Here is a 230,686-nt window from a genome sequence, read left to right as displayed (position 1 = left end):
TCAGGATAGCGATCGCGCAGGCGAATAGATGCCTTTAAAATTAAATTCTCTAATACGGAACGTCCGCCTTTTCCATAAATTGTTTCTGCATATTCTATCAATTTTCCATCTTCAACTGTTGCAGGATTTTGATCGAAGAAAAATTTACTCATTTGTACCACTTCTCCTTTGATAGCGTTTACATTTATATAAACTCAACATGTTATTTATTTCACAATTAATGTATGCATGTATAGATGATTAGTTCCATTATAAAACAACATTGCCATAGTATCAAAGTGTATTTTAGACAATTTTGTGAACAAATCGAAAAATTGAAAGCGTTTTAATTGGTATATAAAGAAGTTTAACATTCAGAATCTTTGTTGTACAATACAAACAGAGGAGGAATTCAATGAAACAAAACAATAAAGTTGTCTACGATATTATTTTTTATCTCATCTTTCCATTTGTTATTTGGAAATTCGGTAAACAATATATGGATACATATTATGCCATGCTCATTTCTTCTGTTCCAGGCATTCTTTATACACTGTATTGTTTCAAAAAAGAACGGCAATTTCATGTAACCGGCTTTTTTATCCTCATCACGATGATTGTAAATACGAGCGTAGACTTACTTTCTGGCTCAGCCGAAAAAATGTTGTGGAACGACGTGTACTATCACATTGCACTTGGTATTGTTGTCATATGTACTATTTTTATAAAACAACCACTCATGTTATATTTCGCAGCCGACTACGCTGCATTGCAAGGAGATGATCGAAAGGAATCACAATTGTTATATCGTGACCCTCGCCTCTTTCCATCGTTCCAATACTTTACTTTCTTTTTTGGCTTACAATTTATTGTGCTTAGTAGCATCAAGATATATATGATTTCTAAATTTGGAGTAGATGGATACGGAGAAATGAAAGCGATTATGACAGGAATTGGTTGGTGCATTTCAATAGGAATTGGAGCTGGGTTCCTTTGGATTGGTAATAAAATTAAACAGGTGACTGAAGCTGAAGTTTAACGCATAGAAAAGAAGTTCCACTGCTTGTAAGCAATGGAACTTCTTTTCTAGTTGTAAATTATCCCCAAAAATACTTAACTTAATTTCTTTTTCTTCATTTGGCGATAAAAGATTGCGGCGCTTACCGGCAACATACCAAACCAACGATTCAAAAATGGTTCTCTCTCTTCACGGCGCTGCTGCCGTTTTTGTTTTCGATCCTCTTTTGGAGCATCCATATATGATACGAATTGTTGTGTGACATATTTTATATAATCATTTGTAGACATATCTATCACCTCTACTAGATTAGTATGTCCACTTTTTTATTTAGTAATCCACCCCTGAATTTCTTGAACAATTGCTTCAATACTTTTATTTGTCGTGTCGATCTTCACTGTTGCTTCTTCATAATAAACTTGACGCTTTTCAAATTTCTCGATAAACGACCTTATATTTTCTTTTTGAAATAACGGTCTTGTTGTATCCCCAGCAATTCGCTCTGCAATCACATATGGATCACAGTACAAATAAATTACAGTACCACGTTCTTTCATCCACTCTCGGTTCTCGGCTTTTTCGACGATTCCGCCTCCAGTTGTAATAATATAATTATTTGTCGGCAGTAATTGCAGCACTTCACTTTCATACTTTCGAAACACATCTTCCCCTTCTTCTGAAAAGATATCCCGAATGATTTTCTTTGTCTTCTCTTCAATACATTGATCTGTATCAATAACCGGCATATGAAGTGCACTGCTTAACGCTTTACCAACTGTTGTTTTCCCCGATCCCATAAAACCTGTTATATATAATGCTTTCATGTTATCCTCTCTCCTCTTGCCAATGCGTAATCGCTTCGTTATTTGTATTATAACGAAAGCTAACTTTACATGTGTGCTTTCGTTTTGTTATACATTGTAAAATAATAAAGGCATTCCCATCTACTATTGTGTAATCTCCCTTTGCTTCTCCTTTTTCATACGCATAAAAAAATTCTCTTTTTTCCATTTTAGCTTGTAATTCTTGTTTCACATCGGCAACAGCTTGGTTCGTTATTTCTTCTAAAATAAACAATTCTTCTGCTTCTGTATAAAATTTTTGATCTGATAGGAATATATTTGTCTCATATACTAAAAAAGACATGAGTAAAAATATGAGGATGATTGTTCCTGGCATTGTAAATCCACTTTCCGATCTCATCCTTTCACCTCAATAACAGAATAACGGGTAACAATACCATCATATACTTTACCGCCTATATCCTGTACACGTATCATTAATGTATGAGCTGCTAATTGATAAGAAATATTCTCTACTTTTTGTAAAAGAACTTCATGTCCCGTCCCATTTACTTTTCGAACAACATTATTTCCAGACATGTCATATGTGATTCGTTCTCCAGCCTTTGTTTTGAAAAATAATTTTCCGTCTCCGTTATTTCCTTCTTCCACTTCGCGAAACTCAATTTGCACTTGCTCTAAAAAAACGTTCCATTCCCAATTCATTATCTGTTTAGGGTACGGAGGTTCTATAAAGAGGACTTGAAGACGCGGGAGAAGAAGAAAAAATACAGATAAAAATAGAAAACATATCATAACTTCTAACAACGTGAACCCAGCTTGTTTATTTTTTAACATAACGACACCGTTCATTCTCACGCTGTTTACTATCTTTCCACATTACACACACCTTTTCGATCTCCCATTGAATTGTATATACCGTATTTTCATATCGCTTTTCTATTACTGGCGAAACTATATGATCATACATATATGCAGCTGCCGCTTCTTTCAAAAGTAGCTGCGCTTTATACCGAAACTGAATATTTTTTCTTTCTTGCATAATGAGAAGCGTTTGCGGAAGTAATAGCGAAACCGTCATCATTAACAAACTAAGAGACACAAGAATTTCTAGCATAACCGAACCTTTGTCACACTTCATAATACGTAAATCTTCCCCTCCCAAGTTGAAATACAACATGGTACGTTTTGGATTTATAAGAAATAATAATTGTTCCGCCTCTATTAATATTACCGTCCGTCCCATAACTCATTGGATTAGGGAATGTGTTTACATTCACCTGTATATCAGATGGATAATAACGAACAAGAACCGGATTTGTTTCTCCTGACGATGTAATGCTGTACGAAGCCTGATTAGGAAACCACCGTAATGTGTGACGATTATGGCGGCTCATCGCTACTTGTTGCATAAAAAGGATATCTTGAGAAAATTGCTGCATAAACTGATTCATCTTTTGTTTTTCATAAATCGACGATAAATTAAAATACGTTACAACACTTAAAATAGAAATAGCACTTAATACGAGGAGCATTTCTAATAATGTAAAACCATTTTTCTTCACGATTTCCCTACAACTTTAACCTCTCCATTTGCAGTATCGATTGTAATACTCTCCCCTTTTGGACAAGTTTTAGATGTAATATACTTACCCGTATACAAATCATCCACCGTTGGAATTTTATTATGTTCTAATTGATAAGCTTGTACTTGTGATTCAACAGATTTTACAAAGGCATCGCATCCCTTTCCTTGTACAGAAGAACGCTGGTTTACGACATTTGGAATAATAAGCAGTAGCAACACAGAAATTACAACCATAACAAGCAACATTTCTAACAACGTAAAGCCTTTTTCATTTTTCACAGAACACGCCTCCTAAATAGAATTCATCATTTGAAACATCGGCATAATCATCGCTAAATACATAAGCACAACCACCATTCCGATACATGCAAACAAAAGGGGTTGTATAACAAACAACATACGATTAATTTTCTCTTCGATTTTTTCTATTGTCATTTCACTATAATCGGCAAGCTCAGTTGCTAAATTGCCATTCGCTTGTCCATGTTTAATAATATAAGCGAGCTCCTGTTCATAGTACGAACGATTCATCATAATAGAATCAAGATGTTCACCTATCGTTAATAATTCCTGTATTTTAAGAGCCTCGCATTGAAAAAACAAATGATGCTTTTGCTCCTTCATTAACGTGAGCGCTTCTAATATAGATAGCCCGCCTTGTAAAAGACCGCTTAATTGAATTGCAAAATAGTGTGAGTTTGTTAATTTAAAAAACATTTTTATAAGAGGCACTCTCATACAAATATCCATTCTCGTAACCGGATGCAACCTTTTCACATACAGCATATATATAAGCGCTAGGGTGCCAATTGCAAAAACGACGCCTCCCATAACATACGGAAGTGCTTGAATAACTGTTAAAATATTGTCTGTAAATGAAGTGGATGATCCATGGAGTGAACGGTATAAAGTAGAGAACTGTGGAAGAAGAACTAGATTAAATACGAGGAGTATGCCTAATAAAAACAAAGAAAGAACGAATGGATAGCGCAGCACCTTCATCATATTTTTTTGATGTTTATCTTTTCTACCGAGGAGTGAGCTCCCTTTCTGCAACGCAAAGGCAATGTCACCATGCTGCTCGGCATAAAATAAATAGCTTAAAATATCGGGATGAAATGCAAGTTTATAAAACACATCATGTAAGCTGCTTCCCTTTTTAAATTCTTCAGCAGCATCTTGAAGCTGTATTTGTTTACTCGGGGTTAAGTGAAAATGCAGAAACTCTAATGCATGTAATAAAGAATATCCTTTCTCTAAAAGTTCGCCAAGCCTTCGGAGCAATAATGCTTGTTCATGTAACCGCCACTTTTCTTGCTTAAACATAAACATCTTCTTCAATAAACCCTAGTGCATATCCTTTTCTTAATTCATCTTGAAGCGTTGTATATTGGTACGTCGCTTGTTTTCCATTTGCTTCATAAATGACTTCTTTCAACTCATCACCATACAATAATTCATAAATGCTCGCTCGGCGTACGTGACGCATTTTTTTGCATAGAGGTGAGCATTTCCCTTTGCAAAATGGACATTTTAATTCCACTAGCCGCTGCGCCGCTACTGCTAATAGCGATTGTTCAATTTCTAGCAGGGTAATACCATAATCCATTAAACGTAACACCGCACTTTTCGCATCATTCGTATGCAATGTCGTCATAACTAAATGACCTGTCAAACTTGCTCGAACCGCCACCTTTGCTGTTTCCTCATCACGAATTTCTCCTACTAAAATAATGTCTGGATCATGACGTAAAATCGCTTTCAATCCCGTTGCATACGTAATACCAGCTTTTTCATTAATTTGAATTTGTAATAGCCCATCCTTTTTCTTTTCAACTGGATCCTCCAGTGTAACAATGCGGCGAGTCTGCGCCTTCTTTGCTACTTCTAAAAGAGCATACATCGTCGTCGTTTTCCCTGACCCTGTCGGTCCTGTAAAAATAATTAATCCGTGCGAATGGTGTAAAAAAGAGAGAAGTGTTTTTGCGGAATTTGGGAATAATGAAAGATGAGAGAGGTTCGGAACCGCAGTTTGTAAGTGCAACCGAATAACGAGACTTTCATGATGCACAGTTGGCAAAGTAGAAAGGCGTAAATATACCTCCTCATCATCAACCTTCATCTGCAATGAACCATTTTGCGGCTTTCTCCTTTCACCAATATCCATAGCTGCTAAAAACTTAAAGTGTGATACAAGTCGTTCACAAAATTCTTTTGAAATATGATGCTTTGTCACCAAATCTTTTCCAATACGTAATTGTACAACAGCATCTTCGTGCCGCGGCACAATATGAAGATCTGATGCGCGCAACCTGCATGCTTCTTTCATAATTGTGTCAGCAAACTGTTCGACAGCATTCACTGTTATCGCCTCCTCACTCTTTATATATCATGGCCATCCTGAAAAGAAAAATAGTGAATTTGCTATTTTTATTGCATTATTTTTGAATTTCACAAATTAAAAAACCAAAACAGTTTGTGAAATTATGAACAATTAATGAATCATTGCCCAAAAACATGATTATACAACATTATCTATATTATAATATTGTTATCCCAGATAAACTGACAAAGGTGGCGATCCTCATGGAACAAGCTTTAAAAATTACAAACGTACTTTCTGACCCAACACGCTATTATATTTATAAATATATTTCCCAAAAACACACTGAGGTTACCGTACAAGAAATTGCTGACGAATTTGATATTCATCCAAATGTTGCGCGTTTACATCTTTCAAAGCTAGAAGATGTAAATATGCTAAAATCGGAAACAAAAAAAACGGGTAAAGGCGGCCGACCAAGTCGATTATATGTCTTATCAGATGATGTAATTCAACTGCAATTTCCGTTTCGTGATTATCAATTGTTAGCACAAATTGCTTGCAATACATTACTTAGCTTAGGCGAAATCGGTGAGAAAGCACTATATGAAACGGGTAAAAAGTTTGGTAAAGAATTAATGGAACAACAGCTAAATCGATTAAGCATTAACGAAAATGAATTGACGGTTGAACAAAAAATACAAATTGCCAAAGAAGCTTTAACAACAGCGGGCTTATCTCCAGAATTTGAATTAAGCACCGATGGATCAAAAATTTTCTATGATGTATACAATTGTCCATTTAAAGAAGTTGCCGTACGTCACCCAAAAGAAATTTGTAACATGCACGTAGATATGATGAAAGGTATCTTTGAAGTTCTATTTCCAAACATGGAATTAACACATAATGATACTATGTTCGAAACAGGTTGTAAGTCTTGTAATTATCATCTTCATCTGTAAAATAAGAAGCCAGATTATACTGGCTTCTTATTATTTTGTAAATGTTTACAATAGTTAGAAAAGTGCATTATAATTAAAAAGAGTATTGAGTTCATATAAAGGGAGGGGAATGGGATGGAGCGCATGTTTCGCGTTCTCGGCTTTTGGACTGGTATTTTTTCCGTAATGTTTTATTTAGGGGATATGTATGGGGCAGCACTATTGTTTTTAGGACAAACAGGTTTTTTTGTACTTTTAAGTTATTTAAAATTAACAGAGCGCATGTACATTTATGTTTTTGGGGCATATTTAACAGTCTTCTTCATTGGGTTTACATACTATACGACATTTCTTCTTACACCAGGAATTGGACATTAAGATGGCATATATGCCATCTTTTTTTATCTTCTTTTAATTACCTAGTTGACTTATTGGTTTTCTTTGAATATATTTATATGTAACAAATTTTAAGGAGGAAAACAGTATGGATACATTGTTAGTTAGCATAAACATCATCATTATGCTTCTATTAGTCGGTGCGCTATATTATATGCAACGTAAACATCTTTCTTTTAATAAACGTGTATTTACTGCGCTCGGACTCGGAATTATATTTGGACTTATTTTACAATTTTTTTATAAACCAACTTCTGAAGTCATTATCCAGTCTAATAATTGGTTTAACTTAATCGGAAGTGGCTATGTTAAATTATTACAAATGATCGTTATGCCACTTATTTTAGTTTCAATTATTTCAGCGTTTACAAAATTAAAGCTAACCAATAATCTTGGCAAAATTAGCGGCCTTATTATCGGCATTTTACTTCTTACAACTGGAATTGCGGCTGCAGTCGGAATTGCAGCAAGTGCTGGTTTTGACTTGCAAGCAACTGGCTTGCAGCAAGGAAGCGCAGAAGCAGCTCGCTTAAAATTAGTACAAGAAAAATTCACTTCCATTGAGCAAACACCCATTCCACAAAAATTGTTGGAACTACTTCCTGCAAATCCATTTCTAGATTTAACAGGTGCTCGTCCAACATCAACAATTTCTGTTGTCATTTTTGCCGCATTAATTGGGATTGCCTTCTTAGGAGTGAAAAAGAAATATCCCGAACAAGCGGAACAATTTAAGAATATGCTAGATGCCGTATATGCGGTCGTCATGCGGATGGTTACATTAATTTTACGTCTTACCCCATACGGCGTACTTGCTCTAATGGCAAAAACAGTTTCAGGAAGTGATGTGCAAGCTATTTTAAAACTTGGTAATTTTGTTTTGGCATCTTACGTAGCACTTATTGTTATGTTTATTATTCACTTATTACTGATTGCTCTTTCTGGTTTAAACCCAATGCAATATTTGAAAAAGGTGTTCCCTGTTTTAACATTTGCGTTTACTTCACGCTCAAGTGCAGGTACAATGCCGTTAAATATTGAAGCGCAAAAAGAAAAACTTGGCGTTTCAGAAGGAATTGCAAACTTTGCTGCTTCCTTTGGTGTATCAATTGGTCAAAACGGATGTGCTGGTATTTATCCTGCAATGCTTGCCATGATGGTCGCGCCAACAGTTGGCATCGACCCATTACAGCCGCAATTTATCTTAACGTTAATCGCTGTTGTTGCAATTAGTTCATTCGGCGTTGCTGGTGTCGGAGGCGGAGCAACATTTGCAGCACTCATCGTACTTTCTACTATGAACTTGCCAATTGAAATTGTTGCTCTATTAATCTCTGTTGAACCATTAATTGATATGGGACGCACAGCTTTAAACGTGAGCGGCTCTATGACAGCTGGTCTTATTTCTAGCAAATGGCTTGGAGAGTTAGATGTACATGCGTACAATGAAGCAGTCAATAAAGCTGAAGAAGTTGCATTATAAGAAAGAAAACACCCTGGATTACCAGGGTGTTTTTCTTTCTTATAATGTTAGTTAAAATGAAAATGATCTGTTTAAGCCTCACTGCATCAACTTATAGAAAAGACTTTTTATCCCGCTATTCGTGGGCAGTAATACTCCCACCTCAAAATTCGGTAAAGCATTGTCCAGCTCCAGTGGCTAGAATGTTCGGTGGGAGATAAACTGCTGGCATGCGCCCGATTGGGAGGGCTAATAATCAGTGGGGGATGAAGAAAACCCCCACTGATTAAAGTTTCACTTTATGACCTTCAATATCATACACAGCTATTGTTTTATAAATAACCTTGCTCTTCACACCAATCATGAAATTGCCGAACATCTACATCAATTAAAACAATATCTTTTAATTCAATATCAATATCCATACCGTCAATTACAATCACATATTTTGCACTGTTCTCCGCACTATCTCGTTTTATGATTCCTATTTGATTTCGATGCGGTCCATCTTTTACATATGCTTTTTGTCCTGTAATATCAAAGTTCAACATCTTCACCTCTTTCATTTGCTCCACTTATCTATGTATATGATGAAACAGTGAAAGAGTACTCTACTTTTTTGCTTTATTACAATTATTTTTCATTTATTTTAATTTTATAAAATATACATAAAAATTCGTGTTAGAAATAAATTGATAGCGCTTTCTTAAATGGACTCATGTTATACTAATACAGTGAAATCGTCATCAAAAGGTGGCTTCACTAATGGTCATTTTCATACATCGTTTTTTACGGGCAGTTATTCTTCACAATCTTTTTGGCTTTCTCACAGTCTTAAGGTGAAGGGCTTACTGTCCGCAAATAGCGGGATAAAGTGAAACTTCCATCAGTGGGGTTTTTCATCCCCCACTGATGGTTAGTTGAACGAATCGGGCTTTTATGGGCAGTTATCCCCCACCTATCTTCCTTGTTTCTCTCAGCATCTTGAGGTGGGGGTCTTACTGCCCGTTAAAGCGGGATAAAGTCGAAATTCTTAAAGAGGAAAAACAATGAATACAGTAATAATTACAAAAATCATCGAAACGTTAAAATCATATGGATTTCAAGATGTAACATATTGTGAAAAAACAAAACAATATCTATTTCAAAATATAACAGATATTATGAGTGGCTATGCGGAAATTACCTATAGTGCTCAATTTGAAAAGTTCAGCGTGCACATTCATCCTATCGAAACGCATCACCTTACAGAATTGCATGAAGTCGAAAAGCATATACAATCTTGCATCCGAAAGGTTGAGTATTTAAATACGATTATTGAAAATAATATATATATAAGTTAAAAACTAACATAAAACCCCTTTCTTTTTATGGGAGAACAAGAGCATCTGGCCGTGCATAGAAGCGGTCAGGGTCTTTTCCTGCCACATACGAGGTTAAAACAAAAGGGAGCAAGTGAGTTCAGGTCATGTTGTATTCTGCATAGCAGCGACTTATATGTGAAAAAATTAAAAAGGATTTATATAAAAACGTAGAACATACAATTATTCTGTAAAAAAGAACGTGCTAAGCACGTTCTTTTTTATACATTCATATTTTCTTTAATCTTAAGACCTGTCACATTCTCTAATAATTCAATCGCTTCTTCTAATGTCATATCAAAAATCGTTTGCTTATCTTCTACATAAGGGAATTGGGGGAAACGCTTCTCTAACTTTTTCACTGCATCAGCTGAAAACATCGCACTATCCACATGAAATTCTGCTTCTAATAACACGATATAGTCTAATGATTGAAACCCTAAGCCATTCAAAAAGGTAATGAATTTCTCTTTTGGCTGCGACGACATAAAAACATTACGCTCAAGTTCATAAAATAATTCTTCACCTAAAATCTCTTCTAGTTCCTCATCATGTTCACGATTGATAATCTCTTCGTACCCATAATCATCGACGAGTTCTTCTACTTCTTCGCCGTCTTCAAATAGTAATTGTGCTAAAGTTGCACCTTTCTTATATTCACTTTGCTGTATAACTGTTAAAAAGTTTGTTTTCCATCCTTGTTCTACATTCATATTTTATAACTCCTTTTATACACTCTTTATTTTTACATATACGTTTTGTTTCAATTGCTTTTTCGCTTTCTCATTACACTGTTTAACAAATGGAGATGCGACAGACGCTCTTTGCATCATATCATTTATATAAATGAGCGGATCAATTAATCGTTCTTTTCCCCCCTTATAACAAATGTCATACTCTGTGTCACTCTCTTCCAATACTACTTTCGAATGTAGCGAACTCAGCATCTTATCAATTTCACAATCTCCGCAATTTCGTAATAGATGTAACACCGTTTCATCATCAGTTGAAAAGTCAGATAGGTGTAAAATATTTCTTTGCAACGCTTCTTTTAATACCTCTGTTAATATATAGTAACCATACGAATTCAACGGATGCAAAAAGAACTCAATCGTTTCTTTGTAATAAGCTTCTGTAAACCATTCTGCTGCCTGTACAGATTGTAAACAGATTTGTCCGTTATGAACGGTTACATCTTCTAAAAAAGAACACACTTCTTGCTTTGAAATCATTCCATATGTATATAAATCCCGTAACGTATAGTCTATACGATCTGCACATAAATTCGGAAGAGGTTGCTCTAACAACGTCCATTGTTCCCATTTCTCAATCATTCTATAATCATAGCCATATCTCTGCAAAATAGATGGGATATCTGAAGCTTCAATAACATTCATAAAAATTTGTTCATGATAATCCTCATCTTGCTCTTCTAATACGTGATCTACAATGTGGGAAAATGCTGTATGAGATACATCATGAAGCAATGCCGCAATTTGTTCTTCTACACTACCACCTAACATTTTCACAAGAATCATAACACCGACAGAGTGCTCATAACGTGTTACGTTCCACTTTGGATTCACAAGAAAGCTTGCACCGCCTTGATGAATCTTCTGTAAACGTTGTACTGCCTTTGATTGTAATAGTTCTGCGAGCACACCATCTATATAATGTTCACCATATATAGGATCATTAATTGTAATCATACCCCTGCTCCCTCTAACACTTGTTCAATAAATCCATCTAGGTTATCTTCAACGATACGCACTTCCGGTAAATGATAAAATGTTGTATCCAAATGACTGTTTCCTCTATACACAAATATTTCCTTTCCCCAAGCAAGTGCCATTCCGAATTCTGTATGACTTCCTTTTCCTCCATTTAATAAAAGCAGAAAAACGTCTGCGTCTCGTACAGCTTGTTTTTCTGCTTGTCCAATACTTTCTAATTCTAATCTATTTGTCGCTTTTTCATTTTTTGTCCAATCATATGTATGAATCCACCCTGCTTGTTTCAGTTTATCCGCTACAAGGTGGACAATGTGTTTATTTGTAAAGGCTGAAGCAATGTAAAATTTCATGCTACCTCTCTCCTTCATATACAAAAATAGGTAGAAAAATCTTAGGGGAAAGGGACATTTACAATTCTCTATTTACTTTTTTATCAATTTTATCATTTAACATATCTAATTCAGCTGTAATTTCTGATTTTTCTAATTTTCGTTCTTGTGAAAAATTCCGTCCCATATAAACTATAATACTACCAATATACAGTACTAAACAAACAACTAGAGCAATATTTTCATAGAGACTTAGCCCCAACGTAGTCACTCCTAATCTCATCCGTATTTACACGCGTCAACAATTAGAATTTCCCTATCAAATCTATGTTATTGTAACATAAAGTGAAACTTCCGTCAGTGGGGGTTTTCTTCATCCCCCACTGACGGTTAGCCCGCCCAATCGGGCTTTTACGGGCAAGTTATTCCTCACCTATCTTCTTTGCTTCTCTCTGAATCTTGAGGCGGGGGTCTTACTGCCCACAAATAGCGGGATAAAGTATGCGGTTATCTCTATCTTAAAAAGCAATCCTAAATGGATTGCTTTTTTTACTACTCACCTTTTTCTTTCGAGAAAAACATTCTAGAAATAACAATCCCTAGCCCACCAATAAGTAAGAATAATACTGCACGAATCATCATTGATACTTCTGGTAAATCTAAGAAGAATAACTTAATCACAGTCACAACTAACACGACTAATCCGGCGTATAATATTTCATTCATCCCTCTATTACGACCAAACCAAACTGAAACTAAAGCATATATCATCCATAAAAAAGAGACAAATACACTAATAATACTTCCGTCTGTTGAAAGAACCTCTCCTATTCTAGTAATCGTAATAAATACGAGCAACATAAAGCCATATAACGTAATCGAATACACATACTTCCCAAAATGTTGCAACATTGGTTTCACTTTCACCATTCCATAATAAAATGTTCCAACTAAAATGAGATGGGCTATAAAAGCTGCTGACATGAATGTCTCAAATGGACTAACAAGCGTTTGCAACATACCGATTATATAAATAACCGCACTAATATAAAATTTGATTCCTTGTTTTAATTTCGCAGAAGTAACGACGCCTAAAAAACCTTGTAGCATCAATACAATTGCTCCATTCACTAAACTAAATTCATATAAAACCGCTAAACTAAACGACCCCATCGCAAAACCAAATAAAAGATCCGTAAATAACGATTTTTTATTTTTCATATAGTCAGCTACAAACATTACAGTGTGTACAATTGTACTAATTACCAATCCCCATGTTGTAAAATCTGGAATCTTCACAATTGCCATAATAAAGAAGATTGCATTAGCACTAAACAAAGCCATTCTAGGTTGATAAATAAAACTTCGATCAATAAACATATGCCAGAAAAGCAGAATATGAATGAATCCATAAACAATCGTTAATTGCACTTGTAAGTGCCCTAATAACACTGTCATAATTACAAAAAAGACAAACGTTACAAGTACAGAAACGGAGTAAGATATCATATATAAATATTGATAGCGATTTTTATACGCATACCATAATAAACTAATCGTTAACACTGTTTCATATCCAAAGAAAATGTAAGGGTTAGGTGTTGTACTATTTAATAAGAACGGTACAAAAAAGGCTCCTACAGATACAAATATAGCGAGATACTCTGATTGATATCGCTTAGCTAAATAGATACCGAGTATAATCCAAATAATGTTAAATATAAATGCAATGCTTGCTGGAAAGAAATGATACAAATAATGCGCAGCGAACGTCGTTAACACAATGCCTGTAATACTTCCTCCAGCTAACACTAAACCTAAGGCTTGACGTTCTTTTTTTATTTGTATATCACCTACATAATACAAAACAACTGATAATGCTACGCCAAATACAATACGAATTGCTGGAGTAAGTAATCCTGCATCTACTCCCGCTTTAAATAGCCAAATTACGCCAAGCAGCATAATGGCAACGAAAATACGCGGCAGCCACGTTTGACAAAATTTTATAATATCAAATGGTTCAGGCTTAAATGCCGATATATCTACCTGCTTTATCTCCGGTTCCTTCACACTTTCTTGGTTAATGACTCTTTCTTCTTGTCGTACATTTTGCACAGGGATACTAACTTCTTGTTTCTTCTCAATAGGTTCCTTTACTTGTTGAACCCTTTCTTCGTCCATTGCCCTTTGCTGTGCTTTTAACTCATAGAGCGTCTCCCGCATTGTATCAATTGCTATTTCTAGAGATTCTATTTTTTTGTTCAAATCTTGTTTCATTTTCTCCCCCCTCTTATCATGTTGTTAAATAGTAACTACTCCGTCATACATTTCATTTAGAAGTTTAATAAGAAGTATGATTCCAACGAAAATACGCTCCTTATTGCCTATAGGAAGTTATTTTCATTTTTGGCATATAGACCACTGTCATGCAAACAGAGCAGAGGCCTGGTCTATTTTTGTTTTCAAACTTTGCACGTGGCAGGAAGAGACCTTGACCACTCCTATGCATCGCCAGTCCCTCCTGGCCATTGTAAAAAAGACTTTTCTCCCTTTTTACATAGTAACTGAGTAGTTACGTTAAATAGAAATACACCTATAATTGGTTTTATTACCAATTAACTACATCATACTATTAGTTTATTCATTTTTTAAGAGAATATCAGAAAAAATTCATAACTACTCCGTTACTTTATGAAAAAAAAGGCGGAAAAGCATGATTTCATAGAAATCATGCTTTCGTTACATAATCAATAATCGTTTGCAAGGCCTCTTGACCGCTATATTGCTGCATCGATCTTTTATACTGCAAACGATTTTTATACAGTTCTTCTACATATTCAATTAGCAAAGTTTCTGTTATGTCTTCTTCAAATAACACACGTCCATATCCCTGTTTTTCAAAAGACTGTCCGTTTAAAATTTGATCCCCTCGGCTCGCAGATTTTGGAAGAGGAATTAATAACATTGGCTTTTGTAATGTTAAAAACTCGAAAATCGCATTGGATCCTGCACGAGAAATGACAATATCAGTTGCCGCTAATATATCAGGAAGTTCATCGTGAACATATTCAAACTGCTTGTATCCCGGTGTATTCTCAAGTTTTTCATCCATATTGCCTTTCCCGCACAAATGAACAATTTGATAGTTTTGCAGGAGGTTCGGTAATGCACCGCGTACTGCTTCATTAATGCGCCGTGCTCCTAAGCTGCCTCCCATAACCGTAATAACTGGTTTTGATGCAGTGAATCGTAAAAATTGCAGTCCTTTGTTTCGACTTCCCTGCAATACCTCTTCTCGCACAGGTGAACCAGTAAATACTGTTTTTTCTTTCGGTAAATGTTTTTTCGCTTCTTCAAACGTAACAAATATTTTCGAAGCAAAGCGAAGAGCAATTTTATTTGCAAGTCCAGGCGTCATATCAGACTCGTGTAAAAAAACAGGAACACGGTTTAGCCACGCTCCAATTACAACTGGTACAGACACAAAGCCGCCTTTTGAAAAAATAACATCCGGTTTTAACTTTCGAATAAGGAAATACGCATCCATAACCCCTTTCATAACAAGAAAGGGGTCTTTTATATTTTTTAAATCAAAATAACGGCGAAGCTTTCCGCTCGCTATTCCATAATAAGGAACCCCTTCTTTTTCAATAATCGTCTTTTCGATTCCATTATGTGAACCAATATAACACACCTTCCAACCGCTCTTTTGAAAATGTGGTATAAGCGCTAAGTTCGGCGTAACGTGACCCGCAGAACCACCGCCTGTAAATATAATCGTCTTCACAGTATGTCTATGTCTCCTTTTAGTAAAAGTTTTACTTTTAATTATAACACACTGAAATAACGCGCTTCTGGATGAGCAAACACCATAGCCGATACAGAAGCCTCTGGTTCCATCATAAACCCTTCCGTTAAGGAAATTCCAATTTCTTCAGGGCGAAGCAACCGGAATAACTTTTCTTGATCAGCAAGTTCTGGACACGCAGGATAACCAAAAGAAACGCGAATTCCTTGATACTTTGTCCGGAACCGCTCTTCCATCGTCATATTTGGTGAATCTGGAAATCCCCAACGATCACGGATGAGCATATGCGTTTTTTCAGCTAGCCCTTCTGCAAGTTCCAGCGCAAGTGATTGAATCGCATGGCTACGCAAATAATCGCCTTGTTCTTTCCACTTTTCTGCTACAGCACGAACACCTTTCCCAACTGTTACAGCTAAAAAAGCAACATAATCCATCTCATCTCCAACCGAGCGCAAGTAATCACCAAGCGTGCAATGCGGTGCTTTTCCTTGTCTTGGAAATGTAAAACGCTCTAACACACGATTTTGATCTTCTGGATCATAAATTAAAATGTCTTGATTTTCACTTTGTGCAGGAAAAAATTGATATACAGCGCTCGGACGTAACCATGATTCTTCCCCGCGAAGCAATTCATCGATTAAGTCGTTCAGTTCATGGGCCCTTCTATCCCCTTCTTGTAGCAACTTTTTCACATTCCCTTTTAAACCTAAGTGATGTCCAATTAACATTTGCCGATTTAAAAACGGAGCAAGATGTGCTACTGAAATATCCCGAAGAACGACACGTTTTGTGGAATGCGGTACAATTACTGGTGCTGGCGGCAATTTTTCAATTGGAATCGGTACCTCTACTACCTTCTTCTCTTCTTGTACAACATGTAAGTGACGCTTCGCTTTTTCCTCAAGCATTTTTTCTCGTTCCTCTTCTTGCTGCAAACGATTGATAAGATCTAATCCTGTCATCGCATCGCTTGCATATAGGACAAGTCCTTGATAAGAAGGAGAAATCCGCGTTTCTGTGAATTTCCGAGTCAGCGCGGCACCTCCTACAACAATAGGAACATCAATATTTGCCGCTTTTAAGTCTTCTGCTGTCGTTACCATTTGCTGCGCAGATTTAACAAGTAAGCCTGATAAGCCAATAATATCTGGTTTTTGTTCTTTTACCTCTTGAATAATACGATCAGATCGCACATTAATACCGAGGTTTACAATGTCATATCCATTATTTGATAAAATAATTTCTACTAAATTTTTACCGATGTCATGCACATCACCTTTTACTGTCGCAAGTAATACTTTCCCTTTCTTCGCACTATCACTTGCCTCCATATACGGCTCTAAATACGAAACGGCCGCTTTCATACTTTCCGCACTTTGCAGCACTTCTGCAACAATAAGCTCATTATTATTAAATAAACGTCCCACTTCATCCATGCCTGCCATAAGTGGTCCGTTAATAATGTCAAGCGGCTTTCTTCCTTCATCTAGTGCCTCTTGTAAATCAACATGTAATCCCTGCTTTGTCCCTTCTACAATATAATGAGATAACCGCTCATCAAGTGTTAACGTTTCAGCTGCTACAACTTCTTTTTGCCTCACATTTCGATAAAAATTTGTAAATTCCTCTAACGTTTCTTTTGTCGTCTCAAACAAAAGTGCATTCGCCAATGCCTTTTCTTCTTCAGAAATAGAAGCATAACGCTCTAGCTTTTCAGTATTCACAATTGCATAATCTAAACCAGCCTTTGTCGCATGATATAAAAAGACGGAATTTAATACTTCGCGCCCTGCTGGCGGTAAACCAAATGAAATATTACTTACACCTAATATCGTTAAACATTCAGGCATCTCTTCTTTTATGAGCCGAATGCCTTCAATTGTCGCGGCAGCTGAACCGATGTATTCTTCATCACCTGTTCCAACAGGAAAGACAAGTGCGTCAAAAATAATATCTGACGGACGCACTCCATATTTTATTGTTAATAGCTCATAACTTCTTTTAGCAATTTCAAGCTTCCGCTCAGCTGTTACCGCCATACCAACTTCATCAATTGTTCCCACAACAATAGCAGCTCCGTATTGTTTAATAAGTGGAATCACTTTTTCAAAACGCTCTTCTCCATTTTCTAAGTTAATAGAGTTAATCACCCCTTTTCCTTGCAAATAAGTAAGAGCTCGATTCATCACTTTCTCATCAGTCGAATCAATCATAATTGGCACCTTTAATACTTTCGTCGCAGCTTGCAGGAAATTCTCCATATCTTCTATTTCATCACGGTCTGGGTCTGCCATACAAATATCAATAATATGGGCATTTTTCTTTACTTGTGCCCTTGCTACTTCTGCTGCCTCTTCAAAATTCCCTTCTGCAACAAGACGTTTAAATTTGCGTGAGCCAATTACATTCGTGCGCTCCCCAACGAATAACGGGCGCATAGAATCTTCATATTGCAGCGCTTCAAGTCCGCTAATTCCATGTCCTTTTCTTTCTCGTTTCACACGCGGTTCAAATGATAATAATGCCTCTTTCATCGCACGAATATGTGCCGGCGTTGTCCCGCAGCAACCGCCAACAATATTCACCCAGCCTTCTTCTGCAAACTGTTTTACTTTATGGGCAAGGGATTGCGGAGATTCATGATAATGACCGTCTTCATCTGGAAGTCCAGCATTTGGATAACAAGAGATATAACACTCAGATAACTCTGCAAGTGAACGAATATGTTCTCTCATAAACTCTGGTCCTGTTGCACAGTTTAACCCAACCGATAATGGATTCATATGCTCTACCGATAAGTAGAATGCTTCAATTGTTTGCCCAGCTAACGTCGTTCCCATCGGTTCAATTGTTCCGGAAATCATAAGCGAAACTTTTTTCTCTGTCTCAATAAATGCTTTTTCAATTCCTAAACAGGCTGCTTTTACATTTCGCATGTCCTGACTTGTTTCTACAAGTAACAGATCTACACCGCCGCGCAGTAAACCGCGCGCCTGTCTCGTGTATGCCTCAATAAGCTCATGAAAAGTAACGCCACCCGTGACACTAATCGCTTTTGTCGTCGGACCCATTGCACCGGCTACATATACTTCTTTGCCGCTCTCCTTGACAGCCTGTTTCGCTAACCTGGCAGCCCGTTCATTCAACTCCTCATCTAAGTGAGAAAGGTTATAATCACTGAGTACAATGTTCGTTGCACCAAATGTGTTCGTTTCAATAATATCTGCTCCTGCTTCAATATACTCTTTATGAATATATAAAATAACGTCTGGCCGAGTTTTTACTAAATATTCATTACAGCCCTCATATTCTTCTCCTCCAAAATCTGCAGCCGAAAGGTTTTCTTGTTGAATCATCGTTCCCATTGCACCATCTAATATTAAAATTTCTTGCTGTAATCTTTCCTCGATTGGTCTCATATATTCATTCCTTCTTTCTGCTCTTTCCTTGCTTGAATATACTGAACGAGCATTTCTGTCACTTCATATTTTAAAAATGGTGTAATTAAATAAATACCATTGAATAACTCCATCGCAGCATCAATTAATTCTTTAGATATACGAATTCCTTCTGCCACTGCTGCTTCTGATGTTTTATGTCCGTCCATACGCCTTCTCACTTCTTCTGGAAGAGTAATGCCTGGCACCTCAAAATGTAAAAAGTCTGCATTTCGTTTACTTACAAGCGGCATAATCCCAATAAAAATTGGCTGTTCGATATGCTTCGTCGCTTCATACACGTTTCGAATGACTGCTGCATCATAAATGGGCTGTGTTAAAAAATACTCAGCACCAGCTGCAATTTTTTTCTCCATACGTTTTACAGCTGCCTCGATATGTCTTACATGTGGATTAAAAGCCCCACCAACCGAAAAACGGGTAGCTGCTCCTATTGTTTTTCCTAAGATAGACCGGCCATTGTTCATTTCTTTAATCATTTTAATGAGTTCTATAGAAGAAAGGTCATATACAGATGTTGCACCAGGAAAATCACCAACCCTCGCAGGATCTCCAGTTAATGCTAATATTTCCTCCATGCCGAGCGCTGCTAATCCTAGTAAATGAGACTGCAGCCCAATCACATTATGATCACGGCACGTTAAATGAATTAATATAGGGATATCGTGCTTTGTTAATAACGCTCCCATTGCCATATTTGATACGCGAGGCGACGCTAAAGAATTATCAGCTAACGTAATGGCATCTGCTCCTGCACGCTTCAACGCCTTAGCTCCTTCAAAAAATCTCTGCGTATCCAACGTTTTGGGTGGATCTAGCTCAACAATCACTGTCGTTTCCTTTTTCGCTTTTTCTGCTAATGTAATTCGATCTACTGTATTTACACGCTGCTTTGCTATTACTTCAGCTCGCTTTACAACTTCTTTAGCTGTTACAGGATGCTCATTTTCAAGTGCTCGCTTCATCGCTTCGATATGAGAAGGAGTTGTACCGCAACACCCCCCAAGCAGCCTAACGCCTTGCTTAATAAATTCCGGCGCCATTTCTTCAAAATAAGCCGGGCTTCCTTCGTATACGTAACGGCCCTCTACATATTTAGGAAGACCAGCATTTGGATACGCAGATAAATAACTATATTTAGGAATTTCTATCGTCTCAAAAGATTCAATCATATGAAGCGGCCCTAACTGACAATTTAATCCGACCACATTTGCACCATACTCTATAAGCTGCTTCAATACATCATCTACACTATTTCCATTTTGTGTTGTACCAGCTTCATGAAGGGCAAGCTGCGCAATAAGAGGGACATTGGTTTGCTTCCGTAATACTTTTACTGCATGAAGTAATTCAAATTCATCGTAAAATGTTTCTAGTAATAACCCATCAACACTTTCTTCTAGCAGGGCATTTGCTTGCTCTAAGAGCATAAATTCACGCTCCATATCCGTGGTTGTAACTGCTCCAATATGTTTCATTCCACCGATTGTTCCTACGATTGCATTCTTTTCTGTCACCGCTTCTTTTGCATGTCTTACAGCAGCGCGGTTAATTTTCCTTACGCGATCCTCAAGACCGTACATACGAAGTTTCCCTTCATTTGCTCCGTATGTATTGGTTTGAATGACATCTGCCCCTGCGGCAACATATTGTTTATGAATCGAAATAATCCGTTCCGGCTCAGATAAATTCAATTCTTCAAAGCAGCTTTGTAAACCATGAGAATACAACAATGTTCCCATCGCTCCGTCCCCAATCACAATTCCTCTTTGCAATAAATCTAGTAGTTTCACATGTCTCCCTCTCTTCTTTTCAATATATATAAAGTGAAACTTTAATCAGTGGGGGTTTTTATGTCGTTTTTTAATTTGTATTTATATAAAAAACCCCCCTCTTCATTGAGAAGAGGGGGACAGCATTTTATCCTCCTCTTATCATTCAGAACAATTTGTTCTGCAGGTCTTAGCACCGTTTCAAACATATTGCTTGAAGGTTGCTGGGTTTCACAGGGCCTTTCCCTCCACCACTCTTAATAAGAGTTTCATTCGATTATAATTACAAAAAGTAAACATTATCCGTTCACTTATTAACAATCTTTGTTAATTTTTTCACTAATTTAGCATGTTAAAATACGAAAGTCAATGAAAATAAAGAAAAATAAAATTATTCAAAATATAGTTGCGTTTCTTTCTAAATTTGTTGTAAAGTAAAAAACATAATCAAAAACTTCATATTTCGAATTCTTATCGAGAGAGGTCGAGGGACTGGCCCAATGACGCCTCAGCAACCATTAACAAGCTTTTTATTTGTTAATAAGGTGCTAATTCCAGCAAATTGAGAAATGATTTGACAGATAAGAAGAAGACTATATTTCCCGTATATAAGCCTTCTTCTTAGAAGGCTTTTTTATTTTGTACTAGGGAGGAATTCTATTATGTCTACAATGGAAACAAAGCTTGCCCAAATTGGAAATCGCAGTGAAACAATAACTGGAGCGGTCAACCCACCCGTTTACTTTTCCACTGCTTATCGCCACGAAGGAATTGGAAAGTCAACAGGGTTTGATTATTCCCGAACTGGAAACCCAACACGCCTTCTATTAGAACGCGCGATCGCTGACTTAGAACATGGCGAGCAAGGCTATGCCTGTAGCTCAGGAATGGCTGCTGTTCTTCTTGTCCTTTCACTATTTCGCTCTGGTGACGAACTAATTGTATCTGAAGATTTATACGGCGGAACATATCGGTTATTTACAGAACACGAGCAAAAATGGGATGTTCGATGTAGATATATAGATACACAACATATAGAAGAAATTGAAAAAGCAATTTCACCGAAAACAAAAGCCATTTTCATAGAAACACCAACAAATCCACTTATGCAAATAATGGACATTGCCGCAGTTGCTGCCATTGCAAAACGTCACGACTTGCTCCTTATTGTCGATAACACATTTTACACACCCTATTTGCAACAACCATTAACAACAGGTGCCGACATTGTCCTGCATAGCGCTACAAAGTATTTAGGCGGTCATAATGATGTATTAAGCGGACTCGTTGTTGCAAAAGGGGCAAAATTATGCGAAGAACTCGCTTACTATCACAATGCATCTGGAGCGGTGTTAAATCCATTTGATTCTTGGCTTTTAATACGCGGCATGAAAACATTAGCGCTGCGCATGAGGCAGCATGAAGAGAACGCAAAAGCAATTGTTTCCTATTTACAAGAAGAAGAAGCCATAACCGATGTGTATTATCCAGGAAAAGGCGGTATGATCTCTTTTAAACTACGAGAAGAAGCGTGGATTGATCCATTCTTACAATCGCTTTCTCTTATTACGTTTGCAGAAAGTCTTGGCGGTGTAGAAAGCTTTATTACATACCCCGCAACACAAACACATGCCGATATACCAGAAGATATTCGCATAGCACGAGGCGTTTGTAATCGTCTGCTGCGCTTCTCCGTAGGAATTGAAAACCAAGATGATTTAATTCAAGACTTACAGCAAACTTTAAAACAAGTAAAAGAAGGAGTGAGAATATGAGTTATTCCCTAGATACGCTTTTACTTCATAATCGTTTTAAGCATGACAAACAAACAGGTGCTGTAAATGTTCCTGTTTACAATACATCTACATTTCATCAATTTGATGTAGATTCATTTGGAAAATATGATTATAGTCGTTCTGGAAATCCAACACGCGAAGCTCTCGAGGAACTAATCGCTTTACTAGAAGGCGGAAGCAAAGGATTTGCCTTTTCATCTGGCATGGCTGCTATTTCAACTGCTTTTCTTCTTTTATCTCAAGGAGACCATGTCCTTATTTCTGAAGACGTGTACGGAGGTACATACCGAATTATAACGGAAGTTCTCTCTCGTTACGGCGTTTCACACACATTCGTTGACATGACAAATTTAGAAGAGGTAGAACAAAATATTCGTCCCAATACAAAAGTTTTTTACGTTGAAACACCGTCAAATCCATTATTAAAAGTAACAAATATTAGAGCCGTTTGTGAACTTGCAAAATCTGCCCATGCACTCACTTTTGTTGATAATACATTTTTAACACCCCTTTACCAAAAACCAATAGAACTTGGGGCTGATATCGTTCTCCATAGCGCAACAAAATTTCTTGCAGGTCATAGTGATGTTACTGCCGGATTAGCAATCGTAAAAGATGAAGAACTCGCACAAAAAGTTGGATTTTTACAAAATTCTTTTGGAGCTATATTAGGACCACAAGATTGCTCCCTTGTCCTTCGCGGTTTAAAAACATTGCACGTTCGCTTAGAGCACTCTTCACGAAACGCTGAAAAAATCGCCTGTTATTTACAGCAGCATCCCAAAATTAAAGATATCTATTATCCTGGGTTACCATCACACCCCGGATATGAAACGCAGCACAATCAAGCAAAATCAGCAGGAGCGGTCCTTTCCTTTACACTAGAATCTGAAAATGCATTACGACAATTTCTAGCACACATTCAACTTCCCGTATTCGCAGTTAGTTTAGGAGCTGTTGAATCGATTCTTTCGTATCCAGCAAAAATGTCACACGCTGCGATGTCACAAGCAGAACGTGAAAAACGAGGAATTTCAAATGCACTGCTGCGCTTATCTGTTGGATTAGAAAACGCAGATGATTTAATTGCGGACTTTGAGCATGCGCTTACGTATGTAGAAGAAGTCGTTATCTCTAAAAAAGGAGTCAACTAGAGAATTATATAAATACAAATTAAAAAACCGACATAAAAACCTTTTTCTTTTTAGGCGGGCGAGGGCATCTAGCCCCGCATAGTAGCGGTCATGTTTTTTTCTGCATAACAGGAATTTACTTGCTAAAAAATGAAAACAGTAAGTATTGGTCTTTTGAAAAAGAATTATCGACTCAAAAGTTCCTTCAGAAGACTGAAGGAACTTTTCTCACATAATTCTCGTTAGTGGAAATAGAAGATGAAAGTTCATCTAGCCTTAAGCAAATTCTCCTTTTTACTTCTTACAAACAAAAATCATCTCTGCCCCATCTTCAATAGAGCTACCATCATAATTCCCATATTGCTCAGCGATTGTAAAGCCAGCAGCCTGAATCATATCCGTTATTTGTTCATAGTAGTAATATTTTAGAGACAACTGTTCTCTTAATTCTTCTTTTGTTCCGTTCTCATGTGTAATCCGAAATATATATTCAGGGTAAATAATTTGATGTTCCACATCAATTGCTTTGGCAATATGAGATTTTTGAATTGTACTTCCTGTTTGCGGATCTATCTTCTCCCATTGAATCTTTTCAGGTTGAATCCAAGTTTCATCTAATTGCTTAAAAGGGCGAAATACATTGAAAATAAATTCTCCATCAGCTTTAAGATGGTGATACACTGTTTTTAAACATTCTATTTGGTCTTCTTTTTTGAGAAGTGCTTGATATGAAATACCCGGAATTAAAATTAAATTATAGCTCTTATTCATAACAAAATTCGTCATACTTGCTTGTTGAAGATGAACATTCTTCTGAATTTCATTAGACAGTGTGTGTAGCTTTTCTTTAAGTAAATGTAGCATATATTCGGATAAATCAATTCCCCATACCGAAAAACCCGCTTGAGCTAAGGGCAAAGTAATTCTTCCTGTCCCACAAGCAATTTCTAAAATATCACCTGATAATTTAGAAGCTCTTTCAAGATAAAATGATAATTCCCCACAATCTTTCCTTTCTTCTAAATCATAAAATCTAGCTGTGTTTCCATATAGATTCCCTTTTGTTACAGCCATGTATTTTTCCCCGCTATACATCGATTTTCATCGTATCGTAAGCAAACGTTATATTCATACCTTTTGCTCGTAATTCAGCTTCAATTTCTTTCAATTCGTCATATCCGAGATTGTCTACTTCTTCAATGTGCGTAATAATTGTATGTTTTGCTCGTAATCGTTTCGCCACTTCTAGCGTATCTTCAAACGTCGCCTCGCGTATGCGTTCAATAAAGGCACGGTCTCTTATTTGCTCTTTCGTCTTCCAATCAAACTCAGCAATTCCCATCGGTAAAATAGCTACATCTAAGTTACCAATTAAATGAGTAGGTGGCTCCCATTTATATAATTCATCCATGGCAATAAGTACTCGCTTTTCTTTTTCTTCTAATAAGAATGCATAGACATATTGTTCATATAAACGAAATGGCGTAACTTTTACTTTATTTTTCACGAAGGATTGCCCATCTCGTAATACAATTAAATCAATCCATCTTTGCTGCTGCATAAATTGCAGATGGTCCCACGATCCTAAAAATTGTTTCATATCTTCCGCTACTTGCTCTGGTACATATACTGCAGTGCCCCAACCTTTGTTCGTTTCAAACGCCATCGTTTCCCAAATTCTCCGGCCCATTGTATGGTCTGGGTGCCAATGAGAGTATATCCCGGCTTCTACTTTCAAAATTTGAGATCGCTCCAATTGCAAGCGTATTTCCTCTGGAGTATCAATTAATAAGCTGAGATCGTGAATAAAAACACTTGGTCCCATTCTACTATATGGTAAACCTTCCTCTCTCGCTTCTTTACTTACTTTGCTATAACTCCCTGGCCTTGGAGTTGGTGTAGCACCGCCTGTTCCTAAAAATTCTATTCTCATGATTATCCCTTCTTTCTATCTCTATTAATTTCCAGATTAAGATATACAACTCCTCTTAAATTATCGAAAAATTTTTTCATTTTCATTATTGAAAGAAAAATAAAATATGGTAAAATTGTAATATAAATGTAAACGTTTTTTTATCGAGAACAAAAATATTCATTATTGCAATCTATAAGCACTGGTTTATCTTAATGGAAATATGTCTAGATTTACCCAATTTATTTACATCACGGTCTCTTTTCTTACAATTTCTTTACTTTAGAGCATTTTTTTTGCAACAACTATTCTCTTTGGTTTAGAATTTTGTTATGTATAGTATGGGTATAATAAGCACACATGGAGGTGGAGAAAAGATGTTAGAAACCTTTCAACAGGAATTAGAATTATATGAAAACAATGCGGAATTATTAAAAGTACTTGCTCATCCAGTTCGTTTATGTATTGTAAAAGGATTGATTGAGCGAGGGCCAAGTAACGTTTCTACAATGTATACAGGCTTAAACATGCCCCAATCTACAATTTCTCAGCATTTAGCGAAGTTAAAAAGCGCTAAAATTGTTTCAAGTGAAAGAAAAGGATTGGAAATTTACTACAAAGTAGAAAATGAAACAATTATCCAATTAGTTCGTGTATTACTAGGTTAGGTGCATTCAAATAAACAAAAGGTGTATTATGTATGTATTTTTCATCTCATATCTTTAATATAAATATATATCATGAGGTGAAATATAAACATACTCCTAAACAAAATGTCGTATTTACCTATAAAATGAGGCGCAGTATTTTATACTGCGCCTTGTTTTATGAAAAGATATGCAAATAATGATCTAAATTAAATTGAGGCAACCCTTTTTGCTGAATGACAACATCAAAAGCATCGCTTATTCCACCTTGTAAAATCATAGAATGAATCGCACGGTTTTTCTTTTGATTATCAGAAAATGGGTTACGATCTTCATGATTAACAAGTTGTTCTAAAATTCCTGCGGCAAGCAAAAATTCTCTTTGTTTCGTATGCCATACTGTTTGTAAGCCTTGTTCTTCGCAGGCAATCTTCAATGAATCCCAATGAATATGAGTTGTTATATCCATCTCTCCTGGAAATTGAAGAGGGTTACGAATCATTTGATGCTCATAATAACTTCGTAAACTTCCTTCACGACGAGCTGGGTGCATCCATTCTTCATTTGTATATCCATAATCGATTGTTATAAGTAAGCCTTCTTGTAACCATCTTGTGAGCTGTTTTACATAAACATTCATTTGTAATGGTACTTCAAATCGCTGTCCTTCATACAATTGAATTTGGTGTCTTTGTAAATAGCTTATAATCTGTTCATCATCTAACGGGCGCAATACTTCAATAAGTCCGCCTTCACTGTTATACTTTATGCGTACTTCATATAACACGCCTTCCCGCTTCTCAATTACTTCAACAGGAAACGCATCAAACAACTCGTTTGAAAAAACAATTCCTGTAAAAGCGGCATCCAATTCATCATAGGATGCATATTGCGAAACGTTTGCAAAAGAAATAAGCTGCTGTTTTTGCAACCTTCTATGAAATGGACTCACTTCTATAATAGAATATTGCATGTTTACAAACGTTTCAGGGGATATCGTTTGCCACTCTTGCAACACATCGTATGCAAACCTCCCTGTTCCACCACCAATTTCACATATATGGGGTGAAATAACTTCTCCTTTTACAAGCCGAATAAAAAAATGAGCAAATGTTTTTGCGTAAACAGAGGACACATTACTACTTGTAAAGAAGTCTCCTTGCCTGCCAATTTTTTCACGTTCTTTCATATAATAGCCGTTATTTACGTCATATAAAGCAAGGCTCATATATGTACTATAAGAAATAGACTGGTCTTTTTCTTTTTCCATCGCTTGTTTTAGAACGTGCTTCATCGCCGTTCCCCTTATTGTAAAAATGGATTATTTTCTTTTTCAAAGCCTATGGTTGTTTCTGAACCATGCCCACATAACACGCTTGTATCATCGGGTAATACAAATAACTTCTCCTCAATACTCATGATTAATTCTTGGAAGCTACCTCCTGGTAAATCAGTGCGCCCAATGCTCATTTGAAATAAAACATCCCCTGAAACTACAGCGTTTGCCTCTTTGCAATAGTACGACATACTTCCTGGTGAATGCCCCGGCGTTTCAAACATATCAAACGTAAACGAACCAATTGTTAATGTTCCTTCTCCCTCAATGATGTGATCCGCAGGTTTTGCCGTAATACTACGATTCATCATAAAAATTTGTGAACCATTAACAGTAGCATCTCCTAACCAATCCGCTTCTTCTTGATGAACATATACTGGAACTTGAAAAGCAGTACGTACTTCATCCACTGCACCAATATGATCGAAATGTGCATGTGTTAATAAAATAGCTAATGGTTTTAATTGTTCTTGTTTTACATAATTTATAAGTTTTTCTCCTTCATTACCTGGGTCAAAAATAATACATTCTTTTTGATCGTTACTTAAAATATATGCATTTGTTTGTAGTGGTCCTAATGGCATTTGAATCCAATTCATCCTTAATCTCCTCCAGTCATGACACTCACTTTCATCATACAACATTTTCTTCTTATAAGAAACGAAACGATACCTCGACAACTATATAGAAAACATGTACAATAAAAAATGAAAAAATATTACAAAAACTCAGACAAAAAACGAGAGAGTAGAGGAGGATATGTATGGGTCTTGTTATTATTTTTGCGTTAGTCACTCTGTTAGCTGTATACTCTTCTCTTAAAACGTTGCGAGACAAGAACCTTCTTGCTGGAGGCTTTTCCCTTGCAACTGTACTTGTTTTCGGGTGGTTTACAGTCATGACAGTGCTAAACAATGGCTATCCACCAACACATTAAGCAATTGTTTACAATCTCTACATACATCATGATTTCTAGCATATGAAAAAGGAAGGGTTTTCCCTTCCTTTTTCTTTTCTTGCTCATCTTCTACAAATATAAAGTGAAACTTCCATCAGTGGAGAGTTTTTTTCATCTCCCACTGATGGAAAGCCCTCACCAATCGGGCTTTTACGGGCAGTTATCCCCCACCTATCTTCTTTAGAAAGGCGGAAGCGGCTCGCTCAGAATCGTAGGACGCCCACGCCCCTGACAAAGAGGTGCTTTTTGCCTCGTCTGAGGGGGCGAAACGACCGGAGATTCTAGCCGCTAGAGCTGGACAATGCTTTCTCTGAATCTTGAGGTGGGGGTCTTACTGCCCGTTAATGCGGGATAAAGCTTTATTTTATTACTTTGCTTCATAAATATACTTTTTCACAAGCCATGCTCCGCCAATTACCCCAGCATCATTACCAAGTGTCGCAATTGCTAGTTTTGTACTTTTAACAGCACGTGAAAATGCATATTGTTCAAAATAACGTTGAATTGGTTGTAACAATGCATCACCTGCTTTTGATACACCACCGCCAATAACAATTTTCTCTGGATTTAATGTACTAGATAAATTTGCTACTGCTAGCCCTAAATACGAAGCAACCTTTTCGACTACCGTTTTTGCTAATGCATCACCTTGTGCAAGTGCGTCAAACACATCTTTAGATGTAATCTGTCCTTCTTGTTCTAACACCCTACGTAATACACTATCCTCATCTGTTTCCTGCATGTTTTGCATTGCAACCCGTACAATACCAGTTGCAGAAGAAACTGTTTCTAAGCATCCTGATTTTCCACAGTTACAAGCAAAACCATTTTCCGTTACAACTGTAATATGACCAATTTCGCCAGCCGCTCCGCTTACACCATGGACAATTTCACCGTTTACGATAACGCCGCCACCAACACCCGTTCCAAGCGTCATACAAATAATATCTTTTGAACCTTCCCCAGCACCCTTCCACATTTCTCCAAGCGCTGCAATATTCGCATCATTATCAACGACAACTGGTAAACCCGTTTCTACTTCTAATAAATCTTTAAGAGGATAGTTTTTCCACCCTAAGTTTACTGCTTCATAAATCATTCCAGAAGCACCGTGAACCGGCCCCGGGGCACCCATCCCAATTCCAGCCAGTTTGCTTTTTAACTCACCTAATTCTTGTAACTTTTTATCAATTGCTTTTGCAATATCAAGTGTAATATGTTTTCCTTGTTCACTTGTATTCGTTGGGATTTCCCATTTATGTATAAACTCACCATAAATATTAATGAATGCTAATTTAATTGTTGTTCCACCAAGATCAACACCAACCAACCATTTCTCTTCCATGTCATTCTCCTTCTTTCCTCTGTTTCTCCAGCCATTCGCTAATCAAACATTTTAATTTCTCAACATATAAACCACTGCTATACAGAACAAAAAGTAATCTACACTCATTTTCTCTCTTTGTTTTCGTATGGCACATGGCAGGAAAGGGATTTGACCGCTTCTATGCATGGCCAGATGCTCTCGCCCGCCTTAAGAAAGTTGTTTTTTCAATTTGTATCTACATGTATTTCTTTTTGAATTTCTTGCTTTAATAAAAACAAGGCAGTTTGATAATCTTTCGGTTCAATAAGCTGTGATTTATATAATTCACGAAGCTCATCGCCCATTAATTGTAAATCTGCAACACGATTTCCTGTATAAATAATCGTTCCAAATTGCTTTAATAATTGTTGAATATCATAAATAGATTTCATTTTTTCACCCTCTAAATGTCTACTTACTATAAAAACATAATAAGAAAACGTTCACATAGTTTATTATAATAAACATAAAAAAGAATCGTCAATTTATAATTTGCCTATATAAGTTATAAAATAGAAAACGTTTCTTTTTCTGTAATAATTTTCTGTACAGTCTTATCAAACGGTTCAACTGGAATATGAGAAACAATTTGAAAATCAAAAACTAATGATAGCGTTTTCCTTTTATAGTTCACAAGATAACGATCATAATATCCTCCGCCATACCCTACACGCTCTCCTTTTCGTGTAAAGGCAACACCTGGTACAAGAAGTAAATCTATCTCCTCTGCTAATACCTCTTCTGTCATAGACGGATCTGGCTCTCGTAAATTCATATAAACGGTTTCTAATTGTTCAAAACTTGTAATTTGATGGAATGTCATTGTTCTCGTTTCACGATTACATTTTGGAACAACAATTGCTTTTCCTTCTTCCCATGCTTTTTCAATAATTGCATATGTATTTACTTCGCGCTCCATAGAAAGTGTAATCCCAATTGTTTTAGCCTCAATCCATTCTCGTTGTTTATATAGAGAATCTGCAATTTTTTCTGATAAAGTCGTATACTGTTCTTCTGATAAAGCATTCATACGCTGTAATATTTCTGTTCGTAATCTTTTTTTCTCTTCTTTCATTTTGAATTCCCCCTATATACAAAAGAAACAGTAGGAAAATATTCCTACTGCTTACTTTGTTTCGCGGTGTAACGTAGACTTCTTGTCACGCTTGCAATATTTTTTAAGCTCAAGACGCTCAGCGTTGTTACGTTTGTTTTTCTTAGAGATATAGTTACGATCTCCGCATTCTGTACATGCTAGAGTAATATTCACACGCATTCTTATTTCCCTCCAGTCACTAATAACTTAAATCAGACTATACCATAATAACACTTTTAAAACAAAAATTCTACACCTTTTGATATTGTCTAATTTTTTCTATAAGATTATCCATATTCTCCTTTGCTATAACTGGATTTCTTGCATGGGAATACACGAGAAATTTCGGTTGATTTACATCCGAAACAATATAAGACCACTCTTCTTCTGCATGTGTAAACTTAATTCCTTCTAATACTTCAAACTCTCGCTGCGCCATATCTCGTAGCAACATTCCTAACACTTTTCCTTTCTCATTCCATGAACAAACTACTTCATCACACAATAAATAAAGTGGTGGGTATTGCTCTAACATCGCTGGCAATGTTTTCCCTTGAAGAACAATTAACTCCAATAATTTACCAACTCGAAATAAAATATCTTGCTGCCACCTCATTTGCAATAACTTCTTATTCTCATTATGCATATAAAAAAGAAGATAACATTCTCCTAATTTCAATGATAATGGATAGAAACATTCGTCTTTTTCAAACAATAAATTAGGAATATCAATCTCTTCACAATTTGTATTTTTGTAAATATTCCCATAAGCATCGTATAATTCAAATTCGTTCCCTTGCTCACGAAAGATAATAGCCATATCCGCTTGGCTCGATTTCATTAATGACTTGATGTGTTCTTTTTGCTCAGTGGCATATATCCACGTTACTGTACAGCCGATTTTCTGTAAAAATGAGAATAGCAAAGGCTGAAACATTTCATCCCACTTATTTATAAGAAGATGAAATTGTTGTTTTTTTATAGCAGGTACATCTATTAATTCCAAAGCAGATTCAATATACATTTCTGAACAAACATGTATGACTTCGTCATTCCCAATTTTTTTACAATCGACATATCGAAATGACTCTGCCATATACAAATTTTCGATTTCTTTTTGCTTTTTATACGTTAATCCCATTCCTTCTCCATTATAAAATTGAATAACAAGTTTCTCATCTTGCCCCTTATAAAAAAACACTCCGCCAACGACATTTGTTTGCTCGGTTGCATATCGGAAGCAAGATTCATTCATTTCTTGGCATTCCATTGTATGCACTCCCACTGTATGAACAGCATGTAAAAAAATATGTTTAAACATTTGTGCTTCTGCATGTGTACTGCTACCAATCAGCAAACTTTCTCCTTCTGCTAATAAAGAACCATATGCCATCGCCAATTTCACGACAACTTGTGGCGTAATATCTAAATTACTTCTACCGCAAATACGACTTTTCTGCAAAAAACACGAAATATTTTCATGTTCTGTAATTCCAGATGAAGCAATAATTGTACTGCTCTCAACTATCTTCTCTGGCCATACTTTCCCTTTCGTCTTAATCACTGCATTCTGACCAATTCGGCACTGATCAGCCACAACACTCTTTTCAAATAAAGTAACTCCATCTTCAATAATTGTACTGGCTCCAATTGTAGTTCCAATCAATTCGCATCGCTTTCCTACATACGTATGAGCAAGTAAAATACTTTTTTTAAGGCGAGTATATGCAGAAATTAAGCTATGCTTACCAATAATAGAATACGGTTCAATAATAACTCCTGTTTTCACTGTTGTTCCCTCACCAATAAAAGCAGGTCCGTGTATCTTTGTTCCCTTTTCAATTGTTACATCTTCTCCAATCCATACCATTGGTAACACTTCTGTATATGAAATAGGTACATGAACTTTCTTCGTAAGCAAGTCAAATTGAGCTTGGCGATATTGAGTAAACGTTCCAATATCAAGCCAATATCCATTCGCTACATATCCATACATTGCTTCTTTGTTTTCTAATAAAGGAAATACATGGTGACTAAAATCAAAAAACGTATGAGGTGTAATATAAGAAAAAATGTCGGGGTCCATGATATAAATACCGGTGTTTACTGTATTAGAAATTACTTCATTCCAACTTGGTTTTTCGATATATTTAATAATTTCATAATGCTGATTTGTAACAACTAATCCATAAGATGATGGATTAACTACTTCTTTCACAAACATCGTAACGATTCCACTATGACTATTATGAAAATCAATTCCTTTAGATAAATGAAAATCTGTTAGTGCATCTCCGCTAATTACAACAAATGGCTCATCTAAAAACTTCTCTGCTTGTTTTACACTTCCCGCCGTACCGAGAGGAGGAGTATCTTCAAAGTAATATAGTTTCACTCCCCACTTACTACCATCACCAAAATAATTTTGAATAACAGAACTCATATATTGAACAGTAATAGCAATTTCGCGAATACCATGCTGTTTCAGTAGTTCAATACTGTATTCCATCACTGGCTTTTGTAGTAGAGGTAACATGGGCTTTGGAAGGTTACATGTTAACGGACGTAAACGCGTCCCTTTCCCTCCAGCTAAAATAACCCCCTTCATCGGCATTCAACCTCCACATTTATGATGTTGAACTGCTTTTTCATACGTATGTGCGGTCGCTCTTGCAATTTCACTCCAATTATAGTGAACAAGAACATCTTCATATCCTTTATTTGCTGCGCACTGAGCAATTTCTGGTTGCTCTATAATACATATTAATTTCTCATTCAAACTTTGCGCACAGCCTGCTTTCATTAGAAATCCATTCACACCCTCTATAATAATCTCTTGCAGGCCGCCCACACGCGAAACTAAAACTGGTTTCTTTGCGAGCATTCCTTCTAACACAACAATTCCAAAAGGCTCATACAAGCTTGGAATCAACAATACATCACATCTTTGGAAAAACGCTCGTTGCTCTTCTTCCGTAATATGACCAAGAAAAAGAATAGAATGTTGCAGTCCTTTTCTCTGAACAACCGCACGGTACTGTTCTAACATAGTTCCTTGACCTGCAATAATAAATAAAACTTGCGGGTACCGCTGGGTAATATGTGGTGCTGCCTCAATAATGGTATAGAAACCCTTCTCATTCACAATACGACCAATTGAAAATACAACCAATCGATCCGATAAATGATAGCGCTTTGTGATTTCTAGTGAAGGCGTAACCGCATGAAAAAAATTACAATCAATTCCATTCGGATGTACTATAACGCCTTCACTATTTATTTCGAAATTCCGCATAACTTCACTCTTCATAAACTGACTACAAACAATTACAACATTAGATTCTTTTACTAGCTCTTTTTCATGCATATGTATTTTCCATTGCAATGATGTATAAATCCCGCTATTCCGTCCATGTTCCGTTGCATGCACTGTCGTAACAAGAGTTAACTGTTGCTTTTTTTGTAAATCCATAGCACAAATAGCAACAAGCCAATCATGAGCATGAATTACATCAAACACATAACCTTTACATAGCTCTTGTGTATAAGCAAGCATAGATTTGTTTAACGCAGCAATCCACTCATAAAAATGATACTTTTCACGATAATCAACTGAAACACGATGTACATGTACACCATGTACCTTTTCATATGTTGTACATTGCTCTTCGTGTACAGTTACTACATGCACGTCATGTCCATAATATGCAAGAGCTCGTGATAATTCATACACATGCCTTCCAAGACCACCTACCATCATCGGGGGATATTCCCATGCCAACATTAAAATACGCAAAGGCTCCATACATCCCTCTTTTCTCTTCATATAGAAGAATAAAGTGAAACTTCCTTTCATGAACGCCCTTCTCATGAAAGGTTAGTTGAACCAATCGGGCTCTTACGGATGGTTTGATTTTCTTCTTGCCTGTACTTCTTACCAGCCGTTTGAGCGGGGTAAAGTGAAACTTCCACGCATCATAAAAGTAAGCGTTTTCTTAAAATTGCATTATAATCCATCTTATCACCGCAACAAGAAAGTAACAATAATACTTTTTTGTAATATTTTGACTAAAAAAAGGGGAACGCTTTCGCATTCCTCTCGTAATAAGTTTTATCTCGCACCAACGGGCAGTAAGCCCCCCACTGACGGAATTTTCACTTTATTCATTTAACAAATAATGCTTTCCTTTTACAAGATAAAAAACATTTTCTGCAATATTTGTACCATGATCTGCTACTCGTTCAATATAACGTGCAATAAACGATAGCTGTGTGATTTGTCCAATCGCCTCTGGCTTATTTGGAATAGAAGAAATAAACTCACGAATTGCTTTCCCATACAGTTCATCGACTTCATCATCCATCTCAGCAATCTTTTTGGCATATGTTAAGTTTTCTTCTCTATAAGCTTGAATTACATTTTGTAACATATCTATTGAAATTTTAAACATACTTTCAAGGTTTTGTAATGAGACTGGTATCTCTTTTTCTCCAAGACGAATTGTTGCCTTAGCGATATTTACCGCGTGATCTGCAATACGTTCCAAATCTGTTGCCGTTTTAATCGAAACAAAAATTCTTCGTAAATCACTAGCAACCGGCTGTTGTTTCGTAATCAACATTAATGCAAAATCATTAACTTCTTCTTCCAAATTATCCATACGGTAATCACCATCGATTACCTCAATCGCCTTCTCTACATCTCTTGTGCGCAACCCTTCCATTGCAATTTCAAGAGCTTGTTTTGCTAATTCACCTAGTTCAATAACCTTTTGCTGTAATGTTTGTAAGTCATATTGAAATTGTTCGCGTACCATGTTGCTTCCTCCTTCAGCTGTTACACATGCACTCTCATATAAAATAAAGCATTAAATAAAGTGAAACTTCCGTCAGTTGGGGGTCTTCATCCCCCACTGACGGAAAGCCCTCACCAATCGGGCTTTTACGGGCAGTTATCCCCTCTCTGCTTCTCTCTGAATCTTGAGGTGGGGGTCTTACTGGCCGTTAATACGGGATAAAAAGACAAATTGGCCCCCCCAAGCAGATACTATTAACCGAAGCGTCCTGTAATGTAATCTTCTGTTCGTTTATCTGTTGGAGTTGTAAATAATTTATTTGTATCCGTATATTCCACAACTTCTCCACTTAAGAAGAAAGCAGTTTTATCAGAAATACGAGCTGCTTGTTGCATATTATGCGTAACTATAACAATACTAAAATCTTTCTTTAACTCCTGAATTAACTCTTCCACTTTTAACGTAGAAATTGGATCTAATGCTGATGTTGGTTCATCCATTAAAATGACATCTGGTTCAATTGCTAAGCAACGCGCAATACATAAACGTTGCTGCTGCCCACCGGATAATCCGTATGCATTATCATGTAATCTATCTTTCAATTCATCCCAAATCGCCGCACCGCGTAAACTTTTCTCAACAATTTCATCCAACGTTTTCTTATCGCGAATACCATGAATTTTCGGACCATATACAACATTTTCATAGATTGATTTTGGGAATGGATTTGGCTTCTGAAATACCATTCCAACATGCGTACGCAGTTCTTCAACAGGATAAGATTTATCAAAAATATTGCGATCGCGATACTCAATTACCCCTGTTGTCCGCACGATTGGTACTAGCTCAACCATACGATTTAATGTTTTTAAATACGTAGATTTTCCGCATCCACTTGGTCCAATAATCGCCGTCACTTCATTTTCATGAATGCTTAAATTAATATCTTTTAATGCATGGTCTTCCCCATACCATAAGTTTAAATTTTTCGTATCAAATACAACTTTTTTTGTTTGAGGTTCTGCCTTTTCTTCATTTTTCACCTGAACTTTTAATACTGTAGATACCATTTTGAAGATCCCCTTTCATCCATTCCTTCTTACTTACGATTTCTCAGCCATATTGCAAAAATATTGATAAGAAATAACAGCACTAATAACACAATAATTCCAGCTGCTGCTACATGTTGAAATTCCTCTTGCGGCCTATTCATCCAATTAAAGATTTGAATTGGTAAAACTGTAAATCTATCCATTACATCAAGCGGTACATAGTTTGCAAAAGCAAGTGCCCCAATGACAAGTAACGGGGCCGCTTCTCCAATCGCTCGTGATAACGCTAAAATACAACCTGTTAAAATCCCTGGCATTGCCGCTCTAATCACAACATGATACATCGTTTGCCACTTCGTTGCTCCTACTCCATAAGAAGCTTCTAGCAACGACTTTGGTACAGAGCGAAGCGCTTCTTGCGCTGCAACAACAACCGTTGGCAAGACGAGAAGACTCATCGTTAATGCGGCTGCCAATATGCTTTCTCCTAACTGTAAGCCATATACAAACATTGTTAATCCTAATAATCCAAAAACAACTGATGGTACTCCTGCCAACGTTTGAATGTTGACCTCAATTATTTTTGTAAACAATGATTGTTTTGCATAGTATTCTAAATATAGGGCTGTTCCTACTCCAAATAAAAAAGAAGTAGGAGCGACAACACTCATAAATAAAATCGTTCCCGATAAAGCTGCTGCAATTCCAGCTTGCTCTGGATTTCGTGATGCAAAACGGATTAAAAAATCAAATGAAATATATGTTATTCCTTGCTGAAAAATTTGATACAGCAAAAAAATTAATATACAAAGTGAAAATAACATCGCTATGCGAAATACAGTTCTATATACACGATCTTTCCAAAACCGAGCAGGCATATGTTCTTCTATGTTTCGCTCGTTTAGCATTCGCATATTATGTCGCCCCCTTAAAACGACGCATAATACGCTGTGCAATCATATTCATAATCAACGTAAAAATAAATAGCGTCGCTCCGACAGCATACATGCTGTAATAGGGCATTGTTCCATAAGGGGCATCTCCTAAGCTAACTTGCACAATATATGCTGTTAGCGTCTGTATAGACTGTGTCGGATTTAACGATAAACTCGGCGTCGATCCCCCCGCAATGACGACAATCATCGTTTCTCCAATCGCTCTTGAAGCAGCTAGCACAATTGCTGCTAAAACTCCAGTAAAAGCAGCTGGTAACACTATATGCTTTGTCGTTTCAAAACGAGTGGCGCCAATCGCAAAAGAAGCCTCTCTCACTTTATGAGGAACAGCACGCATCGCATCTTCACTAAGAGATGCAATCGTTGGAATCATCATAATGCCAATTACAATCCCCGGACTAAGCGCGTTAAAAAACTGTAAATTTGGAACGATGCGTTGCAAAATAGGTGTAACAACTGTTAAAGCAAAAAAACCGTATACAATTGTCGGAATCCCTGCCAATAACTCTAATGCTGGTTTTAACACCTTTCTTGCCGTATTAGACGCATATTCACTTAAAAACACTGCACAGCCTAATCCGATCGGAACGGCAACAATCATAGAGATAACAGTTACAAGCAATGTTCCATATATAAGTGGTAAAATACCAAACTTAGGATTTTCAAAAAAAGGAAGCCATTCTTTTTCTGTAAAAAAGGAAACTATTGATACCCTTTCAAAAAACATAAATGTTTCATTTGCCAAAGTTATAATAATCCCCATCGTTGTAACAATAGAGATACTGGCGATTAGTCGTAACACAAAAGGAACCATTTGATTGATTCGCTGTGCTTTCTTTCGTTTGCCTGTATTTCTTTCAATCAAATGTTGAACAGAAATCGTAACATGACTCTTTTTATTACGAGCCAAAGATGAAAACCCCTTTCCATCTTGACATTATTTTTGCATTTCTGTTAACATTTGTAGCTGTTCATTATATTTATATTGCGGCAACTTCACATATCCAATCTCTTCTACAAGCTCTCCAGCATGCTTCATCATAAAAGAGACATAATTTGCAACACTGTTTTTCTCTCGAATAGAAGAGTTATTTACATATACATAAAGCGGCCGAGACAACGGCTTATATGCTCCGGATTGTATTGTTTCTTTCGCCGGAGAAATACCGTTAATTTTTACGGCCTTTACTTTATCATGATTCGCAGCATAATATGCATATCCAACAAATGCAATTGCGTGCTTATTACTCATAACACCTCGTATTAAAACATTGTCATCTTCAGATAATGTAACTGTTCTTGTGATCTGCTTTTGTTGCAACACTACATTTTGAAAATAATCATACGTACCAGAATCTACCCCTGGTGCGTAAAATTGTATCGTTTCATGCGGCCATTTAGGATGAATTTGCGACCATTTTTTCGTTGTTTCACTATCACTCCATACCGTTTGTAACTCTTCTATTGTAAGATTATCTGCCCACGTATTCTCACGATTCACAATAAGTGTAAGACCGTCATAAGCAATTTGAAGCGGCGTATACGTAATATGATGCTTCTTAGCAAGCCGTTCTTCCTCTCTTTTCATTGACCGAGAAGCATTTGTTATATCTACTTCTCCTTTTCCAAAACGATGAAATCCGCCTCCCGTTCCAGATATACCAATAGAAAGTTTTACATGAGGTTCTCGCTTCGTATACTCTTCTGCTACTGCTTCCATAATCGGAAAAATTGTAGAAGATCCATCAATTTGTACTTCTCCTACAATACTAGCGGCGGAAACAGGTAACGTATGAACAGATAAACAAAACATTGCTATTATAAAAACCATGGTGTATGTTCTATTACGTTTCACGTAATACTTCCTCCTAGGAGCCTCCTGCTAACAGGAGTACATATATAAGAATAATGTTGAACTATTAATACGGTTTTAATAGTTTGTAAAAGTTTTGTAAATATCTATATACAAATGAAAAAACCGAGATAAAAACCCTTGTTTTTTAGATGGGCGAGAGCATCTGGCCATGCATAGAAGCGGTTAGGTCCTGCTCCTGCCATGCGAAACGTTAAAACAAAATGGGTATATATGCTCGCATTTATGAGATATTCTCCATCCCTCCTTTTGAAAGTAAGCAGTGTACATAAATTTTTCTTAGGCTTGTACACTTCTGTCATCACTATATGCAACATGTATAAAAAAAAGCACACTATCTTCACAGATAGTGTGCCAATCTTACACATTTTTATTCTTCTTCATTTGTTTTCTTCGTATCTTCTATTGGTCCAGTATTTCCGTTTACTTCTTGCTTTTTCAAATCAAAATATGCGTCCATAATTCGGCGTCCAATTTTTTTACTTACTGGGTTTTGATCACCAGACAACCACGGAACAACAACAGAAAAGGAAACTTCTGGATCAGACGCCGGTGCGTAACCAACAAGTGTTAAATTATATATGGATCTATCACCTATCTGCGCTCTTACCTCTTTTGCATTTGGACCAGCATAAGCGGCCTGTGCGGTTCCTGTTTTTCCTGCCGGATCATATGTTGCACCAGCAAAACCATTCGTATATCCAGTTCCGTTCGGTGTTTGCATTACCATTTTAAAACCCTCTTGAACGCGGTTAATGTACTCATCTTTCATATCTATTCGATTTAAGACAACCGGCTCCATCGAATCTACTACTTTTCCTAACTCTTCAGGTTTTGAAGTCGGTTTGCGAATTTCTTTTACAATCTGTGGTTTCATCCGATAACCACCATTGGCAATCGTTGATACATATTGCGCCAATTGCAGCGGTGTATACGTATCAAACTGCCCGATTGCTAAATCGAGTAGCTTACCAGGTTGTCCTACTGCGTTTCCTTTTACTCCTGCCATTTCATTTGGTAAATCTATTCCCGTTGGTACTCCAAGCCCAAATTGACTATAGTAATAACGCATTGTATCAAAGTCCTTTTGTTTAACACTTAATGTACCGTTTGGAACATAATCTACACCTGCGATTTTCATCGCTGTTTTAAACATATATACGTTGGAAGATTGTTGCAGGGCTGTTAAATCATTAATCGCCCCCATTGTTTTCCATGATTTTTTCCAATCTGTACTTTTAAACTTCATCGGTTCATCAACAATTACTTCCCCTGGTGCAATGGCTTCTTTTTGATATCCAGTCAACACAGTTGCCCCTTTTACAGTTGAACCCATTTCATATGCACTCGTCATCGTACCAAGTGCATAGTCGTTGATAACTCTTTGTCCATTTTCTTCTCCAAACTGTTTACCAGCCATTGATAAAATTTCTCCGTTTTTTGGATTCATCATCACAACAAACGCACGGTCCATATACTCCGCTCCGCCTGAAGCTTTTGCTGCTTTCATTTCTTCTTCAATAATTTGCTCAACTTTCTTTTGCAGTTCCATATCAATGGTTAACGTTAAATTCTTTCCACTTTCTCCTTTAGAAAGATATACAGTTTCAAGAATATTTCCCTTTTGATCCGTAATATTTTTCACTTGTGCTTTCGTGCCATGCAATACATCTTCGTATTGCTGCTCAATGTAACTTTTTCCGACGCGGTCATTGCGGTTATAATCACGAACTAAGTAATAGTCTTGATTCTCTTTCGGTAATCCTTGATCAGAAGTTGTTACGCCGCCAAGTACAGTGCGGAACATATCCCCATAAGCATAGTGACGGTCCCAATCAACTGTAGTGTCTACCCCTGGAAGCTTCGCTAAATTCTCACTAACTATAGCATATTCTTCAGGCGTCACATCTTTTTTAATAATTTGCGGCGTCATCGCATAGCCGCCTTCCATCTTACTCTTAATTGCCAACACTTCTAAGTCGTCAGCAGTTAATTCATTCAACTCTTCTTCTGTAATGCGATCAAGCTGACGTTGTGCCAGTTGTTTATCATCAATTTTTTTTGCTTTCAAATCAGCATCATCTTGTTTCGTAATTTTTGCTTTTGCCCGGTCTTTATTTAACAGAATCCAAAAATCTTTTTTATCTCGCTCTGTTAATTTATCAGTCGGTACATCAAGCAGCTTTGCGAGTTGCTTTGCTGTTTCTAAACGTTCTTCAGGTTTTGACCCCTTTACTCTTGTATACGTAATCGTTCGAAGTGGTGTATTATCCACCACCGCACGGTGATACCTATCAAAAATCTTCCCGCGCGGAACAGGGTTGCTTACCGTTAAGTTTTCCTTTCTGTTTACTTCATTTTTATAATCTTCACCATGGACAATCTGTACCATACCCAATCGAACAATTATTGATGAAAACAGTAAAAATACACAGAAAAACAACACGTTTAACCGAAGTGGAACGTGGGTTTTCTTTTTTTTCTTTTTCTTACTCATACGAACCCCCTCTACCAACAGCTATGTAAGCGGAAAGGGACACCTTCTTCAGGTGTCCTCGCTACTGTTATATACGTTCTATTATTTTAACATAAAATACAACAGAAGTTAACCTTCTCCTTCTGTTGTATTTTGCGTCGTTTGTACAGCTGCAAGCCCCGCATGGCATGCTTTTTCATCATCATATTTGACATTTCGAATCGCAAAATAGATAAGTAAATGTCCAGCACCTAATATTAATAATAAAATAGGCAAGCTCTTTTCTGCCGGAAATAATGAAACAGCTAGTAAAAAACTTAAAACCGAACAGATTCTTCCTCCGTTTAGCCATAGTTCACGAACAACAATATACTCTACTCGCCGCTCCTTTGCTTGTTTGGCTCTTCCTATTATATCATATGTCATTGAACCATATGGAACAAGAAGAATCGGATATGCTACGGCAATACAAGCTGCATAAATAAGTAATTTCGTATATGTGACATGAAAGACAACTAAAAATACAACTGCATATAAAATAATTCCACCGAGTAAAATGGCTTTTTTTCGCCATTCCTTTTTCAATACACGTGCTACTACATAATAGCAAATAAAAGAAACAGCGGAATTTACAAGCCCATATTTCCCCAGCGCTAATTCGCTGCCAGAAGCCATATACACATATACAGAAATAACAAATATAAACGTACCTTCTCTAAGTCCTTGAAAGAAATGAGCGAGTGTAATTCTTCCCCAGTTTTTATTATTTTCCCTTTCTTTCATTACTTCAACAAGTTCGTAACGCCCTTCACATTCACGTTTTGTCAGAAAAAAACTGACAACTACCGCAATGGTAAATAAGGTTAAAGATAGGAAAAAAACAACTGTATATCCACTCCACTTTTCCATACGTGAAATGATAAATCCGGATGCAATTGGACCAATCATGCCTGAAAATGAGGTAAGGAGTCCGAGAAATCCGTTAAAAAAATCACGTGTTTCTGGCTCTGTAATTTCAAATGTTAACAAATTAAATGCGAGCCAGTAGAACCCATATCCTATCCCAAGTAAACCACCGATAAGTAAAATATACTGGGAAGCATTCGTTCCTGTCAGTAAGACAACAATAAAAAAAACAGCTAATGTTGTTACACCGATGCGGAGCAAAATCGTACGATCTACTCGTTTCGCAAGTTTTCCGGCAACAAGAAAAGTGAGCGGCTGTAAAACAACGCTTGCTAAATTATAGAAGCCAATATTCATAAAATCCTTCGTTTGTTTCCATAAATAAATATTAACAAACGTATTGGACAACGAAATGGCCAACGTATATAATCCGCCAATTATGAGTAATAAAACTAAATCACGATTCACCTCAACATCGCCAACTAAATGTTTCCACTTCATATAAACTCTCCTTTACTTCATGTTCTAGTCTTCCAAAGAAGGTTACAATTATGTAAAGAAGAAAAATGAAAAGTGAAACTTTCATTAGTTAGCACTTTTCTCACTGATAGCCAGGTGAACTGATCGGTTCTCTATAGAAGAGAAAACAAAAAAACTAGGAGAAGCATCTCCTAGTTTTTACAATTATCATTATTTTGCGTCTTGGTAACGTTTTTCAATTGCGTTCCAATCTACAACGCTCCAGAAAGCATTGATGTAGTCAGGACGACGGTTTTGGTAGTGTAAGTAGTATGCATGCTCCCAAACGTCTAATCCTAAAACTGGCGTTTTGCCTTCCATTAATGGAGTATCTTGGTTTGGTGTACTTGTTACTTCTAATTCACCATTGTTTACAACAAGCCATGCCCAGCCAGAACCGAAGCGAGTTGCGCCTGCTTTTGCAAACTCTTCTTTAAATGCGTCGAAGCTACCGAATTTCGCTTCAATTGCGCCTGCAAGTTCACCTACTGGTTGTCCGCCGCCATTTGGAGAAAGGATTGTCCAGAATAAAGAGTGGTTTGCATGTCCACCACCGTTATTACGTACTGCTGTGCGAATTGCTTCTGGCACTTCGTTTAAGTTTGCAACTAACTCTTCAATGCTTTTTTCTGCTAATTCCGCATGTCCTTCTAATGCAGCATTTAAGTTTGTTACGTATGTGTTGTGATGTTTTGTATGATGGATGTTCATTGTTTCTTTGTCAAAATGAGGTTCTAACGCATCATACGCATAAGGTAAATTTGGTAATTCATGTTTCGCCATTGTTATATTCCTCCCATTGTATGTATTGCCGATAATAACTTGGCATACAAATTCATTTTACCCTAATTACATAAGGGTGAAAACAAATTTAGCGTATTGCCTCGCTAACATTAAAGTAGCAAATTTCCCATTTCTTTTCAAACGAAATGCTCATACATTTCGTAAAAAAAGCTCCCTTCTATAAGGAAGCTTATCCGCTATGTATCAATATGCGAAATGGATATGGACCCTGTAGGACTCGAACCTACGACCGGACGGTTATGAGCCGTCTGCTCTAACCAGCTGAGCTAAGGGTCCGCAATACATGAATAACTGCTACGACATCGCAGTTATAAACCATATACTCTAGCCAGTTAAACTACGATGGAACGTATGATTATATGTAAAAATGTAAGATAAATTTACCATATTAAAAAGAAATGTGTCAATTATATTTTCACATGCGACATGATATATCTTGTGATTCCTAAAAAAAATACGTTACAATGAGACTGTAAATCAATATATTTAAAGAAGGAAGTGAATGCATGTCCATATTTACACAACTATTTAAAAGCTTATATACAACAAAAGAGATGGCACTCTTTCGTTTTCAAAAAATCGGAAAAACGATTCTTTACATAATGTTACTATGTCTACTTGCTACTGTTCCAAAAACGATTTTATTTGGAGATTTTATTCAGGAAGGCATTAGTCTAATTGATCGCTCTATCGAAAAAGATGTGCCTGATTTTAAAATTGAAAATAGCGAGCTTCACGCAGACATTAGCAAACCAATTATAAAAGATGAATTAGACTTTATTTTTGTATTTGATCCAAATGCAACAGACATAAAAAATTATCCAAATCGCGATGGTATATTCATTTTAAAAGATAAAATGATTTCAATAGCAGGACAACAACCGCAATCCTTTCCATATAGCGATTTAGGTAATACAACTTTTGAAAAGAAAGATATCCAAAAAATCGTTTCATACATTGATAGCATCTATGCAGTTGTTATATTCTTTATCGGGATATTTATTTACTTATTCCAGCTATTTATTACATTTCTTGGTGTTACGCTATTAGCATTTATCGGCTCTGCAATGAGCGGAGAACGTAAATTATCTTACAAACAAGTTTGGACATTAACCGCTTATAGTTATACAATCCCAACTATATTCTTTATGATTATGGACTTGTTAAAAGTGCATGTCATATTCTCGTTATTTACATTTATCGGTATCGTTCTTGTCGTTCTTTATTTAACAATAAAAGAAGTACCAAAACCAAAAGAAAAAAATTCACTATAAAAAATGCCTTCAAGGCATTTTTTTTTTGGACAAGCATATATTTTTCTACAAAGGAGTGGAAAAATATGAAAAGGCTTGGCGGTATCTTGTTACTACTTGTTCTCGGTTATGTCTTGTACTATGATATGACAATTGGCACATTACCGTTGCTTCATACATATTCCAAAACAAAAGAAACTTCGGCTAAAGTTACAAATAATAAACAAAAAGGAAATACATCACTGGCAAAATATAAGGTCATTGAAGTAAAGACAGGCGAGACCGTTCTCTCTATTACAGAAGAAATTAATAAGAAAAAAGTCCCTTCTATTGAAAAAGTTGTTACGGACTTCAAAGACTTAAATCAAAACGACTCTCCAGCAAAATTACAAGTCGGGAAAAAATACAAATTCCCCCTCTATCAGGAATAACATCACATAATTCTTGTCAACTGCAGTAAGGCGCTGATACAATAGAAAAAGTGAAACTATATAAATACAAATAAAAAAACAACATAAAAGCTCCTTTTTTAGTTGGTTGAGAGCATCTGGCCATGCATAGAAGCGGTCAGGGCCTTTCCCTGCCACTTTCAATGGTTAAAACAAAGGGAGAAAGCAAGTAGCGATCATGTTTTTTCTGCATAGCAGTGACTTGTATGTTGAAAAATCAAAGTGGATTTATATAGACATTTGGCTTCACTAGACAAATACTGCATACAATATAAATGTGTTTGTCTACAAAATAAGAAACTTCTTTTATAAGGAGAGCGATCTATTCGTGAATGAAATAACTCATCGTACAAAAACACGTCCTGTTAAAGTTGGAAATTTAACAATTGGCGGTAATAATGAATTAATTATACAAAGTATGACAACAACTAAAACACATGATGTGGAAGCAACAGTTGCCGAAATTAAACGTTTAGAAGAGGCAGGTTGTCAAATTGTTCGTGTAGCCGTTCCCGATGAGCGTGCTGCAAATGCAATTGCTGATATTAAAAAACAAATTAATATCCCTCTTGTTGCTGATATCCACTTTGACTATCGCCTAGCATTAAAAGCAATTGAAGGCGGCATTGACAAAGTTCGTATTAATCCAGGAAACATCGGTCGTCGTCATAAAGTTGAAGCAGTTGTAAATGCTGCAAAAGAACGCGGCATTCCAATCCGTATCGGTGTAAACGCAGGTTCATTAGAACGTCATATTCTAGAAAAATATGGATACCCAACCGCTGATGGTATGGTAGAAAGTGCATTGCATCACATTAAAATTTTAGAAGATCTAGATTTTCATGATATCATCGTATCGATGAAAGCCTCTGATGTGAATTTGGCAATTGAAGCGTATGAAAAAGCATCTCGTGCTTTCAATTATCCATTACATCTTGGTATTACAGAGTCCGGAACTTTATTTGCCGGAACTGTAAAAAGTGCAGCTGGTCTTGGTGCAATCTTAAGTAAAGGTATCGGTAACACATTGCGTATCTCATTAAGTGCAGACCCAGTTGAAGAAGTAAAAGTAGCGCGCGAACTATTAAAGTCATTCGGACTTGCTTCTAATGCTGCTACATTGATTTCTTGTCCAACTTGCGGACGTATTGAAATTGACTTAATTAGCATCGCAAATGAAGTAGAAGAATATATTTCAAAAATTAAGGCACCGATTAAAGTTGCCGTACTCGGCTGCGCAGTAAACGGCCCTGGCGAAGCGCGTGAAGCAGATATCGGGATTGCTGGAGCACGTGGAGAAGGTCTTCTCTTCCGCAAAGGTGAAATTGTACGTAAAGTACCAGAAGAAACAATGGTGGAAGAATTAAAGAAAGAAATTGATAAAATTGCAGAAGAATATGCGGCAAAACAAGAAAAATAAGTTGAAAACTTCTAGATAAAAAAAGCTTGTCAGTTTCGAAACTGACAAGCTTTTTTATTGTACACATTTCGGACAGCGTCCATATATTTCAAATTTATGCCCCGTTACTTCATATCCTTTAAAGTCTTTATTCATGCGTTCCATTGGACAAGATGTGATTTCCTTCGTCCCTCCGCAATCTAAACAAATGAAATGGTGATGATGCTCTGTAGTAGAACATTTGAAGCGAAAATGTTTTTCACCATTTAACTCTGTCTGTTCTAAAATACCGATTTCTGCAAACAGAGTTAAGTTACGATAAATAGTATCAAAACTGAGCCCTGGATAATCACCCTTCATATTGGCTAAAACATCTCTTGCTGTTAAATATTTATTATGATTAGCAAATAAACGCAGCATCTCTTCTCTTTTTCCAGTATGTTTATAGCCCTTCTCCTTCATAAGGTGTAAAGCTTCTGTAAGATTCATAGTCATCCCTACTTTACGCAGTTTTTTTCTTCTTCCATAAGATTGCACCGATTAAAATAAGAACTGATAACACAACAATTGTCCCACCAGGAGCAAGGTCGAGCTGATAAGAAGCTAACATGCCTCCAACTACTGCAATTTCACCAAATATAACGGAGAAAAAGATCGTTTGCTTAAAACCTTTCGCAATTCGAATACTTGCTGCAACCGGTAATGTCATTAATGATGAAACGAGAAGAATACCAACAACACGCATTGAAACCGCAATCACAAGTGCAACTAAAATAATAAAAATAAAGTGAATCCACTTCGCACCCAAACCTGTTGCTACAGCATATTCTTCATCAAAAGATAATAAAAACAGTTCTTTATATAATAAAATGATGACAGCAACCACAATCACAGCAACGAATCCAATAATAACTAAATCACTACTTGTCACTGCACTCACGCTACCAAACAAATAACTAAATAAATCTGTATTAAATCCATTGGCAAGAGAAATGAAAATTACACCAATCCCAATACCAGCTGATAAAATAATAGGAATTGCTAGTTCTTGATAATGTTTATATACCGTTCTCAATTTTTCAATAAGCAGAGCGCCGCCAATAGAAAATATCATCCCCATATATAATGGATTTAAAAAACCACCCGTAAATACGGTTTTTTCTAGTAATAAACTCGCTGCAATACCTGATAACGTGACGTGACTTAATGCATCAGCAATCAACGATAAACGACGAATGACAACAAAGACACCAAGCATCGGGGCGACAAGTCCAATTAAAACTCCAGCATATAAAGAATTTCGTAAAAAATCATATTGCAAAAAATCCTGTATCATCGTATCCCCCCATGATGCTCGTGATCATGCTCTAAACGATGAACATGATAACCGTATAATAATGACATTTCGGCATCTTCTAACTTTTGGAACGCATCAACATTTCCATGGAAATGTAAACGTTGATTTAAGCAAGCAACATGTGTAACCTTCTCTGTCACAGCTCCCATATCATGAGTGACCAGAATAAGTGTAATCCCTAAATGCTTATTTAAATGCTCTAGCATTTCATAAAAGCTTTCAACATTTTTCACATCAATACCGACAGTAGGCTCGTCCAAAATTAATAATTCCGGATCACTTACAAGTGCGCGCGCAATAAAAACACGTTGTTGCTGTCCACCAGAAAGTTCACCAATATTCCGATTCATAAACTCACTCATTCCAACATCAGCAATCGCTTTTGCTACTTTCGATTTATCCGTCTTTGTTAAGAACCGAAACAAACCTTTTTTAGAAACAAGTCCCATCGAAACAACTTCAAATACAGTTGCAGGAAATCCAGAGTTGAAACTATTCGCCTTTTGGGAGACATATCCAACTTTATTCCAATCTTTAAATTTTTTACTGTCCACACCAAACAACCGAATCGTTCCTTGTTTCGGTTTTAAAATCCCTAATATACATTTCAATAATGTAGATTTTCCTGATCCATTCGGTCCTACTAACCCTAAAAAAGCTCCTTTAGGAACTTGCAATTGAATATCCTCTAACACATTTCGCTCTTCATAACGGAAGGTTAAATTTTCGATTTCTAATATATACTTCATCATATCTCACCTATTTTAATTCAGAATGATTCCGATTTATCTCTATTTAAATTATATTATAGTTCATTACAAGTTGTAAACCAATCTGCCCTAAAATATATATACCATTTTAGACAACCTATCCATTATAACAAAAAGCAGAGAAAATCTCTCCGCTTTTAGTGAATTGCTGATTTAAATTTTGCACCTTTTGTTTCTTGTGTATTCATAATAGTAATAAAAGCATTTTCATCTACTTCATGAACAATCGATTTTAGCTTCGTTACCTCTAAACGAGTAATAACTGCATAGATGACTTCTTTTTCTTTATCCGTATAGCCACCTTTCCCAACTAACTTCGTTGTTCCGCGGCCAAGTCGATGTAAAATTGCGTTTGATACCTCTTCATAATGGTCCGAAACAATAATCACTGCTTTCGTTTCATCTAATCCCTGGATAACAGTATCAATCGTTTTAAATGCAATATAGTATGTCATGACAGAATACATTGCTTGTTCTACGCCAAATACAACTGCCGCCCAGGCAAAGACGAAAATATTCATAAACATAACAAATTCACCGACAGAAAATGGTAATTTCTTCGTTAGCAAAATACCTAAAATTTCCGCTCCATCTAATGAACCACCATGCCTAATTACAAGCCCAACACCAACACCTAAAATTAAACCTCCAAAGACAGTCGCTAAAATCGGCTCTGTCGTAAAAGGCTGAATAGAATGTAATGTGGACTCAATCAAAGCTAAACATATTACTGCAAAAACAGAAGATAGCATAAATGTTTTTCCGATTTGCTTATAACCTGAGTACATAAATGGTAAGTTGAGGATTACAACTAAAGTGGAAAAGCTTAGCCACCAAATATTTGGTGTAAGGTAATCTAATATGAGGGAAACACCGATAATACCACCATCAATAATCTTGTTTGGAATTAAAAATAGTTCGAGTGCAACTGCTGCACAGCCCGCACCTATGACAATCATAACAAGACGATACACAAGATGAATTATACTTTCTTTTTTATGCTGTTTTTTTTCCATACTACCTCCTCAAGTATCTTTATATAATTTCCTCCTTTTATTGTAACATATTCTACTTTTTCTGATAAGAAAACGACCTGTTCTGGAATATACACAAGCATATTCCACATATATTCGGATATGAGGACAAAACAAAGGGGGTAGCAACATGAACCTCATTCAACAATTTGTAAATAAAAAAATAAACAATATGACTTCTAAGGAATTATTAAAATACAGTAAAGAATATGGGGTGTCTATAACAAGCGAACAAGCAGATAAAATTGTCACTTTAATTCAAGGAAAACATATTAATATTTATGATGTCCAAGAAAGATTACAACTTTTAAAACAAATTGCACAGGTTACTTCTCCTGCTACCGCACAACAAATCAACACTCTATTCCAAAAATTAATAAAGTGAAACTTCCATCAATGGGGTTTTACTGCCCGCGAATAGCGGGGTAAAATAAAAAAGGGGCTTTCCCCTTTTTTATTGACCTTTAATTTTCTGAAGAATCTCTTCATCAAACACACCGTTTTTCAGCATTTCAATTTCAAATTTATACGGTGGTTTTTTATCCTGTTTATCTTCACCTACATATGGTGTTTCAAGAATTTTTGGTACATGCTGTAATTGTGGATGATGTACAATGTGGCGCAATGTTTCATAGCCGATATGACCGAAACCGATATTTTCATGACGGTCTTTTCTAGCACCGCGCTCATTCTTGCTATCATTAATGTGTAATACTTGTAAACGATCAATACCTATAATTTTATCAAATTCGTTTAAAACACCGTCAAAATCATTAACGATATCATAACCAGCATCATGCGTATGACATGTATCAAAACAAACAGATAATTTCTCATTATGTGTTACACCATCAATAATTCTCGCAAGCTCTTCAAAGCTGCGTCCACACTCTGTTCCTTTTCCAGCCATTGTTTCTAGCGCAATGTTCACTGTTTGGTCAACTGTTAATACTTCATTTAAACCTTCAATAATTTTTTGAATGCCTGCATCCGCACCTGCTCCAACATGCGCTCCTGGATGGAGCACAATTTGCTTGGCAACGCCTAATGCTGATGTTCTTTCAATTTCCAGGCGAAGAAAATCAACACCTAGTTGGAATGTTTCAGGTTTCGTTGTGTTACCAATATTAATAATATACGGTGCATGAACAACGATTTCTTCAATCCCGTTCAGTTCCATATGTTTACGACCAGCTTCTATATTTAACTCTTCAATCGGTTTTCTTCTCGTATTTTGCGGTGCCCCTGTATAGACCATAAACGTTGTTGCACCATATGATACAGCTTCTTCACTTGCTGCTAATAACATTTTCTTTCCACTCATCGAAACGTGAGATCCAATTTTCAACATGTAATCACCTCTTATAAATGCAATAGCTATAATGATAGCATAATTTGCAGAAATCTGACACTGTTAACTTCCCCGCAAAAAAAAGATAAGGAAAATCCTTATCTTTTCTTTTTGTTATATTTTTTCTTAATTTTTTCGCGTTCCCATTCAAGCTTTTTCTTGTAGTTCGGCTTTACTTTTTTCGGTTTTTTCACAACTTTTTGCGCCATAGCATCTAATCCGTCATTTGGCTTCTTACGGCTTTGACGGCGACGACGAGGTCCTAATTCAATCAACTCACCTGCACGTAAGTCCACGTGTTTGAATTCAATATGACGTTGCTTTTCTAACGTATCTAATGCTTCTTCATCCGATTGGTCATAAATTGTTGCCGCAATACCAGAATATCCTGCACGAGCTGTTCGGCCCACACGATGAATAAAGAAATCTAAATCAGATGGAATTTCGTAGTTAATAACATGACTAATTCCCTCGATATCAATGCCACGTGCAGCTAAATCTGTCGCTACAATGTATTGAAATTCTAAATCACGAACTTGTTTCATCATTTTCTTACGATCACGTGGTGATAAATCACCGTGAATACGACCAACTTTTAAACCACGTTCTGTTAAACCATTCGCTACTTCATCCGCCATTTTCTTTGTATTCGTAAAGACGATCGCTAAATACGGCTGATATTGTAGTAACAGATTTTTCACAAGTTCAATTTTATTACGATGTCTTGATGGAATAAGGTGATGCTCCAGATTAACCGCTGCTATTTGCTTCGGATTAATATGAATATGCTCTGGATTCTCCATATATTTCTTCATAAATGGTTTTAACTTTTGTGGAATTGTCGCTGAGAAAACGAGCATTTGTAAATTTTTAGGCATACGTGCTGCAATTTTATCTACATCATGAATAAAGCCCATATCAAGCATTAAATCTGCTTCATCGACAATAATTGCAGAAGCCGTATGTACAAATAGCGCTTGCTCTTCCACCAAATCCTTAATACGCCCTGGTGTTCCCACAACAACATGCGGTTGTTTCTTCAATTTTTCAATTGAACGTTGTTTATCTGTTCCACCGATAAAACAACGCGCTGTTATCATGTTGTCTTCCTCACAAAACTTTGTTATCTTTACAATTTCTTCATAAATTTGCTGCGCCAACTCACGAGTTGGAGCTGTAATTACAAGTTGTACTTCTTCTTTGTTTGCATCAATCCGATTTAATGTTGGAAGTAAATACGCATGCGTTTTTCCAGATCCTGTTTGTGATTGTCCAATAATACTAACTCCCTTTTTCACAACCGGAAAAATCTTTTGTTGAATTTCTGTTGGTTCTGAAAAACGTAATTCACGAATTGCATCTATTAAAAATGGTTGAAAATCATACTGTGTAAATGTTTGCACTGTCATACATTCCACCTTCTTTCTTATTTCTACTGCGTTCATTAATCAGTCAAGTTAACATTATATCGAAATCTATCAGTAAAATCTATCTTTATATATATCCATTTTCATTTTTCGGCATCTTTGTCTAGCTCTGCCTCCTAAGCCCTCATGTCTAAGAACCTTCCACACGAGAAGGTAAAAAACACCTTCTGTGTGAAAGAACCTTAGCCAACGGGCCTAAACAGCCGCTTCCGCTTTTCTTTATGATCCAGCTCCAGCGGCTAGAACAGTCGGTGGCTTCGCGTCTTCCGCCGAGGCAAAAAGCGCCTCTATGTTAGAAGCTCCATCCCCCTCTTGTTCTAAGCGAGCCGCTTCCGCTTTTCTTTATAAGTCGTTGCCGTGCAGAATACAATATGACCTGCGCTCGCTTTCTTCTTTTGTTTTAAACTTTGCATGTGGCAGAAAAAAGGCCCTGACCGCTTCTATGCATGGCCAGATGCTCTCGCCCACCTAAAAAGAAAGAAGGTTTTTATGCCGATTTTTAATTTGTATTTATATAGTTTAGCATTTCAACGGAAAAACTAACCTTCTTTCTCTCTATTGCATATTGTAGTGTATATTACCTAATTGAAGAAAGGAGGATTTCCTAATGTATATGAAATCCCCTCCCTATCAACAAATGTACACGCAGTCTCCATATTCTCATACAATGTACCCAACACCAGGCATGCAGCCGATGATGCCTAAGAAAAAAGGATTTCTTGCAAAATTGTTTCAAAAACGCAATCCTGCTGCAGATATGTATATGATGCCCCCTTATAGACAATTAGAAACATACTCAAATACACCGTACCAGCAAAACCATCCATATATGTACCCTCCAAAACAGCAACGAATGGCGCAACCTCAAATGATGGCAGAAGGTGAAACACGAGGAACAGTAGGAACAGCAGGAACAGCAGGAGGCGCATCTAGTGGAATTGGCAGTTTTTTCACGAACTTTATTTCAAATCCCACCGGAATGCTAAACAACGTTGAAAAAGTTGTTCAAATGGCACAATCCTTTGGACCTGTCGTGCAGCAATACGGTCCGATTGTTCGCAATATTCCTAGCATCATGAAAATACTTTCATCCGGAAAAAGCACTGAGGAAAAACAAACAGAGGTAGCCGAAAAACAAACAGAAGTAGTCGAAGTCTCCCCTTCCACTCCATCTAAAGAAATACCTATTACAAGAAAACCACTCGCTCCTAAAATCATAATTGAAGATGAGATAGCAGTAGAAAACGTACAGTCTACCACTCCTAAACCAAAGCTATACGTGTAACATTTCTTTGTCATCTGCTTTCATCTCCTTTATAATGAAAAGGATTAGCTTTATAAAACAAATCCTTTTTTAAAGGAGCGGATTAATTACATGAAAATCGTTAAAATTTCCCCTCGCGGCTATTGCTACGGTGTTGTAGACGCGATGGTCATTGCGCGCAATGCAGCGCTTGATAAAACATTACCAAGACCAATTTATATCTTAGGCATGATTGTCCACAATAAACACGTAACAGATGCGTTTGAAGAAGACGGCATTATTACGCTTGATGGCCCAAGCCGTTTAGATATTTTAGAGAAAATTGAGTCTGGGACTGTTATTTTTACAGCTCACGGTGTATCTCCCGAAGTGAAACAACGCGCGAAAGAGAAAGGCTTAACAACAATTGATGCAACATGTCCTGATGTTACAAAAACACATGATTTAATTGAGACAAAAAAAGAAGAAGGCTACCATATTATTTATATCGGCAAAAAAGGACACCCTGAGCCTGAAGGTGCAGTCGGGATTGCCCCGGATATTGTCCATCTTATCGAGAAAGAAGCAGATCTTGAAACACTTACCATTCCAACGGAAAAAATTCTAGTTACAAACCAAACGACGATGAGCCAATGGGATGTTCAACATATTATGGAGAAAATTCAAGAAAAGTTTCCAACAGCAGAATTTCATAAAGAGATTTGTCTTGCTACGCAAGTACGTCAAGAAGCTGTTGCAAAACAAGCAACTGCTGCTGATTTAACAATTGTTGTTGGCGATCCAAAAAGTAATAACTCTAACCGCCTTGCACAAGTATCTGAAGAAATTGCTAGCACCAAAGCATACCGTGTTGCCGATGTCAGTGAAATCCAATTAGAATGGTTACAAGGAGTAGAAACAGTCGCTATTACAGCAGGCGCTTCTACTCCAACACCTATTACAAAAGAAGTAATTGCATTTTTTGAACAGTACGATCCAACAAATCCTGCAACATGGGACCGTAAGCGAAACGTACCGCTACAAAAAATCTTACCAAAAGTAAAAGCAAAATAAAGAGAAACTTCCATCAGTGGGGGTCTTACTGCCCGCAAATGGCAAGATAGTACAAAAAAATCCGTTATCTCAGGAGATAACGGATTTTTTCATTCTATACAAATGTAAATGGATCTGTATGTAATTCTGAAGCATGAATACGTGCAGTAAATTTTCTCTCATCCACTTTTGCTTGGAGTTGTTTTTGTACACCTTTTTTCATTACTTTTTCCACGTTATGCCCTGGGTCTACGATATTTAATCCGAGCATCATCGCATCATGTGCAACGTGATAATACATATCTCCCGTTACGTATACGTCTGCCCCTTTAAACTTCGCTTGTTTTATATACTTATTCCCGTCTCCTCCAAGTACTGCTACTTTTTTCACCGTATCCTGTAAGTTGCCAACAACGCGAGCTCCCTTCACCTCAAGAGATTGCTTCACATGCTCTGCAAATTGTTGTAAAGTCATTTCTTGCGGCAAATATCCAATTTTCCCAAGACCCAACGTTTCACCTTTGTTTTCTAACGGATAAATATCGTATGCCACTTCTTCATACGGGTGTGCGCCAAGCATTGCCTTCATAACTTTACGTTGCAACGACGCCGGGATAATTGTTTCAATGCGAACTTCTTCTACCTGTTCTAAACGCCCTGTCTCTCCGATATACGGATTCGTTCCTTCTTGTGGTAAAAATGTACCCGCACCCTCGCTATTAAACGTACAGTGGCTATAATTCCCGATATAACCTGCTCCTGCATCACCAATCGCTCGACGTACCACTTCTGCATGCGAAGAAGGAACAAATACAACTAGCTTTTTCATTTCTTCTGTATAAGTGGGAACAAGCACCTCTGTTTCCTGCAATCCTAAAGCAGCTGCCAATAAATCGTTCACGCCGCCTTTTGCAATGTCCACATTTGTATGAGCAGCATAAACTGCAATATCGTTTTTTATACACATTTCAATAATACGCCCATACGCTTGCTCTGTATGAATCGCTTTGAGCGGATTAAAGATAAGCGGATGATGGGCAATAATTAAATTTACCCCTTTTTCAATTGCTTCTTGTACAACTTCTTCTGTTACATCAAGCACAATTAACACATTCTCTACCGGTTTATTTAATGCCCCAATTTGCAATCCAACTTTGTCGCCCTCGACTGCTAAATGTTTCGGGTACATACTTTCAAATAAAGAAATGATTTCATATCCATTAGGCGTTTTACTCACGATAAAACCTCCTCAATCATACGGATCTTCTCTAACACTTCTGCACGCTTCGTTTTTGTCTCTTCTGTTTCTGTTGCACGTTCTAATTGCTTAAAAATATTTTTAAAGTTTTTTCGTTCACTTTCCCATTTCTCTACAAACACTTTATTTTTCTCTTTTATTAAAAATGGTCCCATGAATAAAGCTTCTTCTTTTTTCTCATTATAGGGCGCTAGAGCATTGCCCTGTTCTCCTACTAAAATTTCGTAAATCTTTCCGTCTTCTTTTACGATTTTTTCTTTTATCAATTCCCAACCATTCTCAATAAACCATTCACGAATATGATGTGCAGCAATGTTAGGTTGTAAAATTAAACGAGTTACACCCTTCAGCTTCTCTTTTCCATTTTCTAAAATATCACAAATTAACGCACCACCCATACCTGCGATTGTAATTACATCTACTTCGCCTGGCGCGATTACTTCTAAACCATTCCCTTTACGTACACTCACTTTATCTTGCAATCCGCACTCTGCTACTGTAGCTTGTGCAGAACGAAACGGACCTTCTACAACCTCTCCCGCTACCGCCTGCACGGCAATATGATGTAAGATTGTATAGCAAGGTAAATAGGCATGATCCGAACCAATATCTGCAACAGTGGAACCCACGGGAATTTCAAGTGCAACTTCTTCTAATCGTTTTGAAAGCTTTACTTCATTCATTTATTTCAATTACTCCTTCTCTTTCAGTCTGTCTCCATGATAAAGAATTTATAGTTATTATTGCAAGTAGATAAATCATTTTACTTCGCTTACAAACCATTTATTTTTAAATTTGGCGTTTTAACTAATAAAAAAAAGCCCTTTACTTAGATGTAAAGAGCCATTATGTAATCAACTATTATTTTTTCTTTGATAACCAATCTGCTACTTTAGACGCTTGATCTGCCGGAATAAGACCTGGTGGCATATTTCCTTTTCCTTTTACAATTACTTCTTGAATTTGATCCTTCGAAAGCTTACCGCCAACTTTTTGCAAATTAGGACCAACTGCCCCTTGCAATTGATCACCATGACAACTTGCACAACTTTGTTTTACAATCTCTTCTGGTTTTGCTGCTGTTTGTGTCGTTTTTCCCCCGTTTTTCTTCGCGTCAGCTAGTTCCTTTGATTTATGCATGCCTTGAAATGAAAATACAAACATAATAATAATTCCCAATACAGCAATAAGAGCAAATGGAATTAACGGATTACGCTTCATTTTTTCTTTTTCCCCCTCTATATCCCCCAATAGTTTGATGATTTAGTCATTTCTATTGTACTTGAAAACAATCTACCAGAAAAGACCAAACTGTAATAAGTTAAAAATATTCCATATATTCAATTAATTATTCCGCTACAAAATCACGTAATTTTTTGCTAAATATCCACTTTTCTCATCACAAACATTTATATTCTCCATATATTTTTGTTAAGAATACACGAAATTAATCGAAAAATCGAAAAATGACTATTTGCAAATCAAAAGACAATTCTGTAAAATAAATTACAAGAATTGTAATTGCTACTGACATGTAGATTTTAACAAAAATTAACAAAAAAAGTTTACTTCATATTAATGAAGTAAACTTTACACAAAGCTCTATTCTAAGAAATCTTTCAAGCGTTTGCTACGGCTTGGGTGTCTTAATTTACGAAGCGCTTTTGCTTCAATTTGACGAATACGCTCTCTCGTAACGCCGAATACTTTTCCAACTTCTTCAAGCGTACGAGTTCGTCCATCGTCTAAACCAAAGCGAAGACGAAGAACATTTTCTTCACGATCTGTCAATGTATCTAATACATCTTCTAATTGTTCTTTTAATAATTCATACGCTGCATGATCTGCAGGAGATGTTGCTTCTTGGTCTTCGATAAAATCACCTAAATGAGAGTCATCCTCTTCACCAATCGGTGTTTCAAGAGATACTGGCTCTTGGGCAATCTTTAAGATTTCGCGTACTTTTTCAGGAGCAAGATCCATTTCTTCACCAATCTCTTCTGGAGATGGCTCACGACCTAAATCTTGTAATAATTGACGTTGAACACGAATCAACTTATTAATTGTTTCAACCATATGAACTGGTATACGAATTGTTCTTGCTTGGTCCGCAATTGCACGTGTAATTGCTTGACGAATCCACCACGTTGCATACGTACTAAATTTATACCCTTTGCGGTAATCAAACTTTTCAACAGCTTTAATTAGACCCATATTCCCTTCTTGAATTAAGTCTAAGAAAAGCATACCGCGGCCAACATAACGTTTTGCAATACTTACAACTAGACGTAAGTTTGCTTCTGCAAGGCGGCGTTTCGCTTCTTCATCGCCTTCTTCAATACGTTTTGCAAGAGCAATTTCTTCTTCAGCAGATAATAAGTCAACACGACCGATTTCTTTTAAGTACATACGGACAGGATCATTAATTTTTACACCTGGCGGTACACTTAAATCGTTTAAGTCAAACTCTTCTTCAGCTTTGGCTAATTGACGAGTATTTGGATCTTCATCACTGTCGCCAACTAAATCGATTCCTTGTTCACCTAAATATTCATAATATTCATCCATTTGATCGGATTCAATATCAAATCCGCTCATGCGTTCTGCAATCTCTTCATATGTAAGAACGCCACGTTTTTTTCCGAGCTCTGTGAGTTGCTCTTTCACTTGCTCAAGTGTCATATCAGTTTCAATTTGTTTAGAACGAGCTGGTTTATCAGCCATTTGTTCCCCTCCTTACGCGAGATACAAACAATGATTATAGTAAGTTTTTATACAAAAAGCTATTTTCTTGCTTTTCGTTTTTGCAAATATTCTTGGAAAAATCGTGCTGCTGCTAAATGATCTTCTTTTTCCATTTGCTTCAGCGTAAAAATATTTTCCATTTTCTTTAACTTTTGCTTATGCCGACGCAGCGCGTCTACATTGCCATGAAGCAATTCTTCTGAGAACTCAGGATTAATCATTTCATCTGTTGAAATATTAGTTACAATATTTTTCAGCTTTTCATCAGAAAGCCAACTTAGAAAGTTTGCGACTGACGGTTCATTTCCCTTTTCATAATATGCGTATAGCTCATATAAAATCCCTTTATGTTCTTCTGTATGAAAATCTTCTATATGAGGTTCGATACGAAAAGCGATATCTTCACTCTGCAACATGTGATAAATAAGCTCTCTTTCAGCTCTTTCAAAACCAGAAAATTTCGGTTTCACATGAACAATTTGAGAAGGCTGTGCAATTGGCTTTGCCTGTTTTTGCTGTACCTTTTGTTCTTTGCGATATTGGTGCAATTGCCCCAGCAGTGTTTCCATTGAGTAAGCAAATTCCTGTGACAATGCCTTCAAATACGATTCCGCTTGCATTGCATCTTGCAATGACGCTAACTCTTTTAAAACACTTTTCACATAAGTTTCTTTTCCAGACTCATCTTGCAAATTTTTCCCTAAACGAAGATAATTTATTTTAAATCCAACAAAACTTATACTCGCTTGTACAAGTTTTTGAAACGCTGTTGTTCCATAACGCTGTACATACTCGTCAGGGTCTAATTTATCTGGCATAGAGACAACTTTCACTTCACAACCGGTTTGCAATAACAATTGTCCTGCTTTCATTGTTGCTTCTTGTCCTGCTTTATCACCATCATAGCAAAGAACAACAGTTTCAACATTACGCCGCAAAAGCTTTGCCTGTTCCTCAGTTAAAGCAGTTCCCATCGTAGCAACCGATTCTTCGATCCCACTTTTCACAGCAGCTAAAACATCCGCATATCCTTCAAAGAGAAGAACTTGTCCTCGTTTTCGAATAAATGACCTTGCTTGATGAAAGTTATATACCAGCTTGCTTTTATGAAAAATAGGTGTCTCTGGACTATTTAAATACTTAGGCGTATCATCCCCTAATGCCCGTCCACTAAAAGCAGCTACTTTCCCTTGCAGTGTATGAATTGGAAACATCACTCGTCCGCGAAAACGATCATGATAACTGCCATCCTTCTCACTGCGAACAAGTAATCCAGCTTGCTCCATAACAGCAGGTGAAAAACCTCGTTTTTGTAAGATTTTTGCCGCTGCATCCCAAGCAGGAGTGGCGTATCCAATTTCAAACTTTACAATCATTTCTTTTGTAATACCTCGCTCTAGTAAATACGCAAGCGGCTGTTTTCCTTCTTCTGTATTTACTAAGAGATGATGATAATACTTTTTCAAAAGCTCGTGGGCTTGCAACATAATCGTGCTATCATCAGATATATTTTGTGTTTGCTCTAGTTCTGATGTAAAGTTAGCAACAGGAATACCATTTCGCTCACCTAATTTTTGCGCAGCTTCCACAAAAGACAGTCCATCTATTTTCATTAAGAAAGAAAAAACATTTCCCCCTTCTCCACATCCAAAGCAATGAAAAATTTGCTTATCAGCAGAAACAGAAAACGACGGTGAGTTTTCGCCATGGAAAGGACAAAGCCCAAAATAATTTCGACCTTGTTTTTTAAGCTGTACATATTCACCAATCACTTCAACAATATCAGATGATGTACGAATTTGTTCTACAACTTCTTCGGGAATTCTGTTCCCCATAACTCCATCTCCGTGTCGTATTTTGTATTCGATACAAATTAAAGGATTCCTTTATAATTCGACAATATTTTTTCTAAATTTGCCAAAAAATATTGCCGATCACGTTTAGAAAACGCTTTTGGCCCTTTTGTAAAGGTTCCTTGTCTGCGTAACTTCGCAGATACGTATCGATTATATAAAATTGTATCCATATGCTCATCGGTCACAATTGTGCCGCGCGGAGATAATACATATACTCCTTTTTTGACAAGAAGACCAGCAAGTCCCATATCCTGTGTGATAACGAGATTTCCTACTTCTGCACGCTGATAGATATAAAAATCCACCTCGTCTTGCGCAGAATCTACATATACCCAATTTCCCTTCTGACTTCTTGACTGATGGGCGTAGGATGCGATAAACCAAATATCGACATGAAATTTTGCACCGACGCGCATAATTTCTTCCTTCACTGGACATGCATCTGCATCAACATAAATTCGAGTGATGTTTTGCATATTTCTCTATTCTACATCCCTTCTGTGAATCCTTCCATAATGTGCGTTTTCTTGTTCAGATTTTTGTCGATTTTACGTAAAAGCATGTCCTTTACAAAACCTATCACTAGTTTATTCTGAAAAATTGAAGTCTAAACGTAAAATGAATGTTTTTATCACAATTTTTTATTATAATACATTTTTCTAAACTTAGCTACATGTCCTTTTAATTTTTATAGTTAGTGAAAAAAGCACATTCACCTTTGGTAAATGTGCTAAAACATTTTTTGGTTTTGCACTGCATTCACAATAATATTTGCCGTTTCTTCAATCGCCTTATTCGATACATCGATAACCTGGCAACCTATTCTACTTACAATCTGTTCAAAGTGTTTAATCTCTTCTTTAATACGTTCAATGTTTGCATAATTTGCTCCATCACTTAATCCAAGAGATTTTAAACGTTCTTTGCGAATATGATTTAATTTATCAGGCGTTATTTTTAACCCAAAACATTTTTCTTTCGGCACATGGTATAATTCTTCTGGCGGATCCACTTCTGGTACGAGCGGAACGTTAGCAACCTTTAATCGCTTATTATGTGCTAAATATTGCGAAAGCGGTGTTTTCGATGTACGAGAAATTCCAATTAATACAATATCTGCTTTTAAAAGACCTCTTGAATCTCTACCATCATCATATTTCACAGCAAATTCAATTGCCTCAATTTTTTTGAAATACTCTTCATCCAGCTTTCGCACAACCCCCGGTTCATATCTTGGAGTTTGTTTTGTTATATCTTCAATTTGATCGATAAGAGGACCGATAATATCATACACTTCTACGCCTTCTTTTGCCGCTTCTTCTCGTAAATATTTTCTCATATCAGGCTTTACTAATGTAAAACAAATAAGAGCATTATTACTTTTGGCAATAGAAATAACTTCTTTTAGCGTCCCTGTATCTTCTACATACGGCACACGTCTAATATCCGGCGCAAATGGAAATTGTCCCATAGCTGCTCGAACAACTAAATCAGCTGTTTCTCCAACTGAATCAGACACGACATATACAATTTTACTATTCATTGCATTACCTCACTTTAAACGAATTGCCTTTACTCATGATTCACTAAATCAACGAAAGCACGCGTAATATTGGTTTTTGTAATTCGACCAACAACTTCTAATCCCTGTTTCGTCTCTTTTACAACCGGAACAGAGTCAATCTGCTTTTCTATTAAATCCATTGCAACATCATACAAGTTATCTTCCTTGCGACACATCGTAACATTCGGCATTCTTGTCATAATAATATTTACCGGTAATGACGCTAATTCCTGCTTTCCTAAGCTCGCTCTTAACAAATCTTTTCGAGAAACAACACCGACTAACAATGTATTTTGATCAACGATAAATAAAGTACCGACATCTTCTAAAAACATTGTACAAATCGCATCATATACCGAAACATTTTTATCAACCACAACTGGTCTAGATTGATAATCTTGTACGACAATCTTTTTAACTGCTTCTGAAAGCAGTTGCCCACCTGTTTTTCCAGTGTAAAAATACCCAACACGAGGACGCGCTTCTAAATAGCCGGCCATCGTTAAAATAGCCAAATCTGGTCTAAGCGTTGCTCTCGTTAAATTTAATTGCTCAGCAATCGCTTCCCCTGTAATTGGACCGTTGTCTTTTACAATCTGAATGATATGTTCTTGGCGCTTATTCAGTTCTATGATAATCACCACCTTCATTACAAAACGAAAAAAGTTATACTATCTCTTAAATATTATATACTAAATATATCATTCGAAAAAGAAAGTATGTAAAAAGGACCCGAATCCGGTCCCTTATATTTGAAATTTATCAAGTTGATCTAAAAAACGTCTTGATTTCAAATATATCCCACAGTATTCATCATAATACATATTCAATACTGTGCGCATTTGTTTTTTTGTTTCTGCTTTCACAGAGACATTTCCAAGACGGGCTAAGTCGAAATGATAAAATAACCTAAGCAGCTTGTGAATAGCTTCGCTAATTGAAATACGGTACGGATCCTGCTCAGCGTGATGTTTACACAGAAAGCCGCCTTCCCTAACAGAGAAGGCGACAAAATCTGTTGACTGGTGACAAATTGCACATGTATCAAAGTATGGATTAAGCCCTAGAACTGGCAGCATCTTCGTTTGATAGATTAGCGCTAAAATTTCCGGGTCAACCCCTTCGCCCATATAATGCAACGTTTGATATAACATTTCGAATAAATACGGATTATGTTTTTTATCTTCTGTCGCTTTATCAGTCAACTCAACAATAAATGACGCATAAGCAGTTAAAAATAAATCTTCACGAATTTCTCTCATAGAAGAAATAATCTCACCTTGCTGCAATGTTCCTAAACCAGAACCCATTTGAATAAGAAAATGGCCATGAGTTAGTAATTGAGAAACGGATGACAATCTGCTTTTAGGCTTTTTAGCACCTCTCGCCATCGCACTAACTTTCCCTAATTCACGAGAAAATATAGTTACAATTTTGTTTGTTTCTCCATAATCAATCGTTCGAATGACTATTCCCTCAATTTTTTGAAACATGTTCGTCACCATCCAAGGTTCGAACAAAATGGGTTAGGAAATTGGAGAATCTAGCTCTACTTGTATTTCTTCATGCTGTTGCATTTCATCTTCTACATTTTTTTCCATTTCCTTCAAAAGAAGATATGTTTCAATGCTTCCTGTTTTCGAGAAAACTTTCCAGGTAAAATCTAACATAAGAATCCACCTTTCTCAGTGAGCGTTCATGTAATCCAATTTCTTTCTTTGCTATTAAAATGACCCATTTTGTTCATTTTCATGTGAGAAAAATTTTGCTAAATTATACAGCTTTTATCCCGCAATTTGCGAGCAGTAAAAACGTTTCACTTTATAGATATTCATCTTCACGGAAGCCAAGATCACGTAACTGGGACATTTTGTTGCGCCAATCTTTCTGCACTTTTACCCACAGTTCTAAAAATACTCTTGAACCAAGAAGCGACTCCACATCAAGGCGCGCTCTTTTCCCAATTTCTTTTAACATCTTACCTTGTTTTCCGATTACAATTCCTTTTTGCGATGGACGTTCTACAATAATTGTGGCATTAACGTAAATCGCTCCACCTTCACGCTTTTGAATTGCATCAATAACTACGGCAACAGAATGCGGCACTTCCTCACGTGTTAAATGCAATACTTTTTCACGAATAAGTTCCGCAATAATAAAGCGTTCCGGATGATCCGTTACTTGATTTTCCGGATAATACTGAGGGCCTTCTGGTAAATACTTTTTAATTGCGCCGATTAACGCATCAATATTATTTCCTTGTAATGCTGAGATTGGCACAATTTCAGCAAAATTATATAACGTACGATATCGATCAATCAGTCCGAGGAGCTCTTCTGGATGGACTTGATCAATTTTATTAATAACTAAAAATACCGGTTGCTTCGTTTCTTGTAATTTTTCGATGATAAACTCTTCACCACGTCCAAAGCCTTCCTCTGCGTTGACCATAAATAAAACAATATCTACTTCTTTTATTGTTGTTTGAGCCATTTTAACCATAAAATCGCCAAGCTTATGCTTTGGTTTATGTATACCTGGTGTATCAATAAATACGACTTGCGCATCATTTTCTGTGTACACACCCTGAATTTTATTACGTGTTGTTTGTGGTTTATCACTCATAATCGCAATTTTTTGACCGATAATTCGATTTAAAAATGTTGATTTCCCAACGTTTGGTCTCCCAATAATAGAGACAAAACCTGATTTAAAACCTTCTCTATTCATGTAAATCCTCCGCTACAAATGCTCCTGGCAACAATTCTCCTACTGTTGTTTCTTGTATGTCACCTTGTAAATTTGTCAAGTATACTTTTGTATTTGACTTACACAATTCTACCATAACTTGACGACACGCTCCACATGGAGGTACCGGACGTCTTGTATCTGCTACAACTGCAATTGCAGTAAATTCTGTGCTTCCTTCAGAAATCGCTTTAAATAGCGCTGTTCTTTCCGCACAGTTACATAACCCATACGATGCATTCTCAACATTACAACCACGGTATACTTTCCCGTCTGTCGTTAATAAGGCAGCACCTACTTGAAATTTAGAATATGGTACATATGCTTGTTTACGCGCTTCAATCGCTTCTTGAATTAATTCATTGTTGTTCATCGTTTCTCTTCCTTTCCATTCACAATATGAAAAGATAAAAATCTTTGGAATGCAACTATATCATATACGGTCCAAAGATAATAGCACCAATTACAACAGCAATAATCGAGAAAACTAATACGGCGCCTGCTGCTGTATCTTTTGCTATTTTAGCAAGAGGCTTCACATCCATGGTTACTAAATCAACGGTTTTCTCCACCGCTGTATTCACGATTTCTAGCGCAAATACAACACCAATAGTCAAAATTAAAATGAGCCATTCTGTTTTTGTAACATGAAAATAAAGACCAAGCAAACTAACAATACACGCTGCTAAACAATGAATTTGCACATTTCGTTCATAGCGAAAACAAAAGAAAATACCAGCAAACGCATAGCGAAAACTGTTTATAAGTTTTCCTTTTTTCATCTAGCTAATCCAAATGCATCAAGAATTTCTTTTTGCTTCCCAAACATAACCTTCTCCTCTTCTTCTGTCATGTGATCATAACCAAGCAAATGTAAAAAACCATGCACCGCTAAAAAACCAAGTTCACGATCAAAAGAATGACCATATTCTTCAGCCTGCTCTTTCGCTCTCGGAATAGAAATAATAATATCACCTAACATACGAGGCATTTCCACCCCGACAATTTCCATTTCTCCTTCCCCCATATCTTCCATCGCAAAAGAAATTACGTCTGTTGGCTGATCTTTATCACGATATTCACGGTTAATTTCTTGAATACGTTCATTATTAACAAATGTGATTGAAAGCTCTGCTCCACCTTCTACAGATTCTATCTCTGCAGCTTTTTCAACTAATTGTTGAATCATCTCAACATACTCTTCTTTTACTTCTTCTGTTTCATCAATAAAGTCAATTATTAATCCCATTTAGTTCACCTTTTCTTCTGTTAATTTTGGATACTTAATTCGAGAATGGAAAATTCCATTTAATGTTTCACATAATGTTTTCCCGACAATTTGCAGTTCTTTAAATGTTAAATTACATTCACTGAATTGGCCATCTTGTAAACGATCTTTAATAATACTGCGAACAAGATGATCAATTTGCTCCGGTGTTGGTGCATTCATCGAACGAACTGCCGCTTCTACACTATCAGCAATCCCAACAATTGCCGATTCTTTAGATGTTGCTTTTGGCCCTGGATAACGAAACATTTCTTCTGTATATTTCTCTTTATCTTCTTGCATTGCTTTGTAGTAGAAATATTTTAACAGAGTCGTTCCATGATGCTCGGCCGCAATATCAATAATCTCTTGTGGAATATGATGTTCTTCTAACATTTTCACTCCATTTGTAACATGAGAGATAATAATATCTCTACTTGTTTCAGGGTCTAACCGATCATGGGGATTTGATATACCCATTTGATTTTCAATAAAGAAATGCGGCTGCACTGTTTTTCCGATGTCATGATAATATGCTCCTACACGTGCTAATACTCCATTCGCCCCAATAGCTTCACATGCAGCTTCTGATAAATTGGCAACCATAACGCTATGATGATACGTTCCGGGTGCTTCTAACAGAATTTTGCGAATCAACGGATGGTTCGGACTTGCTAATTCTATTAATTTCATGCTAGAGACAAGACCAAGACCGCTCTCTAAATACGGCAATATCCCCATCGCTAAAATAGATGAAATAATCCCAGACGCCGCTGCCATTACTAAATGTGTTCCAATCTCAATTGCCGAAAAGTTTCCGTTACGCAATAGCAATAAAGCTGCTAATACGACAACATTTAAAATCGATACAAGTATCCCAACTTGCAATAGCATTGTACGACGATGCTTTTCCCGTAAGAAAATACTAACAGAAAGCGAGCTAAGCAATACATAAATTCCGACTGCATAATTAAGTGTACTCGTCACACCTTCATTAAATAAAATGCTGCCGCACACCGAAAAAATTACGCTTGTTATAAAAACAAATCGATCACCAATCATTAATTTTACTAATATAGTCCCCATTGCAACTGGAGCAATATAAGCAATACCGACATATTCTAACTTTTGAAACAAACTAATAATTTTCATTAAAACAACTGTAATAGCGACAATTGTTGTATAAGCTAAAATATATGGCTTGTCCTCTCTTCTCGGCTTCAAAAATGCTACAAATTGCTTATGCATGAAAAATAAAAGAACACCAATAAAAATAGCTAGACCCAAATACGGCTGAAACGAATTACTTTGATCCAATAACCCCACTAACTTTAACTGTTCATACGCTTCTCTTGTAATTGTGTCTCCTTCTTTCACAAGAATTTGACCTTGCAAAATATAAACAGGAGCTACTTGATCTATTGCCATTTGCTTTCTTTCTTTCGTTGCATTCGAATCATAAAAATAGTTCGGTACAATCGCATACTGTCCAAGCGCAGTAATTGCTTGCTTCAATTCATTGCTGACAGATACATTTTTTAACTCGTTAGTAATACGGTCTTTAAACTGATCTACTTCATTCATTTTAATATGAGAACTCATTAAACTATTCACAGCTGTGACAGTTGATTCCCTCGCTATAAGAAGCTGATCATCTGTCGCACCTAGAAATTGTAATAACACTTGATCAGACAAACTTTTTGTTAACTCCCTTGGGAGTTTCTCCTTTAACTTATCCAATCTTTCTGCCGCCGACAATTTATTTTGTCCTGCCGGCGCCGAAGCGGCTGCATTTGACTCTGCATTCACTTCCTTAATTGCATCAAAAACTGAGTTCACAACATCAATCCGATTTTGCTTATATTCACTTCGATATGTATACTGATCTTCAATCTTTTGAGCTGCTTCTCTCTTTTTCTTTTCTGTCGTTACTTTATCTTCAATTTTGATGGGAGAATGGATTGTCTTTTTAGAAATAGACAACATTTTGACATCGAGTTGTTCTGGTTTTACATTATTCATCAGTGCAAAAAATAACACTGCTCCTATTAAAATATAAGAAATCCAGCTCAGTTTTTTCGAATGCTGTAAATTACGAAACCACTTAGCAACTTCTTGCAACCTTAACATAATTACAATACCTTCTCCTCTCCAAATATTAAGTGAAACAGAACAAATACCATTTCCTTTATTTATGATAATAAAAAATAAAGCATTAGCCAACCTGTTCACAAAATCTATATACATGCAAGTTAAAAAAACGACATAAAACCACTTTCTTTTAGAGGAGGACGAGAGCATCTGGCCGTGCACAGAAACGGTCAGGGCCTTTTCCTGCCACATGCGAGGTTTACAAACAAAAGGAGCAAACAAGTAGCGGTCATGTTGTATTCTGCATAGCAGTGACTTGTATGTCGAAAAATCAAAATGGATTTATATATAAAAAATATACAGTGAAACTTCCTTTTAGAGTGTTCTTCTCTAGAAGGTTAGAACCAATTGAGATAAAAAGAAATGATCCTTATAAGTAGGATCATTCCATTTTATCATATGCTTCAATAATACGCTGTACGAGCGGATGACGAACAACATCCGACTGCTCAAGTTTAATAAACGAAAGACCAGGCACACGGTCTAATACATTCGCTGCAATTGAAAGACCAGATTTCACACCTTTCGGTAGATCAATCTGAGATGGATCTCCTGTTACAACCATTTTTGAGCCAAATCCAAGACGTGTTAAAAACATTTTAATTTGCGCTCCCGTTGTATTTTGCGCCTCATCTAAAATCACAAATGCATCATCGAGTGTTCGTCCTCTCATGTACGCTAATGGAGCAACTTCAATGATACCGCGTTCCATCATTCTTTGCGTATGTTCTTGCCCAAGTACATCATGAAGAGCATCATAAAGAGGTCGTAAATATGGATCCACTTTTTCTTTCAAATCTCCAGGTAAAAAACCAAGACTCTCTCCCGCTTCCACGGCAGGTCTTGTTAAAATAATTTTTTTCACATAACCATTTTTTAATGCTCGAACAGCCATTACTACAGCTAAATATGTTTTACCAGTACCTGCTGGCCCCATTCCAAACACAATGTCATTTTTCTTAATGGCATAAATATATTGCCTTTGTCCCATCGTTTTTACACGGATAGACTTACCTTTTGCTGTTTTAAAAATTTCTTCTTCGTATAACTCTTCAAAATGAGCCAGTTTCCCTTGACGACCAAGTTGAATAGCATAGGTTACATCACGCTCAGAAATCGATACATCCTTGCGAATAACAACTAAAAGCTGTTGTAATATACCTTCAACAAGCGCTACCGCTTCGTCTGTTCCAGATACACGAACAGATTCCCCTCTTGTAACAATCGATACTTCAAGTTCGTTCTCAATTATTTTTAAATGTGCATCATTTACTCCAAACAAAGCAATTGCTTCATTATGGTTTTCCAATTGTTGATTCATCTCTACTAATTGTTCAGCCATTAATTACTCAATCTCCTTGAATATCGGATTCAGATAGCGGTTGAGCCTCTGCAATATTCTCAATTACTGTATAATGCAGCAATAATTTTAAATTCCCATTCTCAACCTGTTTATGCAAAACTTTCTTCCCTATAATCATAGCACGTTCATCCAATTTTTTCTTTAATTCTTTTTGTCCCATTTCCTCGGCCACCGCCAGTGCCTGTTTTTCTGTATATTCACGGTTTGCTTCTTCTTCTTCACGTACAATCGCTTTTTCATAAGCAATCGGCAGTGTAAAACCGAGCAATTTCACATCATGTCTTACTGTCTCCGTTTTAGACTGCTTATACTTATCATGCTGAAATCCCCATATTTTTATTTTCATGTTTCCAAAAGTAAGATAATGTTCTTTATACGAATCCCCTGTATAAACTTGAAATGTCGTCTTTAGAGGCACCTCCACTTCAGACTTGTACCAAGTTTCACCAAATACAACACCTTTAGCTGATACAATCGTGGGGCTCTCCTCTTTCCCATACATCCCTGACACAAGAAGTTGTCCTTTTTGTACATAATCATTTTTCATAACTATTGGTTTTCCTATTTCTACAAACATTTTTGTAACAATCGCTTCTTTTTTTGCGACTAAATGTTGTGGCAGCTGTTCTTTTTCTTTTTCTGGTTCATTTTTTTCAACTATTTTAAAATGATACGTTGTTCCTTTCACTTCCAAACCAACCCATGTAATGGCGTTAATATTATCAGTCAAATAACGCTGTACCTTCTCTACACTCGGCATTTGAAATTGAAGCTTTCCTTTTTTAATACCCATTTTGTCCAATTCTTTCATCATGATATATTCCGTCTCCGGCTTTGCTCCTGTTATCTCTATTTTCCATACCATATTTGATAAAACAATGACACCTAGGAAAAATAAAAGAAAACCAACAAAAAAACCACTATTCCGAAGTAAGCGCTTATTCCAAAATGGAACCCCGTAACGTCCAATGAAGTATAGATTGCATTCATTTTTACGGTAAATCGGGCGTAATCGTTTCACATCACGAAGTAGCATACAAAATACAAGTGTATCGTCTGCAACTTTCTTGACGTCCCAAACTAGGATATCTCGTCGTACACATTCGTTAATAAATCGTTCTGCTCCTCTTCCTTGAATTCGCACTTTTACATACCCAATCCAATTTGTAAACCACTTATTTTTCATAGCTCGCCTCCATCAGCTTTCTAAAAAAGGCGCAGTCCCTTAAGAGATCTGCACCACATCTATGACTGTACCCTACTCAAACGGTTAGCAGCGAAAGAACTAAGAAGTAAATACTGTCTGCTTATGCCCGATTCGTTCGATAAAACCTCTCACAAATGGAAGTTTCACTTTATTTACCTTTTTTTTCGTCTTCTAAAAACAAGACTTGTTCAATGGTTCCCTCAAGTAAAAGCTCTTCTGGAAGAATCGTCTTAATTACAAAAGAGTCTCCTTTTATTAATAATTGTCCTTGTTTTAATAAAAGCCGCACCTCTTTATCACTAAATACCAATAATCCACGATGATTTTCTATATAAATATGTACCTGCCCAACAAGTGTAATTCTCGGCAGATCCATGAACACATCTGCAGGTAGGTCTATCTGCTTAGTAATCCAGTTTTTCATTTGCTGCAACTTTCTCATCGAAGACCCCCCTCTCATCCCATATGTATGAAAAAAAAGCTTGTAATATCACGTCCAAATTGAAAAAAAACATAAAAAAGCGTCTCATTATAAATGAGACGCTTTTTTATGCTAATAGTTGTGAAACAAGCCTATTCACTTGTGAGCCATCCGCTTTACCTTTTACTTTCGGCAAAACAGCACTCATCACTTTGCCCATATCAGCTTTAGAAGCTGCACCAACTTCAGAGATAGATTGCTGAATAACAGCAAGCAATTCTTCTTCTGTCAATTGCTCTGGCAAATATGTTTCTAAAATCTGAATTTCGCTTTTCAGTTTATCGACAAGGTCTTCACGACCCGCTTTTTCAAACTCAAGGAGGGAGTCTTTATACTGTTTTACTTCACGAGTTAAAACTGTTAGTTCCTCTTCTTCTGTAAGAGGGTTCTGCAGTTTAATTTCTTCATTTTGTAAAGCAGCCTTAACCATACGAATAACGGTTAATTTATTTTTTTCTTTATTCTTCATCGCTTGTTTCATATCATCGTTTAAACGACCGAGAAGACTCATAAATTACACCCTCTCTTAGAATTTACGCTTTCTTGCCGCTTCAGATTTCTTCTTACGTTTTACACTTGGCTTTTCATAGAACTCGCGTTTTCTTGCTTCAGCAAGCGTACCAGCTTTAGAAGTTGATCTTTTAAAACGGCGAAGTGCATCCTCCAAAGACTCGTTTTTACGAACGACTGTTTTTGACATTCTCTTTCCCTCCCTCCGAAACATCCACTTACATCCTAATTTCAGCATGCAAAAAGTAAACACTTTCTCAGCATGTCTTTTACGATTATAATACATTTTATACTTTTTGGTCAACTATCTGATAAAAGAAAAGAAGAGTACTTGCTCTTCTTTTTTCATGAAACGCACATTTTCGATATATATTTCTATATCAATTCAACATGATTCTATCCAAATGTTCACTTCTGCTTTGTCACCCTTTAAGTACTGCACCGTAACCTGCCAAACGAGATCAAAAGCGCCTCTACGTCAAGGGCTCCAACGCCTTCATGTTCTAAACGAGTCGGCTTCCGCTTTTATTTTATCCAGCTACAACCGCTAGAACAATCGATCGTTTCACTCTTTCCTACGAGGCAAATAACGCCTCTACGTCAAGGGCTCCAGCGCCCTCATGTTCTAAACGAGCGGCTTCCGCTTTTATTTTTATCCAGCTACACCTCCTAGTCCCTCACGTCTAAGAACCTTCCACGCGAGAAGGTAAAGAACACCTTCTGCGTGAAAGAACCTTAGCCGACGAGACTGAACAGTCGGCTCCGCTTTTAAATTAATAATCAGTTGTTGCTGTTTTTCCGCTTATTAATGCTACGCCAGAGCTTGTTCCGATACGTGTTGCACCTGCTTCTACCATTGCATCCATGCCTTTTTCGTCACGAACACCGCCTGATGCTTTTACACCGATATTTGGTCCTACTGTTTTTCTCATCAACGCAACATCTTCTACTGTTGCACCACCTGTTGAAAATCCTGTTGATGTTTTTACAAAATGGGCGCCTGCTTTTACAGACAATTCACAAGCACGAACTTTTTCTTCTTCTGTAAGTAAGCATGTTTCAATAATTACTTTTACAAGCGCTTTTTCTTTTGCAGCCTCTACAACAGCGCGAATATCACGCTCTACTAACGCATCGTTTTTATCTTGTAAAGCTCCGATGTTAATTACCATATCAACCTCTGTTGCACCTTTTGCAATCGCATCTGTTGTTTCAAATGCTTTTGTTTCTGGTGTATTTGCTCCAAGAGGGAAACCAATTACTGTACAAACTTTTACATCTGTTCCTTTTAACAGTTCCGCTGCCGTTTCAACCCATGTTGGATTTACACATACAGAAGCAAAATCATGTTGTTTTGCCTCTTCACATAAAGTCACGATTGCCTCTTTTTTTGTATCTGGTTTTAATGCTGTATGATCAATTAATTTTGCATAGTTCATATTAAATTTACCCCTTCCTCAACTTATACTTAGTGAATTCGTTGCTCACAAGTTGTCTGACAACCTTAATCTTCAGCATTATATCATAAAGTATAGCGGTTTCATATTTTAACTTCTCCAGCAAATAAAAAAGCATACAAACAAAACCGTTTGCATGCTTTTCTGTTACGCACTTGCTGATTCTTTTGGAGATGCATCTTCTAGCACACGAACAAATTGTGCTTCATTGTAAGGATAACCAGCTTTCGTAATTTTTACTTTAATTAATTTACCGATTAATTCTTCAGAGCCTTCAAAGACAACTTTTAAGTAATTATCCGTGTAGCCTACATATAATCCTTCACGACCAGCTTCTTTAAATGGTTCTTCCGGAATAATTTCAAGCACTTCACCCTCAAACTGAGATGCATATTCTTTCGCTAATTGATCAGATAATGCAATCAAGCGGTGTACACGCTCGTTCTTGATTTCTTCTAGCACTTGATCCTCCATACGTGCTGCTGGTGTCCCCGTACGTTTTGAATACGGGAATACATGAAGTTCAGAGAAACGATTATTTTTGATGAAATTGAACGTTTCCATAAATTCTTCTTCTGTTTCACCTGGGAAACCAACGATAACATCAGATGTAATTGCAAGTCCTGGCAGCGCTTCTTTTAAGCGGTCTAAACGCTCTTGGAAAAACTCCATTGTATATTTACGACGCATACGTTTCAATACTGTATTAGATCCAGATTGAAGCGGTATGTGTAAATGACGGACAACAACTTTAGAATCACGCAGTACTTCAATCACTTCATCTGTAATTTGACTTGCCTCAATAGAAGAAATACGAAGACGTTTTAAACCTGTTACTTGCGCTTCCATATCACGAAGTAATCCCGCTAAGTTATAATCTTTCATATCTTCACCGTATCCACCTGTATGAATACCTGTTAAAACAATTTCTTTATAACCAGCATCTACTAATTGCTGCGCTTGGCGAATGACTTCTTTCCCATCACGAGAACGCATTAAACCACGAGCCCACGGAATAATACAGAACGTACAGAAGTTGTTACATCCTTCTTGAATTTTTAAAGATGCACGCGTACGATCTGTAAAATATGGTACGTCTAACTCTTCGTATACACGTGTTTTCATAATGTTACGTACAGCATTAATCGGCTGACGTTCATTACGGTATTCTTCAATATAGCCAAGCATTTTCTCACGATCTTGCGTTCCGACTACAATATCTACACCTGGAATTGCCATAATTTCCGCTGGAGATGTTTGTGCATAACATCCCGTTACACAAATTACCGCATCAGGATTTTGACGAACGGCACGACGAATAACTTGACGACTTTTTTTATCCCCTGTATTTGTTACTGTACATGTATTAATTACATACACATCAGCTGTTTTTTCAAATTCAGTTCGTTCATAACCACCCTGTTTAAACAGTTGCCAAATTGCTTCTGTCTCGTAGTGGTTTACTTTACAACCTAACGTATGAAACGCAACAGTTGCCATATAACTCACCCCATTAATTCAAAATGATAAGAAGCGGCACTTAGCGCGTATAAAGGCGCCGTTTCTGTCCGCAATATTCTTGGTCCTAAACTACAAGGTACAAAGGCATACTCAGAAAGAGAAGATACTTCTTCTTCCGTTAAACCACCTTCTGGCCCAAATACAATGAGCACCTTTTGTCCTGGCCTTAATTTTGTTAAAGCCTTAGCGAAATTTGATTTTTCACCTTGTTTCGCTTCCTCTTCATACGCAACGAGACAGTTATCATAATCTTTGCTCATCGCGAGAAGCTCTTTAAAAGAAACAGGCGCATACACAGTCGGAATCTCACTGCGATGAGACTGCTCAGCTGCCTCTTTGACAATTTTATTAAAACGCTCTACTTTTTTCCCAGCTTTTTTCGCATCCCATTTCACAATAGATCGAGATGCTTGGAACGGTAAAAAGCCTGCTGCTCCAAGCTCAGTTCCTTTTTGTAAAATCAACTCAAGCTTATCACCTTTAGGCAATCCGCTTGCAATTGTCACAAAAACAGGTAGCTCAGTTGACATCTCTACCCATTCTACAATAGTCGCATTTACAAATTCATTGGTAATTTCAGCAATTGTACAAATTGCCGTCTTCCCATTTGTACAACAATAAATTTGATCACCAGGCGTCATACGCATTACTCTTCCGATGTGATGCACATCATCTCCTACAATACGAATCGCCATTTCATTTACATTTTGTTCTTCTACAAAATAACGTTGCATTCTATCACCTTAGTAAAGTTTGGCTCTTTTCGTAAACGAGTGCTTACGAAAAGAGCCAAACGGTATGATTTGTATGAAACAAACGGTAAGTCCCTCGCTACTTTCAACGAGAGACTTTCCGCTTACCTTTCCCTGAAAACACTTGATTAAGGAAACTTTATCTTACCCTCTACGCGCAATAATTGCTACCCAATCTTCCATTGTTAACACTTCTTCTACTGTAAAACCAGCATCTACTAACGCTTCTGTTACCACTTTTTCTTTTGCAGCAATAATACCAGATGTAATGAACAATCCACCTTGTTTTACAACTTTCGCTGCGTCTTCTGGGAATAGTAAAATAATTTCCGCTAGTAAATTTGCGACAATTAAATCAACAGGCCCTTCAATGCCCTCTAGTAAGCTGTTTTGTCCAACAGTTACAACATGTTCTGTATGATTTAATCGTACATTCATTTCCGCACTTTCTACTGCAACCGGATCTAAATCGTATGCTTGAATAGAAGCAGCACCTAATTTAGCCGCTGCAATACTTAATACACCAGAACCCGTTCCAACGTCAATGACAGTATCTCCTGGCTGGACAGTTTTCTCTAAAGCACGGATGCACATCGTTGTTGTCGGATGCGTTCCCGTACCAAATGCCATTCCTGGATCTAATTCAATAATTTTTTCTTCAGGTGAGGAAGGAGTATACTCTTCCCATGTTGGCACAATTGTAAATGTATCAGAAATTTTCACCGGATGGTAATATTTTTTCCAAGCAGTTGCCCAATCCTCTTCATCTACTTCATTAACAGATACAGTCGCTGCTCCAATCTCGATTCCATAAGAAGGTAATAGATCAATGGACGACTTTACATTTGTAATTGTTTCTTGTAAAGCATCATTCTTTGGGAAATACGCTTTTACAAGCACACCTTCTGCTGGATATTCAGCTGGATTTAATGCATAAATCTCGCCAAATTGTTGTTCACGCTCTTTCGTTAATTCAGCAGGATCTTCAATCGCAACGCCACTTGCACCTGCTTCGTGTAAAATATGCGAGATTGCTTCTACTGCTTCCTCTGTTGTATGAATACTAATTTCTGACCATTTCACAATTTACCAACTCCATCTTTTATTTCCATTATTCCCCTTTAAAAGCTCTCTTAAGCTTTCCAAATAGGCTATCATCATGATCTTCTTGACCTGCAAATTCTCTTAATAAATCTTTTTGGTGCGATGTTAATTTCGTTGGCGTAACAACACGTACTACTACGTATTGATCACCTTGCCCATATCCACGTACGTTTGGCGCACCCTTTCCTTTTAAACGGAATTCTGTTCCTGTTTGTGTTCCTGCTGGAATTTTTAATTTTACTTTCCCCTGCACTGTCGGAACTTCCACTTCATCCCCAAGCGCTACTTGTGCGAATGTTAATGGCATTTCGCAAATAATATCATCACCTTCGCGATGGAAGAATTCATGATCTTTCACACGAACTACTACATATAAGTCTCCTGCCGGGCCGCCGTTAATACCAGCTTCTCCCTTACCAGTAACGCGAATTTGTTGACCGTTATCAATACCCGCTGGAATTTTAACATTAATTTTTTTGCGCTTACGTACTTTTCCAGATCCATGACATGTTGTACATTTCTCTTTAATAATTTGGCCTGTTCCAGAGCATTGTCTACAAGCTTGACGATTCACAATGCGACCAAATGGTGTGTTTTGCTCCACGCTAACTTGACCTGTTCCAGAACAATGTGAACATGTTTCCTTTGAAGTTCCAGGTTTTGCTCCGCTACCGCTACATGTATTACAAGGATCTTCAGCTGGAATTTCAATATCCATCTCTTTACCAGAAATTGCCTCTTCAAAATTTAAAGAAACTTGATATTGAAGGTCTGCCCCTTGACGCGGTGCATTTGGATCACGACGTCTACCGCCTCCACCACCAAAGAATGAACTGAAAATGTCTTCAAAGCCAAAGCCTCCACCGAAGTCGCCTCCGCCAAAACCTTGATTTGGATCAGCATGACCAAATTGATCGTACTGCGCACGTTTTGAATCATCACTTAATACTTCGTATGCTTCTTGCACTTCTTTAAATTTTTCAATTGCATTTTCTTCAGTACTTACATCTGGATGATACTTTTTCGCCAAACGACGATATGCTTTTTTAATCTCATCTTTTGAAGCACCCTTGCTAACGCCAAGCACCTCATAGTAATCTCGTTTATTCATAAGTTTGTACCCCCCGAATCCTTTCACATAAACGTAATTTTAACATCGAAAGAAAGTGCTTTGCAACACTGTTTCCTCACTTACAGTATGCAAAAAGAAAAAGATTGGACTCTCACACAAAAGACTCCATGTATACCCAGTCTTTTCTTCACTCGTGAAAAAAGCCAAAGCCAAGGCACGCTTGACTTTGACTTTTTGTCATCTTACTTATTTGATTATTTATCTTCTTTTACTTCTTCAAACTCAGCATCTACTACATTATCGTTTTTTGCGCCTGCATTTCCTTGTGCGCCTTCTGCTTGCTGTGCTCCTGCAGCAGCTTGAGCTTGTTCATATAATTTTACAGTTAATTGTTGTACGATTTCTTGAAGTGCATCTTTTTTCGCACGGATTTCATCAAGATCATTTTTCTCGATTGCCGCTTGTAATGCATCTTTTGCTTCTGTTGCTTTCGCTACTTCAGCTGCATCTACTTTGCCTTCTAAGTCTTTTACAACTTTATCTGTTTGGAATACAAGTTGATCCGCTTCGTTACGAAGTTCAACTTCTTCTTTACGTTTTTGGTCAGCATCAGCATTTGCTTCCGCTTCTTTTACCATACGATCTACTTCCTCATCAGAAAGACCTGAAGAAGATTGGATTGTAATTGTTTGTTCTTTACTTGTTCCTAAATCTTTCGCACGTACGTTTACGATACCGTTCGCATCAATATCGAATGTTACTTCGATTTGCGGAATGCCGCGTGGTGCTGGCGGAATGTCTGTTAATTGGAAACGACCTAACGTTTTGTTATCCGCTGCCATTGGACGCTCACCTTGTAGTACATGAATGTCTACTGCCGGTTGGTTATCAGCAGCTGTTGAGAACACTTGTGATTTACTTGTTGGGATTGTTGTGTTACGCTCAATTAATTTTGTAAACACGCCGCCCATTGTTTCAATACCTAAAGAAAGCGGAGTTACGTCTAATAATAGAACGCCTTTTACGTCACCAGTAAGTACACCACCCTGTACTGCAGCACCTAATGCTACAACTTCATCAGGGTTAACACCTTTATATGGTTCTTTACCCGTTTCACGTTTAATTGCTTCTTGTACAGCTGGGATACGAGTAGAACCACCAACAAGAATAACTTTATCCAATTCACTTGGAGAAAGACCAGCATCTTTTAACGCACGACGAGTTGGTTCTAATGTTCTTTCAACAAGGTTAGCTGAAAGCTCTTCGAATTTCGCTCTTGTTAAAGTTAATTCTAAGTGTAATGGACCAGCAGCTCCAGCACTAATGAATGGTAATGAAATTTGTGTTTGCGTTACACCAGAAAGATCTTTTTTCGCTTTTTCAGCTGCATCTTTCAAACGTTGAAGTGCCATTTTATCTTGGCTTAAATCAATGTTATTTTCTTTTTTGAATTCAGCTACTAAATGATCAATGATCACTTGGTCAAAGTCGTCACCACCAAGACGGTTGTCACCAGCAGTTGAAATAACTTCAAATGTTCCATCTGCTAATTCAAGGATAGATACGTCAAACGTACCGCCGCCTAAGTCATATACTAAGATTTTTTGTTCTTCGTCTTGTTTTTCTAAACCGTAAGCAAGCGCTGCTGCTGTTGGTTCGTTAATAATACGTTCTACTTCTAAACCAGCAATGCGGCCTGCATCTTTTGTTGCTTGGCGTTCTGCATCGTTGAAGTATGCTGGTACTGTGATAACAGCTTTTGTTACTGTTTCACCTAAGTACGCTTCAGCAGAAGCTTTTAAGTTTTGTAAAATGATTGCAGAAATTTCTTGAGGTGTGTAGTTTTTACCTTCAACTTCTACTTTGTAGTCTGTACCCATATGACGTTTAACAGACATGATTGTATTTGGGTTCGTAATTGCTTGACGCTTCGCTACTTCCCCTACTTGACGCTCTTCATTTTTGAAAGCTACAACAGAAGGAGTTGTACGGTTACCTTCTGGATTTGGAATAACTTTTGGCTCTCCGCCTTCCATAACAGCTACACAAGAGTTTGTTGTACCTAAGTCAATACCGATAATTTTACTCATGACTAAACCTCCTACATTTATGTAATTATTGATTTACTTTTACCATTGATGGTCGAATCACACGATCTTTTAGCTTATAGCCTTTTTGGAATTCTTCCACAACCGCATTTGATTCAAATTCACTGTCTTCTACTTGCATAACAGCTTGATGTTCATGCGGATCAAACTGATTTCCAACAGCTTCAATCGCTTCAACACCTTCTTTTGCTAATGCTTCTTGCAACTGACGATATACCATTTCCATCCCTTGTAATAAGGATTTCATCTGCTCATCATTTGCTTCTACTTGCATTGCTCTTTCAAAGTTATCAAGAGCCGGCAAAATATCTGACACAAGGCTTTGTGATCTATATTTTTCAGCCGCTTGCTTCTCTAGTTGAACGCGGCGCTTATAGTTTTCAAAATCAGCTTGTAGACGAAGCATGCGACCTTCCGTTTCCGTCAATTTCGCTTGTAATTCATCTACTTTTTCTTGTAAAAGAGCAGCTTCACTTTTTTCTTCAACAGTTTCTTCGCTATTTTCTGGTGCTACAGCTTCTTCTGTTTGCGCTTCTTTTACTTCTTCTATCACTTGTTCATTACGCTCTTCCACAACTTTCACCTCCTTAAAAAGGCAGGGCAGGCACAACTCCGCACGAACCCAGCTATCTATTTTTTTATATTCAACTAATCATCAGTAGCGGAATCTATCTCCGCCACAAATGAAAGTTTCTTATTATTTCGGTTTATACAAACCGTTCAGTCCATCTGTAAATTGTTTTGTAAACAATTGCAACAAACTAATGACACGAGAATATTGCATTCTTGTTGGTCCTAAAATCGCAATTGTTCCAAGCTGCTCATCTCCAATCGAGTATGTCGCAGAAATCAAACTACAATTTTCCATTACAGCAGAAGAATTCTCACGGCCAATTTTCACTTGAATGCCAATTTGTTTACTCTTTAAGATGTCATAAAAGGCATCTTCATTTTCAATCATATTAAATAATGATCGGACCTTTTGAATATCATGGAATTCTGGCTGCGCAAGCATATTTGTTTTTCCACCAAAATATATTTTTTCAGATAATGGAAATTGAAATGTACCATCTAACATTTTCATAACACTATCATAATTATGAACGTACTGACGCAAAACCATTACAATTTCTTTAAAGATTTTATTATGCAGTTCTGACACCGGTACACCAGACAACTTGTCATTCAAAATGTTAACCATTTTTTCCAAATCTTGCAAATCAACAGATTCCGGAACTGTGATTGTTTTACTTTGCACATGTCCTGTATCAGTTACAATAATTGCAACCGCTGTTTGATGACCGAGTGGAAGAATTTGTACATTTCTCAGCTTATTCGCACTTACTTTTGGCCCAAGAACAATTGCCGTATAATTCGTGAGTTCTGATAAAATTTGCGCGGATTGCTGCGCAAGCTTTTCTGCTTCAAAAACTCTTTGAGCGAACAAGTCTTTAATTTGTACAACATCCTCACTTGGCAAATGTTGCGGTGCAAGAAGATGATCTACATAAAAGCGATACCCTTTTTCAGAAGGAACGCGCCCTGAAGAACTATGTGTTTTTTCAATAAATCCAAATTCTTCTAAGTCAGCCATTTCATTTCGAATTGTTGCTGAGCTAAATGTAATTTCTTCTTTCTTAGCTAATGTTCTTGATCCAACAGGTTGTGCTGATCCGATAAAATCGTCAATTATCGCCTGTAAAATTAAGAGCTGACGTTCCGTAAGCATTTCATCATCACCTCTGTTAGCACTCTTATGTTTCGAGTGCTAAATCTATTACTAACTTACCAAAATTGATATTGAATTGTCAACGGAAACGTGATGAGATAAAGTGAAACTTTTAGCTGAACGGGTTTTTTCTGCTAATTAGTTGAACCAATCGGGCTCTTACAGACAGTTTCCCTTCTTGAGTCATCTTCATATACTGTCTGTTTGAGCGGGATAAAGTGAAACTTTTAGCTGAACGGGTTTTTCCTGCTAATTAGCCCTGCCAATCAGGCTCTTACAGACGGTTCTTCTTCTCAATTCACCTTTCTGCACCTACTGTTATTTATTCATTTTATTTTTCTGACATATAAGTTGCTGCTATACAAAATACAATATGACCTCTACTTGCGTTCTCCTTCTGTTTTAAACCTTGCATATGATAGGAAAAGGCCCTGACCGTTTCTATGCGCGGCTAGATGCTCTCGCCCCCCCTAAAAAAGAAAGGGGTTTTTCTGTCGGTTTTTAATTTATATAGAACGGGATACAGTAAAATTTCATATTAGGTTAATCCACTAAAAATGATTGAAAGACTTCATTTCCTAATAACTTCCCTTTTCTTGTTAAACAGACATGATTATTTGTTTCTTGCAGCAATTCATGTTCTTTATTATGATGTAATTGTTTCGCAAAGATGTCGTTCATCTCTACGCCGAATTTTTTGCTAAATTCTATTTTTGAAACACCTGCTGTTTTTCGAAGCCCTAAAAATAACTCTTCTTCCATTTTTTCTTGCCCTGTTACTGTATGAACATCTAAATACGGCAAACCTGCCTCATCGATTTTCGCGAAATATTGTTTTAATGGACCCACATTTTGAATTCGCTCACCCTTTACATAACTATGAGCGCCAGCTCCGAAACCATAGTATTCTTCATTATTCCAGTATGTGAGGTTATGTCTACTTTCATAGCCTTCTTTCGAAAAATTACTAATTTCATACTGCTGGTAACCATGCTTTTCCATCTCATCCATCACAATTTCATACATCTTTGCTTCATGGTCTTCTCCTGGAAGTCTCAGTTTTCCTTTATTCATTAAATTATAAAAGACCGTTTTCGGTTCAACAATTAAAGAATACGCAGAGAAATGTTGAACTCCAAGTGTAAACGCAATATCTAACGTTTCTCTTACATCCTCTATCGTTTGCCTCGGCAGTGCATAAATTAAATCAACATTAATATTTGTAAAACCAACTTCCTGCGCCTCCCGAATCGCTACGAATGCATCTTCTCTCGTATGTCTGCGCCCAATCTTTTCTAGCAATTCATCGCGAAACGTTTGAACACCAAAACTAATCCGGTTTACACCGCCTTCTAATAAAAGATTTAATTTTTCTTTAGGTAAATCTCCAGGATTCGCTTCAAAAGTTAGTTCACAATTTGGCGCAAACGGACGTAAACGACGATTAATAATATCTAGCAATTGCTTTGTCTGTTCCATATTTAACGCTGTTGGCGTTCCTCCACCAACAAAAATCGTTTTCATTTCTTTAAAAGGCGTTTTGTTGATTGTATTCGCAATTTCTTTCTCTAAATATTGCAAGTACTGTTCAACTGGCTGACGTTCAATAAACACTTTATTAAAATCACAATAGTGACAAATATGCTGACAAAACGGAATATGAATATATGCAGCTTGTATCAAGTTCTGCTCCTACCTTTCTAAAAAGAAAACCTCCGCATTTCGGAGGTTTATTTACTTCTGTAATCCTATGCGAACTTTCTCTATTCGCATTCTTCCCCAAATAACTTTTCTCCTTACAATCAAAAGCTTCACCACTATTGTAAAGGAGAGATACAAAGATGTCTAAATATTAACCGAAACTTTAAATACTTTGGTTTTTGCTTCCTAAATAAAAAGAAGCCGTTTGTACGGCTTCTTTTTATTAGTTATCATCCATTTTCAGTACAGCCATGAATGCTTCTTGCGGTACTTCTACAGAACCAACAGACTTCATACGCTTCTTACCTTCTTTTTGTTTTTCAAGAAGTTTACGTTTACGCGAAATGTCACCGCCGTAACATTTTGCTAATACGTTTTTACGCATCGCTTTAATTGTAGAACGCGCCACAACTTTATTTCCAATTGTCGCTTGTATAGGCACTTCAAACTGCTGTCTTGGAATTAACTCTTTTAATTTTTCTACAATTACTTTTCCGCGGTCATATGCTGAGTCACGATGCACAATGAAAGATAGCGCATCGACTTGCTCACCATTCAATAAAATATCCATCTTCACAAGCTTAGACGGTTTATAACCAATTAGCTCGTAATCAAACGATGCATATCCTTTCGTATTCGACTTCAATTGATCAAAGAAGTCATATACGATTTCAGACAATGGAATTTCGTATGTCAAAGTAACGCGCGTTTCATCTAAATATTGCATATCAATAAATGTTCCGCGTTTTCCTTGGCAAATTTCCATAACTGCGCCAACATAATCGTTTGGAACCATAATAGATGCTTTTACATAAGGTTCTTCCACACGATCAATAGATTGTGGATCCGGCATGTTAGATGGGTTATCAACTATCATGTCTTCACCGTTTGTTAAATATACTTTATAAATAACACTTGGTGCTGTTGTAATTAAATCAATTTTAAATTCGCGCTCAATACGTTCTTGAATGATTTCCATATGAAGTAATCCTAAGAATCCACAGCGGAAACCAAATCCAAGTGCTTGAGACGTTTCTGGTTCAAATTCAAGAGCAGAATCATTTAATTCTAGCTTTTCTAATGCATCACGTAAATCATTATAGCGTGCAGAATCGATTGGATATAAACCACAGAATACCATTGGATTTAATTTACGATATCCTGGTAAAGGTTCTGCCGCTGGACGTTTTGCATGTGTAATCGTATCACCTACACGCGTATCACCTACGTTTTTAATAGATGCTGCCAAGAATCCTACATCACCTACTGTTAACTCTTGACGTTGCGTTGTTTTCGGTGTAAATACACCCACTTCTGTTACTTCAAACTCTTTACCCGTTGCCATCATACGTACTTTATCGCCAACTTTTACTGTACCGTTTACGACACGAATATATGCGATTACACCGCGGTACGGATCGTATAAGGAATCGAAGATCATACATTGTAATGGTTCTTCCGAATCACCTGCTGGAGCTGGTACTTTCTCAACGATTTGCTCTAAAATCTCTTCAATACCAATGCCTGCTTTTGCAGAAGCAAGAACAGCTTCAGATGCATCTAATCCAATTACATCTTCTACCTCTTGGCGAACACGCTCTGGGTCAGCGCTTGGCAAGTCGATTTTGTTAATAACCGGTAAAATCTCTAAGTTGTTATCAAGTGCTAAATATACGTTTGCTAATGTTTGCGCCTCAATCCCTTGCGCCGCATCTACAACAAGTATCGCACCTTCACAAGCCGCTAAACTACGAGATACTTCATACGTAAAATCGACGTGTCCTGGTGTATCAATTAAGTGAAGAATATATTCTTCTCCGTCTTTCGCTTTATACGTTAATTGTACTGCATTTAATTTAATTGTAATCCCGCGCTCACGCTCTAAATCCATGGAGTCAAGCAACTGTGCTTTCATCTCGCGTTGTGTTAACGCATTTGTTTTCTCCAAAATACGGTCTGCCAACGTTGACTTCCCGTGATCAATGTGAGCAATAATGGAAAAGTTACGAATTTTAGACTGCCTTTTTGCTCTTTCTTCTTTGTTCATCTATTTATCACTCCTATTAATCTCGCCAATATACACTAGCACTGATTATATCAATACAAGGAAAAAGATTCAATGAAAACTGGTGTTACGTTATAAGCAAGTACTCTTACTTTTATCATATGCAATTCGTAAACAATAGACAAACCTTTCCTAAAAATACAATAAGCTATCCTACTCGTACGTAGGATAGCCCTTTTTTTACACTTTACATTAATGAAATGCACCTTTTATTTTATCAACAATGGTATATGTTATGCTGCGAGTGACATTTTGCACCAAAGAAGCCAAACCTTTCCCCACACTCTCAAATATATTAAAGCTTTTTAATTCTTCTAGTTGTTTTTGTTTTTCTTCAATGGAAAATGCATTTCCAATAATTGTTTTTTCTATCTCTCCGTAGTTTGTTCCTGTTATGTGAGCAATTTGCTCATATGTCGGATCGTTATAGCCTTTCATTCGTTTCAATCCGCTATTGGCAACTTGTATACCCGCTAACGTTATAAGAAATGCACTAACAACGACAATGATGCATTTGCGTGTAAACTGCTCCACTTCTTATTTCTCCTTTTCCAATCAATGCGTATATGCCCCTGTGTTGTCTTGATCAACTTGATGATGAAGAGCTGCGTTCAAACCACTCGCAATTAGATTCGCCATATCTTCAATAAACGCATCCACTTCTTTAGGTGTTACCATTAAATTATGTCCTAGCGGCGCTAGCACTTCATAAATTAACTTTCTCTTCTCTTCTTCTTCAAGCGTACCAACAACTCCCAAAAACATATTGCGGCTTTTTTCATCCGGCATATCTTCTTCTGTTAACTTCTTCTTCTCTCCAAATGTAAAACCAGCTGGAAGTAAAGAACGAGCTGGTTTTCCCCCTTCACGTATCTCACGTCCAAAATGCTTTAAAATATAATCAATTGTATCACTTGTAATCGAAACCGCATCTACAACAGTCGGAACACCAATTGCAATCACCGGTATACCTAGCGTATCTTTACTCAATTCTTTTCGTTTATTCCCAACACCAGAACCAGGGTGAATACCAGTATCCGAAATTTGGATGGTACTATTTACTCGTTCAATAGAACGAGCAGCAAGCGCATCAATCGCAATTACAAAGTCTGGTTTTGTCTTTTCAATGACACCATAAATCATATCGCTCGTTTCAATCCCTGTAATTCCCATAACCCCCGGTCGAATTGCACTGACAGGCCGAAACCCTTCCTCAACACTTTCCGGCTGCAGCTTAAACAAATGGCGCGTAACAAGGACATTCTCTACAACAATTGGCCCTAAGGCATCCGGCGTTACATTCCAATTACCAAGACCAACAATTAAGCAACTCGCTTCTTCACTTATGCCAATTTCTTTTAGAAAGTGCGCAAATTCCTTTGCAAAAATCCCTTCTACTTTTTGTTGCAATGCGGTATCTTGCTGACGAATTCCTTGTACTTCTAAAGTTAAATAATTTCCAGGTTTCTTTCCCATCGCCGGAGCGGCACTTTCATCAATCGTCACCTTTGTAATTGTAATCCCTTCTTCTTCGCGCTCTTTTACAATTACACCTTGAATAGCAGTTTTTTCTTCTTGCTTCTCTTGCAGCATTTGGTGAGCTTCTAATGCAAGATCTGTTCGAATCCCGTATTTACTTAAATCAAGCGGTTCGCTCATACAATCTCCTCCACTATTTATAATCAATATTCATTAGAATTCCCCAATTTATTTTCAGACATTCTTTTCCTATATTGAAATTTCATCGTTCTCACTATTGCAATTCTCTTCTTCGTTTGATAGAATATCACTTGTTCTATGTAAGAATCGAGTCACTCGATCGCACCAGGGAGGTGAAATATATGGCAAACATTAAATCTGCTATCAAACGCGCTAAACTTAGCGAAGAGCGTCGTGCACATAACGCTTCTATCAAGTCTGACATGCGTACAGCTGTTAAAACTGTAGAGGCTTTAGTTAACAATAACGATCTTGAAACAGCAAAAGAAGCATACAAAGTAGCTTCTAAAAAACTTGACAAAGCAGCTCGTAAAGGTCTTATCCACCAAAACGTTGCATCTCGTCAAAAATCTCGCTTAGCGAAACAAGTAAACGCGTAAGGCGTTTAAAAACGATCCGTATGGGTCGTTTTTTATTTACAAAAAAATGTTCATGTAGTTGTCTACATGAACATTTTTCCACTATTCAATATGATTTAAACGCATGAGAAAAAATTCTAGCACAAGACGTTTATCCATTCTTCCTGTCTTCATATTATAATCTGCCTCAGCAAGTTCGTGAATTACTCGTTTTAACGCTTCAAAGGAAAAAGAATTTGTTTGATTCATAGCCAACTTCACACGATATGGATGCACACCAATATGCGATGCAATTTGATTTTGCCCATAACCACGCTGCTGAAGTTCTTTCACTTGATATAATAAACGAAATTGACTTACAAGAAGCGCAAGCAGTTTAATCGGCTCTTCTTGCTGTGTAAATAAGCCTTCTAAAATACGCATCGCACCTGTGATATCTTTTTTTACTACCTTTTCTGTTAAAGAAAATACATTTTGTTCAACAGACTTTGGAACGAGTTCTGCGACAAGCTTTGCCGTAATTTCACCGCCTGTTCCAACATATAATGTCAGTTTATCCATTTCCTTAGCAAGCATCGTTACATTGCTTCCAACAAGCTCTAATAGTAAACTAACTGCCGCCTCTTCTATTTGAATATGCATTTCTTCCGTGCGGCTTATAATCCATTTACGTACATCTTGCACTTGCATAGCATTTGCTTCTACTACATCCGCTGTTTTTTTCAAGAGCTTCGTGACTTTTTTACGCTCGTCCAATTTTTCAAACGGAGCAATAAACACAAGGATAGAAAACGGTGAAGGTTCAGCAATATATTCTTCTAGCACTTTGACGTTTTGCTCAATTTTTGCTTTTTGCGATGTTAAAAACAACGGTGATTTGACAACAATAATTTTACGTTCTCCAAAAAAAGGAAGCGTCCTTGCGTCCTCAATAACTTCCTCTATGTACACTTCTTCCAAGTCATACGTAACGACATTGAACTCACGATCCTCTTCAACTAACGCTGCTGATGTTAAAAGCCGAAGCGTTTCATTGATAAAATACGCCTCCGTTCCATATAACAAATACAACGAAGCGAATTGCTTTTTCTTTATTTTTTTATGTATATCACTCATGTAACTTCCTACTCCCTAACACTTTATATACTTATAGTAATGTGACAGCTACCGTTTTACAAGTCCAAAGGAACAGGTAGCTACCCGTTCCTTGATCTATATAAAACGTTACAAAATAAGCCCCGGGAATCTTATTTCATAACGATGACCACCTTGACCTTATTGTTTGCACCTACCTTACGGGCTATGAATGACAACTGTTAACACACTTGGAAAAGCATTGCACCAATCAAGCTTTTATGAACAGTTGTCCCCCGCTCTCAAAATCTTGAAAAAGGATCTTACTGCCCACGAATAACGGGATAAATTGTAGATTTTTTTCTGACAATATTTTATACTAAAGTGGAATGTTGGGAGGGATTCAAAGATGAATGAATTTGAAAAAAACGTTCAAAGTAAGCGTAATGACGCTGTCGACTCAGGGGTAGGCTTTATCGTTTCATTCGGATTTTTTACCACTTTATTTATCATCGCAACAGTCGTTAAATTTATCGGTTCTTAAAGACTGCACGTGGCAGTCTTCTTTTTTTCTGTGTTTCATCATATGTTAACTTACTGTGAAACGTTCCCGTTTCTCCTCGGAAAACATAAGAAATTGCCCCTTGTTCATCCGTTCTCCACACTTCAATTCCACGCTCCGTTAGACGTTCTAATACTTCAATATACGGATGACCATAACGGTTTTTCTCTCCAACAGAAATAATGGCTTTTGTCGGCTGAACAGTATCTAAAAACTGTCCAGAAGATGACGTTTTACTACCGTGATGCCCAACTTTTAAAACGTCTGCACGCAGCTCTGGATACCATTGTATGAAGCGTTTCTCACCTACTTCTTCTAAATCGCCTGTAAACAACCATGTTAATCCCCCTATTTTTGTCCAAAGTACAATAGATTGATTATTATCTTCTTTTTCTTCTCCTTCCGGCGATAATACTGAAAACACTGCTTCTCCCACCTTCCAGCTATCTCCCTTTTCTACAATTCGAACAGGTACATTCTTTCGCGCAGCAAGCTGCTGTATTTGTTGTTCAAGTAAGGAGAATTTTATCTTTTTCCCTAACACAACCTCTTTTACCGCAATAGATTGTATTATTTCTTGCACTGCTCCCGTGTGATCCATATCTCCATGTGTCACAATTAACTTATCAATCATCCGCACGCCCTCTTTTTGTAAAAAAGGAACGAGAATATCATGTCCAACAGAAAATTCATGTTTTTTCTGCTGCCATTCTTCCTTCTTTACCGGAAGCGTTCCACCCGTATCAATTAAATACGTCCCTTGGTTGTATGGAAGGCGAATCAAAATGGCATCCCCTTGTCCGACATCAATATAAGTAACACTTCCGTTTGCATTTACATATGGAAATGCATAGTGGCATGTACTAAGAAAGAAAAAGCTCGATAGAAACAACAGGCGATATTTTCTCCAAATAAGCCCTTCCCATGATAAAAGAACAGTTACAATACTGATACAATATAAAGCAACGAGAAATGGCTGGGTTTGTCCAAAGGTAAGACGTACAAACGGTAAAGCTTCGCACATTTGAAGCATTACATTCGAAACATGTATGCATAGGGATAACAGATTAGCTAACCATTGAGACACAATTGGAAGACATATAAGACATACAAGAATGACAATACAAACCGGTAAAACAAGTAAAGATAAAAACGGGACATAAATCATATTAAGAAGGATACTGTAAGGAGAAACATAGCCGAAGTGATAAAGCAAAATAGGTGTACTTGTTAATTGAGAAATAACGGAAAGGTATATAGAATTTTTCACTATACCGTTTTCGTTAGCTAGCAAACGTGATGAAGATAACAAAAGAGAAAAGCTTCCAACAAATGAAAACTGGAATCCAATGTTAAATAATACATACGGATCATAAAAAAGCATGATGATTAATGTCATACTTAAAGCATCCATTCCAGACACCCGCACTGCTCGCGTAAGGGCTCCGAATACAATAACAGCTGCTATAGATGCCCGAACAACAGATGGTGAAGCCCCTGCAAAAAACATATATAACGGAATACAAACAAGCAGAAGCATCGTTGTGCTTTCACGCGTTACACCAATTCGAAGTGATACAAAATAACATATTGCGGTTAACAAAACAATGTGTGATCCTGATATCGCCAACAAATGAACAAGTCCAAACTGTTGATACTGTTCTTCTACCTCAAACGTCATATATTGACGATCACCAAACAATAAAGCATTCATAAAAGCTGCTGACTGCTCAGAAAAGGTCTCTCCTATATAAGAAACGGCTGCTTGTCGCATCGAAAATAACCAATGAACAAACGAAATATCTTCTTGCATACAATTCGAAATCGATTCCGCTTCAAAAAGAGCATGAATATACTGTTTATATAAATAATCCTTATAATCAAATGCATAAAAATTACGAGGAGATGGTGGTTCTTTCAAAGTACCAGTAAACGTACACACCATACCAGAGTTCAACTGCTTCAATTTTTCTTTTAATTCACGAGAAGGGATTTTGTAAAACAACTGGACTGTTTCATCATTGTTCAGTTGCAACTGGAAAGAAAGGCGATTTCCATTTATAATCGGCGTACTTTGAATTGTACCTATTACGTCTGTTTCCCGAAAAGAAAGCATAGAATCATTTTGCGCATCTACATAGATTGCATATACATAGGTAAGTCCAAACACGAGAATAATCAAGGAGAGCATCGGAAGAGAGGTACGTAAAAAACAAACTACACAATAACAACCAAATATAAGAAAAGGAACGATAAAAAAAGAGGAATAAGCTGTTGCAATCCCAAAGATAACTGAGATTGCAACGCAAATCCATTGCCCGCGCAACACGTACTCACCTCACGGTTTATACCATATTTTTTGCCTGCAGTAATACTTGTTGTAACTGTTCTAACGTCACTTCGTCAGTTTGTAAAGAAGACAAAAGCTGTTTTAGCTCCTGCATTTTCTGTCGTTCTTCTAATGTTGTTACGTCAAATGCAAGAGGAACATGTTTTACTCTTACATTTGCTTGCTCAAACAACTCAAGTGCATACGGATGATTTTTATAATCCTGTGCATAATACACTGCTGTAACACCACTTTGAATAATCGCCTTACAGCAATGTAAACACGGAAAATGCGTGACATAAATTTCCGCACCATCTGTTTTTGCACCAAATTTCGCACATTGCAGCAGCGCATTCATTTCTGCATGAATTGTACGCACACAATGATTATCGATCACATAGCAACCTTCATCTATACAATGCACACCGCCGGCAATCGACCCATTATAGCCACCAGCAATAATACGTTTATCACGCACAATTGTCGCGCCAACCGCAAGCCTTGTACACGTGCTACGAAGTGATAATAAATGACTTTGTGTCATAAAATATTGATCCCAAGAAACTCGTTCCATTATCTTCACCTACTTTTAAAATCTGTTTATAGTGTAGCGAAATAAGAAAAAAGTCGTCAATGTTTATTTAATGAACAATTATTTCATCTTTCATTTTTTCCAGCGATTTTTCACCAATTCCATCGACCTCTAATAAATCTTCAATTTTTTGAAAGGGGCCATGCTGCTCGCGATACTTTATAATATTTTCTGCTTTTCTAGGACCAATGCCAGATATTTTTTCAAGTTGCTCCTTTGTCGCTATATTTATTTGTATTTTCCCTTCTGACAAGGGCGATCCATTCGTAGCGGCTTCTCCTTTTTTCGGCACATAAATCATCATTTGATCTTGTACAAGCTGCGCTAAATTTACTTTTGTTACATCTGCTTCCGGTAAAAAACCTCCTGCCTTTTCAACAGCATCTTTCACCCGCGCTCCGCTTTGTAATTCATATATCCCTTCACGATGCACAGCTCCTTTCGTATCAACAATGATCGTTTTCGATTGCAATTTAGGTTCTGTTACCTTTGTTTTCTCCTTTCTTTCTTCCATCCTCGAATTCGCTTCCACTTTCACTGCCGATTGTTCTTGTCCACCTTTTGTTTGCCATACAAACAAAATACTGATGACACCAATTGCTGCAAACAAAACGAACCACTTTCTTGGCAAATTCATCATCATCATTTTGCACCTCTAATTCATAAATTCCAAATAAACTTCATATTGTTTAGGAGAAAGATGTTACGAAGGAGGGGATGAAACATTGAACATAGGAATAATAGGAACAGGAAATATGGGGAGTATACTTATTGATGCATGTATCGAAGCCCGCGCTGTCAAACCTTCGTGTCTTACCATCATTAATCGTACTTTCGCAAAAGCATATCATATAAAAGAGAAGTATCCTTCTATTCATATAGCAAAAACAATTCAAGAAGTAATCGAACGTTCTGAACTGATTTTCATTTGTGTAAAACCATTCGACATACATCCTGTTTTGACAAAACATGCTTCGATTCTTACCAATGATAAATGTCTAATCTCCATTACAAGTCCCATATCTACCGAGCAATTAGAAACAATTGTATCTTGTCACGTTGCTCGCATTATTCCAAGTATTACAAATCGCGCATTAGCTGGAGTCTCTCTATGCACATTTGGGGAAAACTGCTCACAAGAATGGCAAAGACGCATATTGAACTTGTTTCAAAAAATCTCTAAACCTATCATCATTGAGGAGAATATCACGAGAGTAGCATCTGATATCGCAAGCTGCGGCCCGGCATTTTTCAGCTATTTATTACAACGATTTATTGACGCATCTGTAGAGGAAACAAATATTACACGTGAAGAAGCTACTGTTTTAACGAGTGAAATGATTATCGGAATGGGAAAACTGCTAGAAAAACAAATTTTCACCTTACCGACTTTACAGGAGAAAGTTTGCGTAAAAGGCGGTATAACCGGAGAAGGGATTCGGATTTTAGAAGAACATATTGGAGATATGTTTAACAAGGTGTTAAAACGAACACATGAAAAGTACGAAGAGGATGTAGAGCACATAGAACAGCAATTTAATAAACTTTAATATATCTTTTACGACAAAAACAACTATATTCCTTCATAAAATATTTTATTTTTTGCTATATAATAAAAAAGCAACCATTCTCGGTTGCTTTTTTATTATACATTTTTTGTAGCGACAAAGAAAATACGCTCTGTTTGTTCTGTTACTTCTACTCTTTCGAAGTCCCCTGTCACACGACGAACAGTAAAACCAGCTTTTTCAAGCCACTTCGTCAGCTCTTCAACAGAATATGTACGTTGCATATGCAATTCATCAAACCGATGATACACATCCTCTTCTTCATCTCGTACAAAAAATGTCAAATCATGTTCCACACTGTTTGGCTCTTCACCTGGAAAACAGTTCCAAATGAGAGAAACTTCATCTTCATTCATTGTATACGTTTCATTTTGAAATACATGATGAATTTTATAAAGAGAGTGCACATCAAATAAAAATAAACCATCTGGACGCAAATGATGATACACACGCCTGAATGTCTCTTGGATACCTTCTTCTTCTAATACATAATTTAAAGAATCACAAAAAATTGTCACACAATCGAACTCGCCTGGAACATCTAACTCACGCATATCTTGTTGATAAAAAGGAATAAATTGTCCTTCTTCACCTAACTTTTGCTGAGCAATTGTTAACATTTCTTCTGATAAATCTACTCCCGTTACATCGTATCCTTTTTGCACAAGAGGCAACGTAACATTCCCTGTTCCGCAGGCTACATCGAGAATTTTCGCATCTGTTTTACCAATTTGCTCCAAGCTTTGTTCCGTAAATTCCACCCATTTTTCATATGGGACATCATTCATTAGCTCATCGTATAACAATGCAAATTGTTCGTATCTCATTGACCTAACTCTTCTGTAACATCTTCGCGCGGTACATCGCCCCAAAGACGTTCTAAATTATAATAATTACGCTCATCTTTATGGAATACGTGTACAACAACATCACCAAGATCAACTAGTACCCAACGTGCCTCTTCAAAGCCTTCCATGCGTTTTACATCAACTTGCACTTCATGCGCTTGTTCTTTAATTTCACGAGCGATTGCTTGCACTTGTTTATCTGAGTTACCATGACAAATTACAAAATAATCAGCAAGCGGGGAAATCCCTTGCATATTCAACACAACAATATCTTCTGCTCTTTTATCATCAGCTGCTCGCGCTGCCAATACTAATAATTCTCTGTCCTTCATTTCGTAAGGTCCTCCTTAATGACTGCATTATATGTTTGGAATGTTAATGGATAAATCGTTTGATTCTTTTCCATTAAAAATTGTATCGTATGCTTTAAAGCATATAATAACGCTTGATTAAGATCTTCTCGCGCTAACTTCCGTGCTTCTTCAACGCCCGGAAACTTACGACCAGGTTCAATATAATCAGCCACGTAAATCACTTTATCAAGCATCGTCATCTGTTCATGTCCACTTGTATGATACGTAATAGCTTGTAATATATCAGCGTCTGTAATACCGACTTCTCGTTCTACTAAATATGCCCCGACCGGCGCATGCCATAATTCTTTATTATAAAGCAATAAATCTTTTGGCAAATTTTCTCGCTTAATAATCTCTTCCATTTCTGAAATCGGTCTACACTTTGCATAATCGTGAAAAATCGCTGCCATTTCCGCCTTTTTTTCATCAACACCATATTGCTTTGCAAGTTCGATAGCCGTTTCCATGACACCAAGTGTATGAATATAACGCTTTTCATGCATTTGGTGTTTCACAATTTCAAGCGCTCGTTTACGATCCATATAGCTCATTCCTCTCAATGTATTCCTGTACTCCTTTAGGAAGTAAATATTTGCATGTCTTCTTCTTTGTAAAACGTTCGCGCAGAAGCGAAGAAGAAACAGCAAACTCCGGAATTTCTACCGTTACAATGTCATAAGGCGTAGAAAGTGTATAACCAGGACGAGCAACGCCGACAAACGTAACGAGCTTTAACAATTCATCGATGTTATACCATTTTGGTAAATACTCAACCATATCCCCGCCAATAATAAAATAAAATTGAACGTCTGGATGCTCCTTTGTCAATTGTAACATAGTGTCATATGTGTATGACGGACCTTCTCGTTCCAGTTCCGCTAAACAAGTAGAGAAATGCATGTCTTGTTCAATTGCTAAATGAATCATTTCTAAACGATTACGTACACTTGTAACTTCCTTATCTCGTTTATGAGGGGGGATTTGATTTGGTAGAAACCAAATCTCATCAAGTCCCAATGCATCATACACTTCATTTGCAATTAACAAATGTCCATTATGAGGCGGGTCAAATGTCCCGCCAATAATCCCGATTCTCTTCAAAGAAAACGCCCCTTTACCTCGTTCTTATAGGTGATAGTTCTCATTTATGACAAAACGAGAAACCTATACGAACTCGATTGGTTCAACTAACTTTTAGAAATCGTTACTTTGTTTTTGGTAACACAATACGTTTATTTTCTTTTGATTCCTTATATAAGACGATTGTACTTCCGATGACCTGTACAAGTTCAGCTTTTGCACCTTGTGAAACCTCTTCTGCTACTTCATGGCGATCAAATTCACAGTTTTGCAGTACACTAACCTTGATCAACTCGCGTACTTCTAACGCTTCTGCAATTTGTTTTACCATATTTTCATTTACGCCGCCTTTACCAACTTGAAAAATTGGTGTTAAGTGATGCGCCTCTGCACGTAAAAATCGTTTTTGTTTTCCTGTTAACATGTATTTAGCCTCCAAGCTTTTTCATTACTATTTGTTTCATTCGTTCTATATTCGGCAAACGTCCCGTCCAAATTTCAAATGCAAGTGCGCCTTGAAAGACAAACATATCAATGCCATTTTGTACAATCGCTCCATGCGCCTTCGCGTCTTGCAATAACTTCGTTTCAAACGGATTATAAATAATATCAGACACAATGCTTCCTTTTTTCAAATCTCGAATGCGTAGCGGTGTATCTTCTACACGAGGATGCATCCCTACTGTCGTTGTATGGATGATAATATCATACAGTGCTTGTTTATCTGTTGCTTCTTCTAAAGAAAGCGCCGAAGACACGACCTCACTTCTACAATCTGTAATAAGCCGCTCTGCTTTCTCTACTGTACGATTCGCAATGTCAATCTCTTTCACATCAGCATCTGCAAGTGAATAATAAATCGCACGGCACGCACCGCCGGCTCCGAGCAGTAAAATACGTTTGTTCGTTAACGGCTCTTTACTAATAGATTGCAATGAACGAACATATCCAATTCCATCTGTATTATAGCCAATTAATTTCCCGTCTTTATGAAGCACTGTATTGACCGCACCGATTTGTTCTGCCAAAGGATCAATTTCGTCTAGATGCTGCATAATCGAAACTTTGTGCGGTGTTGTCACATTAAACCCAACAACTCCAAGTGCTTTCAATCCCTGCACCGCTTCGCCTAATTCACTCTCTTGAACGAGAAAAGCATGATAATGGGCATCTATCCCTAAATGAGACAATGCATCATTATGCATAAGCGGTGATAAGGAATGTCCAATTGGATTCCCAATTACCCCATATAATTGTTTCATAAGTCCTCACCACTTTAAATTAAAGATTTACGTAATGAAACACTAACTCCTTTTGGTACATGTGCTGCAATTTTTGCGCCCGCTTCATTCACTGTAACCCATCCTAAACCTGAAAATACAACATCTGTTTTCGGTTCATGAATGGTAAACTCATACTTCACGAGCTCAGGCATGTTTTCAAGTTCTTCTGGTGTTGGCGGATTTAATAATCCCCCGGCATGATTTTCATACAACGCATCTGCTTTTTCAAGCTTCGTACGATGAATCGTAAGACGGTTCGATAAATGACAAATAAACGAGCGACGACCACCACTTATATAATCAAATCGTGCTAGTCCACCAAAGAATAACGTTTGCTCTTCATTCAGTTGAAAGACCATCGGTTTAATTTCTTTTGTTGGCGTAATTATTTTTAAGCTTTGCTTTCCAACGTAATGCGCCATTTGATGATGATTAATAATCCCTGGTGTATCATATAAAGATGAATTTTCATCAAGCGGAATGTCAATTAAGTCTAGCGTTGTACCTGGGAAATGCGATGTCGTAATAACATTTTCCGTTTCTTCACTAAACGTTTTAATAATACGGTTAATAAACGTTGATTTTCCGACATTTGTACATCCAACAACATACACATCTTTTCCATCACGGTATTGTTCAATCGCGTTCGCAAGCTCTTCAATACCTTGACCTTTTGCTGCACTAATTAAGAAAACATCTTCCGGCTTTAAGCCAAGTTGCTTTGCACTATAGCGCATCCAATGTGTAAGTTTTTCCTGTTTTACTGATTTCGGAATTAAATCCGCCTTGTTACCGACAAGAAGTACTTTATTATTTCCAACAAAGCGATGCAGACCCGGAAGCCAGCTTCCACTAAAGTCAAAAATATCAACAATTTTAACAACTAATGCATCAGATTGTCCAATTCCATTTAAAATGCGTAAAAAATCATCATCTGTTAATGACACATCTTGAATTTCATTGTAATGCTTTAAGCGAAAACAACGCTGACAAATGATATGTTCTTTCTCTAACGAAGAAGCGGGTGCATAACCAACTTCATTTTTATTTTCTGTTTGGATGGCAACGCCGCATCCAATACATTTAAATGTCTCAGTCAAACTTTATTCCTCCCAATTAATTAAACCTTTTTTCTTCATGTTACGCATAATTCTACGCTCAATCTTTCGATTAAAACGAGTCATAAATCCATCTGTTTTTGCAACTGGAACAACTAAAATCGTATGCAATCCAACACGATTACCTCCAAGCACATCTGTTAATACTTGATCTCCAATCACAACTACTTCTTCCGCACGTAGATTCATTTTCGTTAGTGCTCGTTTAAAAGCACGAACAAGTGGCTTACGTGCACTATGAATAAACGGAATACCAAGTGGATCAGCAAAATCTTTTACACGTTGTTCGTTATTATTCGAAACAACTGTCACTTGAATGCCGTGTTCCTTCATTTTTGCAAACCATTCTTCCAATTGCGGTGTCGCATTCGGACGATCCCATTCAATCAAGGTATTATCTAGATCAGTAATAATTCCTTTTATGCCTCGGTTTTTTAATTCTTCAGGTTGAATATGATACACGTTTTTCACATATTCATTCGGTAAAAATAAACTCAATATCTTTCACCTCTTTGAGGAGTTTTGTAAAGTTCAACTTCCAATTTGAGAGCGGTTTTCTCTCAAATTGGTTAGCTTGAACTTATCGGGCTCTTACAGAAAGTCATTCTTCTCGTAACTTTCTGTAAGAGCGTGATAAATTATCTAACAGTTACTGCCTGTTAAAGTTAGATAAAATTTTTCGACAGCATTTTTCGATTATGCATCTGTGGATAAACTTGTACACAATTTCCCACCTGTTAAATTCAGGGGATTCGAAAATTATCAACAATTTTTACACATCTTATCCACTACAGAATGTGGATAATCAACAGATTGTGACATAAGACAATTTTTGGTACATTAAATGAGACAAATTTCCTTTTTCGCAGGAGGTGAACCGCCTTGACGGCGAAACATATGGAACAGTTATCTACTGAATTACTCACCGAGTCTTATTATAAAGCAAAAGAGCTAAAATTAAATCCTGACTTCATTTTACTTATTAAACAAGAAATCATTAGACGCTCATTAGAGGACAAGCTTTTAAAATCGTCTTGAGTATATATACAGTAAAACTTCCATAGGTGGCATTTAACCGCTTATGATTAGTTGAACGAGATTCCCTAAAGACTTACTGCCTATTATGCCAGAAATAGATACTGCTTCACCTGTAAAAAGAGCCATCTTATAAGACGGCTCTTTTATAATCGAGTTGCAACTTTCTCACCAACACGAACCTCTTGTCCACTAGCTAATGATTGAACGACTTCAACCATACCTTTTTCAAATAATAGCACGACTGTGGAGCCAAATGTAAAATAGGCCATCTCTTCACCTTTTTGCATAGTTTCTCTCTCATGCAACAGTTCAATACTATTCACAAACATTGCACCTACTTTAACAAGCGCCATCCGCTCGCCTTTGCTCTCTATCTCTGTTACAGATCGATAGTTTTTAGATAACGTATCTTTTCCATATTTCATACCTGCTGCATTAACAGGATATGACTTCCTTCCAAGTACAAAGCGCTCTGTCACTGTACCAGAAAGTGGACTGTGAATACGATGGTAGTGGCTTGGACTTAAATAAATAACCATGTATGTACCACCTGCGTAACGCGTTGCCCTTTCGTCCGTACCAAGCATGTCTACAATAGAATACTGTTTTCCTTTGATTTCAAACATTTTTGCCTCATTAATGGGACCATGATCTGCAAAAACGCCATCAACCGGACTCACAATAGTAGACTCTTCTGTATCAATTGATCGTTTACCCTCTTTTAATTTACGCGTAAATAATTCATGAAGCGTTCGATACTCTTTTAAATCCTTCTCCATCTCATCTTGTTTAATTTGAAATACTTTCGCATAAGATGGAATAATAGTTGAGCTTAAACGAGACTGTGCAAATTTACGCAATATATAGGACGTAAAACGACCGTTTGTAAGTTCAATCAATAATCGATATAACGTACGTCGCAAACTGCGAAACCCCCTACTATGATATATAATGTTGGAATAAGACCCTTACATATAGTTTTTCCTATTCTTGTTTCTATATCATAAATTATTAGCACCTTTTAATATTACAGATAGAACCCATCATTTTCAACCGTGAACATAGATTTATCATAGAAGCTTCATTTTATTTAAAGAAGAAAAGTGCCTGCTTTCGAATAAAAGCAAGCACTTTTCTTCTTTAATGTTTCCCTTTCTTTTCCTTCTCCGCACGAACAAATTCATGAAACATCTTCATTAATGCCCGCTTCTCAATACGTGATACATAGCTCCGCGATATACCAAGTGCTTTCGCAATCTCCCGCTGCGTTTTTTCTTTCTCCATACCAAGACCAAATCGGTTTACAATCACTTCTTTTTCCCGTTCATCTAATATGTCGATATACTCTTTAATTTTCTCAAGCTCCATACTCAGTTGAATCGTATCAATTACATCTTCTGATTCTGACTTTAAAATATCGATTAAGGAAATCTCATTCCCTTCCTTGTCCTGTCCAATTGGGTCATGAAGAGAAACGTCTTTTTTCGTTTTCTTTAATACACGTAAATGCATTAAAATTTCATTTTCAATGCAACGAGCCGCATATGTTGCTAGTTTCGTTCCTTTTCCTTGCGAATAGCTTTCAATTGCCTTAATTAAACCTATCGTGCCAATGGAAATTAAATCTTCTGCATCTTCTCCTGTATTTTCAAATTTCTTCACAATATGTGCCACAAGACGTAAATTATGCTCGATGAGGAGATTTCTTGCATGCGCATCCCCTTGCTCCATAAGCTCTAAGTACTTCCTTTCCTCATCAGGCGACAACGGCTGTGGAAATGCATTATTTTTGACATACGATACGAAAACAAACATTTCACGAATCATATATCCAATTGCGGCGAACAGACTCAACCTCTTCACCCCCGCAAAAATAGTGGTCTTTACTATTTGTATGTGAGCGAGTGATTGTTTGTGTCTGTACAGCTTTATGGACAAGGCGAAAAACATTCCTTAATAGTTTGTTTTTTGTTTATTCATTTTCTAGATACAATCATTTCAAACTTTCCACCAAATTGCTTTTCCCGTACTCGCATCTATATAGCGAATTTCTCGTCTACCGCTATAATCTCCATTATATTTCTCATTGATTTCTGCCGTTGTTTGGCTATAAATAAGTTGATACCGAGGAGACTCTTGTTCACCTTCTTCAAACCACCTTAATTCTGCACGAAGCGATTGACAATACCGCTCTAACGCTTGCTCTTTACTCACTTTCACTTCCTTGTCATAAGTGAGCAGCTTTTGAATAAGACTTTGCGATGTACCACTATACATTCTTATTCGGCCGGTTTCTCCATCCACAACGACGCGCACCAACTCACCTTCTATCCGAATACCATTTACATATACGTAAAAATAAAAGTGTCCTGGATCTTCCTCATTCCGATCGTCTTGATTGCTCCAAACCCGAAGATATTGTTCGTAATTTGGAAATACCTTTCCTAAAAATTGTAGTGCTTTTGCAAAACATTGTTCACGAGTTAATACAGGTTTTCCTCCGTGACTTCCTTGCTCATAATATTCAAGCAATTCATTTGTTTCTTTATCTATTTTCACGATAATTGACGTTTCATACTGCAACATATGAAAATGTTGCTTCCAGTACGCATCGAAAGATTTGTCATATTCTTCTGTATCACCTTGTTTATCTGGTAACTTTGCCCAAACAATTGTCTTCTCTGTTTCCCCCTCTTCTTCACGTACTTTCTTCATGACGTTTTTATCAATATTAAATAAATGATCAATATTTACTTCCAGTTGTGGTTTCTCACTTAAAGCTGGCAATTCCCTTGTTTCAATCACATAATGACTACGATCATGCAAGTCTTCCCCAGTATGTACATGAATAAAAGCATGTGAAGGAATCGGTTCATATACAAGATAATAACCTTCTTCTATTTCGCCATCCTCCCATTCAAACAACGAATTGGAAAGATGTATAAAGATAGGCTCCATACTCTGTCTTTGCTTCAACTGTTTTGTAACAACTTCTTTCTCTACAATAGAACACGGCCACAATGGTTTTTCCTTTATGCCCTCGTTTCTAAATTTAATAACACTCCCATATACATCAACTTCAACTACACAACCTGTTCGAGGCAACGAATACCCATTTACTTCCTGCCTATATTCAATAGAAACACTCTCTTTTCTTTCATTCATATAAATAGCTGTACATTCTTTATATGTATGCGATGCATGTTGCTGCAAGAATGCATCCGCAATGCTTTTTCCTTGCTCTTTACTTACACTTAGCTGCTTTGGGGCACACTCTTTATGTATGGATAATTCCATTAACTCTCCTGTTTCTTTTTGTAAACAGACTTGAATGTATTCTTCAGGATTCTCCTGTTTCTCCCACCATAATAAATGAACATCTTCATTTACTTTTTCATCATCAACAACAAGTTTATAATCATGTGGAATTTCAAGAATATGTGCTACCTGTTGCACTCTCTTTCTATCTACTTGATTCATCATATCCCCCCTATGACAAAAAATATATCTATTTCATATTACACAAAATTATCTTTATTTTGTATAAATGGGGTTAGTAGAAATTTATAAAATTATGGCTGATTCCAAAAAAAGTCCCCATTACAAAAAATATCATAATCACTATTAGCACTATACTGGAACCCCACAAAACCATTTTGTCTTTACCATTTTGCGGACCAACTAAAGAGAATACAAAAAAGACAACAAACTGAAACAATTTGTTCATACGAAATTCACATCAATCGATTAGTATAAAGAGTGTACAGATTTTACATACAATAAATCCCACATATAAAGGAGGAACATCTAATGAAAACACGTTATCGCTTTATGATCTCATCATTCGCAGCATGTGCGTATATGATTTGGTATTTAGTTTAAGCAACCTTACTTTCCAAATAAGAAAAAGGTGTGTATAAAATGGAGTATAACCAAACAACAGTTAATTACTGGAAAGCATTTGTATTGCCTTATACATTTGCTCTTGAAGAACTGAAAACAAAATTCGAAATTATGAACCGGGAAGCGCAGTTTCTAGATGACTACAACCCGTTTGAACATATAAAAACACGATTAAAACAACCAAAAAGTATTATCAAAAAGCTAGAACGAAAAAACTTAGCACCAACTGTCGAAAACGCCCAACAACATTTATTCGATATTATTGGGATTCGAATTACATGTTGTTTCGTGGAAGATATTTATTATTTAAGAAAATTGATAGAAAAACGAACAGATATGGAAATCGTAGAAGTTAAAGATTATATTAAAGTACCAAAACCAAACGGCTATAAAAGTCTCCATATGATTATTAAGTACCCATTAGCATTAAATTCAGGAACACAAGATGTTTTTGCGGAGATTCAATTACGTACGTTAGCAATGGATTTCTGGGCAAGTTTAGAACATAAAATGTATTATAAATATGAAGGAAATATCCCTGAGTATTTAAAAAACGAATTACATGATGCTGCGATGAAAGCTGAAGAACTTGATGATAAGATGGCATCTATCCGCCAAGATATTGATGAAATTGGAGCGTGTTCAGAGCGCATTTTATTACCTGTGTAAAAGAAGTTCTCTATTTTAGAGAACTTCTTTTTATCCTTTCCCAATCACACGCACCTCTTCTACCTTCCATACATCATTTTCTTTCCCTACGGTGTAACGCACTTTCTTTTGAACAGATTCTTCTTTCTCTTTTGTTTCTACAACAGCATACTCTCCTTCAAAATTTTCTACATGAAAATCCAATAGGTCGATTTTTTTATTCTTATTTTTAAACTCTGCTTGTTTTTGGGCTTTTGTATCCTCTAACCCTAATGACTTTGTCGAAAAAAGTGCCATATGCCCCTCAAAGTTTTTCTCATTTATTGTTTGAATATATGAGTCTATTAACTTTTTAATTGTTTGTTCTTCTTTCTCCGGTATAGGCTTTGTCATCTTTTTATTTTTCTCTTTTTTATATACCGTTTCTTCCTTTTTCATTGTATCGTTTTGCACTTTTTCTTGTGAACTGCATCCGCATAATTGAAGACTTATGATTCCTACAATCCCCAATTTTTTTAGTACTCGTTTCATATATCTCCCCTCCAAACTGAAAAAGAAAAAGCAAGGCAAAGCAGCCCCGCTTTTTCTCCATATTAGCGTTTACCTTTATTTGGGTCACCGCCGCCAACAATATCAAATACACGTTTTGCTAAGTTTGTATTTTCTTGAACGCCAGCAAATAAATATTTTCCTGGTCCAAATGCATAGACACCAACATCTTCACCAGTATGACCATCCGTCGTCCATCCTGTATAAGAGCGCTTGTTAAAGATGGATTCAATTGCATTATCAATTTTTGTTACATCTTTTGACGGTGCAACATCATTTACAGACTTCATTTCTTCTGGTGTTAATTCTAAATCAATATACTTTTTCAATGTTTCTTCAACATTTGCCCCTTTAGCAATTTCAGCCGCCATAAAGTCAGGTGTACGTTTTGCTGCTTTAATTGGTTTTACATCAAAATTGTACTCGCCTTTTGTTCCAAGAGAGAAGCCGCCAGTAGAATGGTCAGCAGTTGCTACAACTAATGTATGTTTATCTTTTTTCGCAAACTCAATTGCTGCCTTAAATGCTCTTTCAAAGTCTTCCATTTCACTCATCGCTGCGACAACATCATTATCATGACCAGCCCAGTCAATTTGGCTACCCTCTACCATTAAGAAGAAACCATTTTTGTTTTTATTTAAGCGATCAATCGCTGCGTTCGTCATTTCTGCTAAAGAAGGCGCTTTATCATTGCGATCAATCATTTTATCAAAACCGCCTGGTGCAAATAAACCAAGAATTTGGTCACTCTTATCATTTAATAATTGCTGACGATCTGTTACATAGCTATAACCATCTTTTTTAAATTCTTCTGTAAGATTGCGATCTTTTCTTACAAAGTTATTTACGCCGCCGCCAAGAAGAACGTCTACTTTATGCTTACCATTAATTTTTTCATCGAAGTAATCATTTGCAATTGCATCCATATTTTTCCTACTAACATCGTGTGCACCGAAAGCCGCTGGTGTTGCATGCGTAATTTCAGAAGTTGCAACTAAACCTGTAGATTTCCCGCGTTCTTTCGCTTGCTCTAATACCGTCTTTACGTTTGTTTTGTCATTATCCACTGCTATAGCTGCATTATATGTTTTAATCCCTGATGACATTGCAGTAGCAGCAGAAGCTGAGTCTGTAATATTTTGATGCTCATCTTCTGGATATGTAACTTGTGTTCCTACAAGGTGTTTATCAAATTCCGTTTGCTCCATCTCAAATGTTTTTGGGTTATCTTTCATATAACGATGTGCTGTCATATAAGAAGGTCCCATACCATCCCCTATTAAGACAATTACATTTTTAATCTTTGTATCATTCTCTTTTTCGTCTGCTTTAATAACATCTGAACGCGTCATATTCCATGTAACAATTGAAGTAAGTGCTAACGATGAAACAACTGCAAATGGCCATGCTTTCTTCATAAATTTTTTCACTTTATAAGTCCCCCCTAAATTATTAATTCAATTCCCATTACCCAATGTAATAGAAAACTGTTAAGGTAAAATGAGAAAAATGTAAATGTTTTGTTAATTGTTGATGATTATCGTTACAATGTGCATTTCTTTGTCGTTTTATTTCTTGACCTAACATTATTTTTTTCATGTCAAACTGAATGTTTTAAATGCATATGCTAAAATGGATTAGCATATGGAAATTTAAGGGGGATAATATATGGAAGTAAAAATATTAAATAGATCTGATATATCACAGCTATTATCTCTTTGTAATGATGTAGGATGGTTACACGATATGTCATTTATGAAGGAGCAATTCGAGACATACCTTTCTGTCGGTACTTTATTTGGTCATGATAACGAAGGTCAGCTCGTCTCTTGTATTGCTGTTTTTCCATATAAAACAGGATTTACTTCTCTTGGTATGCTTATTGTCCATCCAGATTTTCAGCGCAGAGGATTAGGGCGTTCTTTGCTAGATATTTGTATGAAAAATTCTCCGCCATTACAACCTGTTACACTCATTGCAACGGATGCTGGCGCGCCTTTATATCATGCATATGGATTTCATACAGTTACTTCTATTCATCGATTTGAACGAAATAAAACAACAACAAAACTCGGTTCCTTTGCTACTCGTACAATCAAAAGTCAGGATCTTAACACACTCATTCAATTCGATTACATAGCAAGCGGCGCTCATCGTTCTAAGCTGTATTCAATACTGTTACATAGAGCACACCTTGCATTAAAAATCGAAAAAAATGATAGACTCGAAGCTTTCGCATTATGTATCCGAAAAGGAGATACCTTATCTGTTACTCCCCTTATCGCTAGCAATGAAGAGGATGCCTTGCATTTACTGCTATCCATATGTAACCAATGGAATGGAACTGTTCGTATCGATGTTCCACATACACAAAAAAGCTTTAGAGATAAACTCCTATCATTTGAGTTTGAAGAAACGCTGCTTTCTCCTTTCATGATAAAAAACGGAGAAAATCTCCCTGGTAAGCGCGATTTTATATTTACTATGATGGATGCAGCACTATGCTAGAAAGGGGAAAACATTTTGAAACGATGGAAGCTTTACATGCTCAGCTGCTTTGTTCTCACAACATTATCGGGCTGCAGTACAATCGAAAAACAAACAGAAAAAGCAACGCAAGTAAAAGAAACAATTGAAACAAAACTAGAGACAAAAGAAAAAATGATTGAAATTGATGGACAAACCATTTACTTCAAACAAATCGGGAAAAATAAACCTCCTTTACTTATGCTTCATGGCTTTGGAGGTTCATCAAATGGATTTAGTGATCTTTATCCCGATTTAGCAAAAAATCATACCGTTATCGCTGTCGATATTTTAGGCTTCGGCCATTCTTCAAAGCCGATGGATTTTCGCTACTCCTTTCCAAACCAAGCAAACTTATATTATAAATTAATGAAAAAATTAGGCTATGATACATTCGCTATATTAGGACACTCTATGGGCGGAGAAATTTCTTTAAATTTAACATACTTGTATCCTGATGCAGTAACCCACCTTATTTTAACGGATGCCATAGGTGCAGAAACTTTACAGCACGGGAAAGGATCTCCAAAACCAAAATTATCAAATGATTTAAGTACAGTCTCTACTCCGAAAGAATTTCGCGAGGAAGAGGTAAAGAATAAACGTGAAGATACAGCACATCATGATGAGCTGGGTAAAATGTGGCCACGCCGTTTACGCATTAACGCTGATGAAATTCAACTACCAACGTTACTTATTTGGGGAAGACATGATCAAAGCGTTTCCTGGCAAAAAGGCGAAACGTATCATCAGTTCTTAAAAAACAGTACATTTCATATTATCGAAGAAGGCGAACATGCACCATTTCGTCAACAGCCGAAAGAGTTTATACAGTATGTTGATGAGTTTTTCAAGAAACATCCTACTAAGTCGTAATTTTTCACAGAAAATCACTTCAAATTCCTTAAAAGGGGTATCTCATGATGAGATACCCCTTTTATACACTAAGCAGCTTGATTTTTATAATTGCGTGATTTTTTATTGAAAATTTTTGATAAAATAAATCCATCTACACCAAATTTGCCAGCATTATAACCTGCAACTAGAATCAACATAGACAAAATTACTAATTGTGGATTCACGCCTGTTGACCCACTAAACATATAGGAAAAGTTCATTAAAAGGCCAAAAAATACAGCTGTTTTTGTTAAACAACCAACAATTAATCCTATTCCAACTAAAATTTCTCCCCATGTAACTAAAAAATTAAATAGCTCTACATTTGGAATTGCTACTTCTTTTAAAAAGGATGCCCACCATGATTGCACCGCTGGCTGAGCTCCTGATGCTTTTTCAATTGCTCCTTTTAAATAACCTGTTGCGTCAAATCCACCACCTGTTAGCTTTTTCATCCCTGCCATAAGCCACGTATATCCAACATAAATGCGCACTACTGCTAGTAAAAAGGAAACGGCTTTGTTCTCTCTTAAAAACTGAATAACCATACAGTCCTCCTGATTTTTGTAATTTAATAAGTTACATGAATACAACAACATTCGTAACCACTTTTTGTTTCATTCATTATGATTGCTTTTTATCAACTTTGACAAAATACTTTTAACGTACGTTATATAACCACTTTTATTTGCAAATAAAAACTTGAACCTATAATAACACAAACGATAATGATTTTCATTATTATTCGAAAAAAATATTTTCTCAATATGAAATGTACTTATTCTATGAAAAAGCATATTTTGAGATCGAAGTCTTACTACCCCTTAGAGAAGATAACGCAAATATAAAACACCATTATCTCCTCTTGTTCATGAAACATTTATTTCTTACTATAATTGAATTTCATACACCCCTGTTTCCTCTAAAAAGTCTTCCCTCGTTAACACTTGTTTCATTACATATTGCCTATATGCCGTAATCGTTCCGTCATGAGAAACAATAACCACACGTGATGCTTCTAACGTTTTACACCATTCTATGAAGCTACTAGCAGCTTTACAAAATGCAGGCCCTGCAATCGTATTAACCCCATTTCTCCATAACATTTCATTCTGTTCTTCAGCTAATAAAAATTGTGAAAATAACTGTTGAACATCCTTTTGACTTAATATCTTGTCACAAGGCAACGTTCTTGCGCCTTCTCGATACGGAAAAATACGTGGTGAAATATACGGATGAACAAACTTTCTACAAGCAACTTGCTCACTCCATAGCGCAGCTGTCTGTAATGTTCGGACTACCGGACTTGCAATCAATATATCACTCTCACGTAAAGGAAGTTTTTCTCGTAGCACTAATGCCTGCTCTCTCCCCTTATTAGTCAGGGATGGATGCTCCATTCGCAAGCTATCTGGCAAATTGTTTGTATGCTCTCCTTCTCCGTGCCTTACAAAAATAAGATTCATATTAAAATCCCTTTCTCGTATTGAAATGAACTCTCTTCTTCACCGTTATCCTTCTCCTCTTTACAAAAAAATCCTCTCTTTATGTAAAAGAAAGGATCAACGTATATATAAATTTAAGGAAGAAACATAGTAAGATCGCTCCATTCTTACAGGAGTTTACCATCTATCCAACGAATGTAATACGTTACATAAAAATAGAAATGAGTGATAACAATGATTCGCGAAATTACAGAAACAGATGCAGCTCCCTTTTTGAAACTATGTCAAACCATTGATCAAGAAACAGATTTTATGTTATTTGAGCCGAATGAGCGGAACTTTACGATTGAGAAGCAAAAATCTATGATTCAATCTCTTCTCTCTCCGGATAATTCAACAATTTTAGTAGCTGAGAAAGATGAGCAACTTGTTGGATATATAATCGCTCGCGGCGGAGCGGTAAAGCGAAAGCAACATGCCGCATATTTAGTCATTGGTGTGCTTCAGGAGTATGCAGGTCAAGGAATCGGCAAACAATTACTTCATGAAATTGAACAGTGGGCCCGCACACAACAATTACTGCGTCTTGAATTAACTGTCATGTCTCATAACGAGATAGCGATTGCGTTATATAAAAAGATGGGGTTTATTATTGAAGGCGAAGCAGTGCATGGTTTGATTGTTGATGGACAGCCAAGAAATGAATATTATATGGCGAAAATCTTATAAAAGATTTAGGTGATGCGAAATGAACTCTTTTTTTATCGATATATGTAAAGTACAACCAAGTCAATTGTTTCTCAGCAATGATAAACTCATGAGATTGCAACAAACTTTTTCACCACTTGAAATTACTCTACATATGCCATTACCAATTAAACGATAAAATTATTTTTACAGATGGTCATACCCGTGCATATTTATATTGGCAAGCAAATATAAAAGAGATTCCTGTCTATTGGGATGACGATCCCTTACATTATGACTTATATAAATTATGTGCAGATTGGTGCTTAACAGAAAAAATTTTTCATATCGGTCATTTACAGCATCGAATTTTACCTCATTCACAATATGAAGTTCAATGGATACAACGCTGCGTAAATGCCGAAAAATCTATGACAAACTATACACTCTTCTAATATGCGTCTCTGCAAACAGAGAACGCATATTTTATTCTTGTACCGATACAACATGTTCCCAATCAACATAACCTTTTGGAGTGAAAGTAATTTGCTTAAAAGCAGGAAGTTCTTTTCATTTTAAATGTTTATTTTCGGCGATAAAGCGTCCTTCTCCTTCTATGTATGCAAGAATATTTTTTGACGGAGCCCATTGAAACCATTTTGGTTGAATCAACATGTTATCAACTGCTTCAAACCGACTTCCATCTGCTCCGATTATACATAAAGTATTACTATCCATTGACCAAGAGGCAGTTGGTGTTGCAAAAAAGGAAATCCATTTTTATCCACAGGTTATGATTACGAATAAAAGCAACTTGTACTGGCACACTTTCCGCATAACTACTTGAAACCGCGCTAAAGAAAACACAAACAAATATGAAAAACTGAAACATACTTTTAAGCATATAAACACCTCACTTTATAAGCTTTGCAATTCTCTGCATTCCTTTTATGAAAAATAGCATGCTAATTCCCCATGATGAGCCGGCAAGTCCAATATAAAGCGAATTATATTCTGACTCCATCACCTCTCCAACAGGCGGTTCTTGTAAAATATGTATCCAATATGCAATCCCTAAACTTAGAAATATAAGATGACTAAAAAACCATCCATATACACTACATTTTGTTTTCCACCATAACAGTGCAGCAATAACAAAAGACAACAATAAAAAAATTGTTGCCCCGTGTATTAATAATGATAATATCTCTTGCTCCATTGCCACAATTATCCCCTACCTTTTTCTTATAGCATTTCGCTACTCAAACGAAGAGTATGCAAAATTTATTAAAAACAAATCTTTATCACGTTCACCTAAAAAAATTACAAGTAGGTTAGTACTACAATTTTTTCTATTTGCACCAAAAGAAATGTTAAATAATTCGGAATCTTATGATAAAATTAAAAACGCTTACATTACTTCGAAAGGAATAATGCATATCCAATATGTAACATCTTATTTTTTCACTTAAGAGGAGGATGTATATATGACCAAAAAAACAGAAATTCCATCACATTTAAAACCGTATGTATCAAAGCAGCATTACGATCAATACACACCAGTTGATCATGCTGTATGGCGCTACATTATGAGACAAAATCATAACTTTTTAAAAGACGTTGCACATCCAGCTTATGTAAATGGATTGCAATCTTCCGGGATTAACATAGATGCCATTCCAAAAGTAGAAGAAATGAATGATTGTTTAGCACCAAGCGGTTGGGGTGCTGTGACAATTGACGGATTGATTCCTGGCGTCGCATTCTTTGATTTTCAAGGACATGGGCTTCTGCCCATTGCGACAGATATTCGCAAAGTGGAAAATATTGAGTATACACCAGCTCCTGATATCGTTCATGAAGCAGCTGGTCACGCCCCGATTTTACTCGACCCTACATATGCAAAGTATGTGAAATTGTTTGGGAAGATTGGCGCAAAAGCTTTCTCTACAAAAGAAGAGCACCAATTATTTGAAGCAGTTCGCCAATTAACGATTGTAAAAGAAAGCCGCACATCTACACAAGAAGAAATTATAGCAGCAGAAAAAGAAGTAGCAGAAAAACAAAAACATATTTCCGGCCTATCAGAAGCAGAACAAATTTCACGTCTATTCTGGTGGACAGTAGAATACGGGCTAATTGGTGATCTACAACACCCGAAAATTTACGGCGCTGGTCTCCTTTCCTCTGTTGGTGAAAGTAAGCATTGTTTAACTGATGCAGTCAAAAAAGTACCTTTCTCTATTGAAGCATGCATTCAAACAACTTACGATGTAACGAAAATGCAGCCGCAACTGTTTGTTTGCCAGTCGTTTGAAGAGCTTATCGATTCACTTGAGGCATTCTCAGAAACAATGGCATTCAAATTAGGCGGTACTGAAAGTTTAGATAAAGCACTGCGCTCTGAAAATACAGCAACAGTAGAGCTAAACAGCGGATTACAAATTACAGGTACGCTCGCTGAAATCGTAAAAAATAAAAACGGCGAAGCAATTTATATGAAAACAAATAGCCCGACGGCATTAGCAATTCACCATATACAATTACAAAATCATTCTACAGCTGTACATCAAGACGGTTTCGGTACACCAATTGGTTTATTACAAAATGATATCGCATTAGAGTCTTGTACTGATGAAGAATTACGCACATTAGGAATCGTTATTGGTAATAAGGCTGAGCTTATTTTTAAAAGTGGTGTACATGTAATAGGACTAGTAAGTGATATGATTAGAAATAAAGAAAAAGTCGCTGTCATTTCGTTTACAAACTGTACAGTAACGCTAAAAGACCGCTTATTATTTGATGCATCATGGGGTACATTTGACATGGCAATTGGTTCGGCTATTACTTCTGTATTCCCCGGGGCAGCAGATCCAGCAGCATTCTTCCAGACGGATGACGAAGAAGAAACAACACCTGCACCGCGTATTCAATCAGAACTAGAAAACATGTACGAAGCAGTTCGTAACATTCGTGGTGAAGGTTCACTACATGAACAGCACATAGAACAGCTTGTCGCGATTTATCACGTACTAGAACGATTTTATAAAAAAGAATGGTTACTGCGCCTTGAAATTTTAGAGTTGTTACAAGAACATAAAGTGGAGAAGCCAGAACGTGCAACATTGGCCCAACAACTTTCATCCTTTACAGATAATGAAGCTGTGCAGCGTTTAATCAATAATGGACTTGCTTTACTTCCCATAAAGGATGTGACAAATAATGCAACGACTAACCAATGAAGAGGTACAAGAAGAGTTAATGAAGTTGGATAAATGGACAGTAAAAGACGAAAAATGGATTGAACGAAAATACATGTTCTCCGACTACTTAAAAGGTGTAGAATTTGTTTCTGAAGCGGCCAAACTATCAGAAGAACGCAATCACCATCCATTTATCCTTATCCAGTATAAAGCAGTGATTATTACATTGTCATCATGGAATGCAAAAGGATTAACAAAACTCGATTTTGAAATGGCAAAGCAGTTTGATGAGATGTTTTTACAGAATGAAAAAGCGATTATAAGATAAATTACAGTGAACCAGACAGAAACTTTTCTGCTGGTTCCTTTCATTTTATGTTAAATTAGTCTTTCTTCAAAATCGTAGCTTTTAAGAAACGATCTACAAACCCTTCTGCTTTTACAACAAATAAATACAGACCCATTGTTAATAACGCTAAGTCTAATTCATATCCAGGATGTTTTCCATCTCCTAATAAACCAAACGGTCCGTTTACCTTTACAATTGCTCCAACTAAAATAAGTGCAAATAATAATCCTACGTATCTTACACCTAAACCGATAATTAATAACGCACCGCCAACTACTTCTACTGTTGCAACACCATAAGCAAGACCACCTGGTAAACCAATACTTGTAAACCAACCTGCAATATTATCGATTCCTGCTTGAAATTTCTTTAAACCATGAGCAAAAAATATAATTCCTAATACAACTCGAATAATTAAATTACCAATATATTGATTCATCTTTTCTCTCCTTTTTGTTTTGTAATACAAAACTTTTATTAACATTACAAAACATACACTAAAAATTTTTATCCGTCAATTTATTTTTATTGAGAAAATATAAAAAAGATTTGCTATGATACAACTATCTGTTAATAAAAAGGAGCAGGGTCATTATGAATATCGGTTCGACAATACGTGAAATTCGCCAGCGCAGAGGAATTACAATTGCGCAAATTTGTGAAGGAACAGGGCTTTCTAAAGGATTTATGAGTCAAGTGGAAAACAATAAAACCTCTCCATCTATTCTTACTCTTGAAACAATCGCTCATTTTTTAAATGTTCCTCTTCCTTATTTATTGTTAGAGCAAAAAGATCGGATGAAAATTATAAAAAAAGAAGAACGGAAATATAGTATTTACGGAAAAGATCAACAAAAAATTGAACATGTAGCCGAGCAAGGCGGACTGCGTTTATCATTAGTAGAAATTCCTGTCGGCTTTCCGAAAGAAAACACACCAAATGCTCATGAAGGTGAAGAATGTCATCTTGTCTTACGCGGAAAATTAGAAGTACAACACGGAGAAGATATTGCCATTGTAGAAGAAGGAGATTCGTTTTCTTGGAGCGCATGTGTACCACATATCGTTCGTAATATTGGTGATGAAGCTGCACTTCTTCTTATTTCAAGCCATACTGAAAATCGAAAACATGTATAATAAAATAAAACGAGCAGATCGTTACTTCACTCTCCTGCTCGTTTCATTGCATATACGAGAACATCCATATCGTGGAATAAAACTGTCTTCTCATAAACCATACCTGTTTTTCTTGCTACAAAAATAGAAGCTGGGTGATTCGGATTAATAAGAGAAATAAGTTTCTGAAGCTTAAGTACTTGAAAGCCATAATCTCGAAAAGCCGCCGCCGCTTCTTTCGCAAATCCGTTTCCCCAATACTCTGGGAGTAGCCAGTAGCCAACTTCAATCTCTTCTTTTCCCTCAACGCGTTGCCGAACAAGTCCCGCATGTCCCATTGGTTCTCCCGTTTCTCTATGCAACATTAGAAATAAACCAAGTCCACGTTCGTATCCCGGTAAGACCCAGCTTTCAAGACTTTTTTTACATTGTTCATACGTTTTTGGTGTTCCTTTCCCGATATAACGAATTACTTGATCGTTCCCCCATAAAGAAGCGTAAAAATCTAAATCATCCATTGTATATTTACGAAACTGTAAGCGGTCTGTATGAAACATGTCCTTCCTCCCTTCTTGTCGATTCTCTTTCTATAACCGAAATAGGTAATTGTATCCTTTGCACACCTTCACCTTGTGATTGTTTATGTAATAAAATAATAGAATGCTTTGCCATACTTGCAATCGAGGTGGAAACTGTCGTTATACTAGGACTCATCATCACTGACAGCTCCTGATTATCAAATCCAATCACACCAAAATCTTTTGGAATACAAATCCCCATTCGCTGTGCTTCCATAATCATTCCAGCAGCTATTTCGTCACTACCTGTAAACATTGCATCAGGGGCATTTTTCATGGATTGCATCATCTGTATCATCCGTTTTCCATCCTTTAATCCATAACAATTGCGAAATATCCATTCCTGTTGCAATGATAAATGATGCTCACATAAAGCTTTTTTATATCCTTTATATCTTTTTCGCTGCGCCTTACTTTTTAATGTGTCGTAACAAAATGCAATGCGTGTATACCCTTTTTCTAAAAGATGCTTTGTTCCTAAATACCCTGCCCGTTCTTCGTCAAATTGAACTGTTGATATCAATTCTGTTTCTACATGTTCATTGCATATAACAATCATACCTGAGGTACTTACACATTCAACCTCCTCTATTGACAAAGAAAGTGTCGTAAAAATAAGCCCATCTAGCTTCTTCGTTCTTACGTAATGGATAAATTCCCTTTCTCTCTCTGGAGCATAATTGGATTGTAATATCACAACATCATAACAATCTTCTTTTAAAATATTACTGATTTCTTGAATTAATTTACCGAAAAATGGATGATGTAAATTTGGTACTACTACACCGATTAAATTCGTTTGAAGACGACGTAAATCTTTTGCTACCGCTACAGGGACATAATTTTTTTCATCAATAATCGCTTGCACTCTTTCTCTTAATTCTGATCGAACATACGGATGATGATTGATTACACGAGAAACGGTCGCTTTCGAAACTCCAGCTAATTTGGCGATATCTTCAATTGTAGAAATTTTGACTCTCCCCCTTGACCTGTAACGCATTTCAGAATGTACAGTATATAGTAAGTTATATATCTATTATAAATGGAGTGAACTTAAATATGGGGAAAATTCAAATTTCAGGAGAAATTATTAGTGCAAAAGCTGTTGCTTTCGATAAGGATGGTACATTATTTCAAGCTATCCCGTTTTGGTATGAAATTGATAGACTGCGAAAATATAAATTTTCACAAATTGTCGGAGAGGAATACGAGTCACTTTGGGAAAAAGCAGTTGGTTTCGTACATCCTGATCAGGTTGATTTTAAAGGATTATTAGCAGTTGCACCTGAAGAAGATGAAATCATTGTTACTGCGAGCTTGTTATACCAAATTACAAAATATCCATGGCATCACTGTAAAGAACTTGCCGCTGCGATTTTTAAAGAAAGCGATGAAGAGTTATGTATCGAAAATGCTTTTCATCCGATTCAAGGAGCAGCTAATTGTATAAGTTCCTTGCAAAGCGAAGGAATTTATACAGGTATTTTAACATCAGACAATAAATTACGAACAAAAAAGTGTATCGAACTTCTTCGCGTGCCACCTCTGCATTTTCTGCTTACTCCAGAAGATGTAACATGCGGAAAGCCAAACCCAGAGATGATTATAAAAACATGTACACAACTTGGAATTCAAACAAAGGAGCTCATTATGATAGGAGATACTGTTGTTGATGTGAAAATGGCTAAAGACGCAGGTAGTATTGCTGTAGGGATTGCAAATCACGAACATGCAATAGAAGAGTTAACACCGTATGCTGATTTTATTATTACAGCTTACACTGACATTCAAGTTTTAGCTAAAAAAACGCAGTAGGAACAACTGTCTACTCTACTGTATTCGTATCATAACTATATATATATCCAAATTAAAAAACCGACATAAAACCATTTTTTTAGGTGGGCGAGAGCATCTGGTCATGCGTAGAAGCGATCAGGGCCTTTTTCTGCCACATGCGCAGTGAAAACAAGAGATAGCAGCAATCTATATGTCGAAACATTAAAGTGGATTTATATAAATAAAAAAACGTTACTCAAAGATACACATTCTTTAAGTAACGTTTCTATTTATAGCGACTGTTCATGTTCGTTCTCCTCTAGTTTGTCACGCAGCTCTCTTGCACGGTAGAAAAAATAAAATGAGCCGCCTAAAAAAGCAGCAATCACACCCATCATGGCAAATATTTGCACCGTTTCTTTTTGTCCATTTGGGAGTAATAAACCGAGCATTAAAAATGCACCTAGTGCTAACATGACTTGACCGAAACGAATATAATCAGCAATTTTTTGCTGTAATTCTTTCATTCTTTAATCACTCCTCCTTTTCACTGTATCATATTTTCATCGTTTCGTAGGCAAGTAAATACAGCCAATGAGGGAGAAGTTTTCCATACTATTTAAACACAAATTGAAAAAGTAGGATAAAAATCCTTTTCTTTTTAAGGGGGAGCGAGAGTATTTGGCCATGCATAGAAGCGGTCAGAGCCTTTTCATGCCACGTGCCATATGAAAACAAAGAGAGAAAGCAAGTAGCGGTCACTAAGTGACTTACATGTTGAAAGATCAAAAAAAAGAGCCGTAATCAGTACGGCTCTTTCTTTTTTATACACCTTTATATGCTTGCTTATATACTTCTTTTAATTCTGAAATAAGCGGTAATTTCGGATTTGCTGTTGTACATTGATCTTCAAATGCTCGTTCAGAAAGTACATCAACAACCGCTTCAAATGCTTCTTTTTCAACACCTTGGCCAGCAATGCTCATATTAATATTTAATTCTTTTCCAAGAGCGATAATAGCTTGTACTAATGATTCTACTCCTTCTTCCACTGTACGTGCTGGAAGTCCAAGCACTCTTGCAATATGTGCATAGCGCTCATCTGCAACAAAGTGCTCATATTTTGGGAATAGTGCATGTTTTCTTGGTTTAATTGCATTATAGCGAATGACATGCGGCATTAAAATGGCATTGGCACGTCCGTGCGGAATATGGAATTCCGGTCCCAATTTATGTGCTAAGCTATGGTTAATACCAAGAAATGCATTTGCAAATGCCATACCAGCCATTGCTGATGCATTATGCATTTTTTCACGAGCTTCTTCATCATTGCCATCTTTATATGCGCGTGGTAAATATTTAAACACAAGTTCCATTGCTTTTAAAGCTAATCCATCTGTGTAATCATTTGCCATAATTGATACGTACGCTTCAATCGCATGTGTTAAAACATCCATTCCTGTATCAGCAGTGATATGCGGCGGTACTGTCATAACAAACTGCGGATCCACAATGGCAACATCTGGTGTTAATTCATAATCAGCGAGCGGATATTTGATATTGTTCTTTTTATCTGTAATAACCGCAAATGGTGTCACTTCTGAACCTGTTCCAGATGTTGTCGGAATCGCAACAAACTGCGCCTTGTCTCCTAGTTTTGGATATTTACATGTACGTTTTCTAATATCTAAAAACTTTTGTTTTATACCAAAGAATTCTGTTTCTGGGTGCTCATAAAATAGCCACATTCCTTTTGCTGCATCCATCGCTGATCCGCCACCAAGAGCAATAATAACGTCTGGTTTGAAGCTTCTCATCATTTCTGCACCTTTAAATACAGTTTCATCTGACGGATCTGGTTCTACTTCAGAGAATATTTCTACTTTTACATCATTTCTATGTTGAGCTAAATAATGCGTCACTACATCAATATACCCAAGCTGCACCATTCCAGGATCTGTTACAATGAATGCGCGTGAAATGTTCGGCATACTTGCTAAATATTGCGTAGCGTGTTTTTCAAAATAAATTTTTGGCGGCAACTTGAACCACTGCATATTCTTTTTTCTATTTGCAAGTCTCTTTACGTTCATTAAATGTGTTGCCGTTACGTTTTGAGAAACAGAGTTCTTTCCGTATGATCCGCATCCAAGTGTAAGCGATGGAATGAAAGCATTATATATATCACCAATTCCGCCTTGTGCTGACGGAGCATTTATAATAAGACGACATGCTTTCATACGTAGTCCAAACTGTTTTTGTACTTCTTTATTTGTAGAATGAATTACAGCAGAATGCCCTAATCCGCCAAGCTCTAACATATTTTCACAATGCTGTAATCCATCTTCTAATGAACTCGCTTTTATACAAGCTAATACTGGACTTAATTTTTCACGAGATAACGGATAAGCTGCACCGACTCCTTTAATTTCAGCTACAAGCATCTTTGTGTCTTCAGGCACTGTAATCCCTGCTAATGCTGCAATGTAATGTGCGGATTTCCCAACAATATCACTATTTACTGCACATGTATTCTCATTAATAACAAGCTTTTCTAATTTTTTTCGTTCCTCTTCTGTCACAAAGTAACAATTATTTGCGATCATTTCTTGTTTCACATCATTATAGATTTCTTTGTCCACAATAATCGCTTGTTCAGAAGCACAAATCATACCGTTATCAAACGTTTTCGATAAAATCACATCATTTACAGCACGTTTCACGTTCGCTGATTTTTCCATATAGCATGGAACGTTACCTGGGCCTACCCCTAGGGCTGGTTTACCAGTAGAATATGCTGATTTCACCATTCCTGCTCCTCCAGTTGCTAAAACAAGCGCTACACCTTCATGATTCATTAATTGTTTTGTTGCCTCAACAGAAGGCTTTTCAATCCATTGAATACAGTTCTCTGGTGCACCAGCTTTCACTGCAGCATCGCGCACTGTTTTTGCAGCTGCGATAGAACATTGCTGTGCTGAAGGGTGGAATGCAAAAATAATTGGGTTTCTCGTTTTCATCGCAATGATTGCTTTAAACATTGTTGTTGATGTTGGATTTGTTACTGGCGTTACCCCAGCAACTACACCAACCGGCTCTGCAATTTCTATTACTTCCTCATGTGGATCCTCACGAATAACTCCCACTGTTTTATCATTTTTTATACTATTCCAAATATATTCAGTTGCGAAAATATTTTTAATACATTTATCCTCATACACACCGCGGCCCGTTTCTTCAACAGCCATTTTTGCAAGCGGCATATGTTGATCCACACCCGCAAGTGCCATTTCATGTACAATTTTATCAATTTGTTCCTGTGTAAAACCTTCTAATGCTTGTAAAGCTTTTTGACCTTTCTTTACTAACGTCTCAATCATGCCTGTAACTTCTTGCGCTTCATTTACAATTTTCTCTTTGACTACCATGTAATTTCCTCCTATTCTGCTGTTGGACTCATAAAGTCCCTAGGGGTCTAAATATGTCCCTATTAGCTTAAAAAAATAGAACTACCTTTTCTACATGAATTTTATTATTTGTGAAATGTTTCACATAATTATGTGTGAAGCATCTCGCTTTATGTTTTTACTATACACTAGATATTTATATATGTGTGTGTCTAATTTGTGAAAAGTTTCACAAATTTAAGATAGAATAAACGACCGCTACTAGCTTGCTTCTTTTGTTTTAAACCATGGCATGTGGTAGGAAAAGGCCCTGACCGCTCCTATCCACGGCCAGATGCTCTCGTCCTCCCCTAAAAAAGAAAGAGGTTTTTATGTCGTTTTTTAATTTATATACATATAGTGCTTATTCCCTTATGCTAACGCTCGTGCTAAATCTTCAACTAAATCTTCTCCATCTTCAATGCCAACTGAAATACGAATTAATGTATCTGTAATTCCTAGTTCCGCACGGCGCTCTGCTGGAATAGAAGCATGTGTCATTTGCGAAGGAATAGAAATTAAGCTTTCTACTGCTCCTAAACTTTCAGCAAGTGTAAAATATTGTACCTTTTCAAGAATAGTGTTTAATGTTTCTTGACTATCTACATCAAATGAAATAATTGCACCGAAGCCATTTGCTTGTTTTGCTGCCAAGTTATGGTTATGATGAGTGCTAAGTCCTGGATAATACACTTTATTTACTTTCGGATGATTTTGTAAAAACTCAGCAATTGCACGAGCATTTGCTTCATGCTCTTCCATGCGCACTCCTAATGTTTTTAAACCACGTAGTAATAAAAAGCTATCTTGCGGTCCTAAAATACCACCTGTTGAGTTTTGTACAAAGTGAAGATCTTCTGCTAACTCTTCGTTATTTACAGCTACTACACCCGCAACAACATCACTATGACCGCCTAAATATTTTGTTGCACTATGAAGGACAATATCTGCACCAAGAGAGATTGGCGTTTGCCAATACGGTGTCATAAATGTATTGTCGACAATTGTTAATAAGCCTCGTTCTTTAGCAAGTGCTGCAATTTGTTTAATATCCGTAATTTTTAATAGCGGGTTCGTCGGTGTCTCAACATAAATCGCTTTTGTATTTGGAAGAATCGCTGCTTTTACTTCTTCTAAGTTTGTTGTATCAGCAAATGTATGTTCAATCCCAAAGCGATTCAATACTTTTGCCATTACGCGGTACGTTCCGCCGTACACATCATCTGTTAAAACAACGTGATCTCCTTTAGAGAAAAGCATCATTACTGCTGTAATTGCTGCCATACCTGATCCAAAAGCAAAACCCGCATGGCCATTTTCAAGAACAGCAATTGTTTCTTCAAGAGCTGAACGAGTTGGATTTCCTGTACGTGAATATTCATACCCTTTATGATTTCCTACACCTTCTTGTTTGTACGTACTCGTTTGATAAATCGGTACTGTTACAGATCCAGTTGAAGGTTCTCCGATATGAATACCATGAATTAACTTTGTTTTTGTTCTCATTTTATTCCCATCCTTTGTATATATGCTTACTCAAATAGCGTTCGCTGCTATCTGGAAAAATGGTTACAATATTTGTTCCTGGCTTTGCTTTCTCAGCTTCTAATAAGCTTGCATGAAGTACTGCCCCCGAAGAACTGCCAACGAGGAGCCCTTCTTTTTGCGCCAGGTGTTTAACGCTTGAAAACGCATCACGATCCGAAATCGTATGAATGGCATCAAAATATGTTGGATTAAGAAATGGTGGTATAAACTCAAGCCCAATTCCTTCTGTCTCATGAGAACCGGCTTCGCCCCCATTTAAAATAGAGCCTTCTGGTTCAACAATTACTGTTTTAATTTGTTGATTTTGCTCTTTCAAATATGATGCCGTTCCCATAAATGTTCCACCGGTACCAGCACCAGCGACAAATATATCAATATGTCCATCTAGTGCCTCCCACAGTTCAGGCCCTAACGTTTTATAATATGCACGTGGATTTGCTTCATTTGCAAATTGACATGGAGAATACGAATTTGGAATTTCTTTCAGAAGTTCTGCTGCTTTTTCAATAGCACCTGTCATCCCTTGTGACGTTGGTGTATGAACAATTGTTGCACCAAGAGCTTTCATAAGTTCTTGTTTTTCAATACTAAATTTTTCCGGAACGCAAACGATAACATGTAAATCATGCTCAAGTGCTGCCAGTGCCAGTCCGATTCCTGTATTGCCAGCTGTCGGTTCAATAATGGTTCCCCCTGGCTTTACAAGCCCTTTCGTAAGAGCATCCTCAATTAATTCTCGACCTAACCGATCTTTCACACTTCCGCCTGGATTGAAAAATTCAAGCTTTGCAAAAATTCGAACACCTTCTGGAAGTAAAAAGCGCGTAATCTCAACGAGCGGTGTATGTCCGATTAGGTCATGAACACTGTGATACACTTTCATCGTATTTCCTCCTTACCTAACCCCTCAAAAGAAAAGGCAACTGTATGTAGTTTCTATATATGAAACAGTTGCCTTTTTGCTACATTATTGTAACTCTTCTAATACTTTTACAATAAAGTTTGTAGAATGAAGAGCTGCTTGATCTAAAAACTGTTCAAACGAAACATCTGATTCTTTACCAGCAATATCAGAAAGTGCACGAATGATAACAAATGGCACTTTATATTGATAACATACTTGTGCAACTGCCGCAGCTTCCATTTCTACTGCATACAGATCAGTAAACTTCTCACGAATAAATGAAACGCGGTTTGGATCGCTCATGAAAGAATCTCCTGTTGCAATCATACCTTTAACAACTTGAATTCCGTCTGCTGTTTGCATACATTTTTCAGCTAATGCAACAAGTTCTTCATCTGCTGGAAATCCTGCTGGCATTCCTGGTACTTGACCGTATTCATAGTTAAATGCTGTTACATCTACGTCATGATGACGAACTTCTGTTGAAATGACAACATCGCCTACGTTTAAAGAATGATGGAATCCACCAGCTGAACCTGTATTAATAATTTTTTCCGGCTGATAACGTTCTAATAAAATCGTCGTGGACATCGCTGCATTCACTTTACCGATACCAGATTTTAACAAGACCACTTCATGCCCTGCTAATGTACCTTTCGTAAATTCACAACCCGCAACTGTTTCTGTTTCTGCTTGTTCTAACTTGTCACGTAAAATACGTACTTCTTCTTCCATTGCTCCAATTACAGCTATTCTCAATCGAATCCCTCTTTCTATTGCTTCGTTGCCTCCATTACCCAAACATAATGATTCATACGAGTAAATGTGACATGAAAGCCATTGTTTTCAAAAATAGATTGCATGACTGGAATACGCGTATAATATTCCGTTTGTAAATCATTTGCTAACTCATAAAACCCTCGCTCTTGTGCATATTCAATAGTTTTATCATATGCTTCCTGATCTACAAATATCGTGTCAGCAAACACTATTTTACCACCTTTGTTTAGCAATTGACTATACTTCGCAATTGCTACATTTTTTTCTTCATCAAGCAAGTGGTGAAACGCATATGTGCTGACGATTGTATCCACATGCGAAGGAGTGACAAAGTTCAAGAAATCACCTTCTGTAATCGATACTTCTTTTGGAAGCTTTTGCTTCGCAATTGTACGCATTTCTTTTGATGGCTCTATACCGTAGACAGCGCGACCAGCAGCTAATAATCTATTTGTTAAATTGCCAGTACCAACACCAAATTCTAAAACATTGCCAAAAGATTTTTTTACTACATCCTCTAAAATCTCCTCATAATGAGCGAAAACTTCTTTATATTGTATATCTTCACCCTGTACGAAAGAATCGTACGTATGAGCCCATTGATCAAATAGTTCATTAAATTCTGTTCCCATAGAAAATTCCCCTTTTTCTTATCGGATTTATCAGTATAATATGCCTTATTCGTTAAAAAGTCAACAAAAATGCACATGGTATTTCTTAATTTTCTTTGATAAACTAAACTATGAACACGCAGAAAGAGGTGCTCTTCATGTCGTTTACATTCGAAATGATAGAAGATAAAGTTGAGTTTTTCGAGGCAGCTAACTTAGCATTGCTAGAAAAGAAAATCAATGAACAAATTGATAATAATAAGGCACTTATGCTAGAAGTGCATCACGTTTTGCATCAAATGATAATGGATCCTGAAAGCAAACGGCCATATTATAGCGCTGTTGTCCACTTTAAATTAAAAAAATTGCGCTAAAAAAGGAGAGAGGCTCTATCACCTCTCTCCTTTTTTAATTCAGGGTTTGAACAAGCGTTGGTTTCCAGCCCTCATCCTCTACCCAATCAATATTTACATAATATTTGTTTCCAGTTTGTTTATCTGTTACTCTACCGTATGCTTTCTGTTTTCCGCTATTTCCAATTCGGTTAATCACCAACTGATCTTCTGGGATATCAATTGCATACGCAATCGCTTTTTTCATCTCATTCCAATCTACGCTTCCTTGCTGGAACGTCATTGCTGGTGATTGCCCTTGCTGAGTACCAACTGGTTTCCAAGCTGATTTTGTATATGCTTCTTTTGCTTGTGCAATTGTTTTCTCTGCGGATACTTTTTCATTCTCTTTTGCTTTCGCTTCTTCTTCCTCTTTCTTCTTTGCTGCTTCTTCTTTTTTCTTTTGTTCCGCTGCTTTTGCTTCTTCTTTCTTCTTAGCAGATTCTTCTTTTTCTTTCTTTTTTGCGGCTTCTTTTTCTTTTTCAGTTTGCTGCGTTACTTTTTTATCACTAGAAGCAACCTGCTCTGTATTATCAGAAGTAAAGAATAGTTGATATGCTACAATTACTACTGCTAATAGTACGATAGCAATTGCAATATTCAATACACCATTTTGACGACGTTTTTCTTGTTTTTGCTGAAATCTAGATCCACCTGCCATCATTCAAACCTCCATGACGATTTTCATACTTGTTATTGTAACATCAAATGCCAAAAGGGTGAAGAACTATCACTATATTTCTTACTACTTTCTCTGCTGTTCCCACTTATAAATAGCGTCTACATAATCAGCAAAAATGTGTGTGACAGCATTTTCTTGGCGATTCGTCTCCAAATCAACAACAACTAACGCATAGCGAGGGTTTTCATACGGAAAATAACCAGCAAACCAACGATTCTCACGATTTTCTTTCCCTGTTTGTGCGGTTCCTGATTTTCCCGCTACTGTAAATGGCAATGATTGATATGCAGAGCCGGTACCGTTCGGTGCCGTTACAACGCTTCTTAACAGCTGCTGTACTCTCTTTATCGTGCTTCTTGAGAGTGTTTTCCCTCCCAACATATGATCTTCAAAATGAAATAAATTCGTTCCATTTTTATATGTAATATCTCGAACAGCTTTTACTTCTTTCTTTTCGCCTCCCCTCGCAATTGTTGCCATCATATTGGCAATCGCTAAAGGAGAGATCTTCACATCCTTTTGTCCAATTGCTGTTTGAGCAATTGCCTTATGACTCCTCTTAGTTTCTTCTTCATTCCAAACAATTGCTTTCTTTTCTTCTAGCAATTGTTTAAATCGAGGCGTATGAAACAATTGACCTTCCCATCCTACTGTCTCACTCGCTCCTAGCGCCCCTAAATACGTTTCCATGATATGTTTATCTTTTCGCATCAATTCGTCACCAAGTAACGCAAATGTTCTATTACAACTCCTAGAAAAACTATCTGTAAAGCTTAATTTCCCCATCATAACCTGCGGAGCATGTTCGCCATATAAATCTGTATCGCAGTTAAACATACGATGAGATTGAATCATTCCGTTATCAATTACTGCCGTTGCAATAACTGTTTTAAAGACAGAACCAGGAAAATGCGGTGTTAGCATCTGATTTTCCAGTCTCTGTTTATATGTATGTTGATTGTTCATCTGCAATGATGGTTTACTCACCATTGCTACAATTTCACTCGCCTGTACATCCAATAATACTAATCCACCCTTTTGCAATCCATGCTTTTTCATAAGCTCTTCTGCTTTTAGCTGCAACCATTTGTCTATTGTTGTTTGAACCGTAACTGGATAAAAGGGGTTTCCAGGCGCTATATATTTCGCACGTTCTCCAAAAATCGGCTCCCCTTGCCTATCTATTTGATACAACACTTTCGTTTCACCGTCAGTTATTAAAAATTCATCAAATGACTGTTGTAATCCAGAAATACCGATGGGAGTTTTGCTAGATAACTTTTTTAATTTCTCATAACGCGTTTTAAATTCTTTCTCATTTTCTCCGACTACACCGATTAAGTGCTCTGCTTCTCGGCTTCGTTGCATTCTTACTTCGGTTGCTACCATACCTAACATACCGGTACGGTTCACCTTTTCCATTTGTTCTTTTGTTAATGGAAATGAACGATTATCTTTTTGAAATACAAATGGTTTACTTCTACTTTTCATCTGCACTTGAATATCTTTGCGAGACACACCAATTATATGAGCTATTTTCTCTAACATATCATTGTTTATTTGTACAAATGGAAAAACAACTAAAACTGGATATCTTTCTTCTCCAAGATCTTCTCCATTTCGATCAATAAAACGTCCCCTACCGTCGTCCACTGTGACTGCTTGTGTACGCTGAGTGACACTCTTTTCTATTAAATTAATATGTCTATCTGTAAATGACTCAGTAGCTATAAGCTGTATTTGCACCAATCTGCCAATTAGTAATAATATAATGGACATAAAACATAATAAGATGAAGATTATTCTCCGCTTGATTTTCATAAAAAAAACACCTCGTCTTTTCAGTTTAGACGAGGTGTCATTCCTTTTATACAAAGCAAGCTATTATTAGCGTTTATATTTTTCTTGTATAGTTTTTATTGATCTTTTGGCATCTTTAAAAATTTTTTAAGAATCGTTTTATAGTCCTCTTCATCTATTCCTGAATTTTTTGCAGTCTCAATTGAAGCAGTTGTTACTTGAGTTGCCGCTTTTAAATATTCCGAATGTAAAGCATTCATTTCATTTCTTTTTTCACTTGCATTTTCAACTGTTACAGAATCAATACATACAATCATCTTGTCTACTATCTTTAAATAATCATTTTCTGCGTCAATTAGCTTTTGGATTTCACCTTTATTACTTATTTTAGATTGTTTTAAGAAAGTAAACGCTTGATTCACTTCATCTTTGAACAGCTTATCATTATTCTTTGCCTGTTCTTGTAACATCTCCTTCATATCATCTATTGTCTTTTGATCCATTGTACCCTTTAACAAATACTCTGGATTACCAATCGCATAATCATACTTGATCGTTACATCTTGAAACATTCTCATTACAATAGCTAACTGATATGCTGGATCGAAATCTTCAAATTTCTCTCTCTTTTGTTCTTTTCCTAATTCTTGTTTTCCCTTTTCGCTAGTCGAATTTTTTGAAGATGCAGACGCCTCTTCCTTTTTTTCTTCTTGTTTCGGTTTTGATTCATTTGATGCACTTGTTTTATCACTTGATCCACATGCAGCTAATCCTGTCATCATAATACCGCAAGTAAGTGCGACAAATAATTTCTTGTTCATAAATTTTCCCTCTTTCCTATCCCCTTTAAAATTCTTTTGCACTTCAAAACGTAAAGAAATTCTTCAACTATAATATCAAAATTAAAACCCCTGTATTGTCATATTCTGTCGAATAAAATGAAAATTCCTTCAAGGATAGTTCCACCTTCTTCTTTATTGATCACACTACACTATATGGACAATTTAATATAAAATTGGGCATTGTGAATCTTGGGACGAGAGTCTTATTGTCCGTTAATGTGAGATAAATAAAAAAGGTTCACTCTTAGGAGTGAACCTTTTTTATTATTTTACAGAGACGATCTCTACTTGCATTTCTCCACCTGGTGTTTGAATCGCTACTTTTTCACCAATTTGCTTACCTAATAAGCTTTTCGCGATTGGAGAATCGTTAGAAATTCTACCTTCAAATGGATCTGCTTCCGCGCTACCAACGATTGTATATGCTTCTTCTTCTCCATCTGGTAATTCCTTGAATGTTACAGTCTTACCTAGTGTTACAACTGTAGAATCTTCGCCATTATCTTCAATAATAACTGCATTGCGAATCATGTTTTCAAGTTGTGTAATACGACCTTCCACAAAAGCTTGCTCATCTTTTGCTGCATCGTACTCAGAGTTCTCAGAAAGATCACCAAAGCTGCGCGCAATTTTAATACGTTCTACAACTTCTTTACGTCTTACTGTTTTTAATTGTTCAAGCTCATGTTCTAATTTTTGTTTTCCCTCAAGTGTCATAGGGTATGTTTTTTCTGTTGCCATGTTTTCCACTCCTTTTATATACCGATCCCCCGAAAAAAGAGGAGTTCCATATGAAAACTCCCCCGCCTTATAAAATAGCGAAGGTTTCTAGTACACACAGCACTAGCGGAGTTGTCACATACAACCCCGTATTTCCTTAATTCTTCCTTATATCCAAAAGATATGTATGGAAAGGTAATATAAATATGCCCTCACCTAAATGCGGGTGAGGTTGCATGTTTCATTGTATTCGATAGAAAGGGAGAAAATCCCTTCCTATCGGATATCTTTTACTATGCTATTACAAATTCACTTTTTCTTCAAGAATTGTTGCAATTTTTGTGGCCATAATATCGATTGCAACGTGATTTTGTCCACCTTCTGGGATAATAATATCCGCGAATTTCTTAGAAGGCTCAATAAATTGATTGTGCATTGGACGCACAACATTTACATATTGTTCAATAACAGAGTCCATCGTACGGCCGCGTTCTTTAATATCGCGTTGCATACGACGTAAGATGCGAAGGTCAGCATCTGTATCAACAAACACTTTAATGTCCATTAAATCGCAAAGACGCGGATCTTCTAAAATAAGAATTCCCTCTAAAATAATTACATCTTTCGGTGCAACTGGAATAATTTCTTCCGAACGTGTATGCAATGTATAATCATATACTGGCTTCTCAATTGACTTATACTCCAGCAACTGCTGCAAGTGCTCAATTAACAAGTCATTATCAAATGCTAATGGATGATCATAATTTGTTTTTAAACGCTCTTCCATTGGCAAATGGCTTTGATCTTTGTAATAATAATCTTGCTCCAAAATTAAAATCGAATGACCTTGAAAATGATCAAAGATTGCTTTTGTTACACTCGTTTTACCTGATCCTGAACCACCAGCAATTCCAATTACAACAGGCTTGTTCGTCCCCATTCAACTATCACTCTTTCTTATTGAAGTATGCTTTTTCGCATCATGTTGTTCACATACACTGGTCGATCCACTTTGAATTTCACGATTTGCAACGGATGTCTCGCTGCGTCTAATTCGTTTCCATCCTCATCCCAAATTTTTTCCACCGTTTGTGTAAAGTTTTCAATTTCTGGTCCAAAAAACTCAACTTCCTGACCTGGCTTGAAGTAGTTACGCTGCTCAACTGTCACAATGCCTGTTTCTTCATTATAATCTAACACTAAACCAGCAAAATCATACGTTGTTTTCTTACTATGATTTCCATACATTTGTTCTAAGTGCCCTGGAACTCCTTCAAAGAATGCAGGAGCTGTATCACGATTTGCGCATTTATCAAGCTCTTCTAACCATTCTTGTTTAAACTCGAAGTTGTCTGGATCCCCGCAATACGTATCAATTACTTTGCGGTATACAGTTGCCACAGTTGCAATATAGTGAATAGATTTCATGCGGCCTTCAACTTTCAAGCTGTCAATTCCGATTTCAATCATCTTCGGAATTGATAAAATAAGATTTAAGTCTTTTGGACTCATTGCAAACGGAGCATCCTCTTCCTGGAATAGAGGAAGTTCTTGTGCTTCTTTATGTTGCGATACTGTTTGAATTAAATCATAATCCCAGCGACAAGACTGACAGCAACCACCGCGGTTTGAGTCACGCGCTGTCATATGATTACTTAATGTACATCTTCCAGAGTAAGCAATGCACATCGCACCATGAATAAATGCTTCAATTTCAATATCCACTTTTTCTTTAATTTCTTTCATTTCCTCATAGCTTACTTCACGAGCAAGTACAAGGCGGTGCAATCCTTCTTCTTTCCAATACTGGGACGCTTTCCAGTTTGATAATGATTGCTGTGTACTTAAATGAATTTCCACAGAAGGAGCTACGCGCTTACATGTTTCGATGATAAGAGGGTCTGCAACGATTATACCTGTTACACCTGCTTTTTCAATCCCTCTTAAATATTCTTCTAACCCATCCATGTTTTCATTATGAGCAAAGATATTTGTTGTAACATATATTTTTGCACCGTACTTCTTTGCAAATTCAACGCCTTCAGCCATATCTTCTAACGTGAAGTTCCCTGCATTCGAACGAAGACCAAATTCTTGTCCTCCTAAAAATACAGCATCTGCGCCGTAATGAATAGCTATTTTTAATTTTTCTAGGTTTCCTGCGGGCATTAATAACTCAGGTTTTTTTACAATAACACGCTTTCCGTTAATGACGCGTGAAATTTCTTGAAAACTCATGTGCGTTACCTCCTATTTTAATAAACCGTTTCTTTAAAGAAGAACCCTGTATCTAACGGACGATTTACTGGTTGTAATTCCTCAATCTCTTTATATAAGTCGTCTTTCACATCGTAATATGCGTCGCGATTTTCTACACATAAATCAATCGCCTTACGATATTTCTTTGTCACTTCAATGATATACTCAGAGCTTTTTAATACACCCTCAATTTTTAAACTATCAATTTCTGCATCAATTAACTCTTCTAGCTCGTCGATGAAGCAAATGTCATTTGGACTCATAATGTGCGTACCGTTTTCATCTTCATAAATTGGGTACTTATTGTTACGCTCTGCATCATGCAAGAACATGTTTTCTTCGTATTTCTTCTTCTCGATTTCCATTTCACGACCTTGATATTCGAAGTAGTTTCCTACTAAAGAACGCTTCGACTGGAACATACATGTCATACCGTGAATTTGTACTTCTATTTCTACTTCTGCATGTTCTTTTAACTCAACAATTGCATCTAAGCTTAATTCACGAGCTAACACAGCGCGCTTTGCACCTTTACGTCCCCAGTAATTACATGTAAACCAGTTCGTTGCCGTTGTTTCTGTATTCCAATGCATTTTCATATTTGGAGCAACTTCACGCACCGTCATTAATACAGCTGGATCTCCAAATACAACCGCATCTACGTTTACTTCTTGTAAAAATGAAACGTAATCTTTTAAAGCCTCTACTTTCTCATTGTGGAACATTGCATTCATTGCGACATATACTTTCATATTATTTTCATGTGCAATCGCTACCGCTTCTTTTACATCTTCGCGAGAAAATTCGCCGGCTAAACGTAAGCCAAACTTTTGTTCACCAATCATCACTGCATCTGCGCCTGCTTTTGCAAGTGATTCGATATCCGCCACTGTTCTTGGCGTTACTAACAACTCAGGTTTTTTCATTGCCTGTCACCCTTTCTTTTTACTCACTGCTACTCCGTCACCAATTGGGAAGATGGTTGTATCATATCCTTCATGATTCATGAGCCACTCGTTATACGTTTTAATTCGTCTAATTAAACCCCGTGTACGTCTATTTTCAATGTGTTCCTTTGTCGTCACAAGACCGTGATATAATACATTATCTGAAATAATGACGCCGCCAGGATTTAATAACGGCTCATATATATCGAAAAAGCGACGATATTGTCCTTTTGCTGCATCAATAAAGATAACATCAAATGTGCCATGTTCTTTTACTTTCTCCCCTGTTTCTAAAGCATCTCCAAAAATAACAGAAATGCGCTCTTTTACTGGGGAACGATTTATATATTCAAGTGCTTTTTCATATCGATCTGTGTTTCGCTCTACTGTCACAATGCTTGAATTTGGAATGGCTTGCATCATGCGGATGCTAGAATATCCAATTGCTGTACCAAGTTCTAATATGCTCTTTGGCCCAATTAAACGCAAAAATTGCAACATAAATTCCATGCCAAGGCGATCCATAATTGGTACGTGATGCTCACGTGCATACTGTTCCATCTCAAGAATGAGCTCATCTTTTGGATCGATAAAAGACAGCAAATATTCACAAACTACATCTTGTTGCTCCATAGATAGTCCTCCTTATCGCATGGAGAAGTAAAAAAGAATATTGTCTCTATGTGGACAGAAAAATACAAGCCCGCTCTATCCTTAGCTTGTACGTCCCGTTTCTATATTAAAAACGATTCTTCTACCAGTTTTTAACCCGGTATATTTTATCATAAAAAAGAGGGATATGCGAATTTTTCTCGCTTCCCTCAAAAAATTTACGATTGCTTTTGTGTAATATATTTTTGTTTTAACGCGTTATGTTCTTCTAATGTCTTAGCGTAGTACACTTGGCCATCTGGTGCCGCCAAGAAATAATAATAGTCTGTTTGTGCAGGTTCAAGTGCTGCCTGTACTGATTTTACACCAGAATTCGAAATTGGTCCAACTGGTAACCCTTTTATAACGTATGTATTATACGGAGAGTTTACTTTTAAATCATTATATAATACACGCTCTTTATGTTTACCTAATGCATATAACACTGTTGGATCTGTTTGCAAAGGCATTCCTTTCGCTAAACGATTATAGAACACGCTTGCAATTTTTTGACGATCTGTATAACCTGTTGCTTCTTCTTCAATAAGTGAAGATAAAGTTAATAATTGATGAACATCCCACTTTTTCTCTTTCATCTTCTGTTCATTTTCAACAATGAGCTTGTTTGTTTTCTCTAACATTGAAATAATAATTTCTTCTAACGTTAGGTCTTTTTTATAAAAAGAATACGTTGCTGGATATAAATATCCTTCTAATGGATATTTAATATTTGCATCAAAAATTTTATTTGTTAATAAAACAGGGTATTTCTGTTGTAATTTTTGTACAAACGCTTTATCGTTTAGTTGGCGAATAACATCTTCTTTATTCCATTTCAATTCCTTTGCAATTGTATCTGCAATTTCAACAACTTGTGCGCCTTCTTTAACTGTCACTTTATAAACAACTGGACGATGTACATTACCTGATGACATTTGTCCCATTATTTCCTCTACATTCATCGATGGGTTTAACAAATATGTACCGGCTTGTAAATTTTTTGATTTCATTTTTGCATAAAAACTAAATATAGTCCCGTTTTTCACAATTCCTTTGTCTTCCAAAATCTCTCCAATCTTACTTGTAGAAGAACCTTTTGGAATTTCCACTTCAATTTCCTGTTTACTTGCTGTATTTAGTGGTTTTAAAGCTGATGTAACATACGCATATGCACCACCGCACACAACAAGCAATGCAATGAAAATGACCGCAACTACTCGTATTCGTTTTTTTGTTTTCCTTTGATCCACTACCGTACTTCCTCCTTACTCCCAATTATAGACTGCACGGGCCTACCCTATACAAAATCTACGGAATATTAAAAAACATGTCTACCGTTAGACATGTTTTTTCTTTTTTCTACAATCTGTACTATTATACTACAAAGAACGGTATGCTTTCGATAAAAAAATCTTTCATTTACCTTACAAATCAAACAAACTGATTTCAATATGAAATCAGTTTGTTTGTACTTACCATATTACTCTTCTTCGCCTTCTTCTTCATCAGCAAGAGTGTTAAACATTTCTTGTACCATTTCCCACTCTTCTTCTGATTCGATTGGAAGTAATGTACCGCCAGACTCATCGTCATTTTGCTCGTAAGCCATAGCATCGTAAATTGGGTCTCCATCTTCGTCAACTTCACCGATTGGTGAGAATACTACGTAAGATTTTTTACCGAATTTCTCAGCATCAAAAGTGAAAATAATTTCACATAGATGTTCGTTACCTTTTTCGTCAACAATTGTAATTTGATTTTCTTCCATTATGGTCACCTCTTATTTGCTATCTAAATATCCTTGTAAAATCACGACAGCTGCCATTTTATCAATGACTTGCTTTCGTTTTTTTCGGCTCACATCTGCCGAAATGAGCAGGCGCTCTGCTGCCATTGTTGACAAGCGTTCGTCCCACAGTACAACTTCTAATTGCACAAGCTCATGCAATTTTTCTGCAAATTGCTGACAAGCTTCGCCGCGCGGACCGATTGTTCCATTCATGTTCTTTGGCAATCCTACTACTATCTTGTCCACATTGTACTGTTTTACTAATTCAGAAATACGATTAAAACCAAATTCTCCTCTTTCTTCGTTAATTTTAATCGTTTCTAAACCTTGCGCCGTCCAGCCCATCTCATCGCTTATTGCAACACCAACTGTTTTTGTACCAACATCTAAACCTAATATACGCATAAACTACTCCTCACGATGATGTTTCAAGTAAGACTTTACGAGCTCCTCAATCAATTCATCACGTTCTAGCTTACGAATAATATTGCGAGCATCTTTATGACGAGGTATGTATGCCGGATCGCCGCTTAATAAATAACCGACGATTTGATTAATCGGATTGTATCCTTTTTCTTGAAGTGCATCATACACAGTTAATAGTACGTCATTGACATGGACATTTTGTTTTTCTTCTTGGAAGTTAAACTTCATCGTTTTATCGAATCCGTCCATTTTAAGCACCTCACTTTACTAGGTATAGGGAGAAAAATATTCCTTCTCCCTACTATTGTACACTACTATCTCTTTATTTTGAAACAGATTTAACGTACTCTTCTACAAATACAAGTGCATCCTCTACTTGTGCTGGGTTTTTACCGCCAGCTTGTGCCATATCAGGACGACCACCGCCGCCACCGCCGCAGCGAGATGCCACTTCTTTCACAAGTTTACCAGCATGGTATCCTTTTTCAATTAAATCTTTCGTTACACCAGCAAGAATGTTAACTTTATCATCATTTACAGCTGTAAGTACAATAACTGCGGATTGTAATTTATTCTTTAAATCATCCATCATCGTACGTAAGTTGTTCATATCTGCAACATTAACTTTTGTCGCAAGTACATTTACACCATCAATTGTACGCACTGCATCTGTTAAGTTACCAGCTTCAATGTTACTTAGTTTTGCCGCAAGAGATTCGTTTTCTTTTTGCAGTTGTTTTACTTCAGTAAATAAGCCATCCACTCTTGTTAAAATGTCTTTCGGATTTGTTTTCATTTTGTTTGCTGCTTCTTTTAATAAACTTACTTGTTCGTTCATTAATTCATATGCAGCTTTTCCTGTTACTGCTTCAATACGACGCGTTCCTGCTCCAATACCAGATTCAGCAACAATTTTGAAAATACCGATAGATGCTGTGTTATCTACGTGGCAACCGCCGCAAAGCTCTAAGCTATAATCGCCTACTTGTACAACACGTACAACATCTCCGTATTTTTCACCGAATAGGGCCATTGCACCCATCGCTTTTGCTTCTTCAATTGCTTTTTGAGAAATATCTACTGTGATACTTTCCCAAATTTTCTCGTTTACAATACGCTCAATTTTTTCAAGTTCATCAGCTTGTACTTGACCAAAATGAGAGAAGTCGAAACGTAAACGTTCTGATGTTACTAGAGATCCCGCTTGGTTTACATGTCCACCAAGAACATCTTTTAATGCTTGATGCAGAAGATGGGTTGCTGTATGGTTCTTCACTACCTCCCCACGGTTTTTCGTATCAATTACCGTTTTTACTGCCGCATCTTTCGTTAATGTTCCTTCTTCTACAACTACTTTGTGTAAGTTTTGGCCATTTGGCGCTTTTTGCACATCTTTTACAAGTACTTTTACGCCATCAGCAAGAATGTAACCACGGTCCGCAATTTGACCACCGCTCTCAGCATAGAATGGTGTTACATCTAACATTAATTGTCCTTCTTCACCAACTTGCAGGCTATCTGTGAACTCACCATTCTTCACAAGTGCAACAACGTTACTTTCTGTTCCAACAGTATTGTAGCCAACAAATTCGCTCGCCACTTTAATTTCACCTAGAACGCCGCCTTGTACTTGCATAGAATCAACATCTTGACGAGCTGCACGTGCACGCTCACGTTGTTTTTCCATCTCAGCTTCAAAACCTTCATGATCAACTGTCATGCCAGCTTCTTCTGCATATTCTTCTGTTAACTCAATTGGGAATCCGTATGTGTCATATAGACGGAATGCATCTTCGCCAGAAATAACAGTTGATTTTTCTTCTTTTGCTTTTCCAATCACTTCAGCTAAAATTGCCTCGCCGTCATGAAGTGTTTCATGGAAACGCTCCTCTTCATTTTTCACAACGCGTGCAATGAAATCTTTCTTTTCCAGGACCTCTGGATAGAAGTCTTTCATTACTTCACCAACTACTGGTACTAATTCGTACATAAATGGACGGTTAACGTTTAATTTCTTCGCATAACGTACAGCGCGGCGTAATAAACGACGTAATACATAACCTCGACCTTCGTTAGAAGGAAGCGCTCCGTCTCCAACTGCAAATGTTACTGTACGAATATGGTCAGCGATTACTTTAAATGCTGTATCTTGTTCATGGTTACCAGCACGGTATTTTTCACCAGAAATAACTTCTGTTGCACCGATAATTGGCATAAATAAGTCTGTGTCAAAGTTCGTTGGCACGTTTTGTACAACAGATGCCATACGCTCAAGACCCATCCCTGTATCAATGTTTTTCTTTGGAAGCGGCGTATATGTACCGTCAGGGTTATGGTTAAATTGTGAGAATACAAGGTTCCATACTTCTAAATAACGCTCATTTTCTCCGCCTGGATATAATTCTGAATCGCTAAAATCATTACCGTAAGCTTCTCCGCGATCGTAGAAAATTTCTGTGTTCGGTCCACTTGGGCCTTCACCGATATCCCAAAAGTTTTCTTCTAAGCGAATAATGCGCTCTTTTGGTACACCCATTTTTTCATGCCAAATCGTAAATGCTTCTTCATCTTCTGGATGAATGGTAACAGATAGTAATTCTTTATCGAATCCAATCCATTTGTCGCTCGTTAAAAACTCCCAAGCCCATGTAATTGCTTCTTCTTTGAAGTAATCACCAATTGAGAAGTTTCCTAACATTTCAAAGAATGTATGGTGACGAGCTGTTTTTCCTACGTTTTCAATATCGTTTGTACGAATTGATTTTTGCGCATTTGTAATGCGTGGGTTTTGCGGAATTACGCGGCCATCAAAATATTTTTTCAGCGTTGCAACACCACTGTTAATCCATAAAAGAGATGGATCTTCGTGCGGAACTAATGATGCACTCGGTTCTACTGCATGTCCTTTTTCCTGGAAAAAATCTAAAAACATTTGACGAATTTGTGCGCCTGTTAAGTGTTTCATATGTATTTCCTCCTTCATTAAAATCAATTAAAGTGAAACTTTGATAAGTGGGGGGCTTCTTCCTCCACTTATCATTAGCCCCCACCTATCTCCCTCGCATTTTCTTAATCTTGAGGTGGGGGATTTACTGCTCGTTAATGCGGGATAAAAAACAAAAAACTCCCGTCCCCTATAACAGGGACGAGAGTTGACTCGCGTTACCACCCTGATTATGAAATAAAAAGCGGAAGTGTCTCATTTTTAGACACGACAGCTAAATTGCATATCATAACAATATGCATATATTTCATCACCTCAAGTTGCCGTAACGTGGCAAGACGGCAGGAATTAGCTGCTCTCAGGAATAGCGTTCTGTTACCCTTCATTTGAAGCTTCTTACAGCCTAAGGAAGCCTCTCTCTGCAAAATGGACTGTAACATACTCGTTCCGTCATCAATTTAACATATACTATATGCCCAAATTGTAGCGAATCCATTTCCATTTGTCAATGTTTCCAAAATGGCTTAGTATGCACAATGATCGTACGAAGAATTGCTAGAAGGGGAACGGATAATAAAAGCCCGACAATGCCGCCAACTTCTCCCCCAATAAGTAGCGCAAGCATAATAACAACTGGGTGCATTCGCAGCGATCTTCCCACAATATACGGAGATAGTATATTACTCTCAACAAATTGTAAAATCGCAAGCGCAATGCCAGCTTTAATGACTAAATTCGTCGATACTGTTGCAGCAATCATTAATGTTGGAATCGCCCCTAAAATAGGGCCGAAATACGGGATAATATCAGTAACTCCAACAATAATTCCTAAAAGCAGTGGATATTTCATCCCGATAAACCAAAAGGCTAGTGCAGAAACCCCTCCCAAAATTAAACAAACAAATAATTGGCCGCGAATATAATTCCCAAGAGACTTATCAATTTCTTTTGCTAACTGTTGCCCATCCTTACGCCATTTTGTTGGTATAATCTTCCAAAAAATACAATAAAACTCTGCGTAGTCTTTCAATATATAAAATACGATAAATGGAATTAAAAAAATAATAAGAAGCGAATCAAGTATTCCTCTTGCTGTACTCATTACTTTATTTAAAAGCGCTTGTATCTTCCCTTCAATCCCTGTAAATATTTGCTTCACTTTCTCATTCACGAACTCAGGAAAATTTTCAGTTTGCTCTGTTACTCCATCCGTCCACGTTTCATACATATTTACAATTTGCGGGAATTGTTCGTTCATTTCTTGGAGCTGTGCAATAACGGCTGGTGTTCCTTTATACACACCGTACCCAAGGCCCCCAAAGAAAAGAATATAAATGAGTAAAATGGCAATTGTACGCGGCATACCTTTTTCATGCAATTTTTCAATAAGCGGGTGCAGCAAATAAGCAATAAAGCAAGCGATGAGAAATGGTGTAATAGCAACCTTAAACACAAATAAAATCGGTGCCCAAAGCGGCTTAATTTTCAAAAAGACAAGTAAACATAAAAAAATCAGCAATAATAATCCTAACCGATAGATCCAAATAATTTTAAGATTCTTCAACAGAAAAACCTCCTCTATTTCTTAGTTTGAAAAGAAATGGAGAAGGTTATGTGTAAAAATTAAAAAACCTTGCCGCGTTGCAATATTTTTGTAGGTATTCTTATTGTTTTGTAGAAGAATACATATACTTAAAATAACAAGCACCATTTCATGCGCTATTACGCATGGATGGGCAGTAATATCCCAATTCGTTCCACAAAGTTAGGGGGAATACGATGGTTTGGTTGATGCTAGGTCTTTCCGCACTTTGTATGCTATTAGAATGGGTATGTATTTGTCTTGGCATTTGGAAGGGATTTTTCATTCCCTCTTCAAATCAAGAACGTGCCAGGCATCTCTGGCATTATGGCATTTTAGGACTTGGCTGCTACGGACTTTCCCATCTCTTCTCCCAAATCGGACTGTTTTATCTCCATACAAGTACATATTGAACTACCCCCACCTACAGTTTCGCGCTTGAGATGGGGGTCTTCTCGCTAGATATGATAAAGTGAAACTTTAATCAGTGGGGGTTTTCTTTCCATTGATTATCAGCCCTCACCAATCGGGCTTTTACGGGAAGTAACTTCTTTGCTTTCGCTGAATTTTGAGGCGGGAGTATTACTGCCCGCAAATAGCGAAAAAAAAGCTCCCTAAAATTAGGAAGCTTTTTCGCATGTATAATGTGAATTATAAATAGGACCGAAGCATTTTACGTGCTCTTTTCATATTTCGTCTTGAAAATACATCTTGCTTACGTGCATATTGATATGCTGCTGCTCCTATACCTAATGCAATTAATGATGAACGCAATTTCAAAGTTAACACTCTCCTTATTAGCCGATTGTTCGTTCATTCTCATCAAACAAATCATCTAAAGAACTTAATGAACCATCTTCTTCGACTTGATGTGTATGAATTTTCCCCTTTGAAATCGATAATTCAATAAAACAGTTCCAGCAATAATATTGATTCACACCGATTTTTCCAATATCTTTCCCTTTACAGTTTGGACAACTAAACATATGGCGTTCATCTCCTTACAATCTCCCGTATTCTATTACGCCATTATGTCCAAACTGTATATGTTTATACACGAGAAGAACTGCATTACACTATATAATTTCACCTCATCACATAAAATCATACGGTGAAATGTTTTCCACATCGAGACCTTCCGCAGTTATAACCTCCGTTACTTCTGTCTTTCCTTGCAGGCGGTTGCATAATGTAGTTTGACGAAGCGCGTCATCAAGGCGACTTACGCCAGATTGAAACGCCGATTCTTCGCCGCAAATAATTAAAAACTTTTTACTGCGTGTAATCCCTGTATAAATTAAATTACGGCGCAGCATACGATAATAACTTTTCACAACAGGCATGATTACAATTGGAAATTCGCTTCCTTGTGATTTATGGATCGAACAGCAATATGCGTGTGTAATTTGATTTAAATCTGCTTTTGTATAGGTCACTTCGATACCGTCAAAAGAAACAACAACCATATCTTGTTGTTCCACGTTTTCTTTCGCATAAAACACCGACACAATCTCACCAATATCACCGTTAAACACTTGACTTTCCGGTTGATTGACAAGTTGAAGCACTTTATCTCCATTCCTATACACAACTTCGCCATATGCGATTTCTTTTCTTTTTTCTTTTCTCGGATTAAATACTTCTTGCAGCGCTTCATTTAACGTATTAATACCCGCTGGTCCCTTGTACATCGGAGCTAACACTTGTACATCTCGCGCACTAAATCCTTTTGTTTTTGCGTTTTCACACACTTGCTTCACAACATCCACAATTTGAGTTCCTGTACATGTAATAAACGAACGATCTTTCTTGTTTTGGGTTACATCAGAAGGTAGTACACCTTTTTTAATCGCATGAGCAAGCTGAATGACAGATGAATCTTCTGCTTGTCTATAGATTTCCGTAAGCTTTACCGTCGGAATAACGCCCGCTTCTAATAAATCTTTCAACACTTGTCCAGGACCAACAGATGGCAATTGATCTTCATCTCCAACAATGATGACCTGAATCGTAGATGGCAATGATTTGAACAATTGATTCGCAAGCCAAATATCAACCATGGAAAACTCATCAATAATAAGCAGTTTCCCTTTAACAGGATCGTGCTCATTACGTTGAAACGATCCTTCCGGTGTCCATCCAAGCAAACGATGGATCGTACAAGCAGGCAATCCTGTTGATTCACTCATACGCTTTGCCGCTCTTCCTGTCGGTGCTGTTAATAGAATAGGGAACGGATTGTCATCACTATAATCCTTCGGGTCTAATGATAAACCGTGAAGAGAAGCATACATTTCAACAATCCCTTTAATAACAGTCGTCTTTCCTGTACCAGGTCCACCTGTTAAAATCATCATTGGCTTATAAAGAGCTGTTTGAATACCTTCTTGCTGAAGCGGTGCGTATTGCACGCCAAGTTGTTCTTCAATTTTTCCGAGTGTTAACAACAGCTCTGATTCAGGAAAGGAAGGAAGTTCTTCTTGGCCAAGTAAACGATTAATGGAGGCTACAACACCTTTTTCAGAATAGTACAAGGAGGCTAAATATACACGCTCATCTTCTATAATAATTTTACCTTCTCCTTGCATCATTTCCGCACATTGCAAAACATCTTCTTCTGTAACAGCCATTTCCTGGTTATTTAATAACTCCATTGTTTGCTGCACTAACTGCTCTCTTTTCATATATACATGACCTTCTTGCAGCGACACGTGCTCTAATGTATAAAAGCATCCTGCTCGTACACGATCAGCATGATTACCAGAGATACCAAGCGCTCGTCCAATATCATCAGCCCGGCCAAAACCAATACCATCTACCTCTTCAATAAGCTGATACGGATTATTGCGAATGACTTCCAGTGTCATTTCTTTATACTGTTGATAAATTTTAATAGAAAGCTTCGTTCCAAACCCATAACCATTTAGAAAGCTCATCACTTTTTCAAGACCTTGATGTTCAATAATCGTCTCGTATATTTCTTGTGCTTTTTGCTTATTTACAATCCCGTCCAAAGCTGCGGGATCATCCATAATTTTTGAAATCGCATGTTCACCAAGATGATCAACAATCTTTTCTGCTGTTCGTTTCCCGATTCCTTTAAATAAATCACTCGCTAAATATTGCACCATTCCTGCTTTTGTTTGTGGCAATTCCTTTTTAAACGTTTCAATATGATATTGTTTCCCGTACTTTTGATGATCTTTAAAATGACCCGTTAGTGTAAACACTTCATCTTCATGCATTCGGGGAAAGTGACCTGTTATCATGACCTTTTTTTCGTCATATGTTTCATTCGTTTCAATAATTTTCATACTGACAACGGAATAGAGGTTTTCTTCGTTGTGGAAAATGGTATGAAGAACTTGCGCTTTTATAAACTTTTGCTCTTCCTCAAACAAATCCATTGCATGTTGATTTCCCATTTTGCCCCCTCCTTCCATTTTATGCGTCTTGCTCTAGTAAACGAATGCCATTACCTGCTAAAAAGTGATCTGGCTGAATCGCTACAGCTTTCTTAAACATCGCAAGCGCCTTCTCACGATTTTCTTCAAACGCATACACAACACCTAAATTATAATATGCATCTGCATGTTCTTCATCAAGCGCTACAACTTGTTCAAAATAAGGTTTTGCTTCTTTTACATGCTCTAGACGCGCAAAGCATAATCCGCATTGGAAAATGGCTTCAACGTCATTTCCATCTAACTCAGCTGCACGTTGGAAAAACGGCAGTGCTAAACGGTCGTTTCCAAGCTGCACATATGTAATGCCAAGCATAAACGATACATCTCCTGTCTGTAGTCCCGCTTGCATCGCCTTCTCAAACGCTTCTTTCGCCTCTGCAAAAAGTTCTTGCTGATAATATATATTTCCTAGTCCATAGTATGCTGTAGCAGATTTCTCATCTAATTCAATCGCACGTTTATAAAAAGCAATGGCACGCTCACTGTCTCCTAATGCATCTAATAAATTTGCAAAGTTAATATAACCAAGTGCATCTTTTGGATTTTCCTCAATCGCCTCAGTAAAATTCTTTGCTGCTTCTTCCCAGTTTCCTTCTTGCATATATTGAATGCCTGTTTCAAGCTTGTTTGACATTTATCCTTCACCTCTACAACAAATTATAACAAAGAATCCATTTTCCGAGCGAACAAAAATTCGCGTTTATCTAAAAAGAAACCTCTGACCGATACAAGGCAGAGGTTCTTCTTTCTTATCCTAAATAATCAAGTTTCTTACCATTACGATATACGTCATCAATTGTCGCACCGCCTAAGCACTCATCTCCATCATAAAAAACAACTGCTTGTCCTGGCGTAATCGCACGAATTGGTTCATCACAAAGAATGCGAATTGTATTCTCATCCACGATTTGAACCGTTACACCGTTATCCGCTTGACGATAGCGGAATTTCGCTGTGCATGCAAATTCTTTTTCTTTCGGCTTATCGCTTACCCAACTTACATTTGTAGCAAATACTTCGTCACCATATAACAGTTCATTATGGAATCCTTGCTCTACATATAAAATGTTTTCTTTCAAGTTCTTCCCAACAGCAAACCATGGATCACCATTGCCGCCAATACCAAGGCCATGACGTTGTCCAATTGTATAATACATTAACCCGTCATGTTTCCCTTTCACTTCACCAGATAATGTTTGCATCTTACCTGGCTGTGCCGGCAAGTAATTGCTTAAAAAGTCTTTAAAGTTACGCTCGCCGATAAAGCAAATACCTGTGCTATCTTTTTTCGCTGCTGTTGCTAAACCAGCTTCCTTCGCCATTTCACGAATTTGCGGCTTCTTTAGCTCACCAAGCGGGAACATTGTTTTTGATAATTGGTCTTGACCAAGTTGATTTAAGAAATATGTTTGGTCCTTATTATCATCAACGCCGCGCAGCATTTTATATTCACCATCTATATACGCTACACGTGCATAGTGTCCTGTCGCTACATAATCTGCGCCAAGCGCCATTGCATGTTCTAAAAATGCTTTAAATTTAATTTCTTTATTGCACATTACATCTGGGTTCGGTGTACGACCAGCGCGGTACTCATCTAAAAAGTACGTAAATACTTTTTCCCAATATTGCTTTTCAAAATTGACTGCATAATACGGGATTCCAATTTGGTTACATACTTCAATGACATCGTTATAGTCTTCTGTTGCTGTACATACGCCGTTTTCGTCCGTATCATCCCAGTTTTTCATAAAGATTCCGATTACATCATAGCCTTGTTTCTTTAATAACATTGCTGCTACAGATGAATCGACGCCACCGGACATCCCGATGACAACGCGTGTTTCGTGAGGTAGTTTGTTCATCATGTCACCCCCTATATTCATTTTGTGTTAATCGCTTCACGATCTTCACTGTTTCGTACGCTGCTTTTTCGACTTGTTCTTTCGTATTTCCAAAACCGAAGCTAAAACGTACGGATGAACGTATTTTATCGGATTCTTTTCCGAACATCGCTACAAGCACATGTGACGGATCAATAGAGCCGGCTGTACAAGCAGATCCACTTGAAACTGCAATTCCTGCTAAATCTAAATTCATTAAAAATGACTCAATATGCATTCCTGCAAAACTTACATTTAACACATGTGGCAGGTTATGTTCGAAGCTTCCGTTTACCTCGAAAGTAATGTTTTCGTCTTTAAAGACAGATATTATTATATCTTTAAATCCCTTGTACTGGGCAATTTTTTGCTCACGAGTTTGTTCTGCTAATAAAATAGCTTGCCAAAGCCCAACAATTCCCGGCACATTCTCTGTACCAGCGCGGCGTTTCCGCTCTTGCTCTCCGCCTGTTAATAGCGGTTCAAACTTTACATGCTGCCCTGCATATAAAAAGCCCACACCCTTTGGACCATTAATTTTATGTCCCGAAATTGACAATAGATCAATGCCAAGCTCTTTCACATCAATTGCTGTTAAACCGTATGCTTGTACTGCGTCTGTATGAAAGTAAGCGCTGTGTTCTTTTAATAGAGCACCAATTTTCGCTACCGGTTGCACTGTACCAACTTCATTATTTCCAAACATAATAGAGACAAGAATCGTTTGCTCTGTTAATGCCGCTTGCAAATCTGAAATGCGAATACGCCCTGTTTCATCAACAGGTAAATACGTCACTTCAAACCCTTCCCGTTCTAGCACATTACACGTATGCAAAATCGCATGATGCTCAATTGCTGTCGTAATAATATGATTTCCTTTTTTACGATTCGCACGAGCTACGCCTAAAAGTGCTAAATTATCAGCCTCTGTACCGCCGCTTGTAAAAATAATTTCATTTGGATTTGCATGAATGCTGCGCGCACACGCACGTCTTGCTTCATCCACTGCATGACGGCCTTGGCGCCCAAAGAAATGGATGCTTGACGGGTTACCAAATGCTTCTGTCATATATGGAATCATCTTTTCGACTACTTCTGGGTGAGCCGGAGATGTCGCAGCATGATCTAAGTAAATGCGTTCCATAATATCTCCTTCTTTCCAAATCGTTACACACGGAATTAGATATAAAACATATAACCGCCGTTGTTTTCTTCTTCATAGCGTACTAAATCTTCTAACGTTGTACTATCAAGAACTTCTTGCACCGCATCACGAACACGTATCCAAAGTTGACGTTGTGCTGGTTCTTCTTCATCCAACATTTCTACTACGTTAATCGGACCTTCTAATACGCGGATTACATCACCTGCCGTAATGTTAATCGGTTGGTCTGATAATACATAACCACCATATGCACCGCGTGTACTTTTTACAAGGCGAGCATTACGAAGCGGAGAAATTAATTGCTCTAAATAATGCTCAGATAAATCGTGCGCCTGCGCAATCGATTTTAATGAAATAGGGCCTTCTCCAAACTTTTTCGCAAGATCGATCATAATTGTTAAACCGTAACGGCCTTTTGTTGAGATTTTCATATATGTAGCACCTCTTTTCAAGTCTTTCGCTTCTACTTGGTTCGTTATTCTTTTATTTAATAGGAAAAACACTCTCTGAAATCAAAATCCTTTGAAATTATAGCATAATATAGTATGATAAGGAATTTCAACTTTTCTAACAGAAATGATAACATATAAATATACCAAATAACTCGGAATTTATATAAATACAAATTGAAAACCGGCAGAAAAGCATTTTTTTAAATGGCCAGGGAGGGACTGGCTATGTATAGGAGCGGTCAGGGCCTTTTCCTGCCACATGCAAAGTTTGAAAACAAAGAAAGACAGCAAGGTGCAGGCCCATTTTTATCTTCATGGCAGTAATCTATATGCCGAAAAATGAAAATAACTTTCTATAGGTAATAAGGGACATATTTTCACTGGAATAATGCCCCTTATCAAACTTCTAAATTAAATATATGGCTGAGTAGTTACAATGAATTTATATATAACAGGAACAGTCACTTAAGGAGAGAGAACATATGAAACAACCACTCGCACATCGAATGCGTCCGACCAATATTACAGAAGTGATCGGACAGGAACATTTAGTGGGCGAAGGCAAAATTTTATGGCGGATGGTACAAGCAAAGCATCTACAATCAATGATTTTATACGGACCTCCCGGAACAGGAAAAACATCAATTGCAAGCGCCATTGCCGGCAGCATCGGTATGCCTTTTCGTCTATTAAATGCCGTTACTCATAATAAAAAAGATATGGAAGTTGTTGTCCAAGAGGCAAAAATGCATCGTCATCTCATCTTAATTTTAGATGAGGTGCATCGGTTAGATAAAGGAAAACAAGATTTCCTGCTTCCTCACCTAGAAAGCGGGCTCATTACATTAATTGGGGCAACGACAAGCAATCCATTTCACGCGATTAATTCCGCTATTCGGAGCCGTTGTCAAATTTTTGAACTACACGCTTTAACAGAAGAAAACCTTTTACAAGGATTAAAACGCGCTTTAACAGATAAGGAAAAGGGGCTAGGAGAATATAACATAATCGTAACCGATGAAGCTCTACGTCACTTTGCAAACGCAAATGGCGGTGATATGCGCTCTGCTTATAATGCACTTGAGCTTGCTGTCTTATCTAGCTTTTCAACAAATGAAGAAACAGTAGAAATCTCACTTGAAATCGCTGAAGAATGTTTACAAAAGAAAAGCTTTGTACACGACAAAGGCGGCGACGCTCATTACGATGTATTATCGGCTTTCCAAAAATCAGTGCGCGGAAGTGATGTGAATGCCGCTCTTCATTATTTAGCTCGCCTTATTGAAGCTGGTGACATGCAAAGCATTGGCAGACGATTACTGATTATGGCATACGAAGATGTTGGACTTGCAAACCCTCAGGCTGGGCCTCGTACACTTGCAGCCATCGAATCCGCAGAACGCGTTGGCTTTCCAGAAGCTCGCATTCCACTAGCAAATGCGGTCATTGAACTATGCTTATCACCGAAATCAAATTCAGCATATAAAGCGCTCGATGCAGCACTTCACGACTTACGAAATGGACAAACAGGTGATGTTCCAGCTCATTTAAAAGATAGTCACTATAAAGGGGCCGAATCGCTCGGCAGAGGAATTGGCTACCTCTATCCGCACGATTATCCAAATGGATGGGTTCAGCAACAATACTTACCAGATAAAATAAAAAACAAGCAATACTATAAACCAAAAACGACTGGTAAATTCGAGCAAGCACTTGCTACTGTATACGAACGACTGCAAAATTCGCATCAAAGTAAATCAAAATGATAATGTTACTATTCAAATAAGAGATTAGGAAACCTTAACGAAAAAGGTTTCCTAATCTTTATGGATGTATAAGCCATTCATAAATGTTTCAAAATCTACTATAGCTGTATTGATTATTAATCTTATATTTTTTTACTTTTATTAGGCAATAATATAAAGAGGGTATCTTCAAAACCATAACCTTGCCGGGCCCCAATATTCCTCTGGTATATTAGACTGTCCAAAAATACCCCTTTAAAAATCCAACTATTCTTTACGCTCCCTAGATATCAAATATAAAAATAAAACAAACAAAAATAACCCTATGCTTATACAATTTCTCCAAACATCATTTTCTAAAAAATAATTAAATAGAGTAAGTAACAATAAACAAATCGCTCCAATTAAAGGTAATCTATTTCGTATCATTTTTAGCATATATACCCCTCTCTCCTATTAAATACAAATAAAGAAAGATATTATGTTCAAAAAATCCCCAATTATTGCTTATCCATATAAAACGAAAGCAAAACTTAATATGATTATTCCTATACAGACTACAATTCCACCCGTGTTTAAAATAATACTAATGGCAACCATCACCAATGACTTCACGACAAATTTACTTCCCTTTTCTCTCCACCCTTTGAAAATTGATATTATTAAATATACTAAAGGGATGCATCCAGCCAAAATTAAAAATACTCCTATTACCTTCCCTATCTTTCCTCCTGCTGCTTCCGTTAAAAAATTAAAATTTTTTATTCTATATCATATACAAGCGATCTATTTTCAGCTTCATTTTTTAATTATTTTAAATCGGTATGTCCAATACAATGAGTAAAATTAATATGATTCCTCCTAAGAGTGCTGGAATACCAATCATTAGAGAGAAAAATAATCCAGAAAGAGGTTTCATTATGCACATATCAATAATAAAACCGAACCCTAACTTCCATTTATCTGCTACTGATTTTTCTTGTTTAACTTCCTGTATAGCTCTAGATATGGGAATAGCGGTAAAAAGAACTCCGACTATAAGTAGTCCTAATATTAGTGCGTACATGTACTTCACTCCAAACTATAGTAAGTTTCAATAAACTACTAGCCTCTTTTTCCTACTATATTCGATCTCCATTTAAAAGCTTACATTTTCAATTCTCCACATAATAGCAATTTTACCTGTTCTTCTAACTATAAGTTATGAAACCATTTCTTTCCACTTCAAATTACCAAAAAAAAAGCAACAGAATTTATCATGAAAAACGATAGCATTCGTATAAAAATGAAGCAAAAGGGTAACATAAGCAAAAACGACATGAAATATGGAGGTTTCATAATGAAAATGCGCCAGGATGCATGGACTGGAGAAGAAGATTTACTTCTCGCAGAAACCGTTTTACGTCACATTCGCGAAGGCAGCACACAATTAAAAGCGTTTGATGAAGTTGGCGATCAATTAAATAGAACATCTGCTGCTTGCGGCTTTCGTTGGAATGCAGAAGTTCGGCAAAGTTATGAAGAAGCTGTGCAAATTGCGAGAAAACAACGAAAAGAACTAAAGAGGGAACAAGCAGTGAAACCGAAAACGCAAGTATCACGAGTGGAACCGAAAAAAAAGGTCGTAATTGAGGCTGAGTTTTCGGAAGATGTTATCGCAACTGAGCCGTCACTTACGATGCAAGATATTATTTCATTTTTACAAAATATAGAACAAAACAATCCACATATAGAAAAATTACAAACTGAAAATGAAACATTACATAGTCAGCTTGAAACACTGCAAAAAATAAATCATCAATTAGAGAAAAAGCTTGAAGCACTGCAGAAACAACAGCAATCTGTACAAGAAGATTATGAAACACTCGTTAGAATTATGGACCGTGCCCGCAAGCTCGTCCTACTAGATGAGCCGAAGGAACAGATGGCACCGATTTTTAAAATGGATCAGAACGGAAATTTAGATATTGTTTCACAATGAAGAAGAGAGATGCATGAGCACCTCTCTTCTTTTAGTCTTGTCCGACACGTTTTACTTCGATAGCCTTCAAACGTTCACGCACAACATGACTTGCCATAATTAAGCCTGCTACAGACGGAACGAATGCGTTAGAGGACGGTGGTAATTTCGCTTTGCGAATTTTTGCATTTTCATCTGGAACGATTTCTTTACGAATATCTTCACGAATCACAATTGGATTTTCATCAGAGAATACAACTTTCACGCCTTTTTTAATACCTTCTTTACGAAGTTTCGTACGAATAACTTTCGCAATTGGATCTGTATGTGTTTTAGAAATATCCGCAATCCGGAAACGAGTTGGGTCCATTTTATTTGCTGCACCCATACTTGAAATGATTTTAATTTTACGTCGCAAGCACTGTTTAATTAAATGAATTTTGAACGTAATTGTATCAGATGCATCCACTACGAAATCTAAACCATGTTTAAAGAACTCTTCGTATGTTTCATCTGTATAAAACATTTCTAATGCAATAACTTCGCAGTCCGGATTAATATCAGCAATACGCTCTTTCATTAGTTCTACTTTTGAACGACCTACAGTAGAAAGTAACGCATGGATTTGACGGTTAACATTTGTAATATCTACAACGTCTTTATCAACTAATACAAGACGACCTACGCCAGAACGCGCTAACGCTTCTGCTGCAAACGAACCAACGCCGCCAATTCCTAAAATACCAACTGTACTATTCTTTAATATTTCAATACCTTCTTTTCCGAAGGCTAATTCATTACGTGAAAATTGATGTAACATGCGGTCTACACTGCTACTAAAAACATATACAAATGTATACTCTTAGAGTTTTCCTGCTTCTACGAACCCCATTTCGCCACTATCTTGCTACTTTGGTTTATATGGCTCTCCACAGGCGTTAATTCCGATGTAGCCCACCGTACATATATACCCACTAGTTTAAGTTAGTATGGTATATTCTTTTGCTTGTAAAAGGTTGATGGATGCGTTTAAATCTCTATCTATTTCATTTCCACACTCGCATGTATATACTCTGTCAGACAGTTTTAAATCCACTTTCTTATGGCCACAACATGAGCATAACTTAGAAGAAGGATAGAATCTGCCTACTTGGCGTAATTCAATGCCATATTCTTTACACTTTGCTAATAACCATGTTTGAAACGTATAAAAACATTGCTGTGCGACCGCTTTAGATAGATGCTTATTCTTCATCATCCCTTTTATATTCAAGTCCTCTATTGTGATATACGTTGGTTTGGTTTTCACTAACTTATTCACAACAGACTTTACATACTCTAGTCTAATATTTACTAAACGAACATGTAGTTTTTGTACGCTAAGAATATTTTTGTATATATTTGCTCTTTTGTTAGTAGCAGATTTTTCACCTCTCTTTTTTAGATTTTCATACTTTCGTGATAAAGAGCGCTGCTCACGTTTTAGTTTTCTTTCTAGCTTTCTTACTCTTCCTGTTTTGTTGATGTTTTCGTGAACTTCCCCAGTACTACAAATAGCAAAATCTTTAATCCCTAAATCAATCCCTAATCCTGTTTCTTCTAACTTTGGTTTTACTTGCGTTCCCTCTACTTCACAAAGTATGGATACATAATATCTCCCTGCCTTTTTAGAAACTGTCCCGCTTGTCACAATGGCGTTTTTAAGGATATAACCGTACTCTTTCAACCTTACAAAGCCAAGCGTAGGTATTTTTACTCGATGTCTTTCAACCGTCCAGTCTGTTTTGTTATTTTTAGGAAAGTAACATTTTACATCTTGCTTTTTCTTTTTCTTAAACTTAGGGAATCCACTAAGTCCTTTGAAAAAGTTTTTAAACGCTTTTTCTCCATTCATAATAGCTTGCTTGGTGGCTTTAGAAGACACATTTTTTATCCATGCTTTATCCTCATTATTAGGTATATATTCGTTGTTTAACCATTTGGAAAAATCCATACCACTTACAAATCTACCTTCTTTTTCATAAACCTCTTTATTGTGAGAAATGTAGAAGTTGTAGATAAACCTACTCACTCCAATTGTTTGATGTATCTTGGATTTTTGTTCTTGCGTAGGGTTAATTTCTATCTTGTAGGATTTTTTCAACTTCCTCATCCTTTATGATTTTTTTCTTGTACTTTCTTAACCCGTATATATGACAGCTAAAAATGTGTAGGATAGAAACTATGTCTTGGACTAATTCTTCTTGAAGAGAAAGACTTTCGTTGTTGACAACTATAATCTCTACGTTGAATATAGCTAATAACCTCTCAAACCAACCGTATCCAAAGCGAATAAATCTATCTTTATGAGTAATGAGAATTGTGTCTACTTCGTTCACCATACAACTATCAATTCATTTGTTCCATTTTTTACGATTATAGTTTAATCCACTTCCATAGTCCTCAATTATTTCATCAACTATTATTCCTTTTGCATTAGCATATTGTCTAAGAAAGTCAACTTGATTTTTTAAATCATCTTTTTGATTAGAAGTTGAAAATCTTGTGTAGATGATCTTCTATCGTTATGTTTCTTGCGAATCCCTTTATACGAAAGATATTGTTCATAAGTATAATACCTTCTATTTACAAAATGGTCTACCATGTATTCTAGCGCTTTTCTGACTATTTGTATAGAAAAAGTATAATTACTCAGCCATACATTTCATTTTTCAACATATAGATTGCTGCCATGACAATACAAATGGCAATGCGCCTTGCTACCTCTCTTTGTTTTAAAACGTTGCCCGTGGCAGAAATAGGCCCTGACCGCTACCATACATGGCCAGTCCCTCTCGACCATTTAAAAAAGATGCTTTTCTTCTTTTTTTCATAAAGTAACTGGGCCGTTACGAAAAAGTTATATACTCAATTAAAAAATCCTAGATGGAATTAGTATGTCCATCTAGGATTCGTTCTTACTTCTCTTCTTTTACTTTTAATTGTAAGTAAAGCTCTTCAAGCTGTGCATCTGCAACTGGGCTTGGCGCTTCTGTTAATAAGCAGCTTGCGCTTGCTGTTTTCGGGAAGGCAATTGTATCACGAAGGTTTGTACGACCTGCAAGTAACATTACAAGGCGGTCTAAACCTAATGCAATTCCTCCATGCGGCGGTGTACCGTATTCAAATGCTTCTAATAAGAATCCGAACTGCTCTTGTGCTTCTTCTTGTGAGAAACCAAGTGCTTTGAACATTTTTTCTTGTACATCACGCTCGTAAATACGAAGTGATCCGCCGCCAAGCTCATAACCATTTAATACAAGGTCATATGCTTGTGCACGCGCTTTTTCCGGTGCTGTTTCTAATAGCTCTACATCCTCACGGAATGGCATTGTGAATGGATGATGCGCCGCGAAGTAACGATCAGCATCCTCATCATACTCAAGAAGCGGCCAATCTGTTACCCATAGGAAGTTAAACTTACTTTCATCAATTAACTCCAGTTCTTTACCTAAGCGTAAACGAAGTGCCCCTAAGCTATCTGCAACAACGCTCTTCTTATCCGCAACGAATAATAATAAATCACCAGTATTTGCTTCTAACGTGCTCATAAGCGCATTTGCATCTTCTTCGTTAAAGAATTTCGCGATTGGTCCTTTTAAGCCGTCTTCTTCAACTTTTAACCAAGCTAATCCTTTTGCTCCGTATACTTTAACGAATTCTGTTAATGCATCGATATCTTTACGAGAATATTTGCTCGCTGCACCTTTTGCATTGATTGCCTTTACTTGTCCGCCGCTCTCTACAGCGCTTGTGAACACTTTAAATCCGCAGCCTGCCGCAAATTCTGATAGATCAATCAGTTCCATCGCAAAGCGTGTATCCGGCTTATCAGAGCCGTAGCGAGCCATTGCATCGGCATATGTCATGCGTGGGAATGGTGCGTTAATCTCTACATCTTTTGCTTCTTTCATCACTTTTACCATCATACGTTCCATCATTTCTAGAATTTCTTCTTGCGTTAAGAATGATGTCTCAATGTCGATTTGTGTAAATTCTGGCTGACGGTCTGCACGTAAGTCTTCATCACGGAAGCAACGTGCTACTTGATAATAACGCTCAAATCCGCCGACCATAAGAAGCTGCTTAAATAACTGCGGAGATTGCGGCAACGCATAAAATTCGCCTTCATGTACACGGCTTGGTACTAAGTAATCACGAGCTCCTTCTGGTGTACTTTTCGTTAAAATTGGTGTTTCTACTTCTAAGAAATCTTCGCTATCTAAGAAGTTACGAATTGTTTTCGTTACGTCGTGACGCATTTTAAATGTGTTGTACATAACAGGGCGACGTAAATCTAAATAACGATATTTTAGACGTACATCTTCTGATGCATCCGTATCATCTGTAATCATAATTGGTGTTGTTTTTGCTGCACTTAGTACGTTTACTTTTATCGCTTGTACTTCAATACGACCTGTTGCCATATTTTCATTAATTGCACCAGCTGCGCGCTCAACAACTGTACCTTCTACGTGCAGTACGTATTCACCGCGAATTGTTTCTGCTATTTCTAACGCTTCCTTTGAAGTTTCTGGACTAAATACGACTTGTACAATACCTGTACGGTCACGTAAGTCAATGAAAATTAATCCGCCTAAATCACGGCGCTTTTGTACCCAACCTTTTAATTGAACCGTTTGTCCCACAGCTTCTACTGTTACTTTTCCGCATGCATGCGTTCTTTCAGCCATTTCTTTTTCCCCCTATAGTGATTTTTCTGCTACATAAGAAGCAAATACATCTAACGCAACTTCTTCTTGTTCGCCCGTTGCCATATCTTTTAAATTGATAATACCTTTTTCTAATTCATCATCACCTAATACAGCTACATATTTTGCACTTAGACGATCCGCTGATTTAAACTGCGCCTTCATTTTACGATCTAAGTAATCTTTCTCAACTGCTAATCCAGCCTTACGAAGGTCAAAGACAATTTTGGCAGCATGATCTTTCGCTTTTTCACCAAGTGCTACAACATAACAATCAATATGATGAGCAATTGGTAATTCAATATTCTCAGCCTTCAGCGCCATGATTAAACGTTCGATACTCATCGCAAAACCAATACCAGGCATTTCCGGTCCACCGATTTCTTGTACAAGTCCGTTGTAACGACCACCGCCGCTTAACGTCGTAATCGCCCCAAAACCTTCTGCTTCGCTCATAATTTCAAATACAGTGTGCTGATAATAATCTAAACCGCGCACAAGGTTTGGATCTTTCTCAAATGGAATACCCATCATTGTTAATAGTTCTTGTACTTTTTCATAGTACGCGCTTGATTCTACGTTTAAGTATTCTGTAATAGATGGCGCTGTGTTCATCAATTCATGATTGCGATCTTTTTTGCAATCTAAAATACGAAGTGGGTTTTTCTCTAAACGAGATTGGCAATCTGAACAGAACTCACCGATGCGAGGCTCAAAGTGTGCAATTAATGCATCGCGATGCGCTTTACGGCTCGCTGCATCACCTAAGCTATTTAACACAACTTTAATATTCTTTAAGCCCATCCCGCGATAAAACTCAACAGCAAGCGCAATCACTTCTGCATCAATTGCTGGGTCATTACTGCCAATCGCTTCAATACCAAACTGAACAAATTGACGATAGCGTCCTGCTTGTGGTCTTTCATAACGGAACATCTGCCCGATATAATATAATTTTGTCGGCTGCGTAGCGTCGCCAAACATTTTATTTTCTACATAAGAACGTACAACTGGTGCTGTTCCTTCTGGACGAAGTGTTAAGCTGCGTTCTCCGCGATCTTCGAATGTGTACATTTCTTTTTGTACGATATCTGTCGTATCCCCAACACCGCGTAAAAATAATTCTGTGTGCTCAAAAATCGGTGTACGAATTTCTTTATAGTTGTAACGACGACAAATTTCACGTGCTTGCCCTTCAATATACTGCCATAGTTCCACAGTACCAGGAAGGATATCTTGCGTTCCGCGTGGGATTTGAATAGACATATTCAGTTCCTCCTCATTTTCTCAATAATAATAAAAATAAAAAAACTCCCGCCTCTACTGATTTTACAGTAGGGACGAGAGTATAATACCCGTGGTGCCACCCTAATTGAAGCACGTATGCTTCCACTTTTTTAATAACGCTTAAATTGCGTTCGACCTCTACTAAGCACTATGCCGTTCAAGACGAAACCTACAGAGTGTCATTCGATCAGTCATCATGCAGAAATGTTTTCAGCCCTGGACATTTCCTCTCTTTTCATGTGTCTCTCATCTACTCTTCTCTATCATCGGTTTATAACATATGTAACTGTAAAAAAATGAATTTGTTTACTACTATACGGTTATTCACAATTGTTGTCAAGATTCTCAAGAACGTCCAAGGTGTTTCTTTAAAGTTTTCACATCTTTTAAAGAAATTCCAAATTCAGAAGCAAGTTCTAGCGATGTATTTTGCTGTTCCTTTGAAATAAACTCATGAAAATTCACATTAAACAATTGGTTTGCTCCGTTAGTAGCAGAGTTTCCCTTTTCATTCATACGCATACGTATATCCCTCACATTCAAATAGTGGAATTCTAATGACTAGTGTTCCATATTGATGTGGAGGTTATACACTATTGCCAAAAGGAATCATCGCCTATTCCCTAACTGAATGCCCGCCTATTTTGAGAGAATACATATGCCACTTTTTCAAAGTAAACAGCTGGAAATTAACTTGCAAGCGTTTTATCAAAATCGTTTTCTTTATCCCGCACTAACGGGCAGTAAGACCCCCACCTCAAGATTCAGAGAAAGACGTTGTCCAGCTCTAGCGACTAGAACCTCCGTTCGTTTCGCCCCCTTCGACGAGGCAAAAAGCGCCTCTTTGTCAGGGACGTGGGCGTCCTGCGCTTCTGAGCGAGCCGCTTCCGCTTTTCTAAAGAAAATAGGTGGGGGATAACTGCCCATAAGAGCCCGATTGGGTGGGCTTTCCATCAGTGGGAGATAAAGAAACCCCCCACTGATGGAAGTTTCACTTTATCGAATTACTGCAATTACTAATTTTTACTGGCATCTTTGATGTGGATGATATTATTCTGAACACTAGCGGCGCATTAATCGGCTACAGCATTTACATTGGCACGAAAAAATTATGGATTCGCTATAAGCGTACTAATAAAGCCACCTCATTTTGATGATGAGGTGGCTTTTCTTGTGTCGAATATGGTCGAAGGATCTTTATTTCGTGTCGAATCGCCGATATAGTTGTAGTCATGAAAAATCTTTGAGTCCTTCAGCAGATTTTTGAAAAATAAAAGTCATCGGCTAAGTTCGATGACTTTTCAAACACGTACGTCTCATTTCGTTCACTTTCCAATTAATCCTCTTTCCATATCTCTTCTATATGCTCTTCCAACTCTAGCAAAACTTCCTTGACCGATTCCTCCACTAATTCTCCCGTAATTTTACATCCAGGTATGTTTTTAGAAACAGGCATACCAAGCCACGTTCGTTCGCATTTCCAAATTGTAATCATATATAAATCAAGTAATTCATCATCTTCTTCTATTATTCCTATAACAACAACAGAATTGTATCCAGGAGTAAAATGATTTTCTCCCTCTATCTCAAGTCCTACACCGAAATCTATATTTTTTTCTGCGAACACGGATTTATATTTTTTTAACAATAAAGCAATGGGTTCTTTTAAGGACTCTTCTATCTCCTTTATCTGTGCTAATAAACTTGGTGAAAATTCTTTGTAGGAATACTTCATCATATCGAACACCTTCTATATAATCTAATCGATAACGACAATAAATGGAAATATCATTTAAAGAAATTTTTTACGATTAACTTTTCATATTCGTTATTCATAGCATCACTCTCCCTTTGCATTATACAACAGGCAAGTTATGCATATGTTTTAAACAAAGCAAAAAAGAGAGGAGAACACATCCCCTCTCTTCCATCATCATTATTTACTCTCTACAATCAATGTCACCGGACCATCATTAATAAGCTGAACGTCCATCATCGCCCCGAATTGTCCTGTTTCTACGTGCAGTCCTCGCTTGCGAAGTTCTTCGTTAAAGAAGTCGTATAAACGTTCTGCGTATTCAGGTTTTGCTGCATCCATAAAGTTTGGTCTTCTTCCTTTCCGGCAATCTCCGTATAACGTGAACTGTGAAATGGAAAGAACTTGTCCCCCAACATCTAATACAGAATGGTTCATTTTTTCATTTTCGTCTTCAAAAATGCGTAAGTTTGCAATTTTTTCAGCGATATACGTTGCATCTTTTTCTGTATCTTCATGGGTAATGCCAACTAATAGTGTTAAGCCGAAAGGAATTTGTCCTACAACTTCACCTTTTACTGTTACAGATGCTTCTTTTGATCGTTGTAAGACAACTCTCATTTCTCTTCACTCCTTATTAATGCATCATGCGGCGCACCGCATAAATTTCTGGAACTCGTTTAATACGCTCGACAACTTTTTTCAAATGCTGTAAGTTACGAATCGAAATAGACATATGAATCGTCGCCATTTTGTTGCGGTCGCTTCTTCCTGAAACAGCCGAAATATATGTTTTCGTTTCTGTTACAGCTTGCAATACTTCATTTAATAAACCACGGCGGTCATATCCTGAAATTTCAATATCAACGTTGTATTCAATTTCTTTTTCTGGGCTGCCTTCCCATTCTACTTCTAACAACCTAACCTGCGCTTCTTCTGTATGAATATTTACACAGTCAGTACGATGAATGGATACACCACGGCCCTTCGTAATATAGCCAATGATATCATCACCTGGAACTGGATTACAGCACTTTGATAAACGAATAAGTAAATTATCCGCTCCGCTTACTTTCACACCAGAATCCCATTTGCGAATTTTCATCGGTTTTCGAACTTCTTTTACTTCTGTTAACTCTTCCTCTTCGCGTTGTTTACGGAATTTATCTGTTAGACGTGTGACAATTTGCGATGCAGTAATGCCATTATACCCAACAGCTGCAAACATATCTTCTTCGTTTGCAAAATTAAATTTCTCAGCAACGCGCTTTAAGTTATCAGATGCTAATACTTCTTTCATCTCATACTCAAGGCCTCGCGCCTCTTTTTCAACAAGCTCGCGTCCTTTTTCAATATTCTCATCACGGCGCTGCTTTTTGAAAAATTGACGAATTTTATTTTTCGCATGCGATGTTTGCGCTAATTTCACCCAATCCTGACTCGGACCGTATGAATGTTTAGATGTTAAAATTTCAATGATGTCACCTGTTTTTAACTTGTAATCTAGAGTAACCATTTTACCGTTTACTTTTGCACCAATCGTTTTATTCCCGATTTCAGAGTGAACGCGGTAAGCAAAGTCAATTGGAACAGAGCCAAGTGGCAGTTCCATGACATCTCCTTTTGGTGTAAAAACGAACACCATATCAGAGAATAAATCAATTTTTAATGATTCCATAAACTCTTCTGCATTCGATGCTTCATTTTGCCATTCTAAAATTTGACGGAACCATGTTAATTTTTTCTCAAGCGTACCTGTTGTTTCAGCCGTTTTTCCTTCTTTATATGCCCAGTGTGCTGCAATTCCGTATTCAGCAATTTCATGCATTTCTTTCGTACGAATTTGCACTTCAAGCGGATCGCCTTTCGGTCCAATTACTGTCGTATGCAGCGACTGATATAAGTTCGCTTTTGGCATTGCGATATAATCTTTAAAACGTCCCGGCATTGGCTTCCAGCACGTATGAATAATACCCAGAACGGCATAACAATCTTTAATACTATTTACGACAACACGAACAGCTAACAAATCGTAAATTTCATTGAATTGTTTATTTTGCATCGCCATTTTTCGGTAAATACTATAAATATGCTTTGGACGACCAGAAATCTCTGGTTGAATCGCGACTTCTTTTAATTTGTCACGAATTTCCGTCATAACTTCATCTAAATATTCTTCGCGTTCTGCACGCTTACGTTTCATTAAGTTGACAATACGATAATATTGCTGCGGATTTAAATAACGAAGCGACGTATCTTCTAATTCCCACTTAATCGTATTAATTCCGAGCCTATGTGCTAATGGGGCGAAAATTTCTAATGTTTCATTTGCAATGCGGCGCTGTTTTTCTTGCGGTAAATGTTTCAATGTTCGCATATTGTGAAGTCGGTCTGCAAGCTTAATTAAAATAACACGGATATCTTGCGCCATTGCGATAAACATTTTTCGATGATTTTCTGCCTGCTGCTGTTCATGAGATTTGTATTTAATTTTTCCAAGCTTCGTTACACCATCAACAAGCATCGCAATCTCTTTTGTAAATTCACGTTCAATATCTTCTAATGTTACATCTGTATCTTCTACTACATCATGTAAAAAACCTGCTGATACAGTAGACGGATCCATGTGTAAATCCACTAAAATTCCTGCTACTTGAATAGGATGGATAATATATGGTTCACCTGATTTTCGGTATTGCTCGCTATGCGCTGCACGTGCAAATTCATAAGCGCGCGCAACAAGATCGATATCATCATCGTGTAAATATTGCCCTGCTTTCTCCAGTACCTGCTCAGCTGTTAGTACTTGTTCATTCGCCATCTAATCACCTTTTATTGAAGATTCATAATCTTTTTCCTTGCCAATTAGAATAATTTTTATCTTACCATTATAACGTAATGAGTGTGAATTGTGAAAAGGAAAAGATTTCAGAGACATTTCACTTTACTTTTTTTCAATACATATATAAAAATACCCGATCCTCTCAAAGAGATTCACGGGTACTCCGCATGTTGTCCTGTTTACGATTAATATTTTTCTAATACTAATACGTCATAGCCATCTAACATTTTACGGCCATCTAAGTAAGTAAGCTCTACTAAAAATGCGATACCTGCAACAACACCGCCAAGTTCTTCTACCAGCTTAATTGTCGCTTCGATTGTTCCGCCTGTAGCTAATAAGTCATCTGTAATTAATACACGTTGACCTGGTTTGATTGCATCTTTATGAATTGTTAACACATCTTTACCATACTCTTTACCGTAATCTACTTTGATTACTTCGCGTGGTAATTTACCTAATTTACGAACCGGTGCAAAGCCTACTTCTAATGCGTAAGAAACTGGACATCCGATAATAAAACCACGTGCTTCTGGTCCTACTACAAGGTCGATACTTCTTTCTTTTGCATACACAACGATTGCATCTGTTGCTGCTTTATATGCTTTTCCATCGTTCATTAAAGGTGTGATGTCTTTAAAGACAATACCTTCTTTCGGATAATCTGGTACGATTGCAATATGTTGCTTGAAATCCATATTTATGAATCCTCCTCGAATTTAAAAGAGTTGTAAATACAAGTCCTTTATCCTAACTGTTCTACTTCTTTATGATTACGAATCGTTTCAAACCATGCATATAACTGCTGATATGTGCTATAAACCAGTTCCTTTTCTAATTGTAATTGGTTTATTTTCTCACGATACGTGTTTGATTCCGTTAAATCACGCTTTTTCATTTCTTCCGCCATAAAAATGACACCGTCTTTTATTGTAACAAATTCTAACTCAAAAAACACCTGTGTCATGAAATTTACTGTATCTTTTGACCACCCTTTATGACGGCAAAGCTGCTCACCATATTGACGAAGCGAAAATGGTGCTTTTTGATGTAGGAATGAATAGTACCATTTAAAATGTTCTCTCGTCGGAACCGTACTAAATAAATGATTGTTTTCTTGATAAAAAACAGTATAGATGCGGGCCGGGAATCCTTTTTCACATATGTGCTTTAAATCTTCTGTTACATCTGGTAAATCAAGAACAACAACATAACGATCTTCTAATGTTATCACATCTTTAGCGTGTACAACATAATCGTTATATGCTTCTAAAGAAAATTTTTGCAGTGCTTCTTCCTTAAAATAGACGATTATCAATTTATCACTCGAAAGATCAGCTAAATTCGTTTCTACATTACGCATACTACGCCAATCAAATAATTGCCAAGCTTCTACAGCAATGTCTTGAACCATAATTTGTGGTTTACGGAAATTATTCCATTCATTAATAGAAGCTTCTCCAACAATCGATACGTGCGCAACAGGAGAAATTTCTTTTGCCAATGTCCCGAAACCAAAGCCAATGCTATCTAATGTCGCTTGTCCATCACGAAGTGTCATTTTCAAATGTGAACCATCGGAACCAATAGCACGAATACTTTCCAGACTTGCATCTTTCACAGCGATGCGCGGCTTTGGATTCCCAACACCGAACGGAGCAAGCTTTTGCATTTCTTCTATTGCAGCAAGTGTGACATCTTCCACTTTACACACTACATCTACCGTAGTAACCGGGATAAAATCCTCATCTGATAGCAATGCAGTAGCTTGCTCGTTTAAGCGTCGGCGCAATTCATCGACATCATCTATACTAAGGGTCATACCAGCAGCCATTGGATGCCCGCCAAAATGCGGTAAAATATCCCGGCAATCTGATAAATTCGCGTACAAATCAAACCCTTCAATACTACGAGCTGATCCTTTTGCCGTACCTTTTTCAGGATCAATACTTAGCACAATTGTCGGACGGTAAAAGCGATCTACGAGCTTTGAAGCAACAATCCCAATTACGCCGGGATTCCACCCTTCTTTTGCCAAAACTAATACTGCATTCTCTTCTGGTGGATAATGTGTTTCTACTTCTGCAATCGCTTCTTCTGTAATTTGCTTTACAATATCTTTTCGTAATTTGTTCAATTCATCAATTTCTTGTGCGAGTTCTTTTGCTTCTTCTATGTCTTCTGATAATAATAAATGGACAGCTGGCGCTGCATCTTCTAATCGTCCAACCGCATTAATGCGTGGTCCAATTGCAAACCCTACACTTTCTTCTGTAATTTCACCTTGCGAAATATTAGCAACTTTAAACAGCGCCTGTAGTCCCACTCGCTGCGTTGTTCGCAATTTTTTCAATCCGCGCTGCACAAGCAGACGGTTTTCACCATAAAGAGGCACTAAATCGGCTACTGTACCAATAACAGCAATTTCTAATAAATGTTCTGGTACACTCCCAAGCAATGCATGAGCAACTTTAAACGCAACACCAACACCTGCTAAATAGTGAAATGGATATACGCCACCCTCTAACTTCGGATGAATGATAGCCAAAGCTTCCGGTAATTCTGGCGGCGGCTCATGATGGTCAGTAATAATTAAATCAATGCCGAGCTCCTTCGCAACCTGCGCCTCATGAACGGCTGCAATCCCTGTATCAACCGTAATGATAAGCGAGAAACCAGCACGGTGCGCCCAGCGAAACGCTTCTTCATTCGGTCCATACCCTTCTGTAAACCGGTTCGGAATATAAAACTCTACATCCGCCCCGAGTTCTTGCAATGCTAGAAATAAAATGGTTGTACTACTAACACCGTCCGCATCATAGTCACCGAAAATTAAAATTTGTTCACCGTTTTGAATCGCTTGGCGAACGCGCTCTACAGTACGATCCATACCTTTAAGTAAAAAAGGATCGTGAAATTCTTGCTGCTCTGTATTTAAAAAATCCACAATCTTTTCTTCTGTATCTAAACCTCTATTTAATAATAACGAAGTAACAAGAGATGACAATTGAAGTTTATTTGCCAATTGTCCTACAAGCTCCTCATTATTATCCTTTTCTTTCCAACGCGTCTTCGGTTGTAACACGACATCACCCCTTAACTTGTCTATTATACTAGACAGACTAAGGGGTGACAATGAGGTTTGACTAACCAATTAGGCTCTTACAGGTAGCCCTTCTCCTACATTAATCAGGAGAATATGGATTAATGTGAACGAAAACATTTTGCACATGATCTTGCTGCATGAGCATCTCTTTCACACGTTTACCAATGCGATGCCCCTCTTCTACCGTAATGTATGGATCAACAGACACTTTAATATCAACAATGACATAGTGTCCATGCTCTCTTGCATATAGCGAGCCTATTTTCTTAATTCCTTCTACTTGCATAACCGCTTCTCTCATCGGAATGATATCTTCCTCATGAAGCACATGATCCAACGTTGTATGAATCGCTTCTTTTCCAATATCCCAAGCCATTTTTATAACGAGTAAAGATACAAATAAACCAGCAACTGGATCAGCATATACAAGCCACTCCATTCCCAGTTTATCGCCTATAATCGCCGCTCCAATACCAATTAAAGCTGCAATTGATGAAAACACATCTGAACGATGCTCATACGCGTTTGCAATAATAGCATCACTATTTATTCTTTTGCCTAACTGATATTTGTATCGAAACATCCCTTCTTTCACAACAATAGAAAGAAGTACAGCAATCACAGTAATCCAGCGCGGAGGCTCAAGCACTTGTGTAAGAGCTTTAACAGAAGAAATAACAATTTCAATTCCGACAATAAATAAAAGAACAGCTACAATAATTGCAGAAATAGATTCCGCTTTTCCGTGCCCATATGGATGATCCTCATCAGGCGGTTGCTTTGCTGCACGCAGTCCAAAAAAGACTGCTAATGAGCCAATCACATCCGAACCAGAATGAACCGCATCCGCCATAAGCGCCTTACTATTTCCAATATATCCAATGACTGCTTTGACAATCGCAAGCACAATATTGCCGACAATTCCAATAATTGCCCCAAACTCCGCTTGTTTAAAACGTTCATCTTTTTCCATAATCGAAACCCTTTCTTTCATCAACGTACACGTTATCCCGCTACTCGTGGACAGTAAGACCCCCACCTCAAGATTCCGCGAAAAACGTTGTCCAGCTCTAGCGGCTAGAATCTCCGGTCGTTTCGCCCCCTCGGACGAGGCAAAAAACGCCTCTCCGTCAGGGGCGCGGGCGTCCTATGATTCTGAGCGAGCCGCTTCCGCTTTTCTAAAGAAGATAGGTGGGGATAACTGTCCGTAAAAGCCCGCACTAACCTTCACTTTATTCTATCCCAGAACAAAAAAAGAAATGCCTGCAAAGAGGCATCTCTTTTCGTTCAAATTCAAGTGATTTTTCTTATACTTGCGGTTCAGATGTCTTTACTTCCACTTTCTTCTGACCTTTTCCTTTTTTCAAACGGCGGTTTTCAAGCATCAGCCAAATTTGGGATGCAACGAAAACAGAAGAGTAAGTACCAACAATTAAACCGACAAATAATGCAATTGAGAAGTTACGCAATGACTCACTGCCGAAAATTAATAATGTAATAACAGGTAGTAACACTGTCATAACTGTATTGATAGAACGACCGATTGTTTGACGAATACTCGCATTCACAATCTCTTCTAAATCGCTTAATGTGCGAATTTTTTGTTTCTGTTTGTACAACTCACGATTTCGGTCAAACGTAACAATCGAATCGTTAATAGAATAACCGATAATTGTTAGCACTGCTGCGATAAACGTTAGATCGACTTCTAAGTGAAGTAAACTGAACACAACGATAATGAAGAATGCATCGTGCAGAAGTGCTAATACTGCTGATAATGCATATGTAAAGCGGAAACGGATGCTCACATATAAAATGATAACAACTGATGCAATCAGTACAGCAATAAACGCATTTCGTGCAATTTCTTTCCCAATTGTTGGAGAAACTGTACTTACGTTTGGCTCTGTACCATATTTATCGTGGAAGACTGTTTTTACTTTCGTAATATCATCTTTTGATAGTACACCAATTGTACGAACAGCAAATCCTTTATTATCGTTACCTGTTGGCACGATATCTTCTGGCTTCACATCTATTTTCAAATCATGCAATTCTTTTTGTACTTGTGATACTGTTATCGCTTGATTTGTTTTAATATCCATGCGCGTACCACTTGCAAAATCAATCCCAAGGTTTAATTTAAAAATTGGTAAAATAATTGAACCTGCAATCATGACAACAACAGAGAACCAGAAAAATTTATGTCCGATACTAACAAAGTTAATACGGTCAAATTTCGTCGGTGCATGTTCTACACCTTTTGATAACGGAATAACTTCCTTCGGTTTTACACCAAAGTAAGAATATTTTTTATCAAAGTAACGGCTCTTAACAAGTAAACTCAGTAAAAAACGTGTACCATATACATTGGTAATGAAGCCGACTAAAATACTTACAATTAAACTTGTCGCAAACCCTTTAACAGAGCTATTACCATATGCAAATAAGACAGCCGCTGCTGCAAGTGTTGTAACATTCGCATCTAAAATGGTTGATAACGAACGCTGATTACCTGCACGATATGCTGATAACATCGATTTTCCGATGCGCAGTTCTTCTTTCAGCCTTTCATACGTAATAACGTTGGCATCAACCGCAATTCCGACCCCGAGCACAAGTGCTGCTATACCCGGCAATGTGAGAACCGCGTGCATCCAATTGAATACGAGTAACGTTATGTAAATATATAGACCAAGCATAATTATCGCTACAAAACCAGGTAGACGATAGAACACAATCATAAACAAGAAAATAAGAGCTATACCGATTGCACTCGCAAAAATTGTTTTTTGTAGTGCTTGCTCACCAAATTTTGCTCCAACAGAAGTAGAGTAAATTTCTTTTAAATCAACAGGAAGCGCTCCGGCATTTAACAACTCTGAAAGTTGTTTCGCGCTCTCTACTGTAAAGTTTCCACCAACAATAGATACTTCCGCTTGATTAAACACTTGATTCACAGTAGCTGCTGATAAATATTTCGGTTTTGGTTTTGCTGCTTCTGCCTTGTAAGAATCTTTTCCTTCTTCAAAGTCAAGCCAAATTACCATTAAATTATTCGGCTTCATGCTTAATATTTTCTCAGTCACTTGACGGAATTTATCAGCACTCTTTAATTTTAAGCTAACACTTGGTCGTCCTTGCTCATCAAATGTTTGCTTTGCACCATCCGTTGCTAAATCCGCACCGTCCATTAGAATGTTATCATTCACATCACGGAACGTTAATTTCGCTTGAGTTGATAATACATCTCGCGCTTGCTGTTGATCTTTGATGCCAGCAAGCTGCACACGAATGCGATCATTTCCTTCAATTTGGATATTCGGTTCGCTTACACCAAGAACGTTTACACGTTTTTCGAGTGCACCAACCGTACTCACAAGAGTATCCCTGGTAACTTTATCCCCTTTTTTCGCTGGCTTTACTTCATATAAAATTTCAAAGCCGCCTCGAAGATCAAGTCCGAGGTTAATTCCTTTTGTAATGTTTTTTGTCGTTGCTCCAATGATTCCTCCAATTAATAACACAACGAGGAAAAAGGCAACGATTCTGCTGCTTCGCTTTGCCATATGTTTCTTGTTCCTCCTTTGAACAAAAGCGCTTGTTCCAAAATTACCTCTTTATCAATACTCATTATTATACTGCAAGAGGAAGAACAAACCAATTACAACCTTATTATTTATTTTCATATTCATCAAACGACCAAAGCGGTGCTTGATACGCCTTCAGCGTTAAATATGTCATATAATCGCTAGCTGTTAACGTTAACACATCATTTACAAGCTCATACAATCTGACATCGGGCCCTACTTTTTTCCACTTTTTGTCCTTTAAACATTTCCATACGTCTTCTAGTGTAACACGTTCATAGCCGAGCATGTGAAACTCTTCCACTTTACTGTCTAAAACAATTTGTAATTGTTCACGGTACACTTCTATTAATCCCTCTTTCTCAGCCACTTCTATCTCATCTCCCTCTGGTCACAGATTTCTCATTTCAAAAGCTTGTCATGCTTATCTTATTCATGCATATAAATTATTGTAAATCATTCCACTGATTTTGAGAAGGTAGGAGAAAACAATGACGAAACAAACCTTTTTACGAGGTGCTTTTATTTTAATGTTCGCCGGCTTTATTACAAAAATATTAGGCTTTATTAATCGCATTGTGATGGCGCGTATTTTAGGCGAAGAAGGTGTTGGGTTATATATGATGGCTGTGCCAACATTTATATTAGCTATTACCATTACACAAATCGGTCTTCCAGTTGCCATTGCAAAACTAATCGCTGAAGCAGAGGCGACACATGATAAACAACAAGTTAAAAGAATATTAACCGTTTCATTGGCCATTACCTCGGTCATTAGTATTCTATTAACAATCGGAATTATGCTTCTTGCTCCTTTATTAGCAGAAACATTACTAACTGATAAACGAACCTACTATCCATTAATCGCTATTTTACCGGTTGTGCCTGTTATTGCTGTTTCCTCTGTGCTGCGCGGTTATTTCCAAGGGAGACAAAACATGAAGCCGAGTGCCTATGCACAAGTACTAGAACAAGTCGTTCGCATTACTATTATTGCTGTATGCATTCGCTTTTTCTTACCATATGGAGTGGAATACGCAGCAGCAGGTGCCATGCTCTCAGCTGTACTTGGAGAAATTGCTTCTCTGTTATTTCTATTAACATTGTTTCAAAGAGAAAAACATCTTTCCATACGTTCTCATTTTATAAGTACTGTAAAAGAAAGTAAAAGTACCTTTTATTCTTTAATGGATATTGCGCTTCCTACAACAGGAAGCCGCTTAATTGGATCTATTTCTTACTTTTTCGAACCAATTGTTGTTATGCAAAGTTTAGCAATTGCCGGAGTTGCAGCTTCTATCGCAACGCAGCAATACGGTATCTTAAATGGATATGCCTTTCCACTTTTGTCTCTGCCAGCCTTTATTACATATGCTCTTTCTACGGCACTTGTTCCTTCTATTAGCGAAGCAAACGCAAAAAAACAACGTCGTTTAGTAGAGCATAGACTACAGCAAGCGCTACGCATCTCTCTTATCACAGGCGGCTGGTCTGTTGTCATTTTATATATATTCGCTTCCCCTATTTTAACGCTTATGTACGGTTCCGATAGCGCTACTCTTTTCATTCAAGTGCTTGCACCTTGCTTTTTATTTCACTATTTTCAAGGACCACTCACTTCTGTATTACAAGCTCTAAATTTAGCGCGAGCGGCCATGATGAATACATTTATCGGAGCAATTGTAAAATTACTTGTTATTTTCGTCCTGGCCTCACAACCACAGTTTCAAATGATGGGCGTCGCTCTTGCAATTGCAGCCAATATCGTTACAGTTACTTTACTTCACTATGCAACTGTCTTAAAAAAAATTACGTTTACTATTTATATAAAAGATTATGTATACGGTTTACTTGCTATTATCATCTCCGGGGGAGTAGGTTACTACATACATAAACATCTTACCTTTTCTCCTTCACTTGGCAAGCAAACATTATGGGAAGTACTATCTACTACGATACTATATGTATTCCTGTTAATCCTTTTTCGAATTATTCGAAAAGAAGAATTACTAAGACTCCCTATTCTTCGCAAATTTTCTTTTTTAAAATAAAAACAGCTATCGAATTTATTTCGATGGCGATTTTTATTTCATAAGCTGCAATGGCTTTTGGTAATAGACAAGTGTTGTACAATCATTCAATCGTTTACTAACACCAGTCTGTACAAAACCCATTTTTTCATACAGATAACAGTTCCGTTTTTCCTCTAAAATTGTGGCTAACTCCCAACTTGTTGCTTGCGGGAACATCTCTTCTAGTAACAATATTACTTTTTGAGCAATTCCTTTTCCTTGATACTTCGGAAGAATAAACATAGGACTGATCCAAAACTTGGTTGTCCCTTCTTTCCAAACTACACATACAGCACCAACAACGGCCTTATTATACATGATTTTATAAAATCCACCATGCGGATTATGAATTCTTGTAATGACTCTATCAAGCTTCTCGTTTGCAGGATTCGTATTATAATCTTGGTATGTTTCCAATAACGGCAGAAAAGCCTCTACTTGCATCGCATAAATCAATTCCGCGTCAGAAACTGCAGCTTTTTCTAGTGCGATTCCCATATCATTCACTCCAAATCAGACTTCTTTGCACTTTCATATTCGACATAGTTCTATGAAGTCCTGTTTGGAGCATATATTTACTCATCTTTTAAATCAACAAAAAACTGACCGTTTTGAAAACTACAATATGAAATCTTCTCAATATCTGTATGCCCCAGTTTCTTTAACTTATCCTCCAGCCATATATCGGTATGTTCCATCATGTATAAATGTTTTTTCTGAATTTCTCCATCAATAATAAGTGGAACTGAAAATAATGGTGTGTCATTTTTACTTTTTTGTTTTTCAAATACTGATAATCTTCCCGATGGCTCTAAAATCGCATACTCTATATCACGTATATCACCGATACTTTGCTCGCGTAATTGCATAAGTAAATCATCCATGTTATAACGCTGTTTACGCATTTGCTTCTCATCAATCTTCCCCTCACGTATGATAATAGCCGGCTCCCCTTCTAATATATGACGAATACGCTGACTTTTTAGCGAGACAAGGGATAACACAATTTGAATAAGCATAATCAGCACCATCGGAACGAGTTGATGCCAAATTGCTTTATCCATATTTTCAATTGCAATAACCGCCATTTCACCAAGCATAATAAATACAACTAAGTCTAAAACACTTAATTCACCAATTTCGCGTTTTCCCATCAGCCGAAAAATAATTAACATCACACTGTATAAAAGAATTGTTCGAAAGATAATTTGAAGTAGTTCCATCTTTCATTTCCTTCCTCGTCGCAATTTCTATATATTAGTTTCCCCGCACAAAAAGAAACTAGTCTAACTTAGCAAAAGAAGAAATATGCTTGTATTAGAAAGGAGAGATGCTCTATGGATGGAACTAGAAAATTATCAATTGCAGTTGGATTCGGCATCGTTACCTTGCTTATTTTTGCTTGCCTAGCAAGTATCATCATTGCTTTATTATTGAAGTTTACAAACATAAATGAAAGAACTTTATCCATCGCACTTCTTGTCCTCGCAATTGTATCGACAGTAATCGCTGGATTTGTTGCTGGAGTAAAAGCACAAGGAAAAGGATGGTTTGTCGGTGGATCTACTGGAGTTGTATTTGCTATTCTCGTATTTCTTGTAAATTATTTAGGCTTTTCATCGGCGTTATCGAACGTACAGCTTCTATATCAACTTGTACTTATTGCGGCAAGTACAATTGGAGGCATACTTGGAGTCAATATCGGTAAGCGCACAACATATTAAAAAAAAGCCCTGTATTTTCAGGGCTTTTTCATTAGTTTTTCACAACGTCGCGAATTGCACTGCGATCAAATGTAAGGTGTGAACCACCAGATTTAATCACAATTGTTGTATCGTTTACAGATTCAATTGTACCGTGTAAGCCGCCAATTGTTACGATTGCATCGCCTTTTTTCAGTTCGCTTTGCATTTGCGCTACAGCCTTTTGACGTTTTTGTTGTGGACGAATTAGTAAGAAGTAGAAAATCGCAAACATCGCAACGATCATGATAATATTCATCATACCTGGATTCATCTTTTATGCCTCCTTAATTATTATGTATTAGAAGTTTTTAGCATTCGGTTTATTAAAACCATATTGTTCAAAGAACTCATCACGGAAATCTCCAAGACGGTCTTCACGAATGGCTTGTCTCACCTGCTCCATTAATTTTAACAGAAAATGCAGGTTGTGATAAGACGTTAAACGAATTCCGAATGTTTCATCACATTTCATTAAGTGACGAATGTACGCACGTGAATAGTTTTTACATGTATAACAATCACAATTCGGATCAAGCGGACCAAAGTCTTTCGCAAATTTTGCATTTTTTACAACTAAGCGGCCTTCACTTGTCATACACGTACCGTTTCGCGCAATACGAGTTGGAAGTACACAGTCGAACATATCAATACCGCGGATTGCACCATCAATTAACGAATCTGGTGATCCAACGCCCATTAAATAACGCGGCTTGTTATCAGGAAGAAGCGGTGTTGTAAATTCAAGCACACGGTTCATAATATCTTTCGGTTCCCCAACGGATAAACCACCAACTGCGTAACCCGGAAAATCCATTGAAACAAGGTCGCGTGCACTTTGACGACGAAGCTCTTCAAACTCTCCGCCCTGTACAATACCAAATAGACCTTGATCCTCTGGACGCTGATGTGCTTTTAAGCAACGTTCTGCCCAGCGGCTCGTACGCTCTACTGATTTTTTCATATACTCAAATGTTGCCGGAAACGGCGGACACTCATCAAACGCCATCATAATATCAGAACCAAGTGCATTTTGAATTTCCATTGCCTTTTCTGGTGATAGGAACAATTTATCCCCGTTTAAGTGATTACGGAAATGAACACCTTCTTCTTCAATGCGGCGGAAGTCACTTAAACTAAATACTTGGAAGCCGCCAGAATCTGTTAAAATCGACCGATCCCAGTTCATAAATTTATGCAAGCCGCCTGCCTCACGCACAATTTCATGACCAGGACGAAGCCATAAATGATACGTATTACTTAAAATAATACCCGCATCCATTGCTTTTAACTCTTCTGGTGACATTGTTTTTACAGTTGCAAGTGTTCCAACTGGCATAAAAATCGGCGTTTCAAATGAACCATGCGGTGTATGAACACGTCCTAAACGTGCACCCGTTTGTTTACATGTTTTAATTAATTCATAACGTATTGCTGTCATATCTTTACTCCTTTTTATTTCTTTTCTACTTGAGAGTGAGATGCAACAAACATCGCATCACCGAAGCTAAAGAAACGATACTTTTCTCTTACCGCTTCATTGTAGGCATGAAGAACATTTTCTCTTCCTGCAAATGCACTCACAAGCATAATTAATGTTGACTTTGGCAAATGGAAGTTTGTAATTAAACCATCGATCGCTTTAAATTCATATCCTGGATACATAAAAATATCAGTCCAGCCAGAAGCGGCGCAAATCTTGCCATTATTATCTGTTGCAATTGTTTCAAGCGTACGCGTTGATGTTGTTCCAACAGTAATAATACGGCCACCTTCTTGCTTCACACGATTTAGAAGGTCTGCTGTTTCCGCTGACATATGATAATATTCCGCATGCATATGATGTTCTTCAATTGTATCTGCAGAAACCGGTCTAAATGTCCCAAGACCAACATGAAGCGTAATAAACGCTAAATGAATGCCTTTTTTCTTCAGTTCTTCTAACAGCTCTTCTGTAAAATGAAGCCCTGCTGTTGGCGCTGCTGCTGAACCAACTTCACGTGCAAATACCGTCTGATAACGGTCACGGTCTTCAAGTGTTTCTTTAATATACGGAGGAAGCGGCATTTCCCCAAGTTCATCTAAAATTTCATAGAAAATACCGTCATACGAAAATTCTAAATGACGGCCACCTTGATCGCCAGTTCCAACACATGTTGCTTTTAGTTTTCCCTCACCAAAAGAAATTACCGTTCCTTCTTTCACACGTTTCGCCGGTTTAACAAGTGTCTCCCAAGTATCGCCATCTTCTTGCTTTAATAAAAGCACTTCAATATGTGCCCCTGTATCTTCTTTTATACCGTGCAAACGAGCAGGCATTACTTTCGTTTCATTTAAAACTAAGCAATCACCTTCATGTAAATAAGAAAGAATGTCAGTAAAATGCTTATGCTGAATCTCGCCAGTTTCACGATCTAGCACCATTAACCTTGATGTTTCTCGCTCTTCAAGTGGTATTTGTGCAATGAGTTCTTCTGGTAAATAAAAATCAAACAGATTAATATCCATAACTTATGTTCACCTATTTCTATCTAAATCGATTTATTACATACATAATAAAAGATAATACAATACTTATCACAATACACGTAATGACAGGAAAATAAAAGGTAACTTTCCCCTTTTTCACAAAAATATCGCCTGGAAGCCTACCTATAAAGTGAAACTTCCAAGCCAATCCAACAACAATGAAGAAAATACCTACTGTAATGAGCAGCTTTGGCATATCCGTCATGCTTGTGGCATCTCCATTCCGAAATGTTCATATACAAGCGGTGTAACAATACGGCCTCGTGGTGTTCTTTGTAGGAAACCAATTTGTAATAAATACGGCTCATACACATCTTCAATTGTGTGTGATTCTTCTCCAATCGTTGCGGAAACTGTTTCTAATCCAACTGGACCACCGCGGAACTTTTCAATAATACCAAGCAATAATTTATGGTCAATATGATCGAGTCCAAGCTTATCTACTTGTAGTAGTTCAAGTGCCATTTGCGCAATTTCTATCGTAATCGTTCCATCACCTCGAACTTGTGCAAAATCACGTACACGGCGCAATAAACGATTCGCAATACGAGGCGTACCTCGTGCACGCCTTGCGATTTCTAAAGCAGCTAAGGAGTCGATTTCAACTTCAAACACTTCTGCAGTACGCCTTACAATAGCTGACAACTGATCAACTGTGTAATATTCTAAACGAGATAATACACCGAAGCGATCTCGAAGCGGTGCAGATAACGCTCCTGCCCGCGTTGTTGCCCCAATTAACGTAAACGGCGGTAAATCAAGCCGAACTGAGCGTGCTGTCGGGCCTTTTCCAATAACTATATCAAGACAAAAATCTTCCATTGCTGGATACAACACCTCTTCAATTGAACGATGTAAACGGTGAATTTCATCAATAAATAAAACATCACCTGGTTGAAGTGCTGTTAATACTGCTGCTAAATCACCTGGCCGTTCAATTGCTGGTCCTGACGTTGTACGAATATTCACGCCCATTTCATTCGCAATAATATTTGCTAATGTCGTTTTTCCAAGTCCTGGCGGTCCATATAATAATACGTGATCTAACGTTTCTTCACGCATTTTCGCCGCCTCAATAAATACTTCTAGATTATGCTTTGCTTTATCTTGGCCAATATATTGACGGAGCGTTTGTGGTCTTAACGAATATTCTAAGTCCGCATCTTCATACGCGGATTCTCCTGAAACGAGACGTTCGTCCATTCTACTCACCTCTTACCATTTAGTAAAAGACTAAGTGCCTTTTTAATATATTGATCCGTCGTAAGTGATTCTTTTAATAATTCTGGCACGACGCGAGATACTTCTCGCTCTGCATATCCAAGTGCTCTAAGCGCTTCTAGTGCTTCATCAAGCTCCGCAGATGTTCCTTTCTTCTCATCGAAACGTTCTGCATCTGAGAATAAGTCGGCAAAAGCGTCAGGCACAACATCTGCCAATTTTCCTTTTAAATCTAAAATCATTTGACGCGCTGTTTTCTTCCCGACGCCAGGGAACTTCACTAAAAATTTTTCATCCTCATGTTCAATCGCTTGTACAACCTGCCCCGTTTGACCTGAAGCTAAAATCGCAAGCGCTCCCTTCGGTCCAATCCCCGATACACCTAAAAGCTTTGTAAATAGTAAGCGCTCTTCACGTGTTTTAAATCCGTAAAGGGCCATTATATCTTCTCTTACATAATGATATGTATATACACGAAGTTCTTGTTTACTTCTTTGGAATACATACGGATTTGGTGTGAAAATCTGATAACCAATTCCGTTATGATCAAGAACGATATATTCCGGTCCTACATATTCCACATAACCTGTAATATATTCAAACAAAACTGTATCTCTCCCTCTCAAATCATGTATTCCATTTTAACATAAATAACGATAAAAATGCGAGGTTCCCCCAACAAATGTTCTCTATCCTATTTTTCATTTTCATATTGACAGAATGCTCTCGAAAAATGATTTTAGCAAAACAAAAATAAGAAACAAGCCGTAGCTATCTTACGCTACGGCTGTTTCCATTTCTCATAGAATATTGTTCCATATCTTTCATCACTTTCACAAACCGCTCTTTTGACTTCACTCGAATTCCTCGCTTCAGCTGTTCACGCTGATAGCTCTTCATCTTTTTCATATCGATTTGAAAGAAGGAATGAATGGCATTGTCATTTTCCGGCACACCGTTAAAAATTTGGAGAATTCCCTCTTTTGAAACTCCAAAATACCCACTCGTTTTTAATAACGGTGAAATATCATCAATGCGCTGTTGCAATACAATTTGTACATCATCTCGATCAACGAGTTGCCAATCTTTATATTGCTCGAAAAGCTTTTCTAAATTCACAACTTCTTCTCTAAAAATCTCCTGACTCACTTCCCCGTCTAAATATATACGCTGCAACATGATTGTAATTTGAGGTTCCTGCTGGGCTTCATTACCCGAACTCTCTGCCGATGCTACACTCGATTCATGATACAAACAAAACGCAGCTAGTACAATCTGCATAGCAACGATCATGAACTTCATATACTGTCACCTCTTTTAGGGAAAATAAAAAACTTCTATTTACAGTTTGACCGAAAGTAGAAGTTTTATGCCCCTTAGAAGATTCGAAGTTAGATATCTCGAAAAGCAGCATTAACTCATTATATAGATACAAATTAAAAACCCCTTGCTTTTTAGGTGGGCGAGAGCATCTGGCCATACATAGAAGCGGTCAGGGCCTTTTTCTGCCACATGCAAGGTTTAAAACAAAAGGAGAAAGCAAGTAGCGGTTATGTCGTATTCTGCATAGCAGCAATTGATATGTCGAAACATTAAAATGAATTTGTATTGAATAGATCTTTTGTCAATAAAGAATGAGGTGTACAAGATTAAGAATATAAAAAAGCGGAATAAGCTCTTCAACCTATTCCGCTACCATTTTCTATATAAATAAGAAAGACGCCTGTCATGCAGGCGTCTTGATGCGTTTACGGCGAGAGACCAGGCGGCCACATCCGCGTGTTTAGCACTTAAGCATATCTCTCGTCTTACGTAAATTAGCTCATCGCTTTGTTAATATAACATTAATGCTAAGAGAAAGCAAGAAAAAAATAATAATCAAAAACGCTGTCTCTAAAAAAGGATCATTTCACAAAATGTCGAATATGGAGAACACTTATAAAGAAAGGATATAGAATGATGACACAAGTAATCTTATTTAGGGGAAAAATATGTACCGGTAAAACAACAATATCAAATTCTGTAGGCACACAACTACATATACCGGTTATTCATAAAGACGATCTATATGACTCTATCGCTGAACACATAACAGATCATTTCATTCGAAACAAAATTTGCTTTAGTATTCTATTCCGATTGTTAGAATCCACTCTTGCTTGCAATGCAACCATTATTATCGATTTCGGTTATAACCACTTAGATGATGTTCTGAAATTAAAATCTTGGGTCGAACAACGAAAAGGGATTTTAACGTCTATTTCATGTACTTGTAGTGATGAATCTGTCTGGGCGCGTCGACTAAATGAACGAAAAACAAATCCTCAGCCAAATCAACTCATCACAGACTTACATGAATTAAAACAACATTATAGTACAATTAATACAGACTTATTAGCAGATGAACTTCAATTAGACTGCATAGAAGATATTCATTTATTAACAGAAAAAGCGATACATTACATAAATAAAAAGAAGGGGAAATAATATCTCCCCTTCCTTCCATTATCGCACCACGTTAGTTACATTCGTACGAAGGTCTCGGAACATATTTGTTACATCACGATTTAAATCATTTGTAATTGTTCCATTTCGTAGCTGCGTACTCATTGTATCAACGCGAGTAAACATATCTGCTTTCGCTGTTACATAGACATTACGATTGTTCACAAGAGGCGCAACAGTTTTGCGAATGTCATTTTCTAACGCTTTTTCGTCTGGATTGTTGCGAGTTTTGACCGCAATGACAACATCATTACCACGTACAACAGTAGAAACACGATCTACATTATCCATACCTTTTACTCGGTTGGTAACTGCTTCAGCTACTTTACCATCGTTGTTTATATACGTGTTGTTCATCGTAACATTGCGAGTTGGATATGGATTCGTCATTTGTCCATGATAATTTACATCGCGGTAATAATTGTATCCAACGTTATCACGACGATTGTGAATGTCTTGATTAATTTTTGTATACTTTACATTCCCATAATCGTCAGTTCTTGCATTGTTACGGTATGTGACATAATCTGTGTAACGGTCTGTACGTGCTACATTATCTCTATACGGAGAAGCATTCTCATACGATGTACGCTCATAATTATAAGTAGCATTACGATCCATTGCACTTTTATTTTTAGGTGTACCACATGCAGCTAATGCACTGGTAACTAACAAAGAAGCAGCAATAAGTTTAATTTTTTTGTTCAATGCAAAAACCCCCTCTGTTAGAATGAACTTTTCATTCGAAAAGCTCCCTCTTATCATGAGTCACAAAAGAGGTTTTTACACTGTAAGTATTTTACTTAAAATTCCGGAGATACCGCTGCTAAATAACGCTTATACTCCGAGCTGGCATGAAGGTGCTCAGTAATAAGGCCTTTTACATTTGCTACTTTTACCTTCGTTTGTAGCTTCTCAACAAGTTTTTCAATTTTTTGTTCCATTTCTGCTATTTTCTTTCTCAGCAGGGTTCATTTACTCTTATGGGACTATATTATATAATCTTTGCTGAATTTCCAAACAAATTCTCACAAAAAACCGTTCTTCATGAAAGAACGGCTTCCTAACACTCTTTTTAAGCTTCCTCTTCTTCTGGATAAGGTGCTCCAAATACAGAAGGAGAATTTTGTTGATAATACATTGTACCTGGCTGCAGCGCATGCGGAATATATGGATTTTGTTGATGAAATTCACGTGAAAAATAGGGCATACCTGGCTGTGGACTATACAATTGCGGTTCGTCATCACAACCGCAATCCTCTTGTACCGGCGCAATAGACGATGTATTATTATCCATTGTTACAGATGCGACATCTGGATTTGACATAGCAGTGTATTGCATATCATATTGTGGCATTCTTTGTATTGGCGGCATTCCTTGCATTGGCGGCATTCCTTGCATCGGCGGCATTCCTTGCATTGGCGGCATTCCTTGCATCGGCGGCATTCCTTGCATCGGCGGCATTCCTTGCATCGGCGGCATTCCTTGCATCGGCGGCATTCCTTGCATCGGCGGCATTCCTTGCATCGGCGGCATTCCTTGCATCGGTGGCATTCCTTGCATCGGTGGTGTACCGTAGTATGGACTTTGTTGATATGGCACCGGTTGCGGATATGATGGTTGATGCGAATACGGACTTGGTGCAAAAGGTGACATTTGATTGTTTTCCATCATCGGCATCATATTTGGCATTGGATTGCTTTCCATCATCGGCATCATGTTTGGCATTGGATTGCTTTCCATCATCGGCATCATATTTGGCATTGGATTGCTTTCCATCATCGGCATCATGTTTGGCATTGGATTGCTTTCCATCATCGGCATCATGTTTGGCATTGGATTGCTTTCCATCATCGGCATCATATTTGGCATTGGATTATTTTCCATCATCGGCATCATGTTTGGCATTGGATTATTTTCCATCATCGGCATCATGTTTGGCATTGGATTGCTTTCCATCATCGGCATCATATTTGGCATTGGATTGCTTTCCATCATTGGCATCATATTTGGCATTGGGTTACTTCCCATCATCGGCATCATGTTTGGTATTTCACTGCTTTCCATCATTGGCATCATATTTGGCATTGGGTTGCTTCCCATCATCGGCATCATGTTTGGCATTGGATTGCTTTCCATCATTGGCATCATATTTGGCATTTGGCTGCTTTCCATCATCGGCATCACGTTTGGCATTTGGCTGTTTTCCATCATCGGCATTATGTTTGGTATTTCACTGCTTTCCATCATTGGCATCACGTTTGGCATTTGGCTGTTTTCCATCATTGGCATCATGTTTGGTATTTCACTGCTTTCCATCATTGGCATCACGTTTGGCATTTGGCTGTTTTCCATCATTGGCATCACGTTTGGCATTTGATTCTCTTCCATGATTGGCATCGTAACATTAGGCGGGAGTACTTGCGGAATTTCTTTTGTAACATTTGGCATAACAACATCACTTACATTCTCTTTCTTCACTTCCGGTGCAACAATATTGCTTACATTTTCTTTCTTCACTTCCGGTGCAACAATATTGCTTACATTTTCTTTCTTCACTTCCGGTGCAACAATGTTGCTTACATTTTCTTTCTTCACTTCCGGTGCAACAATGTTGCTTACATTTTCTTTCTTCACTTCCGGTGCAATAATATTGCTTACATTTTCTTTCTTTACTTCTGGTGCAACGACATTGCTTCCTTTCATTTTATTTACTTGCGGAGCAATTAAATCGTTCCCTTTTTTTATAATATCTGCAATTTTATATTCTTTCGCTGATTTGACTGGCGGTTGCGGTGGTTGTGGTAAAATGTTTACGGAAAATTTTGTGCTCTCCTTTTGTTTTTCTACTTTACTAACAGTCGGTTGCTTTTCAATAATAGGTTGTTTTTCCACCGGCTTCTCTTTTTGTATCGGTTGCTCCTTTTGCACTTCTTTTTGTATAGGCTGTTCTTTTTGCACTTCTTTTTGTATAGGCTGTTCTTTTTGCACTTCTTTTTGTATAGGCTGTTCTTTTTGCACTTCTTTTTGGGGTTTTATCTGCATTTCCTTCTGTCCCATTTGTGCTGCTGGCTTTTCTGTAATTGGTCCAGCTTGTGGAGCCATTTCTTCCTCTTCTTCTATACCAAGAGTTTTCGGTGCTACAGGGAATTCTTTTTGCTGTACTTCTTTTACATATTCTTTTGGAGGGACCGAACCAGCACCTGGATTTTTTTTAATTGGAATGCTATTGGATGGTACTTTAATTTTCATGCCAGGCATAATTAAGTCTGGATTACTGAGCTGTGCATTCGCTTTTTTTAATGTTTCAAAATCTACCCCGTACTTTTTCGCAATTTTCCAAAGGGTATCCCCTTTTTGCACGATATGAATTTTCAAATTTTCCCCCTCCTGTATAACTTATCTATAATAAAGTGAAACTTCCATCAGTGGAGATTTTCTTCATCCCCCGCTTATCTTATTCGCTTTTCTCTAAATCTTGAGGTACGGTCTTACTGTCCACAAATAGCGGGATAAAAACGAATATAAACACAATGATTGCTTCACCACAATGTATGCTCATAAAAGTAAAATTATGTACAAAAGAAAAAGCAACGGAAATCCGCCGCTTTTATACTCGCTCTAACATTCTGTTTAATGCAAGTACCGCTTCTTCCGTTACTTTTTTATCTACTTCAATTACATTTACATGCTCGCCGCGCAAGGTTGCTTCCAGTACCCATAGTAAATGTGGTAAGTCAATACGATTCATCGTTAAGCATGGGCACATAAATGGATTTAACGAAATAATTTCTTTATCTGGGTGCTGCTGAATAATACGATTAACTAAATTCATTTCTGTACCGATTGCCCACTTACTTCCAGACGGAGCTTTTTCAATCATATCAATAATATATTTTGTTGAGCCTGCATAATCAGAAGCTGTAACAACTTCATAGCAACACTCCGGATGAACAATAATATTCATATCCGGATGATTTCTCCTTACACTTTCAATATTTTTCACAGTAAAATTTTTATGGACAGAACAATGTCCTTTCCATAAAATAACTTGAACATCTTCCATATTCCCGTCATATTCCAATGAATCTGTGTGTGGGTCCCAAACTGCCATTTTTTCTAGCGGTACACCTAGGTCATATGCTGTATTACGTCCTAAATGCTGATCTGGTAAGAATAAAATCCGCTCTTTTTGTGTAAACGCCCATTTTACCATCTTTTTCGCATTAGAAGATGTAACTGTCGCACCGCCATTTCGGCCGCAAAATGCTTTAATCGCAGCTGTTGAATTTACATAGGTTAACGGAAGCATTGTATCTCCAAATAATTGCTGCAATTCTTTCCAAGCTCGCTCCGTTTGTTCAATATCAGCCATATCCGCCATAGAACAACCAGCTCGCATATCAGGAAGAATAACAATTTGTTCATCTGTTGTTAGCATATCAGCTGTTTCTGCCATAAAGTGAACACCACAAAATACAATATACTTTGCCTCTTTATTACGCGCCGCTACTTGTGCAAGCTGCAAGGAATCTCCCGTGGAATCTGAAAATTGGACAACCTCATCTTTTTGATAATGATGCCCTGGAATGAAAAGCTTCGCCCCTAACTTTTCTTTAATTTCACGAACACGCGCTTCCATCTCTTCAATTGACATTGTTTCATAACGATCTGGTAACATCGTTTCAATCGGTTGCACTGTCTCTAAAATATCCATCAGTGAAGTCCCCCTCTTCTCTCAATCACACTTCAATATTGAAACTAATATCTAACGCTTTAACAGAATGCGTTACCAATCCTAACGAAATGTAATCCACACCTGTTTGGCCATACTTCGCTATATTTTCCATCGTAATCCCGCCTGAAGCTTCTGTAACAATTGCGCTTGGAACGAGCTTACAATATTCACGCACTTCTTCTGGTGTACGATTATCAAACATAATAATGTCTGCTCCGGCAGAAATTGCTTCTAATACTTGTTCTTCCGTCTCTGTTTCTACTTCTACTTTCACCATATGTCCAAGCTGTTCTTTCACCACTGTTACCGCTTTTGTAATCGATCCAGCAAATACAATATGATTATCTTTAATCATGACACCATCGTATAATCCGAAACGATGATTATAACCGCCGCCACATACAACGGCATATTTATCAAACATACGAAGTCCTGGCATCGTTTTTCTCGTATCACAAATGCGTGTATGATCGCTTCCGATTGCAGTAACTGCTTTTCTTGTCATCGTCGCTACGCCGCTCATACGCTGAATAACATTTAACACAACACGCTCTGCTGTTAATAAAGAAGCAATCGGCCCTTGTATAGTAGCAAGGATGTCTCCGTTTGTTACCATGTCCCCGTCTTTTTTATGAAGTATAACTTCAATTCGATTATCTAATAATGCAAAACCTTCCTTAATCACATCAGCTCCTGCAAACACACCTGTATCTTTAACAAGTAACGTTCCCTTTGCTTGCTGGTCGTTTGGAAAAATAAGCTGCGATGTTACGTCTCGCTCCCCGATATCTTCTAGAAAAAATTGTTTTAATGCCTCTTTTACTTTTAACGCATTCATAGTACCCCTCTTTTCTTACGCGAATCGCAACATATTTCTTCTCATTACAATTTCGTGTGTCTTATTACTACGATTTGGAAAGTCACTGCGATAATGACCGCCAATACTCTCTTTTCTTTGCAGTGCAGCTTTTGTTAGTAGCTGACAAACCGTTAACATATTGATAATTGTTATATCCTCATTTGTAAAATTTTTATATAGGAGCATTTTATTATAGGTTCCATACTGCTCTAACCATTGCTTCGCATACAATAAGCCTTCTTCTGTGCGGACAATTCCAACGTATTTCATCATCATCTCTTGTAGTTCTTCTTTTTTTGGTAATTTTATTTGTTGTAAATCACCTTTCATTATTTCATTGGTGCTCACTATTCGTGGCCTACTATTCGCTAAAATGTGTTCCCCGACACGTTTTCCAAATACAAGACCTTCTAATAATGAATTACTCGCAAGGCGATTGGCACCATGTACACCATTACATGCCACTTCGCCAACTGCATATAGACGATTGATCGATGTTTCCCCGTTACAATTTGTTTTTACGCCGCCCATATGAAAATGCGCACCTGGCACTACTGGAATGCACTTACTTTTCACGTTAACGCCACTTTTTTCACATAAAAAAGAGACGGTTGGAAAACGTTCTTCAAAATTTGTAATAGATGATATATCTAAGTGCACTTTTTCACCAGCTAGCATTTGTTCATGAATAGCACGCGCGACCACATCACGCGGCGCGAGGTCTTGTTGTTCATGAACATTCGTCATAAAGCGCTCTCCTTTTCCATTTCGAAGAATAGCTCCTTCTCCGCGCACCGCTTCTGATACAAGGCCGCAGCAAGCACCATTTACGTATAACATCGTTGGATGAAACTGTACAAATTCTAAATCAACAAGCTCTCCCCCGGCTCGATATACCATCGCTAAGCCATCACCTGTAACAGTACAATCATTGGAGGTAAACGCATATAATTCTCCAATACCGCCTGTTGCTAGTACAACACTCTGCGCGTCATACTTTTGTATATTCCCTTCACTATCACGCGCTACAACACCGTGGCAAGTCTGATTTTCTATTATAAAATCCAAGACCATTTCTTGTTCAACAATTGTCACGTATGGAAGTACTTGCTCTGCAAGATGCGCTAATAAATTTTTTCCGGTTGCATCCCCGCCTGCATGTAAAATACGTCGCTTTCGATGCGCCCCTTCTTTTCCAAAGTGTAGCCCTCGTTCATCGCCGTCAAAACTCATACCGTTATCTAATAATATTTTCATTTCTTTCGGCCCTTGCTCTACTAAATAACGAACAGCTTCCGTATTGTTATAATGGCAGCCTGCTGTAAGCGTATCTTCATAATGATCGTCTGGATGATCAAATGAAGCAACTGCAGCTGCAATCCCACCTTGTGCTAAATTTGTATTGTTATTTCGCCCTGTTTTCTTTGTGATAATCATCACATTCTTTTCGTGGCAAATGGTTTGTGCAACGCGCAGCGCTGCAACCCCGCTTCCGATAATTAAGACATCTGCATTTGGCATTTTCATTGCCCCCTACTTTACACTTTTCAACTGTCTTGACACCTATATTTACATATATTTAAAATAATAACAAGAACTTTTTAGAAAACGACAAGAAAATCTTATACAGAAAGGGCTATGTTCTATGATATATATGGATTATGCTGCAACAACACCTATGAGTAAAGAAGCGCTAGAAACATACACAAAAGCCGCTGAACGTTATTTTGGAAACGAGCAAAGCTTACACGATATTGGTGGGACTGCCTCCTCTTTGTTACAATCTTGCCGCCAAACATTTGCTGCGATGATCGGAGGAAAAGAACAAGGCGTTTTTTTTACGAGCGGCGGATCTGAATCAAACTATCTTGCGATTCAATCATTACTAAATACTCGAAACGGTACGCATATCATTACAACACCTATTGAACATGCATCGATCCGAAATTATTTTCGCCTTCTTCAAAAGCAGGGCTATGAAATTACTGAAATACCTGTGGATCGATTTGGCATGATTCAACTCGAAATACTTGAGCGTTCCATTACAAAACAAACTGTACTTGCAAGCATTCAACATGGAAACTCTGAAATTGGCACACTGCAACCAATTGCTGAAATTGGAGCCATTCTCCAAAAGTATAACGTCTTATTTCATACAGATTGCGTACAATCATTTGGAAAAATGCCGATTGATGTAGAAAAAATGAATATTGATAGCCTCTCTGTTTCAGCGCATAAAATTTATGGACCAAAAGGAGTCGGCGCATGCTATATAAACCCGCAAGTTCGTTGGGGAGAAGTGTTTCCAGGAACCTCTCATGAAAGAGGGTTTCGCCCCGGCACCGTGAATGTCCCTGGCGTCGCTTCATTTATTACAGCAGCGCAGCATATACTACAGAACCGCCAAGAGGAAATGGGACGTTTACAAGAATTACGAACATACTTTATCAAGCAATTACAAGCTCTTTCACCCGAAATACAAATTGAAGGTCATTCTATTTCTTGTTTACCGCATATCATTGGGGTTACAATAAAAGGAATAGAAGGTCAGTATACGATGCTAGAGTGCAATCGTCGTGGTATTGCTATTTCAACAGGAAGTGCTTGTCAAATTGGGAAACAAGAGCCTTCTAAAACGATGCTTGCGATTGGAAAAGAACATGACGAGGCGAAGCAATATGTTCGTTTTTCACTTGGACAGCAAACAACAACAGAACATATCGATGCAGCGATTCATGCAATTGCAACAGTTAGAAATCAATTCAATAGAGGGGTTAATAGAACATGAATCAAAATGAACAAAAAAAGATTTTAGGCGAGGAAAGAAGACAGCTCATTTTAGAGTGGCTCCTCGCTGCAAATAAACCATTGTCCGGTAGTGAATTAGCAAAGAAAACAAATGTAAGCCGTCAAGTTATCGTACAAGATATTTCTTTATTAAAAGCACGAAACGAACCCATTATTGCAACGGCGCAAGGATATTTATATTTAAAACCGACAGAAAAACAACATACATTTGAACGTATCATCGTTTGTCAGCATCAGCCCAATGAAGTTCGTAAAGAACTCACGCTACTTGTGGACCATGGCGTTACAATTAAAGATGTAAAAGTGGAGCATCCGGTATATGGAGATTTAACAGCTTCCATTATGGTAAGTAATCGCTTTGAAGTCGAGCAGTATTTAAACAAGATTGAAAAAACAAACGCAACTTACTTATCACAGCTTACAAATGGAATTCATTTGCATACAATTGAAGCAGATTCGCTTGAAAAGTTAAATGCTGCTTGCGAGGCATTAGACCGGGCAGGATTTCTTGTTCATTAAAAAACGTACAGAGAATTTTACTTTCTCTGTGCGTTTTTTATTTTCATCATGCTACAATAGAAAAAATAATGGGAAAGGAGAAAATATATGGTAATCGAACTCATTCATTTTAGCATCGGGAAACCAAAAACGATTCAATATGCAGAAAATAAAGAAATGACAAGCGGTATATGTAAACAGCTTGTTAAGGATGCTTTTTTATCAAAAGATGGATTTCAAGGAGACGGTGTTGCGGACTTACGCTTTCACGGTGGGCCTGATCGTGCCGTTTGTGTTTATCCCTATGAACATTATGATTTGTGGGAAAACGAGTTTCATACATCACTTCCTTCATCTGCATTTGGAGAGAATGTAACAGTTACAAATATGTTAGAGCAAGATGTTTGTATTGGCGACATTTATCAGCTCGGAGATGCAATTGTTCAAGTGACGCAAGGAAGAGTTCCATGCAGTACAATTTCGAAACGACTCGGCATTCCTAGCATTTTACCTCGCATTGTTGAAACTGGCTATACAGGATATTTATGTCGCGTTTTGCAAGAAGGAACGGTTCGTAAAGATTCACCAATTACATTACTCGAACGTCATCCACATCAAGTTTCCATTCTATTTGCGAACGAAATCTATTTCCGAGGGCAAAAAGATGTAGAGAGTATGGAAAAAATTGTCGCCGTTCCTGAACTAGCAGAAGAGTGGCGAAAATCATTAACCGCACGGCTTGGGAAATTAACATAAAGTGAAACTTCCATCAGTGTTTTTTCATCTCCCACTGATCAATCGAAGTCTAACTGCTTGTTTGTATGAAATAGAAACGCTATTGTATCTGTTAAAACATGACAAGACTATATTTAGCACTAGTCACTCTAGTAAGTTGAAAATAATATTTATGAAATAGAGAAACGTTCAAATTATTTGGAGGTGATCACCTATGCAAATTATTAACACAACATCATCTTATTTTTCAATAGCAAAACTTTCTGAAGGTGTGTATGCTGCAATCGCCAAAAAAGGTGAAGGGGCAATGAGTAATGCTGGTTTCATTGATTTAGGGGACGAGGTTCTTATATTTGATACATTTGTAACTCCTAACGCTGCTAGAGATTTGCGAAAAGTAACAGAAGATATTACTCAAAAAAAATTAAATATGTTTTTAATAGCCATTACCACGGAGATCACACTTTTGGTAATCAAATTTTTGAAGACGTAACAATCATTTCAACTTCACTTACAAGAGATTTACATGCAGAGCAAAACGTTATTATAGATTTAAATAAAGAGCAAGTAGAAATGCAACTATACTTGAATCAACTAGAACAAAGAATAATGACTGAAAGTGATCCAGTCTTATTAGAAAGCCTTGATAGTCAATTTAAAGAAATGTCAAAAGTACACGCATCATTACCTGAATTACGAATTGTACTTCCAAGTTTGACCTTTAATGATAAACTTGTAATTCATGGAACTTGCCGAACAATTGAATTATATTGCTACGGAGGTGGTCATACTCCAAGTGATGCATTTCTATATTTACCAGAGGAGAAAATTGTATTTATGGGCGATCTAGTCTTAGAGAATCTACATCCTCCTATTTTTAATTCCCAGCAATTTATTGACAACTTATCTAAAGTTGATGCGATGGATATACAAACAATCATTCCTGGTCACGGTAATATAGTGACAAAAGATCAAATTGGAGTTATATCACAATATTTGCAGCACCTTAACATGAGAGTAGCATCTTCTTTAGAAAAGGGAGAATCCTTAGAACAAATCTTATCAACTAATATTCCTAAAGAATATGCCAACTGGACAGGTGTCGATGGATACAAACGAAACCTTACTATTGTATACAATGAACATAAAGAAAAATAGTAGTAGATTGTTAGAGACAAAATATAGGGGAAATATTGTTTCTAAAGTAACTCTTTTATTGTACTGAAATAAATGAAACATATGACGCGCTAACATATTAATCGTATATAATATGTTAGCCTGTTTTGTTTTTAACATTTAAATCTTGATAAAGTGAAACTTCCATCAGTGGAGAGTTTTTTCATCTCCCACTGATGGTTAGTTGAACCAATCGGGCTTTTACGGGCAGTTATCCCCCACCTATCTTCCTCGTTTCTCTCTGAATCTTGATGTGGGGGTCTTACTGCCCGTTAATGCGGGATAAAATACGAAATGAGATTCTTTTTTCACACCCAATAAGAAGAATAACTCCCAAGTAATGTAACCGAAAAACCAAGTGCTTCTAATTCCATTCTCACTCCTGGAAGCAGAACATCATCATACTCGTTTTCGACATCAATTAAGAAAAAATAATTGCCAAGACCTGTTTTCATTGGACGAGACTCAATTTTGGAAAGATTTAATTTCCTCCATGCAAATGCTGATAACACTTGATATAATGCTCCTGCATAGTCTGAAGGTAACGTTATCATAAGCGTTGTTTTCTTTCCACGACGCTCTCCATTTCTTGGTAATTTCACTTGTTCATGCTTATGCAATACGAGAAAACGTGTATGATTATTTTTATGCGTATGAATATCACGCTGAACAATGGATAATCCATACTTTTCTGCCGCAGCCTCATTAGCAATTGCCGCAATTTTTTCTTCTGGATGTTCCATCACAAACTGCGCAGCAGCACTCGTTGATGTCATATCGCGCACCGTTACACCTTTTAATTCTTGATTTAAAAACTTATGACACTGCGCAATCGCATGTGGATGAGAATGCACCGCATATACATCTTGCCAACATTGTACGTACTGCGGATGAACGAGCAAATGTTGCTGAACAGGCACTGTAATTTCGCCAACAATCGGCAGCGTTTGCTCATGTACAAGATAATCAATCGTAATATTGACAGAGCCTTCAATTGCATTTTCAAGCGGTACAACTGCAAAATCGACAACATCATTTGCTGCTGCATCTATACAATCTGGAATGGTTCGATATGGTACATGTTCAGCCTCAGGAAAGAAGCGACTCACCGCCATATTTGTAAATGTTGCTTCTGGTCCTAAATAGCCAACTCGAATCGTCATCTCATCCCCTCTTTTTCGTTTTCTTACTGTTATATCATAAACACTTCTATTCTTCTACTTGTTTTTCGAAAATTACAACAAAAAAGACTAGCAAGAGCTAGCCGATCTGTTTCATATATTCTTTTTGCGCAAAGAAGAAATAGAGTGCACATGCGATAAGATAAATAGCAATGACCTCTAAAACGCCCCCAGATGATTTCATAGAAAAGGCCTTTTGGCACGTATGTAAAGCAACTGCACTATGTACGCTTCCTAATAGAACTGGGAAAAAGAATAGAATCCCTAATTGCCAACGTGAAATCTTATCTATTTCTTGCTTTGTCATTCCGAATTTCAAAAGAGCTTGATATTGCAGGCGGTCATATTCAATATTATGAAACCATTTAAAATAAACTGTGCTACAGGACGCTAGAAAAAAGAGAACACTGATGAACGAACCGACAAATAATATTAGATTCCCTCCGTCTTTCATCATCTTATATGTGTACACATTATTACGAGTTATTTCCTCTTTCCCTTTTAAAATAAGAGATTGTAATTCTTCGCCTAACCTTTCCGCATTGTCCCAACCTCTTACTTCATATCCGTTGTATACATATTTTTCGTGATTCGGAACTTGACGAGAAACCTTTTGAAAATCTTGATTGTTCATAACGAGGAATCTTCCACTCCGCTGACTTGTATCACTATTAAAGGCATTTCCTTCATATGCTCCGTTATATGTAAAGCGATATGGTTCCCCTAGTACTTTAAAATCTATATATTTCTTAGGATGCTTAGGAGGAAGATCAAAATTACTATAATAAATAAATGTCACTGTTCCCTCTTTCGGATGAATCTGCTCCTTCGACTGCCTTTTTGCTTCTCTATTATATTCATCTTCTCCAATTACAGTTGCATAAGACTCTTTACCAGAATCCAATTGAAATGCTGCTGGGATTCCGACAAATGTTACGTAACGAAAATCATTGATACCGTGCTTACGCAATAGCTTTTCAACCATTTCTTTTTCCATTACTTCCCTAGAACCGATTCCTTTTTCAACATAGGAAAAAGCATGAGGCTGTTCATAACGAAATAGTTCTTTCATACTTGAAAAATACAAATAAACAGAGCCTGTCGCCGTTACTACAATCGTTGTTAACATGGATAAAATAAAGAAAAAGCGCCGATTATCTTTTACTGTATGTAACAACTGATTGACAACGAATAAATGCGGATAACGATACATGACACTCTTTCTATTTTTAATTCCTTGTAATACTTGAATCAGGCCATGTGTACAGACAAAATACGTACCAACTGTTGTTAAAATCGTAACAGGTATAAAATAAAGTGCAATGTTCATCATCGTCACTTTTGTTGTTAAACCATAACTGATACCTATACAGATAAAGCCGAACCAACAAAGCCACTTCCTACTTCTTGTTTCTTTTTTTCCTTCTTGCATTTCTTTTAATAGATGAATAACTTCTATTTTCCATATGCGTAGCGCACTAAAAATGGCTAAAAGAAGAAATATAGCACCATATGTCATAAACGTTATCACAATAGCTTTTGAGCTGAGCACAAACGACAATTCAGTCGACATATTAAGCAATAAACTAAAAATCATAAAAAATAGCTTTAAAAATAACATTCCAATCCCAATTCCGAAAAAGCTCGCAAGGAATCCGACTGCCATTTGTTCCATAATCATCATCCAGACGAGATTTACTTTCGTAGCTCCCATTAATATAAATAACCCAAATTCTTTTTTTCGAGACTGTATAAAGATCGAACTAGAATACAGAATAAATAAAATCGAAAATGCAATTACAATTACATCACATACAATCAGGCCCCATTGTAAACCTTTATACAGCTCACTCACTTTCAACTGAGGATGTAAAATAATAGATGTATACATAAAAAAAGCAAAAACTGAGAAACAGCTACTTAAGAAAAATATTTTGTAGTTGTGCCAATTCCCTCTAACATTTTGAAAAGTAAGCCCGTAAAACTTCACCTTTCTCCCCCCTAAAACCCGTTACATACGTAAAAAGCTAGGAAGTCCTAGCTTTTTACGTGCTTTAAATATCCTCTTTGTGCAATGGAAAAATATAATGCGGATGCTAATACGTATGCTGTAATAATAACTGCTCCTGACTTCCATAAGTCTAAATACAACATGTTTCCTAGTGTATATAATGCAAATCCACTATGCAAAACACCTATCAAGATAGGAATGAAGAAAATCGCTCCCATTTGCCGAACTGCAATTTTACGAATTTCTTCATCGGTCATACCGATTCGTTTTAAAGAATGAAATTGAATACGGTCTTGTTCTTTATCATTAAACCACTTAAAGTATGTCATGCTGCAAGCGAAGAAGAAAAAGAGTATTGTTACAAAGAATCCGATAAACAACTACTAATTAAAAACGCTTTATAATTACGCCAATTCCCTTTGATATTATTAAACGCGAGCTGGCGAAAGTTCATGGTACTCTCCCCCTAGCATCGCCAGTACGTCTAATATTTCTTGGAAGAAGGCTTGCTTTGTTTCTCCTTTATGAATCTCTGAGAAAATTTCACCGTCACGAATAAATAAAATGCGTTCACAATAGCTCGCCGCAACAGGATCATGCGTTACCATCGCAATCGTCACTTTCTTCTCTTCATGAAGTTCCTGCAGAGCACCCATCAATGATTTTGCTGATTTGGAGTCTAAGTTTCCTGTCGGTTCATCAGCTAAAATTAAAGTCGGCTGATGAATAATCGCCCGTGCTGCTGCCGCACGTTGCTGCTGACCACCTGATACTTCATACACTTTTTTATGTAAAATTCCCTCTATGTTTAGAAACTTTGCAATTTCTAATACTTTTGCATCAATTTCTTTCACAGGACGATTTGCCATTACAAGCGGCAAAATGATATTTTCCTTAATTGATAACGTATCAAGCAAATTAAAATCTTGGAAAATAAATCCTAAATGTGTACGGCGAAACGCCGCAAGTTTAGCAGCACGCATTTGACTAATCTCTTCACCGTTCATATAAACGTGACCTGATGTGGGCTTATCAATGGTTGCTAATAAATTTAGAAGCGTTGTTTTCCCACTTCCTGATGGCCCCATAATGCCGACAAATTCACCTTCTTCAATTTTAAAGTTAATATTATTCAGCGCTGTCGTCGTTACCGAACCTTTTGATTGATACACCTTTGTCAAACCTTTTACTTCAAGAACACTCATTTCGAATCCCCCTATATGTTTTCTTCTTACTTTTACTATAGAAAAAACGAGGGAAAGTAACGAGTGATTTCTCTTACAAAACGGTTTTTTATCTTACAATTTTGTCATTTTCCTCATCATTTGATAATATCCTTTATCTTTTAAGAATTGGAACGTAAATGTTGTTCCTTCCCTCTCTATTGATTGTACAGAAATTCCATGGCTAAGATGATCACAAATTTGCTTTGTAATATATAACCCCATCCCTGTTGCTTCTCTCGTTTTCCGTCCATTCACTCCTGTAAAAAACGGTTCAAAAATTCGCTTTATATCTTGCTTTGGAATGCCTATTCCGTTGTCACGAATATGTAATGCAATAACACTTTCTGTTTCTTTGATTTGAAATGTAATTTCTTTTTTCTCTTTCTCTGTAATTCTCGTATATTTCAGGGCATTTATCACAATTTGATTTATTGCAATGCTGAGCCATTTTTGATCCGAAGCTACCACATACTGTTCTTTCTCAAACAGAACCTTTGGATATACAGCATACTGAATAAATGTTTTTTTATGCTGATTAATACTATCACGAACAATATCCACCACATTAACTTCTTCTATTTTATAATCTTTTCCAAACTGTTCGAGGCGTGCCATATGAAGCGCTAAATCTAACCCATGTAAAATACGATTATTTTCTTCACGGATACTTTCAATCGTATCTCTTGCCTCGCGGTGCGTTTGTCCAAGTTTTTGCAGCAATAATTCAATGACAGATACCGGTGTTTTCATTTGGTGAATCCACTGATTCATAAAGATTGTTTGCTGTTCCCCTTTTGCCTGTTGTTCATGCATTTCATTCATATACTGTTGCCTTAAGAGCGAAAAAGCTTCCACAATTGCTTCTTGTTCGTATGAATAGGACGAACTGACAGATAAAGAATGATGCAACTCATGTCCCTCTGCAATGTAATGTTCCACCTTTTGTAAAAAGGCTTGTCTTTTCCGGTAATCATGCATCAGAAAGAAAACAAAAACAACGATTGATAATAAAAATCCATATAGCCATGTACTCCAATTTATAGATTGCTTCTGTAAAAAAGCTTGCAACTGCAAGACAAGACCAAATAAAACGATACTCATCATGTAGGAAACAAGTAATGCAGTGCGATCCATCACATATTTTTTAAGATTCATGTTCGTTCACCCAATTCGTCAAAAGCGCATATCCATAGCTCCGCTTCGTAACAATTGCATCAGTAATCCCTATCTCTTCTAACTTTTTACGGACACGCTTTACATTTACAGTTAATGTATTATCATCAACAAAAGCAATCTCATCCCATAATGCTTCTAGTAACTCTTCTCTCGTTACATATTGATCCGCTTGCTTCATTAAGCATTCTAATAAATAGTACTCATTTTTTGTAAGTTCTATTTGCTTTCCTTGCCACTCTGCCATGTGCTGCGCTGGATATAAAAGTAACCCATTCACGCCAAAATAATCGCTTTCTGCCCCTGATGCATATTCACCATACACACGGCGCAGCGCACTTTTTACTTTTGCCATAACAATATCTAAATGAAACGGCTTCGTAATGTAATCATCACCGCCATTTTCAATCGCCATTACTTGATCCATCTCTCCTGTACGTGCAGATACAAAAATAATCGGTGCATTGGAAACAGTGCGAATTTGACGGCACCAATAGAACCCATCAAAATACGGTAAATTAATATCAAGTAAAACTAAATGTGGGTTCACTTTTGCATATTCATCTTTTATATGACGAAAATCTTGTACACGAAATGACCGATAACCGTATTTATCGAGATGCCCTTCTAAAATATCAGCAATTTTCAAATCATCTTCTACAATTAATATTTTATACATATCATTCCCACTCCCTTATAAGAGGTACATGTAAACACCATTACTATCTGCCCTACACCTACCCTTTTCCATTATAAGGGTAAATTCCCATTTGAGGAGAGTTTTTTATTTCGGCATAAAAAAAGACCGCCGAATTTCGGCAGTCCTTAATCGATAAATTCAAATTCATATTCAAGAATTTTCACAATATCGCCGTCTTTTGCACCGCGTGCGCGAAGTGCTTCATCAATACCCATACCGCGCATTTGACGAGCGAATCTACGTACAGACTCATCACGAGTAAAGTCTGTCATCTTGAATGTTTTCTCAATATCATAACCAGAAATCACAAATGTACCATCGCTTTCACGTGTAATTTCAAATTTAGAGCCTTCACCCTCAAATTTGTACATTACACTTGCTTCAGATTCATCTACAACTTCGTGTATTGGGAATTCTGGTGTTGTTTCGATAAGATTTGCTACTTCAAATAGTAAATCACGAACACCTTGACGCGTTACTGCAGAAATTGGGAAGATTTTCACTTCATCGCCCACTTTTTCTTTGAACGCTTGTAAATTTTCTTCTGCATCTGGCATATCCATTTTGTTTGCAACAACAACTTGTGGACGCTCTGTTAGACGCAGATTGTATTCTTTTAATTCATTATTAATTGTTACGTAATCCTCATATGGATCGCGTCCTTCTAAACCAGACATATCAATCACATGAATGATAACGCGTGTACGCTCAATATGACGTAAAAATTGATGTCCAAGTCCAACACCTGCGTGTGCTCCTTCAATCAATCCTGGAAGGTCTGCCATAACGAAGCTGCGTCCATCACCTGTTTCAACTACTCCAAGGTTTGGAACAATTGTTGTGAAGTGATATTCAGCAATTTTTGGACGTGCTGATGATACAACAGATAATAATGTTGATTTACCGACACTTGGGAATCCTACAAGCCCTACATCAGCTAACACTTTCAATTCTAGTACTACTTCACGCTCTTGACCTGGTTCCCCGTTCTCAGCAATTTCTGGAGCCGGGTTCGTTGGCGTTGCAAAACGTGAGTTACCACGACCACCACGGCCACCTTTTGCGATAACTGCTGATTGCTCATGCGTTACTAAATCCGCAAGAATTTGACCAGTAGCTACATCTTTTACAACTGTTCCCGGCGGAACCTTTACAATTAAATCATCCGCTTTACGGCCATGTTGGTTTTTACTCATTCCATGTTGGCCGCGATCCGCTTTAAAATGACGCTGATAGCGGAAATCCATTAATGTACGTAATCCTTCGTCTACCACGAAAACAACATCGGCACCTTTACCACCGTCACCGCCTGCTGGGCCACCTTTTGGAACATATTTCTCACGACGATACGCAACCATTCCGTTACCGCCATCGCCGCCTTTTACATATATCTTGACCTGATCTACAAACATTATCTCACCACACTTTTTTCTAGTAGTTGTAATATAACCGAGATTTCTTCCTCTCGCACTGTATAAGAAATGGAAAACCATTTATTATGTTGATGAGCAAGCCACTCTTGTATCTCTTCTACATTGGTTAGCTTGCCACGAAAATCAAAAAAGAAACGAGCATCCTCACCTTCACATTCAACTGTGATACAAACATAATTTTCAACATAAATGTCTAAACTATGCTCAAGCATTTGGAAAAATTGAGCCGTCCATATAGATACTTTTTCATCTAGATGAGATAAGTTATGTATTTTTCCTAATACTTCGTACTCCAACAAGCACGGGTGCTGTTTCCAATTATATGTTAAAATCCATTCTGAAAACTTGGGCATAGAAAGCCCCATCAGATTCGATTCTTGTCTCGCTTCTTGGACAAAACGATCGATGAGTCCATGAATTTCTTCCACTCTTCCAAGCGAAAGATTTCCTTTAATCATCTGCATACGATTAAGCCAATCATGTCTTGAATGACGCAACGCATCTATAATTGTCCATTTTTCTTTCATTCATATACCCCTTTAATATAGAAAAACCCTAACCTGCACTCAGGTTAGAGTTTTCCGTGAGTTTCTTATGCTTCTTGAGCAACAGGATATACGCTCACTTGTTTGCGGTCACGGCCAAGACGCTCGAAGCGTACTACGCCGTCAACTTTCGCGTATAATGTGTCATCGCCACCACGACCAACGTTAACACCTGGATAAATTTTTGTACCGCGTTGACGGTAAAGGATTGATCCACCTGTTACGAATTGACCGTCTGCACGCTTAGCACCAAGACGTTTTGAGATAGAGTCACGACCGTTCTTTGTGCTACCTACACCTTTCTTAGATGCGAAAAACTGAAGATCTAATCTTAACATACGTTACACCTCCTGCACTTTTTCTATTAATCGGATATATTTTCCGTAATCAAGTTCAATCGTTTTAAGCGAAACAACCATGCCCTCTAACAGAAAACATGCTTTTTCTTTTGTAGAATCATCTAGATAACTAGGCAATTCATACATCAAGAATCCACCATCTTTTCCAAGTTCAATAGTTGCTTGCACACTACAAAGTGATTCCACTGCATTTATTGCACCAAACACAACCGCTGTCGTTGCAGCACAGACAAGATCTTGTCCATGCGGAGCGAAGTTCGCATGCCCGGTCATTTTAAATGATTGGATACTTCCTAATTTCGTGCGGTTAATCGTAATTTTAATCATGACAACCCGAATTAAGCGTTGATTGCTTCAATCACTAATTTCGTGTATGGTTGACGGTGACCTTGTTTTTTACGATTGTTCTTTTTCGCTTTGTATTTGAAAACGATGATTTTCTTAGCGCGACCTTGTTTTTCAACTTTCGCAGTAACCGTTGCACCTTCTACAACTGGGCTACCAACTTTAACAGTTTCGCCACCAACGAAAAGAACTTTGTCAAAAGTAACAGTTTCACCAGCTTCTACGTCTAATTTCTCTACGTAGATTGCTTGACCAGCTTCAACTTTAATTTGTTTTCCACCTGTTTCGATAATTGCGTACATAATTGCACCTCCTCATAATTACTAAGACTCGCCAAAACGAGGTAGACATACAATGTCTTTTAGGAACCTGTCCTGCGCGGTTGTAGTATATAGCCGTTTAGGTGCTATAAACTATAACATAGAGATGTTATCACGAAACATAGCCCATTGTCAATGAATCTTCTACTAACTATTTTTTCCGCGTGCGTATCTCTTCCTTCGTTCCAAAGCGTTGAATCGTGTAACATGCTGCTTCATCATCAATAAAATAAATTTGAAAAGATATATTGCGCTGCAGTTCTTTTTCAAAAAAGATTTGCTGCACATTCGGATGAGCAGCGATTAAAACAGCCTCGTCATCTGTTCCATTATAAGCGATTAGTTCTCTCTCTAACTCATATGCTACCGTTTCATGCGATAACACATAACCACTGCTTCGACAAATCATGCAATCTGTTAATAGCGTATCACGAAGCGATTGTTTTTTTCGTTTTCTTGTTATTTCTAAAATACCAAGCTCTGTAAATCCTAACACTCTCGTATAAGTGTGGTCTTTTTCTAAGTGCAACTTTACGATGTCTCTTATTTTTTCTTTTTCTTCGCGGCGCTTCATATTAATAAAATCGATTAAAATCATCCCACCAATATCACGAAGTCGCAGCTGCCGTGCAATTTCTTTTGCTGCTAGTTCATTTGTGCGTAGCACTGTATCTTGTAAATTTTGTTTCCCGGTGAATTTACCAGTGTTTACATCAATTACAGTCATCGTTTCCATTTGTTCAATGAGTAAATATGCTCCGTTTGGAAGCCACACTACCTTTTGCAGTGCCTTTTCAATTTCACGATCGATTCCATAGCGGGCAAATAATGGCGTCTTTTCATGAAAGAAAGTAACTTTTTCTGCACCTATTCTCTCTCCTAATTCCTGTATCATACTGCGCTGATCTACAATCACCTGTGAAACCGCCTCTACTGGTATCTCTTGAAAGATTCGATCTAAAAAATTAGAAGAAGAATGAACAAGAAGTGGGGCTTTCCCTCGCTGTTCTTGTTTTTTCACAAGTTCAAATTGCAACTGAAGACGATGCATCTCCGCTTGTATTTCTTCTATCTGCACTTTCTCACATGCAGAACGGAAAATAAATCCTCCTGTTTTTTCTAGCGCAAGAAGTTGTTCTCGTTTTTTCGCATCCTTTATTTTCCGGGAAACGGCAAAAACTGTGTCATAGGGCATATATACAACATATTTCCCGGTGAATTCTATATTCGCGGTTATTTTTGGTCCTTTCGTATCAATCGCTTCTTTCACTACTTGTACAAGGATTGCTTGTCCTTCATGTAACCGCATAGCTGATGGTACGTTTTCATAGGACAAATAGGCATGCTTCTCTAAACCAATATTGACAAAAGCAGCGTTCATCCCCGCGATTGTTCGCATGACACGACCAATATATATATTTCCAACAATTTGTTTTTGTTCATTTCGTTGCCATAAGAGTTCTACAATCTCTTGCTCTTCTTCAACAGCAACTCGTTTTTCCGAACCAATGTAATTTATGTATAACGTTTTCAAAGTCTATTCCTCTCTTTTATCCTTTTTTGTAACTACTCAGCTATACATTTGGTAAGAGGTATGATTCCAGTGAAAATACGCTCCTTATTACCTATAGAAAGTTATTTTCATTTCTCAGCATATAGGTTGCTGCCACGAAGATAAAAATGGATCTACACCTTGCTGCCTTTCTTTGTTTTAAAACTTTGTACGTGGCAGGAAAAGGCCCTGACCGCTCCTATACATAGCCAGTCCCTCTCGACCATTTAAAAAAATGCTTTTCTTCCTTTTTGCACAGAGTGACTGAGTAATTATCCTTTTTTATACAATAATAAAAGGTTAGTGTTACCGTCAACACTAACCAATTAACTCTTCTATGGATGATGTTGTTCTTTTTTCTGTAAAATATGCGTAAAGCAATTCATTTTCATCTAGCGTGTATTGATTTTTATGATCTCCTTGAATAATAATCGAATGCTTATAGCCCCTTCGAAACTGTGTGAAAATATGATACAAACTCGCTTCTTTTCCAACTGTAATAGCTGCTACCTTTACAACTTCTTGCTTTTTCCCATAATAACGCTCCAATAAAAAGCGCATAAATGCATAGCGGCGCTGTTTCCATTCTTGGAATAAAGAAAATGCTAAAAAAAGAAGTAACGCCCACATCATCATATTCTTTCCATTCCAGAAAAGCTGCAATCCTAATACAACGCTCAGGCAAACAATTGATATTCTCATCATAATATTATGTGCTTGTAAAAATGGAAAGCGATGCGACAATATATTCAGTACAATCTTTCCCCCATCAAGAGGCCAAATCGGCAATAAATTGAAGCACAAAATAAGCATATTGTTCCACATGAAAAAATGATAAAAGTTCTCTCCCATCCAGCCTACTGTGTACAATAAGTAGGCTGCGGCTACCATCCATACGTGTTGAACAGGCCCTGCTATAATAACGATTGCCTCTTCTTTTAACGGCTTATTCCCATGCTCATCAAGCTCCGCTACCCCGCCAAATGGCAAGAGCTGAATTCGCTTAATGCGCCATTTAAAATGGGCAGCTGCTATCGCATGACCTAATTCATGAATAAAGACAATGAAAAATAAAATGAGAACCTCTTTAAAACGAGCTGTAAAAACCGCAATTGCTATAATTCCCCAAAACAATGGATGAATGGTAATCTTTGAAAAAACCTCACTATATTTATTCAAATGAAATCACCTGAATTGGATCAATAAATTTTTCATTCTTTTTAAATGCAAAATAAAATTTTCCATTTGCAACTGTTCCAACTTTTTGCTTTTTCGCTACATAATCATATAACTTAACTGATGTTTCTCCTAAGTTTCCGTACCAAGATTCCGTACCATCTGCATGTTGGATTTCAACTGTATTTCCAAACTCCTCTTTTTGATCAATCGAGACAACAATTCCTTCATTAACTGATTCCACAACGGCATTCGTAGCTGTTTGTACAAACACACCTTGTCCGTTTGCCTGAAAACTTTGCATTACTTTTCCTGAGGCAGGAACAGCATAATTCTTTTCTTTCTGAGTTGTTTTCTTTTCACTAGAAGGAAAAAAAGATAGTGGTTTTCCAAACTGTGATTCATACCACTTTGAAACAAATGCAAATTGAAACTCTTCTTTCATTGTTTGTTTAACAACTGTACGTGCTCCTTCAAAAGAATTTGTTGTGTTTTTAAATAAGATGGCTACGACAAGAACAAGAATAGCGGATAGTAGTAACTTAAAGAGAAATATTTCCTTGCGGAAGAGAGGATGTGCTTCTTCTCCTTCTTCAGCAAAAAGCGGTGTATATTCTTGTTCTTCAAATGAAAACAACTCATCTTCTTCTCTTTTTTCCTGCTCTGCTTTCCTCTTAGCAATACGTTTTTTTATTTCTTCTACTCGCTTATTTCTCATCCTGACCCCTTCCTCTTTCCATCAGTTTGTACATATGTATGAGTTGTCCGAGAAAGATATTCATAGGAATGCTTTTCTCCTAGAAGGTTAATTAAAGTAATTTCACGTATGCCAGCACTTAGCATTCTTACCTTCTGCTACATTTTTAGCAGGAATACAAAAAAAAGCACCCCGCATATATACGAAGTGCTCTTAACGTATCCCGAAGAATTTTTTCATTTTCGTAAATACTGATTCTTTTCCATTTTCAAGCGGTTGCAATGGCACATTTTCTCCAAGCAAACGTCTTGCAATATTTCGATAAGCAATTGATGCTTTTCCATTCGGTTGCAACGCTACAGGCTCTCCTGTATTTGTTGCTCGAATTACCTCATCATCATCTTCTACGATCCCAAGCAATTCAATTGACAAGGTACGTACAATTTCATCTACATCCAACATATCTTGTTCATGTAGCATATGACCGCGCACACGATTGATAATTAACTTCGGTGGCTCGATATCTTCTTTTTCCAATAGTCCGATAATCCGATCAGCGTCACGCATTGAAGATACTTCTGGTGTTGTCACAACAATCGCTTTATCAGCACCTGCCACAGCGTTTTTAAAACCTTGTTCAATACCTGCTGGGCAATCAATTAATATGTAATCATAATCTTGACGTAGTTGCTGTATTAATTCTTCCATTTGTTCAGGTGTTACCGCTGATTTGTCACTCGTTTGTGCTGCAGGTAATAAATAGAGTTCATCAAAGCGCTTATCTCTAATAAGAGCTTGAGGTAAACGACAACGCCCTTCAACAACATCAACGAGATCATATACAATACGGTTTTCCAACCCCATTACTACGTCTAAATTTCGCAAGCCAATATCTGTATCAATCAAACATATTTTTTTCCCAGATAACGCCAAGGCTGTACCAATATTTGCAGACGTTGTAGTTTTACCTACTCCGCCTTTTCCAGATGTAATAACTATTGCCTCTCCCACAGCTATACAATTCCCCTTTCTAACCTTGTTAAATTAGGTCTAAGATGAGTGAGAAGTTGAATGCGATCGACAACAATGTGATTGTTCTCATTAATGTAGGCACATTCTGCCCCTTCCGCCCCGTCTTCTTTCTCCTCAGGAGCGCGCGTTGTCACGTCGCTAATCCGAAGCTGCATTGGATTCATAACAGAAGCTGCTATAACAGCTTCTGCATCCCCATAATATCCAGCATGTGCAATTCCTCGTAATGTTCCCATAATAAAAATATTTCCTCCGGCGATAACCGTACCGCCTGGATTCACATCTCCAATCAATAATAAATCGCCTTTTACACGCAATATTTGACCTGAGCGAACAATTTTTGAAACAGAAATAATTTCTGTTTCTTCTTTCCATGCTAACGCTTGTTCTTTCGTTACAACATCACTCTCAATAGAATCTACAACTAAATTCTTTTTATTACGAATTAGCGTGCGCAACTCTTCTTGTTGCACTTCTGTTACATAACGATTCCCAACTTTGACCTGTACTTCAATTAAAGAGCGTCCATCACCCTCGTAATAATGGGTTGAAAGCTTTTCGTCAAGTTCTTGTAACAATTCGCGAAATGAACAGGAATCCTCCAGATGTAATGCTAAACCATCCTTCGTCCCTTTTATAGTCACATTTTGTTGCTTTTTTTCTGTCACCAATGCTCACCCCACCGGTTTAATTCGACATAAAATTAGAAAATCCTTTTTTCTTTTTCTTCCATGGCATCTGAAAGACGTAAAATATATCGTTTCAGTGGGAAACAAAACAGTAGTAAAAAAATTCCGTTCAATAACAATGTCGGAAGAAGACGATCTGTAAAAAAGATATGCGCTGACATATGAACACGACCAATTAGCGTCAAAAATCCATACACATAATACTCTAGCGCAGCAATGCTTGCTAATACAATAAAGAACACAATAAAAAGGTTCACTTGTAAAATTCGCATTGCCTGATAGACAAGATAAGCTAAAATCGGATAAGCAAATATATACACACCAACTAGTTCGGTATGTACTATATCGAATAAAAATCCAAATAGTAGTCCGTAGTAAACACCTTGTACAGAATTAAAGTAAATTGTAATAAAGCATAAAACAATCATTAAAAAATGCGGTGCTACAATTGTATGCTTCCAAAAAAGACCCGTTGGAACAATAGTAGAAAACATACTCTCCAATACAAATGCGAAAAGAAGTAGAAGAGGAAGAATCGCTTTTTTTATAATCTCCATCTCTTCCCCCTCCTATTTCCCTATATCCACTGTCGGCATTGTTCGTTTTGCAACCATAACATTGTTGACATCATTTAAATCTGCTGCTGGCTTGATATAAGCTGTTTGTGTTAATCCATACTCATCAGCTGTTACCTCAACGATTTGTCCAATAACCAATCCATCTGGGAACACACCGCCAAGGCCTGAAGTTACGACCGTTTGATCCTTCTCTACTTTTACACCAGATGGAATTTTTGTGAAAACAAGCTGCTGCTTTTCTTTATCGTACCCTTCAATTAATCCAAAAACATTGCTATCCCCTCGGACAACAGCTGAAATACGATTTGTTCGATTTAATGAGCTTATGAGCTCAACTGTGGAAGTGAACTGTGAAACGCTTTTTACTTTTCCAATTAAACCTTTTGATGTAATAACAGCCGCATCTTTTTGAATGCCTTCCTGTGCACCTTTATCAATACCAATTATATCATTCCATTTATCTGGATTACGATTAATGACAGTTGCGTGAACAGGGTTAAAATCACGAAGTGTATCTTTTTTTCCAAGAATATCACGAAGTTCTTCATTTGTTTTTTCTAATTCTTTTACCTTTACGGACAACTCTGCATACTTGTCCAATTTTGCTTTTAATTCTTTATTTTCTTCATACGTGCGCTTTACATCTTCTATGTTCTCAAAGAATCCGGCAACATAATTCGCTGGCTTTTGAAATACACGTTCTACAACTCCTACGGTATCCTTTACAAACTGCTCTGGCCACGTTAGATTTTTCCGTTCTTTCAATGAGATTCCGATCAATGCCACGAGAAGAATAATACTAACTAATAAAACAATTAATCTTTTGTTTAAGAAAAACTGTGGCACGTTCACACCCTCTTAAATTCACTAATTTTTTATGTTGAAATAATGGATTTTATCGAGCACTTTTGAAAAGATCGATATTGTCTAACGCTTTACCTGTTCCAATTGCTACGCAATCTAATGGATTTTCTGCAACAAGCACTGGCATTCTTGTTTCTTCGCTAATTACTTTATCTAAATTACGAAGCAAAGCACCGCCACCTGTTAAAACAATTCCACGATCCATAATATCCGCTGCTAATTCTGGCGGAGTTTTTTCTAATGTGTTTTTTACAGACTCAACAATTGCATCTACAGTATCTTTTAACGCTGATGCAATTTCTTCTGGACGAATCGATACCGTTTTTGGTAATCCAGTCACTAAATCACGACCACGAATATCCATTGGTTCAACACCTTCTGGTTCGCCAGCAGAACCGATTTCTAATTTTAATGCTTCTGCAGTTCGTTCCCCAATCATTAAATTGTAGTTTTTCTTAATGTACTGAATAATTGCATCGTCCATTTCATCACCAGCAACACGAACAGATTGGCTTGTTACAATACCGCCAAGAGAAATAATGGCAACTTCTGTTGTACCACCGCCTATATCTACAACCATACTTCCTGTTGGTTCCCAAACAGGTAAGTTCGCACCAATTGCAGCTGCAAATGGTTCTTCAATTGGGTATGCATCGCGTGCACCTGCTTGACGAGTTGCATCGATTACCGCACGTTTTTCAACCGCCGTAATACCAGATGGCACACATACCATTACGTAAGGCTTACGAGAGAAGAAGCCATTTGATTTCTGTGCTTGTTGAATATAGTATTTCATCATTGTTGCTGTTGTTTCATAATCAGCGATAACACCGTCTTTCATCGGACGAAGTGCCACAACATTTCCAGGTGTACGACCAATCATTTGTTTTGCATCGTTACCAACTGCAACAATTTGCTTTGTATCTGTTTGCAATGCCACAACAGATGGCTCACGTACAACGACACCTTTCCCTTTTACATATACAAGCGTATTTGCTGTTCCTAAGTCTATTCCAAGGTCACGAGTAAAACCACCAAATCCAAACATATTATATATCTTCCTTTCTAATTTTAACAAAAATGCTCATTTTTTGCTTTAAATATTATTATATTTATATAAAACATAACGTTTTTGCATGTTCTTTGTTATAGTGTAGACGAAAGCCTACAAAAAACTCATAACTCACATTATAAAACAAAATAAAGAAAAAAAATAGTCTTAAATATGACCTTTATCTTTTAAACTAACAAATTTATGGTCACCAATAATAATATGATCGAGAATTTCAATCCCAATAATTTTTCCGCACTCTACAAGTCTTTTCGTGACTTCAATATCCTCTCGGCTTGGCGTGGGGTCGCCTGAAGGGTGATTATGAAGACATATGATAGAAGCAGCAGCGCGGCGAAAAGCTTCCTTGAACACCTCGCGCGGATGTACAATCGAGGCATTCAAACTTCCAATAAATACCGTTTGCCGATGCATCACTTGATTTTTCGTATTTAAATATAAACATACAAAATGTTCTTGTTGTAAAAAGCGCATCTCCTCCATCATATAACGTGCGCAATCTTCCGGATTACGAATGCTATATCTATTTTGATACTCTAAGCGTACCATTCTTCGTCCGAGTTCAAAAGCAGCAATAAGTTGGGATGCTTTTGCCACCCCAACGCCATGAATGCTTGTCATTTCTTCAATTGTTGCATCTTTTAACATTCGTAATCCGTCAAAATGATGCAAAATTTGATTTGCTAATGTTAAAACTGACTCCTCTTTTGAACCAGTTCGAAGTAATATAGCGAGAAGTTCTGTGTTTGATAAGCTGCTTGCTCCTTCTAGCAATAAACGTTCCCGTGGTTGATCTTCTTTCACAACATCACGAATGCAGCTCATATTCCAGCCTCCTTTACATATTAAATTGTTTCAACTCGCGCACAACACGAGCAATCGGTAAGCCAACAATCGCATAATAATCACCTTGTATATGCTGAACAAAAATAGCACCTTTTCCCTGTATCCCATAACTCCCAGCTTTATCAAGCGGTTCTTTCGTTTGTACATATGCATGAATTTCTTCTTCAGTTAATTCCCAAAACGTTACTTCTGCACGCTCATAGAATGTCACTGTTTTTTCTTTTGAAATAAGAGCAACCCCTGTATACACCTCATGTGTTTTCCCTGATAAGAGCTGCAACATTTCTTTCGCTTCACTCTCATCCTCTGGTTTTCCTAGAATACGCGACTCGTAAGTAACAATTGTATCAGCACCAAGCACAACATAGTCTTCATAATCCTTTGCTACAGCAGATGCTTTTTGCAATGCAAGTGACATCACGATATCATGCGGTGATGAATATGCTCCAATCGTTTCTTCTACATCGCTAACTACAACCTCAAATGGTATATCTACTAGCTCAAGTAATTCTTTACGCCTTGGTGAACCCGACGCTAAAATAAGTTTTTTCATACGTTCTCCTTTCATTCTTAAAATTAGCAGGAAGATACAGCATAACCATACTAAATGTATAGATTCTCCTCAAATTTTAAAAATATCGTTTTTCTTTTTAAAAAAATACAAAAGAAAGGAAAAAGCACAAACTCACTTTCCCTTTCTTCAGTGCTAATAAGCAATAGAAAAAAGCAACTACATAATGATTATGAGTTAAACATTATCTAATTATTATACGTTTTTGTTTTTTTGTGAAACTATTTTTTCATAAGAAAGAAAGCTATCTGCTAACACTTGCTGCAATTTCGTCATCGTTTCCATATCTTGTTTTCCCTCTTGTATTGTTTGCACAGCCACTGATGCATACGTAAACAACTTTTTCATATCATCCCGCTTTAGTGCTGCCTCTTCTTTTTTTACTGATTTCCATTCATTTTCAATCTGTTCTATATCTGTTTTACTTATTTTGTTTCCGGACTGCATCACAGCGGCTTGTTTCAATAATTTCCCATACAATGATTGTAACTTTTCCAAAAACGCTCCATACTCTTGATCCTGTTTTAAAAGCGCTTGATCTGTAATCTCCCATTTCTTTTTCACAACTGATATATCTTTTTGTTTATATTGCGTGATCATCTGCGTGACAGATTGTTCATCATGTGCCATTCCAAGAACAAGTAAATATTTATCTCCTGACTGCATAACTGCTCCAGGGACTCCGTTTTCTTGGAACTCTTTTAATGATGCCTGTCCCTTTTCTTTCGAAGAGAACACCCCGCCCTGTACAAAATAAATCGTCAGCGGTGATAAAGGGGCTGGGGCTGTTTTCTTTTCTTCTGTTTTCTCATTTGTCGGTTTTTTTGTTTCATTTTGCCCTGTAACATTTGCTGCTGGAGCTGTCTTTTCACGAACAGTTTCTTGTCCCGTTAGCAAGTGCAGCATTCCCATTCCAAACCCTGTCCCAATTACAATTGCTGTAGATACCGTGAGAATAAATCTATTACTCCAGCCTTTTTTTCCTTTACGTATTGATGCTGCATGTTTTTGAAACGACACAACATTATTTGTCACCGTATTCTCCGGGAGCACCCACTCAAACTCTTCTTTTTTTGCTTCCTCTTCTTTCTTCTCTATATAATTTGCTTCCGTTCCATTCACTTTAATTGAAATTGGTCGCGATTGTTTGTCCATACCCCCACTCCTTACTTCTTATCATTGCCAGCATCGTATCATACTCGTTTCAAAAAAAAACGAGATACTTGTCAAAGGGATTCGCCAAATTATCCTATATTGTTATCTTATATGTATGCCTGCGTCTTTATTTGTAGAACAAAAAAACTAGACAGCTTATTTCTGTCTAGTTTTTTGAACCACATATTTACGAGCTTCTGATATGAAGTAAAGAGAACCTGTTAGTAAGAAAATATCATCTTCTTGTAAAGAATCCATTGTCCTACTAATCGCTTCCTGCCAGTTTTCAAAAATATGTTTCGATTCTCGTTTTGAATGAGCAGCAAGAGCCTCGGCAGAGATAGCACGATCAAACGTGAACGTTGTAAAAATCATTTCATCTGCAATTGTTTCTAATTGTCCAACCATTTCATCGAGTTGCTTATCCCCAAGTGCTGTAAATAAAATAACAATTCGGTTTTCACTGTAGTGTGCACGAACAGTTTCTACAAGACTATTTATACCTTCTGGATTGTGTGCCCCATCAATAATGACATGAGGATGAGTAGAAAGTTGTTCAAAACGTCCAATCCAATATGCTTCAGCTAATCCTTTGCGGATATGCTCTTCATCAATTAAAAATGCTTGATACACGTTTAAGTATGACATCGCCATAAGCGCCAGCGCCGCATTCTGCACTTGATGCTGGCCTTTCATAGAAATAAAAAGATCTTCATACGTACGGAATGGAGACGAAAATGTAAACCGTTCTCCTTCTTTCTCTGAAGAATGATGTTCTACTTGAATTTGATTTCCTAGTTCATATAAGTTAGAACGTTTTTCAATGGCAGCTGTACGGATGACTTCTAACGCTTCGTTTTGCTGCACACCAGTTATAATAGGAACACCTGATTTTATTATTCCCGCCTTTTCAAATGCAATCGCTTCTAACGTATCTCCTAAAATATGCATATGATCATGGCCAATATTTGTAATAATTGTAAGCGCAGGGTGAATGACATTCGTTGAATCGAAACGTCCTCCAAGTCCTGTCTCAAGTAAAACGATGTCACACATATTCATCTTTGCAAAATAATAAAGCGCCATAACAGTAATAATTTCAAATTCTGTCGCTTCACCTAAATTTGTTTCATCTAACTTTTCCACAACAGGTTTGACCATATTTACAAGATCTGCAATTTCTTGATCTGCAATCGGTACACCATTCACACTAATCCGTTCATTAAATGTTTCAATGTACGGAGAAGTAAATGTCCCTACTTTGTACTCTGCCGCCTGTAACATATAACGCATATATGTGAGCGTAGAACCTTTTCCATTTGTTCCCGCAAGATGAACACATTTTATATGACGCTCCGGATTTCCAAGTTCCTCTAACATCCACTCCATGCGCTCTAACCCTGGTTTTATACCAAATTTTAAACGGCTATGAATCCAGCCGATTGCTTCTTCATATGTATGTATCACGTATACCATTCCCCTTTTCATCAAAAAAACGAACCAAAGCAAAAGATTGCTCTAGCCCTATTATACTCAAATAGAACAATCTTTGCCGTGGTTCGCTATTGAAAATATTTTATCCCGCTATTTGCGGGCGGTAATACTCCAACTGATTAAAGTTTCTCTTTATTTTTGTAGATCCGCTAGACGTTGGCGAACTGCTTCGCGTTTTTCTAGGTAATCTTTCTCTTTCGCGCGTTCTCCTTCAATAACTGCTTCCGGAGCTTTTGCTACGAATCCTTGATTGGAAAGTTTCTTCTGTACACGTTCTACTTCTTTATCGAACTTCTCAAGTTCTTTTTCAAGACGTGCTTTTTCTTCATCAAGGTTGATTAGATCAGCTAACGGTAAGAATAACTCTGCACCTGATACAATTGCTGTCATCGCTTTTTCCGGTGCTTGTAAATCCGTTTGAATTGTTAATTCACTTGGATTACAGAAGCGCTCAATGTAAGAGCTGTTTTTCGTAAGCTGTGCTAGTACTGCTTCGTCTTTCGCTTTAATTTGCAATTGAACTTTTTTGCTCATTGGCGTATTTACTTCCGCACGAATGTTACGAACAGAGCGAATGATGTCAACAAGAAGATGCATTTCTGCCGCTGCTTCTTTATCTTGTAAATCTTCGCGAACTGTTGGCCATGCTGCTACTGTAATAGATTCACCTTCATGAGGTAAATGCTGCCAAATTTTCTCTGTTACGAATGGCATGAACGGATGTAACAGGCGCATTGTTTGATCTAGTACGTATGCTAAAACAGAACGAGTTGTTTTCTTCGCTGCTTCATCTTCACCGTATAATGGAAGCTTCGCCATTTCAATGTACCAGTCACAGAAATCATCCCAAATGAAGTTGTATAATGCGCGACCAGCTTCACCAAATTCATATTTATCCATGTTACGCGTTACACTTTCAATTGTTTCATTTAAACGAGTTAAAATCCACTTATCTGCAACTGATTTTTCACCAGTTAAATCAATATCTTCGTATTGCATGTCTTCCATGTTCATTAATACGAAACGAGATGCATTCCAAATTTTATTGATGAAGTTCCAAGTAGATTCTACTTTCTCCATGCTAAAGCGTAAATCTTGACCTGGTGCACTTCCTGTTGATAAGAAGAAGCGCATTGCATCTGCACCGTACTTCTCAATAACTTCCATTGGATCAATACCGTTACCAAGAGATTTACTCATTTTACGTCCTTGCTCGTCACGAACAAGACCATGAATTAATACGTCTTTAAATGGACGCTCTCCTGTAAACTCTAGACCTTGGAAAATCATACGAGATACCCAGAAGAAGATGATGTCATAACCAGTTACAAGTGCATCTGTTGAATAGTAGCGTTTGAAGTCTTCATCATTTTCATTTGGCCAACCAAGTGTTGAGAATGGCCATAACGCTGAGCTAAACCATGTATCAAGTACGTCGTTATCTTGGTTCCAGTTTTCGATATCAGCTGGAGCTTCTGTACCTACGTATACTTCACCAGTTTCTTTATGATACCAAGCTGGGATGCGGTGTCCCCACCATAATTGACGAGAAATACACCAGTCATGAATGTTTTCCATCCAGCGTAAGTATGTGTTCTCAAAACGATCTGGTACGAACGTTACTTTTTCTTCTTCTTTTTGTTGCAGAGCAACAGCCTTTTCTGCAAGTGGTGCCATTTTTACGAACCATTGTGTTGATAAATACGGCTCAACAACTGCCCCGCTACGCTCACTATGACCTACCGCATGCATATGAGGCTCGATTTCTACCAATACGCCAGCTTCTTGCAAGTCTTTTACTAATTGCTTACGGCATTCAAAGCGATCCATACCGTTATACTTACCAGCTTTTTCGTTCATTGTTCCATCTTCGTTCATTACTAAAATGCGTGGTAAGTCATGACGGTTACCTACTTCAAAGTCATTCGGATCATGAGCTGGTGTGATTTTTACAACACCTGTTCCGAAATCTTTCTCTACATACTCATCAGCAATAATCGGTATTTCACGCTCTACGATTGGAAGTGTAACCGTTTTTCCGATTAAATGCTTGTAACGATCATCTTCTGGGTGAACTGCTACTGCTGTATCACCAAGCATTGTTTCTGGACGAGTTGTCGCAAGACGAATGTGACCAGAACCGTCTGTTAATGGGTAATTCATATGATAGAATGCACCTTGCACATCTTTATGAATTACTTCAATATCAGAAAGGGCAGTGCGTGTCGCAGGGTCCCAGTTAATGATATATTCACCGCGGTAAATTAAACCTTTTTCGTACAATTGAACGAATACTTTATTAACCGCATCAGATAAGCCTTTATCTAATGTGAAACGCTCACGAGTGTAATCTAATCCTAGACCAACTTTTCCCCATTGCTCGCGAATGTGAGAAGCATATTCTTCTTTCCATTCCCATGCTTTTTCAAGGAATTTCTCACGACCAAGATCGTAACGTGAAATACCTTCTTCACGAAGTTTCCCTTCTACTTTCGCTTGCGTTGCGATACCCGCATGGTCCATACCTGGAAGCCATAATACATCGTATCCTTGCATACGCTTTGTACGTGTTAAAATATCTTGAAGTGTTGTATCCCATGCATGACCTAAATGCAGTTTACCTGTTACGTTTGGAGGCGGGATTACAATTGTATACGGCTGTTTTTCCGCATCTCCTTTTGCTTCGAAATATTTGCCTTCAAGCCACCATTTATAACGGCCTTCTTCAACGGACATATGATCATATTTAGTTGGTAAATTTTTTTCCGTGTTTGACATATTTTTCCCTCCTTAAAAATAAAAAATGTCCCTCATCCAAAAAGGACGAGGGACATCGTGGTACCACCTTTATTTACAAACAAATTCAAAATTTGCTTATACTCTTGATTTGATAACGGACAGATCCGTCTTTTCCTAATGAGAATGACTCCGTTCAGAAAAGATGCTCCAGGGCTACCTTCTAACATGACTATCTAGAGAATCTCACAGCTAATAATTCTCCTCTCTGCAGACGTTTAATGTTATACTCTTCCCCTTCAACGCATTTATATAATTGTTATTTATTATATACAATAGTGTAAAAAACGAAACCATATTCGTCAAGATAAAAATATTTTTCGACTTACGTCTATAATTATTACATTCTATTTCCAATAAGCTTAACCAAGTTTTTTATAACATATGCAAAGAAAATGAAAAAAGTGCAGCACAAGCACATTAGGTGCTTATCCTGCATATTGTAGTATCACATTTCCACTTCTCTTATCGTTCCATACTAGAGAAGTTTCTAATACGGAGGACGATTATGCGACGCTATCGACGCACATACAACTTTTCAGCCCCTTCTTGGTTAAGAAATTTACAAACGCTGTTTTCTGATTTTGCAATTCCGCTCACGATTTTCCAAGGCATTCGTACTTTACTACTTCCTACGTTTTTAGATTTTGTCATCCTTGCTATTTTTATAGCAGCAACAATTCGCTTACATTATCAGCCGTAACTTCTTCTTGAAGCTACGGCTAATTTTGTTTTTCCTTTTACTGCGCTTGGTGCTCAGCGGCTTGAAGCTGCGCCACGAAATATTCAATATTACTTATAAGCCAATGTGCTTGTTGAAGCATTTTCACATCCTGTAACTCCTTTGTTTCATTACGGGCATTTCGAGCATTTGTATATGCATGCACTTGCTTAATAAATGTTTTGGGATACGCTAAATACGCAAGCATAAGCAGCTTCTCTTCTTTCGTAAACGTAAAATTCTTTTCGTATATTTGGTACCATTCATATCGATCATTTCTTGCAATTGGATATGTGTTGAAGGAACGCGAGTAAAATTGAACGATATCTTGAACGGGGGTAGCAAACTGCGCATCTTCTAAACTAATAAAATAACCGTTCCGCTGATAATCGAATAAAAAATGATTCATTGAAACATTTCCATGAATAAATGAAATACGTGTTTTTTCTTTTTCTTTCATTGCTTCATGCCATTCTGTAAATTGTTTCTTCGCAAATTCACAAGCACGCATCGCTTGATGAAAGTAAGTACAATATTGCAATTCAAACGGAGACATATACCATTTCGCTTCTGATTCAACTAAAAACTCCTCTAATAACACGCCATCTTGTTCCCATCGATTTGAAATATTATCAAAATGTCCTTGAATTGCTTCTTCTGTCACTTCTTCTTCTCTCACTGTTTTTTTGTGCATCATAGCAAGTGTTTGAAACATTTTATGATACTGATCGTTCTCTTCACCTTGACTTTCTGCGTTTCCGAGCCAAGGCATTAAATAATAACTATGCTCACCATCACTTAAAATGTGCCTTCCATCTTTCGCATGATAAATAGGAGCAAAATTCGTAAATCCTTTTTCTCGTAAAAACTGAACATAATACATAAGATTACTTCGTTCTAATTTTTGAGGTGGCAATTTTTTTAACGCATATGGACCTTGGTTCGTATAAATTTTTATTACATTCCCATATTCCTCAATATGCTCAGGAGCTAATTGATATAGCTGCAAAATAGAAGCATAACGCTCTCGTAATTCCATGTCCATACGAACAACGACCCTTTCTACAGGAGCGTGAAAAAGAAAAGAGGTGAGGAAGATTTCTCTTCACTCACTTTGCTTTCATCTTGGGCACTGGTATATATAAAATTTGTCCTGCTGTTAAATACAAATCATCGGTTTGATTTACACGATGTAAATGTTGTACGGAAGTGTCATAACGCTCTGCAACAGATTCAATCGTATCGCCTTCTTGCACAAAATAAAGTCGCAGCTTTGTAAATTCATCTTCTGGTTGCTTTGAAAACAATTTTGTTAAATATAGCGCATTTTCATCCCGCTGTGAGTATGACATTTCTTCTTTCTCTTTCTCATCGACATCCTGTCCTTTTGTTTCTTTGCGTCCGAAGAACAGCTGAGGTGCGACGACTTCTTCTTGTCTTTGCTCTTCCTCTTTTCTTTGTTCCTCTTCTTCGATTTCTTTCTCTTCTTCTAGTTCAAGCTCCGGTTCTTGACGAGCCTCTAGCTGAAATGGCTCAAAAGCATAATCTTCCCATTCATCAGTCTCTATCACTTCTTTATCTACTATCTCTTCTTCTACTATCTCTTCTTCCACCGTTTCTTCCACTTCACGCTCTTCATCACATAATCCATGAATTGAAACATCCGCTAAAAGCTGCAAACATCCATTTTCTAACAGCGCATAATCGAATTCTTCAATATCTACATATAAATCTTCAACTTGTTTCACGCGGCCGCGTGGAATCGAAATCTCCAGTGGAAACGAATGTACCAATTCATTTATCCCATCATCACGCGTCTCCACATAATCTATCGTACGTACTGGAGATAACTCTCGCAATGAGAACGCCTCTGTTTCTTCCTTTGGGATATACTCCCCTGTTAAATCAAGTTGCCCGCACACAACAATTTCATACTCACGTTCTTCTATAGCAACATCAGGATCTAATGAAATAGAAAGTAATTCATTGACTTCCTGTCCTTTTTGAAACCATACAGACTCTTTTAACGAAAACCGCAATGAAGTTTGTTGATCTGCTGCCACTTCGTATTCCCCCTCTCAAACTATATGTCATTACAGGTTTATGTGAGGAACGGAGACTTTATGAATAAAAAAATTGCTCTCCGATAAGAGCGATTTTTTTATTTTTCAACACATACATTACTGCGGCACAAAACCAAAAGTGATCCTCACTTACTTTCTCTCTTTGTTTTCACACCGAACATGACAGAAAAAGGACCTGACCGCTTCTATGCACGGCCAGGTCCTCTTACCTTCCCTAAAAAAAGGGGGAATGCTAGGATTTCAACTGGTATTTATATATAAATACATTTTGCTTTTCCAACTTACAAATCACTGCCATCCATAATAAAATGTAATCCCCGCTTGCTTCCTCTCTTTGTTTTCACAACGGACGTGGTAGAAAAAGGACCCGACCGCTTCTATGCACGGCCAGGTCCTCTCGCTCCCCCTAAAGAAAAGGATTTTTTACCCTTTTAGTTTAGACATAGCAATTTCTGCAGCAGCAATGGTCGCTTCAATGTCAGCATCACTATGCGCTGTTGATAAGAACAACCCTTCAAATTGAGAAGGCGGTAAGAATACACCTTGTTCTACCATTTCACGATAATACGCTGCAAAATATTCTAAATTGGACGTTTTTGCTGTTTCGTAGTTAATAACCTTTTCATCTGTAAAGAAAATACCAACCATAGAACCAGCGCGGTTAATACAATGCGGAATATCATATTTTACCGCTGCTTCATGTAAACCTTTTTCAAGCATTTCCGCTTTACGTTCAAATTCTTTATAGCTTTCTGGTGTTAACTGAACAAGCGTTTCATATCCTGCTGTCATCGCTAATGGATTACCAGATAGTGTACCAGCCTGATAAATTGGGCCACTTGGTGCTACTTGCTTCATAATTTCAGCTTTACCACCATATGCCCCAACAGGAAGCCCGCCTCCAATTACTTTTCCTAAACATGTTAAATCAGGTGTTACTCCAAAATATCCTTGTCCGCAATTGTAAGCTACGCGGAAGCCCGTCATCACTTCATCAAAAATAAGAAGCGCACCATATTCTGTTGTAACATCACGAAGGCCTTGTAAAAATCCCGGAAGCGGTGGTACAACCCCCATATTTCCAGCTACTGGCTCTACAATGACACACGCAATATCATCACCGAACTGTTCAAACGCATATTTCACGCTTTCTAAATCGTTATACGCAACCGTAATCGTATTTTTCGCAACGCCTTCTGGTACACCAGGGCTATCTGGTAAACCAAGCGTAGCAACACCAGAACCAGCTTTAATTAAAAGAGAATCGCCATGCCCGTGATAGCAGCCCTCAAACTTCAAAATTTTATTACGCCCTGTGTAACCGCGCGCTAAGCGAAGTGCACTCATTGTCGCCTCTGTTCCAGAGTTAACCATACGGACAATTTCAATAGACGGTACACGATCGATTACAAGCTGTGCTAGTTTATTTTCAATTTCTGTCGGCGCACCAAAGCTCGTTCCTTTTTCTACTACCGCTTTTAATGCTTCCACAACCTGGTCGTTGGAATGACCATGAATAAGCGGTCCCCATGACAATACATAATCAATGTATTCATTTCCATCAATATCATAAACTTTAGAGCCTTTTCCTCGCTCCATAAATAGCGGATTCATACCGACAGATTTAAAAGCACGCACTGGACTATTTACACCGCCTGGCATTAAATCTTTTGCTGTTTCAAACGCTTCAATAGATTTATCAAAACTTTTCATTATCGTGCGCTCCCTTCTTGTAACCATCTCGCTGCATCTTTCGCATGATATGTAAGTATTAAATCTGCTCCAGCACGCTTCATGCTTAATAATTTTTCAAGAACAATATCTTTTTCATTAATCCAGCCATTTTGTGCCGCCGCTTTAATCATCGAGTATTCACCACTCACATTATACGCAACAACCGGAAGATTAAAGTTATTTTTCACATCACGAATAATATCTAAATAAGAAAGTGCTGGCTTCACAATCAAGAAGTCCGCTCCTTCCATCACATCTGACTCAGCTTCACGGAATGCTTCTAAACGATTCGCTGGATCCATTTGATATGTTTTACGATCACCAAATTGAGGTGCACCATGTGCAGCATCACGAAACGGTCCATAAAAGGCCGACGCATATTTCACTGCATATGACATAACTGGGACATGCGCAAAGCCATTTTCATCTAACGCATGACGAATAAATGTTACAAATCCATCCATCATATTAGATGGTGCAATAATATCCGCACCTGCTTTTGCTTGACTTACTGCTGTTTTTGCAAGAACCTCTAACGATTCATCATTTAAAATAATTCCGTCTTCAATTACACCACAATGGCCATGACTCGTATACTGACATAAACATGTATCTGCGATTACTACTAATTCTGGAAATCTCTCTTTAATTTGTGTAATTGCTCGCTGTACAATACCGTGCTCACAATATGCAGAAGAACCAACTGCATCTTTTTCAGCAGGTAAACCAAATACGATAACAGAACGAATACCTAAATCGACAACTTCTTGCATTTCTACTTGCAGATGATCTAAAGAAATTTGATATACACCTGGCATAGAAGGAACTTCATTACGCTTATTTTCTCCTTCTAAAACAAAAATTGGATAAATGAAATCTTCTGTATGTAGATGTGTTTCACGTACAAGAGCACGCATATTTGCACTTTGTCGTAAACGACGATGACGGTTAAATTGTAAAGGATTCATAACTTTTCCATCTCCAATTCTTAAAGTTTCACTTTATTATATATAAATACAAGTTGAAAAACAGACATAAAAACCCTTTTCTTTTTAGGGGTGGGCGGCGAGAGGGTCTGGCCATGCATAGAAGCGGTCAGAGCCTTTTCCTGCCACGTGCGTTGATAAAAAAAGAGAGAAAACAAGTGCATGTCACTTTTTGTTTTATATAACAGCAACTTATATGTTGAAAAATCAAAATGGATTTATATATATTCTGAAATGCATTGTAACATAGATTCAATTGTATATTCTTTCGGAACAAGAAGGTTTTGAAAATGTTGACGGGCTTCTCGTTCTGTAATAGGACCTATACAAGCAATTGTACATCCTTTTACCCATTCTCTCCAGTTTTCACTTTCAAGCAATGTAATAAAACTCCGGACAGTAGACGGACTTGTAAAGGTAATCACATCAATTGCTCTTGATCGCAGTGCCTCGATAAGTTGTTCACGCATTTGTAGATGGACGGCCGTTTCATATACAACAAGTTCGCGTACAATCGCACCATGATTTCGCAGCGCTTCTCGTATTACATCTCTTGCTAGATTTCCTTTTGGCAGTAATATACGAGTCCCGCTTCCAATATGATTCACAAATTCTTTCGCAAATGCTTCAGCTACAAATGTAGTTGGTACAAAATGAACATTGTAGCCGCGGTGCTCTAATTCTCGCTTTGTCTTCACGCCGACTGCGGCAATTTTCATAGTATGCGGCAACGGTTGCCCCGCACCATCCAAAAAGAAATTCACACCATTTTTACTTGTGAAAATAATCCAATCATATGTGCTTAATTCCTCACGCACTTGTTGAAATTGCTCACGTGCAGCTGCTGTTATATGTAAAAGCGGAATTTCCATTGGAATTCCGCCCTGTTTTTGCACTGCTGTACTCAGTTGCTTCGCTTGTTGCTGGGCTCTTGTAATTAGCACTGTTTTTCCGCAAAGAGAAGTCATATTGCTAGTTTTGCTCCTGATTTGCTGCGGCAATAAGTTCCTTTGCTCCTTGCCCGATTAACAAGTCTGCTGCTCGCTCTCCAACTTCTTTTGCATGTTCACCAGCAACAACTTCTTTCAATAAGACAGTGCCATCTGTCGATCCAACAAGAGCTGTTAATTCAATTTGGCCATCTTCTTTGAGCGTTGCATGTCCAGCAATCGGAACTTGGCAGCCTCCTTCTAATTTATTTAGAAATACACGCTCTGCTTCTACTGTTCTCGCTGTTACATTATCATTTAAATGACTTAATAATTGTAATAAATCCGCATCATCCTCGCGGCATTCAATCGATAGCGCCCCTTGGCCGACAGCTGGTACACATACCGTTTCTTCTAAATACCCTGTAATCACATCATCTGCCCAGCCCATTCGCTTTAGTCCTGCAGCTGCTAAAATAATCGCATCGTAATCTTCTTCTTTTAACTTACGTAGCCTCGTATCAATATTTCCGCGAATCCATTTCACTTGTAAATCCGGACGCGCAGCTAACAACTGTGCACTGCGGCGTAAACTGCTTGTACCAATCACCGCTCCTTCTGGTAACTCATCAAACGATTCTCCATTTTTAGAAATAAATGCATCACGCGGATCTACACGTTTTGGAATACATCCAATTGTTAGTCCTTCAGGAAGTACTGCTGGCATATCTTTCATACTATGGACAGCCATATCAATTTCTTTTGTAAACAGTGCATGTTCGATCTCTTTTACGAACAACCCTTTTCCGCCTACTTTCGAAAGTGTCACATCTAAAATAACGTCACCTTTCGTTACAATTTCTTTCACTTCAAATTCATATGGCAATCCTAGCGCCTTTAATTGATCGATAAACCAATTTGTTTGCGTTAATGCCAATTTACTTTTTCTTGATCCTACAATAATTTTGCGCATATTTTTCTCTCCTCTTATAAGTACCAAAAATGGAAGTTCGATAAACTACTAAATAAGAAAATATTAATTAACATAATAAGAAATGCTCCAATATTCCAGCTCGCAATTCTCTTTCCCTGTAACGTATCTGATCCGCGTAAATAAATACCTGCACAGTATACAAATAAGACGATGAAAGATCCGATTACCTTCGCGTCATACCAATGAAAATTATCTAACTTTGTATATCCCCATAGACACCCAAGCAAAATGGCTAATAAAAAGAAAGGTACAGAAAATAAATTTAAACCATATGACATAGAGTCCAGCTTCGGTAAATTTCCTAACCGCCTTAACCTTGCATTCCACTTTTTTTGCTTTAATAAACGATATTGAATTAAATACATAATGGAAAAAATAAAAGAAACTGTAAATGTTGCATAGGAAATAATCGCCATACCAATATGTACATAAACAAGCTCCGATACTAATTGATTTGCTAATACCGGCGACATTTTTCCAAGCGGCGTAAAAATAGAAAAAGCGCTTACACCAAACGCAATCATATTTGTGAAAAAGACTAAAAAGTCAATGCGCATGAATCGGTTAATCATTAATGATAATGTAATTAATAGCCATACATAAAAATAAATACCTGATAATAACGTTAAAATTGGATTAATTTCCGCTTCTGTTGCCCGAAGTAACATAAAGATTGAATATAGTACCCATACAACAGAAAGTAACCAAAAGGCAATCCGATTTGCCCTTCGGTTACTTTGAAAATAATCTATGAAATATAAACTAACGCTACAGGCATATAAAATAATGGCAATATGATAAATAATGCTATTGTTTAAAACACCCATCCGTTTATCCTTTCCATTACAAAGATGGAGCGGATACTGTCCACTTCTCTGCCCGTTTCCATTCTACTTCGCTCTCTTCCACTACTTCTTTCGCATTTAAATCGAAAATTTTCGCAAATAGAGCAAGTTTTTCTTTCGCATCTTCTTCAGCCGCTAACTCTTTCGCGATTAAAATTGGATCTTTTAACAATTGATTAATAATACTTTTCGTATGCTTACTAATCACTTTTCGTTCCCGCTCTGTTAACGTTGGAATTTTCCGTTCAATACTTTGCATTGTTTCACTTTGAATCGCTAATGCTTTATCGCGAAGTTCCGAAATTAACGGTACAACACCAAGCGTATTCAGCCATGACTTAAATAGAATCATTTCTTCTTCAATCATAATTTGAATTTTCTCAGCTTCTTTTAATCGCTCAGCACGATTCGCTTCCACAACACCTTGTAAATCATCAATATCATATAAGAAAACACTTTCTAACGCATCAATTGCTGGATCAATGTCACGCGGCACTGCAATATCTACCATAAAGAGCGGACGACCACAACGCATCCTTTCTACTTTGGACATCATTTCTTTCGTAATCACATATTCAGAAGCCCCTGTTGAGCTAATTACAATATCAGCTTCTAACAGTGCACATTGCAACTGATTCAACGGCTTTGCAAGCCCCATATATTTTTCTGCCATCGTTTCTGCTTTCGCAAACGTACGATTCATAACAGTCACTTTATGCGCACCGCTCCCGTACAAGTTCTGCAGTGCTAATTCGCCCATTTTGCCTGCACCAAGAATAAGAACATGGCAATCTTTTAAATCACCAAAAATTTTCTTTCCAAGTTCAACAGCGGCATAACTTACCGACATCGCATTACCGCCAATCGTTGTTTCTGAATGCGCACGTTTTGCTAATGTAACGACTTGTTTAAACAATTCATTAAATATCGTTCCTGTCGTTTTTACCTCTTGTGCAAGTAAGAAGCTACTACGAATTTGACCTAAAATTTGCGTTTCTCCAACTACCATTGAATCTAATCCACATGTTACGCGGAATAAATGATCTGTAGCACCATCTTGTTCATAAAGAGACAAGTATGGTGCAATTTCTTCTATTTCAAACTGAAACCAATCAGCCATAAATTTCTTAATATAATAGCGTCCTGTGTGTAACTGGTCTACTACAGCATAGATTTCCGTTCGATTGCACGTTGATACAATGACATTTTCTAATACACTTTTTTGTTTTTGTAATGTTGTCATTGCTTTCTCTAATTCTGTTGCCTGAAACGTTAGTTTCTCACGAATTTCTACAGGGGCTGTTCGATAGTTAACACCAACAACAAGAATATGCACGCAGCATGTCCCCCTTCAACCGATTTTTCATCTTATCTACTATCATAATACAACTTTCCTCTTATAAATCTGACAATCGTGTGAACATCTTCTCTCCCTTACTTAACTGACAATAAGACATCCACAGTGATAAGTAAAGAATGAAAGAAGAAAGGTGAGGATAACTTTTCATAAAGGACGATTATTTTACCTTCCCTCTCTCAAAGGGACAGTAAAAACCACGCTTCAATTTATAATAATTATAAAATAATAACTCTATCTGTACGTTACCAAAAAAAAATGTCGGAATCAAGTAATGGAAACTATTCCATACATACAGAAAGGCTAACTTTCCTTAGCTTCTTTCAATTGAATGAAAATATGTATGATTATGCCAAACGATAGATTTTCTTTTTGTTTGACATCTCGTTTTTTTTATTTTATATTGATTTTACAAAATTAAATTGTGCACAATTTAAAAAGGAGAGATACTCATGCATGAGAATCCTTTACATCTAGATAATCAACTTTGTTTTTCTATTTATGCTTGTTCTAGAGAAGTTACACGCTTTTACCGTCCTTATTTAGAGGAAATGGGCATTACGTATCCGCAGTACATTACTTTGTTAGTATTGTGGGAACAAGACAGAATTACAGTAAAAGAAATTGGTGAGCGATTATTTTTAGATTCCGGAACATTAACACCCATGTTAAAAAGAATGGAAAGTTTACAGCTTGTTAAGCGTGTTCGCTCAAAGAAAGATGAACGAAAAGTATGTATTGAACTAACAGAACAAGGAGCTGCTTTAAAAGAAAAAGCATGTTCATTGCCAGAAACAATGGCATCACATTTAGGAATTACAGCAGAAGATTATACAACTTTATTAATTCAATTAAATAAATTAATTGAAACAATGAAAACAATGAATGATAGAAAAGGGGAATAACAATGGAAACATTATATACTGCTACTGTAACAGCAACAGGTGGACGAAACGGAAAAGTAATCTCCGAGGATGGTGTATTAAACCTTGATGTAAAAATGCCAAAAGCATTAGGCGGTATGGGCGGCGCAGCAACAAATCCTGAACAATTATTTGCAGCAGGTTATGCAGCTTGTTTTGATAGTGCATTGCAGCTTGTCATTCGTACGAAACGCGTAAAAGTAGAAAGTACAGAGGTAACCGCTCACGTATCGATTGGCAAAGATACAGATGGTGGATTTGGATTAGCTGCCACATTAAATGTACGTGTAGCGGGCGTATCTCGCGAAGAAGCAAAACAATTAGTCGAAGCTGCACACGGAGTATGCCCATACTCTAAGGCAACAAGAGGAAATATAGAAGTTACATTAAACGTACTATAAAGTGAAACTTCCATCCGAGGGGGTTTTCTTCCTCCCCTCGGATGGAAAGCCCGCCCAATCGGGCTTTTACGGGCAGTTATCCCCCACTTATCTTCTTTAGAAAAGCGGAAGCGGCTCGCTCAGAAACGATCGGAGATTCTAGCCACTGGAACTGGACAATACTCTCTCTGAACCTTGAGTTGGGGGTCTTACTGCCCACGAATAGCGGAATAAAACAAAAAACGTGTGACGGATGTCACACGTTTTTTGTTTTTGTAAACTTATGAATCGCTTTCCACGCTTCTTCTTTCCCAAGACCTGTTTCTGAAGAGAATAATACGACTTCATCTTCTGGATCTACATCAAGCGTTTCTTTGACAACTTTTAAATGCTTTTGCCATTTTCCTTTTGGAATTTTATCAGCTTTTGTTGCAATAATGATTGTAGGAATTTCATAATGTTTTAAGAAATCATACATCATCACATCGTCGTTCGTCGGCTTATGACGTAAATCAATCACAAGAACAGCTGCATCTAACTGCTGTCTTTTTGTGAAATACGTTTCAATCATCTTGCCCCATGCTGCTCGTTCTGTTTTAGATACTTTCGCATAACCATAACCTGGTACATCCACAAAATGCATCATATCATTAATGATGAAAAAGTTTAATGTTTGCGTTTTTCCTGGTTTAGAAGAAATGCGCACTAATTTTTTTCGATTTAAAATTTTATTAATAAAGGATGATTTTCCTACATTTGAACGACCCGCTAATGCAATTTCCGGTAAATCTCCCTCAGGATATTGTTCTGGTTTGACTGCGCTTATAACAATCTCAGCTTTTGTTACTTTCATTTTTTCACTCCTACTAATGCGTGCTCTAATACCTCATCTAAATGAGAGACTGGCACAAACGTAAGGTTTTCCTTTACGCTTTCTGGAATATCTTCTAAATCTCTTTCATTTTCTGCCGGTAAAATAATTTTCTTTAAACCTGCACGATGTGCGCTCAATGTTTTCTCTTTCAATCCACCAATCGGTAACACGCGACCACGAAGTGTAATTTCACCTGTCATTCCCACTTCTTTACTAACAGGAATACCTGTTAATGCTGAAATAAGAGCCGTTGCCATTGTAATCCCCGCTGATGGCCCGTCTTTTGGTACCGCACCTTCAGGAACATGAATATGAATATCATGTTTTTCGTGGAAATCAGGGGCGATATGCAGTTCTTCTGCACGAGAACGAATATAACTAAATGCTGCTTGTGCAGATTCTTTCATCACATCCCCAAGTTTTCCTGTTAAAATCAATTTCCCTTTACCCGGAGATACAGATACCTCAATTGCAAGTGTATCTCCTCCAGCTGCTGTATACGCTAAACCTGTTGCCATACCTACTTGATCTTTCGTTTCTGCTTGACCATAACGGTATATGCGTTTTCCAAGTAATTCTGTAATATTCTTCTCCGTTACAACGACGCGCTTACGTTCTTCTGTTACAATAATCTTCGCTGCTTTCCGGCAAAGCTTCGCAAGCTGACGTTCTAACGTACGAACTCCCGCTTCACGCGTATAGTAACGAATGATTTCAAGAAGCGCTTCATCGCGCACTTGTAAATTTCCTTTTTTCAATCCATGTTCTTTCAATTGTTTCGGCAATAAATGTTCACGGGCAATATGTACTTTTTCAAGTTCTGTATAACCAGCAATAGAAATGATCTCCATACGGTCAAGAAGCGGACCTGGAATGCTTGCAAGCGTATTAGCAGTTGCAATAAACATCACTTTTGATAAATCGTACGGCTCTTCAATATAATGATCACTAAAATTATGATTTTGTTCTGGATCTAATACCTCTAATAATGCCGCTGAAGGATCACCGCGGAAATCATTGGACATTTTATCAATCTCATCTAATAAAAAGACAGGATTGATTGTTTTTGCTTTTTTCATCCCCTGAATAATGCGGCCCGGCATCGCACCGACATAAGTACGACGATGACCACGAATTTCCGATTCATCACGTACACCGCCAAGTGATACACGAACAAAATTACGATTCACTGATGTCGCAATTGAACGAGCTAACGATGTTTTTCCAACCCCAGGAGGACCAACTAAACAAAGAATAGGACCTTTTAACGAATTGGTGAGCTTTTGCACCGCTAAATATTCAAGCACACGTTCTTTTACTTTTTCAAGTCCGTAATGCTCTTCATTTAAAATATTTTCAGCACGTACAATATCTATACGATCTTCTGTTGCCTCCATCCAAGGAAGAGATAATAACCAATCAATATAATTGCGAATGACACCGCTCTCCGCTGAACTTGTCGGCAATTTCTCATAACGATCTAGCTCTTTTAATGCTGCCTTTTTCGTTTCTTCTGGCATTCCTGATTCTTCAATCTTTTCGCGAAGTTCTTCTACTTCGCCGCCTTTTCCTTCTTTATCACCAAGCTCTTTTTGAATAGCTTTCATTTGTTCACGTAAGAAGTACTCCTTTTGTGTACGCTCCATAGAACGTTTCACTTGCTGACCAATTTTCTTTTCTAAGTTTAATAACTCTTTTTCATCTTGAATAAAAGAAATAAGCGTATGTAATCGTTCTTTCACTACAGTAATTTCTAAAATTTGTTGCTTTTGCTTCATTTTGAGCGGCAAATGTGATGATACAAGATCAGCTAATCGACCTGGTTCATCAACATCAACAACTGTCGCAAACGTTTCACCTGAAATTTTCTTGGACAGCTTAATATATTGCTCAAAATACTCAGTTAATGTACGCATAAGCGCCTTTTCTTCTAAATCGCCTTCTTCTTCTTCAATTAACGTATGGACGTTAGCTGTAATTACATCATCTTCTTCAATGAACTCTGTCATTTCTACTCTATGTAAACCTTCAACAAGGATACGCATTGTCCCATTTGGCAATTTGAGCATTTGCTTCACTTTTGCTAACGTACCTACTTTATAAACATCATCTTCTTTCGGATCATCGATATTCACGTCTTTTTGCATCGCTAAAAAAATCACATTTTCATCCATAGCCGCCTGCTCAAGCGCTTTGATCGATTTATCACGTCCTACATCAAGATGCAGAACCATCGTCGGATATACGAGAACGCCTCTTAATGGTAGGAGGGGCACGATTCTTTCGTTCGCATTCATATTAGACATAGCACCTCCATAAATATCTTTGTTTCCCTATTTTATATTACAATAAAGCCTTATGCAATCGCAGAGACTCAATACTCTGTTTCTTGTTCAAGAAAAAGGACTTCCCTTAAGCATATGACGACTTAAGCGAAGCCTAGAATATATCTCAATGATTTAACTTTCTTCTTAGCGAAAACTGTCGCTAAAAGTCCGATTGATCGGCTAACACTTTCTTTCAAATCGATTGTGCATCATCTTCCTCAAAAGAGAGCAACGTATCGCCTGTTCGCTCCATTTTTTCTTGTACACATGCTAATGCAAATACTTCTTTTAATTTTCGGACAGGAACAATTTCAATACCTTTAATTGTATAAAGAAGGGGCTGCATATTTTCTGCGGGGATGAGCACTTTCTTTACCCCGGCCTTTTTCGCTGCTTTTACTTTTGCATAAACACCGCCGACTGGTTTTATTTCCCCGTGAATACTAATCTCTCCGGTCATCGCTACTTCATTATTGACATACATGCGATGAACTGCAGAATATACACCTGTTGCAATTGCAATGCCGGCAGATGGACCATCAATAGGAACACCGCCTGGAAAGTTAATATGTATATCATATCCTTCTGGCAATAAATCCAGTGAACGAAGGACAGTGACAACATTATCAACAGAACCTTTCGCCATACTTTTACGGCGAATCGATTTTGCTTGATTACCGATACTCTCCTCTTCAACAATTCCCGTTACTACAACAGACCCATTTTCTTTTGCCGCAATTGCTGTTACTTCTATTTCAAGTAGTGCCCCTGTATTAGGTCCATACACAGCTAAGCCATTTACAAGGCCGATTCTTGGAATTGGATATATACGTTTTTCGTATTTAGGTGTCAATTGACTGGAATGAATCACCCATTCAATATCTTCATCCCTTATAAAAGATCGTCCTTCGTTAATTGCCATTCCAGCAGAGATTTGCACAAGGTTAATGGCTTCTCTTCCATTTCGCGCGTACATTCCAATCATTTCTACGCCTTGTTTACCCATCTCCATACTTACCTTTTCAGCAGCATTTTCGGCTACCTCTTCAATCTCTTCTGTATCTAATTCACGAAAAAAGACTTCTAAACAACGCGAGCGAATCGCTGGAGGAATTTCCTCTGGGGAACGTGTTGTCGCACCAACAAGACGAAAATCAGCTGGTAATCCCTTTTGGAAAATATCGTGTATATGCGTTGGAATGAGAGAATTTTCCTCACTATAATATGCACTTTCCAAAAACACTTTGCGATCCTCAAGCACTTTTAACATCTTATTCATTTGAATTGGATGAAGCTCTCCAATCTCATCAATAAATAAAATACCTCCATGCGCATCTGTGACCGCTCCTTTTTTCGGTTGCGGAATACCCGCTTGTCCCATCGCACCGGCCCCTTGATAAATCGGGTCATGAACAGAACCGATTAACGGATCAGCAATCCCTCGTTCATCAAACCGCGCTGTTGTGGCATCAAGTTCAATAAATGTTGCATTCATTCGAAATGGAGACTTCATATTTTTCTTCGCTTCTTCTAATACGAGCCGCGCCGCCGCTGTTTTCCCGACCCCTGGTGGTCCGTATATAATGACATGCTGCGGATTTGGTCCGCATAGAGCTGCCTTTAATGATTTAATACCATCTTCTTGCCCCACAATATCGGCAAACGAAGCCGGACGAACCTTTTCAGCAAGTGGTTCTGTTAACGAAATTTCCCGCATTTTCCGAAGCTGCTCTAGCTCTTTCTTTGATTCTCTATCGATTGAAACTTTTTGCGTTCGCTGGTTTCGGAGTAAGTGCCAAAAATATAATCCGACAATTACACCAAAGACAAGTTGAACGATTAAAAAAATATTTGTCCAGCTCATATTCATTTCCTCCCGCTATGTTTTACTCATTAGTATCCCCTGGGAGGAAACACGCTAAACATAAGAAGAAACAGCAATTATATAATTGCTGTTTCTATCGTTTATATTCCATTGCATAAATAATGGGGGCCAAAGCCCCCACTATTTATGCAGATGTTTTTGTATCTTGCTCAAGTACAGTACCATCTTGAAGCACTAATTTTGGCGCGGCATTTTCTGTTACTGTTTCTTTTGAAATTACACATTTTTCAATGTCCTTACGAGATGGAAGTTCAAACATCACATCTAACATAAGACCTTCAATAATAGAACGAAGTCCACGTGCACCTGTTTTACGTTCAATTGCTTTTTTGGCAATTTCAACAAGAGCTTCTTCTTCAAACTCTAATGCAACATCATCAAGCTCCAATAACTTTTGGAACTGCTTCACAAGCGCATTTTTCGGCTTTGTTAAGATGTCAACAAGAGCATCTTCATCAAGTGGCTCTAAGTTCGCAATAACCGGAAGACGACCAATAAATTCTGGAATTAATCCAAATTTTAATAAATCTTCTGGCAATACATGCGATAAAACATGCTTTTCTGTTACATCAGCATTTTTCTTCTCAGAACCGAAGCCAATCACTTTTTCACCAAGACGGCGTTTAATGATTGGTTCAATACCATCAAATGCACCGCCACAAATGAATAAAATGTTTGTCGTATCGATTTGAATAAACTCTTGATGTGGATGCTTACGACCACCTTGAGGCGGAACGCTCGCTACAGTTCCTTCTAAAATTTTAAGAAGTGCCTGTTGCACACCCTCACCAGATACGTCACGCGTAATTGACGGATTTTCTGACTTACGAGCCACTTTATCAATTTCGTCAATATAAATGATTCCTTTTTCCGCTTTCTCTACATCATAATCAGCTGCTTGAATAAGTTTTAATAAGATGTTTTCTACATCTTCCCCTACGTATCCAGCTTCCGTTAAAGATGTTGCATCAGCAATTGCAAATGGAACATTTAAAATACGCGCTAATGTTTGAGCTAATAACGTTTTACCGCTACCTGTTGGCCCAATTAAAGAAATATTACTTTTCGCTAATTCTACATCATCAATTTTGCTGCTAGAATTAATGCGCTTGTAATGGTTATATACCGCTACCGCTAATGCTTTCTTCGCTTGATCTTGTCCGATTACATATTCATCCAAAATTTCACGAATTTCTACCGGCTTCGGTACATCTTTGAATTCTACTTCTTCATCTTTTGCAAGCTCCTCTTGCACGATTTCTGTGCAAAGCTCTATACATTCATCACAAATGTAAACCCCAGGACCTGCCACAAGTTTTCGAACTTGCGTTTGTGTTTTACCACAGAAAGAACATTTTAATTGTCCTTTCTCATCATTAAATTTAAACATATTTTCACACCCCTTACAAAGTGCTAA

Annotated in this window: 231 protein-coding genes, 1 tRNA gene, 4 pseudogenes, 2 riboswitches and 3 other annotated features (1 of these 241 only partly in view); of the genes and pseudogenes, 43 read left to right on the top strand and 193 right to left on the bottom strand. The window is 37.3% G+C overall.

Going from position 1 to position 230,686, the window contains the following annotated elements; all coding sequences use genetic code 11:
- A protein-coding gene (locus tag WAZ07_RS03070; protein ID WP_170857646.1) for a hypothetical protein crosses the window boundary here: on the bottom strand, positions 1-161 show its 5' portion. Its footprint begins 70 nt before the window's first position; the window shows 161 of its 231 coding nt (coding positions 1-161); the start codon lies at positions 159-161; the stop codon falls past the left edge of the window.
- Between the two features lie 233 nt (positions 162-394).
- Between WAZ07_RS03070 and WAZ07_RS03065 the strand changes: the two genes are divergently transcribed.
- A complete protein-coding gene (locus tag WAZ07_RS03065) occupies positions 395-1,018 on the top strand; it encodes a VC0807 family protein (protein WP_336471259.1) in 624 nt (207 codons plus the stop codon).
- A gap of 74 nt (positions 1,019-1,092) precedes the next feature.
- Here the strand turns inward: WAZ07_RS03065 and WAZ07_RS03060 are convergent, their stop codons facing one another.
- Genes WAZ07_RS03060 through comGA form a run of 9 tightly spaced genes read right to left on the bottom strand, consistent with a single transcriptional unit; the run spans position 1,093 to position 5,750 of the window.
- A complete protein-coding gene (locus WAZ07_RS03060) occupies positions 1,093-1,287 on the bottom strand; it encodes a YqzE family protein (RefSeq protein WP_090913818.1) in 195 nt (64 codons plus the stop codon).
- Between the two features lie 36 nt (positions 1,288-1,323).
- Positions 1,324-1,821, bottom strand: a complete 498-nt coding sequence (locus WAZ07_RS03055) for a shikimate kinase (protein WP_336471258.1) — start codon at positions 1,819-1,821, stop codon at positions 1,324-1,326.
- A gap of 1 nt (position 1,822) precedes the next feature.
- Entirely contained in the window at positions 1,823-2,200 is a 378-nt protein-coding gene (gene comGG / locus WAZ07_RS03050) for a competence type IV pilus minor pilin ComGG (protein ID WP_090913814.1), read from the bottom strand.
- Positions 2,197-2,637: a competence type IV pilus minor pilin ComGF gene (comGF, locus tag WAZ07_RS03045; RefSeq protein WP_336471257.1), complete on the bottom strand. Its 441-nt coding sequence runs from the start codon at positions 2,635-2,637 to the stop codon at positions 2,197-2,199. Before comGF ends, comGG begins: the two co-directional genes overlap by 4 nt.
- On the bottom strand, positions 2,624-2,941 hold the full coding sequence (locus WAZ07_RS03040; RefSeq protein ID WP_336471256.1) for a type II secretion system protein: 318 nt from the start codon (positions 2,939-2,941) through the stop codon (positions 2,624-2,626). The genes comGF and WAZ07_RS03040 overlap by 14 nt, the downstream gene beginning before the upstream one ends.
- A complete protein-coding gene (gene comGD, locus WAZ07_RS03035; protein ID WP_090913808.1) occupies positions 2,931-3,365 on the bottom strand; it encodes a competence type IV pilus minor pilin ComGD in 435 nt (144 codons plus the stop codon). Before comGD ends, WAZ07_RS03040 begins: the two co-directional genes overlap by 11 nt.
- Positions 3,362-3,667, bottom strand: coding sequence for a competence type IV pilus major pilin ComGC (gene comGC, locus WAZ07_RS03030; RefSeq protein ID WP_090913806.1), 306 nt, complete (start codon positions 3,665-3,667; stop codon positions 3,362-3,364). Before comGC ends, comGD begins: the two co-directional genes overlap by 4 nt.
- A gap of 12 nt (positions 3,668-3,679) precedes the next feature.
- A complete protein-coding gene (gene comGB, locus WAZ07_RS03025) occupies positions 3,680-4,720 on the bottom strand; it encodes a competence type IV pilus assembly protein ComGB (RefSeq protein WP_336471255.1) in 1,041 nt (346 codons plus the stop codon).
- Positions 4,707-5,750 (bottom strand): competence type IV pilus ATPase ComGA, encoded by a 1,044-nt coding sequence (comGA, locus tag WAZ07_RS03020; RefSeq protein ID WP_336471254.1) that lies wholly within the window; start codon positions 5,748-5,750, stop codon positions 4,707-4,709. Before comGA ends, comGB begins: the two co-directional genes overlap by 14 nt.
- 224 nt (positions 5,751-5,974) lie before the next feature.
- Between comGA and WAZ07_RS03015 the strand changes: the two genes are divergently transcribed.
- The 3 genes from WAZ07_RS03015 to WAZ07_RS03005 all read left to right on the top strand — a co-directional run bounded on the left by WAZ07_RS03015 (position 5,975) and on the right by WAZ07_RS03005 (position 8,531).
- Entirely contained in the window at positions 5,975-6,673 is a 699-nt protein-coding gene (locus tag WAZ07_RS03015; RefSeq protein WP_336471253.1) for a helix-turn-helix transcriptional regulator, read from the top strand.
- Positions 6,674-6,787: 114 nt separating this feature from the next.
- Positions 6,788-7,030 (top strand): DUF2626 domain-containing protein, encoded by a 243-nt coding sequence (locus WAZ07_RS03010; RefSeq protein ID WP_020061634.1) that lies wholly within the window; start codon positions 6,788-6,790, stop codon positions 7,028-7,030.
- Between the two features lie 106 nt (positions 7,031-7,136).
- Positions 7,137-8,531, top strand: a complete 1,395-nt coding sequence (locus WAZ07_RS03005) for an L-cystine transporter (RefSeq protein ID WP_336471252.1) — start codon at positions 7,137-7,139, stop codon at positions 8,529-8,531.
- A 311-nt stretch (positions 8,532-8,842) separates the two neighbouring features.
- Here the strand turns inward: WAZ07_RS03005 and WAZ07_RS03000 are convergent, their stop codons facing one another.
- Entirely contained in the window at positions 8,843-9,058 is a 216-nt protein-coding gene (locus tag WAZ07_RS03000; RefSeq protein ID WP_139207622.1) for a DUF3912 family protein, read from the bottom strand.
- Between the two features lie 501 nt (positions 9,059-9,559).
- Between WAZ07_RS03000 and WAZ07_RS02995 the strand changes: the two genes are divergently transcribed.
- A complete protein-coding gene (locus WAZ07_RS02995; protein ID WP_336471251.1) occupies positions 9,560-9,853 on the top strand; it encodes a hypothetical protein in 294 nt (97 codons plus the stop codon).
- 239 nt (positions 9,854-10,092) lie between these two features.
- On the opposite strand, the gene WAZ07_RS02990 is transcribed toward WAZ07_RS02995, so the two are convergent.
- From WAZ07_RS02990 to WAZ07_RS02955, 8 genes are all read right to left on the bottom strand, one after another.
- On the bottom strand, positions 10,093-10,584 hold the full coding sequence (locus WAZ07_RS02990) for a hypothetical protein (RefSeq protein WP_336471250.1): 492 nt from the start codon (positions 10,582-10,584) through the stop codon (positions 10,093-10,095).
- 15 nt (positions 10,585-10,599) lie between these two features.
- Positions 10,600-11,577 carry an HD domain-containing protein gene (locus tag WAZ07_RS02985; protein WP_336471420.1) on the bottom strand — a complete coding sequence of 326 codons (978 nt, stop codon included), beginning with the start codon at positions 11,575-11,577 and terminating at the stop codon, positions 10,600-10,602.
- Positions 11,577-11,954 carry a nucleoside 2-deoxyribosyltransferase gene (locus WAZ07_RS02980; protein ID WP_336471249.1) on the bottom strand — a complete coding sequence of 126 codons (378 nt, stop codon included), beginning with the start codon at positions 11,952-11,954 and terminating at the stop codon, positions 11,577-11,579. The genes WAZ07_RS02985 and WAZ07_RS02980 overlap by 1 nt, the downstream gene beginning before the upstream one ends.
- Before the next feature lie 58 nt (positions 11,955-12,012).
- Positions 12,013-12,216 (bottom strand): DUF3966 domain-containing protein, encoded by a 204-nt coding sequence (locus WAZ07_RS02975; protein WP_090913785.1) that lies wholly within the window; start codon positions 12,214-12,216, stop codon positions 12,013-12,015.
- Between the two features lie 269 nt (positions 12,217-12,485).
- Positions 12,486-14,213: a DUF2339 domain-containing protein gene (locus WAZ07_RS02970; protein WP_336471248.1), complete on the bottom strand. Its 1,728-nt coding sequence runs from the start codon at positions 14,211-14,213 to the stop codon at positions 12,486-12,488.
- A 451-nt stretch (positions 14,214-14,664) separates the two neighbouring features.
- The gene (locus WAZ07_RS02965) at positions 14,665-15,723 is read right to left on the bottom strand and encodes an undecaprenyldiphospho-muramoylpentapeptide beta-N-acetylglucosaminyltransferase (RefSeq protein WP_336471247.1); all 1,059 of its coding nucleotides are present in this window, start codon (positions 15,721-15,723) and stop codon (positions 14,665-14,667) included.
- A 41-nt stretch (positions 15,724-15,764) separates the two neighbouring features.
- Entirely contained in the window at positions 15,765-19,163 is a 3,399-nt protein-coding gene (gene metH / locus WAZ07_RS02960; RefSeq protein WP_336471246.1) for a methionine synthase, read from the bottom strand.
- On the bottom strand, positions 19,160-20,995 hold the full coding sequence (locus tag WAZ07_RS02955) for a bifunctional homocysteine S-methyltransferase/methylenetetrahydrofolate reductase (protein ID WP_336471245.1): 1,836 nt from the start codon (positions 20,993-20,995) through the stop codon (positions 19,160-19,162). Before WAZ07_RS02955 ends, metH begins: the two co-directional genes overlap by 4 nt.
- 135 nt (positions 20,996-21,130) lie before the next feature.
- Positions 21,131-21,241, bottom strand: a riboswitch (SAM riboswitch).
- Between the two features lie 201 nt (positions 21,242-21,442).
- Positions 21,443-21,562: riboswitch (SAM riboswitch) on the top strand.
- Between the two features lie 74 nt (positions 21,563-21,636).
- Here WAZ07_RS02955 and WAZ07_RS02950 point away from each other — a divergent pair.
- Both WAZ07_RS02950 and metC read left to right on the top strand, forming a co-directional pair.
- A complete protein-coding gene (locus tag WAZ07_RS02950; RefSeq protein ID WP_336471244.1) occupies positions 21,637-22,749 on the top strand; it encodes a methionine biosynthesis PLP-dependent protein in 1,113 nt (370 codons plus the stop codon).
- The gene (gene metC, locus WAZ07_RS02945) at positions 22,746-23,924 is read left to right on the top strand and encodes a cystathionine beta-lyase (protein ID WP_336471243.1); all 1,179 of its coding nucleotides are present in this window, start codon (positions 22,746-22,748) and stop codon (positions 23,922-23,924) included. The genes WAZ07_RS02950 and metC overlap by 4 nt, the downstream gene beginning before the upstream one ends.
- Before the next feature lie 273 nt (positions 23,925-24,197).
- Here the strand turns inward: metC and WAZ07_RS02940 are convergent, their stop codons facing one another.
- Together WAZ07_RS02940 and WAZ07_RS02935 are read right to left on the bottom strand one after the other, a co-directional pair.
- Positions 24,198-24,977 carry a class I SAM-dependent methyltransferase gene (locus WAZ07_RS02940; RefSeq protein ID WP_336471242.1) on the bottom strand — a complete coding sequence of 260 codons (780 nt, stop codon included), beginning with the start codon at positions 24,975-24,977 and terminating at the stop codon, positions 24,198-24,200.
- Positions 24,978-24,990: 13 nt separating this feature from the next.
- On the bottom strand, positions 24,991-25,836 hold the full coding sequence (locus tag WAZ07_RS02935) for an MBL fold metallo-hydrolase (protein ID WP_336471241.1): 846 nt from the start codon (positions 25,834-25,836) through the stop codon (positions 24,991-24,993).
- Positions 25,837-26,192: 356 nt separating this feature from the next.
- Here WAZ07_RS02935 and WAZ07_RS02930 point away from each other — a divergent pair, with 356 nt between their 5' ends.
- Entirely contained in the window at positions 26,193-26,483 is a 291-nt protein-coding gene (locus WAZ07_RS02930; protein ID WP_020062633.1) for an ArsR/SmtB family transcription factor, read from the top strand.
- Positions 26,484-26,640: 157 nt separating this feature from the next.
- Here the strand turns inward: WAZ07_RS02930 and WAZ07_RS02925 are convergent, their stop codons facing one another.
- Complete coding sequence (locus tag WAZ07_RS02925; protein ID WP_336471240.1) at positions 26,641-27,756, bottom strand: class I SAM-dependent methyltransferase; 1,116 nt, start codon at positions 27,754-27,756, stop codon at positions 26,641-26,643.
- 11 nt (positions 27,757-27,767) lie between these two features.
- Positions 27,768-28,397 carry an MBL fold metallo-hydrolase gene (locus tag WAZ07_RS02920; protein ID WP_336471239.1) on the bottom strand — a complete coding sequence of 210 codons (630 nt, stop codon included), beginning with the start codon at positions 28,395-28,397 and terminating at the stop codon, positions 27,768-27,770.
- Between the two features lie 164 nt (positions 28,398-28,561).
- On the opposite strand from WAZ07_RS02920, the gene WAZ07_RS02915 reads away from it, so the two are divergent.
- Entirely contained in the window at positions 28,562-28,735 is a 174-nt protein-coding gene (locus WAZ07_RS02915; RefSeq protein WP_090913764.1) for a DUF2759 domain-containing protein, read from the top strand.
- A 388-nt stretch (positions 28,736-29,123) separates the two neighbouring features.
- Here the strand turns inward: WAZ07_RS02915 and WAZ07_RS02910 are convergent, their stop codons facing one another.
- The 15 genes from WAZ07_RS02910 to WAZ07_RS02840 form a co-directional block, all read right to left on the bottom strand.
- Positions 29,124-30,101, bottom strand: coding sequence for an ROK family glucokinase (locus WAZ07_RS02910; RefSeq protein ID WP_336471238.1), 978 nt, complete (start codon positions 30,099-30,101; stop codon positions 29,124-29,126).
- A gap of 206 nt (positions 30,102-30,307) precedes the next feature.
- Positions 30,308-30,514, bottom strand: a complete 207-nt coding sequence (locus WAZ07_RS02905) for a YqgQ family protein (RefSeq protein ID WP_336471237.1) — start codon at positions 30,512-30,514, stop codon at positions 30,308-30,310.
- 113 nt (positions 30,515-30,627) lie between these two features.
- Positions 30,628-31,197, bottom strand: coding sequence for a 5-formyltetrahydrofolate cyclo-ligase (locus tag WAZ07_RS02900; RefSeq protein ID WP_336471236.1), 570 nt, complete (start codon positions 31,195-31,197; stop codon positions 30,628-30,630).
- Positions 31,198-31,248: 51 nt separating this feature from the next.
- Positions 31,249-31,398, bottom strand: a complete 150-nt coding sequence (gene rpmG, locus WAZ07_RS02895; RefSeq protein WP_012095458.1) for a 50S ribosomal protein L33 — start codon at positions 31,396-31,398, stop codon at positions 31,249-31,251.
- Positions 31,399-31,468: 70 nt separating this feature from the next.
- A complete protein-coding gene (locus WAZ07_RS02890; protein ID WP_336471235.1) occupies positions 31,469-33,826 on the bottom strand; it encodes a sugar phosphate nucleotidyltransferase in 2,358 nt (785 codons plus the stop codon).
- Positions 33,827-33,832: 6 nt separating this feature from the next.
- The gene (locus WAZ07_RS02885) at positions 33,833-35,074 is read right to left on the bottom strand and encodes a glycosyltransferase family 4 protein (protein ID WP_336471234.1); all 1,242 of its coding nucleotides are present in this window, start codon (positions 35,072-35,074) and stop codon (positions 33,833-33,835) included.
- Positions 35,075-35,378: 304 nt separating this feature from the next.
- Complete coding sequence (gene phoU / locus WAZ07_RS02880; RefSeq protein WP_336471233.1) at positions 35,379-36,035, bottom strand: phosphate signaling complex protein PhoU; 657 nt, start codon at positions 36,033-36,035, stop codon at positions 35,379-35,381.
- 233 nt (positions 36,036-36,268) lie between these two features.
- A complete protein-coding gene (gene pstB, locus WAZ07_RS02875) occupies positions 36,269-37,084 on the bottom strand; it encodes a phosphate ABC transporter ATP-binding protein (protein ID WP_336471232.1) in 816 nt (271 codons plus the stop codon).
- 29 nt (positions 37,085-37,113) lie between these two features.
- The gene (gene pstA / locus WAZ07_RS02870; RefSeq protein ID WP_336471231.1) at positions 37,114-37,980 is read right to left on the bottom strand and encodes a phosphate ABC transporter permease PstA; all 867 of its coding nucleotides are present in this window, start codon (positions 37,978-37,980) and stop codon (positions 37,114-37,116) included.
- Position 37,981: 1 nt separating this feature from the next.
- The gene (pstC, locus tag WAZ07_RS02865; protein WP_090913751.1) at positions 37,982-38,932 is read right to left on the bottom strand and encodes a phosphate ABC transporter permease subunit PstC; all 951 of its coding nucleotides are present in this window, start codon (positions 38,930-38,932) and stop codon (positions 37,982-37,984) included.
- Positions 38,933-38,959: 27 nt separating this feature from the next.
- Entirely contained in the window at positions 38,960-39,853 is an 894-nt protein-coding gene (locus WAZ07_RS02860; RefSeq protein WP_396548460.1) for a PstS family phosphate ABC transporter substrate-binding protein, read from the bottom strand.
- A gap of 412 nt (positions 39,854-40,265) precedes the next feature.
- Positions 40,266-42,392 (bottom strand): peptidoglycan D,D-transpeptidase FtsI family protein, encoded by a 2,127-nt coding sequence (locus WAZ07_RS02855; protein ID WP_336471230.1) that lies wholly within the window; start codon positions 42,390-42,392, stop codon positions 40,266-40,268.
- A gap of 108 nt (positions 42,393-42,500) precedes the next feature.
- On the bottom strand, positions 42,501-43,778 hold the full coding sequence (locus tag WAZ07_RS02850; protein WP_336471229.1) for an MFS transporter: 1,278 nt from the start codon (positions 43,776-43,778) through the stop codon (positions 42,501-42,503).
- A 189-nt stretch (positions 43,779-43,967) separates the two neighbouring features.
- Positions 43,968-44,579: a superoxide dismutase [Mn] gene (gene sodA, locus WAZ07_RS02845; protein WP_090913743.1), complete on the bottom strand. Its 612-nt coding sequence runs from the start codon at positions 44,577-44,579 to the stop codon at positions 43,968-43,970.
- A gap of 223 nt (positions 44,580-44,802) precedes the next feature.
- Positions 44,803-44,876, bottom strand: a tRNA-Ile gene (locus tag WAZ07_RS02840).
- A 230-nt stretch (positions 44,877-45,106) separates the two neighbouring features.
- Here WAZ07_RS02840 and WAZ07_RS02835 point away from each other — a divergent pair.
- The 3 genes from WAZ07_RS02835 to ispG all read left to right on the top strand — a co-directional run bounded on the left by WAZ07_RS02835 (position 45,107) and on the right by ispG (position 47,722).
- Positions 45,107-45,874: a DUF1189 domain-containing protein gene (locus WAZ07_RS02835; protein ID WP_336471228.1), complete on the top strand. Its 768-nt coding sequence runs from the start codon at positions 45,107-45,109 to the stop codon at positions 45,872-45,874.
- 65 nt (positions 45,875-45,939) lie between these two features.
- Positions 45,940-46,284, top strand: a complete 345-nt coding sequence (locus WAZ07_RS02830) for a hypothetical protein (RefSeq protein WP_090913740.1) — start codon at positions 45,940-45,942, stop codon at positions 46,282-46,284.
- A 346-nt stretch (positions 46,285-46,630) separates the two neighbouring features.
- Complete coding sequence (gene ispG / locus WAZ07_RS02825; protein WP_020062652.1) at positions 46,631-47,722, top strand: flavodoxin-dependent (E)-4-hydroxy-3-methylbut-2-enyl-diphosphate synthase; 1,092 nt, start codon at positions 46,631-46,633, stop codon at positions 47,720-47,722.
- Between the two features lie 54 nt (positions 47,723-47,776).
- Here ispG and WAZ07_RS02820 read toward each other — a convergent pair whose 3' ends face one another.
- The 4 genes from WAZ07_RS02820 to WAZ07_RS02805 all read right to left on the bottom strand — a co-directional run bounded on the left by WAZ07_RS02820 (position 47,777) and on the right by WAZ07_RS02805 (position 50,844).
- Positions 47,777-48,190, bottom strand: a complete 414-nt coding sequence (locus WAZ07_RS02820) for a Fur family transcriptional regulator (RefSeq protein ID WP_336471227.1) — start codon at positions 48,188-48,190, stop codon at positions 47,777-47,779.
- Positions 48,191-48,203: 13 nt separating this feature from the next.
- Positions 48,204-49,037: a metal ABC transporter permease gene (locus WAZ07_RS02815; RefSeq protein ID WP_336471226.1), complete on the bottom strand. Its 834-nt coding sequence runs from the start codon at positions 49,035-49,037 to the stop codon at positions 48,204-48,206.
- Positions 49,034-49,807, bottom strand: a complete 774-nt coding sequence (locus WAZ07_RS02810; RefSeq protein WP_336471418.1) for a metal ABC transporter ATP-binding protein — start codon at positions 49,805-49,807, stop codon at positions 49,034-49,036. The genes WAZ07_RS02815 and WAZ07_RS02810 overlap by 4 nt, the downstream gene beginning before the upstream one ends.
- A 158-nt stretch (positions 49,808-49,965) precedes the next feature.
- Positions 49,966-50,844: a YitT family protein gene (locus WAZ07_RS02805; protein WP_090913732.1), complete on the bottom strand. Its 879-nt coding sequence runs from the start codon at positions 50,842-50,844 to the stop codon at positions 49,966-49,968.
- A 148-nt stretch (positions 50,845-50,992) separates the two neighbouring features.
- Here WAZ07_RS02805 and WAZ07_RS02800 point away from each other — a divergent pair, with 148 nt between their 5' ends.
- Positions 50,993-51,247, top strand: coding sequence for a DUF2624 domain-containing protein (locus WAZ07_RS02800; protein WP_336471225.1), 255 nt, complete (start codon positions 50,993-50,995; stop codon positions 51,245-51,247).
- Positions 51,248-51,316: 69 nt separating this feature from the next.
- Here WAZ07_RS02800 and WAZ07_RS02795 read toward each other — a convergent pair whose 3' ends face one another.
- Together WAZ07_RS02795 and WAZ07_RS02790 are read right to left on the bottom strand one after the other, a co-directional pair.
- On the bottom strand, positions 51,317-52,213 hold the full coding sequence (locus tag WAZ07_RS02795; protein ID WP_336471224.1) for a deoxyribonuclease IV: 897 nt from the start codon (positions 52,211-52,213) through the stop codon (positions 51,317-51,319).
- A 98-nt stretch (positions 52,214-52,311) separates the two neighbouring features.
- Entirely contained in the window at positions 52,312-53,622 is a 1,311-nt protein-coding gene (locus WAZ07_RS02790; protein WP_336471223.1) for a DEAD/DEAH box helicase, read from the bottom strand.
- Positions 53,623-54,247: 625 nt separating this feature from the next.
- On the opposite strand from WAZ07_RS02790, the gene vrrA reads away from it, so the two are divergent.
- Both vrrA and WAZ07_RS02780 read left to right on the top strand, forming a co-directional pair.
- The gene (gene vrrA / locus WAZ07_RS02785; protein WP_336471222.1) at positions 54,248-54,925 is read left to right on the top strand and encodes a VrrA/YqfQ family protein; all 678 of its coding nucleotides are present in this window, start codon (positions 54,248-54,250) and stop codon (positions 54,923-54,925) included.
- 90 nt (positions 54,926-55,015) lie between these two features.
- Entirely contained in the window at positions 55,016-55,957 is a 942-nt protein-coding gene (locus WAZ07_RS02780; protein WP_336471221.1) for a 4-hydroxy-3-methylbut-2-enyl diphosphate reductase, read from the top strand.
- A 94-nt stretch (positions 55,958-56,051) separates the two neighbouring features.
- On the opposite strand, the gene WAZ07_RS02775 is transcribed toward WAZ07_RS02780, so the two are convergent.
- From WAZ07_RS02775 to gpr, 32 genes are all read right to left on the bottom strand, one after another.
- Positions 56,052-57,173, bottom strand: a complete 1,122-nt coding sequence (locus tag WAZ07_RS02775) for a Nif3-like dinuclear metal center hexameric protein (RefSeq protein ID WP_090916673.1) — start codon at positions 57,171-57,173, stop codon at positions 56,052-56,054.
- The gene (locus tag WAZ07_RS02770) at positions 57,170-57,877 is read right to left on the bottom strand and encodes a tRNA (adenine(22)-N(1))-methyltransferase (protein ID WP_336471220.1); all 708 of its coding nucleotides are present in this window, start codon (positions 57,875-57,877) and stop codon (positions 57,170-57,172) included. The genes WAZ07_RS02775 and WAZ07_RS02770 overlap by 4 nt, the downstream gene beginning before the upstream one ends.
- Positions 57,878-58,055: 178 nt before the next feature.
- Positions 58,056-58,415 (bottom strand): cytochrome c550, encoded by a 360-nt coding sequence (gene cccA / locus WAZ07_RS02765; protein ID WP_336471219.1) that lies wholly within the window; start codon positions 58,413-58,415, stop codon positions 58,056-58,058.
- A gap of 381 nt (positions 58,416-58,796) precedes the next feature.
- Positions 58,797-59,918, bottom strand: a complete 1,122-nt coding sequence (rpoD, locus tag WAZ07_RS02760; RefSeq protein WP_020062259.1) for an RNA polymerase sigma factor RpoD — start codon at positions 59,916-59,918, stop codon at positions 58,797-58,799.
- A 59-nt stretch (positions 59,919-59,977) separates the two neighbouring features.
- Positions 59,978-61,774, bottom strand: coding sequence for a DNA primase (gene dnaG / locus WAZ07_RS02755; RefSeq protein ID WP_336471218.1), 1,797 nt, complete (start codon positions 61,772-61,774; stop codon positions 59,978-59,980).
- A 38-nt stretch (positions 61,775-61,812) separates the two neighbouring features.
- On the bottom strand, positions 61,813-62,271 hold the full coding sequence (locus WAZ07_RS02750; protein ID WP_090916680.1) for a YaiI/YqxD family protein: 459 nt from the start codon (positions 62,269-62,271) through the stop codon (positions 61,813-61,815).
- A 254-nt stretch (positions 62,272-62,525) separates the two neighbouring features.
- Entirely contained in the window at positions 62,526-63,338 is an 813-nt protein-coding gene (locus WAZ07_RS02745) for a pyruvate, water dikinase regulatory protein (RefSeq protein WP_336471217.1), read from the bottom strand.
- A gap of 29 nt (positions 63,339-63,367) precedes the next feature.
- A complete protein-coding gene (locus WAZ07_RS02740) occupies positions 63,368-64,000 on the bottom strand; it encodes a helix-turn-helix transcriptional regulator (protein WP_336471216.1) in 633 nt (210 codons plus the stop codon).
- 105 nt (positions 64,001-64,105) lie between these two features.
- Positions 64,106-64,852, bottom strand: coding sequence for a DNA repair protein RecO (gene recO / locus WAZ07_RS02735; protein WP_336471215.1), 747 nt, complete (start codon positions 64,850-64,852; stop codon positions 64,106-64,108).
- Positions 64,853-64,885: 33 nt separating this feature from the next.
- Positions 64,886-65,029, bottom strand: coding sequence for a YqzL family protein (locus WAZ07_RS02730; protein WP_090916686.1), 144 nt, complete (start codon positions 65,027-65,029; stop codon positions 64,886-64,888).
- Positions 65,030-65,180: 151 nt separating this feature from the next.
- Positions 65,181-66,089: a GTPase Era gene (gene era / locus WAZ07_RS02725; RefSeq protein ID WP_090916688.1), complete on the bottom strand. Its 909-nt coding sequence runs from the start codon at positions 66,087-66,089 to the stop codon at positions 65,181-65,183.
- Complete coding sequence (locus WAZ07_RS02720; RefSeq protein ID WP_090916690.1) at positions 66,082-66,480, bottom strand: cytidine deaminase; 399 nt, start codon at positions 66,478-66,480, stop codon at positions 66,082-66,084. The genes era and WAZ07_RS02720 overlap by 8 nt, the downstream gene beginning before the upstream one ends.
- A 55-nt stretch (positions 66,481-66,535) precedes the next feature.
- Positions 66,536-66,889 (bottom strand): diacylglycerol kinase family protein, encoded by a 354-nt coding sequence (locus tag WAZ07_RS02715; protein WP_336471214.1) that lies wholly within the window; start codon positions 66,887-66,889, stop codon positions 66,536-66,538.
- A complete protein-coding gene (gene ybeY, locus WAZ07_RS02710) occupies positions 66,886-67,356 on the bottom strand; it encodes an rRNA maturation RNase YbeY (protein ID WP_336471213.1) in 471 nt (156 codons plus the stop codon). The genes WAZ07_RS02715 and ybeY overlap by 4 nt, the downstream gene beginning before the upstream one ends.
- Positions 67,357-69,504: an HD family phosphohydrolase gene (locus WAZ07_RS02705; RefSeq protein ID WP_336471212.1), complete on the bottom strand. Its 2,148-nt coding sequence runs from the start codon at positions 69,502-69,504 to the stop codon at positions 67,357-67,359.
- 403 nt (positions 69,505-69,907) lie between these two features.
- Positions 69,908-70,867: a PhoH family protein gene (locus WAZ07_RS02700; protein ID WP_336471211.1), complete on the bottom strand. Its 960-nt coding sequence runs from the start codon at positions 70,865-70,867 to the stop codon at positions 69,908-69,910.
- Between the two features lie 7 nt (positions 70,868-70,874).
- The gene (gene yqfD / locus WAZ07_RS02695; protein WP_336471210.1) at positions 70,875-72,074 is read right to left on the bottom strand and encodes a sporulation protein YqfD; all 1,200 of its coding nucleotides are present in this window, start codon (positions 72,072-72,074) and stop codon (positions 70,875-70,877) included.
- A gap of 169 nt (positions 72,075-72,243) precedes the next feature.
- Positions 72,244-72,537 carry a sporulation protein YqfC gene (gene yqfC, locus WAZ07_RS02690; RefSeq protein ID WP_035429805.1) on the bottom strand — a complete coding sequence of 98 codons (294 nt, stop codon included), beginning with the start codon at positions 72,535-72,537 and terminating at the stop codon, positions 72,244-72,246.
- A 106-nt stretch (positions 72,538-72,643) separates the two neighbouring features.
- Positions 72,644-73,087: a GatB/YqeY domain-containing protein gene (locus WAZ07_RS02685; RefSeq protein WP_090916698.1), complete on the bottom strand. Its 444-nt coding sequence runs from the start codon at positions 73,085-73,087 to the stop codon at positions 72,644-72,646.
- Between the two features lie 15 nt (positions 73,088-73,102).
- Positions 73,103-73,276: a 30S ribosomal protein S21 gene (gene rpsU / locus WAZ07_RS02680; protein ID WP_020062243.1), complete on the bottom strand. Its 174-nt coding sequence runs from the start codon at positions 73,274-73,276 to the stop codon at positions 73,103-73,105.
- Positions 73,277-73,859: 583 nt separating this feature from the next.
- Entirely contained in the window at positions 73,860-74,525 is a 666-nt protein-coding gene (gene deoC / locus WAZ07_RS02675; protein ID WP_090916700.1) for a deoxyribose-phosphate aldolase, read from the bottom strand.
- A 165-nt stretch (positions 74,526-74,690) separates the two neighbouring features.
- Positions 74,691-76,043: a tRNA (N(6)-L-threonylcarbamoyladenosine(37)-C(2))-methylthiotransferase MtaB gene (mtaB, locus tag WAZ07_RS02670; protein ID WP_336471209.1), complete on the bottom strand. Its 1,353-nt coding sequence runs from the start codon at positions 76,041-76,043 to the stop codon at positions 74,691-74,693.
- Positions 76,044-76,048: 5 nt separating this feature from the next.
- Positions 76,049-76,798: a 16S rRNA (uracil(1498)-N(3))-methyltransferase gene (locus tag WAZ07_RS02665; RefSeq protein WP_336471208.1), complete on the bottom strand. Its 750-nt coding sequence runs from the start codon at positions 76,796-76,798 to the stop codon at positions 76,049-76,051.
- Positions 76,799-76,960: 162 nt separating this feature from the next.
- Positions 76,961-77,899, bottom strand: a complete 939-nt coding sequence (gene prmA / locus WAZ07_RS02660; RefSeq protein WP_336471207.1) for a 50S ribosomal protein L11 methyltransferase — start codon at positions 77,897-77,899, stop codon at positions 76,961-76,963.
- A gap of 28 nt (positions 77,900-77,927) precedes the next feature.
- Positions 77,928-79,031, bottom strand: a complete 1,104-nt coding sequence (gene dnaJ, locus WAZ07_RS02655; RefSeq protein WP_336471206.1) for a molecular chaperone DnaJ — start codon at positions 79,029-79,031, stop codon at positions 77,928-77,930.
- A 215-nt stretch (positions 79,032-79,246) separates the two neighbouring features.
- Positions 79,247-81,082, bottom strand: a complete 1,836-nt coding sequence (dnaK, locus tag WAZ07_RS02650; protein WP_336471205.1) for a chaperone protein DnaK — start codon at positions 81,080-81,082, stop codon at positions 79,247-79,249.
- A gap of 25 nt (positions 81,083-81,107) precedes the next feature.
- Positions 81,108-81,674 carry a nucleotide exchange factor GrpE gene (gene grpE, locus WAZ07_RS02645; protein WP_336471204.1) on the bottom strand — a complete coding sequence of 189 codons (567 nt, stop codon included), beginning with the start codon at positions 81,672-81,674 and terminating at the stop codon, positions 81,108-81,110.
- Positions 81,675-81,797: 123 nt separating this feature from the next.
- On the bottom strand, positions 81,798-82,829 hold the full coding sequence (gene hrcA / locus WAZ07_RS02640) for a heat-inducible transcriptional repressor HrcA (protein ID WP_336471203.1): 1,032 nt from the start codon (positions 82,827-82,829) through the stop codon (positions 81,798-81,800).
- Between the two features lie 543 nt (positions 82,830-83,372).
- On the bottom strand, positions 83,373-84,512 hold the full coding sequence (gene hemW, locus WAZ07_RS02635) for a radical SAM family heme chaperone HemW (RefSeq protein WP_336471202.1): 1,140 nt from the start codon (positions 84,510-84,512) through the stop codon (positions 83,373-83,375).
- 241 nt (positions 84,513-84,753) lie between these two features.
- Positions 84,754-86,577: an elongation factor 4 gene (gene lepA, locus WAZ07_RS02630; protein ID WP_336471201.1), complete on the bottom strand. Its 1,824-nt coding sequence runs from the start codon at positions 86,575-86,577 to the stop codon at positions 84,754-84,756.
- 210 nt (positions 86,578-86,787) lie between these two features.
- On the bottom strand, positions 86,788-87,129 hold the full coding sequence (locus WAZ07_RS02625) for a DUF3679 domain-containing protein (protein ID WP_336471200.1): 342 nt from the start codon (positions 87,127-87,129) through the stop codon (positions 86,788-86,790).
- A 21-nt stretch (positions 87,130-87,150) separates the two neighbouring features.
- Positions 87,151-88,254, bottom strand: coding sequence for a GPR endopeptidase (gene gpr / locus WAZ07_RS02620; RefSeq protein WP_336471199.1), 1,104 nt, complete (start codon positions 88,252-88,254; stop codon positions 87,151-87,153).
- A 182-nt stretch (positions 88,255-88,436) separates the two neighbouring features.
- Here gpr and rpsT point away from each other — a divergent pair, with 182 nt between their 5' ends.
- On the top strand, positions 88,437-88,694 hold the full coding sequence (gene rpsT, locus WAZ07_RS02615; RefSeq protein WP_020062230.1) for a 30S ribosomal protein S20: 258 nt from the start codon (positions 88,437-88,439) through the stop codon (positions 88,692-88,694).
- An 81-nt stretch (positions 88,695-88,775) separates the two neighbouring features.
- Here rpsT and holA read toward each other — a convergent pair whose 3' ends face one another.
- Complete coding sequence (holA, locus tag WAZ07_RS02610) at positions 88,776-89,789, bottom strand: DNA polymerase III subunit delta (RefSeq protein ID WP_336471198.1); 1,014 nt, start codon at positions 89,787-89,789, stop codon at positions 88,776-88,778.
- Positions 89,790-90,156: 367 nt separating this feature from the next.
- On the opposite strand from holA, the gene WAZ07_RS02605 reads away from it, so the two are divergent.
- A complete protein-coding gene (locus WAZ07_RS02605) occupies positions 90,157-90,291 on the top strand; it encodes a YqzM family protein (protein WP_020062228.1) in 135 nt (44 codons plus the stop codon).
- Here WAZ07_RS02605 and WAZ07_RS02600 read toward each other — a convergent pair.
- From WAZ07_RS02600 to WAZ07_RS02590, 3 genes are all read right to left on the bottom strand, one after another.
- The gene (locus tag WAZ07_RS02600) at positions 90,278-92,635 is read right to left on the bottom strand and encodes a DNA internalization-related competence protein ComEC/Rec2 (protein WP_336471197.1); all 2,358 of its coding nucleotides are present in this window, start codon (positions 92,633-92,635) and stop codon (positions 90,278-90,280) included. The two genes, WAZ07_RS02605 and WAZ07_RS02600, sit on opposite strands and share 14 nt — an antisense overlap.
- Positions 92,636-92,654: 19 nt before the next feature.
- On the bottom strand, positions 92,655-93,212 hold the full coding sequence (locus WAZ07_RS02595; RefSeq protein WP_336471196.1) for a ComE operon protein 2: 558 nt from the start codon (positions 93,210-93,212) through the stop codon (positions 92,655-92,657).
- 67 nt (positions 93,213-93,279) lie between these two features.
- A complete protein-coding gene (locus WAZ07_RS02590) occupies positions 93,280-93,873 on the bottom strand; it encodes a helix-hairpin-helix domain-containing protein (protein ID WP_336471417.1) in 594 nt (197 codons plus the stop codon).
- An 82-nt stretch (positions 93,874-93,955) separates the two neighbouring features.
- On the opposite strand from WAZ07_RS02590, the gene comER reads away from it, so the two are divergent.
- Positions 93,956-94,780 (top strand): late competence protein ComER, encoded by an 825-nt coding sequence (gene comER, locus WAZ07_RS02585; protein WP_336471195.1) that lies wholly within the window; start codon positions 93,956-93,958, stop codon positions 94,778-94,780.
- Positions 94,781-94,875: 95 nt separating this feature from the next.
- Here the strand turns inward: comER and WAZ07_RS02580 are convergent, their stop codons facing one another.
- The 8 genes from WAZ07_RS02580 to WAZ07_RS02545 form a co-directional block, all read right to left on the bottom strand.
- Complete coding sequence (locus WAZ07_RS02580) at positions 94,876-95,625, bottom strand: class I SAM-dependent methyltransferase (protein ID WP_336471194.1); 750 nt, start codon at positions 95,623-95,625, stop codon at positions 94,876-94,878.
- Complete coding sequence (gene rsfS / locus WAZ07_RS02575; protein WP_090916730.1) at positions 95,622-95,978, bottom strand: ribosome silencing factor; 357 nt, start codon at positions 95,976-95,978, stop codon at positions 95,622-95,624. The genes WAZ07_RS02580 and rsfS overlap by 4 nt, the downstream gene beginning before the upstream one ends.
- On the bottom strand, positions 95,975-96,544 hold the full coding sequence (gene yqeK, locus WAZ07_RS02570; RefSeq protein WP_336471193.1) for a bis(5'-nucleosyl)-tetraphosphatase (symmetrical) YqeK: 570 nt from the start codon (positions 96,542-96,544) through the stop codon (positions 95,975-95,977). Before yqeK ends, rsfS begins: the two co-directional genes overlap by 4 nt.
- Positions 96,534-97,103, bottom strand: a complete 570-nt coding sequence (locus WAZ07_RS02565) for a nicotinate-nucleotide adenylyltransferase (protein ID WP_090916734.1) — start codon at positions 97,101-97,103, stop codon at positions 96,534-96,536. The genes yqeK and WAZ07_RS02565 overlap by 11 nt, the downstream gene beginning before the upstream one ends.
- A gap of 103 nt (positions 97,104-97,206) precedes the next feature.
- Positions 97,207-97,506, bottom strand: a complete 300-nt coding sequence (gene yhbY, locus WAZ07_RS02560) for a ribosome assembly RNA-binding protein YhbY (protein WP_335514217.1) — start codon at positions 97,504-97,506, stop codon at positions 97,207-97,209.
- Positions 97,507-97,510: 4 nt separating this feature from the next.
- Complete coding sequence (aroE, locus tag WAZ07_RS02555; RefSeq protein WP_336471192.1) at positions 97,511-98,344, bottom strand: shikimate dehydrogenase; 834 nt, start codon at positions 98,342-98,344, stop codon at positions 97,511-97,513.
- A gap of 14 nt (positions 98,345-98,358) precedes the next feature.
- Complete coding sequence (gene yqeH / locus WAZ07_RS02550) at positions 98,359-99,465, bottom strand: ribosome biogenesis GTPase YqeH (protein WP_336471191.1); 1,107 nt, start codon at positions 99,463-99,465, stop codon at positions 98,359-98,361.
- Positions 99,466-99,468: 3 nt separating this feature from the next.
- The gene (locus tag WAZ07_RS02545; RefSeq protein ID WP_090916742.1) at positions 99,469-99,981 is read right to left on the bottom strand and encodes a YqeG family HAD IIIA-type phosphatase; all 513 of its coding nucleotides are present in this window, start codon (positions 99,979-99,981) and stop codon (positions 99,469-99,471) included.
- 384 nt (positions 99,982-100,365) lie between these two features.
- Here WAZ07_RS02545 and sda point away from each other — a divergent pair, with 384 nt between their 5' ends.
- Positions 100,366-100,521 (top strand): sporulation histidine kinase inhibitor Sda, encoded by a 156-nt coding sequence (gene sda / locus WAZ07_RS02540; protein WP_139207688.1) that lies wholly within the window; start codon positions 100,366-100,368, stop codon positions 100,519-100,521.
- A gap of 143 nt (positions 100,522-100,664) precedes the next feature.
- Here sda and WAZ07_RS02535 read toward each other — a convergent pair whose 3' ends face one another.
- The 3 genes from WAZ07_RS02535 to WAZ07_RS02525 form a co-directional block, all read right to left on the bottom strand.
- A complete protein-coding gene (locus tag WAZ07_RS02535) occupies positions 100,665-101,444 on the bottom strand; it encodes a phosphatidylserine decarboxylase (RefSeq protein WP_090916743.1) in 780 nt (259 codons plus the stop codon).
- Positions 101,445-101,661: 217 nt separating this feature from the next.
- Positions 101,662-102,375 carry an RNA polymerase sporulation sigma factor SigK gene (sigK, locus tag WAZ07_RS02530; RefSeq protein ID WP_336471190.1) on the bottom strand — a complete coding sequence of 238 codons (714 nt, stop codon included), beginning with the start codon at positions 102,373-102,375 and terminating at the stop codon, positions 101,662-101,664.
- A 144-nt stretch (positions 102,376-102,519) separates the two neighbouring features.
- A complete protein-coding gene (locus tag WAZ07_RS02525) occupies positions 102,520-104,004 on the bottom strand; it encodes a YcdB/YcdC domain-containing protein (protein ID WP_336471189.1) in 1,485 nt (494 codons plus the stop codon).
- 438 nt (positions 104,005-104,442) lie between these two features.
- On the opposite strand from WAZ07_RS02525, the gene WAZ07_RS02520 reads away from it, so the two are divergent.
- A complete protein-coding gene (locus tag WAZ07_RS02520) occupies positions 104,443-105,093 on the top strand; it encodes a GTP pyrophosphokinase (RefSeq protein WP_336471188.1) in 651 nt (216 codons plus the stop codon).
- 30 nt (positions 105,094-105,123) lie between these two features.
- On the opposite strand, the gene WAZ07_RS02515 is transcribed toward WAZ07_RS02520, so the two are convergent.
- Both WAZ07_RS02515 and WAZ07_RS02510 read right to left on the bottom strand, forming a co-directional pair.
- Positions 105,124-105,603, bottom strand: a complete 480-nt coding sequence (locus tag WAZ07_RS02515) for a hypothetical protein (RefSeq protein WP_336471187.1) — start codon at positions 105,601-105,603, stop codon at positions 105,124-105,126.
- A 62-nt stretch (positions 105,604-105,665) separates the two neighbouring features.
- The gene (locus WAZ07_RS02510) at positions 105,666-107,051 is read right to left on the bottom strand and encodes an alkaline phosphatase (protein ID WP_336471186.1); all 1,386 of its coding nucleotides are present in this window, start codon (positions 107,049-107,051) and stop codon (positions 105,666-105,668) included.
- A gap of 238 nt (positions 107,052-107,289) precedes the next feature.
- Between WAZ07_RS02510 and WAZ07_RS02505 the strand changes: the two genes are divergently transcribed.
- Both WAZ07_RS02505 and WAZ07_RS02500 read left to right on the top strand, forming a co-directional pair.
- Complete coding sequence (locus WAZ07_RS02505) at positions 107,290-108,129, top strand: GNAT family N-acetyltransferase (RefSeq protein ID WP_336471185.1); 840 nt, start codon at positions 107,290-107,292, stop codon at positions 108,127-108,129.
- A 15-nt stretch (positions 108,130-108,144) separates the two neighbouring features.
- Complete coding sequence (locus WAZ07_RS02500; protein WP_336471184.1) at positions 108,145-109,023, top strand: alpha/beta fold hydrolase; 879 nt, start codon at positions 108,145-108,147, stop codon at positions 109,021-109,023.
- Positions 109,024-109,091: 68 nt separating this feature from the next.
- Here WAZ07_RS02500 and WAZ07_RS02495 read toward each other — a convergent pair whose 3' ends face one another.
- Together WAZ07_RS02495 and WAZ07_RS02490 are read right to left on the bottom strand one after the other, a co-directional pair.
- Positions 109,092-109,592 carry a DoxX family protein gene (locus tag WAZ07_RS02495; protein ID WP_336471183.1) on the bottom strand — a complete coding sequence of 167 codons (501 nt, stop codon included), beginning with the start codon at positions 109,590-109,592 and terminating at the stop codon, positions 109,092-109,094.
- 342 nt (positions 109,593-109,934) lie between these two features.
- On the bottom strand, positions 109,935-110,510 hold the full coding sequence (locus tag WAZ07_RS02490; protein ID WP_336471182.1) for a histidine phosphatase family protein: 576 nt from the start codon (positions 110,508-110,510) through the stop codon (positions 109,935-109,937).
- Between the two features lie 213 nt (positions 110,511-110,723).
- On the opposite strand from WAZ07_RS02490, the gene WAZ07_RS02485 reads away from it, so the two are divergent.
- The gene (locus WAZ07_RS02485) at positions 110,724-111,218 is read left to right on the top strand and encodes a GNAT family N-acetyltransferase (RefSeq protein ID WP_336471181.1); all 495 of its coding nucleotides are present in this window, start codon (positions 110,724-110,726) and stop codon (positions 111,216-111,218) included.
- Positions 111,219-111,686: 468 nt separating this feature from the next.
- Here WAZ07_RS02485 and WAZ07_RS02480 read toward each other — a convergent pair.
- Together WAZ07_RS02480 and WAZ07_RS02475 are read right to left on the bottom strand one after the other, a co-directional pair.
- A pseudogene (locus WAZ07_RS02480) lies at positions 111,687-111,956 on the bottom strand (translocation protein TolB); the annotation flags it as partial.
- A 133-nt stretch (positions 111,957-112,089) separates the two neighbouring features.
- Complete coding sequence (locus WAZ07_RS02475) at positions 112,090-112,395, bottom strand: hypothetical protein (protein ID WP_336471180.1); 306 nt, start codon at positions 112,393-112,395, stop codon at positions 112,090-112,092.
- Between the two features lie 268 nt (positions 112,396-112,663).
- On the opposite strand from WAZ07_RS02475, the gene WAZ07_RS02470 reads away from it, so the two are divergent.
- Complete coding sequence (locus WAZ07_RS02470) at positions 112,664-114,421, top strand: aromatic amino acid hydroxylase (protein WP_336471179.1); 1,758 nt, start codon at positions 112,664-112,666, stop codon at positions 114,419-114,421.
- A complete protein-coding gene (locus WAZ07_RS02465; protein WP_336471416.1) occupies positions 114,399-114,710 on the top strand; it encodes a 4a-hydroxytetrahydrobiopterin dehydratase in 312 nt (103 codons plus the stop codon). The genes WAZ07_RS02470 and WAZ07_RS02465 overlap by 23 nt, the downstream gene beginning before the upstream one ends.
- 55 nt (positions 114,711-114,765) lie before the next feature.
- On the opposite strand, the gene WAZ07_RS02460 is transcribed toward WAZ07_RS02465, so the two are convergent.
- Positions 114,766-115,170, bottom strand: coding sequence for a DoxX family protein (locus WAZ07_RS02460; RefSeq protein ID WP_336471178.1), 405 nt, complete (start codon positions 115,168-115,170; stop codon positions 114,766-114,768).
- 155 nt (positions 115,171-115,325) lie between these two features.
- Between WAZ07_RS02460 and WAZ07_RS02455 the strand changes: the two genes are divergently transcribed.
- Positions 115,326-115,868, top strand: coding sequence for a helix-turn-helix domain-containing protein (locus tag WAZ07_RS02455; protein WP_336471177.1), 543 nt, complete (start codon positions 115,326-115,328; stop codon positions 115,866-115,868).
- Between the two features lie 26 nt (positions 115,869-115,894).
- On the opposite strand, the gene WAZ07_RS02450 is transcribed toward WAZ07_RS02455, so the two are convergent.
- Both WAZ07_RS02450 and WAZ07_RS02445 read right to left on the bottom strand, forming a co-directional pair.
- Positions 115,895-116,404, bottom strand: a complete 510-nt coding sequence (locus tag WAZ07_RS02450) for a GNAT family N-acetyltransferase (RefSeq protein ID WP_336471176.1) — start codon at positions 116,402-116,404, stop codon at positions 115,895-115,897.
- Positions 116,373-117,428 carry a LacI family DNA-binding transcriptional regulator gene (locus tag WAZ07_RS02445; RefSeq protein WP_336471175.1) on the bottom strand — a complete coding sequence of 352 codons (1,056 nt, stop codon included), beginning with the start codon at positions 117,426-117,428 and terminating at the stop codon, positions 116,373-116,375. Before WAZ07_RS02445 ends, WAZ07_RS02450 begins: the two co-directional genes overlap by 32 nt.
- 59 nt (positions 117,429-117,487) lie before the next feature.
- Here WAZ07_RS02445 and WAZ07_RS02440 point away from each other — a divergent pair, with 59 nt between their 5' ends.
- Complete coding sequence (locus WAZ07_RS02440) at positions 117,488-118,243, top strand: HAD family hydrolase (protein ID WP_336471174.1); 756 nt, start codon at positions 117,488-117,490, stop codon at positions 118,241-118,243.
- 251 nt (positions 118,244-118,494) lie between these two features.
- On the opposite strand, the gene WAZ07_RS02435 is transcribed toward WAZ07_RS02440, so the two are convergent.
- The 6 genes from WAZ07_RS02435 to WAZ07_RS02410 form a co-directional block, all read right to left on the bottom strand.
- Positions 118,495-118,731 (bottom strand): YrhC family protein, encoded by a 237-nt coding sequence (locus tag WAZ07_RS02435; RefSeq protein ID WP_336471173.1) that lies wholly within the window; start codon positions 118,729-118,731, stop codon positions 118,495-118,497.
- Between the two features lie 297 nt (positions 118,732-119,028).
- Positions 119,029-121,632: a bifunctional acetaldehyde-CoA/alcohol dehydrogenase gene (gene adhE, locus WAZ07_RS02430; RefSeq protein ID WP_336471172.1), complete on the bottom strand. Its 2,604-nt coding sequence runs from the start codon at positions 121,630-121,632 to the stop codon at positions 119,029-119,031.
- A gap of 390 nt (positions 121,633-122,022) precedes the next feature.
- Entirely contained in the window at positions 122,023-123,156 is a 1,134-nt protein-coding gene (locus tag WAZ07_RS02425) for a bifunctional cystathionine gamma-lyase/homocysteine desulfhydrase (RefSeq protein ID WP_336471171.1), read from the bottom strand.
- A 1-nt stretch (position 123,157) separates the two neighbouring features.
- Positions 123,158-124,081: an O-acetylserine dependent cystathionine beta-synthase gene (locus tag WAZ07_RS02420; protein ID WP_090916782.1), complete on the bottom strand. Its 924-nt coding sequence runs from the start codon at positions 124,079-124,081 to the stop codon at positions 123,158-123,160.
- 84 nt (positions 124,082-124,165) lie between these two features.
- Positions 124,166-124,861 carry a 5'-methylthioadenosine/S-adenosylhomocysteine nucleosidase gene (mtnN, locus tag WAZ07_RS02415; protein WP_336471170.1) on the bottom strand — a complete coding sequence of 232 codons (696 nt, stop codon included), beginning with the start codon at positions 124,859-124,861 and terminating at the stop codon, positions 124,166-124,168.
- Positions 124,862-124,875: 14 nt separating this feature from the next.
- On the bottom strand, positions 124,876-125,514 hold the full coding sequence (locus WAZ07_RS02410; protein WP_336471169.1) for a class I SAM-dependent DNA methyltransferase: 639 nt from the start codon (positions 125,512-125,514) through the stop codon (positions 124,876-124,878).
- Positions 125,515-125,651: 137 nt separating this feature from the next.
- Here WAZ07_RS02410 and WAZ07_RS02405 point away from each other — a divergent pair, with 137 nt between their 5' ends.
- Complete coding sequence (locus WAZ07_RS02405) at positions 125,652-125,867, top strand: YrzA family protein (protein ID WP_336471168.1); 216 nt, start codon at positions 125,652-125,654, stop codon at positions 125,865-125,867.
- Positions 125,868-125,901: 34 nt separating this feature from the next.
- Here the strand turns inward: WAZ07_RS02405 and WAZ07_RS02400 are convergent, their stop codons facing one another.
- The 14 genes from WAZ07_RS02400 to WAZ07_RS02335 all read right to left on the bottom strand — a co-directional run bounded on the left by WAZ07_RS02400 (position 125,902) and on the right by WAZ07_RS02335 (position 140,527).
- Positions 125,902-126,546 carry a YrrS family protein gene (locus WAZ07_RS02400; RefSeq protein WP_336471415.1) on the bottom strand — a complete coding sequence of 215 codons (645 nt, stop codon included), beginning with the start codon at positions 126,544-126,546 and terminating at the stop codon, positions 125,902-125,904.
- Between the two features lie 84 nt (positions 126,547-126,630).
- Positions 126,631-128,388: a peptidoglycan D,D-transpeptidase FtsI family protein gene (locus WAZ07_RS02395; protein WP_336471167.1), complete on the bottom strand. Its 1,758-nt coding sequence runs from the start codon at positions 128,386-128,388 to the stop codon at positions 126,631-126,633.
- Between the two features lie 95 nt (positions 128,389-128,483).
- A complete protein-coding gene (locus WAZ07_RS02390) occupies positions 128,484-129,188 on the bottom strand; it encodes a hypothetical protein (protein ID WP_336471166.1) in 705 nt (234 codons plus the stop codon).
- A 285-nt stretch (positions 129,189-129,473) separates the two neighbouring features.
- Positions 129,474-129,950, bottom strand: coding sequence for a transcription elongation factor GreA (gene greA / locus WAZ07_RS02385; protein WP_090916796.1), 477 nt, complete (start codon positions 129,948-129,950; stop codon positions 129,474-129,476).
- Positions 129,951-130,230: 280 nt separating this feature from the next.
- Positions 130,231-130,869 carry a uridine kinase gene (udk, locus tag WAZ07_RS02380; RefSeq protein WP_336471165.1) on the bottom strand — a complete coding sequence of 213 codons (639 nt, stop codon included), beginning with the start codon at positions 130,867-130,869 and terminating at the stop codon, positions 130,231-130,233.
- Between the two features lie 17 nt (positions 130,870-130,886).
- A complete protein-coding gene (locus WAZ07_RS02375) occupies positions 130,887-132,167 on the bottom strand; it encodes a peptidase U32 family protein (protein WP_090916800.1) in 1,281 nt (426 codons plus the stop codon).
- Positions 132,168-132,184: 17 nt separating this feature from the next.
- Positions 132,185-133,114 carry a peptidase U32 family protein gene (locus tag WAZ07_RS02370; RefSeq protein ID WP_336471164.1) on the bottom strand — a complete coding sequence of 310 codons (930 nt, stop codon included), beginning with the start codon at positions 133,112-133,114 and terminating at the stop codon, positions 132,185-132,187.
- Positions 133,115-133,120: 6 nt separating this feature from the next.
- Entirely contained in the window at positions 133,121-133,768 is a 648-nt protein-coding gene (locus tag WAZ07_RS02365; protein WP_336471163.1) for an O-methyltransferase, read from the bottom strand.
- Between the two features lie 197 nt (positions 133,769-133,965).
- Complete coding sequence (mltG, locus tag WAZ07_RS02360; protein WP_336471162.1) at positions 133,966-135,036, bottom strand: endolytic transglycosylase MltG; 1,071 nt, start codon at positions 135,034-135,036, stop codon at positions 133,966-133,968.
- Between the two features lie 230 nt (positions 135,037-135,266).
- Positions 135,267-135,554 carry a DUF1292 domain-containing protein gene (locus tag WAZ07_RS02355; protein WP_090916807.1) on the bottom strand — a complete coding sequence of 96 codons (288 nt, stop codon included), beginning with the start codon at positions 135,552-135,554 and terminating at the stop codon, positions 135,267-135,269.
- A 12-nt stretch (positions 135,555-135,566) separates the two neighbouring features.
- On the bottom strand, positions 135,567-135,980 hold the full coding sequence (gene ruvX / locus WAZ07_RS02350; RefSeq protein WP_090916809.1) for a Holliday junction resolvase RuvX: 414 nt from the start codon (positions 135,978-135,980) through the stop codon (positions 135,567-135,569).
- 3 nt (positions 135,981-135,983) lie between these two features.
- The gene (locus WAZ07_RS02345; protein WP_035434175.1) at positions 135,984-136,250 is read right to left on the bottom strand and encodes an IreB family regulatory phosphoprotein; all 267 of its coding nucleotides are present in this window, start codon (positions 136,248-136,250) and stop codon (positions 135,984-135,986) included.
- Positions 136,251-136,323: 73 nt separating this feature from the next.
- Positions 136,324-138,966: an alanine--tRNA ligase gene (gene alaS, locus WAZ07_RS02340; protein WP_336471161.1), complete on the bottom strand. Its 2,643-nt coding sequence runs from the start codon at positions 138,964-138,966 to the stop codon at positions 136,324-136,326.
- A 484-nt stretch (positions 138,967-139,450) separates the two neighbouring features.
- Positions 139,451-140,527: an AI-2E family transporter gene (locus WAZ07_RS02335; RefSeq protein ID WP_336471414.1), complete on the bottom strand. Its 1,077-nt coding sequence runs from the start codon at positions 140,525-140,527 to the stop codon at positions 139,451-139,453.
- A gap of 197 nt (positions 140,528-140,724) precedes the next feature.
- Between WAZ07_RS02335 and WAZ07_RS02330 the strand changes: the two genes are divergently transcribed.
- A complete protein-coding gene (locus WAZ07_RS02330) occupies positions 140,725-140,940 on the top strand; it encodes a hypothetical protein (RefSeq protein ID WP_336471160.1) in 216 nt (71 codons plus the stop codon).
- Positions 140,941-141,178: 238 nt separating this feature from the next.
- Here WAZ07_RS02330 and WAZ07_RS02325 read toward each other — a convergent pair whose 3' ends face one another.
- The 7 genes from WAZ07_RS02325 to cymR form a co-directional block, all read right to left on the bottom strand.
- On the bottom strand, positions 141,179-141,307 hold the full coding sequence (locus WAZ07_RS02325) for a YrzQ family protein (RefSeq protein ID WP_090916815.1): 129 nt from the start codon (positions 141,305-141,307) through the stop codon (positions 141,179-141,181).
- Between the two features lie 17 nt (positions 141,308-141,324).
- Positions 141,325-141,513, bottom strand: a complete 189-nt coding sequence (locus tag WAZ07_RS02320; RefSeq protein WP_020060848.1) for a hypothetical protein — start codon at positions 141,511-141,513, stop codon at positions 141,325-141,327.
- 108 nt (positions 141,514-141,621) lie between these two features.
- Positions 141,622-143,952, bottom strand: coding sequence for an SF1B family DNA helicase RecD2 (gene recD2 / locus WAZ07_RS02315; RefSeq protein ID WP_336471159.1), 2,331 nt, complete (start codon positions 143,950-143,952; stop codon positions 141,622-141,624).
- 19 nt (positions 143,953-143,971) lie between these two features.
- Positions 143,972-144,628 carry a tetratricopeptide repeat protein gene (locus tag WAZ07_RS02310; RefSeq protein ID WP_090916820.1) on the bottom strand — a complete coding sequence of 219 codons (657 nt, stop codon included), beginning with the start codon at positions 144,626-144,628 and terminating at the stop codon, positions 143,972-143,974.
- A gap of 115 nt (positions 144,629-144,743) precedes the next feature.
- Positions 144,744-145,859 carry a tRNA 2-thiouridine(34) synthase MnmA gene (gene mnmA, locus WAZ07_RS02305; RefSeq protein WP_336471413.1) on the bottom strand — a complete coding sequence of 372 codons (1,116 nt, stop codon included), beginning with the start codon at positions 145,857-145,859 and terminating at the stop codon, positions 144,744-144,746.
- Positions 145,860-145,863: 4 nt separating this feature from the next.
- On the bottom strand, positions 145,864-147,021 hold the full coding sequence (locus tag WAZ07_RS02300; RefSeq protein ID WP_336471158.1) for a cysteine desulfurase family protein: 1,158 nt from the start codon (positions 147,019-147,021) through the stop codon (positions 145,864-145,866).
- Between the two features lie 35 nt (positions 147,022-147,056).
- Complete coding sequence (cymR, locus tag WAZ07_RS02295) at positions 147,057-147,473, bottom strand: cysteine metabolism transcriptional regulator CymR (RefSeq protein WP_090916825.1); 417 nt, start codon at positions 147,471-147,473, stop codon at positions 147,057-147,059.
- Positions 147,474-147,976: 503 nt separating this feature from the next.
- Between cymR and WAZ07_RS02290 the strand changes: the two genes are divergently transcribed.
- Positions 147,977-149,260, top strand: a complete 1,284-nt coding sequence (locus WAZ07_RS02290; RefSeq protein WP_336471157.1) for a replication-associated recombination protein A — start codon at positions 147,977-147,979, stop codon at positions 149,258-149,260.
- A 793-nt stretch (positions 149,261-150,053) separates the two neighbouring features.
- Here WAZ07_RS02290 and WAZ07_RS02285 read toward each other — a convergent pair.
- Complete coding sequence (locus WAZ07_RS02285; RefSeq protein WP_336471156.1) at positions 150,054-150,305, bottom strand: hypothetical protein; 252 nt, start codon at positions 150,303-150,305, stop codon at positions 150,054-150,056.
- A gap of 273 nt (positions 150,306-150,578) precedes the next feature.
- Here WAZ07_RS02285 and WAZ07_RS02280 point away from each other — a divergent pair, with 273 nt between their 5' ends.
- Complete coding sequence (locus WAZ07_RS02280; RefSeq protein WP_090916832.1) at positions 150,579-151,220, top strand: RsfA family transcriptional regulator; 642 nt, start codon at positions 150,579-150,581, stop codon at positions 151,218-151,220.
- 31 nt (positions 151,221-151,251) lie between these two features.
- Here WAZ07_RS02280 and WAZ07_RS02275 read toward each other — a convergent pair whose 3' ends face one another.
- The 6 genes and pseudogenes from WAZ07_RS02275 to WAZ07_RS02250 all read right to left on the bottom strand — a co-directional run bounded on the left by WAZ07_RS02275 (position 151,252) and on the right by WAZ07_RS02250 (position 157,759).
- Positions 151,252-152,019, bottom strand: coding sequence for a tRNA threonylcarbamoyladenosine dehydratase (locus WAZ07_RS02275; protein ID WP_336471155.1), 768 nt, complete (start codon positions 152,017-152,019; stop codon positions 151,252-151,254).
- Positions 152,020-152,178: 159 nt separating this feature from the next.
- A complete protein-coding gene (locus WAZ07_RS02270; RefSeq protein WP_336471154.1) occupies positions 152,179-153,342 on the bottom strand; it encodes an RNA-guided endonuclease InsQ/TnpB family protein in 1,164 nt (387 codons plus the stop codon).
- A pseudogene (locus tag WAZ07_RS02265) lies at positions 153,314-153,825 on the bottom strand (IS607 family transposase); the annotation flags it as partial. The pseudogene WAZ07_RS02265 and the gene WAZ07_RS02270, both read right to left, overlap by 29 nt.
- Positions 153,826-154,156: 331 nt before the next feature.
- Entirely contained in the window at positions 154,157-155,932 is a 1,776-nt protein-coding gene (gene aspS, locus WAZ07_RS02260; protein WP_336471153.1) for an aspartate--tRNA ligase, read from the bottom strand.
- Between the two features lie 12 nt (positions 155,933-155,944).
- The gene (gene hisS / locus WAZ07_RS02255) at positions 155,945-157,216 is read right to left on the bottom strand and encodes a histidine--tRNA ligase (protein ID WP_336471152.1); all 1,272 of its coding nucleotides are present in this window, start codon (positions 157,214-157,216) and stop codon (positions 155,945-155,947) included.
- A gap of 67 nt (positions 157,217-157,283) precedes the next feature.
- Positions 157,284-157,513, bottom strand: a binding site (T-box leader).
- Between the two features lie 69 nt (positions 157,514-157,582).
- The gene (locus WAZ07_RS02250; protein ID WP_020060835.1) at positions 157,583-157,759 is read right to left on the bottom strand and encodes a hypothetical protein; all 177 of its coding nucleotides are present in this window, start codon (positions 157,757-157,759) and stop codon (positions 157,583-157,585) included.
- Positions 157,760-158,235: 476 nt separating this feature from the next.
- On the opposite strand from WAZ07_RS02250, the pseudogene WAZ07_RS02245 reads away from it, so the two are divergent.
- A pseudogene (locus WAZ07_RS02245) lies at positions 158,236-158,391 on the top strand (VanZ family protein); the annotation flags it as partial.
- Positions 158,392-158,573: 182 nt separating this feature from the next.
- On the opposite strand, the gene WAZ07_RS02240 reads toward WAZ07_RS02245, so the two are convergent.
- The 8 genes from WAZ07_RS02240 to WAZ07_RS02205 form a co-directional block, all read right to left on the bottom strand.
- Positions 158,574-158,975, bottom strand: coding sequence for a hypothetical protein (locus WAZ07_RS02240; RefSeq protein ID WP_336471151.1), 402 nt, complete (start codon positions 158,973-158,975; stop codon positions 158,574-158,576).
- Between the two features lie 198 nt (positions 158,976-159,173).
- On the bottom strand, positions 159,174-159,614 hold the full coding sequence (dtd, locus tag WAZ07_RS02235; protein WP_336471150.1) for a D-aminoacyl-tRNA deacylase: 441 nt from the start codon (positions 159,612-159,614) through the stop codon (positions 159,174-159,176).
- A 16-nt stretch (positions 159,615-159,630) separates the two neighbouring features.
- Entirely contained in the window at positions 159,631-161,814 is a 2,184-nt protein-coding gene (relA, locus tag WAZ07_RS02230; RefSeq protein ID WP_336471149.1) for a GTP diphosphokinase, read from the bottom strand.
- A gap of 206 nt (positions 161,815-162,020) precedes the next feature.
- The gene (locus tag WAZ07_RS02225; RefSeq protein ID WP_336471148.1) at positions 162,021-162,533 is read right to left on the bottom strand and encodes an adenine phosphoribosyltransferase; all 513 of its coding nucleotides are present in this window, start codon (positions 162,531-162,533) and stop codon (positions 162,021-162,023) included.
- 47 nt (positions 162,534-162,580) lie between these two features.
- Complete coding sequence (recJ, locus tag WAZ07_RS02220; RefSeq protein ID WP_336471147.1) at positions 162,581-164,920, bottom strand: single-stranded-DNA-specific exonuclease RecJ; 2,340 nt, start codon at positions 164,918-164,920, stop codon at positions 162,581-162,583.
- Positions 164,921-165,020: 100 nt separating this feature from the next.
- Positions 165,021-165,914: a cation diffusion facilitator family transporter gene (locus WAZ07_RS02215; RefSeq protein WP_090919737.1), complete on the bottom strand. Its 894-nt coding sequence runs from the start codon at positions 165,912-165,914 to the stop codon at positions 165,021-165,023.
- Positions 165,915-166,248: 334 nt separating this feature from the next.
- Entirely contained in the window at positions 166,249-168,510 is a 2,262-nt protein-coding gene (gene secDF / locus WAZ07_RS02210; protein ID WP_336471146.1) for a protein translocase subunit SecDF, read from the bottom strand.
- Positions 168,511-168,616: 106 nt separating this feature from the next.
- Positions 168,617-168,901: a post-transcriptional regulator gene (locus WAZ07_RS02205; RefSeq protein WP_336471145.1), complete on the bottom strand. Its 285-nt coding sequence runs from the start codon at positions 168,899-168,901 to the stop codon at positions 168,617-168,619.
- 121 nt (positions 168,902-169,022) lie between these two features.
- Here WAZ07_RS02205 and spoVB point away from each other — a divergent pair, with 121 nt between their 5' ends.
- Entirely contained in the window at positions 169,023-170,582 is a 1,560-nt protein-coding gene (spoVB, locus tag WAZ07_RS02200; protein WP_336471144.1) for a stage V sporulation protein B, read from the top strand.
- Positions 170,583-170,615: 33 nt separating this feature from the next.
- Here the strand turns inward: spoVB and WAZ07_RS02195 are convergent, their stop codons facing one another.
- Both WAZ07_RS02195 and WAZ07_RS02190 read right to left on the bottom strand, forming a co-directional pair.
- Complete coding sequence (locus WAZ07_RS02195; RefSeq protein WP_336471143.1) at positions 170,616-171,101, bottom strand: GNAT family N-acetyltransferase; 486 nt, start codon at positions 171,099-171,101, stop codon at positions 170,616-170,618.
- Positions 171,102-171,178: 77 nt separating this feature from the next.
- Positions 171,179-171,826 (bottom strand): DUF421 domain-containing protein, encoded by a 648-nt coding sequence (locus tag WAZ07_RS02190; RefSeq protein WP_336471142.1) that lies wholly within the window; start codon positions 171,824-171,826, stop codon positions 171,179-171,181.
- Between the two features lie 114 nt (positions 171,827-171,940).
- Here WAZ07_RS02190 and WAZ07_RS02185 point away from each other — a divergent pair, with 114 nt between their 5' ends.
- The gene (locus tag WAZ07_RS02185; RefSeq protein WP_090919719.1) at positions 171,941-172,327 is read left to right on the top strand and encodes a TIGR04086 family membrane protein; all 387 of its coding nucleotides are present in this window, start codon (positions 171,941-171,943) and stop codon (positions 172,325-172,327) included.
- 31 nt (positions 172,328-172,358) lie between these two features.
- Here WAZ07_RS02185 and yajC read toward each other — a convergent pair whose 3' ends face one another.
- The 7 genes from yajC to WAZ07_RS02150 form a co-directional block, all read right to left on the bottom strand.
- Positions 172,359-172,619 (bottom strand): preprotein translocase subunit YajC, encoded by a 261-nt coding sequence (gene yajC, locus WAZ07_RS02180; protein WP_090919716.1) that lies wholly within the window; start codon positions 172,617-172,619, stop codon positions 172,359-172,361.
- Between the two features lie 27 nt (positions 172,620-172,646).
- Complete coding sequence (gene tgt / locus WAZ07_RS02175) at positions 172,647-173,786, bottom strand: tRNA guanosine(34) transglycosylase Tgt (RefSeq protein ID WP_090919713.1); 1,140 nt, start codon at positions 173,784-173,786, stop codon at positions 172,647-172,649.
- A gap of 14 nt (positions 173,787-173,800) precedes the next feature.
- Positions 173,801-174,853 (bottom strand): tRNA preQ1(34) S-adenosylmethionine ribosyltransferase-isomerase QueA, encoded by a 1,053-nt coding sequence (gene queA, locus WAZ07_RS02170; protein ID WP_336471141.1) that lies wholly within the window; start codon positions 174,851-174,853, stop codon positions 173,801-173,803.
- Positions 174,854-174,872: 19 nt separating this feature from the next.
- Positions 174,873-175,079, bottom strand: coding sequence for a DUF2905 domain-containing protein (locus WAZ07_RS02165; protein WP_336471140.1), 207 nt, complete (start codon positions 175,077-175,079; stop codon positions 174,873-174,875).
- Positions 175,076-176,077 (bottom strand): Holliday junction branch migration DNA helicase RuvB, encoded by a 1,002-nt coding sequence (gene ruvB / locus WAZ07_RS02160; protein WP_139207768.1) that lies wholly within the window; start codon positions 176,075-176,077, stop codon positions 175,076-175,078. Before ruvB ends, WAZ07_RS02165 begins: the two co-directional genes overlap by 4 nt.
- A gap of 5 nt (positions 176,078-176,082) precedes the next feature.
- Positions 176,083-176,700, bottom strand: a complete 618-nt coding sequence (gene ruvA, locus WAZ07_RS02155) for a Holliday junction DNA helicase RuvA (protein WP_336471139.1) — start codon at positions 176,698-176,700, stop codon at positions 176,083-176,085.
- Between the two features lie 166 nt (positions 176,701-176,866).
- Positions 176,867-177,397 (bottom strand): BofC C-terminal domain-containing protein, encoded by a 531-nt coding sequence (locus WAZ07_RS02150; RefSeq protein WP_336471138.1) that lies wholly within the window; start codon positions 177,395-177,397, stop codon positions 176,867-176,869.
- Between the two features lie 654 nt (positions 177,398-178,051).
- Here WAZ07_RS02150 and WAZ07_RS02145 point away from each other — a divergent pair.
- A complete protein-coding gene (locus WAZ07_RS02145) occupies positions 178,052-178,582 on the top strand; it encodes a P-loop nucleotide/nucleoside kinase family protein (RefSeq protein ID WP_336471137.1) in 531 nt (176 codons plus the stop codon).
- Between the two features lie 18 nt (positions 178,583-178,600).
- Here WAZ07_RS02145 and WAZ07_RS02140 read toward each other — a convergent pair whose 3' ends face one another.
- From WAZ07_RS02140 to nadB, 6 genes are all read right to left on the bottom strand, one after another.
- Positions 178,601-179,308, bottom strand: a complete 708-nt coding sequence (locus WAZ07_RS02140) for a YhcN/YlaJ family sporulation lipoprotein (RefSeq protein ID WP_336471136.1) — start codon at positions 179,306-179,308, stop codon at positions 178,601-178,603.
- 95 nt (positions 179,309-179,403) lie between these two features.
- The gene (locus WAZ07_RS02135) at positions 179,404-179,544 is read right to left on the bottom strand and encodes a hypothetical protein (RefSeq protein ID WP_336471135.1); all 141 of its coding nucleotides are present in this window, start codon (positions 179,542-179,544) and stop codon (positions 179,404-179,406) included.
- Positions 179,545-179,675: 131 nt separating this feature from the next.
- Positions 179,676-181,979 (bottom strand): SafA/ExsA family spore coat assembly protein, encoded by a 2,304-nt coding sequence (safA, locus tag WAZ07_RS02130; RefSeq protein ID WP_336471134.1) that lies wholly within the window; start codon positions 181,977-181,979, stop codon positions 179,676-179,678.
- 232 nt (positions 181,980-182,211) lie between these two features.
- Positions 182,212-183,318: a quinolinate synthase NadA gene (gene nadA, locus WAZ07_RS02125; protein WP_336471133.1), complete on the bottom strand. Its 1,107-nt coding sequence runs from the start codon at positions 183,316-183,318 to the stop codon at positions 182,212-182,214.
- Positions 183,319-183,343: 25 nt separating this feature from the next.
- Entirely contained in the window at positions 183,344-184,177 is an 834-nt protein-coding gene (nadC, locus tag WAZ07_RS02120) for a carboxylating nicotinate-nucleotide diphosphorylase (protein WP_336471132.1), read from the bottom strand.
- A gap of 15 nt (positions 184,178-184,192) precedes the next feature.
- Positions 184,193-185,719 carry an L-aspartate oxidase gene (gene nadB / locus WAZ07_RS02115; protein ID WP_336471131.1) on the bottom strand — a complete coding sequence of 509 codons (1,527 nt, stop codon included), beginning with the start codon at positions 185,717-185,719 and terminating at the stop codon, positions 184,193-184,195.
- Positions 185,720-185,843: 124 nt separating this feature from the next.
- On the opposite strand from nadB, the gene WAZ07_RS02110 reads away from it, so the two are divergent.
- The 5 genes from WAZ07_RS02110 to WAZ07_RS02090 all read left to right on the top strand — a co-directional run bounded on the left by WAZ07_RS02110 (position 185,844) and on the right by WAZ07_RS02090 (position 189,397).
- Complete coding sequence (locus tag WAZ07_RS02110) at positions 185,844-186,986, top strand: IscS subfamily cysteine desulfurase (protein ID WP_336471130.1); 1,143 nt, start codon at positions 185,844-185,846, stop codon at positions 186,984-186,986.
- Positions 186,983-187,525, top strand: a complete 543-nt coding sequence (locus tag WAZ07_RS02105; protein WP_090918633.1) for a transcription repressor NadR — start codon at positions 186,983-186,985, stop codon at positions 187,523-187,525. Before WAZ07_RS02110 ends, WAZ07_RS02105 begins: the two co-directional genes overlap by 4 nt.
- Before the next feature lie 87 nt (positions 187,526-187,612).
- Positions 187,613-188,260 carry an MOSC domain-containing protein gene (locus WAZ07_RS02100; RefSeq protein ID WP_336471129.1) on the top strand — a complete coding sequence of 216 codons (648 nt, stop codon included), beginning with the start codon at positions 187,613-187,615 and terminating at the stop codon, positions 188,258-188,260.
- 193 nt (positions 188,261-188,453) lie between these two features.
- On the top strand, positions 188,454-188,732 hold the full coding sequence (locus tag WAZ07_RS02095) for an MBL fold metallo-hydrolase (RefSeq protein WP_336471128.1): 279 nt from the start codon (positions 188,454-188,456) through the stop codon (positions 188,730-188,732).
- Complete coding sequence (locus WAZ07_RS02090) at positions 188,663-189,397, top strand: MBL fold metallo-hydrolase (RefSeq protein WP_336471412.1); 735 nt, start codon at positions 188,663-188,665, stop codon at positions 189,395-189,397. The genes WAZ07_RS02095 and WAZ07_RS02090 overlap by 70 nt, the downstream gene beginning before the upstream one ends.
- A 326-nt stretch (positions 189,398-189,723) precedes the next feature.
- Here the strand turns inward: WAZ07_RS02090 and pheA are convergent, their stop codons facing one another.
- The 24 genes and pseudogenes from pheA to WAZ07_RS01970 all read right to left on the bottom strand — a co-directional run bounded on the left by pheA (position 189,724) and on the right by WAZ07_RS01970 (position 213,212).
- On the bottom strand, positions 189,724-190,578 hold the full coding sequence (gene pheA / locus WAZ07_RS02085; protein WP_336471127.1) for a prephenate dehydratase: 855 nt from the start codon (positions 190,576-190,578) through the stop codon (positions 189,724-189,726).
- Positions 190,579-190,675: 97 nt separating this feature from the next.
- The gene (locus WAZ07_RS02080) at positions 190,676-192,586 is read right to left on the bottom strand and encodes an ABC transporter permease (RefSeq protein ID WP_336471126.1); all 1,911 of its coding nucleotides are present in this window, start codon (positions 192,584-192,586) and stop codon (positions 190,676-190,678) included.
- Between the two features lie 47 nt (positions 192,587-192,633).
- A pseudogene (locus WAZ07_RS02075) lies at positions 192,634-192,987 on the bottom strand (FtsX-like permease family protein); the annotation flags it as partial.
- Between the two features lie 48 nt (positions 192,988-193,035).
- Positions 193,036-193,812 carry an ABC transporter ATP-binding protein gene (locus WAZ07_RS02070; protein ID WP_098914034.1) on the bottom strand — a complete coding sequence of 259 codons (777 nt, stop codon included), beginning with the start codon at positions 193,810-193,812 and terminating at the stop codon, positions 193,036-193,038.
- Between the two features lie 93 nt (positions 193,813-193,905).
- Positions 193,906-194,988 (bottom strand): sensor histidine kinase, encoded by a 1,083-nt coding sequence (locus WAZ07_RS02065; RefSeq protein ID WP_336471125.1) that lies wholly within the window; start codon positions 194,986-194,988, stop codon positions 193,906-193,908.
- A complete protein-coding gene (locus tag WAZ07_RS02060) occupies positions 194,978-195,685 on the bottom strand; it encodes a response regulator transcription factor (protein WP_336471124.1) in 708 nt (235 codons plus the stop codon). The genes WAZ07_RS02065 and WAZ07_RS02060 overlap by 11 nt, the downstream gene beginning before the upstream one ends.
- A 146-nt stretch (positions 195,686-195,831) precedes the next feature.
- Complete coding sequence (gene obgE / locus WAZ07_RS02055; protein WP_336471123.1) at positions 195,832-197,118, bottom strand: GTPase ObgE; 1,287 nt, start codon at positions 197,116-197,118, stop codon at positions 195,832-195,834.
- Complete coding sequence (locus tag WAZ07_RS02050) at positions 197,118-197,666, bottom strand: sporulation initiation phosphotransferase B (protein WP_336471122.1); 549 nt, start codon at positions 197,664-197,666, stop codon at positions 197,118-197,120. The genes obgE and WAZ07_RS02050 overlap by 1 nt, the downstream gene beginning before the upstream one ends.
- Positions 197,667-197,731: 65 nt before the next feature.
- A complete protein-coding gene (rpmA, locus tag WAZ07_RS02045; RefSeq protein WP_175483392.1) occupies positions 197,732-198,022 on the bottom strand; it encodes a 50S ribosomal protein L27 in 291 nt (96 codons plus the stop codon).
- A gap of 3 nt (positions 198,023-198,025) precedes the next feature.
- Complete coding sequence (locus tag WAZ07_RS02040; protein WP_336471121.1) at positions 198,026-198,370, bottom strand: ribosomal-processing cysteine protease Prp; 345 nt, start codon at positions 198,368-198,370, stop codon at positions 198,026-198,028.
- An 11-nt stretch (positions 198,371-198,381) separates the two neighbouring features.
- Complete coding sequence (gene rplU / locus WAZ07_RS02035) at positions 198,382-198,690, bottom strand: 50S ribosomal protein L21 (protein WP_020059958.1); 309 nt, start codon at positions 198,688-198,690, stop codon at positions 198,382-198,384.
- A gap of 14 nt (positions 198,691-198,704) precedes the next feature.
- Positions 198,705-198,782 (bottom strand) — a sequence feature (ribosomal protein L21 leader region).
- 77 nt (positions 198,783-198,859) lie between these two features.
- Positions 198,860-200,242 carry an Rne/Rng family ribonuclease gene (locus tag WAZ07_RS02030; protein WP_336471120.1) on the bottom strand — a complete coding sequence of 461 codons (1,383 nt, stop codon included), beginning with the start codon at positions 200,240-200,242 and terminating at the stop codon, positions 198,860-198,862.
- Positions 200,243-200,578: 336 nt separating this feature from the next.
- Complete coding sequence (locus tag WAZ07_RS02025) at positions 200,579-201,439, bottom strand: M50 family metallopeptidase (protein WP_336471119.1); 861 nt, start codon at positions 201,437-201,439, stop codon at positions 200,579-200,581.
- Complete coding sequence (locus WAZ07_RS02020) at positions 201,432-202,154, bottom strand: M23 family metallopeptidase (RefSeq protein ID WP_336471118.1); 723 nt, start codon at positions 202,152-202,154, stop codon at positions 201,432-201,434. Before WAZ07_RS02020 ends, WAZ07_RS02025 begins: the two co-directional genes overlap by 8 nt.
- Positions 202,155-202,346: 192 nt before the next feature.
- Positions 202,347-203,144, bottom strand: coding sequence for a septum site-determining protein MinD (gene minD, locus WAZ07_RS02015; RefSeq protein WP_336471117.1), 798 nt, complete (start codon positions 203,142-203,144; stop codon positions 202,347-202,349).
- Between the two features lie 2 nt (positions 203,145-203,146).
- Positions 203,147-203,833, bottom strand: coding sequence for a septum site-determining protein MinC (gene minC, locus WAZ07_RS02010; RefSeq protein WP_336471116.1), 687 nt, complete (start codon positions 203,831-203,833; stop codon positions 203,147-203,149).
- Positions 203,834-203,868: 35 nt separating this feature from the next.
- On the bottom strand, positions 203,869-204,411 hold the full coding sequence (gene mreD / locus WAZ07_RS02005; RefSeq protein WP_090918661.1) for a rod shape-determining protein MreD: 543 nt from the start codon (positions 204,409-204,411) through the stop codon (positions 203,869-203,871).
- Between the two features lie 12 nt (positions 204,412-204,423).
- Positions 204,424-205,278: a rod shape-determining protein MreC gene (gene mreC, locus WAZ07_RS02000; protein WP_090918663.1), complete on the bottom strand. Its 855-nt coding sequence runs from the start codon at positions 205,276-205,278 to the stop codon at positions 204,424-204,426.
- A gap of 49 nt (positions 205,279-205,327) precedes the next feature.
- Positions 205,328-206,344: a cell shape-determining protein MreB gene (gene mreB / locus WAZ07_RS01995; RefSeq protein WP_336471115.1), complete on the bottom strand. Its 1,017-nt coding sequence runs from the start codon at positions 206,342-206,344 to the stop codon at positions 205,328-205,330.
- 171 nt (positions 206,345-206,515) lie between these two features.
- A complete protein-coding gene (gene radC / locus WAZ07_RS01990) occupies positions 206,516-207,193 on the bottom strand; it encodes a RadC family protein (RefSeq protein WP_090918667.1) in 678 nt (225 codons plus the stop codon).
- Between the two features lie 13 nt (positions 207,194-207,206).
- On the bottom strand, positions 207,207-207,767 hold the full coding sequence (locus WAZ07_RS01985) for a Maf family protein (protein WP_336471114.1): 561 nt from the start codon (positions 207,765-207,767) through the stop codon (positions 207,207-207,209).
- Between the two features lie 213 nt (positions 207,768-207,980).
- Positions 207,981-208,940: a stage II sporulation protein B gene (locus WAZ07_RS01980; protein WP_336471113.1), complete on the bottom strand. Its 960-nt coding sequence runs from the start codon at positions 208,938-208,940 to the stop codon at positions 207,981-207,983.
- 156 nt (positions 208,941-209,096) lie between these two features.
- A complete protein-coding gene (locus WAZ07_RS01975; RefSeq protein ID WP_336471112.1) occupies positions 209,097-210,407 on the bottom strand; it encodes a bifunctional folylpolyglutamate synthase/dihydrofolate synthase in 1,311 nt (436 codons plus the stop codon).
- Between the two features lie 159 nt (positions 210,408-210,566).
- A complete protein-coding gene (locus WAZ07_RS01970; RefSeq protein ID WP_336471111.1) occupies positions 210,567-213,212 on the bottom strand; it encodes a valine--tRNA ligase in 2,646 nt (881 codons plus the stop codon).
- A gap of 38 nt (positions 213,213-213,250) precedes the next feature.
- Positions 213,251-213,482: a binding site (T-box leader), on the bottom strand.
- Positions 213,483-213,738: 256 nt separating this feature from the next.
- Between WAZ07_RS01970 and WAZ07_RS01965 the strand changes: the two genes are divergently transcribed.
- Positions 213,739-213,933 carry a hypothetical protein gene (locus tag WAZ07_RS01965; RefSeq protein WP_336471110.1) on the top strand — a complete coding sequence of 65 codons (195 nt, stop codon included), beginning with the start codon at positions 213,739-213,741 and terminating at the stop codon, positions 213,931-213,933.
- 37 nt (positions 213,934-213,970) lie between these two features.
- On the opposite strand, the gene ysxE is transcribed toward WAZ07_RS01965, so the two are convergent.
- From ysxE to hemA, 8 genes are all read right to left on the bottom strand, one after another.
- Entirely contained in the window at positions 213,971-214,996 is a 1,026-nt protein-coding gene (gene ysxE / locus WAZ07_RS01960) for a spore coat protein YsxE (RefSeq protein WP_336471109.1), read from the bottom strand.
- Between the two features lie 64 nt (positions 214,997-215,060).
- Positions 215,061-216,014, bottom strand: a complete 954-nt coding sequence (gene spoVID / locus WAZ07_RS01955; protein ID WP_336471108.1) for a stage VI sporulation protein D — start codon at positions 216,012-216,014, stop codon at positions 215,061-215,063.
- 444 nt (positions 216,015-216,458) lie between these two features.
- Entirely contained in the window at positions 216,459-217,748 is a 1,290-nt protein-coding gene (hemL, locus tag WAZ07_RS01950) for a glutamate-1-semialdehyde 2,1-aminomutase (RefSeq protein ID WP_336471107.1), read from the bottom strand.
- Positions 217,748-218,737, bottom strand: a complete 990-nt coding sequence (hemB, locus tag WAZ07_RS01945; RefSeq protein ID WP_336471106.1) for a porphobilinogen synthase — start codon at positions 218,735-218,737, stop codon at positions 217,748-217,750. The genes hemL and hemB overlap by 1 nt, the downstream gene beginning before the upstream one ends.
- A gap of 236 nt (positions 218,738-218,973) precedes the next feature.
- Positions 218,974-219,723 (bottom strand): uroporphyrinogen-III synthase, encoded by a 750-nt coding sequence (locus tag WAZ07_RS01940; protein WP_336471105.1) that lies wholly within the window; start codon positions 219,721-219,723, stop codon positions 218,974-218,976.
- 4 nt (positions 219,724-219,727) lie between these two features.
- Complete coding sequence (hemC, locus tag WAZ07_RS01935) at positions 219,728-220,657, bottom strand: hydroxymethylbilane synthase (protein ID WP_336471104.1); 930 nt, start codon at positions 220,655-220,657, stop codon at positions 219,728-219,730.
- Between the two features lie 14 nt (positions 220,658-220,671).
- Entirely contained in the window at positions 220,672-221,505 is an 834-nt protein-coding gene (locus WAZ07_RS01930) for a cytochrome c biogenesis protein (protein WP_090918687.1), read from the bottom strand.
- A 16-nt stretch (positions 221,506-221,521) separates the two neighbouring features.
- Positions 221,522-222,859, bottom strand: a complete 1,338-nt coding sequence (hemA, locus tag WAZ07_RS01925) for a glutamyl-tRNA reductase (protein ID WP_336471103.1) — start codon at positions 222,857-222,859, stop codon at positions 221,522-221,524.
- Positions 222,860-223,332: 473 nt separating this feature from the next.
- On the opposite strand from hemA, the gene WAZ07_RS01920 reads away from it, so the two are divergent.
- Together WAZ07_RS01920 and WAZ07_RS01915 are read left to right on the top strand one after the other, a co-directional pair.
- On the top strand, positions 223,333-223,785 hold the full coding sequence (locus WAZ07_RS01920; protein ID WP_336471102.1) for a MarR family winged helix-turn-helix transcriptional regulator: 453 nt from the start codon (positions 223,333-223,335) through the stop codon (positions 223,783-223,785).
- A gap of 2 nt (positions 223,786-223,787) precedes the next feature.
- A complete protein-coding gene (locus WAZ07_RS01915) occupies positions 223,788-224,204 on the top strand; it encodes an organic hydroperoxide resistance protein (RefSeq protein WP_090918692.1) in 417 nt (138 codons plus the stop codon).
- Positions 224,205-224,439: 235 nt separating this feature from the next.
- On the opposite strand, the gene yihA is transcribed toward WAZ07_RS01915, so the two are convergent.
- From yihA to clpX, 4 genes are all read right to left on the bottom strand, one after another.
- Complete coding sequence (gene yihA / locus WAZ07_RS01910; protein ID WP_336471101.1) at positions 224,440-225,036, bottom strand: ribosome biogenesis GTP-binding protein YihA/YsxC; 597 nt, start codon at positions 225,034-225,036, stop codon at positions 224,440-224,442.
- A complete protein-coding gene (gene lon / locus WAZ07_RS01905; RefSeq protein WP_336471100.1) occupies positions 225,033-227,363 on the bottom strand; it encodes an endopeptidase La in 2,331 nt (776 codons plus the stop codon). The genes yihA and lon overlap by 4 nt, the downstream gene beginning before the upstream one ends.
- Positions 227,364-227,577: 214 nt before the next feature.
- Positions 227,578-229,248, bottom strand: coding sequence for an ATP-dependent protease LonB (gene lonB, locus WAZ07_RS01900; protein ID WP_336471099.1), 1,671 nt, complete (start codon positions 229,246-229,248; stop codon positions 227,578-227,580).
- A 145-nt stretch (positions 229,249-229,393) separates the two neighbouring features.
- The gene (gene clpX / locus WAZ07_RS01895) at positions 229,394-230,659 is read right to left on the bottom strand and encodes an ATP-dependent protease ATP-binding subunit ClpX (protein WP_090920322.1); all 1,266 of its coding nucleotides are present in this window, start codon (positions 230,657-230,659) and stop codon (positions 229,394-229,396) included.
- Between the last annotated feature and the right edge of the window lie 27 nt (positions 230,660-230,686).

This window comes from Bacillus bruguierae, assembly GCF_037104725.1.
GTDB lineage: Bacteria > Bacillota > Bacilli > Bacillales > Bacillaceae_G > Bacillus_A > Bacillus_A bruguierae.
This window is presented reverse-complemented; position numbering and strand designations above follow the sequence as displayed.

Excerpts from the sequence above, each read along its gene's own strand:
- WAZ07_RS02375 (WP_090916800.1), bottom strand. The coding sequence starts at position 132,167 with ATGAGTTTTCAAGAAATTTCACGCGTCATTAACGGAAAGCGTGTTATT.
- WAZ07_RS02515 (WP_336471187.1), bottom strand. The coding sequence starts at position 105,603 with ATGAAACGAGTACTAAAAAAATTGGGGATTGTAGGAATCATAAGTCTT.
- WAZ07_RS02790 (WP_336471223.1), bottom strand. The coding sequence starts at position 53,622 with ATGACAGTGCAAACATTTACACAGTATGATTTTCAACCATTTTTAATA.
- WAZ07_RS02815 (WP_336471226.1), bottom strand. The coding sequence starts at position 49,037 with ATGATACAGGATTTTTTGCAATATGATTTTTTACGAAATTCTTTATAT.
- WAZ07_RS02290 (WP_336471157.1), top strand. The coding sequence starts at position 147,977 with ATGAAACAACCACTCGCACATCGAATGCGTCCGACCAATATTACAGAA.
- WAZ07_RS02275 (WP_336471155.1), bottom strand. The coding sequence starts at position 152,019 with ATGTTACATCAATTTTCACGTAATGAATTAGCCTTCGGAAAAGAAGGT.
- WAZ07_RS02460 (WP_336471178.1), bottom strand. The coding sequence starts at position 115,170 with ATGAATCAATATATTGGTAATTTAATTATTCGAGTTGTATTAGGAATT.
- WAZ07_RS02925 (WP_336471240.1), bottom strand. The coding sequence starts at position 27,756 with ATGAAGCACGTTCTAAAACAAGCGATGGAAAAAGAAAAAGACCAGTCT.
- WAZ07_RS02410 (WP_336471169.1), bottom strand. The coding sequence starts at position 125,514 with ATGGGAACAGAATTTAATGAACTATTTGATCAATGGGCTCATACGTAC.
- WAZ07_RS02020 (WP_336471118.1), bottom strand. The coding sequence starts at position 202,154 with ATGAGAAATAAGCGAGTAGAAGAAATAAAAAAACGTATTGCTAAGAGG.
- dtd (WP_336471150.1), bottom strand. The coding sequence starts at position 159,614 with ATGAGAGTTGTCTTACAACGATCAAAAGAAGCATCTGTAACAGTAAAA.
- WAZ07_RS03065 (WP_336471259.1), top strand. The coding sequence starts at position 395 with ATGAAACAAAACAATAAAGTTGTCTACGATATTATTTTTTATCTCATC.
- rpmA (WP_175483392.1), bottom strand. The coding sequence starts at position 198,022 with ATGTTAAGATTAGATCTTCAGTTTTTCGCATCTAAGAAAGGTGTAGGT.
- WAZ07_RS02495 (WP_336471183.1), bottom strand. The coding sequence starts at position 109,592 with ATGGTTATTCAGTTTTTAAGAGAGAACAAAGCCGTTTCCTTTTTACTA.
- aspS (WP_336471153.1), bottom strand. The coding sequence starts at position 155,932 with ATGGCTGAAAGAACGCATGCATGCGGAAAAGTAACAGTAGAAGCTGTG.
- WAZ07_RS02930 (WP_020062633.1), top strand. The coding sequence starts at position 26,193 with ATGTTAGAAACCTTTCAACAGGAATTAGAATTATATGAAAACAATGCG.
- secDF (WP_336471146.1), bottom strand. The coding sequence starts at position 168,510 with ATGGCAAAGCGAAGCAGCAGAATCGTTGCCTTTTTCCTCGTTGTGTTA.
- WAZ07_RS02100 (WP_336471129.1), top strand. The coding sequence starts at position 187,613 with ATGGTAATCGAACTCATTCATTTTAGCATCGGGAAACCAAAAACGATT.
- WAZ07_RS02990 (WP_336471250.1), bottom strand. The coding sequence starts at position 10,584 with ATGAATGTAGAACAAGGATGGAAAACAAACTTTTTAACAGTTATACAG.
- WAZ07_RS02215 (WP_090919737.1), bottom strand. The coding sequence starts at position 165,914 with ATGGAAAAAGATGAACGTTTTAAACAAGCGGAGTTTGGGGCAATTATT.
- yhbY (WP_335514217.1), bottom strand. The coding sequence starts at position 97,506 with ATGTTAACAGGAAAACAAAAACGATTTTTACGTGCAGAGGCGCATCAC.
- WAZ07_RS01930 (WP_090918687.1), bottom strand. The coding sequence starts at position 221,505 with ATGGGTGTTTTAAACAATAGCATTATTTATCATATTGCCATTATTTTA.
- WAZ07_RS02835 (WP_336471228.1), top strand. The coding sequence starts at position 45,107 with ATGTCCATATTTACACAACTATTTAAAAGCTTATATACAACAAAAGAG.
- WAZ07_RS03005 (WP_336471252.1), top strand. The coding sequence starts at position 7,137 with ATGGATACATTGTTAGTTAGCATAAACATCATCATTATGCTTCTATTA.
- WAZ07_RS02165 (WP_336471140.1), bottom strand. The coding sequence starts at position 175,079 with ATGACGGATATGCCAAAGCTGCTCATTACAGTAGGTATTTTCTTCATT.
- WAZ07_RS02860 (WP_396548460.1), bottom strand. The coding sequence starts at position 39,853 with ATGGTTTTTATAATAGCAATGTTTTGTTTATCTGTTCATACGTTACCT.
- WAZ07_RS02745 (WP_336471217.1), bottom strand. The coding sequence starts at position 63,338 with ATGAATAGTAAAATTGTATATGTCGTGTCTGATTCAGTTGGAGAAACA.
- WAZ07_RS03055 (WP_336471258.1), bottom strand. The coding sequence starts at position 1,821 with ATGAAAGCATTATATATAACAGGTTTTATGGGATCGGGGAAAACAACA.
- pstA (WP_336471231.1), bottom strand. The coding sequence starts at position 37,980 with ATGCGAATGCTAAACGAGCGAAACATAGAAGAACATATGCCTGCTCGG.
- WAZ07_RS02490 (WP_336471182.1), bottom strand. The coding sequence starts at position 110,510 with ATGAATCTTATTTTTGTAAGGCACGGAGAAGGAGAGCATACAAACAAT.
- WAZ07_RS02910 (WP_336471238.1), bottom strand. The coding sequence starts at position 30,101 with ATGGAAGAGAAATGGTTGGTTGGTGTTGATCTTGGTGGAACAACAATT.
- WAZ07_RS03015 (WP_336471253.1), top strand. The coding sequence starts at position 5,975 with ATGGAACAAGCTTTAAAAATTACAAACGTACTTTCTGACCCAACACGC.
- WAZ07_RS03040 (WP_336471256.1), bottom strand. The coding sequence starts at position 2,941 with ATGAAGTGTGACAAAGGTTCGGTTATGCTAGAAATTCTTGTGTCTCTT.
- mtaB (WP_336471209.1), bottom strand. The coding sequence starts at position 76,043 with ATGGCAACTGTTGCGTTTCATACGTTAGGTTGTAAAGTAAACCACTAC.
- pheA (WP_336471127.1), bottom strand. The coding sequence starts at position 190,578 with ATGACGATTCGAGTTGGCTATTTAGGACCAGAAGCAACATTTACAAAT.
- gpr (WP_336471199.1), bottom strand. The coding sequence starts at position 88,254 with ATGAGCGAACCGCTTGATTTAAGTAAATACGGGATTCGAACAGATCTT.
- yqfD (WP_336471210.1), bottom strand. The coding sequence starts at position 72,074 with ATGAAAAATAAGTGGTTTACAAATTGGATTGGGTATGTAAAAGTGCGA.
- lepA (WP_336471201.1), bottom strand. The coding sequence starts at position 86,577 with ATGAACAAAGAAGAAAGAGCAAAAAGGCAGTCTAAAATTCGTAACTTT.
- yajC (WP_090919716.1), bottom strand. The coding sequence starts at position 172,619 with ATGAATCCAGGTATGATGAATATTATCATGATCGTTGCGATGTTTGCG.
- comGB (WP_336471255.1), bottom strand. The coding sequence starts at position 4,720 with ATGTTTATGTTTAAGCAAGAAAAGTGGCGGTTACATGAACAAGCATTA.
- WAZ07_RS02330 (WP_336471160.1), top strand. The coding sequence starts at position 140,725 with ATGGTTTGGTTGATGCTAGGTCTTTCCGCACTTTGTATGCTATTAGAA.
- WAZ07_RS02405 (WP_336471168.1), top strand. The coding sequence starts at position 125,652 with ATGTCGTTTACATTCGAAATGATAGAAGATAAAGTTGAGTTTTTCGAG.
- WAZ07_RS02105 (WP_090918633.1), top strand. The coding sequence starts at position 186,983 with ATGAATCAAAATGAACAAAAAAAGATTTTAGGCGAGGAAAGAAGACAG.
- WAZ07_RS02435 (WP_336471173.1), bottom strand. The coding sequence starts at position 118,731 with ATGAAAGAATTACAGCAAAAAATTGCTGATTATATTCGTTTCGGTCAA.
- WAZ07_RS02915 (WP_090913764.1), top strand. The coding sequence starts at position 28,562 with ATGGGTCTTGTTATTATTTTTGCGTTAGTCACTCTGTTAGCTGTATAC.
- nadB (WP_336471131.1), bottom strand. The coding sequence starts at position 185,719 with ATGCCAAATGCAGATGTCTTAATTATCGGAAGCGGGGTTGCAGCGCTG.
- hisS (WP_336471152.1), bottom strand. The coding sequence starts at position 157,216 with ATGTCTATTCAAATCCCACGCGGAACGCAAGATATCCTTCCTGGTACT.
- WAZ07_RS02580 (WP_336471194.1), bottom strand. The coding sequence starts at position 95,625 with ATGAGATACGAACAATTTGCATTGTTATACGATGAGCTAATGAATGAT.
- WAZ07_RS02605 (WP_020062228.1), top strand. The coding sequence starts at position 90,157 with ATGAATGAATTTGAAAAAAACGTTCAAAGTAAGCGTAATGACGCTGTC.
- hemL (WP_336471107.1), bottom strand. The coding sequence starts at position 217,748 with ATGAAAAGTTTTGATAAATCTATTGAAGCGTTTGAAACAGCAAAAGAT.
- WAZ07_RS02595 (WP_336471196.1), bottom strand. The coding sequence starts at position 93,212 with ATGGAACGAGTTTCTTGGGATCAATATTTTATGACACAAAGTCATTTA.
- WAZ07_RS02810 (WP_336471418.1), bottom strand. The coding sequence starts at position 49,807 with ATGAAGTATATATTAGAAATCGAAAATTTAACCTTCCGTTATGAAGAG.
- rpmG (WP_012095458.1), bottom strand. The coding sequence starts at position 31,398 with ATGCGTGTGAATATTACTCTAGCATGTACAGAATGCGGAGATCGTAAC.
- yihA (WP_336471101.1), bottom strand. The coding sequence starts at position 225,036 with ATGAAAGTAACAAAAGCTGAGATTGTTATAAGCGCAGTCAAACCAGAA.
- hemC (WP_336471104.1), bottom strand. The coding sequence starts at position 220,657 with ATGCGCAAAATTATTGTAGGATCAAGAAAAAGTAAATTGGCATTAACG.
- hrcA (WP_336471203.1), bottom strand. The coding sequence starts at position 82,829 with ATGCTTACGGAACGTCAGCTCTTAATTTTACAGGCGATAATTGACGAT.
- ybeY (WP_336471213.1), bottom strand. The coding sequence starts at position 67,356 with ATGGGATTAATAATTGACTTTATTGATGAAACAGAAGAAGTAAAAGAA.
- metH (WP_336471246.1), bottom strand. The coding sequence starts at position 19,163 with ATGAGACCAATCGAGGAAAGATTACAGCAAGAAATTTTAATATTAGAT.
- WAZ07_RS01965 (WP_336471110.1), top strand. The coding sequence starts at position 213,739 with ATGCGACGCTATCGACGCACATACAACTTTTCAGCCCCTTCTTGGTTA.
- cccA (WP_336471219.1), bottom strand. The coding sequence starts at position 58,415 with ATGAAGCGTAATCCGTTAATTCCATTTGCTCTTATTGCTGTATTGGGA.
- sodA (WP_090913743.1), bottom strand. The coding sequence starts at position 44,579 with ATGGCGAAACATGAATTACCAAATTTACCTTATGCGTATGATGCGTTA.
- WAZ07_RS02830 (WP_090913740.1), top strand. The coding sequence starts at position 45,940 with ATGAAAAGGCTTGGCGGTATCTTGTTACTACTTGTTCTCGGTTATGTC.
- WAZ07_RS02980 (WP_336471249.1), bottom strand. The coding sequence starts at position 11,954 with ATGAAATTTTACATTGCTTCAGCCTTTACAAATAAACACATTGTCCAC.
- WAZ07_RS02590 (WP_336471417.1), bottom strand. The coding sequence starts at position 93,873 with ATGATGATGAATTTGCCAAGAAAGTGGTTCGTTTTGTTTGCAGCAATT.
- WAZ07_RS02190 (WP_336471142.1), bottom strand. The coding sequence starts at position 171,826 with ATGGAACTACTTCAAATTATCTTTCGAACAATTCTTTTATACAGTGTG.
- WAZ07_RS02280 (WP_090916832.1), top strand. The coding sequence starts at position 150,579 with ATGAAAATGCGCCAGGATGCATGGACTGGAGAAGAAGATTTACTTCTC.
- WAZ07_RS02425 (WP_336471171.1), bottom strand. The coding sequence starts at position 123,156 with ATGAGAACAAAAACAAAGTTAATTCATGGTATTCATATCGGAGAACCT.
- WAZ07_RS02150 (WP_336471138.1), bottom strand. The coding sequence starts at position 177,397 with ATGAAGTTCATGATCGTTGCTATGCAGATTGTACTAGCTGCGTTTTGT.
- WAZ07_RS02705 (WP_336471212.1), bottom strand. The coding sequence starts at position 69,504 with ATGTTAAGGTTGCAAGAAGTTGCTAAGTGGTTTCGTAATTTACAGCAT.
- phoU (WP_336471233.1), bottom strand. The coding sequence starts at position 36,035 with ATGGTACGCGAACAATTTCAATATGACTTACAAACATTACAGCAAAAG.
- nadA (WP_336471133.1), bottom strand. The coding sequence starts at position 183,318 with ATGGATATTTTAGAGACAGTGCAACCGATTGAAACGATGTTACCAGAT.
- WAZ07_RS02070 (WP_098914034.1), bottom strand. The coding sequence starts at position 193,812 with ATGAGTGTTCTTGAAGTAAAAGGTTTGACAAAGGTGTATCAATCAAAA.
- WAZ07_RS02145 (WP_336471137.1), top strand. The coding sequence starts at position 178,052 with ATGATGACACAAGTAATCTTATTTAGGGGAAAAATATGTACCGGTAAA.
- vrrA (WP_336471222.1), top strand. The coding sequence starts at position 54,248 with ATGTATATGAAATCCCCTCCCTATCAACAAATGTACACGCAGTCTCCA.
- WAZ07_RS02770 (WP_336471220.1), bottom strand. The coding sequence starts at position 57,877 with ATGAATGAAGTAAAGCTTTCAAAACGATTAGAAGAAGTTGCACTTGAA.
- ruvX (WP_090916809.1), bottom strand. The coding sequence starts at position 135,980 with ATGCGTATATTAGGTTTAGATGTTGGTACAAAAACAGTTGGTGTTGCA.
- WAZ07_RS02355 (WP_090916807.1), bottom strand. The coding sequence starts at position 135,554 with ATGGAAGAAAATCAAATTACAATTGTTGACGAAAAAGGTAACGAACAT.
- WAZ07_RS02855 (WP_336471230.1), bottom strand. The coding sequence starts at position 42,392 with ATGAGTAAGAAAAAGAAAAAAAAGAAAACCCACGTTCCACTTCGGTTA.
- WAZ07_RS02400 (WP_336471415.1), bottom strand. The coding sequence starts at position 126,546 with ATGGCAGGTGGATCTAGATTTCAGCAAAAACAAGAAAAACGTCGTCAA.
- WAZ07_RS02950 (WP_336471244.1), top strand. The coding sequence starts at position 21,637 with ATGTCTACAATGGAAACAAAGCTTGCCCAAATTGGAAATCGCAGTGAA.
- WAZ07_RS02195 (WP_336471143.1), bottom strand. The coding sequence starts at position 171,101 with ATGGGAATCGCACTAGAAAAAGCTGCAGTTTCTGACGCGGAATTGATT.
- WAZ07_RS02370 (WP_336471164.1), bottom strand. The coding sequence starts at position 133,114 with ATGAAAAAACCTGAGTTGTTAGTAACGCCAAGAACAGTGGCGGATATC.
- WAZ07_RS02905 (WP_336471237.1), bottom strand. The coding sequence starts at position 30,514 with ATGAAATCTATTTATGATATTCAACAATTATTAAAGCAATTTGGAACG.
- WAZ07_RS03060 (WP_090913818.1), bottom strand. The coding sequence starts at position 1,287 with ATGTCTACAAATGATTATATAAAATATGTCACACAACAATTCGTATCA.
- WAZ07_RS02310 (WP_090916820.1), bottom strand. The coding sequence starts at position 144,628 with ATGTCAAACAAGCTTGAAACAGGCATTCAATATATGCAAGAAGGAAAC.
- WAZ07_RS02485 (WP_336471181.1), top strand. The coding sequence starts at position 110,724 with ATGATTCGCGAAATTACAGAAACAGATGCAGCTCCCTTTTTGAAACTA.
- rpsU (WP_020062243.1), bottom strand. The coding sequence starts at position 73,276 with ATGTCAAAAACAGTCGTTCGTAAAAACGAGTCTTTGGAGGATGCACTT.
- WAZ07_RS02345 (WP_035434175.1), bottom strand. The coding sequence starts at position 136,250 with ATGGACGGATTCGATAAAACGATGAAGTTTAACTTCCAAGAAGAAAAA.
- WAZ07_RS01920 (WP_336471102.1), top strand. The coding sequence starts at position 223,333 with ATGCATGAGAATCCTTTACATCTAGATAATCAACTTTGTTTTTCTATT.
- WAZ07_RS02110 (WP_336471130.1), top strand. The coding sequence starts at position 185,844 with ATGATATATATGGATTATGCTGCAACAACACCTATGAGTAAAGAAGCG.
- nadC (WP_336471132.1), bottom strand. The coding sequence starts at position 184,177 with ATGAATGCGTTAAAAGTAAAAGAGGCATTAAAACAATTTTTTCTAGAA.
- yqfC (WP_035429805.1), bottom strand. The coding sequence starts at position 72,537 with ATGAGAAAGTTGCAGCAAATGAAAAACTGGATTACTAAGCAGATAGAC.
- WAZ07_RS02135 (WP_336471135.1), bottom strand. The coding sequence starts at position 179,544 with ATGGAACAAAAAATTGAAAAACTTGTTGAGAAGCTACAAACGAAGGTA.
- mnmA (WP_336471413.1), bottom strand. The coding sequence starts at position 145,859 with ATGAACAAACTACCTCACGAAACACGCGTTGTCATCGGGATGTCCGGT.
- WAZ07_RS02970 (WP_336471248.1), bottom strand. The coding sequence starts at position 14,213 with ATGAAACAAGATTTGAACAAAAAAATAGAATCTCTAGAAATAGCAATT.
- rplU (WP_020059958.1), bottom strand. The coding sequence starts at position 198,690 with ATGTACGCAATTATCGAAACAGGTGGAAAACAAATTAAAGTTGAAGCT.
- WAZ07_RS02750 (WP_090916680.1), bottom strand. The coding sequence starts at position 62,271 with ATGCAAAACATCACTCGAATTTATGTTGATGCAGATGCATGTCCAGTG.
- WAZ07_RS02240 (WP_336471151.1), bottom strand. The coding sequence starts at position 158,975 with ATGATGAAGTATTCCTACAAAGAATTTTCACCAAGTTTATTAGCACAG.
- WAZ07_RS02320 (WP_020060848.1), bottom strand. The coding sequence starts at position 141,513 with ATGTTTAGTTGTCCAAACTGTAAAGGGAAAGATATTGGAAAAATCGGT.
- rpsT (WP_020062230.1), top strand. The coding sequence starts at position 88,437 with ATGGCAAACATTAAATCTGCTATCAAACGCGCTAAACTTAGCGAAGAG.
- WAZ07_RS02780 (WP_336471221.1), top strand. The coding sequence starts at position 55,016 with ATGAAAATCGTTAAAATTTCCCCTCGCGGCTATTGCTACGGTGTTGTA.
- WAZ07_RS02525 (WP_336471189.1), bottom strand. The coding sequence starts at position 104,004 with ATGATGAATCAAGTAGATAGAAAGAGAGTGCAACAGGTAGCACATATT.
- WAZ07_RS02300 (WP_336471158.1), bottom strand. The coding sequence starts at position 147,021 with ATGGAACGCATTTACTTAGATCATGCTGCGACATCTCCGGCTCACCCA.
- dnaK (WP_336471205.1), bottom strand. The coding sequence starts at position 81,082 with ATGAGTAAAATTATCGGTATTGACTTAGGTACAACAAACTCTTGTGTA.
- WAZ07_RS02805 (WP_090913732.1), bottom strand. The coding sequence starts at position 50,844 with ATGGAAAAAAAACAGCATAAAAAAGAAAGTATAATTCATCTTGTGTAT.
- holA (WP_336471198.1), bottom strand. The coding sequence starts at position 89,789 with ATGAGTGATATACATAAAAAAATAAAGAAAAAGCAATTCGCTTCGTTG.
- WAZ07_RS01985 (WP_336471114.1), bottom strand. The coding sequence starts at position 207,767 with ATGAAAAAACTTATTTTAGCGTCGGGTTCACCAAGGCGTAAAGAATTA.
- dnaG (WP_336471218.1), bottom strand. The coding sequence starts at position 61,774 with ATGGGGAACAGAATTCCCGAAGAAGTTGTAGAACAAATTCGTACATCA.
- lon (WP_336471100.1), bottom strand. The coding sequence starts at position 227,363 with ATGTCTAATATGAATGCGAACGAAAGAATCGTGCCCCTCCTACCATTA.
- WAZ07_RS02920 (WP_336471239.1), bottom strand. The coding sequence starts at position 28,397 with ATGAATTGGATTCAAATGCCATTAGGACCACTACAAACAAATGCATAT.
- WAZ07_RS02820 (WP_336471227.1), bottom strand. The coding sequence starts at position 48,190 with ATGAATCTTACAGAAGCTTTACACCTTATGAAGGAGAAGGGCTATAAA.
- WAZ07_RS02095 (WP_336471128.1), top strand. The coding sequence starts at position 188,454 with ATGCAAATTATTAACACAACATCATCTTATTTTTCAATAGCAAAACTT.
- WAZ07_RS02850 (WP_336471229.1), bottom strand. The coding sequence starts at position 43,778 with ATGAAGTGGAAACATTTAGTTGGCGATGTTGAGGTGAATCGTGATTTA.
- clpX (WP_090920322.1), bottom strand. The coding sequence starts at position 230,659 with ATGTTTAAATTTAATGATGAGAAAGGACAATTAAAATGTTCTTTCTGT.
- WAZ07_RS02800 (WP_336471225.1), top strand. The coding sequence starts at position 50,993 with ATGAACCTCATTCAACAATTTGTAAATAAAAAAATAAACAATATGACT.
- pstB (WP_336471232.1), bottom strand. The coding sequence starts at position 37,084 with ATGGTATCTACAGTATTAAAAGTTCAGGTGAAAAATGAAGAAAAGGCA.
- WAZ07_RS02040 (WP_336471121.1), bottom strand. The coding sequence starts at position 198,370 with ATGATTAAAATTACGATTAACCGCACGAAATTAGGAAGTATCCAATCA.
- WAZ07_RS01915 (WP_090918692.1), top strand. The coding sequence starts at position 223,788 with ATGGAAACATTATATACTGCTACTGTAACAGCAACAGGTGGACGAAAC.
- deoC (WP_090916700.1), bottom strand. The coding sequence starts at position 74,525 with ATGAACTATGCAAAATTAATTGATCATACAGCATTAAAACCAGATACA.
- WAZ07_RS02890 (WP_336471235.1), bottom strand. The coding sequence starts at position 33,826 with ATGAAGGGGGTTATTTTAGCTGGAGGGAAAGGGACGCGTTTACGTCCG.
- hemB (WP_336471106.1), bottom strand. The coding sequence starts at position 218,737 with ATGAATCCTTTACAATTTAACCGTCATCGTCGTTTACGACAAAGTGCA.
- comGF (WP_336471257.1), bottom strand. The coding sequence starts at position 2,637 with ATGTTAAAAAATAAACAAGCTGGGTTCACGTTGTTAGAAGTTATGATA.
- WAZ07_RS02715 (WP_336471214.1), bottom strand. The coding sequence starts at position 66,889 with ATGAAAAAAGGAAAACTTATAAACAGTTTTCGCTATGCGTTTGCTGGT.
- WAZ07_RS02440 (WP_336471174.1), top strand. The coding sequence starts at position 117,488 with ATGGGGAAAATTCAAATTTCAGGAGAAATTATTAGTGCAAAAGCTGTT.
- spoVB (WP_336471144.1), top strand. The coding sequence starts at position 169,023 with ATGACGAAACAAACCTTTTTACGAGGTGCTTTTATTTTAATGTTCGCC.
- WAZ07_RS02900 (WP_336471236.1), bottom strand. The coding sequence starts at position 31,197 with ATGAAAGAAGAGAAAAAAAGATTACGAACAGAAATATTACAGCGTATG.
- WAZ07_RS02250 (WP_020060835.1), bottom strand. The coding sequence starts at position 157,759 with ATGCGTATGAATGAAAAGGGAAACTCTGCTACTAACGGAGCAAACCAA.
- WAZ07_RS02665 (WP_336471208.1), bottom strand. The coding sequence starts at position 76,798 with ATGCAACGTTATTTTGTAGAAGAACAAAATGTAAATGAAATGGCGATT.
- metC (WP_336471243.1), top strand. The coding sequence starts at position 22,746 with ATGAGTTATTCCCTAGATACGCTTTTACTTCATAATCGTTTTAAGCAT.
- mreB (WP_336471115.1), bottom strand. The coding sequence starts at position 206,344 with ATGTTTGGATTTGGTGGTTTTACTCGTGACCTTGGAATAGACTTAGGA.
- WAZ07_RS02050 (WP_336471122.1), bottom strand. The coding sequence starts at position 197,666 with ATGAAAGAAAAATGGACAATTATAGATGCGTTGCGTCATTCAAGACAT.
- WAZ07_RS02455 (WP_336471177.1), top strand. The coding sequence starts at position 115,326 with ATGAATATCGGTTCGACAATACGTGAAATTCGCCAGCGCAGAGGAATT.
- WAZ07_RS02365 (WP_336471163.1), bottom strand. The coding sequence starts at position 133,768 with ATGGAGCAACAAGATGTAGTTTGTGAATATTTGCTGTCTTTTATCGAT.
- queA (WP_336471141.1), bottom strand. The coding sequence starts at position 174,853 with ATGGATATTAATCTGTTTGATTTTTATTTACCAGAAGAACTCATTGCA.
- WAZ07_RS02940 (WP_336471242.1), bottom strand. The coding sequence starts at position 24,977 with ATGGCTGTAACAAAAGGGAATCTATATGGAAACACAGCTAGATTTTAT.
- WAZ07_RS02285 (WP_336471156.1), bottom strand. The coding sequence starts at position 150,305 with ATGTACGCACTAATATTAGGACTACTTATAGTCGGAGTTCTTTTTACC.
- rsfS (WP_090916730.1), bottom strand. The coding sequence starts at position 95,978 with ATGAAGGACAGAGAATTATTAGTATTGGCAGCGCGAGCAGCTGATGAT.
- ysxE (WP_336471109.1), bottom strand. The coding sequence starts at position 214,996 with ATGGACATGGAATTACGAGAGCGTTATGCTTCTATTTTGCAGCTATAT.
- cymR (WP_090916825.1), bottom strand. The coding sequence starts at position 147,473 with ATGAAAATCTCAACAAAAGGCCGTTACGGTTTAACAATTATGATCGAT.
- WAZ07_RS02395 (WP_336471167.1), bottom strand. The coding sequence starts at position 128,388 with ATGAAAATCAAGCGGAGAATAATCTTCATCTTATTATGTTTTATGTCC.
- WAZ07_RS02450 (WP_336471176.1), bottom strand. The coding sequence starts at position 116,404 with ATGTTTCATACAGACCGCTTACAGTTTCGTAAATATACAATGGATGAT.
- recD2 (WP_336471159.1), bottom strand. The coding sequence starts at position 143,952 with ATGGGAAATCAACATGCAATGGATTTGTTTGAGGAAGAGCAAAAGTTT.
- WAZ07_RS02730 (WP_090916686.1), bottom strand. The coding sequence starts at position 65,029 with ATGTTAGATTTTACCTGGAAAGTTTTCTCGAAAACAGGAAGCATTGAA.
- WAZ07_RS02975 (WP_090913785.1), bottom strand. The coding sequence starts at position 12,216 with ATGAGATTAGGAGTGACTACGTTGGGGCTAAGTCTCTATGAAAATATT.
- WAZ07_RS02225 (WP_336471148.1), bottom strand. The coding sequence starts at position 162,533 with ATGGATTTCAAGCAACATATTGCAATCGTACCAGATTATCCGAAAGAA.
- WAZ07_RS01980 (WP_336471113.1), bottom strand. The coding sequence starts at position 208,940 with ATGGACAAACAATCGCGACCAATTTCAATTAAAGTGAATGGAACGGAA.
- relA (WP_336471149.1), bottom strand. The coding sequence starts at position 161,814 with ATGGCGAATGAACAAGTACTAACAGCTGAGCAGGTACTGGAGAAAGCA.
- tgt (WP_090919713.1), bottom strand. The coding sequence starts at position 173,786 with ATGACAGCAATACGTTATGAATTAATTAAAACATGTAAACAAACGGGT.
- rpoD (WP_020062259.1), bottom strand. The coding sequence starts at position 59,918 with ATGGCTGATAAACCAGCTCGTTCTAAACAAATTGAAACTGATATGACA.
- yqeK (WP_336471193.1), bottom strand. The coding sequence starts at position 96,544 with ATGGATCGTAAACGAGCGCTTGAAATTGTGAAACACCAAATGCATGAA.
- WAZ07_RS02700 (WP_336471211.1), bottom strand. The coding sequence starts at position 70,867 with ATGGCTGAACAATTAGTAGAGATGAATCAACAATTGGAAAACCATAAT.
- WAZ07_RS02520 (WP_336471188.1), top strand. The coding sequence starts at position 104,443 with ATGGAGTATAACCAAACAACAGTTAATTACTGGAAAGCATTTGTATTG.
- WAZ07_RS02685 (WP_090916698.1), bottom strand. The coding sequence starts at position 73,087 with ATGAGTCTTCTCGGTCGTTTAAACGATGATATGAAACAAGCGATGAAG.
- WAZ07_RS02720 (WP_090916690.1), bottom strand. The coding sequence starts at position 66,480 with ATGAACAACAATGAATTAATTCAAGAAGCGATTGAAGCGCGTAAACAA.
- greA (WP_090916796.1), bottom strand. The coding sequence starts at position 129,950 with ATGGCAACAGAAAAAACATACCCTATGACACTTGAGGGAAAACAAAAA.
- comGG (WP_090913814.1), bottom strand. The coding sequence starts at position 2,200 with ATGAGATCGGAAAGTGGATTTACAATGCCAGGAACAATCATCCTCATA.
- WAZ07_RS02935 (WP_336471241.1), bottom strand. The coding sequence starts at position 25,836 with ATGAGAATAGAATTTTTAGGAACAGGCGGTGCTACACCAACTCCAAGG.
- lonB (WP_336471099.1), bottom strand. The coding sequence starts at position 229,248 with ATGAGCTGGACAAATATTTTTTTAATCGTTCAACTTGTCTTTGGTGTA.
- alaS (WP_336471161.1), bottom strand. The coding sequence starts at position 138,966 with ATGAAACACTTAACAGGCGCACAAATTCGTCAAATGTTTTTAGATTTT.
- recO (WP_336471215.1), bottom strand. The coding sequence starts at position 64,852 with ATGTTTCAAAAAATTGAGGGAATAGTCATTCGAACGATTGATTATGGA.
- radC (WP_090918667.1), bottom strand. The coding sequence starts at position 207,193 with ATGAGCTGCATTCGTGATGTTGTGAAAGAAGATCAACCACGGGAACGT.
- WAZ07_RS01940 (WP_336471105.1), bottom strand. The coding sequence starts at position 219,723 with ATGACTTCTCTTTGCGGAAAAACAGTGCTAATTACAAGAGCCCAGCAA.
- WAZ07_RS02795 (WP_336471224.1), bottom strand. The coding sequence starts at position 52,213 with ATGTTGAAAATTGGATCTCACGTTTCGATGAGTGGAAAGAAAATGTTA.
- WAZ07_RS01970 (WP_336471111.1), bottom strand. The coding sequence starts at position 213,212 with ATGTCAAACACGGAAAAAAATTTACCAACTAAATATGATCATATGTCC.
- WAZ07_RS02475 (WP_336471180.1), bottom strand. The coding sequence starts at position 112,395 with ATGGAGCAAGAGATATTATCATTATTAATACACGGGGCAACAATTTTT.
- WAZ07_RS03010 (WP_020061634.1), top strand. The coding sequence starts at position 6,788 with ATGGAGCGCATGTTTCGCGTTCTCGGCTTTTGGACTGGTATTTTTTCC.
- mreD (WP_090918661.1), bottom strand. The coding sequence starts at position 204,411 with ATGGAGATTATAAAAAAAGCGATTCTTCCTCTTCTACTTCTTTTCGCA.
- aroE (WP_336471192.1), bottom strand. The coding sequence starts at position 98,344 with ATGAAACAATTATATGGGGTAATTGGGAATCCAATTGGACATTCCTTA.
- WAZ07_RS02505 (WP_336471185.1), top strand. The coding sequence starts at position 107,290 with ATGGAAGTAAAAATATTAAATAGATCTGATATATCACAGCTATTATCT.
- ruvB (WP_139207768.1), bottom strand. The coding sequence starts at position 176,077 with ATGGACGAACGTCTCGTTTCAGGAGAATCCGCGTATGAAGATGCGGAC.
- WAZ07_RS02885 (WP_336471234.1), bottom strand. The coding sequence starts at position 35,074 with ATGAAAGGAAGTTTCACTTTATTCTTCTATATGAAGAGAAAAGAGGGA.
- WAZ07_RS02390 (WP_336471166.1), bottom strand. The coding sequence starts at position 129,188 with ATGAACAAGAAATTATTTGTCGCACTTACTTGCGGTATTATGATGACA.
- WAZ07_RS02470 (WP_336471179.1), top strand. The coding sequence starts at position 112,664 with ATGACCAAAAAAACAGAAATTCCATCACATTTAAAACCGTATGTATCA.
- era (WP_090916688.1), bottom strand. The coding sequence starts at position 66,089 with ATGAATAGAGAAGGTTTTAAATCAGGTTTTGTCTCTATTATTGGGAGA.
- WAZ07_RS02185 (WP_090919719.1), top strand. The coding sequence starts at position 171,941 with ATGGATGGAACTAGAAAATTATCAATTGCAGTTGGATTCGGCATCGTT.
- dnaJ (WP_336471206.1), bottom strand. The coding sequence starts at position 79,031 with ATGAATAAACGAGATTACTATGAGGTGCTTGGCGTTAGCAAGGGTGCT.
- WAZ07_RS02065 (WP_336471125.1), bottom strand. The coding sequence starts at position 194,988 with ATGAATCTTAAAAAATATGTGATGGATCGCACTGCATTACTTGTTTCC.
- obgE (WP_336471123.1), bottom strand. The coding sequence starts at position 197,118 with ATGTTTGTAGATCAGGTCAAGATATATGTAAAAGGCGGCGATGGCGGT.
- WAZ07_RS02060 (WP_336471124.1), bottom strand. The coding sequence starts at position 195,685 with ATGTATAAAATATTAATTGTAGAAGATGATTTGAAAATTGCTGATATT.
- adhE (WP_336471172.1), bottom strand. The coding sequence starts at position 121,632 with ATGGTAGTCAAAGAGAAAATTGTAAATGAAGCGCAAGAAGTTACAGGC.
- udk (WP_336471165.1), bottom strand. The coding sequence starts at position 130,869 with ATGGGGACGAACAAGCCTGTTGTAATTGGAATTGCTGGTGGTTCAGGA.
- WAZ07_RS02420 (WP_090916782.1), bottom strand. The coding sequence starts at position 124,081 with ATGAAAGTGTATCACAGTGTTCATGACCTAATCGGACATACACCGCTC.
- WAZ07_RS02995 (WP_336471251.1), top strand. The coding sequence starts at position 9,560 with ATGAATACAGTAATAATTACAAAAATCATCGAAACGTTAAAATCATAT.
- WAZ07_RS02445 (WP_336471175.1), bottom strand. The coding sequence starts at position 117,428 with ATGCGTTACAGGTCAAGGGGGAGAGTCAAAATTTCTACAATTGAAGAT.